General features: G+C 64.0%; 195 protein-coding genes and 9 pseudogenes (1 of these 204 cut by a window edge). 108 read left to right on the top strand and 96 right to left on the bottom strand.

Annotated features, from left to right (window positions below):
- Positions 1–143 carry the 5' portion of a methyltransferase family protein gene (locus QFZ94_RS05720; protein WP_429455855.1) on the bottom strand. The gene continues 178 nt to the left of window position 1, outside the view, so the window shows 143 of its 321 coding nt (coding positions 1–143); it begins with the start codon at positions 141–143; its stop codon lies beyond the left edge, outside the window.
- Positions 144–422: 279 nt separating this feature from the next.
- Positions 423–1,331: a transcriptional regulator GcvA gene (gene gcvA / locus QFZ94_RS05715; protein WP_368582251.1), complete on the bottom strand. Its 909-nt coding sequence runs from the start codon at positions 1,329–1,331 to the stop codon at positions 423–425.
- 113 nt (positions 1,332–1,444) lie between these two features.
- Here gcvA and QFZ94_RS05710 point away from each other — a divergent pair, with 113 nt between their 5' ends.
- A complete protein-coding gene (locus QFZ94_RS05710) occupies positions 1,445–2,398 on the top strand; it encodes a DMT family transporter (protein WP_368582252.1) in 954 nt (317 codons plus the stop codon).
- 14 nt (positions 2,399–2,412) lie between these two features.
- Here the strand turns inward: QFZ94_RS05710 and QFZ94_RS05705 are convergent, their stop codons facing one another.
- Entirely contained in the window at positions 2,413–3,093 is a 681-nt protein-coding gene (locus tag QFZ94_RS05705; protein ID WP_429455854.1) for a response regulator transcription factor, read from the bottom strand.
- A 171-nt stretch (positions 3,094–3,264) separates the two neighbouring features.
- On the opposite strand from QFZ94_RS05705, the gene QFZ94_RS05700 reads away from it, so the two are divergent.
- Entirely contained in the window at positions 3,265–3,960 is a 696-nt protein-coding gene (locus QFZ94_RS05700) for a phosphatase PAP2 family protein (RefSeq protein WP_429455853.1), read from the top strand.
- A 95-nt stretch (positions 3,961–4,055) separates the two neighbouring features.
- On the opposite strand, the gene QFZ94_RS05695 is transcribed toward QFZ94_RS05700, so the two are convergent.
- Complete coding sequence (locus QFZ94_RS05695; protein WP_429455852.1) at positions 4,056–4,985, bottom strand: LysR family transcriptional regulator; 930 nt, start codon at positions 4,983–4,985, stop codon at positions 4,056–4,058.
- An 87-nt stretch (positions 4,986–5,072) separates the two neighbouring features.
- Between QFZ94_RS05695 and QFZ94_RS05690 the strand changes: the two genes are divergently transcribed.
- Together QFZ94_RS05690 and QFZ94_RS05685 are read left to right on the top strand one after the other, a co-directional pair.
- Positions 5,073–5,606, top strand: coding sequence for a hypothetical protein (locus tag QFZ94_RS05690; RefSeq protein ID WP_429455851.1), 534 nt, complete (start codon positions 5,073–5,075; stop codon positions 5,604–5,606).
- A gap of 276 nt (positions 5,607–5,882) precedes the next feature.
- Positions 5,883–6,695, top strand: coding sequence for a DUF4377 domain-containing protein (locus QFZ94_RS05685; protein ID WP_429455850.1), 813 nt, complete (start codon positions 5,883–5,885; stop codon positions 6,693–6,695).
- Positions 6,696–6,752: 57 nt separating this feature from the next.
- Here the strand turns inward: QFZ94_RS05685 and QFZ94_RS05680 are convergent, their stop codons facing one another.
- Positions 6,753–7,043: a hypothetical protein gene (locus QFZ94_RS05680; protein ID WP_410851376.1), complete on the bottom strand. Its 291-nt coding sequence runs from the start codon at positions 7,041–7,043 to the stop codon at positions 6,753–6,755.
- A gap of 110 nt (positions 7,044–7,153) precedes the next feature.
- On the opposite strand from QFZ94_RS05680, the gene QFZ94_RS05675 reads away from it, so the two are divergent.
- From QFZ94_RS05675 to QFZ94_RS05640, 8 genes are all read left to right on the top strand, one after another.
- Positions 7,154–8,119, top strand: a complete 966-nt coding sequence (locus QFZ94_RS05675; protein ID WP_368582259.1) for a GlxA family transcriptional regulator — start codon at positions 7,154–7,156, stop codon at positions 8,117–8,119.
- A 63-nt stretch (positions 8,120–8,182) separates the two neighbouring features.
- The gene (locus QFZ94_RS05670) at positions 8,183–8,605 is read left to right on the top strand and encodes a MarR family winged helix-turn-helix transcriptional regulator (protein ID WP_368582260.1); all 423 of its coding nucleotides are present in this window, start codon (positions 8,183–8,185) and stop codon (positions 8,603–8,605) included.
- 83 nt (positions 8,606–8,688) lie between these two features.
- The gene (locus QFZ94_RS05665) at positions 8,689–9,111 is read left to right on the top strand and encodes a MarR family winged helix-turn-helix transcriptional regulator (protein WP_429455849.1); all 423 of its coding nucleotides are present in this window, start codon (positions 8,689–8,691) and stop codon (positions 9,109–9,111) included.
- A gap of 81 nt (positions 9,112–9,192) precedes the next feature.
- Positions 9,193–10,293: an HlyD family secretion protein gene (locus tag QFZ94_RS05660; RefSeq protein WP_410851374.1), complete on the top strand. Its 1,101-nt coding sequence runs from the start codon at positions 9,193–9,195 to the stop codon at positions 10,291–10,293.
- 7 nt (positions 10,294–10,300) lie between these two features.
- Positions 10,301–11,872: a DHA2 family efflux MFS transporter permease subunit gene (locus QFZ94_RS05655; protein ID WP_410851373.1), complete on the top strand. Its 1,572-nt coding sequence runs from the start codon at positions 10,301–10,303 to the stop codon at positions 11,870–11,872.
- A 9-nt stretch (positions 11,873–11,881) separates the two neighbouring features.
- Positions 11,882–13,306 carry an efflux transporter outer membrane subunit gene (locus tag QFZ94_RS05650; RefSeq protein WP_429455848.1) on the top strand — a complete coding sequence of 475 codons (1,425 nt, stop codon included), beginning with the start codon at positions 11,882–11,884 and terminating at the stop codon, positions 13,304–13,306.
- Positions 13,307–13,493: 187 nt separating this feature from the next.
- Complete coding sequence (gene panE / locus QFZ94_RS05645; protein WP_368582265.1) at positions 13,494–14,429, top strand: 2-dehydropantoate 2-reductase; 936 nt, start codon at positions 13,494–13,496, stop codon at positions 14,427–14,429.
- Between the two features lie 88 nt (positions 14,430–14,517).
- On the top strand, positions 14,518–14,817 hold the full coding sequence (locus tag QFZ94_RS05640) for a hypothetical protein (protein WP_026228439.1): 300 nt from the start codon (positions 14,518–14,520) through the stop codon (positions 14,815–14,817).
- Between the two features lie 27 nt (positions 14,818–14,844).
- Here the strand turns inward: QFZ94_RS05640 and QFZ94_RS05635 are convergent, their stop codons facing one another.
- Positions 14,845–15,282 carry a carboxymuconolactone decarboxylase family protein gene (locus tag QFZ94_RS05635; protein ID WP_410851371.1) on the bottom strand — a complete coding sequence of 146 codons (438 nt, stop codon included), beginning with the start codon at positions 15,280–15,282 and terminating at the stop codon, positions 14,845–14,847.
- A gap of 118 nt (positions 15,283–15,400) precedes the next feature.
- Between QFZ94_RS05635 and QFZ94_RS05630 the strand changes: the two genes are divergently transcribed.
- The 6 genes from QFZ94_RS05630 to QFZ94_RS05605 all read left to right on the top strand — a co-directional run bounded on the left by QFZ94_RS05630 (position 15,401) and on the right by QFZ94_RS05605 (position 22,409).
- Positions 15,401–16,888, top strand: coding sequence for a PLP-dependent aminotransferase family protein (locus QFZ94_RS05630; protein ID WP_429455847.1), 1,488 nt, complete (start codon positions 15,401–15,403; stop codon positions 16,886–16,888).
- A 375-nt stretch (positions 16,889–17,263) separates the two neighbouring features.
- Positions 17,264–17,716, top strand: coding sequence for an HU family DNA-binding protein (locus QFZ94_RS05625; protein WP_013092256.1), 453 nt, complete (start codon positions 17,264–17,266; stop codon positions 17,714–17,716).
- A gap of 411 nt (positions 17,717–18,127) precedes the next feature.
- The gene (locus tag QFZ94_RS05620; RefSeq protein WP_429455846.1) at positions 18,128–19,537 is read left to right on the top strand and encodes a circularly permuted type 2 ATP-grasp protein; all 1,410 of its coding nucleotides are present in this window, start codon (positions 18,128–18,130) and stop codon (positions 19,535–19,537) included.
- Positions 19,538–19,654: 117 nt separating this feature from the next.
- On the top strand, positions 19,655–20,605 hold the full coding sequence (locus tag QFZ94_RS05615; protein ID WP_368582269.1) for an alpha-E domain-containing protein: 951 nt from the start codon (positions 19,655–19,657) through the stop codon (positions 20,603–20,605).
- Positions 20,606–20,617: 12 nt separating this feature from the next.
- The gene (locus QFZ94_RS05610) at positions 20,618–21,418 is read left to right on the top strand and encodes a transglutaminase family protein (protein ID WP_368582270.1); all 801 of its coding nucleotides are present in this window, start codon (positions 20,618–20,620) and stop codon (positions 21,416–21,418) included.
- 118 nt (positions 21,419–21,536) lie between these two features.
- The gene (locus tag QFZ94_RS05605) at positions 21,537–22,409 is read left to right on the top strand and encodes a peptidase (protein ID WP_368582271.1); all 873 of its coding nucleotides are present in this window, start codon (positions 21,537–21,539) and stop codon (positions 22,407–22,409) included.
- Positions 22,410–22,564: 155 nt separating this feature from the next.
- Here the strand turns inward: QFZ94_RS05605 and QFZ94_RS05600 are convergent, their stop codons facing one another.
- Positions 22,565–23,767, bottom strand: coding sequence for a porin (locus tag QFZ94_RS05600; RefSeq protein WP_429455845.1), 1,203 nt, complete (start codon positions 23,765–23,767; stop codon positions 22,565–22,567).
- 387 nt (positions 23,768–24,154) lie between these two features.
- Positions 24,155–25,427 (bottom strand): annotated as a pseudogene (locus tag QFZ94_RS05595) (YhjD/YihY/BrkB family envelope integrity protein).
- A 193-nt stretch (positions 25,428–25,620) separates the two neighbouring features.
- Here QFZ94_RS05595 and QFZ94_RS05590 point away from each other — a divergent pair.
- Both QFZ94_RS05590 and QFZ94_RS05585 read left to right on the top strand, forming a co-directional pair.
- Complete coding sequence (locus QFZ94_RS05590) at positions 25,621–26,160, top strand: YbaK/EbsC family protein (RefSeq protein WP_429455844.1); 540 nt, start codon at positions 25,621–25,623, stop codon at positions 26,158–26,160.
- Positions 26,161–26,286: 126 nt separating this feature from the next.
- Entirely contained in the window at positions 26,287–27,846 is a 1,560-nt protein-coding gene (locus QFZ94_RS05585; protein WP_429455843.1) for a methyl-accepting chemotaxis protein, read from the top strand.
- 70 nt (positions 27,847–27,916) lie between these two features.
- Here QFZ94_RS05585 and QFZ94_RS05580 read toward each other — a convergent pair.
- The 6 genes and pseudogenes from QFZ94_RS05580 to QFZ94_RS05555 form a co-directional block, all read right to left on the bottom strand.
- Positions 27,917–28,729: pseudogene (locus QFZ94_RS05580) on the bottom strand (SulP family inorganic anion transporter); the annotation flags it as partial.
- A 326-nt stretch (positions 28,730–29,055) separates the two neighbouring features.
- Positions 29,056–29,646 carry a BPSL1445 family SYLF domain-containing lipoprotein gene (locus QFZ94_RS05575; protein WP_176106616.1) on the bottom strand — a complete coding sequence of 197 codons (591 nt, stop codon included), beginning with the start codon at positions 29,644–29,646 and terminating at the stop codon, positions 29,056–29,058.
- Positions 29,647–29,924: 278 nt separating this feature from the next.
- Positions 29,925–31,313: an FAD-binding oxidoreductase gene (locus QFZ94_RS05570; protein ID WP_410851367.1), complete on the bottom strand. Its 1,389-nt coding sequence runs from the start codon at positions 31,311–31,313 to the stop codon at positions 29,925–29,927.
- Positions 31,314–32,192: 879 nt separating this feature from the next.
- Complete coding sequence (locus QFZ94_RS05565; protein ID WP_429455842.1) at positions 32,193–34,637, bottom strand: hypothetical protein; 2,445 nt, start codon at positions 34,635–34,637, stop codon at positions 32,193–32,195.
- A 221-nt stretch (positions 34,638–34,858) separates the two neighbouring features.
- The gene (gene pdeM / locus QFZ94_RS05560) at positions 34,859–35,521 is read right to left on the bottom strand and encodes a ligase-associated DNA damage response endonuclease PdeM (protein ID WP_429455841.1); all 663 of its coding nucleotides are present in this window, start codon (positions 35,519–35,521) and stop codon (positions 34,859–34,861) included.
- Positions 35,518–38,160 (bottom strand): ligase-associated DNA damage response DEXH box helicase, encoded by a 2,643-nt coding sequence (locus QFZ94_RS05555; RefSeq protein ID WP_429455840.1) that lies wholly within the window; start codon positions 38,158–38,160, stop codon positions 35,518–35,520. Before QFZ94_RS05555 ends, pdeM begins: the two co-directional genes overlap by 4 nt.
- 250 nt (positions 38,161–38,410) lie before the next feature.
- Here QFZ94_RS05555 and QFZ94_RS05550 point away from each other — a divergent pair, with 250 nt between their 5' ends.
- From QFZ94_RS05550 to QFZ94_RS05540, 3 genes are all read left to right on the top strand, one after another.
- Positions 38,411–38,761, top strand: a complete 351-nt coding sequence (locus QFZ94_RS05550) for an FKBP-type peptidyl-prolyl cis-trans isomerase (RefSeq protein ID WP_373685682.1) — start codon at positions 38,411–38,413, stop codon at positions 38,759–38,761.
- Between the two features lie 103 nt (positions 38,762–38,864).
- A complete protein-coding gene (locus QFZ94_RS05545) occupies positions 38,865–39,326 on the top strand; it encodes a DUF488 family protein (protein ID WP_368582280.1) in 462 nt (153 codons plus the stop codon).
- A gap of 276 nt (positions 39,327–39,602) precedes the next feature.
- Entirely contained in the window at positions 39,603–40,676 is a 1,074-nt protein-coding gene (locus QFZ94_RS05540) for a DUF6765 family protein (RefSeq protein ID WP_429455839.1), read from the top strand.
- A 21-nt stretch (positions 40,677–40,697) separates the two neighbouring features.
- Here QFZ94_RS05540 and QFZ94_RS05535 read toward each other — a convergent pair whose 3' ends face one another.
- On the bottom strand, positions 40,698–40,949 hold the full coding sequence (locus tag QFZ94_RS05535; protein ID WP_368582282.1) for a hypothetical protein: 252 nt from the start codon (positions 40,947–40,949) through the stop codon (positions 40,698–40,700).
- Positions 40,950–41,355: 406 nt separating this feature from the next.
- On the opposite strand from QFZ94_RS05535, the gene QFZ94_RS05530 reads away from it, so the two are divergent.
- The 4 genes from QFZ94_RS05530 to cls all read left to right on the top strand — a co-directional run bounded on the left by QFZ94_RS05530 (position 41,356) and on the right by cls (position 44,714).
- On the top strand, positions 41,356–41,694 hold the full coding sequence (locus QFZ94_RS05530) for a hypothetical protein (protein WP_368582283.1): 339 nt from the start codon (positions 41,356–41,358) through the stop codon (positions 41,692–41,694).
- Positions 41,695–41,904: 210 nt separating this feature from the next.
- Positions 41,905–42,759, top strand: a complete 855-nt coding sequence (locus QFZ94_RS05525; RefSeq protein WP_429455838.1) for an H-NS family nucleoid-associated regulatory protein — start codon at positions 41,905–41,907, stop codon at positions 42,757–42,759.
- Between the two features lie 22 nt (positions 42,760–42,781).
- Positions 42,782–43,288 carry a hypothetical protein gene (locus QFZ94_RS05520; protein WP_429455837.1) on the top strand — a complete coding sequence of 169 codons (507 nt, stop codon included), beginning with the start codon at positions 42,782–42,784 and terminating at the stop codon, positions 43,286–43,288.
- A 151-nt stretch (positions 43,289–43,439) separates the two neighbouring features.
- Complete coding sequence (cls, locus tag QFZ94_RS05515) at positions 43,440–44,714, top strand: cardiolipin synthase (RefSeq protein ID WP_368582286.1); 1,275 nt, start codon at positions 43,440–43,442, stop codon at positions 44,712–44,714.
- Positions 44,715–44,748: 34 nt separating this feature from the next.
- Here the strand turns inward: cls and QFZ94_RS05510 are convergent, their stop codons facing one another.
- The 7 genes from QFZ94_RS05510 to QFZ94_RS05480 form a co-directional block, all read right to left on the bottom strand.
- On the bottom strand, positions 44,749–45,702 hold the full coding sequence (locus tag QFZ94_RS05510) for a hypothetical protein (protein WP_429455836.1): 954 nt from the start codon (positions 45,700–45,702) through the stop codon (positions 44,749–44,751).
- The gene (locus QFZ94_RS05505; protein ID WP_429455835.1) at positions 45,696–46,490 is read right to left on the bottom strand and encodes a MetQ/NlpA family lipoprotein; all 795 of its coding nucleotides are present in this window, start codon (positions 46,488–46,490) and stop codon (positions 45,696–45,698) included. Before QFZ94_RS05505 ends, QFZ94_RS05510 begins: the two co-directional genes overlap by 7 nt.
- Positions 46,487–47,575, bottom strand: a complete 1,089-nt coding sequence (locus QFZ94_RS05500) for a formylglycine-generating enzyme family protein (RefSeq protein WP_429455834.1) — start codon at positions 47,573–47,575, stop codon at positions 46,487–46,489. Before QFZ94_RS05500 ends, QFZ94_RS05505 begins: the two co-directional genes overlap by 4 nt.
- A gap of 7 nt (positions 47,576–47,582) precedes the next feature.
- Positions 47,583–49,499, bottom strand: a complete 1,917-nt coding sequence (locus QFZ94_RS05495) for an arylsulfatase (RefSeq protein WP_429457712.1) — start codon at positions 49,497–49,499, stop codon at positions 47,583–47,585.
- A 198-nt stretch (positions 49,500–49,697) separates the two neighbouring features.
- Entirely contained in the window at positions 49,698–50,240 is a 543-nt protein-coding gene (locus QFZ94_RS05490; RefSeq protein ID WP_429455833.1) for a hypothetical protein, read from the bottom strand.
- Between the two features lie 50 nt (positions 50,241–50,290).
- Positions 50,291–50,944, bottom strand: coding sequence for a response regulator (locus QFZ94_RS05485; RefSeq protein WP_368582292.1), 654 nt, complete (start codon positions 50,942–50,944; stop codon positions 50,291–50,293).
- Positions 50,941–52,356, bottom strand: a complete 1,416-nt coding sequence (locus QFZ94_RS05480) for a cache domain-containing protein (RefSeq protein WP_429455832.1) — start codon at positions 52,354–52,356, stop codon at positions 50,941–50,943. The genes QFZ94_RS05485 and QFZ94_RS05480 overlap by 4 nt, the downstream gene beginning before the upstream one ends.
- A 205-nt stretch (positions 52,357–52,561) precedes the next feature.
- Between QFZ94_RS05480 and QFZ94_RS05475 the strand changes: the two genes are divergently transcribed.
- Positions 52,562–52,759, top strand: coding sequence for a DUF3311 domain-containing protein (locus QFZ94_RS05475; protein ID WP_018434172.1), 198 nt, complete (start codon positions 52,562–52,564; stop codon positions 52,757–52,759).
- Positions 52,756–54,237: a monocarboxylate uptake permease MctP gene (gene mctP / locus QFZ94_RS05470; protein WP_368582294.1), complete on the top strand. Its 1,482-nt coding sequence runs from the start codon at positions 52,756–52,758 to the stop codon at positions 54,235–54,237. Before QFZ94_RS05475 ends, mctP begins: the two co-directional genes overlap by 4 nt.
- A gap of 90 nt (positions 54,238–54,327) precedes the next feature.
- On the opposite strand, the gene QFZ94_RS05465 is transcribed toward mctP, so the two are convergent.
- From QFZ94_RS05465 to QFZ94_RS05450, 4 genes are all read right to left on the bottom strand, one after another.
- On the bottom strand, positions 54,328–55,011 hold the full coding sequence (locus QFZ94_RS05465) for a Fe2+-dependent dioxygenase (protein ID WP_429455831.1): 684 nt from the start codon (positions 55,009–55,011) through the stop codon (positions 54,328–54,330).
- Entirely contained in the window at positions 55,008–55,838 is an 831-nt protein-coding gene (locus tag QFZ94_RS05460) for a tetratricopeptide repeat protein (protein ID WP_429455830.1), read from the bottom strand. Before QFZ94_RS05460 ends, QFZ94_RS05465 begins: the two co-directional genes overlap by 4 nt.
- Positions 55,838–58,084, bottom strand: a complete 2,247-nt coding sequence (locus QFZ94_RS05455; protein ID WP_429455829.1) for a TonB-dependent receptor — start codon at positions 58,082–58,084, stop codon at positions 55,838–55,840. The genes QFZ94_RS05460 and QFZ94_RS05455 overlap by 1 nt, the downstream gene beginning before the upstream one ends.
- A gap of 432 nt (positions 58,085–58,516) precedes the next feature.
- Positions 58,517–59,749 (bottom strand): NAD(P)/FAD-dependent oxidoreductase, encoded by a 1,233-nt coding sequence (locus tag QFZ94_RS05450; protein WP_410851352.1) that lies wholly within the window; start codon positions 59,747–59,749, stop codon positions 58,517–58,519.
- 252 nt (positions 59,750–60,001) lie between these two features.
- Between QFZ94_RS05450 and QFZ94_RS05445 the strand changes: the two genes are divergently transcribed.
- From QFZ94_RS05445 to QFZ94_RS05430, 4 genes are read left to right on the top strand one after another with little or no spacing between them, the layout of a single operon-like run.
- Positions 60,002–60,766, top strand: coding sequence for a DUF3348 domain-containing protein (locus QFZ94_RS05445; RefSeq protein ID WP_429455828.1), 765 nt, complete (start codon positions 60,002–60,004; stop codon positions 60,764–60,766).
- Positions 60,767–60,776: 10 nt separating this feature from the next.
- Positions 60,777–63,395, top strand: a complete 2,619-nt coding sequence (locus tag QFZ94_RS05440) for a DUF802 domain-containing protein (protein ID WP_429455827.1) — start codon at positions 60,777–60,779, stop codon at positions 63,393–63,395.
- Positions 63,392–64,045, top strand: a complete 654-nt coding sequence (locus tag QFZ94_RS05435; protein WP_368582300.1) for an OmpA family protein — start codon at positions 63,392–63,394, stop codon at positions 64,043–64,045. The genes QFZ94_RS05440 and QFZ94_RS05435 overlap by 4 nt, the downstream gene beginning before the upstream one ends.
- The gene (locus QFZ94_RS05430; protein ID WP_429455826.1) at positions 64,038–64,670 is read left to right on the top strand and encodes a DUF2894 domain-containing protein; all 633 of its coding nucleotides are present in this window, start codon (positions 64,038–64,040) and stop codon (positions 64,668–64,670) included. Before QFZ94_RS05435 ends, QFZ94_RS05430 begins: the two co-directional genes overlap by 8 nt.
- 58 nt (positions 64,671–64,728) lie before the next feature.
- Here QFZ94_RS05430 and QFZ94_RS05425 read toward each other — a convergent pair whose 3' ends face one another.
- Entirely contained in the window at positions 64,729–65,481 is a 753-nt protein-coding gene (locus QFZ94_RS05425; RefSeq protein WP_368582302.1) for a TerC family protein, read from the bottom strand.
- 120 nt (positions 65,482–65,601) lie between these two features.
- Here QFZ94_RS05425 and QFZ94_RS05420 point away from each other — a divergent pair, with 120 nt between their 5' ends.
- Positions 65,602–66,483, top strand: a complete 882-nt coding sequence (locus QFZ94_RS05420) for a LysR family transcriptional regulator (RefSeq protein ID WP_429455825.1) — start codon at positions 65,602–65,604, stop codon at positions 66,481–66,483.
- Between the two features lie 51 nt (positions 66,484–66,534).
- Here QFZ94_RS05420 and QFZ94_RS05415 read toward each other — a convergent pair whose 3' ends face one another.
- The gene (locus tag QFZ94_RS05415) at positions 66,535–67,695 is read right to left on the bottom strand and encodes a porin (protein ID WP_429455824.1); all 1,161 of its coding nucleotides are present in this window, start codon (positions 67,693–67,695) and stop codon (positions 66,535–66,537) included.
- Positions 67,696–68,103: 408 nt separating this feature from the next.
- Between QFZ94_RS05415 and QFZ94_RS05410 the strand changes: the two genes are divergently transcribed.
- Positions 68,104–68,778, top strand: coding sequence for an HAD family hydrolase (locus tag QFZ94_RS05410; protein ID WP_429455823.1), 675 nt, complete (start codon positions 68,104–68,106; stop codon positions 68,776–68,778).
- A gap of 12 nt (positions 68,779–68,790) precedes the next feature.
- Here the strand turns inward: QFZ94_RS05410 and QFZ94_RS05405 are convergent, their stop codons facing one another.
- Complete coding sequence (locus QFZ94_RS05405) at positions 68,791–69,612, bottom strand: hypothetical protein (RefSeq protein WP_429455822.1); 822 nt, start codon at positions 69,610–69,612, stop codon at positions 68,791–68,793.
- 633 nt (positions 69,613–70,245) lie between these two features.
- On the opposite strand from QFZ94_RS05405, the gene QFZ94_RS05400 reads away from it, so the two are divergent.
- Positions 70,246–71,208, top strand: a complete 963-nt coding sequence (locus QFZ94_RS05400; protein WP_368582307.1) for a response regulator — start codon at positions 70,246–70,248, stop codon at positions 71,206–71,208.
- Between the two features lie 43 nt (positions 71,209–71,251).
- Here QFZ94_RS05400 and QFZ94_RS05395 read toward each other — a convergent pair whose 3' ends face one another.
- The gene (locus QFZ94_RS05395; RefSeq protein WP_429455821.1) at positions 71,252–72,244 is read right to left on the bottom strand and encodes an alpha/beta hydrolase; all 993 of its coding nucleotides are present in this window, start codon (positions 72,242–72,244) and stop codon (positions 71,252–71,254) included.
- The gene (locus tag QFZ94_RS05390; protein WP_429455820.1) at positions 72,237–72,773 is read right to left on the bottom strand and encodes a thioesterase family protein; all 537 of its coding nucleotides are present in this window, start codon (positions 72,771–72,773) and stop codon (positions 72,237–72,239) included. The genes QFZ94_RS05395 and QFZ94_RS05390 overlap by 8 nt, the downstream gene beginning before the upstream one ends.
- Positions 72,774–73,034: 261 nt before the next feature.
- Here QFZ94_RS05390 and QFZ94_RS05385 point away from each other — a divergent pair, with 261 nt between their 5' ends.
- Complete coding sequence (locus QFZ94_RS05385; RefSeq protein WP_429455819.1) at positions 73,035–73,346, top strand: hypothetical protein; 312 nt, start codon at positions 73,035–73,037, stop codon at positions 73,344–73,346.
- 16 nt (positions 73,347–73,362) lie between these two features.
- Here the strand turns inward: QFZ94_RS05385 and QFZ94_RS05380 are convergent, their stop codons facing one another.
- The 4 genes from QFZ94_RS05380 to phnC form a co-directional block, all read right to left on the bottom strand.
- Positions 73,363–74,199 carry an EamA family transporter gene (locus QFZ94_RS05380; RefSeq protein WP_429455818.1) on the bottom strand — a complete coding sequence of 279 codons (837 nt, stop codon included), beginning with the start codon at positions 74,197–74,199 and terminating at the stop codon, positions 73,363–73,365.
- A gap of 254 nt (positions 74,200–74,453) precedes the next feature.
- Entirely contained in the window at positions 74,454–75,293 is an 840-nt protein-coding gene (gene phnE, locus QFZ94_RS05375; RefSeq protein WP_429455817.1) for a phosphonate ABC transporter, permease protein PhnE, read from the bottom strand.
- Positions 75,290–76,267, bottom strand: coding sequence for a phosphonate ABC transporter substrate-binding protein (gene phnD, locus QFZ94_RS05370; RefSeq protein WP_410849488.1), 978 nt, complete (start codon positions 76,265–76,267; stop codon positions 75,290–75,292). Before phnD ends, phnE begins: the two co-directional genes overlap by 4 nt.
- Before the next feature lie 59 nt (positions 76,268–76,326).
- Positions 76,327–77,244 (bottom strand): phosphonate ABC transporter ATP-binding protein, encoded by a 918-nt coding sequence (phnC, locus tag QFZ94_RS05365; protein ID WP_429455816.1) that lies wholly within the window; start codon positions 77,242–77,244, stop codon positions 76,327–76,329.
- A gap of 484 nt (positions 77,245–77,728) precedes the next feature.
- Between phnC and QFZ94_RS05360 the strand changes: the two genes are divergently transcribed.
- The 4 genes from QFZ94_RS05360 (at position 77,729) to QFZ94_RS05345 (ending at position 80,635) form a co-directional block, all read left to right on the top strand.
- On the top strand, positions 77,729–78,763 hold the full coding sequence (locus QFZ94_RS05360; protein ID WP_429455271.1) for an IS630 family transposase: 1,035 nt from the start codon (positions 77,729–77,731) through the stop codon (positions 78,761–78,763).
- 101 nt (positions 78,764–78,864) lie between these two features.
- Complete coding sequence (locus tag QFZ94_RS05355) at positions 78,865–79,314, top strand: hypothetical protein (protein ID WP_429455815.1); 450 nt, start codon at positions 78,865–78,867, stop codon at positions 79,312–79,314.
- On the top strand, positions 79,311–79,925 hold the full coding sequence (locus tag QFZ94_RS05350) for a hypothetical protein (protein WP_429455814.1): 615 nt from the start codon (positions 79,311–79,313) through the stop codon (positions 79,923–79,925). Before QFZ94_RS05355 ends, QFZ94_RS05350 begins: the two co-directional genes overlap by 4 nt.
- The gene (locus tag QFZ94_RS05345) at positions 79,922–80,635 is read left to right on the top strand and encodes a hypothetical protein (RefSeq protein WP_429455813.1); all 714 of its coding nucleotides are present in this window, start codon (positions 79,922–79,924) and stop codon (positions 80,633–80,635) included. The genes QFZ94_RS05350 and QFZ94_RS05345 overlap by 4 nt, the downstream gene beginning before the upstream one ends.
- Positions 80,636–80,789: 154 nt before the next feature.
- Here QFZ94_RS05345 and QFZ94_RS05340 read toward each other — a convergent pair.
- A pseudogene (locus tag QFZ94_RS05340) lies at positions 80,790–80,968 on the bottom strand (integrase core domain-containing protein); the annotation flags it as partial.
- Between the two features lie 313 nt (positions 80,969–81,281).
- Here QFZ94_RS05340 and QFZ94_RS05335 point away from each other — a divergent pair.
- The 4 genes from QFZ94_RS05335 to QFZ94_RS05320 all read left to right on the top strand — a co-directional run bounded on the left by QFZ94_RS05335 (position 81,282) and on the right by QFZ94_RS05320 (position 89,303).
- Positions 81,282–82,319 carry a M14 family zinc carboxypeptidase gene (locus QFZ94_RS05335; RefSeq protein ID WP_368582318.1) on the top strand — a complete coding sequence of 346 codons (1,038 nt, stop codon included), beginning with the start codon at positions 81,282–81,284 and terminating at the stop codon, positions 82,317–82,319.
- On the top strand, positions 82,316–83,188 hold the full coding sequence (locus QFZ94_RS05330) for an alpha/beta fold hydrolase (RefSeq protein ID WP_429455812.1): 873 nt from the start codon (positions 82,316–82,318) through the stop codon (positions 83,186–83,188). The genes QFZ94_RS05335 and QFZ94_RS05330 overlap by 4 nt, the downstream gene beginning before the upstream one ends.
- A 198-nt stretch (positions 83,189–83,386) precedes the next feature.
- Positions 83,387–88,225 carry an NAD-glutamate dehydrogenase gene (locus QFZ94_RS05325; RefSeq protein ID WP_429455811.1) on the top strand — a complete coding sequence of 1,613 codons (4,839 nt, stop codon included), beginning with the start codon at positions 83,387–83,389 and terminating at the stop codon, positions 88,223–88,225.
- Between the two features lie 172 nt (positions 88,226–88,397).
- Positions 88,398–89,303 carry a cation diffusion facilitator family transporter gene (locus tag QFZ94_RS05320; protein ID WP_368582321.1) on the top strand — a complete coding sequence of 302 codons (906 nt, stop codon included), beginning with the start codon at positions 88,398–88,400 and terminating at the stop codon, positions 89,301–89,303.
- Between the two features lie 87 nt (positions 89,304–89,390).
- Here QFZ94_RS05320 and QFZ94_RS05315 read toward each other — a convergent pair whose 3' ends face one another.
- Positions 89,391–90,371: an aldo/keto reductase gene (locus QFZ94_RS05315; protein ID WP_152851549.1), complete on the bottom strand. Its 981-nt coding sequence runs from the start codon at positions 90,369–90,371 to the stop codon at positions 89,391–89,393.
- Between the two features lie 340 nt (positions 90,372–90,711).
- Here QFZ94_RS05315 and QFZ94_RS05310 point away from each other — a divergent pair, with 340 nt between their 5' ends.
- The 6 genes from QFZ94_RS05310 (at position 90,712) to QFZ94_RS05285 (ending at position 103,270) form a co-directional block, all read left to right on the top strand.
- Positions 90,712–98,889 (top strand): hemagglutinin repeat-containing protein, encoded by an 8,178-nt coding sequence (locus QFZ94_RS05310; RefSeq protein ID WP_429455810.1) that lies wholly within the window; start codon positions 90,712–90,714, stop codon positions 98,887–98,889.
- Positions 98,890–99,122: 233 nt separating this feature from the next.
- Positions 99,123–99,569: a hypothetical protein gene (locus tag QFZ94_RS05305; protein ID WP_176379325.1), complete on the top strand. Its 447-nt coding sequence runs from the start codon at positions 99,123–99,125 to the stop codon at positions 99,567–99,569.
- Between the two features lie 88 nt (positions 99,570–99,657).
- Complete coding sequence (locus QFZ94_RS05300) at positions 99,658–101,415, top strand: ShlB/FhaC/HecB family hemolysin secretion/activation protein (protein WP_429455809.1); 1,758 nt, start codon at positions 99,658–99,660, stop codon at positions 101,413–101,415.
- Between the two features lie 58 nt (positions 101,416–101,473).
- Complete coding sequence (locus QFZ94_RS05295; RefSeq protein ID WP_368582324.1) at positions 101,474–102,154, top strand: CsgG/HfaB family protein; 681 nt, start codon at positions 101,474–101,476, stop codon at positions 102,152–102,154.
- 71 nt (positions 102,155–102,225) lie between these two features.
- The gene (locus QFZ94_RS05290) at positions 102,226–102,594 is read left to right on the top strand and encodes a DUF4810 domain-containing protein (protein ID WP_429455808.1); all 369 of its coding nucleotides are present in this window, start codon (positions 102,226–102,228) and stop codon (positions 102,592–102,594) included.
- 10 nt (positions 102,595–102,604) lie between these two features.
- Positions 102,605–103,270: a DUF799 domain-containing protein gene (locus QFZ94_RS05285; RefSeq protein ID WP_429455807.1), complete on the top strand. Its 666-nt coding sequence runs from the start codon at positions 102,605–102,607 to the stop codon at positions 103,268–103,270.
- A 271-nt stretch (positions 103,271–103,541) separates the two neighbouring features.
- Here QFZ94_RS05285 and QFZ94_RS05280 read toward each other — a convergent pair whose 3' ends face one another.
- The gene (locus QFZ94_RS05280) at positions 103,542–103,844 is read right to left on the bottom strand and encodes a DUF4148 domain-containing protein (RefSeq protein ID WP_013092193.1); all 303 of its coding nucleotides are present in this window, start codon (positions 103,842–103,844) and stop codon (positions 103,542–103,544) included.
- A gap of 210 nt (positions 103,845–104,054) precedes the next feature.
- Positions 104,055–105,059, bottom strand: a complete 1,005-nt coding sequence (locus QFZ94_RS05275; RefSeq protein ID WP_410849476.1) for a LysR family transcriptional regulator — start codon at positions 105,057–105,059, stop codon at positions 104,055–104,057.
- A gap of 173 nt (positions 105,060–105,232) precedes the next feature.
- Between QFZ94_RS05275 and QFZ94_RS05270 the strand changes: the two genes are divergently transcribed.
- The 6 genes from QFZ94_RS05270 to QFZ94_RS05245 all read left to right on the top strand — a co-directional run bounded on the left by QFZ94_RS05270 (position 105,233) and on the right by QFZ94_RS05245 (position 115,010).
- Positions 105,233–106,099, top strand: coding sequence for an alpha/beta hydrolase (locus QFZ94_RS05270; protein WP_429455806.1), 867 nt, complete (start codon positions 105,233–105,235; stop codon positions 106,097–106,099).
- Between the two features lie 34 nt (positions 106,100–106,133).
- Positions 106,134–107,360 carry an efflux RND transporter periplasmic adaptor subunit gene (locus QFZ94_RS05265; protein WP_410849475.1) on the top strand — a complete coding sequence of 409 codons (1,227 nt, stop codon included), beginning with the start codon at positions 106,134–106,136 and terminating at the stop codon, positions 107,358–107,360.
- Between the two features lie 43 nt (positions 107,361–107,403).
- Complete coding sequence (locus QFZ94_RS05260) at positions 107,404–110,589, top strand: efflux RND transporter permease subunit (RefSeq protein ID WP_429455805.1); 3,186 nt, start codon at positions 107,404–107,406, stop codon at positions 110,587–110,589.
- 13 nt (positions 110,590–110,602) lie between these two features.
- Entirely contained in the window at positions 110,603–112,237 is a 1,635-nt protein-coding gene (locus QFZ94_RS05255) for an efflux transporter outer membrane subunit (RefSeq protein WP_429455804.1), read from the top strand.
- Between the two features lie 186 nt (positions 112,238–112,423).
- Positions 112,424–113,623 (top strand): acyl-CoA dehydrogenase family protein, encoded by a 1,200-nt coding sequence (locus tag QFZ94_RS05250; protein ID WP_429455803.1) that lies wholly within the window; start codon positions 112,424–112,426, stop codon positions 113,621–113,623.
- Between the two features lie 58 nt (positions 113,624–113,681).
- On the top strand, positions 113,682–115,010 hold the full coding sequence (locus tag QFZ94_RS05245; protein ID WP_410849472.1) for an Nramp family divalent metal transporter: 1,329 nt from the start codon (positions 113,682–113,684) through the stop codon (positions 115,008–115,010).
- A gap of 147 nt (positions 115,011–115,157) precedes the next feature.
- On the opposite strand, the gene flhC is transcribed toward QFZ94_RS05245, so the two are convergent.
- The 6 genes from flhC to QFZ94_RS05215 form a co-directional block, all read right to left on the bottom strand.
- Positions 115,158–115,727 carry a flagellar transcriptional regulator FlhC gene (gene flhC / locus QFZ94_RS05240; protein ID WP_429455802.1) on the bottom strand — a complete coding sequence of 190 codons (570 nt, stop codon included), beginning with the start codon at positions 115,725–115,727 and terminating at the stop codon, positions 115,158–115,160.
- Positions 115,728–115,741: 14 nt separating this feature from the next.
- Complete coding sequence (gene flhD / locus QFZ94_RS05235; RefSeq protein WP_018434215.1) at positions 115,742–116,062, bottom strand: flagellar transcriptional regulator FlhD; 321 nt, start codon at positions 116,060–116,062, stop codon at positions 115,742–115,744.
- Positions 116,063–116,786: 724 nt separating this feature from the next.
- Positions 116,787–117,323 carry a GNAT family N-acetyltransferase gene (locus QFZ94_RS05230; protein ID WP_368582335.1) on the bottom strand — a complete coding sequence of 179 codons (537 nt, stop codon included), beginning with the start codon at positions 117,321–117,323 and terminating at the stop codon, positions 116,787–116,789.
- Positions 117,324–117,368: 45 nt separating this feature from the next.
- Complete coding sequence (locus tag QFZ94_RS05225) at positions 117,369–118,217, bottom strand: helix-turn-helix domain-containing protein (RefSeq protein ID WP_429455801.1); 849 nt, start codon at positions 118,215–118,217, stop codon at positions 117,369–117,371.
- Positions 118,218–118,389: 172 nt separating this feature from the next.
- Entirely contained in the window at positions 118,390–118,692 is a 303-nt protein-coding gene (locus QFZ94_RS05220; protein ID WP_368582337.1) for an addiction module antidote protein, read from the bottom strand.
- Complete coding sequence (locus tag QFZ94_RS05215; protein WP_429455800.1) at positions 118,689–119,078, bottom strand: type II toxin-antitoxin system RelE/ParE family toxin; 390 nt, start codon at positions 119,076–119,078, stop codon at positions 118,689–118,691. The genes QFZ94_RS05220 and QFZ94_RS05215 overlap by 4 nt, the downstream gene beginning before the upstream one ends.
- A 274-nt stretch (positions 119,079–119,352) precedes the next feature.
- Between QFZ94_RS05215 and QFZ94_RS05210 the strand changes: the two genes are divergently transcribed.
- The 6 genes from QFZ94_RS05210 to QFZ94_RS05185 all read left to right on the top strand — a co-directional run bounded on the left by QFZ94_RS05210 (position 119,353) and on the right by QFZ94_RS05185 (position 121,866).
- Positions 119,353–119,721, top strand: coding sequence for a nuclear transport factor 2 family protein (locus tag QFZ94_RS05210; RefSeq protein ID WP_176379337.1), 369 nt, complete (start codon positions 119,353–119,355; stop codon positions 119,719–119,721).
- A 22-nt stretch (positions 119,722–119,743) separates the two neighbouring features.
- The gene (locus tag QFZ94_RS05205; protein ID WP_368582340.1) at positions 119,744–120,022 is read left to right on the top strand and encodes a hypothetical protein; all 279 of its coding nucleotides are present in this window, start codon (positions 119,744–119,746) and stop codon (positions 120,020–120,022) included.
- A gap of 64 nt (positions 120,023–120,086) precedes the next feature.
- The gene (locus QFZ94_RS05200) at positions 120,087–120,551 is read left to right on the top strand and encodes an RbsD/FucU family protein (protein ID WP_368582341.1); all 465 of its coding nucleotides are present in this window, start codon (positions 120,087–120,089) and stop codon (positions 120,549–120,551) included.
- A gap of 36 nt (positions 120,552–120,587) precedes the next feature.
- Positions 120,588–120,995, top strand: coding sequence for a VOC family protein (locus tag QFZ94_RS05195; protein ID WP_429455799.1), 408 nt, complete (start codon positions 120,588–120,590; stop codon positions 120,993–120,995).
- Between the two features lie 102 nt (positions 120,996–121,097).
- Positions 121,098–121,532 (top strand): DoxX family protein, encoded by a 435-nt coding sequence (locus QFZ94_RS05190; protein WP_176379340.1) that lies wholly within the window; start codon positions 121,098–121,100, stop codon positions 121,530–121,532.
- 61 nt (positions 121,533–121,593) lie between these two features.
- Positions 121,594–121,866 carry a hypothetical protein gene (locus tag QFZ94_RS05185; RefSeq protein WP_368582483.1) on the top strand — a complete coding sequence of 91 codons (273 nt, stop codon included), beginning with the start codon at positions 121,594–121,596 and terminating at the stop codon, positions 121,864–121,866.
- A 22-nt stretch (positions 121,867–121,888) separates the two neighbouring features.
- On the opposite strand, the gene QFZ94_RS05180 is transcribed toward QFZ94_RS05185, so the two are convergent.
- Complete coding sequence (locus QFZ94_RS05180) at positions 121,889–123,349, bottom strand: MFS transporter (RefSeq protein WP_429455798.1); 1,461 nt, start codon at positions 123,347–123,349, stop codon at positions 121,889–121,891.
- Positions 123,350–123,506: 157 nt separating this feature from the next.
- Positions 123,507–124,808, bottom strand: a complete 1,302-nt coding sequence (locus tag QFZ94_RS05175) for an MFS transporter (RefSeq protein ID WP_429455797.1) — start codon at positions 124,806–124,808, stop codon at positions 123,507–123,509.
- Positions 124,809–125,099: 291 nt separating this feature from the next.
- Here QFZ94_RS05175 and QFZ94_RS05170 point away from each other — a divergent pair, with 291 nt between their 5' ends.
- The 7 genes and pseudogenes from QFZ94_RS05170 to QFZ94_RS05140 all read left to right on the top strand — a co-directional run bounded on the left by QFZ94_RS05170 (position 125,100) and on the right by QFZ94_RS05140 (position 130,978).
- A complete protein-coding gene (locus tag QFZ94_RS05170; RefSeq protein WP_410849465.1) occupies positions 125,100–125,807 on the top strand; it encodes a response regulator transcription factor in 708 nt (235 codons plus the stop codon).
- Positions 125,808–126,032: 225 nt separating this feature from the next.
- Positions 126,033–127,001, top strand: coding sequence for a 4-hydroxyproline epimerase (locus QFZ94_RS05165; protein WP_429457710.1), 969 nt, complete (start codon positions 126,033–126,035; stop codon positions 126,999–127,001).
- On the top strand, positions 126,998–128,149 hold the full coding sequence (locus QFZ94_RS05160; protein ID WP_429455796.1) for an NAD(P)/FAD-dependent oxidoreductase: 1,152 nt from the start codon (positions 126,998–127,000) through the stop codon (positions 128,147–128,149). Before QFZ94_RS05165 ends, QFZ94_RS05160 begins: the two co-directional genes overlap by 4 nt.
- A complete protein-coding gene (locus tag QFZ94_RS05155) occupies positions 128,142–128,417 on the top strand; it encodes a (2Fe-2S)-binding protein (protein ID WP_429455795.1) in 276 nt (91 codons plus the stop codon). The genes QFZ94_RS05160 and QFZ94_RS05155 overlap by 8 nt, the downstream gene beginning before the upstream one ends.
- The gene (locus tag QFZ94_RS05150) at positions 128,414–129,706 is read left to right on the top strand and encodes an NAD(P)/FAD-dependent oxidoreductase (RefSeq protein WP_429455794.1); all 1,293 of its coding nucleotides are present in this window, start codon (positions 128,414–128,416) and stop codon (positions 129,704–129,706) included. Before QFZ94_RS05155 ends, QFZ94_RS05150 begins: the two co-directional genes overlap by 4 nt.
- Before the next feature lie 157 nt (positions 129,707–129,863).
- Positions 129,864–130,631, top strand: a pseudogene (locus QFZ94_RS05145) (helix-turn-helix domain-containing protein).
- 17 nt (positions 130,632–130,648) lie between these two features.
- Complete coding sequence (locus QFZ94_RS05140; RefSeq protein WP_429455793.1) at positions 130,649–130,978, top strand: hypothetical protein; 330 nt, start codon at positions 130,649–130,651, stop codon at positions 130,976–130,978.
- 73 nt (positions 130,979–131,051) lie between these two features.
- Here QFZ94_RS05140 and QFZ94_RS05135 read toward each other — a convergent pair whose 3' ends face one another.
- The 3 genes from QFZ94_RS05135 to QFZ94_RS05125 form a co-directional block, all read right to left on the bottom strand.
- Positions 131,052–131,306 carry a hypothetical protein gene (locus QFZ94_RS05135; RefSeq protein WP_429455792.1) on the bottom strand — a complete coding sequence of 85 codons (255 nt, stop codon included), beginning with the start codon at positions 131,304–131,306 and terminating at the stop codon, positions 131,052–131,054.
- A gap of 153 nt (positions 131,307–131,459) precedes the next feature.
- The gene (locus QFZ94_RS05130; RefSeq protein ID WP_176106532.1) at positions 131,460–131,792 is read right to left on the bottom strand and encodes a hypothetical protein; all 333 of its coding nucleotides are present in this window, start codon (positions 131,790–131,792) and stop codon (positions 131,460–131,462) included.
- Positions 131,793–131,990: 198 nt separating this feature from the next.
- Entirely contained in the window at positions 131,991–133,880 is a 1,890-nt protein-coding gene (locus QFZ94_RS05125; protein WP_429455791.1) for a bifunctional sugar phosphate isomerase/epimerase/4-hydroxyphenylpyruvate dioxygenase family protein, read from the bottom strand.
- A gap of 317 nt (positions 133,881–134,197) precedes the next feature.
- On the opposite strand from QFZ94_RS05125, the gene aroQ reads away from it, so the two are divergent.
- From aroQ to QFZ94_RS05110, 3 genes are read left to right on the top strand one after another with little or no spacing between them, the layout of a single operon-like run.
- On the top strand, positions 134,198–134,653 hold the full coding sequence (gene aroQ / locus QFZ94_RS05120) for a type II 3-dehydroquinate dehydratase (protein ID WP_018434232.1): 456 nt from the start codon (positions 134,198–134,200) through the stop codon (positions 134,651–134,653).
- Positions 134,650–135,588 (top strand): shikimate dehydrogenase, encoded by a 939-nt coding sequence (locus QFZ94_RS05115; RefSeq protein ID WP_368582353.1) that lies wholly within the window; start codon positions 134,650–134,652, stop codon positions 135,586–135,588. The genes aroQ and QFZ94_RS05115 overlap by 4 nt, the downstream gene beginning before the upstream one ends.
- 50 nt (positions 135,589–135,638) lie before the next feature.
- Complete coding sequence (locus QFZ94_RS05110) at positions 135,639–137,006, top strand: MFS transporter (RefSeq protein WP_410849459.1); 1,368 nt, start codon at positions 135,639–135,641, stop codon at positions 137,004–137,006.
- Positions 137,007–137,119: 113 nt separating this feature from the next.
- Here the strand turns inward: QFZ94_RS05110 and QFZ94_RS05105 are convergent, their stop codons facing one another.
- From QFZ94_RS05105 to QFZ94_RS05095, 3 genes are all read right to left on the bottom strand, one after another.
- The gene (locus tag QFZ94_RS05105) at positions 137,120–137,875 is read right to left on the bottom strand and encodes a TetR/AcrR family transcriptional regulator (protein ID WP_368582355.1); all 756 of its coding nucleotides are present in this window, start codon (positions 137,873–137,875) and stop codon (positions 137,120–137,122) included.
- Positions 137,876–137,980: 105 nt separating this feature from the next.
- The gene (locus QFZ94_RS05100) at positions 137,981–139,270 is read right to left on the bottom strand and encodes an NAD(P)/FAD-dependent oxidoreductase (protein WP_429455790.1); all 1,290 of its coding nucleotides are present in this window, start codon (positions 139,268–139,270) and stop codon (positions 137,981–137,983) included.
- Between the two features lie 107 nt (positions 139,271–139,377).
- Entirely contained in the window at positions 139,378–140,310 is a 933-nt protein-coding gene (locus tag QFZ94_RS05095; protein ID WP_429455789.1) for a dihydrodipicolinate synthase family protein, read from the bottom strand.
- 159 nt (positions 140,311–140,469) lie between these two features.
- Here QFZ94_RS05095 and QFZ94_RS05090 point away from each other — a divergent pair.
- Positions 140,470–141,424, top strand: a pseudogene (locus QFZ94_RS05090) (LysR family transcriptional regulator).
- Between the two features lie 308 nt (positions 141,425–141,732).
- A pseudogene (locus QFZ94_RS05085) lies at positions 141,733–144,848 on the top strand (transglycosylase domain-containing protein).
- Between the two features lie 5 nt (positions 144,849–144,853).
- Here the strand turns inward: QFZ94_RS05085 and QFZ94_RS05080 are convergent.
- From QFZ94_RS05080 to QFZ94_RS05065, 4 genes are all read right to left on the bottom strand, one after another.
- Positions 144,854–146,092, bottom strand: coding sequence for an ROK family transcriptional regulator (locus QFZ94_RS05080; protein ID WP_429455788.1), 1,239 nt, complete (start codon positions 146,090–146,092; stop codon positions 144,854–144,856).
- 42 nt (positions 146,093–146,134) lie between these two features.
- Positions 146,135–146,938, bottom strand: a complete 804-nt coding sequence (locus QFZ94_RS05075) for an ATP-binding cassette domain-containing protein (protein ID WP_368582361.1) — start codon at positions 146,936–146,938, stop codon at positions 146,135–146,137.
- A 20-nt stretch (positions 146,939–146,958) separates the two neighbouring features.
- Positions 146,959–147,948, bottom strand: coding sequence for an ABC transporter permease (locus QFZ94_RS05070; protein ID WP_368582362.1), 990 nt, complete (start codon positions 147,946–147,948; stop codon positions 146,959–146,961).
- A gap of 96 nt (positions 147,949–148,044) precedes the next feature.
- Positions 148,045–149,046, bottom strand: coding sequence for a sugar ABC transporter substrate-binding protein (locus QFZ94_RS05065; protein ID WP_429455787.1), 1,002 nt, complete (start codon positions 149,044–149,046; stop codon positions 148,045–148,047).
- Positions 149,047–149,495: 449 nt separating this feature from the next.
- Here QFZ94_RS05065 and QFZ94_RS05060 point away from each other — a divergent pair, with 449 nt between their 5' ends.
- Entirely contained in the window at positions 149,496–150,704 is a 1,209-nt protein-coding gene (locus QFZ94_RS05060) for an MFS transporter (protein ID WP_429455786.1), read from the top strand.
- 50 nt (positions 150,705–150,754) lie between these two features.
- Here the strand turns inward: QFZ94_RS05060 and QFZ94_RS05055 are convergent, their stop codons facing one another.
- Entirely contained in the window at positions 150,755–151,798 is a 1,044-nt protein-coding gene (locus tag QFZ94_RS05055) for a LacI family DNA-binding transcriptional regulator (RefSeq protein WP_429455785.1), read from the bottom strand.
- Positions 151,799–151,991: 193 nt separating this feature from the next.
- Here QFZ94_RS05055 and QFZ94_RS05050 point away from each other — a divergent pair, with 193 nt between their 5' ends.
- The 11 genes and pseudogenes from QFZ94_RS05050 to QFZ94_RS05000 all read left to right on the top strand — a co-directional run.
- Positions 151,992–153,143, top strand: a complete 1,152-nt coding sequence (locus tag QFZ94_RS05050; RefSeq protein WP_410849451.1) for an ABC transporter ATP-binding protein — start codon at positions 151,992–151,994, stop codon at positions 153,141–153,143.
- A gap of 20 nt (positions 153,144–153,163) precedes the next feature.
- Positions 153,164–155,140, top strand: coding sequence for a beta-galactosidase (locus tag QFZ94_RS05045; RefSeq protein ID WP_429455784.1), 1,977 nt, complete (start codon positions 153,164–153,166; stop codon positions 155,138–155,140).
- Positions 155,141–155,228: 88 nt separating this feature from the next.
- A complete protein-coding gene (locus tag QFZ94_RS05040; RefSeq protein WP_368582368.1) occupies positions 155,229–156,482 on the top strand; it encodes an ABC transporter substrate-binding protein in 1,254 nt (417 codons plus the stop codon).
- 67 nt (positions 156,483–156,549) lie between these two features.
- Complete coding sequence (locus QFZ94_RS05035; protein WP_368582369.1) at positions 156,550–157,524, top strand: carbohydrate ABC transporter permease; 975 nt, start codon at positions 156,550–156,552, stop codon at positions 157,522–157,524.
- A 10-nt stretch (positions 157,525–157,534) separates the two neighbouring features.
- Positions 157,535–158,386 carry a carbohydrate ABC transporter permease gene (locus tag QFZ94_RS05030; RefSeq protein WP_429455783.1) on the top strand — a complete coding sequence of 284 codons (852 nt, stop codon included), beginning with the start codon at positions 157,535–157,537 and terminating at the stop codon, positions 158,384–158,386.
- 447 nt (positions 158,387–158,833) lie between these two features.
- Positions 158,834–159,166: a DUF2322 family protein gene (locus QFZ94_RS05025; RefSeq protein ID WP_429455782.1), complete on the top strand. Its 333-nt coding sequence runs from the start codon at positions 158,834–158,836 to the stop codon at positions 159,164–159,166.
- 245 nt (positions 159,167–159,411) lie between these two features.
- A complete protein-coding gene (locus QFZ94_RS05020) occupies positions 159,412–159,702 on the top strand; it encodes a hypothetical protein (protein ID WP_368582372.1) in 291 nt (96 codons plus the stop codon).
- A gap of 57 nt (positions 159,703–159,759) precedes the next feature.
- A complete protein-coding gene (locus QFZ94_RS05015; RefSeq protein ID WP_368582373.1) occupies positions 159,760–159,903 on the top strand; it encodes a hypothetical protein in 144 nt (47 codons plus the stop codon).
- Positions 159,904–159,999: 96 nt separating this feature from the next.
- The gene (locus tag QFZ94_RS05010) at positions 160,000–160,227 is read left to right on the top strand and encodes a hypothetical protein (protein ID WP_013092139.1); all 228 of its coding nucleotides are present in this window, start codon (positions 160,000–160,002) and stop codon (positions 160,225–160,227) included.
- A gap of 284 nt (positions 160,228–160,511) precedes the next feature.
- Positions 160,512–161,456 (top strand): peptidoglycan DD-metalloendopeptidase family protein, encoded by a 945-nt coding sequence (locus QFZ94_RS05005; RefSeq protein ID WP_429455781.1) that lies wholly within the window; start codon positions 160,512–160,514, stop codon positions 161,454–161,456.
- 666 nt (positions 161,457–162,122) lie between these two features.
- Positions 162,123–162,812: pseudogene (locus QFZ94_RS05000) on the top strand (sterol desaturase family protein); the annotation flags it as partial.
- 183 nt (positions 162,813–162,995) lie between these two features.
- Here the strand turns inward: QFZ94_RS05000 and QFZ94_RS04995 are convergent.
- The 5 genes from QFZ94_RS04995 to QFZ94_RS04975 all read right to left on the bottom strand — a co-directional run bounded on the left by QFZ94_RS04995 (position 162,996) and on the right by QFZ94_RS04975 (position 169,435).
- Positions 162,996–164,141, bottom strand: coding sequence for an MFS transporter (locus tag QFZ94_RS04995; RefSeq protein ID WP_368582376.1), 1,146 nt, complete (start codon positions 164,139–164,141; stop codon positions 162,996–162,998).
- Complete coding sequence (locus QFZ94_RS04990) at positions 164,138–164,932, bottom strand: DeoR/GlpR family DNA-binding transcription regulator (protein WP_429455780.1); 795 nt, start codon at positions 164,930–164,932, stop codon at positions 164,138–164,140. The genes QFZ94_RS04995 and QFZ94_RS04990 overlap by 4 nt, the downstream gene beginning before the upstream one ends.
- 100 nt (positions 164,933–165,032) lie before the next feature.
- Entirely contained in the window at positions 165,033–166,538 is a 1,506-nt protein-coding gene (locus QFZ94_RS04985) for a PepSY-associated TM helix domain-containing protein (RefSeq protein ID WP_429455779.1), read from the bottom strand.
- A gap of 34 nt (positions 166,539–166,572) precedes the next feature.
- The gene (locus QFZ94_RS04980) at positions 166,573–168,942 is read right to left on the bottom strand and encodes a TonB-dependent receptor (protein WP_429455778.1); all 2,370 of its coding nucleotides are present in this window, start codon (positions 168,940–168,942) and stop codon (positions 166,573–166,575) included.
- Between the two features lie 82 nt (positions 168,943–169,024).
- The gene (locus QFZ94_RS04975) at positions 169,025–169,435 is read right to left on the bottom strand and encodes a DUF2946 domain-containing protein (RefSeq protein ID WP_429455777.1); all 411 of its coding nucleotides are present in this window, start codon (positions 169,433–169,435) and stop codon (positions 169,025–169,027) included.
- Between the two features lie 86 nt (positions 169,436–169,521).
- Between QFZ94_RS04975 and QFZ94_RS04970 the strand changes: the two are divergent.
- Positions 169,522–170,580, top strand: a pseudogene (locus QFZ94_RS04970) (tetratricopeptide repeat protein); the annotation flags it as partial.
- On the opposite strand, the gene QFZ94_RS04965 reads toward QFZ94_RS04970, so the two are convergent.
- From QFZ94_RS04965 to QFZ94_RS04955, 3 genes are all read right to left on the bottom strand, one after another.
- Positions 170,575–171,171, bottom strand: coding sequence for a molybdopterin-dependent oxidoreductase (locus QFZ94_RS04965; RefSeq protein ID WP_368582382.1), 597 nt, complete (start codon positions 171,169–171,171; stop codon positions 170,575–170,577). The pseudogene QFZ94_RS04970 and the gene QFZ94_RS04965 sit on opposite strands and share 6 nt — an antisense overlap.
- Positions 171,172–171,422: 251 nt before the next feature.
- Positions 171,423–172,730, bottom strand: coding sequence for a LysR family transcriptional regulator (locus tag QFZ94_RS04960; protein WP_429455776.1), 1,308 nt, complete (start codon positions 172,728–172,730; stop codon positions 171,423–171,425).
- Positions 172,727–173,428, bottom strand: coding sequence for a GntR family transcriptional regulator (locus QFZ94_RS04955; protein ID WP_368582384.1), 702 nt, complete (start codon positions 173,426–173,428; stop codon positions 172,727–172,729). The genes QFZ94_RS04960 and QFZ94_RS04955 overlap by 4 nt, the downstream gene beginning before the upstream one ends.
- A 392-nt stretch (positions 173,429–173,820) precedes the next feature.
- Here QFZ94_RS04955 and QFZ94_RS04950 point away from each other — a divergent pair, with 392 nt between their 5' ends.
- The 3 genes from QFZ94_RS04950 (at position 173,821) to QFZ94_RS04940 (ending at position 176,184) form a co-directional block, all read left to right on the top strand.
- Positions 173,821–174,663, top strand: coding sequence for a gallate dioxygenase (locus tag QFZ94_RS04950; RefSeq protein ID WP_013092128.1), 843 nt, complete (start codon positions 173,821–173,823; stop codon positions 174,661–174,663).
- Positions 174,663–175,022: a protocatechuate 3,4-dioxygenase gene (locus tag QFZ94_RS04945; RefSeq protein ID WP_429455775.1), complete on the top strand. Its 360-nt coding sequence runs from the start codon at positions 174,663–174,665 to the stop codon at positions 175,020–175,022. The genes QFZ94_RS04950 and QFZ94_RS04945 overlap by 1 nt, the downstream gene beginning before the upstream one ends.
- 169 nt (positions 175,023–175,191) lie before the next feature.
- A complete protein-coding gene (locus QFZ94_RS04940; protein ID WP_368582385.1) occupies positions 175,192–176,184 on the top strand; it encodes a bifunctional helix-turn-helix transcriptional regulator/GNAT family N-acetyltransferase in 993 nt (330 codons plus the stop codon).
- A 30-nt stretch (positions 176,185–176,214) separates the two neighbouring features.
- On the opposite strand, the gene QFZ94_RS04935 is transcribed toward QFZ94_RS04940, so the two are convergent.
- From QFZ94_RS04935 to QFZ94_RS04920, 4 genes are all read right to left on the bottom strand, one after another.
- Positions 176,215–176,850 carry a PqiC family protein gene (locus tag QFZ94_RS04935; protein ID WP_429455774.1) on the bottom strand — a complete coding sequence of 212 codons (636 nt, stop codon included), beginning with the start codon at positions 176,848–176,850 and terminating at the stop codon, positions 176,215–176,217.
- Positions 176,847–178,142: an MlaD family protein gene (locus QFZ94_RS04930; protein WP_429455773.1), complete on the bottom strand. Its 1,296-nt coding sequence runs from the start codon at positions 178,140–178,142 to the stop codon at positions 176,847–176,849. The genes QFZ94_RS04935 and QFZ94_RS04930 overlap by 4 nt, the downstream gene beginning before the upstream one ends.
- Complete coding sequence (locus QFZ94_RS04925; protein WP_429455772.1) at positions 178,139–179,344, bottom strand: paraquat-inducible protein A; 1,206 nt, start codon at positions 179,342–179,344, stop codon at positions 178,139–178,141. The genes QFZ94_RS04930 and QFZ94_RS04925 overlap by 4 nt, the downstream gene beginning before the upstream one ends.
- 175 nt (positions 179,345–179,519) lie before the next feature.
- Positions 179,520–180,641, bottom strand: a complete 1,122-nt coding sequence (locus QFZ94_RS04920) for an L-dopachrome tautomerase-related protein (protein WP_429455771.1) — start codon at positions 180,639–180,641, stop codon at positions 179,520–179,522.
- A gap of 520 nt (positions 180,642–181,161) precedes the next feature.
- Between QFZ94_RS04920 and QFZ94_RS04915 the strand changes: the two genes are divergently transcribed.
- Positions 181,162–181,944, top strand: a complete 783-nt coding sequence (locus QFZ94_RS04915) for a hypothetical protein (RefSeq protein ID WP_429455770.1) — start codon at positions 181,162–181,164, stop codon at positions 181,942–181,944.
- A 90-nt stretch (positions 181,945–182,034) separates the two neighbouring features.
- On the opposite strand, the gene QFZ94_RS04910 is transcribed toward QFZ94_RS04915, so the two are convergent.
- Positions 182,035–182,421: a BON domain-containing protein gene (locus QFZ94_RS04910; protein WP_429455769.1), complete on the bottom strand. Its 387-nt coding sequence runs from the start codon at positions 182,419–182,421 to the stop codon at positions 182,035–182,037.
- Positions 182,422–182,710: 289 nt separating this feature from the next.
- Here QFZ94_RS04910 and QFZ94_RS04905 point away from each other — a divergent pair, with 289 nt between their 5' ends.
- Positions 182,711–183,031 carry a pyrimidine/purine nucleoside phosphorylase gene (locus QFZ94_RS04905; RefSeq protein WP_008917257.1) on the top strand — a complete coding sequence of 107 codons (321 nt, stop codon included), beginning with the start codon at positions 182,711–182,713 and terminating at the stop codon, positions 183,029–183,031.
- 53 nt (positions 183,032–183,084) lie between these two features.
- Here the strand turns inward: QFZ94_RS04905 and QFZ94_RS04900 are convergent, their stop codons facing one another.
- Together QFZ94_RS04900 and QFZ94_RS04895 are read right to left on the bottom strand one after the other, a co-directional pair.
- Positions 183,085–183,567, bottom strand: coding sequence for a CPBP family glutamic-type intramembrane protease (locus QFZ94_RS04900; RefSeq protein ID WP_429455768.1), 483 nt, complete (start codon positions 183,565–183,567; stop codon positions 183,085–183,087).
- 29 nt (positions 183,568–183,596) lie between these two features.
- Positions 183,597–184,244 (bottom strand): DsbA family oxidoreductase, encoded by a 648-nt coding sequence (locus QFZ94_RS04895; protein WP_410849432.1) that lies wholly within the window; start codon positions 184,242–184,244, stop codon positions 183,597–183,599.
- Between the two features lie 210 nt (positions 184,245–184,454).
- Between QFZ94_RS04895 and QFZ94_RS04890 the strand changes: the two genes are divergently transcribed.
- The 5 genes from QFZ94_RS04890 (at position 184,455) to QFZ94_RS04870 (ending at position 193,101) form a co-directional block, all read left to right on the top strand.
- A complete protein-coding gene (locus QFZ94_RS04890) occupies positions 184,455–185,183 on the top strand; it encodes a 2OG-Fe(II) oxygenase (protein ID WP_429455767.1) in 729 nt (242 codons plus the stop codon).
- Between the two features lie 104 nt (positions 185,184–185,287).
- Positions 185,288–186,190: a LysR family transcriptional regulator gene (locus tag QFZ94_RS04885; RefSeq protein WP_368582394.1), complete on the top strand. Its 903-nt coding sequence runs from the start codon at positions 185,288–185,290 to the stop codon at positions 186,188–186,190.
- A 132-nt stretch (positions 186,191–186,322) separates the two neighbouring features.
- Positions 186,323–188,278 (top strand): aconitase family protein, encoded by a 1,956-nt coding sequence (locus QFZ94_RS04880; protein ID WP_429455766.1) that lies wholly within the window; start codon positions 186,323–186,325, stop codon positions 188,276–188,278.
- 134 nt (positions 188,279–188,412) lie between these two features.
- Positions 188,413–189,900, top strand: coding sequence for an MFS transporter (locus QFZ94_RS04875; RefSeq protein ID WP_429455765.1), 1,488 nt, complete (start codon positions 188,413–188,415; stop codon positions 189,898–189,900).
- 792 nt (positions 189,901–190,692) lie between these two features.
- Positions 190,693–193,101, top strand: coding sequence for a heavy metal translocating P-type ATPase (locus QFZ94_RS04870; protein ID WP_429457708.1), 2,409 nt, complete (start codon positions 190,693–190,695; stop codon positions 193,099–193,101).
- A gap of 234 nt (positions 193,102–193,335) precedes the next feature.
- Here QFZ94_RS04870 and QFZ94_RS04865 read toward each other — a convergent pair whose 3' ends face one another.
- The 5 genes and pseudogenes from QFZ94_RS04865 to QFZ94_RS04845 form a co-directional block, all read right to left on the bottom strand.
- On the bottom strand, positions 193,336–193,707 hold the full coding sequence (locus tag QFZ94_RS04865) for a BON domain-containing protein (protein ID WP_368582474.1): 372 nt from the start codon (positions 193,705–193,707) through the stop codon (positions 193,336–193,338).
- Between the two features lie 361 nt (positions 193,708–194,068).
- Positions 194,069–196,438 carry a DNA polymerase II gene (locus tag QFZ94_RS04860; RefSeq protein ID WP_429455764.1) on the bottom strand — a complete coding sequence of 790 codons (2,370 nt, stop codon included), beginning with the start codon at positions 196,436–196,438 and terminating at the stop codon, positions 194,069–194,071.
- A gap of 153 nt (positions 196,439–196,591) precedes the next feature.
- Complete coding sequence (locus QFZ94_RS04855) at positions 196,592–197,602, bottom strand: DUF2891 domain-containing protein (RefSeq protein WP_368582476.1); 1,011 nt, start codon at positions 197,600–197,602, stop codon at positions 196,592–196,594.
- A 13-nt stretch (positions 197,603–197,615) separates the two neighbouring features.
- Positions 197,616–197,750 (bottom strand): annotated as a pseudogene (locus QFZ94_RS04850) (DUF979 domain-containing protein); the annotation flags it as partial.
- A 16-nt stretch (positions 197,751–197,766) separates the two neighbouring features.
- Positions 197,767–198,684 (bottom strand): LysR family transcriptional regulator, encoded by a 918-nt coding sequence (locus QFZ94_RS04845; protein WP_410849427.1) that lies wholly within the window; start codon positions 198,682–198,684, stop codon positions 197,767–197,769.
- Between the two features lie 104 nt (positions 198,685–198,788).
- Here QFZ94_RS04845 and mdlC point away from each other — a divergent pair, with 104 nt between their 5' ends.
- The 3 genes from mdlC to QFZ94_RS04830 are packed head-to-tail and all read left to right on the top strand — an operon-like array spanning position 198,789 to position 203,397.
- On the top strand, positions 198,789–200,432 hold the full coding sequence (gene mdlC / locus QFZ94_RS04840; RefSeq protein ID WP_429455763.1) for a benzoylformate decarboxylase: 1,644 nt from the start codon (positions 198,789–198,791) through the stop codon (positions 200,430–200,432).
- Positions 200,433–200,469: 37 nt separating this feature from the next.
- Complete coding sequence (locus QFZ94_RS04835; protein ID WP_429455762.1) at positions 200,470–201,921, top strand: aldehyde dehydrogenase; 1,452 nt, start codon at positions 200,470–200,472, stop codon at positions 201,919–201,921.
- Positions 201,922–201,978: 57 nt separating this feature from the next.
- Positions 201,979–203,397: an MFS transporter gene (locus tag QFZ94_RS04830; protein WP_429455761.1), complete on the top strand. Its 1,419-nt coding sequence runs from the start codon at positions 201,979–201,981 to the stop codon at positions 203,395–203,397.
- A 49-nt stretch (positions 203,398–203,446) separates the two neighbouring features.
- On the opposite strand, the gene QFZ94_RS04825 is transcribed toward QFZ94_RS04830, so the two are convergent.
- The 8 genes from QFZ94_RS04825 to QFZ94_RS04790 all read right to left on the bottom strand — a co-directional run bounded on the left by QFZ94_RS04825 (position 203,447) and on the right by QFZ94_RS04790 (position 211,122).
- Positions 203,447–204,178 (bottom strand): DUF2278 family protein, encoded by a 732-nt coding sequence (locus QFZ94_RS04825; RefSeq protein WP_429455760.1) that lies wholly within the window; start codon positions 204,176–204,178, stop codon positions 203,447–203,449.
- A gap of 43 nt (positions 204,179–204,221) precedes the next feature.
- Complete coding sequence (locus tag QFZ94_RS04820; protein ID WP_429455759.1) at positions 204,222–204,956, bottom strand: alpha/beta fold hydrolase; 735 nt, start codon at positions 204,954–204,956, stop codon at positions 204,222–204,224.
- A gap of 81 nt (positions 204,957–205,037) precedes the next feature.
- Positions 205,038–206,495 (bottom strand): aspartate aminotransferase family protein, encoded by a 1,458-nt coding sequence (locus QFZ94_RS04815; RefSeq protein ID WP_429455758.1) that lies wholly within the window; start codon positions 206,493–206,495, stop codon positions 205,038–205,040.
- A 49-nt stretch (positions 206,496–206,544) separates the two neighbouring features.
- A complete protein-coding gene (locus QFZ94_RS04810; protein ID WP_429455757.1) occupies positions 206,545–207,879 on the bottom strand; it encodes a glutamine synthetase family protein in 1,335 nt (444 codons plus the stop codon).
- Positions 207,872–208,681, bottom strand: a complete 810-nt coding sequence (locus tag QFZ94_RS04805) for a gamma-glutamyl-gamma-aminobutyrate hydrolase family protein (protein ID WP_429455756.1) — start codon at positions 208,679–208,681, stop codon at positions 207,872–207,874. Before QFZ94_RS04805 ends, QFZ94_RS04810 begins: the two co-directional genes overlap by 8 nt.
- 268 nt (positions 208,682–208,949) lie before the next feature.
- Positions 208,950–209,171 (bottom strand): hypothetical protein, encoded by a 222-nt coding sequence (locus QFZ94_RS04800; RefSeq protein WP_233853204.1) that lies wholly within the window; start codon positions 209,169–209,171, stop codon positions 208,950–208,952.
- A 246-nt stretch (positions 209,172–209,417) separates the two neighbouring features.
- Positions 209,418–210,437, bottom strand: a complete 1,020-nt coding sequence (locus QFZ94_RS04795) for a VTT domain-containing protein (protein WP_429455755.1) — start codon at positions 210,435–210,437, stop codon at positions 209,418–209,420.
- A gap of 268 nt (positions 210,438–210,705) precedes the next feature.
- Positions 210,706–211,122, bottom strand: coding sequence for a cupin domain-containing protein (locus tag QFZ94_RS04790; RefSeq protein ID WP_176106472.1), 417 nt, complete (start codon positions 211,120–211,122; stop codon positions 210,706–210,708).
- A 164-nt stretch (positions 211,123–211,286) separates the two neighbouring features.
- On the opposite strand from QFZ94_RS04790, the gene QFZ94_RS04785 reads away from it, so the two are divergent.
- Entirely contained in the window at positions 211,287–211,892 is a 606-nt protein-coding gene (locus QFZ94_RS04785; protein WP_429455754.1) for a peroxidase-related enzyme, read from the top strand.
- A 42-nt stretch (positions 211,893–211,934) separates the two neighbouring features.
- Here QFZ94_RS04785 and QFZ94_RS04780 read toward each other — a convergent pair whose 3' ends face one another.
- Both QFZ94_RS04780 and QFZ94_RS04775 read right to left on the bottom strand, forming a co-directional pair.
- Positions 211,935–213,215 (bottom strand): MFS transporter, encoded by a 1,281-nt coding sequence (locus QFZ94_RS04780; protein ID WP_429455753.1) that lies wholly within the window; start codon positions 213,213–213,215, stop codon positions 211,935–211,937.
- An 82-nt stretch (positions 213,216–213,297) separates the two neighbouring features.
- A complete protein-coding gene (locus QFZ94_RS04775; protein WP_429455752.1) occupies positions 213,298–214,245 on the bottom strand; it encodes a LysR substrate-binding domain-containing protein in 948 nt (315 codons plus the stop codon).
- Positions 214,246–214,533: 288 nt separating this feature from the next.
- Between QFZ94_RS04775 and QFZ94_RS04770 the strand changes: the two genes are divergently transcribed.
- Entirely contained in the window at positions 214,534–215,247 is a 714-nt protein-coding gene (locus tag QFZ94_RS04770) for a DUF899 domain-containing protein (protein ID WP_368587163.1), read from the top strand.
- A 27-nt stretch (positions 215,248–215,274) separates the two neighbouring features.
- Here QFZ94_RS04770 and QFZ94_RS04765 read toward each other — a convergent pair whose 3' ends face one another.
- Positions 215,275–217,248, bottom strand: a complete 1,974-nt coding sequence (locus tag QFZ94_RS04765; RefSeq protein WP_429455751.1) for a putative bifunctional diguanylate cyclase/phosphodiesterase — start codon at positions 217,246–217,248, stop codon at positions 215,275–215,277.
- A 216-nt stretch (positions 217,249–217,464) separates the two neighbouring features.
- Entirely contained in the window at positions 217,465–217,818 is a 354-nt protein-coding gene (locus tag QFZ94_RS04760; protein WP_429455750.1) for a hypothetical protein, read from the bottom strand.
- Between the two features lie 392 nt (positions 217,819–218,210).
- On the opposite strand from QFZ94_RS04760, the gene QFZ94_RS04755 reads away from it, so the two are divergent.
- A complete protein-coding gene (locus tag QFZ94_RS04755) occupies positions 218,211–218,489 on the top strand; it encodes an HU family DNA-binding protein (protein WP_013092091.1) in 279 nt (92 codons plus the stop codon).
- Between the two features lie 245 nt (positions 218,490–218,734).
- Here the strand turns inward: QFZ94_RS04755 and QFZ94_RS04750 are convergent, their stop codons facing one another.
- The 3 genes from QFZ94_RS04750 to QFZ94_RS04740 all read right to left on the bottom strand — a co-directional run bounded on the left by QFZ94_RS04750 (position 218,735) and on the right by QFZ94_RS04740 (position 221,793).
- Positions 218,735–219,853 carry a 3-deoxy-7-phosphoheptulonate synthase gene (locus QFZ94_RS04750; protein ID WP_281374985.1) on the bottom strand — a complete coding sequence of 373 codons (1,119 nt, stop codon included), beginning with the start codon at positions 219,851–219,853 and terminating at the stop codon, positions 218,735–218,737.
- A gap of 239 nt (positions 219,854–220,092) precedes the next feature.
- Entirely contained in the window at positions 220,093–221,016 is a 924-nt protein-coding gene (locus QFZ94_RS04745; RefSeq protein WP_429455749.1) for a DUF72 domain-containing protein, read from the bottom strand.
- Positions 221,017–221,055: 39 nt separating this feature from the next.
- The gene (locus tag QFZ94_RS04740; protein WP_410849499.1) at positions 221,056–221,793 is read right to left on the bottom strand and encodes a TetR/AcrR family transcriptional regulator; all 738 of its coding nucleotides are present in this window, start codon (positions 221,791–221,793) and stop codon (positions 221,056–221,058) included.
- A gap of 247 nt (positions 221,794–222,040) precedes the next feature.
- Here QFZ94_RS04740 and QFZ94_RS04735 point away from each other — a divergent pair, with 247 nt between their 5' ends.
- Genes QFZ94_RS04735 through QFZ94_RS04720 form a run of 4 tightly spaced genes read left to right on the top strand, consistent with a single transcriptional unit; the run spans position 222,041 to position 227,840 of the window.
- The gene (locus tag QFZ94_RS04735; protein ID WP_429455748.1) at positions 222,041–223,222 is read left to right on the top strand and encodes an isovaleryl-CoA dehydrogenase; all 1,182 of its coding nucleotides are present in this window, start codon (positions 222,041–222,043) and stop codon (positions 223,220–223,222) included.
- Positions 223,223–223,272: 50 nt separating this feature from the next.
- The gene (locus QFZ94_RS04730) at positions 223,273–224,880 is read left to right on the top strand and encodes a carboxyl transferase domain-containing protein (RefSeq protein ID WP_410849412.1); all 1,608 of its coding nucleotides are present in this window, start codon (positions 223,273–223,275) and stop codon (positions 224,878–224,880) included.
- A gap of 49 nt (positions 224,881–224,929) precedes the next feature.
- On the top strand, positions 224,930–225,718 hold the full coding sequence (locus QFZ94_RS04725; RefSeq protein ID WP_429455747.1) for an enoyl-CoA hydratase/isomerase family protein: 789 nt from the start codon (positions 224,930–224,932) through the stop codon (positions 225,716–225,718).
- Between the two features lie 52 nt (positions 225,719–225,770).
- Positions 225,771–227,840, top strand: coding sequence for an acetyl/propionyl/methylcrotonyl-CoA carboxylase subunit alpha (locus QFZ94_RS04720; protein ID WP_368587158.1), 2,070 nt, complete (start codon positions 225,771–225,773; stop codon positions 227,838–227,840).
- 33 nt (positions 227,841–227,873) lie between these two features.
- Here the strand turns inward: QFZ94_RS04720 and QFZ94_RS04715 are convergent, their stop codons facing one another.
- The 3 genes from QFZ94_RS04715 to QFZ94_RS04705 all read right to left on the bottom strand — a co-directional run bounded on the left by QFZ94_RS04715 (position 227,874) and on the right by QFZ94_RS04705 (position 230,669).
- Positions 227,874–228,665: a phosphate/phosphite/phosphonate ABC transporter substrate-binding protein gene (locus tag QFZ94_RS04715; protein WP_429455746.1), complete on the bottom strand. Its 792-nt coding sequence runs from the start codon at positions 228,663–228,665 to the stop codon at positions 227,874–227,876.
- A gap of 19 nt (positions 228,666–228,684) precedes the next feature.
- Positions 228,685–228,963 carry a DUF1488 family protein gene (locus QFZ94_RS04710; RefSeq protein ID WP_368587156.1) on the bottom strand — a complete coding sequence of 93 codons (279 nt, stop codon included), beginning with the start codon at positions 228,961–228,963 and terminating at the stop codon, positions 228,685–228,687.
- A gap of 413 nt (positions 228,964–229,376) precedes the next feature.
- Positions 229,377–230,669 (bottom strand): cation:proton antiporter, encoded by a 1,293-nt coding sequence (locus QFZ94_RS04705; RefSeq protein WP_429455745.1) that lies wholly within the window; start codon positions 230,667–230,669, stop codon positions 229,377–229,379.
- Between the last annotated feature and the right edge of the window lie 17 nt (positions 230,670–230,686).

The following is a 230,686-nucleotide window of genomic DNA, read 5'->3' as shown; positions in this document are numbered from 1 at the left end:
AAAGCCAGGTAGATGGGATTGTGGCTGCATCGAAAGGGCCCCTTGCTGACGATAGCGGTGGTGGGCCGATTTCCCGGCACGGGGGTGTCAGCGGCCCGAAGCGTGCGCACGGCCCAGAGAAACAGCACGACAGCGACCAGCACTGCGCTGCCCCGAGTGGCCCGCTCACTGTATGAGGCACAAGCTGCACTGGCCATGCGAAATGCAGCAACACGCCAAGGGCGATTGCACTCAGGTAGACAAAAGGCGGCCGTATGATCCCCGGGTTTGCGACTGGCGGCACCATCGCTGGCTCCGCCTTTTCGTTGCGGTCCTCGCTTGCCATATCCGCCTCCAACTCTCGCTGCAGCTCGACCCCTCGATTACGACGCACCGGGATTGGCGCCATAGCCCACGCTGCCGCTCCTGGCCGAAGCCAGCATTCATCTCGTGTCTGCCAGAAATCGCCGCACTTCGGCTGCTAACCAGTCGCGCAGCGCGCAGACCTTGGGATGATCGCGATTGCCGACGCGATAGACCAGATCATAGCCGCGCTCGACTTTCAGGCGAATGTCGGGAAACGGCGCGACGAGGCGTCCAGCCACGATGTCATCGCCTACCAGGGCGCTGCGTCCGAGAGCTACGCCTTCGCCACGAATGGCTGCCTCGATGGCCATGCTTCCGTGACTGTATGCGGGACCTCGACCTCTGCGGTTCCTGTCCACGTCCGCGTAGGCGAACCACTGTTCCCAATTGGCCAACATCCGGTCTTCATGCAGCAGCGTGCAGCGTGTGAGATCAGCCGGAGTCGTCAACCCGCCGACTTCTTCGCGGTAGCTGGGGCTACAAACCGGTGTCACGGTTTCTTCGAGAATCCGTTCGGACTGCACGCGAGGATAGCGACCCCCGCCGTAACGCACGGCTGCGTCGACCTGCCCATCGTCCAGATCGACATTGCGATCGATCACGTCGAGATGCACATCGAGTTCCGGATGAATCGCCTTGAAGCGATGAAGGCGCGGCGCCAGCCACTTGGTCGCGAACGAAACGCTGGTACTGATCGTCATGCTTGCGAGGCTGTCGTGTCCGCGCAGGCTCTCGGCTTCCCTCGTCAGCTCGCCCAGTAGTCGAGCTACAGCAAAGTGAAACTCGGTTCCCGCATCGGTCAGGATGATCCGGCGCGTGAGGCGGCGGAACAGCGGAACACCGAGATGATTCTCGAGCGTCTTGATGTGCCGGCTCACTGCGCCGTGGGTCACGTGCAGTTCCTCGGCGGCCAGCGTCATGCTCAGTAGTCGCGCAGTCGCTTCGAACGCGCGCAGGGTTTGCAGCGGTGGAAGCCGATCGAACATGATGGGCCGTTATGTGTGAGTTTTGCTCACGCATTATATGACGACAAATCGTTTGTCAACGATCCGCGCGGCCGCGAATATCTCCATTCAATGTCTTTTTCGCACCAACGCCCATGTCGAGCCCAAGCCTGAGTGATGCCCGTTCCGGGGTGGTCGTCAATGACCACGCAGCCAAGACGATCACGATGCGGAGTTTCGGCGCATTGCTGGTCCTCGCGGTGATGTGGGGACTATCCATACCGGTGACCAAACTGGGACTCGAGTCGCTACCCCCGCTGACGCTCACCGCAATGCGTTTTGCCGTAGCCGTGCCGCTACTGCTCATCTTCGCGGTGGGCCGGCATCCGTTGCCGCGGCACGCATGGCCGCGCGTCGCCATGCTAGGCGTGCTGGGCATCGGCATCGGACAGGTCGCGCAGACCTTTGGCGTCTCGGGCACCTCGGCGTCTGTCGGCACCATCATTTCCGCGACCATTCCGGTTTTTATCGTGTTCTTTGCGGCGCTGCGCCTCAAACAGCATGTATCGGGTTGGCAAAAGCTGGGACTGCTAGCGGCATTCGCGGGCATCGCGTTGGTCGCGTTCGCCCGCGAGCACGGCGCAGCGACGCTGTCCGATACCACTGCGGGCGGCGCGATTTGCGTGCTGCTGTCGGCGCTCGCGATTGCGTTCTATTACGTCTGGAGCGTCGAACTCACGACCGCATATGGCACTGCGACGGTTGCAGCCTGGAGCACGCTGTTCGGTTTCGTTGCACTGCTGCCGTGGGCGGCGTGGGAGATGTGGCACGTTCCATTTCACGTTACCACGCAGGGTGTATCAGCCGCGGTATATCTCGGGGTGATCGTGACTGTTGCCGGCCTGTTCATGTGGCTCAACCTGCTGCGTATCGTTCCGGCGCGGGTTGCCGCGAGCGTTCAGTTCCTCCAGCCGATCTTCGGCATTGCCGCTGCATCATTCATGTTCGGCGACAGGGTCGGCCCATCGTTCGTGGTCGGCGTGGCTCTCGTGCTGGCCGGACTCGCGCTCACGATGGTTTCTCGCAACGAAGCGGGTAACCGCGCTTGAAACAGGAACGTCCGCTAGCCAGCGAAGCGGACTGTCGAGTCAGGTGTTCGCAGACAATAGCCTGCGCCGCGTACCGTCACGATCCGTCCTGCTCCGATTTTTCGTCGCAAGCCACACACCTGCACTTCGATGGCATTGCTGGCGATTTCCTCGCGTGGATCGCATATCCTCGCTTCAAGTTCCGAGCGAGTGAAAACGCGCGCCGGATCTTCGATCAGCGCCTGTAGCAGAGCGAACCCGCGCGGCGCCAGCGTGAGCGGTTCTCCATGCAGGGTGACTCGATGAGAGGCTGCATCCAGCATGAGGCCATCGTACGCGAGAACGGGAACCGTCCGTACCACTCTGCGACGCGTCAACGCACGTACGCGCGCCGCAAGTTCATCGACGTCGAATGGTTTGACCAGGTAATCGTCCGCGCCTGCGTCGAGTGCGGCAATACAACTTTTCAGTTCCCTCTGTGCCGTCACGATGATGATCAGGGCATCGCCACCGCACTCTCGATAACGCTTCAGCGCGTCAATAAGGTTGATTCCCGACAGGTCAGGGTCGAGCATGATGAGGTCGTACATGCAGTCCGGCCAACTCATGGGCTCGCCAACGACACTCATCCAATTGATGGTATGGCCCGCACGTCGCAACGTATCGACGACCGGTCCAGCGATCAACTCATCCTTTCCCATCAACAGCAACTGCATGGCAACAGATCCCTTGAATGCGCGTCGGTTGTTCGTCTTGTCGGTTCGGCGCGATCGTAAGGTAACCATGCTGAAGAATTGCTTAAGAGAAGCGGACTGGCTGTTCGCGAGTAACGCAAACGTTCGCTACCGCACCGATTGCTCGAAAGCTTTTGCGGACACTCCTGACGAATGGACCCTTTCGATACCGCAATCCAAGCTTTCCTGACGCACATGGCGCTGAATTGCGCCATGTTGAATCACGCCATAAGAATCATCGCGGACCTATACACATTCAAGGGTTTGGTGCTCATACCAGTATTGTGGTGGATATGGTTCAAACCCAGCCAGCGTGGTGATTGGGAGCGTGAAATGGTCGTCGCGACGATCGCGAGCGGCCTTCTTGCGCTCGCGATATTCAGGCTTATTGCCCATTATTTGCCATTCCGAATACGGCCTCTGTTTAATCCTGAGCTACACCTGAGTTTTCCGTCGGGTGGTCTGGAAGCGGCCGTGTTGCCAGCCTGGAGCTCCTTCCCAAGTGACCACGCGATGCTGTGGATTTCGGTCGCAACCGGGATCTTTCTGGTGTCGCGCCGCGCCGGTGTGCTCGCGCTTTTATACACCGCGATCTTCATATGTCTGCCTCGCGTTTATCTCGGATGGCACTATCCGACCGACATAATCGCGGGGGCGGCGATTGGCGCGACCATCACATGGATAATGACTCGGGACGCCGTTAGAACACGTATTTCAGTGCCGATTCTGGGGTGGATGCACAGATTTCCCGGGCCGTCTTATATGCTGTCGTTTGCTTTATGTTTCGAATTGGTAACACAGTTCAACGAGTTACTCGTTCTGGGGCGGTCGATATTACAAGGCTCATGAGTTGAAAGCGGTCGCCGCTAGCGCGGCCGTACCGTAATCGCCAAATGGTTGCCAGAAATGGCGGCCAGACCACAGGTACTCCTGCAGACCGGCAATCAGCGCCCATTTTGGGTACTCGCCGTGCGGCTCTTCACATGATCGATGAACGCACGCAGCTTCGGCATGATCTGCCGGCGGCTCGGATAGTAGAGAAACACGCCAGGGATCATCGGCGCATACGCCTCCAGAACGCGCACGAGCTTTCCGGTTCGCAACCCCTCGGCGGCCATCGGCTCGGGTAGCTGAGCAAGGCCGATGCCTGCGTTCGCCGCACCCAGCATGCCCAGAAAATCGCTGGCGATGAAAGGACCGGAAACGGCGACTTCGATCGGCTGGCCGTCGTCGTTGAACGACCACGACGCGAGCGCGCCGTTGGAGCGCCGCCAGCGAATGCAGGCATGCGTACGCAGATCGTCGATGTGCTCGGGGTGGCCGCGCGCCGCGAAATAGCCGGGACTTCCCACCACGACGAAGCGGAATGGCGCCGTCAACGGCACCGCGACCATGTCGGCGGCAACGAACTGGCCCAGCCGGATGCCGGCGTCGAACCCTTCCGCCGCGAGATCGATCAGCTCCTTGCTGGCCGCAATCTCCACCTCGACCTCGGGATTGGCCTCGCAGAACGACGCGATCAGCGGCTCCAGCAGGATCGGCACGACCGCGCGTGGCACCGAAAGACGCAACAGGCCGGACGGCCGCTCGCCGAGTCCGCGCGCCACCTCGCTGGCGGCGACGAGTTCCTCGAAAGCGGGCTTGGCGCGCGCCAGAAAGCGCTCGCCGGCTTCGGTCAAGCCGACGCTGCGCGTCGTGCGAATGAAAAGCGTCGCGCCGATGCGCGCTTCGAGCACGCGCACCGCCTGACTGATCGCCGACGGCGTCACGCCGAGCGCCGCGGCGGCGCCGCGAAAACTGCGATGCTCGGCCACGCTGAGGAAGACCTCGACGCCGTCGAGTGCACCCTGCCTGACTGTGAAGTTCTGCTTCATAGCCTGTCAACATTGTGAGGAATAGTCGCTCGCGCGAGACGATGGTACACCTATCACCTGCGCATCCAACATTCGACAGGAGGCATCATGTCAGCGCGGCTTCTCTTTCAGATGCATCTCGTTCTGGGCTACGTTGCCTGGTTGTTGTGCTTCCGCACCTACGTGTGGCCGAAGCTCAGGTCGATGGCGCCGTTCGACGCGCAACGCGCGATCGCCACCTTGCACAGCTTCCGTTTTTTCGGGCTCGCGTTCCTGCTACCCGGCGTCGTCAGTCCGCAACTGTCCGCGAGCTTCGCCGCGTTCGCCGCTTACGGAGATTTCGCCACGGGCGTGCTGGCGATGCTGGCCTTGCTGACGGCGCGGATACGGCCGCTTTTCTGGTCGTTCGTGGTTGCTTTCAATCTGGTCGGTATGGCCGATCTGCTTGTCGACTACTACCACGCGACAGCGGCCGATCTGCCCGCGCATTCAGGAGAACTGGGCGCCATGTACGCGATCCCGATCATCTATGTACCGACGCTGGCGATCACGCACGTTGCCGCCTTCTATCTGATGCTGCGCCCCCGGCTCAGGAGACTTCACGCCGCGCCCGCGGTGCGTCGCGACATATCCAAGGCGTAGCCTGCGTCACCTGCCGCAGTTCGGTAACCTAACGAAGAATCCAAGGCAGACATGGAACAGCATATTTCCGCCATCTACCTGCGTTATGCTGTCGGTCGTCGAGTCGATTGCTCGCGGCCTGAGCGACGCAGGTGCGCAAACCCGGCGTAACGTGGCCGGGTGGTGACCTTCACTGGCTTTTCCGGCTTTCGGGCATGCGACCTGATGCTCGCGTCCCTTCGCCAGGCGACGCGGGCCAACGCCCGGAACAACCACTGAACTCACCGAGGTGCCGACGTGAAATACCGCTTGCTCCTGCTGCCGCTCGTTCTCGCCGCGTGCGCGCAGACACCCGAAGTGACAGCGCCGGCTCCCACGGCGACCACGGCCGCGGCGAACCCGGCGGCGCCGACCGGCACCGATCAGCTGGCCCGCTACCACTGGCAGCTGAGCAACGCGATCGACAGCAACGGCAACCGCATCGATGCGCTGTTCGCCCGCCCGGACAAACCGGTGCAACTGGACTTCAGTCCGTATCGGATCACCGTCGTCAATAGCTGCAACAACATGGGAGCGGGTTACACGGTGAGGAAGGGGTATCTGCAGATCGGCCCGATGGTCACCACGATGATGGCCTGCAACGACCCCGCGCTTGCCGCACTCGACGATGCGATCTCGCAGCGAGTGCGCGGCAGCGTCAACGTGAACCTTCTCGCGCGCGACAACGGGCCGCGCCTGCAACTCGTCACGGATAACGGCGATACGCTGAGCTTTACCGGCGTGCCGACGGCCGAGACGCGCTACGGCGGCCCCGGTCAAATTGCATTCCTGGAGGTGGCGCCGCAGTCGGTGCCGTGCACCCATCCGTTGATGCCGGACGGGCAATGTCTGCTCGTGCGCGAACGTTTCTTCGACGAGCAGGGGCTGGCCACCGGCACGCCCGGTCCGTGGCAGCCGTTCAATCAGAATATCGAAGGCTATACGCACACGCCGGGCATCCGTAACGTGGTGCGCGTCAAGCGTTTTACGATCACGAACCCGCCCGCCGACGGACCGTCGGTGGCTTATGTACTGGACCTCGTGGTTGAATCGGAGAAGGTCGGGCAGTGATGCTTCTGCTAGCGTGCCGCCGGCCAGGCCGGCGGCACCGTTATTCCGCCTGCAACATCATCCCTTGTGAATCAGCCGCCCGAGCGGCGCGAGCGGTCCCACCGGCAAATACTCATACTTCATCAGCCCGTCGGCCACGAGCGGCAACGCGTCGAGTATCGACCTGGCCTCATCGACCGATGCGACGTTCATCAGGAAGATCGGTCCGGCCTTGTCGCGGAACCAGAACTGCTCGACCTTGCCGTCCAGATAGAACTGCAGAGTGGCCGGCACCTCGTGGGGCAAGTGCTGCTGGAGCTTGTCCGGGGTGAGGGTCGGTTGTGCGGATGCGATGGCGAAAACTTTCATCTGTGACCTCCTTGGTCGACGTTCGTTGCGATGTACAACGGAGTTCACTGTAGCCCTCGTCCGGAAAAAGCGGTATCGTCGCAAATGACAACTTTAGGGTCATTTACGCCATGCGCATCGCGATCCTCGCCCTGCAGGGGCTGTTCGATACCGGCCTCACCGTCATGCTCGACGCGTTCTCGCTCGCCAACCGGTTCGCGGCCGCGAAGATGGGCGGACGGCCGCACTTCGAGCTGTCGATCGTCGGCGTGCGCAAGAAGGTCCAGTCGGGGCAGGGGTTCGCGATCCCCGTGCAAGCGATCACCGCCGACCTAAAACCGGACTGGGTGGTCATTCCCGCGCTCGGCACCGGCACCCCGGAGCAACTGGTGCCGGCGCTCGAACGGCCGGACGTGCGCGACGCCAGGGAACAATTGCTCGCGTGGCATGCACAGGGCACGTTGCTTGCCGCGTCATGCATCGGCACGTTCCTCGTCGCGGAAACCGGGCTCCTCGATCATCGCGAAGCGACGACGACCTGGTGGCTGAGTCCACTGTTCCGGCAGCGCTATCCGGCGGTGCTGCTCGACGAGTCGCGCATGCTGGTGCCAACGGAGGTCGGGGTGACGGCGGGCGCGGCGATGGGGCATCTCGATCTTGCGCTGTGGCTGATCCGTCGCGCGAGCCCCGAACTGGCCGCGCTCGTGTCGCGGTATCTGCTCGCGGATCTGCGCTCATCGCAGGCGCCTTACATCATTCCCAACCACCTCGCTCAGGCCGATCCGCTGATTCAGCGTTTCGAGCGATGGGCGCGCGATCATCTGAAGGAAGGGTTCTCGCTGCAGCACGCGGCAGCCGCACTGGCGACGAGCGCGCGCACGCTGCAGCGTCGTTGCCAGGACGTGCTCGGCAAATCGCCGTTGGGGTACTTTCAGGATCTGCGTGTCGAGCACGCGCAGTCGCTGCTGCATGGCAGCGGCCTCGGCATCGACGCGATCGCGGCCGAGGTCGGGTATGTCGACGGTGCCACGTTACGCACGCTATTGCGCCAACGACTGGGCAAGGGTGTGCGTGATCTGCGAGCGGATTTGCGGTGAGGGCTCCCAGTGCGTGCGCAGAAAAACTTGACATCGTGCATATGCACACATAGACTTGATTGCATGAACCGCCCTGTCTCCTACGATGAATGCAACTGCTTCGCGCTGCGCCAGGCGGCGCGGCATGTCACGCAGATCTACGAGCGCCATCTCGGCAGCGTCGGGCTGACGGCTGCGCAGTTCACGATCCTGGCAAAGCTCGCGCGCACCCCGAACCTGCCGATGGCGGAGCTCGCGGACGCGATGGTCATGGAGCGCACCACCCTGGTCCGCGCAATGAAGCCGCTGCAGCGCGACGGTCTCGTGCTGGCCGAAGCGGCGGACCACGACAACCGCACGCTGCTGTTCAGCCTGACGGAAAAGGGCGTGACTACCTTCGATCAGGCCTCGGTCGCATGGCGCGCCGCGCAGGACGAGTTCGAAAAGAAGTTCGGTCGCGCCCGCGCGAAGACGCTGCGCGCGGAGCTGTTCAGCATCACCGACTAGATCGGCACCGGAGCCCGCCTCGGCGGGTTTTATAATGCCGCTTCATGTGCATATGCACTAACGAGCAAAAGGAAGGGAAGCGAATGGAAGCGCTCCTAGATGACGACTGCTTTGCGATCCGCCAGGCCGCGCGTCACGTATCGCAGATCTATGATCGGCATCTGTCGAATGTCGACCTGACCATCACGCAGTTTTCGCTGCTGGGGCGTCTGAAGCGCACCGGTCCGATGACGATGAAGCAGATCGCCGAAGCCATGCGCATGCAGCGCACCACGCTGGTCCGCACGATCCAGCCGCTGCGCCGCGACGGGCTCGTGTCGAGCGAGGCACTGGGTGCGGATGCACGCACGCTGCTGATCTCGCTGACACCCGAGGGCGAACAGCGGTTAGCCTCGGCCCGCGCGTACTGGTACGCCGCACAGGCCGAGTTCGAACACCGCTTCGGCGAGAAGCGCGCGGCCGCGCTGCGCAGCGAGCTATTTGCGATCACCACAGATTCGCTTTGACATAAACGCTGAAGGTAGCGGAGGCCGGCGCACCGCGCCGTTTTTTTCAACCTGAAGAGTGCATACGCACATATCGACATCATGTCCACAACTCCCTCGACCGTCGCGCCCCCGAGCGCGGTACAACCAGCCCGAGCGGCGCGGCGTATCCCGTGGATGCTGCTCGCGATCCTGTCCGTTCTCGTCGTGCTGGCGCTGGCCACGTCGTACTGGTTCTTCGTCGGCCGCTTCCTCGAGACGACCGATGATGCCTACGTCGGCGGCGACGTCACGGTGATGGCGCCAAAAGTCAACGGCTTCGTCACCGACGTGCTGGTGCGCGACAACGAGTTCGTGCATGCCAACCAGGTGCTGGTGCGTCTCGACGCCCGCGATTACGACGCGCGTCTCGCGCAGGCCAACGCGGAAGTGGAGAGCGCGCAGGCCGCCGTCACCGAGCTCGAAGCGAAGAAATCGCTGCAACTCGCGGCGATCAACGAGCAGGCCGCGGAGGTCCGCGCGTCGGGCGCCGAGCTGACGCGCAGCGCGGCCGACCAGATCCGCTACCGCGAGCTCGTGAAGGACGACGCAGTGTCGAACCAGGTCGTCGAGAAAGCCGATGCCGATCTGACCAAAGCGCGCGCCGCGGTCGATCGCAGCGGCGCGGCGCTGCTCGCGGCGCAACGCCAGATCGCGGTGCTCGACGCGCAGATCGGCGACGCGAAAGCGCGCATAGCGACCGCGCAGGCCGCGCAGCGCGTCGCCGCGTTGAACGTGGAATACACGACGATCCGCTCGCCGATCGACGGCTATGTCGGCAATCGGACCGCGCGCGTCGGGCTGCTCGCCAACACCGGCGTGTCGCTGCTGACCGTCGTGCCCGCGAGCGGCCTGTGGATCGACGCGAACTTCAAGGAAGACCAGCTGCGCAAGATGCGCGCGGGCGACAGCGTCGAGGTCCAGCTCGACGCGTCGAATACCACGCTGCATGGCGTGGTCGAAAGCCTTGCGCCGGCGACCGGCGCGACCTTCAGCGTATTGCCCGCGGAAAACGCGACCGGCAACTTCACGAAGATCGTGCAGCGCGTGCCGGTGCGCGTGCGCCTCGACGTGCCGAAGGACATGCAAGGCGTGTTGCGTCCCGGCCTCTCCGCGACGGTGAAAGTGCACGTCGATGCGGGCCATCCGGCCGCGCAGGGATGAACCGATCATGACCGACGTTCTCGACAACCCCGCCGACCAGCCGACCCGCACCAAGGTCTTCGCATTCGCGCTGATGTGCGTGGGCTTTTTCATGGCGACGCTCGATATCCAGATCGTCGCGTCGTCGCTGCGCGATATCGGTGGCGGGCTGTCCGCGAGTCAGGACGAACTGTCGTGGGTGCAGACCTCGTATCTGATCGCGGAGATCATCGTGATTCCGATGTCGGGGTGGCTCACGCGCGTGTTCTCGACACGGTGGCTGTTCACGTTTTCCGCGTTCGGCTTCACGGTGACCAGCATGCTGTGCGGGCTCGCATGGGACATCAACTCGATGATCCTGTTTCGCGGTCTGCAAGGCGCGCTTGGCGCCGCGATGATCCCGACCGTGTTTACGACCGCGTTCGTGCTGTTTCCCGGCAAGCAGCGTTTGATCGCATCGACGACGATCGGCGCGCTCGCGTCGCTGGCACCGACGATCGGCCCGGTGATCGGCGGCTGGATCACGTCGCAATGGTCGTGGCACTGGCTGTTCTATCTGAACCTGGTACCGGGCGTCGCCGTTACGCTGCTGGTGCCGAAGTACGTGCATATCGACAGGGTCGATCTGTCGCTGCTGAAGAAGGGCGACTACGTCGGCATCCTGCTGATGTCGGGTTTTCTCGGCTGCCTCGAATACGTGCTCGAAGAAGGGCCGCGCAAGAACTGGTTCGGCGACGACGTGATCGTGCTGTGCGCGTGGGTCGCGGCGATCTGCGGGTTTCTGTTCCTCGTGCATGCGTTCACCGCGAAGGAACCGATCGTCGACCTGCGCGCGCTGGCGCTGCGCAACTTCGGTATCGGCAGTCTGCTGTCGTTCATCACCGGGATCGGGATCTTCTGCACCGTGTTTCTGACGCCGGTGTTTCTTGCCCGCGTGCGCGGCTTCGATTCGTTGCAGATCGGCCTCGCGTTGCTATCGGTCGGCTGTTTTCAGTTGCTCGCGCTCGGCGCGTACTCGACGCTCGCGCGCTTCGTCGATATGCGCTTGCTGATGGTGTTCGGCCTCGCGCTGTTTGGCATCGGCTGCTATCTGTACGTGCCGTTGACGAACCAATGGGGCTGGCAGCAACTGCTAATTCCGCAAGCCTTGCGCGGAATCGGCCAGCAGTTCTGTATTCCGCCGATTGTGACGATGGCGCTCGGCGCGTTGCCGCCGTCGCGGCTGCGCTCCGCGAGCGGACTGTTCAATCTGATGCGTAATCTCGGCGGCGCGATCGGCATCGCGGTCAGCAGCACGATGTTGAACGACCGTCTGAATCTTCACTACGAACGGCTCGACGAACATCTGAACGCGGGCCGTCCGGTCGTCGAATCGATCTTGCAGAAGCAGGCCGAGTATTTGTCGGCAGTCGGCGGCAACGTATTGAATGCTGCGAATGCGGGGCTGGCCGAATTGCACGAGGCATTGATGCGCGAAGCGCTGGTGCTCGCGTTTTCCGACGCCTTTCTGGCGGTTGCGCTGTGCTTCGTGGTCGCTTTGCTGAGCGTGCTGTTTTCGCGGCCGTTCGGCAACACCGCGCCCCCGCCCGATGCCCACTAGGAGTCCAACATGAAACGGATGGCGATGAAATTAGTGGCGAGCGCGGCATTTTTGACGCTCGCGGCCTGCGCGGTGCACCCGGCCACGCACGCGGATTTGCCGCATGCGGTGCAGACGCTGGCGCCGGCCGCCTGGAGCGTCGACGCACCGCAGGATAGCGTGAACACCGATGCCTGGTGGGCGCAATTCGGCGACCCGGTCATGCATCAGCTGATCGAATCGGTGTTGACCGGCAACCTCGACGTGCAAGCCGCGGCCGAGCGCGTGAAACAGTCGCAGGATCTGGTGACGCAGAATCGCGCCGCGCTGCTGCCGGAGCTGAATGCGAACGCGGGCGCTTCGATCGAGCGGCAGAACACGCCGCCGCCGCTCGGCTATGTGCGCCAGGCCGGCTTCGGCCTCGCCGCGAGCTGGACCCCGGACGTGTTCGGCGGCGAACGACTCGCGGTGCTCGCGTCGCAGGCGCAGGTGTCGGGTAGCGTTGGGGCGCTGAACCAGTTGCGGCTCGCGCTCGCGGCGAACACGGCGGCAGCATATATCGATCTGCGCTGGGCGCAGGCGCAATTGCAGATCCTCGACGACAACGAGCAAATCCGCAGCCGCGCGCTGAAGCTCACGCAGGCGCGTCTGCATTACGGACTGTCGACCCAGCTCGACGTCGCCCGCGCGCAGAATCAGTTGCAGGATTTGCAGGCACAGATTCCGCGCATGCAATCGACGGTCCAGCATCAGCTGAGCCTGATCGCCGTGTATTCGGGGCGTACGCCGGAAAGTCTGGATACGCTGCTGCTTTCCAGCGCGCGCGAGATTCCGGTGCCTGCGCAAAGCGCGCCGCAGGTATTGCCGTCCGACGCGTTGCTGCATCGGCCCGACGTGCGCACCGCTTATGCGCTCGTCGAACAGCGTGCGGCGGAAGTGGGAGTATCGAAGGCCCAGCGCTATCCGCAGTTCAAGATCAACCTGACGAATGGGCTGCTCGCATCGTCGTACCTTGGCTTGCCGACGCTGACCGACAATCTGTTCAGCGCCGCGTTGAATGCAACGAGCCCGATCTTCAACGCCGGGCGCATCACCGCGAACATCGACGCGAGCGAGAGCCGCATGCGCGAATCGCAGCTCGGCCTGCAGCAGACGATGCTGCAGGCGCTCAAGGAGGTCGAGGACAATCGAAGCGATCTCGTCAGCGGCGCGGCGCAGGTGCAGCGCCTGGCCGGTGCGCTCGATGCGTCGAATCATGCGCTGCGTCTGTCGACCGAGTTGTATAAGGGCGGCGCGTCGAGCTTCCTCGACGTGCTCGACGCGCAGCAAGCGTATCTGCGCGATTCGGAATCGCTGAATCAGGCCCGGCGCGAGCACGCGCTTTCGGCGATCGCGCTGTACCGGTCGCTGGGGGGCGGGTGGGAGCAGGGAGAAACGGTCGCGTCCGGACAGTAAGGCACGCGTCAGCGCGATTGCAGCCAGAAGGCGCGGGACTTCGAAAGCGTCCGCGCCACAGTCGAGCCTCCCCGGAACCGATTCCCAATCTTTGCTACATTCTGCACAAGAAGCACGCGGCAACATCGGGATGCGTCCACCAGCGACGCGCATGATCGGCAAACCGAAATCTTTCAAGAGGCTCAAGATGCGAATTCTGGTAGTAGGGGCAGGCGCGGTTGGCGGTTATTTCGGCGGACGTCTGGCGGCGGCGGGGCAGGACGTGACCTTCCTCGTACGCGCCGGTCGCGCGGAAAAGCTGCGGCGCGACGGCCTCGTCATCAACAGCCCACGGGGCAATCTCCAGTTGCGCGACGTGAAGACGATCCTGGCCGGTGTCGCCAGCGAGCCGTTCGACCTCGTGCTGCTGAGCTGCAAAGCCTACAGTCTCGACGACGCGATCGATTCGTTCACGCCATTCGTCGGCGAAGAAACGCTGATCCTGCCGATGCTCAACGGCATGCGCCACATCGAGGTGCTGAGCGCGCGCTTCGGTAAGGAGCGCGTGCTCGGCGGCCAGTGTGTGATCGCCGCGACGCTCAATGCGGAGCAGCACATCATGCATCTGAACGACATGCAGGCGATTACGTTCGGCGAACTCGTGGGCGGCACCTCGGAGCGCACCCAGGCGATTGCCGATGCGATGTCGGGCGCGAAGTTCGACGTCGCGGTCAGCGACAACATCCTGCTGCGCATGTGGGAGAAATGGGTATTCCTCGCCACGCTGGCCGGCACCACCTGCTTGATGCGCGGTTCGGTCGGCGATATTCTGGCCGCGCCTGACGGCAAGCGCGTGATCGAGAAGCTGCTCGGCGAATGCCGCGCGGTGGCCGAACACAATGGCTTCACGATGGACGCGGACTTCGACGCGCGCGCCATCCAGGTGCTTCTGACGCCGTCGCCGCTGACCGCGTCGATGCTGCGCGACGTCGAAAACCGCTCGCACACCGAGGCGGATCATATTCTCGGCGACTTGATCACGCGCGGCGGCGACGCGCAAAAGGGCGAACACGCGTTGTCGCTGCTGCGCATCGCCTATAGTCATCTGAAGACGTACGAAGCGCGCCAGACCCGCACTTCCTGACGGCTCGCCGCGGTCGGCGCGAACGCGGACCGGGCGAACGGCGCGCCGCGCATGAGCGCCGCCGCAACCTGACGATCGGAGGTCAAGCATGCCGACTCCCACTGGATCGGTGCCCGCGCTCAGCGCCGCTTCCGCGACCGTGTTCTCGATCGGCATCGTGTTTCTCGGCTACTGGGGCATGTATGAGCCGACCGCCTGGCACAAGGCCGACATCGTAGTCTTCGTGCTCGCGTTGGCCGGCTTCGCGTGCCTCGGCCTCGTGCCGTGGATGGCGACGAGCCCCGTCGAGCCGGAGAATAGCGACTCACGCGTGCGGATCGCGCGGCATCTGTTTCTCGCGGGCGTGACCTCGATCTGGCTCGCGGTGGCGGTTTCCGTCATCTTCTAAAGCCTCGCGACTGCCAGGGCGCGCCGCTTACTCCGGCATCTTCCTGAACGACACCGCAATCCGGTTCCAGCCGTTGATCGCAACGATCAGCAGCGTCAGGTCGCTGATTTCCTGCTCGCTGAAATGCGGCTTCACTGCTTCCCATACCGTATCCGGTACGCGCGTTTGCGCGATCAGCGTCACCGCCTCTGTCCATTCGAGCGCCGCGCGTTCGCGCGCGGTGAAAAACGGCGCTTCGCGCCACGCGGCCACCGTCGCGAGACGCCGTTCGGTTTCGCCGTGCTTGCGCGCGTCGCTCACGTGCATGTCGAGGCAGAACGCACAGCCGTTGAGCTGGGACGCGCGAATCCGCACGAGTTCGGCGAGCGTCTTGTCGATCGTGCTCTTGCCGATCGTTTCCTCGAGCGCGAGCATCGCGCGCGTGCCGCTCGGGCTGGCCTTGTAGAAGTCGAGACGTGCTTGCATCAGAGAGTCCTGGTGAGTGTGCGAGGGGCGTCCAGATGGGCGTCCGTGGAGGTAAGCTTACGTTCGGCACTGGTCGTTCGAAATAACCATTTCGCCGTTATTTGAGGTAACCACCCGAATGGACATTCACATCGCGGTCGAAGGCCATCACGATCTGTCCGGACAGATTTATCGGCAGTTGCGCGCGGGCATTCTCGAAGGGCGGCTCGCCGGCGGCACGCGTCTGCCGTCCACACGCGATCTCGCGACCCAGCTCGGCGTGTCGCGCAAGACCACGCTCGATGTTTTCGAGCGGCTGCTGTCCGAAGGCTACCTGAGCGCGTGCGCCGGTTCGGGCACCTTCGTCGCCGACGGGCTCGAACGGCTGCCCGCCCAGCGCTCCGCGCAGGCGCGCGCGGCGGCTCGGTCGCGCGAGCGGGACGCCGCGCAAGCGAAAGCCGCCGCACGCGCGCAGCCGCTGTGGGAACAGATGCCCCACAGTCTGCCGTTGCCGCGGCCGTCGGTGCCGTCGCCGCTCGACTTCATCGGCGGCGCGACCGACAAGACGCTGTTTCCCTTCGACGTCTGGCGCCGCTGCGTGAATCACGCGCTACGCGGCCAGGCGCGCAGCCCCGGCACCTATCGCGAGGCCGCCGGTGAGCAGCAGCTGCGGCTCGCAATTTCGCGCTACCTCGCCTTCAACCGCGCGGTGTCGAGCAACTGGGACGACGTGATCGTCACGCAGGGCGCGCAGCACGCGCTCGATCTGATCGCGCGCATCACGTTGCGGCCCGGCGACATCGCGGCCATCGAAGACCCCGGCTACCCACCCGCGCATGCCTGCTTCACGGTGACGGGCGCGCGCGTGGTGCCGGTTCCGGTCGATAACGAAGGCCTGATCGTCGGCAAGCTGCCGGACAAGGCGCGGCTCGTCTACGTGACGCCTTCGCATCAGTTTCCGCTCGGCATGCCGATGAGCCTCGAGCGTCGCGTCGAACTGCTCGAATGGGCGCAAAAGCGCGGCGCGGTCATCATCGAGGACGACTACGACTGCGAGTACCGTTTCGAGGGCCGGCCGATGGAGCCGCTGAAGAGCCTCGATCGCGCCGGTCTCGTCGCCTATGTCGGCACGTTTTCGAAGACGATCTTCCCCGAGCTGCGCATCGGCTACCTGGTGCCGCCGGCGTCGTTGCACGGCCCGCTGCTGAAGGCGCGGCAGATCGCCGATTGTCACGGCTGCACGCTGACGCAGACGGCGCTCGCGGCGTTCATGCTCAATGGCGACTTCGCGCGTCATCTACGGCGCATGCACAAGGCTTATGCGGCGCGCCGCGCGATGCTGCTCGAGCATCTGCAAGGCGACCTCGCGCGCTGGTTCGAACCGATCGTGCCGACTGCCGGCATCCATCTGGCGGCGCGGCTGAAGGAGCCGTTGGCGTCGCTCGGCGAAGAGGCGCTCGTGGCCGCCGCGCGTGAAGCGTCGATCGGCCTCTATGGACTCGCGCCATTTCACCATCGCGTGACACCGCAGCCTGGGCTGATGTTCGGCTATGGCAGCATCGCGGCCGAGCATATCGACACGGCGCTGACGAAGCTCGCCGGCATCCTGCCGCGCATCGCACGCTGAAACGGAACCCGGCGCAAGCAAGGCGTAGGCATCGTCGCAGCGTCGGGGTTGCGTTGCTTGACGTGTCAAACGAAGAAAATGCCTTGATTCAAGGGACGAAAACACCAGCCCGCCTCGCCACGACCGCCTCGAAACCGCCGCCGAAACGAACTGTAACGAGCGTTACTCCTGCATGTTGAAGACCTCGCGGCACACGTTTTAGCCGCTAAAACAGGTGCTAAAACGTGTTGGACCGTTGGCGCCACGCAAAAAACTTCATCGCAATACATAAAAGAGTCGCGCAAATCGCTTTAGCGCTTGTAGAATCCGGCGTTGAAGCGTGCGCATACGGTGTGCGCTTCGAGCAATTCACTGACCACAACAGGTAGGAGAAACATGCCGACTTCCGCAAAAAAGGTGGCCAAGAAGGCTGCTGCCCCGGTACCGACCAAGAAGGTTGCTGCAAAGAAAGTCCCTGCGAAGAAAGCCGTCGCAGCCAAGAAGGTCGCCGTGAAGGCGTCTGGCGCACCGACGCCGATCAAGGACACCTTCACGAAGGCCTCGTTGGCAGCTCACATCGCTGAACGTGCTGCAGTGGAACCGAAGACCGCCAAGGCTGTGCTGGCCGCGCTCGAAGACACGATCCTCGGCACGGTGCATAAGAAAGGCGCTGGCGAATTCACGCTGTCGGGTCTGCTGAAGATCGTCGTGCAGGCTGTGCCGGCGAAGAAGAAGCGCTTCGGCAAAGACCCGTTCACGGGTGAAGAGCGCTGGTTCCCGGCCAAGCCGGCAAGCGTGCGCATCAAGGCACGCGCGCTGAAGAAGCTGAAGGACGCAGCGGCTGCCTAAGCGCGTTGCGCTCACGCTCATGCGTCGGCATGGCGCGGCTGTGCTTAACCATGCCTGACATTTGAGTGCGTGAAAAAGCGCCTGCATGCAGGTGATCGAAGTCCCCGTGGATGAGAATCCGCGGGGACTTTTTTTATGCGCTCGCTGCGTAGCGCTCATCGCACCTATTGGCGAAACGGCGGGCGCGACTCTCATAGTGTGCTCCCTGATGGCGCGCGCGCACCTGACTGGCGCATCATGATCCACGACAGTACGATCAACGCAATTCGACGCCCTGCGGATGCGCCGCTAGCGTGCACGTCGACGCGCATCATCACGACATATTCAATGGCATAACGCTTGCTTGATCAAGGTCGAATACCGAATGCGCAGCGCATTCGCCTTTATTCGACAAACAAGACTGGGGCTGACATGCGATGCTATGACGAGATGCGCTATCACGACGATGGCGTACGGCCGCATTACGCGCGCTTCGAGCGATGGTTGGATAGCCAGGGCAACGAAGCGATCGCACGCAAGCGCGCGGAAGCGGACCTGCTGTTCAGGCGCGTCGGCATCACGTTCGCGGTGAACGGCGACCTGTCCGGCACCGAGCGGCTGATCCCCTTCGATCTGATTCCGCGCATCATTCCGCGCGGCGAATGGCAGACGCTCGAAGCGGGTTTGCGACAGCGCGTGCAGGCTCTCAATCTGTTCATCCACGACGTCTATCACGATCGCAACATCGTGCGCGCGGGCATCGTGCCGGCCGAGCAGGTCTATACCAACGCGCAGTATCGTCCGGAGATGCAGGGCGTCGACGTGCCGCTCGGTGTTTACGCGCATATCGCCGGCGTCGACGTGGTGCGCGCCGGCGACGAAGGCGAGTTCTACGTACTCGAAGACAATCTGCGTGTGCCGTCGGGCGTGTCGTACATGCTCGAAAACCGCAAGATGATGATGCGGCTCTTCCCCGAACTGTTCGTGCAGAACCGCATCGCGCCGGTCGCGCATTACCCCGATCTGCTGCTCGATACGCTGCGCTCGGTCGCGCCGGAAGGCGTCGACGATCCGGTCGTCGTCGTGCTGACGCCGGGCATGTACAACTCCGCGTATTTCGAGCATACGTTCCTCGCGCAGCAGATGGGCGTCGAGCTCGTCGAAGGCAAGGATCTGTTCGTCGACGACAACTACGTGTTCATGCGCACCACCCAGGGACCGAAGCGCGTCGACGTGATCTACCGGCGCGTCGACGACGACTTTCTCGATCCGCTCGCGTTTCGCGCCGACTCCGCGCTCGGCGTGCCGGGTTTGCTGACCGCGTATCGCGCCGGCCGCGTCGCGCTCGCCAATGCGATGGGCACCGGCATCGCCGACGACAAATCGATCTACCCGTACGTGCCCGACATGATCGAGTTCTATCTCGGCGAAAAGCCGATTCTGAACAACGTGCCGACCTATCAGTGCCGCAAGCCCGAGGACCTCGCCTATACGCTCGCGCATCTGCCGGAGCTGGTGGTCAAGGAAGTGCACGGCGCGGGAGGCTACGGGATGCTGGTCGGCCCGGCCGCGACCAAGGCCGAGGTCGAGGCCTTCCGCGAGCGGCTGATCGCGCGTCCGGCCGGTTATATCGCGCAGCCGACGCTGGCGCTGTCCGCGTGTCCGACCTTCGTCGAAGCGGGCATCGCGCCGCGCCATATCGACCTGCGGCCGTTCGTGCTGTCGGGCAAGAGCACCACGATGGTGGCGGGCGGTCTCACGCGCGTCGCGCTGCAGCAGGGCTCGCTCGTCGTCAATTCATCGCAGGGAGGCGGGACCAAGGATACCTGGATGGTCGACTGATGCGCGGCAAGCGGCACGCAATGCGCGTGCGCCGCCGTCGCTCAACGGATAACCAGCGCGGACTTTCGTCGCCGACGAAGGCCTCGCGCGTTCAGATCACAGACATGGAACGCCGTCATGCTTAGCCGAACCGCCGATCACCTCTTCTGGATGGCCCGCTATATGGAGCGCGCGGAGAACACCGCGCGCATGCTCGACATCAACCTGAAGGCGCAACTGCTGCCGCAGACGCCCGAACAGGAGGCTCGCGCGCAGCGCTCGGTGCTGCGCATCTCCGAGCTCGAAAGCGCCTTCGCGCAGCGTTACGACGAACCGACGCTCGAGCACGTGCTCGACTTCATGGTCGCCGACGCGAGCAATCCGTCGAGCATTCATTCATGCCTGCAGGCCGCGCGCGAAAACGCCCGCGCGGTGCGCGGCACGCTGACGACCGAGTGGTGGGAAACCATCAACGACACGTGGCTCGAATTCAACGAGCGGCTTGCGAGCGGGCAGGCCGCGAGCAATCCGGGCTCGTTGTTCGAATGGGTCAAGTTCCGCTCGCATCTGTCGCGTGGCGTGACGATCGGCACCGCGCTGCAGGACGACGCGTTCTTCTTCACCCAGCTAGGCACCTATCTCGAGCGAGCCGACAATACCGCGCGGATTCTCGATGTGCGTTTCGCGAACGTCGAGCCGAACTCGCGCGACGCCGCGCGCCAGCTGGAGGACTTCTATTACTGGACCTCGATCCTGAGCTCGGTGTCGGCGCTCGAAATCTATCGCAAGGTGTATCGCGACGTCGTGACGCCCGCGCGCGTCGTCGAGCTGATGATCCTCAATCAGCAGATGCCGCGCTCGCTGCTCGCCTCGCTGGACGGCGTGTGCAGCAATCTCGCGATGCTGCGCACGTCGGGCTCGAACCAGTGCGAGCGCTTCGCCGGCAAGCTGCGCGCCGAGCTGCTCTATGCCGACATTCGGCAGATTTTCGAAACCGGTTTGCATGGCTATCTGACGCAGTTCCTCGCTCGCGTGTTCGAGCTGGGCAATCTGGTGGCGCGTACTTATCTGATGCTGCCAGTGGCCTGACGGAGTTTTCTCATGTACCTGACGATCCGCCACGACACCTCTTACCGCTACGAAGCGACGGTTCATTATTCGATCCAGCAGTTGCGCCTGACGCCCTCGAGCGGCGCCGGGCAGACCGTGCGGCGCTGGAGCATCGACGCGCCGGGCAAGCTGGACGCCACACTCGACGCCTACGGCAACGTGCTGCATACGCTCGTCATCAACAAGCCGCACGACGAGATTCATCTGCGCGTGTCGGGCGAGGTGGACACAATGCCGCTCGTCGACGGGGTGCTGCACGATCCGCCCGGCCCGATTCCGCTCGAGCATTTCACCTGCGCGACCCGTCTGACCGAAGCCGATGGCGCGATTCGCGAGCTGGCGGAATCGGTGGCGAATCTGGCGAGTCCGGCAAGCCTGATTGCGCTTGCCGAGCAGATCGTGCAGCGCGTGCAATACCGGCCCGGCGTGACCGAGGTCACGAGCACGGCCGCCGAGGCGCTCGCGCTCGGCAACGGCGTGTGCCAGGACCATGCGCATCTGATGCTCGCGTGCTGCCGCGCGCGCGGCGTACCGGCGCGCTACGTGAGCGGTTATATCGAACCCGGCGACGTGCCGCATGGCGCGAGCCATGCGTGGGTCGACGTTTGGCTCGAAGGCAAAGGCTGGATATCGCTCGACGTCACGCACGCCGGGTTTGCCAGCGAGATCTATTGCCGCCTCGCTGTGGCGCGCGACTATGAGGCGGCCGCACCGGTGCGCGGCCGGCGCATCGGCGGGCTCGAAGAGGAGCTTCACGTGGCGGTGGCGGTCAGCACGCAGATGTCGCAGTAGCCGCGTTGCAACGCTAAAGGCTGCGAAAAAGGCCATAAAAAAGGCCGTAAACACGGATAAAAGGCGCCCGTGCGCCGCATTACAATAGGTCCGTTCCCTCGCGTTCTGCGGATTCGTTATGACTTACTGCGTAGCGATGGCCGTCAACGACGGTCTCGTATTCCTGTCCGATACGCGTACCAATGCGGGCGTGGATCACATCAGTACCGCGCGCAAGATGTCGGTGTTCGAGCAACCCGGCGAACGCATGCTGGTGCTGCTGGGTGCCGGCAATCTGTCGATCACCCAGGCGGTGCTGCACGAGCTGTCCGAGCCCGCCGATGCCGGCGAGCCGACGCTATGGAGCGTGCCGACGATGGCCGACGCCGCGCGCGTGGTCGGCAGCGCGGTGCGCCGCGTGCACGAGCGCGAAGCGGCAGCGCTGCAGAAGTTCGGCGTCGACTTCAATTGCAGCTTCATTCTCGGCGGCCAGATCGCGGGCAACCGCATGCGGCTTTTCATGATCTACGCGGCGGGCAATTTCATCGAGGCGTCGGCGGTGAATCCGTACTTCCAGATCGGCGAATCGAAGTACGGCAAGCCGATCATCGACCGCGTGCTGACGCCGTCCACACCGCTCGACGAGGCCGCGAAGTCCGCGCTGATCTCGATGGACTCGACGCTGCGCTCGAACCTGTCGGTGGGCTTGCCGCTCGATCTGCTGGTGTACGAGAAGGATGCGCTGCGCGTCACGCGGTTCGTGTCGATCGATCGCGACAACGCGTACTTCGACATGATTCATCGCACGTGGGGCGAGCGTTTGCGCCAGGTTTTCGCCGAGATTCCCGATCCAGACTGGCAGCTGTCGCTGGATGCGCCGTCGCTGCATCCGGAGCGGGCGCTGGTGCTATATCGCGCGCCGGTCGGCGCCGATGGCGTCGAGCATGAGCACGATGTGCCGCCCGCGCAGATTCTCGCGCAAGCCGATAAAGGGAAGGCGCAGCGGCGCTAGCCGTATTGGGTTCGGGGCGCGCGCCAAGCTCGTCCGAACCCGCCACCAGAATCTCGGGACGAAAAAAAACCAGCCATCGGCATCGCCTCTGGCTGGTTTGTGGTCTCTGGCTACGCAGCTCGTCAGCTGCGTAGCAGGTCCGACTCGAAGTCCGATTAGAACTTGTGGCGGATACCGAGGCTGACCATGACCTGGTTGTTGGTGCTCGACTGGTTGCCATACGAACCGATCGAAGCCGTAGCCGATTGAAGGGTACTGGTGCCCGGTACACGCTGTTCGCCGCTTGCGTGCTGCCATGCGCCGACCAGGTAGAAGTCCGTGCGCTTCGAGAGGTTGTAATCGCCGCCCAGCGACACTTGGTTATACGTTGCGGATGCGTCGCCGTGACCCTTCGTGTAGGCGTAGCCAATACCCACCAGTGCTGCCGGCGTGACCTGGTAGCCCAGGTACGCACGACCCACTTCGTACTTCTGGGTCGTCGTGAAGCCCGAGCTTGCGTCCGGACGGTATTGTGCGTTGCTGTACGACAGGTTGCCGGTCCACGGGCCCGTCACGTACTGAACCGCGACCGACGCGATGCCGATCGACTTCGATGCAGCGTAAGCCGAGTTGATGCCGGCGTTGGCCGGGAAGTTGGAGTCAAACGTCGCGGCCGGTGCTGCCGTACCAGCCCAGCCGGTCACAACGTTGCTTGCGGATGCACGTGTCGCAGGCGAATTGGCATTGCTTGCATGCAGGTAGCCAGCAGCGATGCTGAACGGACCCGTTGCATACGTTGCTGCGCCCGACCACGTCTGGCCCGAACCCGTCGCGCCTGCGACGCCGCCCAGAGCATACAGACCTTCGATCTGGAAGCCCGACCAGACCGGCGACACGTACTTCAGCGAGTTGATGACGCGGAAGCTGTTGTCGTTGTTGTCGACGTCGCCCGGCGTAGCGAATGTGCTACCGAAGTAGTTGTCGCCCGTCAGCGGCTGGACCATGTCGACCAGCGGGTCGTACTGACGACCAGCCGTGAACGTGCCCCATGCGTCGCCCGTCAAACCGACGTAAGCCTGACGACCGAACATCGAGCCACCTTGCTGCAGCTTGCCGGTGTTGATGTCAAAGCCGTTTTCCAACTGGAAAATTGCCTTCAGGCCGCCGCCGAGGTCTTCCGTGCCCTTCAGGCCGAAACGGTTACCTTGGATGTTGCCGCCAAACAGTTGAACGAGGCTGCCGCCCTTCGGCGTAGCGTTGTTCACGTACTGGATCGACTCATCCAGCACGCCATACAGGGTCACGCTGCTTTGCGCGTGTGCGACACCGGCGACGCCGAGGAGCGCCAGCGAGAGGGTAGACAGTGCGATTCGTTTCATCCATTTCTCCACGCAGATGATTGTTCGTTGTTGCGGAAAGCAGAATAGCTCAGCGCATCCGCCCGGTAGAAACGGAAAAAAAAGAGTGTCGCCAAAAACTGACAATCGAGGCAAACCCTTGTATTTACAGCCCATCAACGATTATTTCTATTTGCGCAACATTTATTGGTCTGATGCACATTATTGTTGATTTGTTGATAGTGACGGGATGACTTAACGCACTTTCGGCATCGATTTGCATGCTAAATGTAATCTAGTCGTCTACACGTCCGCTCGGCTTTGTAGTGAAAACATAAAAGAAACAGCCGGCGAAATGACTAGACAGGCTGGACAGAAGAACCGCGTTGTGTCCAAGCGTCGTCGAGCGGTTTGACGGCGCAACGCGTTTCAGCGCCTATCGGCGCCACGGCGCGCCATGGCCGCGGCCGTGAGTCCCGCGGCGGCCGCGAGCAGCACCGAGGTCCACGGGTTGCGTCGCACGTAGCGGTCGGCGGCCGTCGCCTGGCGGCGCGCTTCGACGATGGCTGACGCCGCGAGACGGGTGGCTTGCGCTTCGACGTCGAGCACCTTGCGCGTGACGTCGACCGCGGTTTCATGCGCAGAGCGCTTTGGCGCTGCCGCCTCGATCCCTGACGGCGGCAGCGGCGCGGTCGTTTGGCTGGCAACACGCACAGCCGTGCGAGCCGACGAAACGGCGTTCCCCGCGACGGTCGATGCCGCCAACACCGACGCAAGCTTCGCGCGGCTGCCCGGCGGCGCTTCCCCCTGCATGCCCCAGCCGCCGCGCGGATCGTGCAGCCTGCCGCGCGCCGCCGAGAACTCCGCGCCAAGCAGCAGCACCAGCGCCGAGAAGTACAGCCACATCAGCAGCACCGCGAGCGAGCCGGCTGCGCCGAACGCGCTGGCCATTCCCGCATGCGCGAGATAGAGCGCGAACAGCTTTCTGCCGCCGGTGAACAGCACGGCCGCGACGACGCCGCCCACCAGCGCATCGCGCCACAGCACCCCGAGCGTCGGGCAGGAACTTCAGCAGTGCGGCGAATGCGAACATCAGCACGAGCAGCCCGACGCCGAGCTGCAGCAGATTGCCGATCACGACATAGGGCGAGTCGCCCCACAGCCACTCGCCGATAAAGGCGATGACCGTATCGAGCACCAGCGACACGATCAGCAGGAACGCGACGCCGAGCACGAGTCCGAACGAAATCAGCCGTACCCGCACGAGCGCGAGCCAGCTGGCCGAGCGCGGCCCGGTGTAGGGCCATACTATATTGAGCGCGCTGTTCAGCGACGAGAACGTCGCCGACGCGCCGATCGCCAGCAGCGAGAACGAAATGATCGTCGCGATGCCCCCTTTGGCGCCTGCGTGATGCGCGTTCTCGACGATCGTCTGCACGCCGGCCGCGGCCTGGTCGCCGATCAGGCCGTTGATGTGGCCGAACAGCTCGCCGCGCGCGGCCGCCGGGCCGAAGAACCAGCCGGCCACCGCGATCACCATCACGAGCGTCGGCGCGAGCGAGAACGCCGCATAGAACGCGATGCTCGCCGCCATCTCCAGACAGCGGTTCTCTGTGAACTGCCGAAGTGCGCCCATCGCCCAATTGGCCTGGTGACGCGCGGCCTGCTGGAGGTTCTCGCGAGAAAGGGTATCGATGTCCATGATCGTGTCTGAATCGTGACGGCGCTTTCACGGTGTTTGCCTTGTCGCTTTCCGCAAACCTCGTGCCCGTCACTATACAAGTTAAGCGGTGAGCTTCACGGCCTGTTTTCATGGCCTGCTTCGATGGCCCGCTCCGCGGCCGCCCGCCCGTACCGCTAGAATGCAGCGGGTTAATGTCACCTTTCCGCTCATCATGCATTCGCACGAACTCGTACGGCAACTGGACGTCATCGAGCGCGACCAGTGGAGCGCGCATCTGCCCGCGCATGTCGTCGAACAATTGCCGGCGCACGGCATCACGGTGTTCGCCGTTACCGACGACGCCTCCGACACCGCAGCATTCAGCGCGCGCTATGGCTTCGGCCTCGAAGACTGCGCGAACACGATCGTGATCCGCTACAAGAAAGACGGTGGCGAGCACTACGCGGCGCTGGTGTCGCTCGGCTCGCGGCGGCTCGACATCAACGGCGCGGTGAAGGCCGCGCTCGGCGCACAGCGGCTGTCGTTCGCGAAGCGCGAGGCCGCGGTCGAGCATAGCCGGATGGAGTTCGGCGGCATTACCGCCTTTGGTCTGCCGGCCGACTGGCGCGTGCTGGTCGACGCCGCGGTGATGGACCGTGCACAGATCGTGATGGGCGCCGGCGTGCGCGCGGCCAAGCTGCTGATGTCGCCCGACGTGCTGCGGCAATGGCCGCGCTGCGAGGTGGCGGCGCTGACGCTGCCGGCGGACTGAAGCCCGCAACCTTGAAGTAGCACTGAAGTTTTCCGCCGTCGCGCCGTTAATCCCGACAACGACATGAAACGTTTGCGGCTGTCCGCTCGCGCCGACAACCGCGAACCACGACAAGGGATACGGAAGATGGAACGGTTTCGCCTGAAGGTGCGGCTGTGGCTCGCGCTCGCGGTGATGTGCATGGGCATTCTGGCGATCGGCCTGTGGGGTGCATACAAGACGCGCGACACGATGATCGCCGATCGCGAGGACGAGCTGAAAAACGTGGTCAGCATCGCGTACAGCGTGCTCGATCGCTACAACGCGCTCGCCGCGGCCGGCACGATGCCGCTCGCCGACGCGCAGCGCGCCGCGATGGACGACCTGCGCGCAATGCGCTACGACGGTGCCGGCGGCTATCTCGTGCTCGAAGACAGCCGCGCGCACGTGCTGATGCATGCCACGCGCGCCGACCTCGTCGGCAAGGACATGAGCACCGTTACCGATCCCGACGGCCGCCATGTGTTCAAGGAGGGTTCCGAGCAGACGCAGCGCGAAGGCGAGGCATTCGTCCATCTGATGTTCCCGAAGCCCGGCACCAACCAGCTCGCGCCGAAGAGCAACTACATGCGGCTTTACAAGCCGTGGGACTGGACCATCGTCACCGGCGTGTACACGGACGACATCGAGGCGGTGTTCTACCGCACCCTCGCGCAATACGTGATCGCGGCGCTGGTGCTTTGCGCGCTCGTGTCGCTGGTGATCGGCGTGATCGTGCGCAGCATTGTGCGTCAGCTTGGCGGCGAACCGGCATACGCGGTGCAGATCGCGTCGCGAATCGCGGACGGCGACCTCGACGTGATCGTCGACACGAAGACCGGCGACAGTACCAGCCTGCTCGCGGCGATGAAACGGATGCAGCAGCGTCTCGCGCAGGCGATCGAGCAGATTCGCGGCGGCGCGACGCTGATTTCGTCGGTATCCAACGAGATCGCCGCGGGCAATTCGGATCTGTCGCGCCGGACCGAGCAGCAGGCGGCTGCGCTCGGCGAGACCGCGTCGAGCATGGAGCAGATCACCGCGACCGTGCGTCAGAACGCCGACAACGCGAAGCAGGCGAGCCAGCTCGCGCACAACGCGTCTGAGACCGCGGCGCGCGGCGGCGCGGTGGTCGGTCAGGTGATCGACACGATGCGCGGGATTTCACAGTCGTCGCACCGGATCGGCGACATCATCGGCGTGATCGAAGGGATTGCGTTTCAGACCAACATCCTCGCGTTGAACGCGGCCGTCGAGGCGGCGCGCGCGGGCGAGGAGGGCCGCGGTTTCGCGGTGGTCGCGGGCGAAGTGCGTACGCTCGCGCAACGCAGCGCGGCGGCCGCGAAAGAGATCAAGGCGCTGATCGAGGAATCGGCCGCGCAGATCGCGGGCGGCTCGGAACACGTCGGGCGCGCGGGCGACACGATGCAGGAAGTCGTGCAGGCGGTACGTCGTGTCAACGACATCATGGGCGAGATCAGCGCGGCGTCGGTCGAGCAGACCTCGGGCATCGAGCAGGTCAACATCGCTGTCGCGAGCATGGATCAGACGACGCAGCAGAATGCGGCGCTCGTCGAGGAAGCGAGCGCGTCCGCCGATGTGCTGAAGACGCAGACCAGCCAATTGTCGGCGGCGATCTCGGTGTTCAAGTTGCCGGAGCAGCGCTAAAGCGCCAGGCCGCGTTGCCGACGCACGCGCGAGCATTCACCGCACGCCCGCTCGCAACGCGGTGCGTGTGTCACGCGAAGCCGATTCCCGCGCGGCTCAACAATTGGCGGTTGCGCTCCGACAGGTTCTGCATCCGCAACTCTTTGCCCGCGTTGCGATAGCGCTCGGCCAGCCCCTGCAACGCGGCGAGCGCCGAATGATCGGCGAGCAGCAGGTGACTGCAATCGACGGTCACGCTCGCCGGGTCTCGCGCGGGATCGAACAGCTCGTGAAAGCGCGTCGTCGACGCGAAAAACAGTGTGCCGCGCGGCACGTAGGTCTTATGGCCCGCGCGATCCTCCGCGGGCGCGTGAATTTCGCGCGCATGCTGCCACGCGAAGTTGAGCGCGGCGATCACGATGCCGCACATCACCGCGATCGCGAGATCGGCAAATACGGTGATGACCGTGACCGCGACGATCACGAGCGCGTCGTTGCGCGGCACCTTGCCGAGCACGCGCAGCGAGCCCCATGCGAAGGTCTGCCGCGCGACCACAAACATCACGCCGACCAGCGCCGCGAGCGGAATCCGCTCGATCAGCGGCGACAGGAACAGGATGTACAGCAGCATCATCACGCCGCTGACGATTCCCGACAGCCGCGAACGTCCCCCCGAATTCAGGTTGATCATGGTCTGGCCGATCATCGCGCAACCGCCCATGCCGCCGAACAGTCCCGAGGCGATATTCGCCGCGCCGAGGGCGACGCATTCGCGATTCGGCTGACCGCGCGTTTCGGTGATTTCGTCGGTCAGGTTGAAGGTCAGCAGCGTTTCGAGCAGACCGACGATCGCAATCAGCACCGCGTACGGCAGGATGATGCGCAGCGTCTCGAGATCGAGCGGGCGTTGCTGCGAATGCCGGACAGCCAGGCGGGCCGACCGGAAGCGGGACTAGCGGTGATCATGTTTTACGAGGTGGCGCGCGAGCGCAATGCTGAGGCCTGCATGCGCTGCGCTGAACGGGCTTGGCAACGCGCGCGGCTGCGCGAAGGATACGTCCGCTGAACACGGACGGTTTGCGAAAGGCGTGGATTTTTCCGTAGCGCGATGAATGGCGCTGGCGAAGCGGGCGGAACGCGATGGCTTGAACGCGCGGCGCGGATCTGTCGTGCAGTCGCGCGGCGCGCTCGCACCACAAATCCGCAAGAGCGGAGGCTCCGCTCAGATACTCAGATAATCAGCCGGGACACCTTCGTGCCTTCGAGCGACACGCCGGCCATCAAACCGCCGTTGGTCAGCACGAAAGCCTGCACCGGGCTCGTTGCGGTCGAGGAATCCACCGCGCCGTTCGCGCCGACCTTCAGCACGGCGACGGTCGCATTCGCGCCGACCGCCCAACCCTGGCTGTGCATGAATTCGTCGAGCGCTTCCTGCGTCATGAACAGAAACACGAGCGCCTTCGACTGCGCGCCGATCTGCAAGCCGAACGAGCCCGCGACCGTGCTGAAGTAGCCGACCGTGCGGCCGCCGATGCGCATCGCGCCTTCACCATACTGCGCGCCGACCCAGAAGCCGGCCGAGATCACCGACGGAAACACCAGCACGCCGCGCGCTTTCGCAACGAGCTCGCGCGAACCGTCGACGTTTTCGTAGAGGCGCGCAAGCGTCGAGTCGACGCCCGCGTTGATCGTGTCGCGCTTGCCGGCATTGGCCGACGGGGATGCGTTCGAGGACGGCGAAGTCGTCGTGCAACCGGTGAGGCTCAGGCCCGCGACGGCCAATGCAGCGCTGCCGGTCATGATGAATTGTCGTCTGCGCATGACTGTTTTCCTTTGCGTTTCTCACGCATGTTGTACGTTATGGAAGAGTGCGGCGAATCGCCCGCCTTGCTTTGCTTTGTTCTCATTTGCGCACGAGAGGTTCCGTGCGCGCGGTGATTGTCGTTGAGCGGGCGTGCCGCGACGCGCGACGCACGCATCGCGAGCAGTCACAGCTGACATTAGCAGGGAGCGTGCCCAAGCGCCGCGCCGCCTTGCGCCAGGGCGGCGCGGCCACTTGCAGTTCGCGGTTTCGCGCTGCTCGCCGTTGCGCGTCGTCGCTACACGGTTGGGCGAATGTTCTGGTTGTGGCGGAACAGGTTGTGCGGATCGTAGCGGTTCTTCACGGCGACGAGCCGCTCATAGTTCGGCCCATAGGCATCCGCGATACGGCCGCCTTCTTCCTCGGTCATGAAGTTGACGTACACGCTGCCTAGCGCAAACGGGCGCGCCGCTTCGAAAAAGGCGCGCGCCCATGCGACGCAGCGCTCGTCGTCGCGCGCATCGTCCCAGCGGCCGTGCACGTTCATGCCGTATAGCGTGTTGCGGGCCGGGTAAGCGGTTGCGTCGACCGCCACGCGCTGCGTTTGCGCACCGATCAGCCCGAAGAAAATTTCGCATTGCGTGGACGGCAACGTGTCGATCGCGCGAAGCAGTGCGTCGATCAGACCATCGTCGATGGTGCCGAGGTTGTGCGACTTCCAGTAGTTGCGCGCCCCTGGCGTTAGCAGCGGATCGAAGGCCTGTTGCCAGATTTCGTAGGGCATCGGACCAAGATGTTCGCCGAGCGGCTTGCCGAAGCCGCGCACGGCTTCCACCGCGGCCGGGCCTTTGTCGACCGGGCCGTTGTAGCACATCGCGAACACCAGCACGGGTTTGCCGTGCACGTCGGGCGGCAGGAACGGCAGCGGCGGCGCGAGCCGCGCGACCGCCCAGACGGCCAGCTCGTCGGGCATTGCCGGCGCGGCATCGCGGTATTTGATCAGTGCTTCCTTCGCGTCGGCGAGCGGCAACACGACGAGGCCGCCATACACGAGCGGGCCGACCTCATGCAACGCGAACTCGAATAGCGTAACGACGCCGAAATTGCCGCCGCCGCCGCGAATCGCCCAGAACAGATCGTCGTGCGAAGTGGCGCTCACGTGGCGCAATTCACCGTCGGCGGTGACGATGTCGGCCGCGACGAGGTTGTCGATCGTCATGCCGTAGCGGCGGCTCAGCCAGCCGAAGCCGCCGCCGAGCGTCAGACCTGCGACGCCGGTCGTCGAGTTGATGCCGAGCGGTGTCGCGAGTCCGAATGCCTGCGCTTCGTGATCGAAATCATGCAGCGTCGCGCCGGGTTCGACATACGCGCGCCGCGCTTGCGGATCGATACGCACCGATTTCATCGTGGACAGGTCGAGCATGAGGCCATCGTCGCACACAGCGCTGCCGCCGATGTTGTGGCCGCCGCCGCGAATGGCGAGCGGCAGGCCGTTGTCGCGCGCGAAGGCGACGCCGCTGCGCACGTCGGCAACACCCGCGCAGCGCAAGATCATCGCGGGCGTACGGTCGATCATCGCGTTCCAGATGCTGCGCGCCGTGTCGAAGCCCGGCGTGTCGGGCAGCAGAAGCTGGCCGCGCAGTGTGGATTTGAATTCGTCGACGGCGCTGCTGGAGATAGTAACCATGTTGTACCTCGTCGGAGAGGGGAGGGCGCTCGCAGAACTCTGCTCAGCAGACCAAACAAAATGCGGGCGGTGAATGAAAGCGGATTGAGAGGTTCGGCTGCGTGCAGTAAACGGGGCGGCGCGACGAAGTCAAACAAAGGTTTACCCGCGTATGGGGGCGATCCTGCGCAGTAGCTTGCGGGGGCGGGCGTTTGCGGGCAGCGCAACCCGACGATACGCGACGCTGGCGCCGAAGATGGTGGGAATGCTCCGGAAAAAGCGTGCGCGCCAATGTGTTGGTTATCTGACGCGCTGGTGGTTGTGCCACGACACTTTGGATATCGCGTGGGTCGCGATGGTGTGTGGCTGAGGCGCACGTTCGGCGACTCTGCGAGGCAGCGCACATCGCCACATCGCTTTTTGCGACGCACACTCGCTATGCAACAACGGGTAATGTTTCGCGCGCGCATTTCGATGATTTTTGTGGTGTTGTCTATTGGATTTCTCTCATTCGGCTTTCCCAATTTTCATTCTTATGTGCGAATGGCCACATGAATAAAACGGATGACGTGTAAATGGTGTCGGAATTCATCCGATAAAACCGAATGTTAATTTTCTTTTTGTCGGTTAAATTGCATCGCGGGTGATAGTTTTATCTTCCCGTCTGAAGAATCTGGATTAGCGGATTTGACGGACGCATCGTCGTTTCCCCCTGCCTGGCAAGCCGTCTCGCCAATATCGCATTGCGTGGTCTAACGCACGGTCGCGCGATTGCACTGCGAATAACTTCAACGTCCATCAAGCCTCGCTGTGCGGCTCTCACGATCACGTGCGCGCACGGCCAGCCCATTCTCTCGAAGCACGCCAAATCGGACCGGGGATTTTCTGTGAGAGAAGTATTTAGTGCGAGCGCATTTTAATTCGCATTAGGCGAAGTTGCGCAAAGGCTTTGACTTTCATTTTTTTGACGAGCCGAGATTCACTCGTTAATTGGACCGGTCGCTCAGGGGAAATAATTAGGAGGGTGAAATGAAAAAGCAAAACGGGGACGCGTGGATACTTGGCACGCGGCGGGCGGCGTTGGCGGTCGCGGTCAGTCTTTATGCGGCGATGGCGGGTGCGCAGACGAATTCGGGGAGCACCGCCGCGCCTGCAACCAATCCAGGAGTGATGGTGCTCGCCGAGGCGGGCGTGCAAGGCGGATGTCCGTCGGGCGGCGGGCCGGGCTGCACCTCGCACGGATTCGGGCAGCTCGGGGCGGGTGCCCTCGGCATCGCGGCGGCGGGGCTTGGCCCGACGTCGTCCACCGGCTCCTCGGCGGGCAACGGGACGTCGTCGACGGGCGCGGGCAGCAGTGGCGGAAATAGTTCGGCTAATTCCGGCACGGGCGGGGTGGGCTCGGGAGATACCGGCGGCAACAACGGTAATGGCGGTTCCGGCAACAACGGTAACGGAGGCGCTGGAAGCGGCGGTGATGGTTCGGGGAATGGCGGCACGGGCGGCGATGGCGGCAACAACGGTGGCGGTGATAGCGGTGGGGATGGTGGTGGGCATGGGCATGGCCACGGTGGTGATGGTGATGGCGACGGTGGTCATGGGCACGGCCATGGCGGCGATGGTGACGGCGATGGTGGTCATGGGCACGGCCATGGCGGCGATGGTGATGGTGATGGCGACGGCGGTCATGGACATGGCCACGGTGGTGACGGCGATGGCGATGGCGGTCATGGCCACGGCCATGGCGGCGATGGTGATGGCGACGGTGGTCATGGACATGGCCACGGTGGTGACGGCGATGGCGATGGCGGTCATGGCCACGGCCATGGCGGTGATGGTGATGGCGACGGTGGTCATGGTCATGGCCACGGTGGTGACGGCGATGGCGATGGCGGTCATGGCCACGGCCATGGCGGTGATGGTGACGGCGACGGCGGTCATGGACATGGCCACGGTGGTGACGGCGATGGCGATGGCGGTCATGGACATGGCCATGGTGGTGATGGTGATGGCGACGGCGGTCACGGACATGGCCACGGTGCTGACGGCGATGGCGATGGCGGTCATGGCCACGGCCATGGCGGTGATGGTGACGGCGACGGTGGTCATGGTCATGGCCACGGTGGTGACGGCGATGGCGATGGCGGTCATGGCCACGGCCATGGCGGTGATGGTGACGGCGAAAGCGGTCATGGCAACAGCCATGGTGGCGATAGTGACGGTGATGGCGGTCATGGTCATGGTCATGGCCACGGTGGCGATGGTGACGGCGATGGCGGTCATGGTCATGCCCACAGTGGCGACGGTGACGGCGATGGCGGTCATGGCCACGGCCACGGTGGCGACGGTGACGGCGATGGCGGTCATGGCCACGGCCACGGTGGCGATGGTGACGGCGACGGCGGTCATGCCCACGGCGGAGATGGGCATGCCGGCCACGGCGATGGCGGCCATGGCGACGGCGGCCATGGCGATGGCGGTCATGGCGAAAGCGGCCATGGCGACGGCGGCCACAGTAGCAGCGGTGGCGAAGGCAAAGGCGGTTCCGCCAACGGCGGCCATAGCGGTGGCGGCGCGGGCAACGGTGGACATGGCGGCGAAGGTGGCGGCCAGGGCAGCGGCGGTTCCGGACACGGTGGCCATGGCGGTGAAGGCGGCGGCCAGGGCGGTGGCGGCTCGGGCAACGGTGGCCGTGGTGGTGAAGGCGGCGGCCAGGGCAACGGAGGCTCCGGACACGGTGGCCATGGTGGCGAAGGCGGTGGCCAGGGTAACGGCGGCCCGGGCAACGGTGGCCATGGCGGTGAAGGCGGCGGCCAGGGCAACGGCGGCTCGGGACACGGCGGCCATGGTGGTGAAGGCGGCGGCCAGGGTAACGGCGGCTCGGGCAACGGTGGCCATGGCGGCGAAGGCGGCGGCCACGGCAACGGTGGTTTCGGACACGGCGGCCATGGTGGTGAAGGCGGCGGCCAAGGCAACGGCGGCCATGGTGGTGAAGGCGGCGGCCGAGGCAACGGCGGCCATGGTGGTGAAGGCGGCGGCCAGGGCAACGGCGGCTTCGGACACGGTGGCCATGGCGGCGAAGGCGGCGGCTACGGCAACGGTGGCTCCGGAAACGGCGGCCATGGCGGCAACGGTGGAGGCGAAGGCAACGGCGGTGGCCGGGGCGGAAACGGCGGCGCCGGTGGTGGCCAAGGCGGCGGTGGTTTCGGCAACGGAGGTCGCGGAGGCCATGGCGGCAACGGCGGCGGCCAAGGCAACGGAGGCGGCTTCGGCAATGGCGGCTTCGGCAACGGTGGCCGCGGAGGCAATGGCGGCTACGGCGGCGGTGGCTCCGGCAACGGCGGCCACGGCGGCGGCAACCACTAGGCACTGGCAAGGGTCCCGCGAACCTCGCGGGGCTCCCTCCAGGAGAGGAGGCCGGCGCCGCCCGGCCTCCACACCGACCGCGCTCGAGCACCGCGGGAAGTTTGCAGCGAAAAGCCAGCAAAAAACTACGCTAGCGAATCAGCAAACCAACCCGCAAACAAAAACGCAATCAGGCAACGAAGTGGCCGGCCCCCGCCGTCCACTCAACCCCTCAACTCGATCACCCTCTCCTGCACGACCAGAAAAACTCTCTCCCCCAAAACGCGCCCCGTCTCACGCGCGCCTCCAGTAAAGCTCCCGAACGCCGGCAGCACCCCCCGATCGATCCCGAAGCGAAAGCACGGCACGCGCACTGAATCGGTCCGCGTGGCGATCCGATAGACCGGATGCACATGGCCCGCGAGCACATACGCATGATCGACCGCATGCGGGTGATGACACAGCGCCCACGCCCCGAAATGCCACGGCTCGCGCACAGACTCGACACCCAGCGTAAGCGGCAACGCACCGGCATGCCGATCGTGATTGCCTTCGACCAGCACCACGCGCATCGACGCGTGCCGCGCGCGCCACGCATGCAAAGCATCGAGCGTGAGTGTCGACAGCGACTCGCGCGCATGCAGCAGATCGCCGAGAAACACCAGCGTCGCCGGCTCGAACTCGGCGATCAGACGATCGATCCGCAGCAGATTCTCCGCAGTCGAACCAGTCGGCACCGGAATGCCACGCGCGCGAAACACCGCATCCTTGCCGAAATGCGCATCGGCGATAAAAAGCGCGCGCAGCACCGGATCGAAGCACGCGCGCAAGCTCGATAGCACGAGAGGCCGTCCGCCGACGTCGATCGCCAGTGAGTTCACAGTCATCGTTGCGCCGCCCTTTCGAGTTCGGCCAGCATTCGCTCGACGCGATCGGCGAGCTTCTCGGTGCTGACTTTTTCGCGCAGGCGTCCGACGATCAACGGAAACGCGAACGGCGTCGCCTTCCTGGGCCGCGTGAGCACGACGCGGCTCGCGTTCATTCGTTCGAGCGCAATACGAATGCGCCGCACGTCGAGTTCCTGTAGCAGTACTTCGGTATCGGCCTGGCCCAGTAGCAAATTGCCGCGATCGTGCTGACGAAAGATCTCGTAGAAAAGCCCGCTCGAGGCCTGCAATTGCCGCGCGCTTTTCTGCTGTCCGGGATGCGCCTGAAACACGAGGCCCGACACCCGCGCAATCTCGCGAAAGCGTCGCAACGAGAGTTCTGACGAATTGAGGCTCGCAAGAATGTCGTGATCGAGTTTGTCGGGTGAAAGCAGGCCATTGCGCAGGTGCGCGTCCCAATCGAACGCCTGCGCGCACAGCAATTCGAAACCGTAGTCGTTCATCGAAATCGAAAACGTGCCGGGCTCGTCGCGCGCGACCCGCCACGCGAGCAGAGCGCCAAGCCCGATATGCGCTGTGCGCCCGGCGAACGGATAGCAGAAGAAGTGATGACCCTCGCGCGATTTCAGCAGCTCGACGACCAGCACGCCCGGCTCGGGCAACGCCGACCACTTCTGCTGCAATTCGAGCAGCGGCCGAACCGCGCGCATTTCCGGCTCGTCGTAAATGCCGTCGGCGGCGCGCGCGAGCATCGTCAGTGTCGCATCGGCGAGTTCGGACGATAGCGGCATGCGGCTGCCGGCCCATTGCGGCATTGCCCCACGCGATGAACTCGCACGCCGCACCCACGCCGTCATATCCTGCACGCGGATCAGTTCCAGCGCGCGGCCGCCGAACGTGAATACATCGCCGGGTCTGAGCCGCGAGATGAACGATTCCTCGATCGCGCCAATGCGGCCGCCCGATAGATAAGCAACGTTCAACGTCCCATTCGAGACGATCGTGCCGATGTTGTTGCGATGCCGGCGTGCGAGATCGGCGCGCGGCACGCGGTACAGACCGTCGCTATCGCGCGCGACGCGATGGTAGTCGGGATACGCGCGCAGCGTCGCGCCGCCGCCTTCGACGAAACTCAGCGCCCAGTCGAACTCCTGCTGCGTCAGATCGCGATATGCATAGGTATGCAGAAGTTCATCGTACAGCTCGCGCGCGTCGAAGCCGCCGCCGATCGCGACGGTGACGAGATGCTGCACCAGCACGTCGAACGGCTTTTGCGGCGTATCGCGGCTTTCGATCTGCCGTTTGTCGACGGCTTCACGCGCGGCCGCCGCTTCGATCAATTCGAGCGCATGCGTCGGTACGATCGTCACCCGGGACGGCAAACCGGGTGCGTGTCCCGAGCGGCCCGCGCGCTGCATCAAACGCGCGACGCCTTTGGGCGAGCCGATCTGGAACACGCGCTCCACCGGCAGAAAATCGACGCCGAGATCGAGACTCGACGTACATACCACGACCTTTAGCAAGCCGTTCTTCAACCCGCGTTCGACCCACTCGCGTACCTGCTGATCGAGCGAGCCGTGATGCAGCGCGATCGCGCCGGCCCATTCGGGGCGCGCATCGAGCAGCGCCTGATACCACACCTCGCATTGCGAGCGCGTGTTCGTGAAGACGAGCGACGTGCGTGCTTCGTCGATCGCGCGCGCGACTGCATCGACCTGACGCATGCCCATATGACCGCCCCACGGAAAGCGCTCGATCGTGTCGGGAATGATCGTGTCGACGATCAGTGCTTTCGACAGCGCGCCGTGCACACTGACGCGCGGCGTCGCGACCGGCGCGAGCAGGACCTCGGTCGCGAACGACAGATTGCCGAGCGTCGCCGACAGCCCCCATACCTGCAAGCCGGGCCGCCAATGCGTGAGACGCGCGAGCGCGAGTTGCGTCTGTGTGCCGCGTTTATTGCCGAGCAGTTCGTGCCACTCATCGACGATCACGAGCCGCACTCGAGACAGTACTTCGCGCGCATCGGCGCGCGTCAGGATCAGCGTCAGACTCTCGGGCGTCGTGACGAGCGCGGACGGCATGCGCCGGTTCTGCCGCTCGCGTTCGGCGGCCGACGTATCGCCGGTGCGCAGACCGACGCTCCAGGGTACCGCGAGTTCGGCCGCGGAGCTTTGCAACGCGCGGGCGGTGTCGGCCGCGAGCGCGCGCATCGGTGTGATCCAGAGCACCGTCAGCGGTTCGGGATGCTTGCGCTGTGTCGACGCGGCACTCGCGAACGCGGCTAGCGCGCCGAACCACACGGCCCAGGTTTTGCCGGCCCCGGTGCTTGCGTGCAGCACGCCGCTCGCGCCAGCGGCGATGTTGCGCCATACCTCGCGCTGAAACTCGAACGGCTGCCAACGGCGCGCGGCGAACCATGCGTCGAGTTTGTCCGCGAAGGGGCGGCGCGCGTCCTCGGGTGAATACGAGGGGAACGGCAGCGGCTCGAAAGCGGGTTCGCGCGCATCGAGCCGCGCCTGTTGGGCGCGGCTGCGCGGAATCCGGCGCGGCCTTGGCGCGCGAACGCGCTCGTCGGCGGGCGGGGGCGCGGCGGTCGGGTCGTCAGCGGGGTGGTCGGAATGGGCCGGCTCGGTCATCGGAAGCGCTCTCAACGGTGCGGCGGATTCGCGTGCCGGCGATTCGCGCCGGACGTTCATGTGGACCGCGGGCTCGCGCGGCGGTTCAGCGAGGTTCGTGACAGGCGCGCAACGACCCACGGCATCCGGCAGTATCTGGGAGCCTCGGCCGACACCCGATCCGTTACAATCAAACGGACTACCCCACTGGAGATTTGCTTTGAAATCACTCGTTGCTTTGCTGGCCGCAGCCGTTCTGTCCTCGACCGCGATGGCTGCCGCGCCGACCACGGAGAAGCTGCCGTCCGGCGTCATCGTCGAACATCTGACGCAAGGCACGGGCCCGCAACCGTCCGCGACCGACGTGGTAAAAGTCAACTACCGCGGCACGCTGCCCAACGGCACCGAATTCGATAGCTCGGCCAAGCATGGCGGCCCGGCCACGTTCCCGCTCAATCGCGTGATTCCGTGCTGGACGCAAGGCGTGCAGAAGATGAAAGTCGGCGGCAAGGCGCGACTCACGTGCCCGGCGGCGACCGCATATGGCGATCGCGGCGTCGGCCCGATTCCGCCGAATACCGATCTGACCTTCGAAGTCGAACTGGTCGACATCGTCAAGTAAAGCGCGCGAGCGGCGCTAAACATGCACTGCCACCGAGCCTCGCTGCGCTAATCGCAGCGAGGCTTTTTTATGGGCGCCGAATGGCCCGCCAAGGGGACTCACGATGAAACGTGACAAAGGTACCGTACAGGTGGCCAGTATTGGTTTTACCGGCAAGAGCGCCCAGAAGTTCTTCGGGTTGTTGAAGGATGCCCAGGTGCGCACGGTGCTCGACGTTCGCCTCAACAACACGTCGCAATTGGCGGGTTTTGCGAAAAAGCAGGATCTGCCGTTCTTTCTCGAGCAGTTGTGCAATGCGGCGTACGTGGAAATTCCGGAGTTGGCTCCCGAGCCGGAACTGCTCAAACGCTATCAGGGCAAGCAGTTGAGCTGGGAGAACTTTCGCGAGGAATATCTCGACCTCATCGCGCGCCGCCGTGTGGAAAGCAATCTGGATATCGCGCTATTTGAATCGGGCTGCCTGCTTTGCAGTGAACATTTACCACATCATTGTCACCGGATGTTCGCGCTCGAGTATCTGAACCAGCACTGGAACAATCGTCTTTCCGTTACACATTTGACCTGACCGGCGCCGGTCGGGCCGGGTTACGTTTTCCGCCTCGTGGCCCGGCGGCTTGCTGTGCCGGCAGGTTGCATTTCGCTGGCGCCGCCGGCGTTTTCCTTCAGTAGCCCGAATAGTAGCCTGGCGCGAAACGTGGAAAAACACGCCCAATACGCATGTTATTTCAAGGCGAGTGCCGCTCGCTCGTCTACTATCTACTCACGCGCAGCTCCCTGTATTCGTCTCGCCCTATCGCCGGCCACAGACCGGCCGTGATTATGCGCGCCAGGAGCGCCTGCCATGAATATCGACTTCCATTACGGCGTGGTCTACATCGCCGCGCGCGTCGGCGGCATGACGGCCGGCGATGCGCAAACCGTCGCGCATGCCTGCCAATACGTCGACGACGCAACGACGAGCGGAATACTGCGGTTCAGGGGCGGCGAGACATTCGAGCGATTCGCGACCGCGCACAAGTTATTCGATTACGCCAATACCGAGAACGACCAGAATCGGCTCGTATGGGCGCCGTTCCATTTTCTGCCGGCCGGGGTGGGTGACAGTCTCGAGGAAAAGGCGGTTTGCCGGCCCGACAGTGAAGTCGCGCGCGAAGTCGTGCGGCGCGCTATCAGGCAGCGCGAATCGGAGACCGCGTTGCACCGGCTCGGCGTGACGCTTCATACGTATGTCGATACCTGGGCGCACCAGGGATTCGCGGGCATCGAAAGTCCGTGGAATCGCGTACATCTTCTCGAAGCGCAGGATTGCACGCGCAAAGGTTGGCTCGCGAGCCTCGAACTGGCGGTCGCGCATCTGATCGAGCGCGTCGAGACGGACGTTCTGACGATCGCGTTACCGGTCGGCCACGGCGCCGCGTTGCATTATCCCGACCAGCCGTGGGCACGCTGGCATTACATCGACGGCTGCAATCACTTCATCTCACGACATAATTTGCCGGATTTCGTGCAAGCGGCGGATATGAGTTGTCGTGTCGTGCGAGCTTATCTGGCCGGACGCGAAGACTTCGAAAACCAGCCCGGCATGCCGGACGACGTCAAAGACGCACTGACCCGACTGCTCGATACGAACCGCGAACCCGACGACAACCTGCGTTTGAGAACCGTTTGCGAATGGGTGAGTGCCGGCCGTATTCCGGGTTTGAAAGAACCCGTGCCCGGCTATATCGCCAAAGGACAGGGTTCGTGGAAGTACCAGGCCACCGGTTTGTTGTGTGATGACGACACCGGGGACAGACCGGAGTGGACGACCGCGTTCGAAAAGAGCGACTACCGCCTCTTTCACGACGCGGTCAAACAGCATCGTTTCGTGACCACCCAGGAGATCTTGCCCGCGCGCGGATTGCGCATTGCCTGAGTGAATGGAGAGGGGCGTCAGTTACTGCATTCTGGCTGGCTGATGTGGCGCGGCCTGAGCCGCCGCCTGCTGTTCTTCGGCGTGTTTTTTGGCCACATGCCGTCCGACGATACAGCCGCCGACCGCGCCAACCACCGCATGATGTCCCGCATAGTGCCCGGCGACGCCGCCCACTACCGCTCCTTTCAGGCAACCGGCCGCGTTCGCGGTGCCTGCCATTGCGAACGAAACTGCCAGTGCTCCGAGGGTGGTCCGAATAAGGTCAGCTTTCATTGTAAGTACCATCGTGTTTGAGTGTATCGAAGTTAGGGTGGCCCAACGTCTTTTTCAATAGCTGCCGCGAGCATGGCGGCTGACAAAGGACTCTCTATTGGCTCTGCATCCGAGGCTGGGCACGGTTATGAAGTGTAAATGGACCTGGACAGAGCAGGAGCAACAGGTGCTGCAAGATCGGTAACGGTAAGTTACCGGAGCAGCGGTTTTGCACGTATCGTCAGTGGCGTTTCGCACACGCTTGAATCGGTTCGCTATAGCAGTTCACCAAAAAAAGACCGTTTTCAAATAAAAAGTGGGCTACTCTCCTTTGAATATCCAAATGCCGGGCTATAGTAGAAGCGACTAAAGCCAGAAAGCATGACGGCGCGCTATTTGCCGTCGATGCGGATGACGGGGAACACAAATGACGCCATCGAATGCAGCGATCTATCAGACCAGGACTTGCACACCGGAGTCGTTGCGTACGCTCGCGAGCTTTCTCGAATTGGCGCTCGACGAGGGAAAAAGCGTGGTCGTCATGCGGATCGGCAAGCAGGCGCGCAATGTTTATGTCGGAAATCCATCCGGTGCATTGGAGGATTTAACGGATTCCGGTGTCGTCGATGCTTTCCAGGCAGATGAAATGCTGCTACTGACCCGCCTGGGCCTGAACCGGATAACGGCGGACGGTCAACACTACCGCTTTATACGGAGCGTGAGGTACATTGCCGATCGCCAGGTCGTCGTTTTTACACCTATCTGAGTGATGGAACCGAAATGAAAAAAGAGGAATCACGAAGGAAGGAAAGGGAAGAAAGCTTCGATGACCCGGTAGAAAAACTGAAAGCTTTTGTTATTTGAACGCTGCATCGGCGCTCGTATCGATGTATTGAAGCTCAGGATAGGTCAATAGACTGCCTTTCTTCGGTCATTCATGGCATAGTTCGACGATTACCACATAAGGAGCAATCAAATGCCTTCGTTAGAGCAAATCCAAGCAAAGCTTAAGAAGCTCCAGGCGCAAGCTGACGTTCTCATTGCCAGAAAAGCACAGGCCGCGGTCGATCAGATTCGCGAGTTGATGCTCAAGCACGGTCTAACGACTGCCGATATCGAAGCACAGGCAAAGGCACGACGCTCCGCGCGAGGTCTGAATGGCAATACGGGTACGGGCCGGGGAAGACCTGCAGGCGTGAGCAAAGCCGCCAAGTCGGCAACGCCGGCGAAGTACCGCGACCATAAAACCGGCGCGACCTGGACCGGTCACGGCCGCGCGCCTGGCTGGATCGCCGGCGCGAAAGACCGCACGGTGTTCCTGATCGACGCTGCGAGCGCAAGCAAAGCCGCGGCTACTCCCGCCGCGAAGCGCGGCAAAGGTCAGCCGAAAGGCGCCCAGCCGCCGAAGTACCTGGATCCGAAAACCGGCGCGACCTGGAGCGGACGCGGTCCGGCGCCGGCATGGCTTGCCTCCGTTAAGGATCGCAGCAAATTCCTGATCGATGGGGCGAGCGCGGCTGCCGCTCCGAAAACAGCGAAAACGGCGGCAAAGAGCGGCCAGGCGAAAGCGACCGCAAGCGCGGTAGGCAAGAAGGCCACGGCGAAAAAAGCAGTGGCGAAAGAAGCAACGCGCAAGACGGCCGTGAAAAAGACCGCAGCCAAAAAGGCAACGCCGGCAAGCCGGAAAGCCGCGGTGAAGAAAACCGCTGGCCGTAAAAGCGCTGTGAAGATGGCAAGAAAAGCACCGGCCCGCAAGGCTGCCGCAAAGAGCGCCGCCGCGCCCGTCGCGCCGGCGGCTCCGCAAACGCCCGAGACGCAAGCAGGCGCGTAATAGCCGCGGAGCCGTGAAGTAGATGGTTAGCACGTTCGATGCATCCCGGCAGGAAGATCAGGTCTTCCTGCTGGACTCCGTTCCTCATCCGGCAGCCGATGCCGCCGAACCATTCATCGTCGCCAGCGATCGCCGTGTGATCCTCACTTATCCGATCGCGGAGTCGGACTTTGAACGGTTCGGGCCATTCGATCCCGACGACGATCCTTTTTGCGCGGTGTTGTTCGCCGACACCGTGTTTCATCGTCTCGGGCCGCCGGGCGATGACGATCTAGCCATTCATCCGCTCGCGGCGCAAGGTCTAGCTGGCTACGCGGCGCATGAAATCGTCAATTCGTCGTTGTGCGCGGAAATTGCCGCCGTGGCGACGGAGCCAATCACCATTGCTGCCGAGGCACCGGCGCGGCGGCATTTCGTCATTACGTTTCAGGCATCGACGTTCGAATGCGTGGCTTCGGACTATACGGTCATCGGCGTATTCGGCGCGGGCGAAATAGCCAGTCGTGAGGCATTTGCTTTGGTCAGATAAAGCGTTGGAGGCGGAAAGCAAGGCGCGGTCCCGCTGCGGGCACGCGCCGTGCATGACGCGAGGATCGTGAAAGCCGGGCAGGAGTCCGGCACTTTCCCGTCGGACGAGGGATGCGCATGCCGTGTCCCGCCGCCTGCCATCGAGGCCACGCATGCTGACCATTGCTATTACCGCGTTCGTCACGCTGGTGATCGTTCTCGTGATCGCCAATCTGTCGAGCGGCGAAAAGAAAATAGAACACAAGATCGAGCGGCTCTATAAGAGCGACGATCCGCAATTCCTGCGCTCGATGGGCCTATTGCTCGGTCCGCCCGTGGTGCCGGGTAATCGCTTCGAGATGCTGCTCAATGGCGACCAGATCTTTCCGTCGATGCTCGAAGGCATTCGGTCGGCGCGCGAAACCATCACATTTGAAACGTTCATTTACTGGTCCGGCGAGATCGGCGAGCAGATTGCGCGTGCGCTTGCCGATAAGGCGCGTGCAGGCATCGCCGTGCATGTACTGCTCGACTGGGTCGGTTCTTCGAAGATGGATCGGCGCTATCTGCAACTGCTGCGCGAGGCTGGCGCCGAAGTGGTCAAGTTTCACAAGCCGCATTGGACCGGACTCGGTCGCATGAACGATCGTACGCACCGGAAACTATTGGTGATCGACGGCCGGATCGGTTTTACGGGCGGGGTCGGCATTGCACCGGAGTGGACTGGCCATGCACAGGACGAAAAGCATTGGCGCGATACGCATTTCCGCTTGACCGGTCCGGCGGTCGCCCATATGCAGGCCGTGTTCATGGATAACTGGATCAAGGCGACCGGCAACGTCTTGCACGGTGCGAGGTATTTCCCGCACATCGACGCCGAGCCGAAAGGAGCGGGCGAGGGTTTTGCGCATATGTTCAGCAGTTCGCCGTCGGGCGGCAGCGACGACATGCAGCTGATGTATCTGATGGCCATCACTGCCGCCACGCGCAGTTTGCAGCTTGCGAGCGCGTACTTCGTGCCCGACAAGCTCACCATCAACGCGATCGTCGAAGCCGCGAAACGCGGCGTCAAAGTACAGATCGTCACGCCGGGTAAACGCATCGATACGCACACGGTGCGCGAAGCGTCGCGGGCGTGCTGGGGCGATCTGTTGAAAGCGGGCGTCGAGATCTACGAGTACCAGCCGACCATGTTCCATTGCAAGCTGCTGGTGGTCGACGAGTACCTGGTGTCGGTCGGCTCGACGAACTTCGATAACCGCTCGTTCAAGCTGAACGATGAAGCAAACCTGAATATCTACGACCGCGCTTTCGCCAGACAGCAGACCGCCGCGTTCAACGACGACATCGCAAAGTCGAAGCGCATCACATTCGAAGCCTGGACACAGCGTTCGTTTACGGAGAAGGTCGTCGAAAAGTTCGTACGGCTGCTGGACACACAGCTTTGAATAGCGGAATAGAAAGTGTCGACGCGCCGACGGATCAGTGAACGGCGCCGCTCAGATACGCTTCGACGTCGGGGCGCAAAGCCTGCGTGCCATTGTATTGCTCCGTGGCGGCCGCATCGACGAGGCGCGCTTTCGCGTGTCGATACGCGTTGGCAAAGCCGCGCAACTGCTGCGTGACCGGACGATCGTCGAGCCGGCGTCGTGTGAGCGCTTGCGCGATGCGGCCTTCGATCAACGTCAACTGGCTGTCGATATAGTCGATGCACAGCTCGCGGCAGCGCGACGATGCCGCCGCGACGCTCAGCAGTGCCGGCACGAGCGAGAGCGTCAGAAAACCGCCCGCGGGGATGCGTGCGAGCGCGGCGGGTGAATCGAACAGGTCGGCCCGCAATGCGTCGAATACGGCTTGCGTCCAGATTGCGCGCTCCTGTGCGAGCGCGCGGCGCCGCCGCGCGAGCGCATCTTCAGCTTGCGGATCGGCAATGCGGCCCGCGTCGACCAGCAACGCCGCATCGTCGCGTTTGCCTTCCTGGATGCATGCGCTGCCGACATAGATCGCGCTGGCGCCGCGTTCGGCCAGCACCAGATGTTGCAGGCTGTCCGGCACGAGCGGGTCGAGCGGTACCACTTCGCAGGTCAGCGGCTTGCCTTGCAGATGAATCGCGCAGCGTCCGTCGTCCGCCAGAGCAGGGCAGCGCGCGAGCGACGGATAGTCGAAGCCCTGCGCGACGATGCTGAAGGTGTCCCCCGCGCGATACAGCAGCGTATCGGCGAGCGCTTCGAACGCCGCGCAGTCGGCTTCGTCGAGCACGGCTTCATGCCGGCCGACACGCAGCCGTTCGCCGGGCCGCCTGCGCGCCACGCGTCCAATCGCAATACAGCCGATAAACCGGTCGGGATGGCGAAACAACTCCGCAAGCGTCATCGACGGTGGACTGTTGCAGCATCGACCGCACGCGGAACAGGAAAACGAAAACGTGTTCACCACGGCCGCCGCACCGAGTCCTGATAACGCGTGAGGATGAAATGCGCGACCTCGTTCGAATGATAGGCGGCGACCAGTTGCGCGACCCATGGGTTCTGGCGATCGCTGTCGCGCACGGTCAGCACGTTTGCATACGGCGAGCGCGCGTCTTCGAGACTGAGGCCGTCGCGAGCGGGGAAAAGACCGGAGCGCGCCGCTGTGTCGCTGTCGATCACGGCGAACGCGACGCTGTTCAACGAGTCGTACAGGCGCGCGCGCGGCACCTGGCGAATCTTCAGGTGGAGGCGGTTGCTCGTGATGTCGGCGAGCGTCGCGTGCAGGCCCGCGCTGTCGCGGAACGTCAGCAGCGTTTCGTTTTGCAGAAGGATCAGCGCGCGTGCGGTGCCGGCGGGATCGTCGGGAATCGCGATCGTCGCGCCGCGCTGCAATTGCACGAGGTTCGTCAGCTTGCGCGAGTAGAGCGCGACCGGAAACGTGACGGTCGTGGCCACGCTCGTCAGCGCGTAGCCATGCAGTTTGCGCTGCGCGTCGAGCGCGGGTTCGTCTTCGAAGCTCGCGACGTCGATCTGTTTCGCGACGAGCGCCGCGTCGATCCGCGACGGCTGATCGAACACCACGACGTCGAGCGCCAGACCCTTGGTCGCGGCGACGCGGCGCACTTCGTTCATGATCTCCGCTTGTGCGCCCGAACTTACGCCGACTTTGATAGTCTGCGCGGCGGCGTGCGCGGGTTCGGGCAGCGAGGCAGTCCACACCGCGAGCGCAAGCGCGGCAATCGCATATCGCTTCATGACTGATCCCTCGACACCGTGCGAAAGCCGATATGCGACGCCGGCAAATCGGCTTCCTGCTGCTCGCGCGACGCCGCGCGATACCTGACGCAATAGTCGCGCGAGCACAGGAACGAGCCGCCCTTGATGACCATCGGCGTATCGTGCCGGCGACTGAGTGGCGCCACGGCCGCGGTATCGCCGTTCGTATGCGACTGGTGCGGACCGCTGTACACGTCCTTGGTCCATTCCCACGCATTGCCGATCATGTCGTAAAGCCTGAAGTCGTTCGCCGCATAGCAGCCGACCGGTGACAGGCCGGCATGACCATCCTCGCTGGTATTGAGCACCGGAAACACGCCTTGCCAGTAGTTCGCGCTCGGCTTGCCGTGCGCGTCGCGCGGCGCGGTGTCGAGATCCGCGCCTTCGTGGCCGGCTTTGCCCGCGTATTCCCATTCGGCTTCGTTCGGCAGATCGCGGCCGAGCCAGTGTGCGTACGCGAGCGCATCGGCCTGCGTGACCATCGTCACCGGTTGATTCATGCGGCCGTCGAGATTGCTGCCGGGGCCGCTCGGATGATTCCACGCGGCCCCTTTGACCCAACTCCACCAGGCGAGATCGCGCGCGTTCATTTCCTCGCGCGTCGGCGTGTGAAAAACGACCGCACCGCCCTGGCGCTCCGCATCGCTGACGTACCCGGTCGCGCGCACGAACGCGTCGAACTGCGCATTCGTGACGTCGGTCTGGTCGATCCAGAAACCGGCCACGTGCGTCTTGCCGTCGCCGGCCGGGCGCTCGTCTTCGTAACCGAGCTTGCTGCCGAGAACGAACTCGCCACCATGCAGATGCACCATGCCGGCTTGCGGGTCGTCGCGCCAGCGCGCAGGCAGGCCCGAGTAACGCTCGCATTGCTGCTCGGAACCGAGCGCGGCGAGCGGACGCGAGCGGTTCAGGCTGTCGAATGCGCTCGGCGAGCCGCCGAATACCGCCGCACTCGCCGCACCGATGGAAGGCGCGGCAAGCGCGGCGGCGAATGCGGCCGCCGCGATCGCGGCGTATGCGCCATACAGCGCCACGCCGCCTTTGAGCTTGAATGAAAACGCCATCGTCTGCTCAGTAGTAGCCGCGCGGACGCAACGGCTCGACGCCGCCGACCCTCGTCATGTAGTCGTTCCACTGCTGCACGAGACCATCGATGATCGACGGATTCTGCGCCGACACGTCCTGCGTTTCGCCACGATCGGCGCTCATGTCGTACAGCTGCCAGTGACCGTCGACGGGGCCGAGCGGCGGTTCGGTCCACAGGGCTTTCCAGCGGCCGTCGGCGCTGCGCAGATAACCGCGGCCGTAGGCCTCGTCGCCGAACGACGCGCTATGCACGGGCGCGGCGCTCTGATCTTCGAGCTGCGGCAGCAGCGATTTTCCGGTGATCGGATACACATAGCGGTTGTTGTAGACCACCTTGCCCTTGTTCTGATCGACGCCAGTCAGCGTATTGATCAGCGCGGGAGCGGGCGTGGTCGGCGGCGCGATCTGCGCGACTGCAAGGAACGTCGCGGTGTTGTCCGTCACGTGCGTGAAATCCCGCAGCGTCGGCTTTTGCGAAGTCTGGCCCGGCAGATGCACGATCAACGGTGTCGACACGCCGCCTTCGCCCGAATAACCCTTGGTCAAGCGGAACGGCGTCGCGCTGACTTCGGCCCAACGCAAGCCGTATTGCAGACGTTGCGCGTTCTGCTTGCCGTTGTCGGTGCCGAGTTGCGAGTAGGTCGGATCGGCCCCGTTCGCGGTGTCGGTGGCGGTCGGGTCCGCGCCGGAATCGATCGGCCAGCCCTCGGCGCCGTTATCCGACTGGAACACGATGAACGTGTTGTCGTATTCGCCGATGTCCTTCAGATGCTGGATCAAGACGCCGATGTTGTGATCGAGGTTCTCGACCATGCCAGCGTAGATTTCCATATAGCGTGCCTGCGCTTTCTTCTCGGCCGGCGACAGGCTGTCCCACTTCTTGTTCACATAGCCGGGGCCGTAATCGGTGTAGCCCTGCACGGCGCTGTTCACGGCGCTCACGTATTTCGCGTTCGTGGTGCCGTTGTTTGCGGTGGCCGGGCTCGCGGCCAGCGTCTCCGTGGCGCCGCCATACGGCACGAAGTCCTGCGGAATGATGCCGAGCGCTTTCTGCCGGGCGATACGCGCATCGCGGATCGCGTCATAGCCAGCATCGTATTTGCCGACGTAGTTGTGCAGATAAGGATCGGGCACCTGCAGCGGCCAGTGCGGCGACGTATAGGCCGCGTACGCGAAGAACGGCTTGCCGTCGCCCTTGTTCGAATCGATATAGGAGATCAGGCGCTGCGTGTAGAAGTCGGTCGAGTAGAACACGGCTGGGGTGCCGCCCGCGCCGCCCGGTTGTCCGGGCTGGCCCGGCTGCACGTACTTGCCGTCTTCGGTGTAGTTCTTCGAGCCGGCCGGTTCGTGCGCGAAGTGATTGGACGCGGCGCCGCCGAGCAGCGCGTAGCTGTGCTCGAAGCCCCATTGGTCCGGCGTCTGCCCGCTGCCCGTCGCGCTGCCGACGATGCCCGAGCCGATGTGCCACTTGCCGGCCATGTACGTGTGATAGCCGCCGTCCTTCAGCAACTGCGCAACCGATAGCGCGCGATCGTTCAGATAGCCTTCGTATCCCGGCAGTCCTTTGCGCTCGTCGGTCGGCGCGCCCATCGTGCCTTCGCCGACCAGATGGTGATCGGTGCCCGAGATCAGCATCGAACGCGTGATCGCGCAGACGGTGCCCGTGTGGTGATTCGTCAGGATGCGGCCGCTTTGCACCAGCGCATCGAGATTGGGTGTGTTGATTTCGCCGCCGAACGCGTGAATGTCGGAGTAGCCGAGGTCATCGGCCATGATGTACAGGATGTTCGGCCGCTTCTGCGCGACGACCGGCGTGGCATTCGACGCGGCGGACGCGGCCGGCAGGTTGTCTTCGCCGCACGAGGCGAGCGTGACGAGGCTCGCGACGGCGGCGCCGATCATGCCGAGACGCAATGAAGGGCGATAGCGGGTACGGCGAAATCGAGGTGTTGTCATTGTTATTGCGGACCGTAGGGGAGGGCCGCCGATGTTAGCAATGACGCTATAAAGGCCAAACGAACGATTTCTGCGTTGCTATCGACGTCTGCCGATATAGCAGACAGTTGATGCCAAAGGGCGAAAACATCGCCAGTTGCCGCGCTAATTGCCAGGATTGAGCACGGGCTTATCCGGGTCCGCCTGCGTGCGATACGGCAACCGCGTGGCGTGAGGATCGGTGATCGTGTTGTCGATCACGCGCTCGACATCCGCCGTTTTGGCGAGTTCGGTCAGGAAGGTCTTCTTGTCGAAACCCGGCGCGACGCAACCTTCGACGTAGATGAAGCGGCGTTGCAGCGTGAGCCATAGCGTCGTTTGCTCGCGCCAGTGCGTCGCGGCGTTCAGATTCGCTAGACGCCGTTGCACGCTGTCGGCGATTTCCGCATCGTACAGATACGCGTTCGGCAAACGGCAACGGCCTTCGATCCAGCAGCTATTGCCGCGTTCGATTCTGTAATGGCTATCGTCGAGCCATTCCTTTTCGGTTTCGAATGGGCCGAGCGGCGTCGGGCAATCAGCGACAGCTTTGGAGATCTGCAGAAATGGATCGTGGCCGCGATTGACCCGCGCCGGTTCGCCATAAACGCGAGCCGCGGCCACGCATAGCATCAGGCTGGCGAGACTCAGTTCGAACACGCGTTTCATGCTGTGGTCGCTCCGGGTGTGGACCGCCCATTATCGCGCGCCCGCGAACCTCAACGCTTGTTGCGCCGATTCTCGACCGCGAACTTGATCAACTCGGCCTGTCCTTCGATATCGAGCTTGCGCTTCAGATTCAGCCGATGCGTCTCCACGGTTCGCACCGACAGATCGTTGCGCTGCGCGATCTGCTTGCTCGACAGTCCCTCGGCAAGCGCATCGAGAATGTCGCGCTCGCGCGGCGTCAAACGTTCGACCGGCGATTGCTTTGCCGACGCCTGGATCAGTCGGGCACTGATCTCTGCGCTGAAGAAGGTCTTGCCGTCGAGTACCGCGCCAATTGCCTGAATGATCTCAAGCGCCGGCGAATCCTTCAGCACGTAGCCGCTCGCGCCCGCGCGCACTGCCTGAGTTACGTATTCGAGGTTGTCGTGCATCGACAGCATCAGTACGCGAATCGCCGGAAAGCGCTCGTGAAAAAGGCCTGCCAGCGCAATGCCGTTCATACCGCTTTTCATGCCGACATCCATCAGCGCCAGATGCGGCGCCTGGCGTTCGGCCAGCGCGAGCGCTGCTTGCGCGTCGCCCGCTTCTCCGACCACTTCGAAGTGGCGCACTGCTTCGAGACGTGCGCGCAGACCGTCGCGCACGAGCGGATGATCGTCGACGAGCAGTAGACGCGCGATGGAAGGAGAGGTCGTGTCGTTCATGATGAGAGTTCCTGCAGGGGCGGCACCGTGGCGTGCGTCGTTGGCAGCGGCACGCGCGCGGTAACGACGGTGTGTCCCGGCTGCGAGTTCAGCGACAGCATGCCGCCGAGCGCTTCGAGCCGTTCGCGCATGTTGCGCAGACCGATGCCCTCAAGTCCGCCGACGAATGCGTCGGCCACGTCGAAACCGCGGCCGTTGTCGGAGATCGTCAGCGTGACCGCGTCGCGCGACACTTCGAGCGCAAGCGCCGCGCTCGACGCCTGCGCGTGCCGCACGATGTTCGTCAGCGCTTCCTGAGCGATACGAAACAGCACGGTGTTGACCGTATCGGGCAGCGTGGCCGCATGCGTGTGCGCGATCTGCGTGAAGCCGATCGCGATGCCGGACTCGTCGCCGAGTTCGCGCGTCAGTTGTTCGAGCGCGGCGGCGACGCCGAGATCGTCGAGCATCGACGGACGCAGCGCATGAGAAATGCGCCGGACTTCGCGCAGCGTATCGCCGAGCCGCGTGAGTCCGGTGGACAATGCGGCCTCGGCGGCGGGCACGCGCGCGTCGCCGCGTTCGAGCCGTGCGAGCGCCGATTCGAGCAGCAGCTTCACGGATACCATCATCTGGCTGATGCCGTCGTGCAGTTCGCGCGACAGCCGTGCACGCTCGTTTTCCTGCGACTCGACGACCTGCTGCGCGAGCCGCTTCAGCTTCGCGTCGGCGCTGCGATATTCGGTCACATTCAGCACGAGTGCGCACAGCGCAATCACCGCGAGGCCTGCCACCGCGATCGCGTCGATCCACTTCATCGTGCGAGCGATATTCGCCGCGGCCTCGGCGTCGATATGCGCGAGCGCGGTGTCGACGTCGTCGAGATAGATGCCGGTGCCGAGCATCCAGCCCCAGCGTTCGAGCGGCACCACGTAGCCGAGTTTCGACTCCTCCTTGCCGGTCGACGGCCGATGCCACAGATAGCGCACGTAGCCGCCGCCGCGCGCGGCCGCGGCGAGTAGCTGCTGGATCGTCGGCGCGCCGTGGCTATCGCGCAACGACCACAGATCCCGGCCCACCAGATCCGGCTCGCGCGGATGCATCAGCGTGCGGCCGTGCAGGTCGTACACGAAGAAATAGCCGTCCTCGCCGAAATTCATCTTCTCGAGCATCGCGAGCGCGCGCGTGCGCAGCAGCGCGTCGTCGCGCGCGTTCTCGCCGCCGGCTTCGTAGAGCGGCGCGATCGCGGTGGTCGCGAGCTCGACGTAGTGCTTGAGCTCAACCTCCTTGCTGGCCATGTAGGCGGCCTGGGTAGTCGCGTGCTGCCGCTCCGCGAGCGCCGTCGCTTCGCGGCGCACGCCGGTCTCGATGCTGGCGATCGCCGCCAGAAAGGGCACGATCGCCAGCAGCACAATCTTTGCTTTGAGTTTCATCGTTGAAAAAAGCCAGTCAACGGGCTACGTATTATTACGTAGACGGCTTACGTAGTTGCGCGCTTGTAAGGAAACGCGCGAAGGCGAATACTACATGCCCGTCGCGTACCGCGCTGCGCCAGGCTTGGCGGGCGAGTGTGCGGCGTTCCCGATTTCCCCGCACGAGCCATCGCGCGTGCTGTCGATAATACTCAAGGAGACGTTCGTGGAGACCTCCCCGCCGGCCGGCCGTTCATGGCTCTGGCTCATTTTGCTGATCCCCTATATCGCGCTGCTGTGGCTGCCGTTCTACAACGACACGCATCCGTCGCTCGCGGGCTTTCCTTTCTTCTACTGGTATCAGTTTCTGTGGGTGCCGTTGACCTCGCTGCTGATTTACATCGTGTATCGAGGTCTCAAATGAGCGATCTGAATCCTGTGAACCCGGTTGCGATGACGGTCTTCATCGCGTTCTTCGTGCTCGTCACGGTGATCGGCTTTTTCGCGGCGCGCTGGAAGCGTGGCGATCTGACGCAGTTGCACGAGTGGGGCCTCGGCGGCCGGCAGTTCGGCACGATCATTTCCTGGTTCCTCGTCGGCGGCGATTTCTATACCGCTTATACGGTGATCGCAGTGCCCGCGCTCGTCTATTCGGTGGGCGCGTATGGCTTCTTCGCGCTGCCGTACACGATCATCGTTTATCCGTTCGTGTTCGCGGTGATGCCGAAGCTGTGGAGGGTTGCGCACGCGAAGAACCACATCACCGCGGCCGACTACGTGCACGGTGAATACGGCGGCAAGTGGTTCCCGGCAGCCATCGCGCTGACCGGCATCGTCGCGACGATGCCGTATATCGCGCTGCAACTGGTCGGCATGCAGGTCGTGATCAAGGGTCTCGGCGTCACCGGCGAATTGCCGTTGATCGTCGCGTTCGTGATCCTCGCGCTCTATACGTATGCGAGCGGCCTGCGCGCGCCGGCGATGATCGCCTTCGTCAAGGACATCATGATCTATATCGTCGTGATCGCGGCGGTATGGCTGATTCCGGTGAAGCTCGGCGGCTATGGGCACGTGTTCGAACTGGCCGATGCGCACTTCCAGGCGAAGGGCGGCGCGACCGGCATCCTGCTGAAGCCGAACCAGTACACCGCATTCGCATCGCTCGCGCTCGGCTCGGCGCTCGCCGCGTTCATGTATCCGCATACGATGACGGCGGTGCTGTCGTCGTCGTCGGCAAAGACGGTTCGCAAGAACGCGATCTTCCTGCCGGCCTACACGGTGCTGCTCGGCCTGATCGCGCTGCTCGGCTATATGGCGATCGCCGCGGGCGTGAATGTGAAGTCGGCAAGCGATGTGGTGCCGACGCTGTTCGGTACGCTGTTCCCGTCGTGGTTCGTCGGTTTCGCGGCCGCCGCGATTGCGATCAGCGCGCTGGTGCCGGCCGCGATCATGTCGATCGGCGCAGCGAATCTGTTCACGCGTAATCTGTGGCGTCCGCTGGTGTCGCCGAATCTGTCGCCTCAAGCGGAAGCGGCCAATGCGAAGATCGTCTCGCTGGTCGTCAAGTTCGGCGCGCTGCTGTTCATCGTGTTCCTGCCGACGCAGTACGCGATCGATCTGCAACTGCTCGGCGGTGTGTGGATTCTGCAAATTTTCCCGGCCATCGTGTTCTCGCTGTACACGCGCCGTCTGAACACGCCGGGTCTGTTCCTCGGCTGGCTCGTCGGTATCGTGCTCGGCACGGGCCTCGCGATTTCGCAAGGGCTCAAGCCGGTGTATGGCCTGCATTTCGGCCACGAGAACTACCCGCTGTATATCGGCCTGATCGCGCTGGTCGCGAACATCGTCGTGAGTTTCCTGGTGTCGGCACTGTCGCCGCGCCGGGCTGCCGTGACGGCCTGATCGACGTTTGTCCGGCTCGATGAAAAACGCCGCGGGGCTGTTGGCCCGCGGCGTTTTTTATTGCATCGAAGGTTCGTGGCTGGGCGCGGATCAGGCGTCGGCCCAGCGACGCAGCAGATTGTGATAGATGCCGGTGAGGCTCACGACGGTCGCGTCGTTCGAGCCTCGTTCGGCCGCGAGCGTCCGCACATCGTTGTCGAGTTGGAACAGCGTCGCGCGCTGGCCGTCGTCGCGGACCATGCTCTGGATCCAGAAGAACGACGCGACGCGCACGCCGCGCGTGACCGGGCTCACGTGATGCAGGCTCGACGCGGGGTAGAGCACCATGTCGCCGGCCGGCAGTTTCGCGCGATGCACGCCGTAGGTGTCCTCGATGCAAAGCTCGCCGCCGTCGTAGGTGTCGGGCTCGGCGAGGAACAGCGTCGCCGACAGGTCGCTGCGGATGCGGAAGTCCGTGCCGCGCAGCTGGCGGATCGCATTGTCGACGTGCGTGCCGAAACCGTCGCCGCCGGTATAGCGATTGAAAAGCGGCGGGAAGACTTTCAGCGGTAATGCGGCGGAAAAGAAGCGCGCGTTGCGGCCGAGCGCGTCCTGAATCGCATCGCCGATCGCGCGCGCGGCGGGCGAGCCTTCGGGCAGCTGCTGGTTGCGCTTGGCTTGCGCCGATTGCTGGCCGGAGGTTGCATTGCCGTCGATCCATTGCGCCGCGTCCAGCATTTCGCGGCATTGCGCGATCTGCTGTTTGCTGAGTACGGCGGGTAAATGCAGCATCATGTGCGCGGCTCCTGCGCCAGATTTGGCGTGGCGCTGATTTGCGTGTTCATGTTGGGGCTTGCATTCGCATTCGTATTGGCGTTTGCGCCAAGGCTGCGTTCGAGTGCGCGAAACGCGCTTACGGAAGAAGCGGCCAGCCATGTGCGCATCTTCGCGACGAACGCGCCGGTCGCGGTGTGCGGCACACGTTGCAACCATTGCAATGCTTCGGCGATTTCGCCACGCTCGGCGAGCAGCCGCGCGTAATTGAACTGCCCGCGAAAATCGCCACCGTCTGCCGCGCGTCGATAGTAGTCAAGCGCGATATCCGCATCGGCATCGACGGTCCAGCCATCCTCGTAAAAGCTGCCGACGAAGTTCAGCGACTTCGCGTGCCCGAGTTCAGCCGCACGCAAGAACCACTGCAATGCCTGCGCGCGATCGCATTCGATGCCATGACCGAGCGCCAACGCCGACGCGTAGTTGTACATGCCCCAATCGAGCCCGGCTTGCGCCGCGAGCCGATACCAGTACACGGCGACCGGCGCGCACGCGGCCGTACCCCAGCCATGTTCGTAGCAGCGGCCAAGCATGTTCATCGCCATCGGATGATCGCGCCGCGCCGCGTGCCGGAACCAGACGAACGCTTCGTCGACGTCGCGCTCGACGCCGTGACCGTCGAGCAGGTACTGCCCGTACACCGCCTGCGCCTCGACGATGCCGTTGCGCGCGGCCGCCGCGACCCACGCGGCGGCACGCTCGGGTGGCCCCGCGAGGATCGCGGCGAATTCATCGCGCGACACGCTCGCGAGCGCCCGCACCGACACCTCGTTCGTCGCGCGCGGCATCAGTAGTGCGCGTTGAGCGTCAGGAACGCGGAGCGTCCCGGCGCGATCGACGCGTAGTGCGACGCGTACGCCTGGTCGTAATACGTGCGGTTGAAAATGTTCTGCACGTTCAGCTGCAGATCGACGTGCTTGTTCACGCGATACGAGGCCATGCCGTCGAAGCGCCAGTACGACGGCACCGCCCGCAGATTCGCGGTATCGCCATACACCTGCGACATATAGAACGCGCCGCCGCCGATCGTGAACTTCGGCAGCACGTCGTAGTTGGTCCACAGGCTGATGCTGTTCTTCGGCGTGTTCGGGAACTGATGGCCGTTATCCGACGTGGTCTTGCCGTTGTTGCGCAACTCGCTCTTAAGATACGTGTAGCCGCCGAACACCTGCCACTTGTTGGTCAACTGACCCGCCACGCCGAACTCGAACCCCTGCACGCGCTTGTTGCCGGCCATCGCGTAGGTGTTGTCCGGCAGCGTGACGCGCGCATTGGTCGTGTCGATCTGGAACAGCGCGCCGGTCAGCGACAGCTTGTTGTCGAGCACGTTCCACTTGCTGCCTACTTCGACGCTGCGGTTCTTTTCCGGCGACAACAGCGCCGCGTTCGGACCAACGCCGCGGGATGGAATCAGCGACTGCGTTTCGCTGCCCTGGCCGAGCAGTGCGCCAGCCGGCGTCGACGACGTGGAGATCGACGCATAGATGCTGCCGTTCGATGCCGGCTTGAACACGAGGCCGAACTGGTAGTTGAACGGCGTGTCGTCGCGCGACACACGCGCCGCGCCGTTGGCGACGGTAGTGCGCAGATCGGTCGAGTAATCCTCGACGCGCAGGCCGACGTTGGCCTGCCAGCGCTTCGTCAATTCGATCGTATCGAACGCGTAGATCGATTTGGTGGTCGTGCGCTGCTGGCTCGGGTCGTTGGTTTGCCTGATCGATCCGGCCCACGGATCGTTCGGATTCGGCGTCCAGAGACTCGTGCAGTTATAGCCCGACGCCGCGCCAATACCATTGGTTGCGCAGATCGCGCCGGTCGCGGCCGCCACCGTGTACGAATCGTTGACGCTGGTTTCGCGCGACAACTCGATGCCGGTCGTGAAGCTGTGCTTAAGGAAGCCCGTCTTGAACTCGCCGAACAGTTCGGTCTGGTTCGCGAGGCTGTACACGTTGCTCGCGCGCGTGTTCGCGCGGCGCCACACCTTGCCGTTGACCACGTTGCCCTGGCTGTCGTCGGGCTGGGTCCAGATGTAGTCCTGGGTCGACTTCGTGTATCGCGTCGTATTGCGGATCGTCAGGTCGCCGTTGATGTCGTGTTCGATACGCACGGTGCCGATATCCGAACTCGTCTTGCGGAAATCGCGGTCGATCAGGCCGTAAAAGTTGTGACGGTCCACCGGCGCCGGGAAGATCGTGCTGACGTTCGCCGGCTTGTTGGTCGTTGTGTAGAAGTACGGAATGCCGCTGTCGGGCAGATCGTCGGTGCTCAGGTGGTAGTAGCTCGCCGTCACGCGGGTCGGCGTGCCGAGACCGTACGTGAACGACGGCGCGATGCCCCAGCGCTCGTTGTTGACCGCGTCGCGGCCGGCCACGTCGTTGTTGTGGCTCATCACGTTCAGGCGGAACGCCGCGTGGTCGGCCATCTGCCAGTTGCCGTCGGCGGTAAAGCGGCGATAGCGGTCGGTGCCGAGGCCGACGCTGCCGTCGGCGGTCGTGCCCAGATGCGGCGTCTTCGTGATCAGGTTGATGCTGCCGCCCGCGCCGCCGCGTCCGCCGAACGTGCCGTCCGAACCCTTCGTCACTTCGATGCTTTCGATGTTGAACACTTCGCGTGTGGTCGCGCCGATATCGCGCATGCCGTCGACGAACGTGCTGCCCTGCGCGTCGTAGCCGCGAATGAACGGCCGGTCGCCGAGCGGGTTGCCGCCTTCGCCGGCGCCGAAGGTGATGCCGGGCACGGTGCGCAGCGCTTCGGTCAGCGTCGACGCGCCGGTGCTGCGAATCAGCTCCTCGGGAATCACCGTGACCGATTTCGGCGTATCGACGAGCGGTGCAGTGAATTTGACCGATGCGGAGTGATCGGTCTTGAAGCCATCGTCCGATTGGCCTTGCACGGAAATCGGCGCGAGCTGGCCCTCGCGCTCGGGCGGCGCGCCGGCCGTGGTGCCCTGCGCAAGGGCGGGGCCGGCGGCCAGTACGCCGCATAGTGTCGTGCTGATTTTGCCGAGCTTCGGATCGTCGGACCGCAACTTCATGTTTATCCCCGTCGAGTTCGGGAAGCCAGGGCGGGGTCAGTTTCCTTACCCGGGCATTCCATGTTTATTACAAAGTGATTTCGAGAGGATTGTATTCAATTGCCGCGTAATTGAGAAGCGTTCTCAATAGATATTTTGGCGGGAGCTGGCTGGGGAAGAGTGCGGTGAACGCGAGGTTGAGAGTGAAATCGAGGGAAATTGAGCGATGAAGTCGGGTAGTTGTCGGCTATATCGCGCAAAGCCTGGCTGTGAAAGGATGGCTCCCGGGGCATGGCGAGGAGCGGGTTTTGAGAACCGCTGTCCTTGCCCAGTTGCGGAAGAGGGCAAAAACCGGTCGTTCAAGAGGCCCGTTGCGGGCACTCTTGTCCGTCGTTTCCTTCATGGAAGTAACAAGATCAGGCGCTCGCTCGAGCCGCTCTCTGACCATCCGGGCTAAAACCGCTCGACCCGAAACGGCCGCGGATCGACCAGCGTCTGCTCGCCGGTCATCATCTCGGCGATCAGCCGCCCCGTCACCGGCCCGAGCGTCAGACCATGATGCGCATGGCCGAACGCGAACCACAGCCCCTGATGTTTCGTCGCGGGGCCGATGATCGGCATCATGTCCGGCGTGCACGGGCGCCGTCCCATCCACGGTTCCGGGTCCAGACGTTCGCCGAGCGGAAACAGCGTTCGCGCGATGGGCTCGGCCGCATCGAGCTGCACTGGCGTCTTGGCCGCTTCGGGACGCGCGATTTCGACGCCCGTGGTCAATCGGATGCCGCGCGCCATCGGTGCGAGCACATAGCCGTGGTCGACGTCGAGAATAGGATGGTTGAGGTGTGCGGTCCGACGCGCTGCATAGTGCATGTGATAGCCACGCTTGACCGCGAGCGGCAGCCGATACCCGAGCCGCGTGCTCGCGCGATCCGACCACGGCCCGAGTGCGATCACCGCCGACGCGGCCGAGATCGGCCCGTCCCGCGTATCGACCTGCCAGCCTTCGCGAAGCGTATCCGCATCGCCGATGAAGAACCGTCCGCCGAGCGCTTCGAAGTACCGCGCGTACGCGGTGACGAGCGCATTCGGATCGCTGACCGAATCGGATTGCGGATAGCGCAGCCCGCCTTGCAGGCGCTTGTCGAGATCGGGTTCGAGCTGTTGCAGGCGCGGGGCGTCGAGCGTTTCGAACTCGACGCCGTATTCGCGATGCCACCGTTCGGCAAGCGTGATTTCGGCATCGCGCGCGGCGGTGTTGCGAAACACCTTGATCCAGCCGATGGGCCGCAGCAGCGCGCTCGCACCGGCGTCAGCGGCGAGCGCGCGATGTTCGCTGACGCAATGTTCGATCAATGTCGCGTACGACTTCGCGATTTCCGCGTGCGTCGCCGGATGTGAGTTGCGCCAGTAGCGCCATAGGAACGGTGCAACCTGGAGCATCGCGTCGGCGTGATAGCGCACGTCGGGCGACTGGTTGCGCGCGTAGCGCAGCAGCGTGCCGAGCCCGCGCGGAAACGCGTACGGATAGACGCCTTCGCGCTGGATCAGGCCGGCGTTGCCGAACGACGTCTCGTTGCCCGGCTGCTTACGATCGATCAGTGCAACCGCGCGCCCGCGCTTCTGCAGATGCACGGCGACGCATACCCCGACAATGCCGGCGCCGAGCACCACGGTATCGAATTTCATGCTCCCTGTCCGCCTTGCGTGTGTTCTGTGTGTTGTCGACGCTCCGCAGTGTTCGGTGCGAGGCGAGGCGCCAGCTTTCATCTTATACAGGGATAGGCTTGCTTCGCTATTGGCAAAAAACCGCGCTCGGGAAAATGCGCGAATGCCAGGTTCGATCGGGCAAAACCGTGTCTTTCGACGCACGATCGAGCGAGCGACTTCGGACTCGTTGGCCTCAGCGTGTAAACTGCTGACTTTTTTGCGTCCGGTGGTATGTTGCAAGCCCCTCAGCGCAGCGCCCTCAGCGGGCCCGCGCTCGTTCGCTTATTGGCCCGTCTCGCCGAGGCCGATGTCGCCGAATCGCGCCAATCGCTGGCGGATCGGCTGAGCCAGTGGCTCGGCTGGACCGACGCTATCGCGTTGTCATCGGCGCTCGACGGCAAGCCGCCCGCCGTCGCTGGTGGCGCGCGCGCGTTCGGCCGCGCGGAAGAGGAAGAGTGCACGCGTGTGCGCCGCTCGCTGGTGAGCGCAATCGCCAGCGATAGCGTGCTCGCGGGCTCCCGGCGGCGTAGCTCGCCACCTTTGTCCGCCCGGATGTCGGCGCCGCGCGTGGCCGTCGACACGCAGGCCGACTACGCGGTGTTCCGGCAGCGCTACCTCGCGCTTCAGCAGTCGATGGAAACGGCGATCGGCACGTTACGCGGCCGGCTGCGCGCGCTGCTGGCGACGCAAGCGCCGGCGCTCGCGCGGCTCGCGGTCGTCGATGCGGTGATGGAGCGTGCGCTCGGCGAGCGCGAGCGGACCTTGCTCGGCGCGGTGCCCGGCCTGCTCGGCGGGCACTTCGAGCGCTTGAAAGAGGGGGAGGCCCGGAGGGTCGCGGAAGCGGAAGCGACCGACGCCAGCAACGCTGCCGCGCCGCTGGCGTCCGACGCATGGCTCGACGCCTTCCGCAAGGACATGCAAAGCGTTTTGCTGGCCGAGCTGGATGTTCGTTTTCAACCGGTCGAAGGGCTGCTCGCGGCTCTTCGCGCCTGCTAACTGGGACCCCATGTCCAGATATCGTATCGATCTCGTCGTATTTCTCGCGGGGCTCGCCGCGGCGTGCTGGATCGCCGTTGGTTACGCCGTCTCCAATCCGCTCGCGTTCGCCGTCACGCTGCTGATCGGCGGGTTCTATGTGCTGGGCGCGCTTGAATTGCGCCGCTATAGTCAGGCGACTACCACGCTGACGGGCGCGCTCTCCGCGCTGTCCGGACCACCGCCGAGCCTTGGCGCGTTTCTCGAACCCATCCATCCGAGTCTGCGCAATAGCGTGCGGCTGCGCGTCGAAGGCGAGCGCGTCGCGTTGCCGGGACCCGCGTTGACGCCGTATCTGGTCGGCCTGCTGGTGTTGCTCGGCATGCTCGGCACGTTGCTCGGCATGGTGATGACGCTGCGCGGCACCGGCCTCGCGCTGGAGAGCGCAAGCGACCTGCAGGCGATCCGCGCATCGCTGGCCGCGCCGGTCAAGGGGCTGAGCTTCGCGTTCGGCACGTCGATCGCGGGTGTCGCGACGTCGGCGATGCTCGGGCTGTTGTCGGCGCTGTGTCGCCGCGAGCGGCTCGAAGCGGCGCAACAGCTCGACGTGAAGATCGCGACGACTTTGCGCGTGTACTCGCAGAGCCATCAGCGCGACGAAAGCTTCCGGCTGCTGCAACGCCAGGCCGAAGCGACGCCGCTGCTGGTCGAACGTCTGCAGACGATGATGAGCGCGCTCGAACAACAGAGCGCCGCGTCGAACGAGCGGCAGATCGCGAGCCTCGACGCGTTTTACGGCCGCACCGAAGCTGCTTATCTGCGTCTCGCCGGTGTGATCGAACAGTCGCTGAAAGACAGCGTGGCCGGCAGCGCGCAGGCCGCGGGCAGAGCCCTGCAGCCGGTCGTCGAAGCGACGATGGCCGGCCTGTCGCGCGAGACCGCCGCGTTGCACGAAGCGGTGACCCAGGCCGTGCAGCGTCAGCTCGACGGCATGTCGAGCGGCTTCGCGGCGACCAGCGCGAACGTCGCCGAGATTTGCAGCAGCGCGCTCGCCGGACATCGGCAGGCGAGCGACGAGTTGGCCGCGCAACAGCGCGCTTCTGTCGAACGCGTTGCCGAAGCGTTCGAACAGCGCTCGGCCGCGTTGCTCGACGGCGTGTCCGCGCGGCTCGAAGCGACGGCCAGCGGCATGTCGCAGGCGTGGGGCGACGCGTTGGCAAAGCAGCAAAGCGCGGGCGACAAGCTCGCCGCCAACAACGAACAGGCGTTGGCGCGCGTCGCCGCGACGTTCGAACAGCATGCCGCGGCGTTGCTGAGTGCTGTCGGTAGCGCGCATGCGACCTTGCAGACGGAACTGACCGCGCGCGACGAGCAGCGTTTGGGCGCATGGGCGGAGGCGCTCGACGCGATGGGCGCGAAGCTTGGCGAGCAATGGCAGCAGACGGGTGCGCAAGCCGCCAGCCATCAGCAGCAAATCTGCGACGCGCTTGCACAGACGGCGCGCGAAATTTCTGCGCAGACACAATCGCATGCCAGCGCGACGATCGCCGAAATCGATCGACTGGTGCAAGCAGCGGCCGAAGCACCGAAGGCGGCAGCAAACCTGCAAGCCGGACTCGCCGCGCGCGACGAACAGCGCTTCACCGCATGGACCGAAGCGCTCGGTGCGATGACTGCAAAGCTCAGCGAACAATGGCAGCAGACGGGTGCGCAAGCCGCAAGCAATCAACAGCAGATCTGCGACGCGCTTGCACAGACGGCACGGGAAATTTCTGCGCAAGCGCAAACGCATGCCAGCGCGACGATCGCCGAAATCGATCGACTGGTGCAAGCAGCGGCTGAAGTACCGAAGGCGGCAGCAAACCTGCAAGCCGAACTCGCCGCGCGCGACGAACAGCGCTTCGCCGCGTGGACCGAAGCGCTCGGTGCGATGACCGCAAAGCTCAGCGAACAATGGCAGCAAACGGGTTCGCAAACGGCGACCCGTCAGCAGCAGATCTGCGACGCGCTCGCGCAAACCGCACGCGATATCTCCGCGCAGACACAATCGCATGCCAGCGCGACGATCGCCGAGATCGAGCGCCTCGTGCAGGCGGCATCGGAAGCGCCGAAGGCCGCCGCCGAAGTCGTCGCGGAGCTGCGCCAGAAGCTCTCCGACAGCATGGTCCGCGACACCGCGATGCTGGAAGAGCGCAGCCGTCTGCTCGCCACGCTGGAAACGCTGCTCGACGCGGTCAATCACGCGTCGACCGAGCAGCGCACCGCCGTCGATGCCTTGGTCTCCACGTCGGCGGATCTGCTCGAACGCGTCGGCAATCGCTTCACCGAGCACCTCGAACACGAGACCGGCAAGCTCGGCACGGTCGCCGCGCAGGTCACCGGCAGCGCGGTGGAAGTTGCGAGCCTCGGCGAAGCATTCAGCGCGGCCGTCGGCATGTTCGGCGAAGCGAACGACAAGCTCGTCGCGCATCTCGAACGCATCGAAGCGGCGCTCGACAAATCGCTTGCCCGTAGCGACGAACAGCTCGCCTACTACGTCGCGCAGGCGCGTGACGTGGTCGACCTCAGCGTAATGTCGCAGAAGCAGATCGTCGAAGACCTGCAGTTGCTGGCCGCGCAGCGCGCGACCGCCGGAGCCGACGCGGTATGAGCGAGGACATCGACGGCGGCGTGGAAACGGCCGCGCCGGTCTGGGCCTCGTTCGGCGATCTGATGTCGGTGCTGGTCGGCGCGTTCGTGCTGATTCTGGTGAGCGTGATCGGCATGCAGCTCGTGCTATCGAACAAGCTCGAGCAGGAGGTCAAGCAGCGCCAGGCCGAAACCCAGCGCCGCAAGACGCTCGAGCAGGCGCTCGCGGGACCGCTCGCGGCGGGGCGCGTGACGCTCGTCAATGGCCGCATCGGCATTAGCGGCAATGTGCTGTTCGCGCTGAACTCCGCGCAGCTGCAGCCCGAGGGCCGCGCGCTGCTGAAGAGCCTCGCCGGTCCGCTGTCCGCGTATCTGCGCGCGAGCGATCAGATCCTCATGGTCAGCGGCTTCACCGACGATCAACGCCTGCGCGAAGGCAATCGACGCTTCGCCGATAACTGGGAGCTGTCGGCGCAGCGCGCGTTGACGGTCACGCGCGCGCTGATCGACGAGGGCTTGCCGGCGTCGTCGGTGTTTGCGGCGGCGTTCGGCTCCGAGCAGCCGGTCAGTTCGAATGCCGACGAATCCGGCCGCGCGAAAAACCGCCGCGTCGAAATCGCGCCGGTGCCGCGGCCGTCGAGCGCGGCGGCAGCGGAGAAGTCCGGTGCTTGACGACGCAATCGACGCGGCTCGCGCGACGCTCGATGCATGGCGCGCGAGCGGTGCGGATCGGCTCGATCCGCTGCGCTTTCATCTGCTCGAAGCGCTTGCGCGGCGCGCGGCGCGGCACAGCGGCGAGACGCGACGGGTGATCGAGCAACGGTTGGCGGCATTACTGGCCGAATATACGGCCGAGGTCGAGCGTGCAGCCGCGGCCGAGAGCGCGTTGAAAGCCACTCCCATTGAAGCCGACACGCCCAGCGACGCCACGCTCACGGCGCTGATCGAACAGCTCGCCCGCCACCACGCGCGGGCCGACGCTCCGCACGCCGCCGCCTATCCCGAACTCCCCGTGCTCGACTACTTCCGCGAAGTCTGGTCGAAAGTCCGCACCGAAAAGCAGCTGCGTCAGTCGCTCGCGCAGGTGCCCGGCAACGCGGGGCCGCTCAATTCGAGCAGCCTCGTGCATCGCGCGCTGTCGTTGATGCGCGAGCTGTCGCCGGGGTATCTGAAGCAGTTTCTGTCGTATGTCGATACGCTGTCGTTGCTCGAGCAGATGAGCGGCGCCGCGCCGGTCGAGAAGGAAGCGCCGCGCGCCGCGACGACCGGCAAGGGCGCTCGCAGGAAGGCGCGCTGACGCGTCAACGGCGGCTGGAAGCTGCTTGCGCCAAGCCGCCGGGCATTTCATCACGGCATTACTCCTCGTTGCTTGCCAGCCGTTTCGTCTTCGCGCGCCGCGCGAGCATGTTCATCCCCTCCACGAACGCGGAGAACGCCATCGCCGCGTAGATATAGGCCTTCGGCACGTGCGAGCCGAAACCATCGGCGATCAGCGTCATGCCGATCACGAGCAGGAAGCTCAGCGCCAGCATCACGATGGTCGGATTGCGATTGATGAAACGCGCGAGCGGCTGCGCCGCGAACAGCATCACCATGATCGATACGATCACCGCGACGAACATGATCGGCAGGTGCTCGGTCATGCCGACCGCGGTGATGATGCTGTCGACCGAAAACACGATGTCGAGCAGGATGATCTGACCGATCGCGGCGGCCATCGTCAGCTGCACGGCCGAGCTGGATTTCGCGGTGACCTCGTCATCGGGAATCATGTGCTGACGGATTTCGGTGGTCGCTTTCCACACGAGGAACAGGCCGCCAGCGACGAGGATCAGATCGCGCCACGAAAAACCATGATCGAACAGCGTGAACGCGACCGCGGTCAGCTTCGCGATCCACGCGACGGTGCTGAGCAGAATCAGCCGCATCACCAGCGCGAGCAGCAGCCCGGTGCGCTGCGCGCGTGCGCGTTGCGCTTCCGGCAAGCGGTTGCTGAGGATCGAAATAAAGATCAGGTTATCGATGCCGAGTACGATTTCCATCACGATCAGCGTGACCAGCGCGGCCCAGGCGGCGGGATCGGCAACGAGTGCGAACAGGGAGTCCATGATGTGGGGCAAGGGAGTGCGCCGCGAGCGGCGGAACCGCCATCATCGGCCTGTTCTCGGTTCGAATGAACCAGTGATAACCTGAACGACATTTCGTTTTTTTCGAAGTATCGGATCCGCATGCTCAACTATCGTCACCTGTACTACTTCTGGATCGTCGTGAAGGAAGGCGGCTTCGCGCGCGCGGCCGCCAGACTCGACATGGCCGTGCAGACGATCAGCGCGCAGGTTCGCGAGCTCGAGAAAGCGCTCGGACGCCAGCTGTTGAAGCCGGCCGGGCGTGGCGTCGCGATGACCGAGGCCGGCGAGCAGGCGTTCAATCGCGCGGAGCAGATCTTTCAACTGGGCGAGGCGTTGCTCGACGAGATGCGCGAGACGAGCGGCGCGGACTCGGTGCGGCTCGCGGTCGGTTTGTCGGATGGGATTTCGAAGCTCTCCGCGCATGCGTTGCTTGCGCCGGTGCTGGCCACGCCATCGCTAAGGCTGCTGTGTCACGAGGGAGAGCCCGCACAACTGTTGTCGGAGCTCGCGCTGCATCGGCTCGACCTGGTGCTCGCCTGTCAGCCGGCGCCGCACGGCGCGGACCTGCGCGTGCTGAGCCAGCGCGTCGCGGGCTCGCCGGTCGACTGGTACGGGCCCGCGCAGATCGTGCGCAAGTCGGCGCGCGCCGGCTTTCCGCACTGTCTCGCGGACCTGCCCGTGCTGTTGCCTACCCGCCACGGCGCACTGCGCGCGCGGCTCGACCGCTGGTTCGAGGCGCAGGGAATCAGGCCGCGCGTCGTCGGCGAATTCGAGGACAGCGCGTTGATGGCGGTGTTCGCGGCGCGCGGGCTCGGCGTGTTTCCGCTGGCGGAGCTCGGCGCCGACGATCTCACGTTGTTGCGGGGCTTGCGCTGGCTCGGCCCCGCGGACGGCGTGATCGAGGAGATTCACGCGATCCGCTCGCGACGCGGCCAGCATCATGCGATCGCGTCGCAGGTGATCGCGGCGGCGCAGTCGTGAGGGCGTCGCACTATCGCCACGCGCCACGCCCGCGCCCGCGCCGCGCAAGCATCAAAACGCGTGGCGCATGCCCACCGTGACCGCGACCTGCGAATTCGTCGACGACGGCGACAGCGTGTTGATCATCGCGTGCGACAACACCGAATCGGCCGGTGCGCCGTGGGCGTTCTGGTACACGCCTTCGAGGTAGAAGTCGGTGCGCTTGCTGAGCGCGTAATCGGTCTGCAGCATCGCGGTGCTCCACGCCGGCGACGAGCCGTTATACGCGCCATGCGTGTAGGTGTACGCGCCCGATACGCTCCAGGCGGGGCTTAGCGCGTACTTCGCATTGACCTCGTAGTTGTCGAGGCGCAGCGAGCCGCCGAGCGTGCCGGTGGCGTCGCCGGCCGCGCCGAGATAGCTGCCGGTGCCGAACGAGAACACGCCCGCGACGTCGTCGATCTGCGTATGGCTCCAGACGAGGCCGACGCTCGCCGGTCCGAACGTGTAGTTGCCGCCGAGCGACCACACGCGCTGGCGCGTGGCGATGAAGTTCGCGCTGGTGTCGGCGGTGGTCACGGCGCCGGCGCCGTTGCCTGCGTGGTTGAACTGCAGGTAGCCGGCCGCCAGGTTCAACGGGCCCCGCGCGTACGAAAGGCCGAAGCCGTAGGAGCGGTTGTTCGCGAAGCCGCCGGCCTTGTTGCTGAACGAGTACATCGTCCCGAACGTGAGACCGTGGTACAGCGCGCTCGCGTACTTGACCGAGTTGTTGATCACGACCGAGTTCGCGGCGAGATTGTCGTTTTCGAACGGATGCCCGGCGAGGCTGCCGCCCCACGTGTTATAGCCAGCCGTCAGCGGGCCGACGGCGTCGTTCATCACGTCGAACTGGCGGCCGAACGTCAGCGTGCCGTACGAATCGCTTTGCAGGCCGAGCCATGCCTGCGAGCCGAACCCGCTGCCGGCGAACGCCTGAGCGCCGTTGTTCATCATGAAGCCCTGCTCGAGCTTGAAAACCGCGTGCAGACCCGCGCCGAGGTCTTCCGAACCCTTCAGGCCGAATACCGTGTTCTGCGTGGTGCCGCTCGCCAGCTGCCAGTTGCTGTGGCCGAGCTGATTGTTCGTATAGACGATGCCGGCATCCATCAGGCCGTACAGTGTCACGCTGCTTTGGGCGTGCGCCGATATCGTGAAGGCGCCGCACAGCGCGGCGGCGACCAGGGTTTTTTTCATCGCGGGTTCCTTGATTGACTAACGTGTTTTCGGACTAATTGGGCTCGTTGCGCAGTGAGCCGATGGCTGGACAACCGGTTATCGGGTGATTTAGCGAATCAGCCACAAGCACGCGGCGTGCTCGGGCCTGACGCGGGGCGCGGAAATCGCGCTCGGGTCGTCCAGCGGGGAAATAAAGCGGGATTTTTCGAAAAACGGTAGACGGTGCAAACAACGAGGCGGCGAAGCTTACCGTGTTCGGGTGTGCGCCGGGAGAGGGCGCGGCGAAATCGGGGCAAATACGCACGAATCTGTGGTAATTCGCGCAATTCTTTTAGATACCCGAACCTGCGGAAAGGCGGCGGCCCGCCCTGGCCGCTTCATCGACACATGGCATAGTGACTGAACCCATCATCACCGGAGGCCGGCATGCGTATCCAGACATCCTTTCTTTTCGACCTCGACGGCACGCTCGTCGACAGCGTCTATCAGCACGTGCTGGCGTGGAAAGAGGCGCTCGACAGCGAGGGTATCCCGCTGTCCGTCTGGCGTATCCATCGCAAGATCGGCATGAGCGGTGGGCTGTTCACGGACCAGTTGCTGCGTGAGACCCACGGCGAAATCAGCGTCGAACGCGCCGAGCGGCTGCGCCACGGGCATGCGGCCGCCTATCAGCGGATGCGCGCGCAGGTCTGCCCGCTGCCGGGCGCCCGCGAACTGCTCGCCGCGCTGACGCAAGCCGGCACGCCGTGGGCCGTCGCGACGAGCGGGCGGATGGAAACCGCGTCGCTGAATCTGGCGGCGCTCGGCGTCGATCCCGCCAAGGCGGTCGTCGTCACGCGCGACGACGTCAAATACGCGAAGCCCGATCCCGACCTGTTCCTCGCCGCGGCCGAGCGGCTCGGCGTGCCGATCGAGCACACGGTCGTGGTGGGCGACAGCATCTGGGACATGCTCGCCGCGCGCCGCTGCCGCTCGCTCGGCGTCGGCGTGCTGTCGGGCGGCTATGGCACCGAGGAACTCGAGCGCGCGGGAGCGTTGCGCGTCTACGACGATCCGGCCGATCTACTCGCGCATCTCGATGAGGTGGCGTCGCGGCCGTGAGCCCGGCTTCGCTCAGGGTTTGTTGAGGATCGGCGGCTCAGCCGGGGGCTGAGTGGGTCCCTGAGTTGGTCCCACTTTCGACGATTCCCGCACGAGCTTATCGGTCATCGCCGACGCGACCGGATTCGTACTGCCACGGCCGACACTCGGGCCAGGTCCGGGGCCGTTGTCAGACGGCAGCGGCACGGTGACGCCAGACGGCATCGGCAGCGAGGGGTCGGGTTTCGCCGATTCCTTGACCAGCTGATCCGTCAGCATCGCGGCGACGGGGTTGGCGCCGTTCGGGTGCGTGTCGTCGCGCCGTCGGCCTTGGGTCGTCTGGTCGATGCGCGGCCCGTACTGTGGCCTCGATTGGGCTCTTTGCTGTGCGTACGACTGCTGTCTCGAGCGCTCGCGCGCGACCGCGACCGGATTGCCCGCAGCCGGCGCTGCGTTGTCGATGCGGCCGCTGGCGGTCTGGCCGGCATCGGGCGTGACGCTCGGCGCGGGGGCGGCCGCGGTTGCGGGCAGGGATTGGGCGGGAGCGGGTGCCAGAGCTTGCGCCTGAGCCGGTGCCGGTGCCGGAGCAGCCGACTCCGTCCGCGGGGGCGCCGATTGCGGCGTGATCGGGGCGTTGTTCGCGATGTCCGCGCGCGGCGCTTGCGGCGGGCTCACCGGTTGCGCCGGCCTCATACTGCCGCCAATCGCATGCGCCGCGTCCGTCTGCGGTTGCGATTCCACCGTGCCGGTGACGCTGCGAGTCACCTGACCGGTCACGGCCGGCACCTGATCGTCCCTAGGGTACAGCAGATAGCCGGCGACGCCCGCATCGATCACGAGCAGTCCGACTATCATCATCTTCCCGGTATTCGTCATATCTAAGCAACAACCATTAAACAACTGCGATTGACTGATGATAAACGACCATTTCCCCATCGACGCTTCTCGTCCGCATATTGCGGCGCATCATGATGGCAGATGTCTGATCGGACCTGGCACCGAGCGGCGCACGCCTGCCGTTATAGGTGTTTGCCGGCACGAGGGAAGCGGGCATTTTTTCGGTGTGCCGCGGTTTTCTTTTCGATCAATCAGTCGCGCCGCTTTTACGCGATAGGTGCCTGCGGGAAAGCGATTTAAGTTGTGCCGCCAATGCCCGGAGCCTGTACTATACGAACCATTGCAGACGACCGGCAGCCACCGTTCGATTATCCGGCGTGTAAATGTGACTTGCAGCGACTGGCTCGCAGTGCACATGCCGGAAGGCCCGCCCGGCTGCGCCATCCGAGACGCGCGAACAGCGTCGATCGCGGCGACGGCAGGCGGCGACCGGAAGTAGCGACAAGAACCCATTGATCATGCGGACCCGCGGGCGAGACATCGACCGGCATACCTTGGGCAGTCGCTTTGCGAAACGCCAGATCTACGAATCGACCGACCGACCGGTCGGTCTCGGGGGCGTTCGCGGCGGCGTGGGAAACACGTGAAGATATGAACAACTTTATTCGACCTCCCGTTTTTTATCCGTCCACGGTGGTTTTCGTCGACGACAACGACAGCTACCTCGACGCGCTTCGCCGGTTTTTTCCGGGCACCTACACGAACCTGTTTTTCACGCGGCCGCAAGCGGCTCTCAACTATATCCGCCAGCACGCGCGCGAAAATTCGCTCGAATTCGCGGCGGCATCGGCGTGTCTGAGCGAGCCGGGCGTCGAGCGCTTCGTCGAAACCTCGGCGGAACGCGATATCGTCGCGCGGCCGTCGCGCTTCGAGGAAGTCGCGGCGGTCGTCGTCGACTACGACATGCCGGGCATCGGGGGCGTCGAATTCCTGTCGTCGATCTCGCATCTGCGTTGCGCAAAGGTGTTGCTCACCGGCGTCGCCGATGAAACCGTCGCGGTGAAAGCGTTCAACGCCGGCATCGTCGACCTGTACCTGCGCAAGACCGACGCGGATTCGGCCAACCGCCTCACCCATTTCCTGAAGGACGCGAAGAGCCGCCATTGCGGGGAGTCGGGCTGGCTCGCGCTCGGCGAAAACGGCATGACCTACTGCGATCCGCGCACCCGCAAGGTGATCGACGAAGTGGTGGCCGCGCAGGGCATCGTCGAGTATTACTGGCGCCCCGAGCAGAACGTGATCCTGATGTTCGACGCCGCCGGCAACCCGAGCATATTCGTCGCGTGGGCGGAGAACGACTGGATCTCGCAGGGTGAAATCGTCGCCGACGAGGGTGGTCCGTCCGACCTGCTGCGCCAGCTCGCCACGCGCGAGGTGATGCCGTTGTTCTGGCCGGACCTCGCGTATCGTTCCGGCATGAAGTTCCGGTCGCTGACGCCGCAAAGCATTCCCGGCTGGGACGACGCGTTCTTCGGCTGGACCCGCATCGAGCCGGGCGAGGTCGGCCTCGATCTGGTCACGTTCGCGCAGTGGCGCGCTGACCGCAATCGCTGAACCGCCCGGTAGCGCACTAGGCGCACCGGTTAGTGTCGCTGCGCTAATGACGTGCGCGTCCGCGGAGAAAATCGCATACGGCCTTGTGCATGGCCTGCACGCCGGGGCTCGTTTCGAGCGCGCGCCAGCATCCATGCACGAGCCCCATGCCGATCAGCAGCCGGGCATCTCCACCAGCCACGCGAATCCGCTCGACGAACACGCGCGCGTCGTCGCGTAGCGGGTCGTGCTCGGCGCCGAATGCCAGCGTCGGCGGCAGTCCGTCGAAGCGGGTTGCGGCGAGCGGGATCGTCCATGCGGGGCCGGGCGTGCGGTCGCCGTTTTCTTCGCGTCTTTCTCCACTGTTTGCCCCGCTGGTCCCCCAGTACGCGTTGCGAAACTTGTGCACGTCCGCGAGCGTCAGCATCGGCGCATCGGCCTCGGTGTCGCGCGCGGGAGATTGCGGCTCGGTGCCGAGCATCGGATAAACCAGCGCGATGCCGCGCACTCCGCTCACGCCGTCGTCGCGCAAGCGCAGCGCGACGCTTGCCGCGAGCGTGCCGCCGGCGCTATCGCCGGCGAGTTGCAATCCGGCGTGGTCGGGCAGATCGAACGGCAGGCGGTTGTTCAACGCGGCGCGCGTGATCTCGAGGCAGTCCTCGTGCGCGGCCGGCGCGCGATGCTCAGGCGCGAGCCGGTAGTCGACCGCGATCACGTCGAGGCCGGTGTCCGCGGCGAGGCGAGCGGTCACCATCTGATGACTGTTCAGCGAGCCGAGCACGAAACCGCCACCATGAAAATACAGCACCGTGCCGCGGATCGCCCCGGATTCGCTTGCTTTCGCTCGATGCCGGTAGAGCCGAAGCGGGATCGCATGGCCCGCGTCGGTGCGAAAGCTTGCGTCCTGGGTGGTGAGTTCGCTGGGCAGGGGTGGCGTCAGCGTGGCAGCGTAGCGGTCGTACAGATCGCGCTGCTCGCGCGGCGTCATCGCCGCGTGATGCGACGGATAGAGCGCACTGGCCCGTTCGATAAACGCGGCGATTTCCGGCTCAAGCATGGTCACTCCGTTCGGGCAGTGTTTCCCGTTGCGTTGCGCAGGGCAATGCGATCACACGTCCGGCGAAACGCGCCGGCGGCAATGCCGCATGGGCTTGCGCGAGTTCATGGATGCGCGCTTCGACGTCCGGATCGAAAGCGACGCCACGCGGTCCGCTGGTATCGACGTGCAGCAGCATCTGCTCGCCAGCGGCGACCGGGCCGCTGCGTTGGCTTTGCGTCGCGTCCAGCGCAAACATTTCGAAGTAGACATGCATACGTTTCGCGTCGTAGCCGAGCACGCGCATGTCGACACCCACCGGCGTGCCTTGTTTGATTTCATGCAGATAGTTGACATGCGCTTCGAGCGTGTAGATCGATCGATGCCGCTCTTTGCGCACCGCATCGTGCAGGCCGATCAGATCGATCAGCTCGTCGGTCGCGAGACTGAAGATCAGCAGGTAGAACGCGTCGCGCATGTGGCCGTTGTAGTCGACCCATTCGGCGCGCACGCTGTCGCGGTAAGACGGCAGGGCAACGGGATGCGACATGAGGGTCTATCTCCTCGATCGAATGCGATGGCTGTGGCGCGTCGTTTGGCGTCATCAGTGTAGTTCATCGCGATGCCGCCGCGCCGGAACGTGTTGGCCTCGAATTGTGGTCGCTTTGGCAACAGTGAATTCATGGTTCAGGGCTTACTGCGTGGCCTGACCGCCTCCTAAACTGGCTTCGCTGCTGCGGATGGCCGATAGCCGATGGTCGCACAAGGCTCCGCGGCAATCGGATGAAGCCGTCTCTGGAGGTTGGAAATCATGAAGTCCATCAGGTCGCTGATCGAAGCAGCGGTTATCGCCGCTGTCATTTCCGTGCCGTTCGCGGCGTTTGCGCAGTCGAATCAGGCCAATCAGCCGCCCTCGCGCGCACAGGCGCACGATCCGTCCAACCCGAATGCGATCGACTATCCGGCCCATCTCCAGGCGGCTAAAGCAAAGGTCGCGGCGCAAAACCAGGCAGCCCAGAATAGCGGCGACGGTGCGCCGTCGAATGGTCCGTCGCAGCGCAGCGGCCGGACCAATTTCGCGCCGACTTCGTATTCCGTGCCGGTGGTGAATTACACGCGTTGATTACGCCGGGTTCTCATCAAATCCGTATCAACACCGCCCCGAGCGTCACGAGCACACACGCCACGATGCGTCGCGCGGTGAGCTTCTCGCGCATGAAGATGCAGCCGATCAACACCGCGAAGATCGAACTCAACTCGCGCAACGCGGAAACCATCGCGATCGGCAGATAGCGGTACGCCTCGATGATCAGGCAATACGCGCCGAGCGCGATCACGCCCGACGCGATGCCCTTCACCACCACCGCGCGGCCGATGAACAGCCCCTTTGCGCCGCCGCGCCAATGCCACGCAAGCAGGAACTGCGGAATGTTCCAGACCAGGTAGACCCACATGATGTAGCTGAGGGCATTGCCCGCGACGCGCGCGCCGACGCCGTCGACGACCGAGTACGTCGCGATGAACAGCCCCGTCAGCAGCGCGAACGGCACGCTCTCGCCGGAAAAGCGCATGCCCCGCCGAAACGCGAGCGAGACGATGCGGCACGACACGAGCGCGACGCCGAGCGCGGCGAGCGGCTTCAGCACTTCGCCCGCGAACACGAGCGCGCCGACGAACACCAGCATCGGCGAAAGACCGCGCGCGATCGGATAGATCTGGCCGAAATCGCCGCTTTTATATGCGCGAATCAGCGCGAGCAGATAGCCCCATTCGAGCACCGCCGACGCAACGATATACGGCCACGCGGCCGGTGCCGGCAGCGGCAGCACCAGCACGCCGATCGAGCTGACCGCGAGATACGGCATCGCCATCATGCCGAGCAGCCAGACGCGGTCTTCGGACACATGCAAGAACGCGTTCCAGGTTGCGTGAAGCAGTGCGGAGAACAGCACCAGCAGGACGACAAAGGGTTCCATCGACAGCGGGATCGGACGAAGAGAGCAAGGAAAGGCCGCAGGGCGGTCGCGAGCCCGTGATTATTCCAGCAGAACGCGGGAATGGCGGAGTGGATGACCGATGCGCAGGGGCTTTGTGGCAGGAAAACGGCGTTTTACGGCGCGCAGCATCGAGTGCAGATGACGCGGCAAAAAAGAAACGGGCGAAGCGGCAGCGCGCTTCGCCCGTGCTGTTCGTTTTGAATCGACCGGTCCGTGTCCCGCGCGCGCCGTACTCAGATCACCCGCTCACGCAGCCACGCCGAGCCCAGATCGATCACGGTCACGACGACGATCACCATGATCATCACGGCGGCCGTCTGCGCATAGTTGAACGAGCGGATCGCCTCGTACAGCACGACGCCGATGCCGCCCGCGCCGACCATGCCGACCACCATCGCCGAGCGCACGTTCGACTCGAAGCGATACAGCGCGTACGAAATCCACAGCGGCAGCACTTGCGGCAGCACCGCATAGACGATTTCGTCGAGGCGCGTCGCGCCGGTTGCGCGCACGCCTTCGGCTGGGCGCGGATCGATTGCCTCGACCGCTTCGGCGAACAGCTTGGCGAGCACGCCCGTGGTATGCACCCACAGCGCGAGCACGCCGGCGAACGGCCCGAGGCCGACCGCGACGATGAACAGCATCGCGAAGACAATTTCATTGATCGCGCGGCACGCGTCCATCAGGCGGCGCACCGGTTGCAGTACCCATTGCGGCGCGAGATTGTGCGAGGACATCAGGCCAAAAGGCACCGCGCAGACGAGCGAAAGCGCGGTACCCCAGATCGCGACCGCCAGCGTCACGTACATCTCGTGCACGTAGGTGCGCCACTCGGTGAAGTCGGGCGGAAAGAAGTCCGCCGCGAACTCGCCCATGTTGGCGGAGTCGCTGAGCAGATCGAGCGGACGCATGTCGGCGCCGTGCCAAGCGCCGCCGAGCACCGCGAGCACCGCGATCCAGCCGAGCAACGACCACCAGCCGCGCTTGCCGGCACGAACTTTTGCTTGCGCCGCCTGCGCCGCGGCCGCTTCGCTCGGGCGCGCCGGCGACACGCTCAGATCGGCCGTGTTCATTGCTTCGGCTGTGCGGCGCCGAGCGCGCTCAGCTTCGCGTCGAGCGCGGCCAATTGCGTCTTGCGGTCGCTATCGGACAGATGCGTATCGTTCTCGATCTTCTGCTTTTGCTGGAACAGCACGATCTGGCGGATCGGCAGCAGTTGCTGATCCGACGATGCCGAGAAGCCGCTGTATCCGGTGATGGCGGCCATCACCGCTTTTTCGTGCGGATCGGTCTTCGCGTAGTTCAGGAAGAATGTGCGCAGCTTGTCCTTCGTCGCTTGAGGCAGATCCTTGCGCCACACGAGCGGGTCCGACGGAATCAGCGGCGAGGTCCACAACACCCGCACCTGCGCGAACTTGTCCGGATGCTGTTGCTTGAGCGTGTCCATCATCTCGCTGTTGTTGGTCGCGATGTCGATCTTGTTGTTGACGACGGCCAGAAGATTCGCCTCATGGCTCGACGGCAGCACGGTCTTGAACGACGTCTTGACCGGCGCATTATGCTTCGCGAACAGGTAGTAGCCCGGCACCAGCGTGCCTGAGGTCGAGTTCGGATCGCCGAAGCCGAGCGTGACGCTCTTCGTGTCCTTGAACACGTCGTCGAGCGTCTTGAAGCGGCTGTTCACATTGGTGATCAGCAGCGAGTAGTAGCCACTTTGGCCGTCCGCGTGCTCGACTTTCGCAAATACTTCGCCATTCGAACGATCGACCGCTTCGATCGCCGACGCATTGCCGAAATAGCCGACCTGCACCTTGTTGAAGCGCATGCCTTCGATGATGCCCGCGTAATCGGTCGCGAAGAACGCCTTCACGTCCAGTCCGGTCTGTTTCTTCATGTCATCGATCAGCGGTTCCCAGCGTTGCTTGAGCACCGCCGACGAATCGGTCGAGATGATGCCGAGGTTGATGTCCTCGGCGTGGGCCGCGGCGACACAGGTGAAAGCGGCAGCGCCGGCCGCGAGCGTGATCAGGGAGCGCAGGAGTTTCATCGGTTGAGGTCCGGTTGAGTGGATGGAGAGCAACAACAGCGCGCGACGGCGTGCGCGGTTCAGTTCGACGGCGCGGCATTCAGCGCGAATGCGTAGCGCGCGGCGGCGGGGCCGGTGTCCGGCCGCGCGGGCGCGGCGGGCGCGGCGGGGGTGTCGGGCGCGTCATGAGTGTCGTCGGCGTCGTGCGCCGCGTCGTCGAACAGTTCGCGCGCATCGTCGCCGTAGAGTTTCTTTAGCCGCGCCGGCGTGAGCGCATTGGAAGGGCCGTCGTAGACCACCTTGCCGCGACGCAGTGCGACCGTGCGCGGGCAGTACTGCATCGCGATGTCGACCTGGTGCAGCGACACCAATACCGTGATCCGATGCTCGACGTTCAGCGCTTGCAGCATGTCCATCACGCGACGCGACGACTCGGGATCGAGCGACGCGATCGGCTCGTCGGCGAGCACGATTTGCGCGCGCTGCACCAGCGCCCGCGCGAGCGCGGCCCGTTGCTGCTGACCGCCCGACAGGTTCGACGCCCGCTCGCGCGCATGCTCGCCGATGCCGACCTCGTGCAGCGCGGCCAGCGACAACGCGCGCTCCGCACGAGGGAAGCGGCCGGAGAGACGCCGCCACCACGGCAGGCGCGCGAGCGCGCCGATCAGCACGTTGGTTTCGACCGACAGCCGGTTCACCAGATTGAACTGCTGGAACACGAAGCCGATGTCGCGGCGAATGCTGCGCACTTCACGCACGATGCGGCCGTTCTGCTGGATCGGCCGGCCGAGAATCTCGATCTGCGACGGCTGCGCGTCCGACGCGGTAAAGCCCGCGATATGCCGCAGCAACGTCGATTTTCCCGAGCCCGACGCGCCGATCAGCGCGACCATTTCACCGGGCGCGACGCGCAGATCGATTTCGTCGAGCGCTTTGCGGCCGTTGCCGAACGTTTTGCTCAAACGTTCGATTCGAATAGCTTCCCGGATCGCTTCCATCTGTATTCCCTCGATGCATCCGGACACTGCCGGCATGTGTGAGGCTCATTCTAGAAAGCGACTGTGACGGTTGAGTGAAGGCATCGCAACGTCTAGACGACTACATGTTTCTGTGTCGAATTTCCGCGGTGTCATGTGTCGTCAGGATGGCAGAACTAAGTCAGCTTGAAGTCAATGATTTGAACGGAGAGTGACATACGGATGACATGATTCGCGTGCAGACGGGCGTGCTCGCGCGTGTTGACACTTGGAGAGGCAACATTGTGTCGTTTGCCGTCGTCCTTAATGTTCCCGATACACGGGTCGCGCCGTCATGTCGGCTCCTTTGATCGGGGGTTTCCAGGCCGCCTATTTTTCATCCTCCGCCAGCAGGAATATGCAATAGAAATCGAGATATCCGACACAGTCGTAAATAGTTGTCAAAACGGGCTTATCCCGATTTACTGACCGGTGCACCAAATACTGCCCTGTGCGTTAGAGAGGTATGAATACGCAAACTGATGCAAGGAAGCTGGGCGAGGCAACGCAGGCGCACCTGAGGAAGATGGTGGTGCAAGCGGTGCGTAGCGGCATGACGCGAGTGGAAGCGGCTCGAACGTATGGCGTTAGCCTGCGTGCGGTGGGCAACTGGATGAAGTTGGCACGAGAGGGTGGCTTGAGGGCACTGAGGTCCGGCAAGCGTGGCCGTCGGCACGGAAGCGGCCACCTGACTCATCCACAAGCCGTGAAAATGCGCAAGCTTATCATCGAGCGCATGCCCGACCAGCTTGCGCTGCCGTTCTACCTGTGGACCCGCGAATCGGTGGCAAAGCTGATTGAGCGCGAGTGCGGCGTGAAAGTGTCGAAGTGGACGGCGGGCCGATACCTCAAGGCATGGGGCATGACCGCCCAGAAACCTGTTCGACGCGCGTACGAGAGAAAGGACGAGGAAATCGAGCGCTGGCTGAACGAGGACTATCCGGGCATTGCGAAAGAGGCGAAGCAGGAAGGGGCAACCATCTATTGGGGCGACGAAATGGGCTTGCGCAGCGACCACGTGAGCGGTACCAGCTTTGCCCTGAAGGGCGAAACGCCGGTCGTCAGGGCGACCGGAAAGCGCTTCGGCTGCAACATGATTTCTGCGATCACGAATCGTGGAGAACTGAGCTTTATGGTCTTCGAAGGGACGTTCAAAAACGCGACCTTCATCGATTTCCTGAAACGCCTGCTCAAGCAGGCCACGCGCATGATCTACCTGATCGTCGATGGGCATCCTGTGCACCGGTCCAAAGCAGTCAAGCGGTACGTCGCCGATAACGCTGCACATCTGCGCCTGATCCGGTTGCCGGGGTATTGCCCCGAGCTCAATCCTGACGAGCTGCTCAACCAGGACGTCAAAACCAACGCGCTCGGCAAAAGCCGACCGGCGACCAAGGCGGAACTGATCGGCGCGATCCGGCGACACCTGCATCGCCGACAGAAGGAGCCTCACATGATTCGCAACCTCTTTAAAGAAAAACATGTCCGGTACGCAGCCTGAGAAGAGGCACTATTTGATGCACCAGTCAGTAAAGCGGTTGACCGTGCTCCGCTTCGATGATTAATTCGCGAGGTATCGCCTGAAAACTCTTGAGGAGAGTAATGGAGCAACTGAAACAGCAAAGCAGTGGGACGGATTGGACAGTGGAGGAAGAATGCGACCTTTGCCGTATCACCTATTCGATCTACTCAAACTTCCCGCCGATGCCGTTGGCACGGGCCTTGAACGCTGAAACCGGCGAGTTCTTTCCGTTTGACAAGGTTCGTAAAATGAAATCCGGTTATGCCATGACCGAAGCTCTGGGTTATGCATGGGCGTGCAACTGTCGAGGACGCAAGGCAGCGCCGAAATTTGAGGAACTCGAGCAATATTTCGAGCTTGTTGACGCGAAGACCAACGCTCCCGTCGAAGGGATGACCTATAGGCTATCGAGCGATGGTCAATGTCTTGTCGACGACGCAACGCTGGCAGGCGGGAGAACGCGCGCGTTCTCATTGAAGCGGCATCCGAATCTGACCTTCGTGGCGTGGCGTGAGGGGGATGTGCGATGAGCGGCGCAATCAGCCAGGAGGTACGATTGCTTGCCGCGATCGCTTACGGGGAGGCATCCACGGCCAACGACCCGCATGAAATCGGAGGAATTGCGTTTGCCGTGGCAAATCGGTGTCGCGCATGGGGCGGAAAGACGGTGTCCGAGTTGCGCGCCGCAGACCCGAACTATTCCTACGCATGGGATGGCTCCAACGCTAGATTCAACAAATTGATGCGTGCCACTGACAGTGAAATTGAACCGAATCCTGGGATGAAGCTGGCTGTCGATTGGGCTCAAAAGGCATTGGCCAACGATGGACCGGACCCGTCGAACGGTGCATTCTGGTGGGACGGGCTCGACTTCAAGACCAGGTACGCGAGCCGTCCCAAGGTGCTAGACGGGTTCAAATGGGGCTGCCCATCTGACAATATTTTCGGTGTGCCAGAGAAGCGGCGCGAAGTCATCAAGTATTGGAGAGTCCGTAATAAGAAGACTGGGCAAATCGTCGACGGCGGCGAACGCGGCCGCTACGATTCGGTATGGGTTTCGACGGCCGCTCGCGGTGGCACCGTATTTTGGCGGCACAACCCAGATTACCTGAAAGCTACCGGAGCAAAGGCATACCGATGAAATCCACCGTGATGCTGATGGCGGCTCTGGCCGCCATGTCGAGCAATGCGCATGCGGTCCGATCTTACGACAGTTACGATGCGTTCTATTCCGCCCAGTCGGACGTGGTGTTTGGTGCCCCGATCAAGCAACCTGCCGGGCATCTCCACCTTTATTCAGATCTCGGGGGGCGGGGGAGTTACACGGAACTGAGATCCACTCTGGACGGAAGGGCTGTGCGAATCGAGGTTGCAGAGAATCGCATAACGGTCAATGGCAAAAGCTATCGCTTTGCGCGCGCAACGACGTTTCCGGATGAGTATGCAATAGACATTTATCCGGGCAACGCTCAGGTGTTCTTGGCGGGAGGGACGAGAAATCGTCCTCCGCTTCTGTGTATGGAAGGGTACGGCAGTGGTTCAGGCGAAGCTGACCGGCACCAGCAGATATTCCTTTTGGTGAACCCTCTAGCTCGTAAGCCGACATTCTTGCATCTGCCAAGTCTGCTTTCGTCATGTCTGGCTGTAGTGGCGACGAAGGACGGTAAGCTTGCCTTTCCGAAGAACAGTTACCTGTTCGATGATGCACAAGAATCCCGCGTTGGATTGTTAGTGTCGTACTACACGTTTGAGAATCAGCGCTTTGTCCCGGTCCCGGCTCTAAACCAACTTCGGCTCAAATTTGCGCAGTCAGAGATACCGTTTCAATTTTCGGTCCAAGACAAGAACTAAGCGACCGACCATCTCCCCTCACGCCGGCTCACTTACAGAGCCGGTACGGGGTTGCCTATCTGAGGACTGTCACTCGGAGATGATGTGAGCATTCTACGATGGTGAACCGCTTTGGTTTTCGGGACATGTAGCATGTGTTAGTGTCTGGCGTTTCTTCCGTCAGAGATTCGAACCAGTGCAGGTTCAGGCATTCGTCCCGGAATGAGCCGTTGAACGTTTGGATGAAGCTGTGTTATCCGTCGGTTTGGCTGCACGGCTGAAGTCGATCTGTACCTTGTAGTGGTACGCCCACATGTCCAGCAGACGACCAGAGAACTCGCTGCCGTTGTCGGCGCTTTCCGGGAAGTCCAGTCAATTCCGTGCTTCCGAGTCTGGCTAACTGTGCGTTAGTCCAACGAGTTTCGTTTCCCGGCACGCGCGAGTCGATGTTTACGAATTCACGGGGTGCGTCAGCTGCGTCAAGCGTTTGCATCTGCTTATCTCCTTGTCTTTAACCGCGGCGCAGCCCACGCATCGACGCGGCGCTACACCTCGATCCTACGCAACTGCCGATCGGCTGGACGCTCCCGCCTAATGACACACAGCCAGGCTATAGTGCGTCTTTTCCGGCCGCCCTTAAAAATCCCGACACCCCGGTCACGCCGTCATGCCGACTCCTTTGAGCTTCCTTCCGGACAGTTTTGCCGAATATGAAGATCTCAAGTCAATCCTCGACCAGGGCAAGGCGAGCTTCGAAATCCGCGCGATCTGCGAAACCGAAGTACGCGGCCGGCGCTTTTCCATCTACACCGCAAGCATCGGTTCATCCGATCCGCTCGCGCCGGCCATTGGCTTTTTCGGCGGCATTCACGGGCTCGAGCGAATCGGCTCGCAACTCGTGCTCGACTATATGCGCTCGCTGCTCGCGCGGCTCGAATGGGACGAACTGCTGGTGCGTGAATTGCAGTCCATCCGGTTGATCTTCTTGCCGATCGCAAATCCCGGCGGCATGTGGGCCGCGACGCGCGCCAATCCGCGCGGTGTCGACCTGATGCGCAACGCACCGCAAAACGCCGACGCTCGTGTGCCTCTGCTTGCGGGGGGCCAGCGTGTCGGCGCGTGGTTGCCCTGGTATCGCGGCCGCGCGGGCGAGCCGATGGAAGTCGAGGCGGCCGCGCTGCTGCAAGTAGTGGAAACGCAACTCGCCGCGCGGCCGCTGAGCATCGCGCTCGATTGCCATTCCGGCTACGGCTGGAGCGACAGCATCTGGTTTCCGTACGCGCGAACCCGCCAGCAGATGCCGCATCTGCCCGAAATGTACATGCTGAAGAGCATGTTCGAACACGCGCATCCGCATCACGGCTACACCTTCGAGCCGCAAAGCCATCAGTATCTGCTGCACGGCGATCTGTGGGACTACGCGTACGACCGTACGCCGGTGCCGAACATCTTCCTGCCGATGACGCTCGAACTCGGTTCGTGGCTGTGGATCAAGAAAAACCCGCGCCAGTTGTTTTCGCGGCAGGGTATGTTCAATCCGGTCATGGAGCATCGCACCGCGCGCGTGCTGCGGCGGCACGCGAACCTGTTCGACTTCCTCGCGCGCGCGGCGTTTTCGTCGCAGCGCTGGCTGCCGCAAGGCAACCAGCGCGAGCGGTTGCTGCAAAGCGCGCTCGACCACTGGTACAGGCCGGATCGCGAATGAGCACATGGATCCTGCTGCGCGGACTGACGCGCGAAACGCGGCATTGGGGGCGCCTGCCGGCGACGTTGCGCGAAACCCTGAGCCAGATCCCGGACGATAGCCTGTCCGATCCGACGACAACCGCGACTTCCACCGCAACGACCGCGACCGGCGTCCGTTTGCTGCTGCTCGATCTGCCCGGCAACGGTGAATACGTGCGGCGGCGCGCGCCCGCGAGCGTCACGGGCATCGTCGCCTTCGTGCGGCAGGCGGCGCGCGAAACGGGCGTGCCGGGCCCCTACAACGTGATCGCGATGTCGCTCGGCGGCATGGTCGCGACCGACTGGGCGCAGCGTCATCCCGGCGAAATCGAACGGCTGGTGCTGATCAATACGAGCATGCGGCCATTCAGCCGCATGCATGAGCGGCTGCGGCCGTCGGCGTGGCTGGGTCTGCTCGGCGTCGCCGCCCACTGGAGCGATGCGGCCGATGCCGAGAGCGGCATCCATCGCCTCACGTGCAACAACCTCGACACCTTGGGCGCGGATCTCGCCGCTTGGACCACGATCCGCCGCAGCGCACCGGTGAGCCGCGCGAATGCGCTGCGGCAATTGTGGGCGGCCGCCCGCTTTAGCGCGGCGCCCGCCGCGCCGGGGGGTGCACTGCTGATTTTGTCGTCGGCGGCCGATGGGCTCGTCAACCCGGTCTGTTCGGCGAAGCTCGCGGCGGCGTGGGGCGCGCCGCATCGCGAGCATCCGTGGGCCGGCCACGATGTGCCGCATGACGATCCCGCGTGGACCGCCGCGCAGATTCGCGCGTGGCTCACTCGGCGCGCCGAAGACGGCGATGCGGCGGCGCCGGGACCCGCACCGGCCAGGTCCGCGCGTTGAGCCGCGCAAGGCATTGCCGCGCCGCAGCGACGCGACCCTTTCCAACCCAACTGTGACGATTCTTCGACGACCCGTCAGCGGGTATTACCTGACTTCGCGAAACGGACGCATCGCACACGGCAGGCGCATAATTCCAAGTCAGACGTTGCCTGCGAATCACGCGATACTCACCATTGCCGCCAGCCAGGGGAGTCGATCATGCAAGCAAAGAACGAAGAAGCCGTCACGCACCTGCTGAACGATGTCGTCGAATTTGCGCGGGGGCGGTTGCCGGAACCGACCTTCAATATCGTCGAACCCTTCCTGCGGCATTACTACGATTTCGTCGACGCAGGCGATCTGCAAAGCCGCTCGATCGCCGATCTGTACGGCGCGGCGCTCGCCCACTGGCAGACCGCGCAGCGCTTCGTGCCGGGCGAGCAACGGCTGCGCGTATACAACCCGATCCTCGAACAGCATGGCTGGCACTCCGATCACACGGTGATCGAGATCGTCAACGACGACATGCCGTTCCTCGTCGATTCGGTCTCGATGACGGTCAACCGCCATCGGCTCGCGCTGCATTCGGTCGTGCATCCGGTGTTTCGGATCTGGCGCGCGGCGGACGGCAGCATCGCGCGCGTGAGCCAGGGCGCCGAAGAAGCCGGCGATACGCGCTCGCATCTGACCTCGTGCATCCATTTCGAAGTCGATCGTTGTGGCGATGCCGCAAAACTCGATGCGTTGCGCGACGATATCGCCCGCGTGCTCGGCGACGTGCGCGCGGCGGTCGAAGATTGGCCGAAGATCATCGAACGCGCGAAGCAGACGATTCAGGATATGAAGGCGCGCGAGACCGGTCCCGAGGGCGTCGAAGCGCGTGCGTTCGTCGAATGGATGGTCGCCGATCATTTCACGTTCCTCGGCCAGCGCGATTACGAACTGGTGCAGCTTGATGGCGGCTATGGTTTGCGGGCGGTGGCGGGCTCCGGTCTCGGCATTCTGCGCGATGCACAGGGGGCGGGCGGCGCGCCGGAAGTTACGCCGTTGCCGCCGGCGGCTGCGGAGATCATCTCCGGCTCGTCGCCAATCTTCCTCACCAAGGCCAATTCGCGCGCCACGGTGCACCGGCCGGGCTATCTCGACTATGTCGGCATCAAGCTGAGCGGCGCCGATGGCAAGGTGACGGGCGAGCGGCGCTTCATCGGCCTGTATACGTCGACCGCTTATTTCGTGTCGGCCGCTGAGATTCCGATCGTGCGGCGCAAATGCGCGAATATCGTCAGACGTGCCGCATTCCTGCCGAAAGGTCATCTGGCGAAATCGCTGGTCACGGTGCTGGAAACCTATCCGCGCGACGAATTGTTCCAGGCCGACGAAGACCAGTTATACGACACCACCCTCGGCGTGCTGCGTTTGCAGGAGCATCAGCGCACGCGGCTGTTCGTGCGGCGCGATCGCTTCGATCGCTTCGTGTCGTGCCTCGTGTTCGTATCGCGCGACAAGTACAACACCGATCTGCGGCAACGCATCGCGAACCTGCTCGCCGACGCATTCAATGGTGAGAACGTCGAATTCACGCCGCTGCTGTCGGAGTCGACGCTCGCGCGAATTCATTTCGTCGTCCATGCCAAAGCCGGTGGCATGCCGAGCGTCGATACGCGCGAGCTCGAAGCGCGCCTCGTGCAGGTCGCGCGGCGCTGGCAGGACGATCTGGCCGACGCATTGCTCGACGCGTACGGCGAAGAGCAGGGCAACCGTTTGCTGCAGCACTACGCCGATTCGTTTCCGGCCGGCTATCGCGACGACTATCCGGCGCGTACGGCGGTGCGCGATATCGAACTGATCGAGCGCGTGCAAGGCAGCGAGCGGCTCGCAATGAACCTCTACCGGCCGATCGAATCGGGACCGCGGGCGTTCCGCTTCAAGGTGTATCGCGCGGGCATGCCGATCGCGCTGTCGCGCAGCTTGCCGATGCTCGAACATCTGGGCGTGCGCGTCGACGAGGAGCGGCCTTATCTGATCGAGGCGCCGGGTGCGATGCCCGCGTGGATCCACGACTTCGGCCTCGAACTCGCGGACGATACCGAGTTTGACATCGAGCGGGTCAAGGATCTGTTCGAGCAGGCGTTCGAGCAGGTGTGGACCGGCACGATCGAAAGCGACGACTTCAACCGCCTCGTGCTGCGCGCGCAGCTCAATGCGCGCGAGGTGACGATCCTGCGCGCGTACGCGAAGTACTTGCGCCAGGTCGGATCGACGTTCAGCGACGCGTATATCGAACGCGCGGTGACCGGCAATCCGGCGATTGCGCGCATGCTCGTCGACCTGTTCGTCGCGCGCTTCGATCCGGCGCTCGGCGCGGTACGCGAGGCCCGCGTCAACGCCTGTCTGGAATCGATCGACAGCGCACTCGACCAGGTGCCGAATCTCGACGAAGACCGCATCCTGCGGCAGTTCCTCGGCGTGATCAAGGCGACCAAGCGCACCAACTACTACCGCCATGACGCTCAGGGGCAATCGAAGCCGTACCTGTCGTTCAAGTTCGATCCCGCGCAGGTGCCCGGCCTGCCCGAACCGAAGCCGATGTTCGAGATCTGGGTCTATTCGCCGCGCGTCGAGGGCGTGCATCTGCGAGGTGGGCGCGTCGCGCGCGGCGGCCTGCGCTGGTCGGATCGGCGCGAGGATTTCCGCACGGAAGTGCTCGGCCTGATGAAGGCGCAGATGGTGAAGAACGTCGTGATCGTACCGGTGGGCTCGAAGGGCGGCTTCGTCGTCAAGAATCCGCCGCCGCAGAGCGAGCGCGATGCGTGGATGCGCGAAGGTGTGACGTGCTATCAGACCTTCCTGCGCGGCTTGCTCGACGTAACCGACAACCTGGCGGGCACCGACGTCGTGCCGCCGCCCGACGTGGTGCGGCACGACCCCGACGACCCGTATCTGGTCGTCGCCGCCGACAAGGGCACGGCCACGTTCTCCGATTACGCGAATGCAATCTCGCAGGAATACGGTTTCTGGCTCGACGACGCGTTCGCGTCGGGCGGCTCGGTCGGCTATGACCACAAGAAAATGGGCATCACCGCGCGCGGCGCGTGGGAGTCGGTCAAGCGGCACTTCCGCGAAATGGGCATCGACACGCAGAGCCAGGACTTCACGGTGGTCGGTGTCGGCGACATGTCGGGCGACGTGTTCGGCAACGGCATGCTGCTGTCTCCGCATATCAAGCTGCTCGCCGCGTTCGATCACCGCCATATCTTCCTCGATCCGAATCCCGATCCCGCCGCGAGCATGGCGGAGCGCGCGCGGCTCTTCATGCTCGACCGCTCCAGTTGGGCGGATTACGACCCGTCGCTGATCTCGGCTGGCGGCGGCGTGTTCCCGCGCAGCGCGAAGACGATTCCGCTGTCGCCGGCGGTGCAGGCGGCGCTCGGCACCAGCGCGGCGGCGCTGTCGCCGGCCGAGCTGATGCGGGTGATTCTGCAGGCGCCGGTCGATCTGCTTTATAACGGCGGCATCGGCACCTACGTGAAGGCGAGCCGCGAGACCAACCAGCAGGCGGGCGATCGTGCGAACGATGCGATCCGCGTGAACGGTGCCGACCTGCGCTGCAAGGTGGTGGCCGAGGGCGGCAATCTCGGCTTGACGCAACTCGGCCGCATCGAGTTCGCGCAGCACGGCGGCCGCATCAATACCGATGCGATCGATAATTCCGCCGGCGTCGATTGCTCGGATCACGAGGTCAACATCAAGATTCTGCTGGGTCTCGTCGTCGCCGATGGTGAGATGACGGAGAAGCAGCGCAATGCGCTGCTTGCGGAAATGACCGATGAAGTCGGTCTGTTGGTGCTGACGGACAACTACTATCAGACCCAGGCTTTGTCGATCGCGGGCCGCTTCGGCGTCGAGCTGCTCGATGCCGAAACCCGTTTGATGCGCTATCTGGAGAAGGCTGGGCGGCTCAATCGCGTGATCGAGTTTCTGCCCACCGACGAAGACGTCGCCGAGCGCGCGGCCGCGAAGCAGGGACTGACGACACCCGAACGCGCGGTGCTGCTCGCGTACAGCAAGATGTGGCTCTATGACGCGCTGCTCGAATCGTCGATGCCGGAGGACCCGCTCGTTAGCGGCATGTTGATCGAGTACTTCCCGAAGCCGCTGCGGCAGCGTTTCCGCGAGCCGATGCAGCGCCATCCGCTGCGCCGTGAAATCCTCGCGACGCATCTGACCAATGCGCTCGTGAATCGCGTCGGCTGCGAGTTCGTGCATCGGCTGATGGAGGAGACCGATGCGCAGCCCGGCGACATCGTGCGCGCGTGCATCATGGCGCGCGACGTGTTCGATCTCGATCAGATCTGGCGCAGCATCGACGCGCTCGACAACCGCGTCGCGGACGACGTGCAGGCGCGCATGTTCGCGGAGGTCGCGCGGCTCGTCGAACGTTCGGCGCTGTGGTTCCTGCGGCATCTGCAAACGGGCGCGGCCAACGGCGACGTGAGCGGCCTGCTCGCGCGCTGTCGCGATGCCGCGCAGCGTCTCGCGCCGCAATGGCCGGCGCTGTTGCCGGCCGCGGATCTCGAAGCATTGTCGGAGCGGCAGCGGGCGTTCGTCGATGCGGGTGTCGATAGCGATCTCGCGGTGCGAATCGCGAGCGGCGAGGTGTCGGCCGCGCTGCTCGATATCGCCGAAGTCGCGTCGACATGCGAGCGCAATCTGGAACAGGTCGCGGGCGTCTACTTCGCGCTCGGCACGCTGCTGAACTACAGCTGGATCAGCGAGCGCGCCGCTTCGTTGCCGGCGCCGACGCACTGGGACATGCTCGCGCGCGCATCGGCGCTCGCCGAACTCGCCCGCCTCAAGCGCGCGCTGACCACGAGCGCGTTGGCTGGCGCGACCGATGCGTCGACGCCCGATTCGCTGGTGCAAACGTGGCGCGAGAAACGCGCGGCGCAGCTCGAGCGTTATACGCGCTTGCTGACCGATTTGCGTGCGACGGGTGGCGCGAGTCTTTCGGTGCTGCTGGTGGTCGTGCGGGAGATGGCCGCGCTCGAGCGGGCGTGAGCCGCGCGAATGGTGGAAAGGGCGCTTGGGGTGCTGCCGGCACGGCGACGCGTCGGGTCCGATTCCTGCGGCCTGGCGTGTCGTTGTCGTCCATAATACCGAGTGCTTGCCGATCGTTTCGGTCGTGCAATACCCGACAATACCCAGCACCTTCACGGACGTCCGCCCGCAGATGAAAGAAGAATCGCCGAAAGCCATTTTCTACGCACTCGCCGCCAACCTCGGCATCGCCGTCTGCAAGTTCGCCGCGGCGTCGTTCACCGGCTCCGGCTCAATGTTCGCCGAAGCGATTCACTCCACCGCCGACTGCGGCAATCAACTGCTGCTGCTTTTCGGGCTGCGCGAGGCGCGCAAGCCGGTGAGCCCTTTGCATCCGATGGGCAGCGGCCGCGAAATCAACTTCTATTCGCTGCTGGTTGCGTTGCTGCTGTTTTTCGTCGGCGGCGCGTTTTCGGTGTATGAGGGCGTGCATCGGCTGATTGCGCGCGAGCCGTTGCAGTATGCGTTCGTCGCGTTGGCGGTGCTCGGTGTGTCGGTGGTGCTCGAAGCGCTATCGCTGTGGGGTGCGATCAAGGAGATTCGCAAGACGTATCCGGATAAAAACCTGTGGCAGTGGTTTCGCGAGACGCGCGAATCGGATCTGCTGGTCGTGGCCGGCGAAGATATCGCCGCGCTCTTCGGTCTCGCGATCGCCTTCGTCGCGGTGCTATTGACGATGATGACCGGCAACCCCGTGTATGACGCGCTCGGCTCGGTCGGAGTCGGTCTCTTGCTGATGACGATCGCGTGGCTCGTCGCGCGTGAAGTGAAGTCGATGATCGTCGGCGAGTCGGCGAGCCCGGAAGTGCGCAGCGCCATCGACGCGCATCTGCGCGCGCGTCCGGAGATTCGCAGCGTCATCAATATGATCACGCTGCAGTGGGGACGTCACGTGGTGGTGGCGGTGCAGGCGGAAATGATCGACTATGCGAGCGGCCGCGCGATGGTCGATGCGATCAATGTTATCGAGGCCGACTTGCAGGCCGCGTTTCCTCAGGTGCGCTGGGTGTTCTTCGAACCTGACGTGCCACGTAATTGAATTGACGAAGAGGAGGCGAAACGGCCTGCGCTGCGATCGCAGGCCGTTCCGGCTGTGCAAATTGGGCTCCTGTATGCGTCGAAGCGCTTATTTGAACCCTGCCACCGCATGCGGCACATACAGTTCTTCGAGCCGCTGAATCTCTTCGCCGCTGAGCTTCAACGACAGCGCCGCGACCGCATCGTCGAGATGATGCAGCTTGGTCGCACCGACGATCGGCGCGGTAATCGGCTTCTTCTGCAGCACCCACGCTAGCGCAACCTGCGCGCGCGGCACGCCGCGCTCTTTCGCGATCTCGCTGACCCGCTCGACGATACGCCGATCCGCTTCCTGCGTCTGCGCGTACAGCGTGCGGCCGAACTCGTCGGTTTCCGAGCGTGCGCTCTCGGTGTCCCAGTCGCGCGTCAAGCGTCCGCGTGCAAGCGGGCTCCACGGAATCACGCCGATGCCTTCGCTCTCGCACAGCGGCAGCATTTCGCGCTCTTCCTCGCGATACAGCAGATTCACGTAGTTCTGCATCGTCACGAAGCGGGTCCAGCCATTGCGCTCGGCCACCTGCAGCGCCTTGGCAAACTGCCATGCGTACATCGACGACGCGCCGATATAGCGCGCCTTGCCGGCCTTCACGACGTCGTGCAGCGCTTCCATCGTTTCTTCGATCGGCGTACCGTAGTCCCAGCGATGAATCTGATACAGGTCGACATAGTCGGTACCGAGCCGCCGCAGGCTGTGATCGATCTCCGCCATGATCGCCTTGCGCGATAGCCCCGCGCCGTTCGGACCCGGATGCATGCGGCTATTGACCTTGGTGGCGAGCACGATCTCATCGCGTTTCGCAAAGTCCTTCAGCGCACGGCCGACGATTTCCTCGCTGGTGCCGTCCGAGTAGACGTTGGCGGTATCGAAGAAGTTGATGCCGTGATCGAGTGCCTGCTTGATGAATGGCCGCGCGGCTTCGTCGTCGAGCGTCCAGGTATGCGTGCCGCGCGAGGGCACGCCATAACTCATACAGCCGAGACAGAGACGCGATACATCGAGGCCGGTGCGGCCGAGTTTCACATAATCCATCGTGTTGCTCTCCTATGGTGAAGCGCACAAACCCGCTGCGAGGGAAAGACCTTCGATTATAGGGAAACGACGGCAAGCGCGTCGTCGCGGGCCGCGGCCGCTTTCGATCGCTTCAATGCAAATGGCGAGTGCCGTGAACGACAGTCAAGAAAAGCCTACAAAGTCGTGGATTTGATGAGGCGTTGGAATCACTGGAAAAGCGGTAGACAACTGCGATCGTTAAATATCGACAAATTCAGAATAGTTCAGAATTGTCTCGTAGTCTTCATTTGCTCTCCTTGATAACCTTTTGATGGCGTTGCATTGCGCAGGGCTTCATCGGGGATCACAGGTATAGGCAATGAATAACCGTTGTTATCGGCTTGTGTTCAGCAAGCTTCGGGGTATGCTCGTCGCCGTTGCGGAGACTGCAAGCGGACATGGGAATGCCCGTTCCGGTGAGGCCGACGCAGCGGTCGCGCTGCCATCCCTCACGCTGTTCGCGATGCGTCACGCGGCCTTCGCGGTGCTGGTGCTCGCCGGATTCGCTCCCGCTCTCTCGGATGCGCAGATCGTGCCATCGGGCGCGCACGCGCCGAATGTCATCCAGACGCAGAATGGTCTGCCACAGGTAGACATCAACCGTCCGTCTTCCGCTGGTGTATCCGTCAATACATACGGACAGTTCGACGTACAGAAAAACGGCGCCATTCTCAATAACTCGCCGTCTATCACGAACACACAACTCGCAGGCCAGGTGAACGGTAACGCGAATCTTTCGCCAGGCCAGTCCGCGCGGATCATTCTCAACCAGGTCAACAGCAATTCGCCCAGTCAGCTGCGCGGCTTTCTTGAGGTGGCCGGGAGCAAGGCCGAGGTCGTCATCTCAAACGGATCGGGCATCATAGTTGACGGCGGCGGCTTCATCAATACCACGCGCGGCGTTCTCACCACCGGTACACCGATACTCGATGCGGGCGGCAACCTGAGCGGCTTAAACGTGACTGGCGGCCTCATTACAGTCGAAGGCGCGGGTCTCAATAACCCGGATATCGACCGGGTGGACCTCATCGCGCGCGCGGTGCAGGCCAACGCTGCCATTTACGCGAACAACCTGAACGTCGTTACGGGCGCGAATCAGGTCAATCACGATACGCTCGCCGCTACCCCGATTGCAGGCGATGGTGCCGCGCCAGGTGTGTCGATCGACGTGAGTCAGCTTGGCGGAATGTACGCGCAACGTATCGTGCTGGCCAGCAATGAATACGGTGTCGGGGTGTCCAATGCGGGCGCGATCGCCGCCCAGGCGGGTGACCTGACGCTCACGACGCAGGGCAAGCTGGTTCTCACCGGCAAGACAACCGCGAGCGGCAATCTTGCGGTGTCAGCGGCGGGCGATGTGCAGAACAGCGGCTCGACCTACGCGCAGCAGAACCTGAGCCTCAGTGCGGGCAACCTCACCTCGACCGGCACGCTGGGTGCCGGGATCAACGCCGACGGGATTGCCGGTCAAAGCGGCGATCTGAACCTGAGCGCATCCGGTATCCTGTCCGCGACCGGCCAGAACCTCGCGGGTGGCCGCGCATCGCTTCAGGGGGCGTCACTCAATCTCGCCGGTAGCAGCACGCTAGCAAACGACGACATTGCGTTGACGGCAACGGGCGGCGACCTGAACACATCAGGCGCAACGGTGACGACCGGCGGTTCGCTCAATGCCACGGCGACGGGTGCGCTCTCCAACGTGCAGGGGCAACTCTCTGCGACGGATATCGCGGTGTCCGGGGCATCCATCGACAACACCTCGGGCCTGATCGACGGCGACCAGTTGCGCGTATCGAGCACGGGTGCGCTCATCAACCGTGACGGCACGATCCAGCAGACGGGTGCCACTGACCAGACAATCACCGTGGGCGGCGCGCTGGATAACACGGGCGGCACGATTGCCTCCAACGCGCAGCACCTCACGGTGAGCGCGCAGTCGATCACGAACGACAGCGGCAAGGTTGCGCACGCGGGTACAGGCACGCTGGCCGTGAGTTCGGCAGGCGCACTCTCCAACGTTGGCGGCCAGATTGCGACGAACGGCGCGCTGCAGACCGCAGCGGCCTCGCTCGACAATACGGGTGGCAGGCTCGCCGCGCAGCAGGCCGCGAGCATCGCCGCCGCCAGCGGCATCGTCAACCGCGACGCCGGGCAGATTTACGGCGACGCGGGCCTCACGGTTTCCACCCAGGGCGATTTCGACAACTCGGGCGGCTCGGCACAGAGCGGTGCAGACCTGACGCTCGACGCGTGCGGCAGGATCATCAACGCGGGCGGTGTGATTGCCGCGAACGGCGCGGCCGGGACGCTCGCCGTTGCGGGTTCGGACATTGACAACACGTCCGGCTCGATCACGAACGCGGGAACCGGACAGACCACTCTCAGCGCTGCCGGCACGATCACGAACACCGCGGGCGGGCTGGGCGGTAACGGCGATGTACAGGCTAACGCGCAGAACCTCGTGAACCGCTCAGGCGGGCAGCTGGTGGCGGGCGGCGCCGCCACGCTTGCCATCACGGATACGGTCGATAACACGGCTGGCACGCTCTATGGCGGCACGGCGCTGAACCTGAACCAGCCCGCCGCGACGCTCATCAATGATGGCGGCGCCATCGAGAGCGCGCAGGACGTGTCGCTGCGGGTGGCGTCCATGTCGAACGCAGGCGGCGCGGTGCGCGCCAATCGCGACATCGGCATGAGCGGTACGCTCGCGGGCGACGGCGGGATGACGGCGGGCCGTGACCTCACGCTGGCCCTCGAAGGCGACTTCGCGAGCAATGCCGCAACCTCCCTGCATGCGGACAACAACCTGGCACTCGGTGTTGGCGGCACGTTCACGAACACCGCTGCACTGGAAGCAGGCAACGCGCTGACGGTGAGCGCGGCCAATGTCGTTAATGCGGCCGGCGCGGACATGAATTCGGCGGCGACCACCGTCAATGCCACCGGCGACATCGCGAACGCAGGCACGATCGAGGGCGATGCGGTCACGACAAACAGCGCGAGCCTGAACAACACGGGCGCGGTGATTGGGAACAGCGTCATCGTCAACGCCACCGACGTGACCAATGAGGGCGCGCAGGCGGTTATCGCGGGGGCATCGTTCCTTGGAGTCTACGCGGGCAGTTCGCTGACGAACGCGGACGGCGCCCTGATCTACAGCGGCGGGAACCTGGAACTGGCGCGCGACAATGCGCGCGACTCCACGGGTCTGCTCGCGAACCAGACCGGCATCATCACGAACAGCGCGGCCAGCATCCAGGCGGCGGGCGATATCGACGTGGCCGCGCACACGCTCACGAACCAGCGCACGGGCGTTCAGACTGAAGCCGGGACGCCTGTCACGACCGAGGGGCCAACGCTGACGCTGTGGACGATGGGCATGCCGGTTGACGAGGTCGCCAGCTACCACAGCGCGATCTATGAGCAGTGGATTTTCAGCGGCACAGGGGCCATCGGTGGGCAGGTCATCGGCAAGCTGGCCAAGCCACTGGTCGTGACGTTGCCTGCTTCGCAGGTGACCAGCATCGACGCTACCAGCCAGACGTTCTCGCTCACTACGCCACTGACGGATACCTACAGGGTGTGCCCGACCACCTACTGTGTCGCGGACCCGCAGACCCGCACCATTACCAATAACGCGGTGCAGTATTACCAGAGTCTGACGCAGAACAGCGACGGTACGGTCACGATCGCTTTCTATCCGGACTTCGATCCGGCGAAGAACATCGCACCGGACCAGGTCAGGATCAATACGTCGATTGGCGACGACAGCCACGATTACGTTGAACTGAGCCGCACCTCCACCATCACCACCGTGACCGACCAGCTTCTGAACCCCGGCACGGCGGCGACGATCCAGGCGCAGGGTTCGATCCGCGTCAACGCGGACGGCGGCACGATCAACAACGACTCGTCCACGATGGCCGCAGGCGGGGACCTCGTGCGCCGCGCGACGGGCGGCTCGGTAAACGATACGGGCATCCTGTTGCAGCAGACCGGCACGCAAACAGATGTCTCGACCTACTACTGGCACGCAAAAATCAGCGACAGCAACGACACGAAGACTGATATCAAAGATGACGCGGTGCCGCTGCCGTCCACCACGGTTGCCTCGCTGCCTGCAATCGCGACGGCCAACCAGACCGTCCAGACCGACGCACAGGACATTACCATCGGCTCGGTGGATCGCGTCGGGCAGACTGTTACCGGCGCAGGCGTGTCCGGCGGTGACGCAACCGGCACCCAACTGGGTAGTGCCAGCGCCTCGGGTAACCGCCCGCAGACGCTCGGTGCGGGTCTGAAGCTTCCGGCCAGCGCGCTGTACACGTTTCAGAGCGCACCCGGCGCGCCCTATCTCGTCGTCACCGATCCGCGCCTGACGAGCTATTCGAAGTTCATTTCAAGCGACTACATGCTCGCCCAGCTCGGCCTGAATCCGCAGGTGATCGAGAAGCGTCTCGGTGACGGCATGTATGAGCAGCAACTGGTGATGGAACAGGTCACGCAACTGACCGGGCGCACGTTCCTCAGGTCTTACACCAGCAACCTGGACGAATACACGGCGCTGCTGAACAATGGCGTGTCGTATGCGAAGGCGTTTGACCTCACGGTGGGCGTCGGGCTGACCGCTGCCCAGATGGCGCAGCTGACCACCGACATGGTGTGGCTGGTGAGCCAGACCGTCACACTGCCGGACGGCTCGCAGCAGACGGTACTGGTACCCCAGGTTTATCTCGCGAAGTCCAGCACCGTTGATCTTCAGGGCAGCGGTGCGCTGGTGGCCGGTAACCGCGTGAACCTGAACGCGACCGGCGATGTGACGAACAGCGCCCACGTCGCAGGTGACGTGGCGACCACGGTCATCGGCAACAACATCGTGAACCGGGGCGTGATCGGAAGCGGCGGCGCGACGACGGTCGCCGCCGTGCAGGATGTGACGAACATCGGCGGTCGCATTGGCGGCGTCGATACGGTAGTCAGCGCAGGCCGCGATATCGTCAACCAGAGCACAACCGCCCAGGCCGCGGTAACGGGTGGCAACGCCGGCTTCACTTCGAGCGCAACCGGCATGGCGGTCCAGTCGGTGGGCACGATTTCGGCATCGGACAGTGCGACCGTCATGGCGGGCCGGGACGTGACCATGAGCGGCGCAGCGATCCAGACCGGGGGTGATGCGACCATCGCGGCGGGTCGCGATATCAACGTGGGCACCACGACGCTTACGGCCACCCAGGATGCGGGAACCACTGACGGCCTGAATGGCTACCACAGCACCACCACAACCAGCGTTGGCAGCACGATCACGACCGGCGGTAACCTCACCACCGTCTCGGGCAACAATGCGACGCTGACCGGTGCGCACGTTCAGGCGGGCGGCGATGCGACGATGGTGGCGGGTGGCGACCTGACGGTGACTGCGGCGAAGGACACCGCCACGTATACCGGCCAGTCGATGGGCGGCAAACTCGCGCACCACAAGGATTCGACCTACGACGAAACCGCCCAGGGCAGCAGCATCAACGCGGGCGGCACCGTTGCGCTGGCGGCGGGCCAGGGCGGAACGGGCAACCTCTCGGTTCTCGGCTCATCGGTGAGCACGGGCGGTGTCAACGGCGCGACCCGTGGCGGTGTCATCCTGCAATCGACTGGCGATATCACGGTCGGCGCGGTGACGGAAACTCACGATGCGGATCACTGGTCGCAGACGAACCATTCGAATGCGCTGTCGAGCAACAAGATCACCGACACGTCCACCTCGCATACGGTGCTATCGGTCGGTTCGACCGTATCGGGCGATACCGTGGCGGCCAGTGCGGCGCACGACCTGAACATCAACGGGTCCACCGTTGCGTCAACGAACGACATGACGCTCGCGGCGGGCCACGACCTCAATATCACGACCACCCAGGATACGAGCGAGCGCAGCACGCTTCACGAGGAGCAGGCTTCGGGCTTCGGCGCGATGAGTGGCGGCGGCGCGAGCATCAACTACGGCACGCGCGAGCAGAAGGACACCACGCACGACAGCACCGTCACCAACAACGGCAGTCTGGTCGGCAGCACGAACGGCAGCGTGACGATGGCGGCGGGCAACGACCTGCATGTCACGGGCAGTGCCGTGCTGGCCGCCCAGGACGTCACGGGCATGGCGGCCAACGTCATCATCGACGCGGCGACGAATACGTCACACCACGACGAAACGCAGGAGATGAAGCAGAGCGGCTTCACGCTGGGCCTGTCCGGCAGCGTGGGCGATGCGATCAACAGCGCTGTCCAGCAGGGGCAGAGCCTTGCGAGCGGCAACAGCGACGGGCGCGCAACGGCGCTGCATGCCATCGCGGCGGGCGGTAACGCTGGCATGGCCGTGTCAGGGGCCAAGGCGCTGGCCGATGGCGCCAAGGGTCCGAATGCGCCGAGCATCGGCGCGCAACTGAGTTTCGGTTCCAGTCAGAGCAGGAATACGTTCAACGAGGACCAGACGACGCATGCCGGCTCGACAGTCCAGGCAGGTGGCACGACCACGTTTGTTGCAACGGGTGACGGAACCGCGGGCTCGGGCAACATCACGATTGCCGGTTCGAACGTGAGCGCGAATGACGTGGTGCTGGCCGCCAGGAATCAGGTCAATCTGCTCAATTCGACCGATACCGATATCACCGCCAGCACGAACAAGTCGAGCAGCGCGAGCGTCGGCGTGTCCTACGGCACGCAGGGCTTCGGCGTGTCGGCGTCGATGTCAAATGCGCATGGCGACGCGAACAGCGACGCAACGATGCAGAACAATTCGCACGTGAGCGGGGCGAACAGCGTCACGATCGTGAGCGGCGGCGATACAAACATCATCGGCTCGAATGTGAGCGGTGGTGCGGTCACGGCCAACGTTGGCGGCAACCTGAACGTTGAAAGCGTGCAGGATACGACCGTGAGCACCGCGCATCAGAGCAGTGTCAGCGGCGGCTTCAGCGTCAGCCAGGGCGGCGGCAGCGCGAGTTTCAGCGCACAGAATGGCCACGGGGATTCGAGCTATGCCCAGGTGAATGAGCAGGCGGGTATCCAGGCGGGTGATGGCGGTTTCAACATCAACGTCAACGGCAACACGGACCTGAAGGGTGCGGTGATTGCGAGCGACGCCGATGCGTCGAAGAACAGTCTGACGACGGGCACGCTGACGTTCAGCGATATCGAGAACCAGTCGCACTACAGCGCGTCGAGCAACGGTATCAGCGCGGGCGTGGGCGTAGGCAACACCGGCAAGGCGACGGGTCCGGGTTCTGTTAGTGGCGCACCCGGCGTTACGCCGATGATCTCGCAGAACGAGAATGGCGACGAAAGCGCCACCACGCGCAGTGCTGTGAGCGCGGGTGCGATCAATATCACGGACGGCGCGAAGCAGACGCAGGATGTGGCGAGCCTCAGCCGCGACACGACGGATACCAACGGGACGGTCTCGAAAACGCCGGACGTGAACGACATCCTGAACCAGCAGGCGGACACGATGGCGGCGGCGCAGGCGGCAGGCCAGGTAGTCGCGCTGGGTATTGGCGCATATGCTGAAGCGAAAGAGCAAGCGGCAAAGGACGCGGGTGACGCAGCCGCAGCCGCAGCATGGGCCGAGGGTGGCGACAATCGCGCGCTGTTACACGCGGCCGGCGGCGCGCTGATTGGTGGCCTCGGCGGCGGCAGCACGTTCGGGGCTATCGGTGGTGCTGCCGGGGCGGGCCTGTCGTCGAAATTTGCGCCCCAACTGGAAGGCATTTCGAAGGGGGTAGCATCTGAAACTGGATCGGATCTGCTGGGCAACCTCGCTGCGAATGTGACGGCGGGTGTAGGTGGCGCGCTGGTGGGCGGTACGGCGGGCGCGGCTACTGGATCGGCGGTCGAGTTGTACAACCAGATGAACCATCAGAAAAAGGACCTGGTATCGCAGGCGTGCGGAGCGGGAGCGCAGTGCAGTGACGCAACGCTGAATGCGGCGATTCAAGCGCAAGGTGCCAATGCAGATACGGCATCCGCCAATATGAAGACAGGTGCGCTTTACGGTGTGCCCGCTGCTGTGGTCATTGCGCTTGGGCCGGAAGCGGTAACTGCGGCGCTTCTTGCGGGGGGATTTGACTACGCGGGAAGTTACTATAACTTTAAGAATGTGCCGGGTAGCGACGCACCAAACATCACCAACTCGTATTTAGCTGGAATGGTGGGTGGTCTGAGTACCCCACTTGCGATAGGTGGCGCTGCCATTGCTGGATTAGGAAGGTTCGGAAAAATTGGTGCGAATGGCTATAACGCTGCAGTGAGCGGTGTTGGCGCTTTTGGGGTTGCCGGAATGACAGGAAATAACCCAGATGCCGCTGCAGCAGGAGCTACAATTTCTTCGGCTCTGGGTTCTGGGGCGAAAGCAGCCCTACCTGCTCCACTGGGCAGCGTTTTGAATCAAGCAATTCAAGGCGCAGCAGGTCCTATTCAGACGGCCATTCAAAATAGGTTATCGAAATGATGAAAAATGAATGGCGAAAGCTATTGCGATTGTACATAAAAGCGTATCTATCCTTGGCGGGAATTGTAGCGGCTTTTTTAGGGGTCTCTATTGTGCAGGGGGCAGGATGGAGGCCGGCTTTGGCTGGGATGCCTCTTTATGTAACCTTGTTTATTGCGATCTCGTTCAAGTTGATCCGAGACATCTTCAAGCTGAAGAGGCTGGGGTCTCAGCGACAAGATGAAGGATAAGGAATGGATAAGAGTTCGATGCTGGAAGCATTTAGGCGCGCAGTGCCACGGACCCGCCGGAGAGGGCTGTTCTTTCTTCATATAGCGGTTGTTTTGGTGGCAATGGCCCGACTTCGGGGAGAGAGCTGGAATGCAGCGCTCGTAAAGGCGATACTTGTCGCCATAACGTTTGTTGCTCTGTTTGTTTTCGAAACGTATAACGAGAAACAAGCAATTTCTGGAAAGCCAAGACTCGATAGTGGGCAACTATGGAAGCGCTTCTTCGTTGTGTGCGCAGTGCTATCGGTGATTTATATTGGGGTGGCTGTAGGTTTGGCGGTGCTCGCGGGCAATCCAGATGGATTGCAGGAACTATTTCCTATTTATTTTCTAACTTTGGCTTGCTGTTCCGTCGTCTTATTTTGGGAGTTTAAGCATCTCAGCGACGGTGGAGGCGACACCTCAACTTGATATTGCTTGCGTCCAAACATCAGAGGGCGCTTTTTAACAATAGAGTATCGCCTGACTGGCAGCTCAGTCGCCTATCCAAAAAAACCGCATGAAAATCCGCAAAAGGCTGGCGGCATTGCCGCTCACAGCCGTGATAACGCTCGCCCACGCGCAGCAGACGCCGATGCCCACACCAGCGGACAAAGCAGCAGCGGCACGCGCGAACGCCGAGCAGAACCAGCAGGTCGAGCAGCAACGCAATGCACAGGAACGCAACGCCACTGTCAATGCGCCTTCAGTGCGTTCGACAGCTGAGCGCGCCTCGGGCTGGCCTGAACTGCCAGCTGAAACGCCGTGCTTCGACATCGATGTGTTGGTGCTAGACGTTCCTGCAACGCTGTCTGATGCAGTGCGCTCGCAAGGCGCATCCGCATTGCCGCTTGACCGCTTTGCGTTCGCCCGCGAATGGCTCGACCATTACCGGGGGCAATGCGTCGGCAAGGCGGGACTCGACACGCTCACCAAGGGACTGCAACAGGCCATCCTGAGCCGTGGCTACATCACCACGCGCGTCTTGCTGCCCGAACAGCATCTTTCAACCGGGACGCTGAAGTTCGCACTGGTGCCGGGTGTGATCGGGCAGGTTCGCTTTGCCGATCCTGCCACGCGCGGCACATGGAAGTCGGCATTCCCGACGCGAGATGGCAACCTGCTGAACCTGCGCGACCTCGAGCAGGGACTCGAACAGATGAAGCGCGTCAGCAGTCAGGACGTGGACATGAAAATCGAACCCACGGAGGTACCTGGCGAAAGCGATGTTGTCGTGACGGTAAATCGGACCAAGCCGTGGACGGTGGTCGCTTCGGTGGACAACTCGGGCACGCGGGCCACCGGCAAGCTGCAGGGCAACCTGAGCCTGGGTATCGACAACCCGCTCGGGCTGAATGACATTTTCAACGTCGGCGTGAGTCAGGACCTCGAATTTGGCGACAAAGGTCTCGGCTCGCACGGATGGAACGGCTTCTATTCCGTTCCGTGGGGTTACTGGACCGGCACGCTGTCAGCCTATACGAACACGTACTACCAGCAGATCGCGGGCCTCAACACGACTTTCGTGTCGAGCGGCAATTCGCAGACGGTCGATTTCAAACTGGCGCGTGTCCTCATGCGCAGCCAGAACAACGTACTCGGCGTGCAGTTCCGGCTGACGAAGCGCTTTGGCGAGAGCTTCATCGAAGATACCGATATTCCGCAGCAGCATCGCAACAACACCTTCATCGAGGCGGCGCTAACTGACCGTCATTACTTCGGCGCGTCGCAGTTCGACGGCAGTCTCGCGTACCGTCAGGGTGTGGGCGGACTTGGGGCGACACCAGACTTCTACGAGAATGGTCCGACTTACCGCTTCCGCATGGCTGTGCTCGACGCGAACCTGTCGGCGCCGTTCCAGATCGCGAACCAGCCGCTACGCTACGTGACAAGCGTTCACGGCCAGTTCACCAACAACACGCTCAACTATATCGATGACCTGACCATTGGCAGCCGCTACACGGTGCGCGGCTTCGACGGCGAAACGATGCTGGCCGCCGAGCGCGGTTTCTTCTGGCGCAATGAGCTTCAGGTACCAATCGGCTCGACGGGTCAATCTGTGTACGCAGGTATCGACTACGGCCACGTGTTCGGGCCGAACGCCGCATTTCTCGTCGGTACACAACTGGCGAGTGCGGTGATCGGTGTGCGCGGCAGCGCATCGGCAAAGTTAGGTGCGCTCGCCTATGACCTCTTCGCGGGTACGCCGATCTATAAACCGTCGGGCTTTTCAACTTCGCGGGTCACCCTGGGTTTCCAGGTGACCGCGCAATTCTGATATTCGCCCCGCCGACGCTATCCGGGTTTTCGGCATTTCAACAAAAAGGAAAAGCAAAATGAAGTTATCCAAAACATATGCGCTGGGAACCGTGGCTGTTGCCGTCGTGGTGGCGCTGGGCGGATGTGCAACCGAGTCGTCGCGCTCACTACCGGTGCCGCCCGTCGCCAGCGCGCAGAAGCCAGCGGTGGGCCAAGCCATCGGCATTTCAGTCGGCAAGTTCGACAACCGCTCGAGCTATATGCGCGGCATCTTCTCGGACGGGGTTGACCGTCTCGGTGGTCAGGCCAAGACCATCTTGATCACGTCTCTCCAGCAGAGCGGCCGCTTCAATGTGCTCGATCGCGACAACCTCGACGAAATCCGCCAGGAAGCGGGCTTCCTCAAAAAGGCCCAGTCGATCAAGGGTGCGCGCTTCGTCGTCACGGGCGATGTCACCGAGTTCGGTCGCAAAGAAGTTGGCGACCGGCAGCTGTTCGGCATCCTCGGCCGCGGCAAGAGTCAGGTGGCCTATGCAAAGGTCAGCCTGAACGTCGTCGATACGACGACATCCGAAGTCGTCGCGTCGAGCCAGGGCGCGGGTGAATTCAGTCTTTCGAACCGTGAAGTCATCGGTTTCGGCGGCACGGCCAGCTACGACTCCACACTGAACGGCAAGGTGCTCGATCTGGCGATCCAGGAGGCCGTCAATCACCTGGTCGAGCAGGTCGATGCAGGGACGCTCAAGGCCGCACAGTAAGTGCGTGCTGGTCTATTGCGTTCGATCCACGTTCAACCGCACCAGCAATCAACTTGATGACGCGATTCACGATGAAACATAACCGCATGATGCGGGGAATCTATTTGCCAGTAACGACGGCAGCCATGCTTCTCTCCGGATGCGCGGCGAACAGTCCCCAGCCGCTTTATCAATGGACCGGCTACCAGCCGGCCGTGTACGACTATCTGAAGGGAGAAAAGGCACCGCAGGAGCAGATCGAGGCGCTCGAAAAATCCCTCCAGGACATCCGCGGCAACGGGCACACGCCGCCGCCCGGATTCCATGCACAACTGGGCATGTTGTACGCGAGTGTCGGCAACGACACCCAGGCCATGCAGGAGTTCGAGTCCGAGAAGCAACTGTTTCCGGAATCCTCGACCTACATGGACTTCCTGATGAAGAAACCGAAACAGCCCTGAGCGAGCCACCATGTTCAAGATCTTTTCCTTCAAGCTCGGCTTTGCCCTGTCGACGGTCGCACTGCTGGCCGCGTGCGCGCAACCTGTGAAGCACGCCGACTACACGGCGTTCAAAAACAGCCGGCCGCACTCGATCCTGTTGCTGCCCCCGACCAACGAAACGGCGGACGTACAGGCGACAAACAGCATGCTCTCGCAGATGACGATGCCGCTCGCCGAATCTGGCTACTACGTGATACCGGTGGCGGTGATGGATGAAACGTTCAGGCAGAACGGCCTGACCATGGCGGCGGAGATCGAAGCGACCTCGCCTGCGAAGCTGCGCGAAATCTTCGGTGCCGACGCGGCCCTGTATTCGAAGATCACGCAGTACGGTACCGTGTACCACGTCGTCGACAGTGCGACAGTCGTCACGGCATCCGCCCGGCTGGTCGATCTCAAGAGCGGTGACGTGCTATGGCAGGGTAGTGCCAGCGCCAACAGCAACGAGGGCAACAACTATGCTGGAGGTGGCCTGATCGGCATGCTCGTCACGGCTGCAGTCAAGCAGATTGCGGATTCGCTGACGGACAAGGGCCACGATATCGCTGGCGTGACGAGCTATCGGCTTCTGCATGCCGGGCCGCCGAACGGACTGCTGTACGGGCCACGTTCACCCAAATACGGCACCGATTGAACGCTCCTAGGTCAGCAAAAAACGGCTTGCGCTTTCGATCGCTTCAATGCAAATGCGCCCGCGAAGCCACTTCGCGGGCGCATAACGGCGAGTGCCGAGAACGACAGAAAGCCAACACTCAACGCTGTACCGGCCGATACGGCGTCCACACGGGCGTATCGGTATCCCAGTTATCGAGTTCCGAGGGTGTCATGATGTGCTCCTTGATGAAGAGGCGCGCGCTTCTCGTGCGGCAGGCGCGCCGGTTTCCGAATCAACTTCTGCTAACTCGTTACTGGCCCTTCGCGACCCGCGTCACTTCGCCGTTCGTCCCTTCCTGCAACGCGATGCGCGCGGCCTGTGTCTGGCCGATCAGGCCTTTGTTCGGATACGAGGTGCGATTCAGCGAGGGCAGCGAGCCGTCGCGATACGCGGCGACCAGTTCGGCCTTGACCTCGGCGCGGGTCTTCGTGCTCGCGCTCGGCGCCGGTTGCGTGTCATAGGTTCCTGCACGGCCGATACTGCCGCCTTCCGCAAATGCCGGAACGCTGACGAGCAGCGAAAGGGCGAGGCCTGCCAACAGATTGCGTTTCATGATTCACTCCTGTCGATTCATTGGCAGCGTGATGGCGCTGCGACAGGGTGAAATGTAGACGTTGACGCGTCGCGGATAAATCGCGGTTTTGCGAAATGAATTGTCGCGATTCAGGAACAATCGCGAGCGAGCCTTGCAGGAGCCGTGCGATTGCTCGGTTGCCGCGGCATTGGCGCCGCGGCTGGAATTCACTGTTTCAATTAGCGTACTTCAGGCGACCCATTCTGACATCACCGGCGTGTCGAGTGCCGGCGCGGACTCGCGCTGCTCGAACGTGCGCTTCGTGCAGGTGGCGTCGAGACTGCCGCGTCCGCTCAGCAACGGGCACCGGTCGAACAGCTCCGCAATCCAGTCTACGAAAACGCGGACTTTCGGCGACAGATGACGACTGTGCGGATAGACTGCCGAAATCGGCATCGGCAAAGGTTTCAGTTCCGGCAGTACTTCGACGAGCTGGCCCGAGCGCAGATGCGGCAGCACCATGAAGAGCGCGGGCTGAATCAGACCGAAGCCTTCGAGTCCGCAGGTCACGTAAGCGTCGGCGTCGTTGACCGACACGATCCCCTTCATTTTCACTTCCACCTCGTTGCCGTTCACGAGGAACGCCCAATCGAGTGTTCGTCCCGTGCGGCTGGAGAAGTAGTTGACGGCTTTGTGATTCTCGAGATCCTCGAGCGAAGTGGGCATGCCCGCGCGTTTGATGTACTCGGGTGACGCGCAGGTCACGCCCTCGAACAGACCGATGCGGCGTGCGACCAGTGACGAATCCTGCAGCGCGCCGACGCGTACCACGCAATCCACGCCTTCCTGCAGCAGATCGACGGGCCGGTCGGTCAGGCCCAGTTGCAGATCGATGTCCGGATAGCGCGTATGGAATTCGCACAGCGCCGGAATCACGAGCAGACGGCCAATCGAGCCCGGCATGTCGATGCGCAGCTTGCCGTGCGGCTTCTTGTTGCCGCTCTGGAAACTCGCCTCGGTCTCTTCGACGTCAGCAAGGATGCGCACGCAGCGCTCGTAGTACGCGGCGCCATCGGGCGTGAGCGAAAGACGGCGGGTGGTCCGGTGCATCAGCCGCGTGCCGAGAAACGCTTCGAGATTCTGAATAATCGTAGTAACCGATGCGCGCGGCAGGTCGAGCGTCTCCGCTGCGCGGGTAAAGCTGTTGGTGTCGACGACACGTGTGAACACTTGCATGGCCTGAAGCCGGTCCATTGCAAACCTCCAGTAGGGGCGGGTGCGCAGGCGGGAATGGTCCGCAAAAACAATCGCAATGGGATTGTTCAAAGGCACCGAATTGTGTTGCCGGATTATAGGCATTTATTTGCGAGTCTGCTGAACCCACAATTCGCACCATTGAAGTTCTATGCGCATTTGCGCGGCTCGACATGGATGCATTCAAATCGCCGTACCCGTCCGTTTCCATCGGCGTTTGCGCCGAAGACACTGACGCTGAGGCCAATGACGCAACGCTTGAAGTCACCGACGTGGGTATCGACGGGTACGCTCAGCCCATTACGTTGCGCCTGTATCGGCTGACGAAAAAAACCGCATTGCCGGTATTGCTTTATTTTCACGGCGGCGGCTTTACGAAAGGTTCGATCGAATGCGCGGACTTCGCCGCGCGGTATTTCGCAGAACGCTTACCGGCGCTGGTGGTGTCGGTCGGCTATTCGCTCGCGCCGCGGTTTCCGTTTCCAGCCGCGCCGGAAGATGCGCATCGCGCGGCGCTGTGGGTGCAGACGCGGGCGCGAGCGTTTGGTGGCAATAGCAGAAAGATCGGTGTGGCGGGCCATGACGCGGGCGGCCAACTCGCCAATTGTCTGGCGTTCATTGCGCGCGATCGTGGCGACGTGCAGATCAGCGCGCAGGCGCTGTTCGGTCCGATGCTCGACCCGAGCCTGACGCGGCTTGGCGACGAGAAGCGGCTCGGTTCGGACATCACCGCGCGCGAGTGCGCCGCGTGTTATCGCGCGTATCTGCCGCAAGCGTCGCAGCGCATGCATCCGTATGCGGCGCCGCTCGAATCGTCGCGGCTCGCCGGGTTGCCAGCCACGCTGATCGCGACCGCGCAGAACGACGTGCTGCATGTCGAGGCCGAAAAGTATGCAAGCAATCTGATCGACGCGGGCGTGCAGACCCAGGTGGTGCGCTTCCCGAGCGTGTCGCACGCGGCGCTCGCCGATCATCCGCCCGCTTTGCAGGAAGCGGTGCGCTTTTTCCAGTGGCGCTTCGATGCGCGCGCTCATCGATAAACAGAAATTCAATCAACGATACCGGGAGCTACACATGACTATCCTTCCTCTTTCCCGCCGCCGCGTGGCGCTTGCCGCGCTAGTGGTCGTCGTTCTTGCCGGGCTGGGCACGTTCGGCGCGATCCGTGTGGATGCCAGTTCGCCGGCCGCGCCGACCATCGTGCCGGAAGTCGACGTGGCGACCGTCGTGCAGAAGACCATCACCGACTGGCAGTCGTATTCGGGCCGTCTCGAAGCCGTTCAGAAAGTGGACGTGCGTTCGCAGGTGCCAGGCACGATCGTGTCGGTCAACTTCAAGGACGGCGCGCTGGTGAAGCAGGGTGACACGCTGTTCGTCATCGATCCGCGTCCCTACGCGGCCGAAGTCGATCGCGCGGAAGCGCAGCTCGCGGCCGCGCAGGCGCGCACCGGCTACACGCAAAGCGACTGGGAACGCGCGCAACGGCTGATCGTCGACAACGCGATCGCCAAGCGCGACTACGACGAGAAGCAGAACGCCGCGCGCGAGGCGAGCGCGAACCTGAAGGCCGCGCAAGCCGCGCTCGAAACCGCGCGGATCAATCTCGGCTACACGAAGATCGTCGCGCCGGTATCGGGCCGCGTGTCGCGCGCGGAGATCACGGTCGGCAACGTCGTGTCGGCCGGCGCCAGCTCGGCGCCGCTGACCACGCTCGTGTCGGTGTCGCCGATCTACGCATCGTTCGACGCGGACGAGCAGACCTATCTGCAATACCTGAGCCGCGCGAAGGACGGCGGCAAGGTGCCGGTCGAACTCGGTCTCGCCGATGAATCCGGCTACTCGCGCAGCGGCACGATCGAGTCGGTCGACAACCGCCTCGATACGTCGTCGGGCACGATCCGCGTGCGCGCGAAGTTCGACAACGCGGACGGTGCGCTGATTCCGGGCCTCTACGCACGCGTCAAGGTGGGCGGCAGCGCCCCGCATCCGGCGCTGTTGATCGACGATGCCGCGGTCGGCACCGACCAGGACAAGAAGTTCGTGCTGGTCGTCGATCAAGGCAACCACGTGGTTTATCGCGAGATCACGACCGGTTCGATGCAGGGCAATCTGCGTGTCGTCAAGGACGGTTTGAAGGCGGGCGACCGCATCGTCGTCAACGGCGTTCAGCGTGTGCGCCCCGGCGATGCGGTGCGCGCGCACATGGTGCCGATGACGACCGACGACGACCCGAACAGCGCAGCGCTCGCACAATCGCACGGCAAGGCGGCGGCGGACACCGGCGCGAAGGGCAATTCGTGAGCCGCGTGTTCCAACGCGCATGTTCCAAAGTTAAGAGCTTCCAATGAACATATCCAAATTCTTCATCGATCGCCCGATCTTTGCAGGCGTGCTATCGGTATTGATCCTGCTTGGGGGCATCATCTCGCTGTTCAAGCTGCCCATCTCCGAGTACCCGGAAGTCGTGCCGCCTTCGGTGGTGGTGCACGCGCAGTATCCGGGCGCGAATCCGAAGGTCATCGCGGAGGCGGTCGCAGCTCCGCTCGAAGAGCAGATCAATGGTGTCGAGAACATGCTGTACATGCAGTCGCAGGCGAATAGCGACGGCAATCTGACGCTGACGGTCACCTTCAAGCTCGGCACCAATCCCGACCTCGCGACGCAGCTCGTGCAGAACCGCGTCAATCAGGCGCTGCCGCGTCTGCCGGAAGATGTGCAGCGGCTCGGTGTGACGACGATCAAGAGTTCGCCGACGCTGACGATGGTCGTGCACCTGATCTCGCCGAACGATCGCTACGACATGACGTATCTGCGCAATTACGCGCTGCTGAACGTGAAGGATCGGCTCGCGCGGATTCAGGGCGTCGGCGAAGTGCAGTTGTGGGGCTCGGGCGACTACGCGATGCGTATCTGGCTCGATCCGCAGAAAGTCGCGCAACGCGGTCTCACCGCAACTGAAGTCGTCAACTCGATTCGCGAGCAGAACATCCAGGTGGCGGCCGGTGTGATCGGTGCATCGCCGTCGGTGCCCGGCACGCAACTGCAGTTGTCGGTGAATGCGCGCGGCCGTTTGAAGACCGAGAGCGAGTTCGGCGACATCATCGTGAAGACCGCGCCCGATGGCGGCGTGACCTATCTGCGTGATATCGCGCGGATTGAGCTCGCGGCGTCGGAATACGGCCTGCGTTCGTTGCTCGACAACAAGCCCGCGGTTGCGCTCGCGATCAATCAGGCGCCGGGCGCGAACTCGCTCGAAATTTCGGAGCAGGTGCGCGCGGCTATGAAGGAGCTCGCGGTAGACATGCCGGCCGGCGTCGAATACCGGATCGTCTACGACCCGACGCAGTTCGTGCGTTCGAGTATCGAGGCGGTGATCCACACGCTGCTCGAAGCGATCGCGCTGGTCGTGATCGTCGTGATCGTGTTCCTGCAGACGTGGCGCGCGTCGATCATCCCGTTGATCGCGGTGCCGGTGTCGATCGTCGGCACGTTCTCGCTGCTGCTGGCGTTCGGTTTCTCGATCAACGCGTTGTCGTTGTTCGGCATGGTGCTCGCGATCGGTATCGTCGTCGACGATGCGATCGTCGTGGTGGAGAACGTCGAGCGCAACATCGAAAGCGGGCTCAGTGCGCGCGATGCGACCTACAAGGCGATGCGCGAAGTGAGCGGGCCGATCATCGCGATTGCGCTGACGCTCGTCGCCGTGTTCGTGCCGCTCGCGTTCATGACGGGTCTCACGGGCCAGTTCTACAAGCAGTTCGCGATGACCATCGCGATCTCGACGGTGATCTCGGCGTTCAATTCGCTGACGCTGTCGCCGGCGTTGTCCGCGCTGCTGTTGCGCAGCCACGGCGAGAAGGAGGACTGGCTGACGCGTGTGATGAACCGTGTGCTCGGCGGCTTCTTCAAGCGTTTCAACAAGGTCTTTCATCGTGGTTCGGAAGCCTATGGCCGCGGCGTGACCGGTGTGCTGCGCCGCAAGGGCGCGATGCTCGCGGTGTACGCGATCCTCGTCGGTGCAACCGTATTGATGGCGCGGATCGTGCCGGGCGGCTTCGTGCCCGCGCAGGACAAGGAGTATCTGATCGCATTCGCGCAGTTGCCGAACGGTGCGTCGCTCGATCGCACGGAGAAGGTGATCCGCGATATGAGTTCGATCGCGCTGAAGCAGCAGGGCGTCGAAAGCGCGGTGGCGTTCCCGGGTCTGTCGGTGAATGGCTTCACGAATAGTTCGAGCGCGGGCATCGTGTTCGTCACGCTGAAGCCGTTCAAGGATCGCGGCGACAAGAAGCTGTCGGCGGGCGCGATTGCCGGTGCATTGAACCAGCAGTACGGCGCGATCAAGGACTCGTTCGTCGCGGTGTTTCCGCCACCGCCGGTGCTCGGGCTCGGCACGCTCGGTGGCTTCAAGATGCAGCTCGAGGATCACGGCGCGGTCGGCTACGCCGAACTGAACAAAGCTGCCGAAGCATTCGTGAAGCGCGCGGCGCAAACGCCCGAACTTGGGCCGACATTCTCCAGCTATCAGATCAACGTGCCGCAACTGAACGTCGATCTCGATCGCGTGAAGGCGAAGCAGCTCGGCGTGCCGGTCACGGACGTGTTCGACACGATGCAGATTTACCTGGGCTCGCTGTACGTGAACGACTTCAACCGTTTCGGCCGCGTGTATCAGGTGCGTGTGCAGGCGGATGCGCCGTTCCGTCAACGCGCCGACGACATCCTGCAACTGAAGACGCGCAACGCGGCGGGCGAGATGGTGCCGTTGTCGTCGCTCGTCACGGTGACACCGACCTACGGGCCGGAGATGGTGGTGCGCTACAACGGCTACACGGCGGCCGACATCAACGGCGGCCCGGCGCCCGGCTTCTCGTCGGGACAGGCGCAGGCCGCGGCCGAGCGCGTGGCCGCCGAAGTGCTGCCGCGCGGCGTGAAGCTCGAATGGACCGACCTCACGTATCAGCAGATCCTCGCCGGCAACGCGGGCCTGTGGGTGTTCCCGATCAGCGTGCTGCTCGTGTTCCTCGTGCTCGCGGCGTTGTACGAAAGCCTGACGCTGCCGCTCGCGGTGATCCTGATCGTGCCGATGAGCGTGCTGTCCGCGCTGACCGGCGTGTGGCTCACCGGCGGCGACAACAACATCTTCACGCAGATCGGTTTGATGGTGCTGGTGGGCTTGTCGGCGAAGAACGCGATTCTGATCGTCGAGTTCGCGCGTGAGCTCGAACACGATGGACGCAGTCCGCTGCAGGCCGCGATCGAAGCGAGCCGTCTGCGTCTGCGGCCGATTCTGATGACGTCGATCGCTTTCATCATGGGCGTGGTGCCGCTGGTGCTGTCGAGCGGCGCGGGCTCGGAGATGCGTCACGCGATGGGCGTCGCGGTGTTCTTCGGCATGCTCGGCGTCACGCTGTTCGGCCTGATGCTGACGCCGGTGTTCTATGTGGTGCTGCGTTCGCTCGCGGGCGGGACGATACACGTCGCGCAGAAGGATGCGCCGCGCTATGGCGCGCCCGTTACGGACGCCTGAGGAGAAAACAACAATGAAACGCTTTGAATCTCGCTTTGCATCCTTGCGCGGATGGGGCCGCGCGGCCGCGAGCGGTTTGCTGATTGCGCTGCTGGCCGCTTGCTCGGTCGAGCCGACGTACAAGCGTCCCGACGTCGATACGCCGGCGGCGTTCAAGGAAGCGCCCGCGGTGAAGACGTCGGCTGCGGCGGCGTCGGGCGCGGCGCCTGGTTCGGCCGGGGCGGCACAAAACAACGGCACGTGGAAGCCGGCCGAACCCGCCGACAATGCGCTGCGCGGCGAATGGTGGAAGGTGTTCGGCGACCCGCAACTCGACGCGCTCGAAGAACAAGCTGCCGCGGCGAACCAGGACCTGAAGGCCGCGGCCGCGCGCGTGCAGCAGGCACGCGCGGTCACGCAGGCCGCGAAGTCCGACTGGTTCCCGAAGCTCGACGCGGGCTTCGGCCCGACGCGCGAACGCGCGTCGGCGGCATCGCAATTCCAGCCGGACAGTGCGGGCGGCACGACCGGCACGATCTGGCGCGCGCAGGTCGGCGCATCGTATGAAGCGGATCTGTTCGGGCGCGTCAGCTCGAACGTGAACGCGGCGCGTTCGGACGAGCAGCAGAGCGAAGCGCTGTTCCGTTCGGTGCAGCTGTCGTTGCAGGCCGACGTCGCGCAGAACTACTTCCAGTTGCGCGAGCTCGACACGGACCAGGAGCTGTACCGCCGCACCGTCGCGTTGCGCGAGGAGACGCTGAAGCTCGTCCAGCGGCGCTTCAAGGAAGGCGATATCAGCGAGCTGGATCTGTCGCGTTCGCGTAACGAGCTCGCCAGCGCGCGTGCCGATGCGGTCGGCGTCGCGCGGCAGCGGGCGGCCTCCGAGCATAGCCTCGCGATTCTGCTCGGCAAGCCGCCCGCGGATTTCACGTTCGCGGAACAACCGCTCGCGCTGGTGACGGTGCGCGTGCCGGCCGGTTTGCCGTCGGCGCTGCTCGAACGCAGGCCTGACATCGCAGCGGCCGAACGCGCGATGCAGGCAGCGAATGCCCGCGTCGGGCTCGCGAAGTCGGCGTTCTTCCCGAAGCTCGACATCACCGGTGCGTTCGGCTTTGAATCCGCGACGCTCGGCGATCTGTTCATGTGGTCTAGCCGCGCGTTCATCCTCGGTCCGGCCGTAGGTACCGCGCTGACGATGCCGATCTTCGACGGCGGCCGTCGCAAGGCCAATCTCGCTCAGGCGCGTTCGAAGTACGACGAGGACGTCGCTCAATATCGCCAGCAGGTGCTCGTGGCGTTCCGTGAAGTCGAAGACAATCTCGCCGATCTGCGTTTGCTCGACGATCAGATGCGCGAGCAGAACGACGCGGTCGAGGCATCGCAGCGCGCCGCGCATCTGTCGCGCACGCAGTACACGGAGGGCGCTGTCAGCTATCTCGACGTGATCGATGGTGAGCGGCAGGTGCTGCAGTCGCAATTGCAGGCGAGCCATCTGGCGGGCACGCAGGCTGTTGCAACCGTGAATCTGATTCGCGCGCTCGGTGGCGGTTGGGGCGATGTGACGGCGGGGAGTACGGCGGTGGGGGCGGTGCCGGTGCCGGTCGGTGCCTCCGGTTCCGCGGCTGAAGCTGCAGCCGTTTCGGCGCCACAGCAAGTGGCGAAGCGCTGAATTACTAACCTGTAGCAAGCGCTTCATCAAGCTCATCAATCACGCCGGGCCGCGCGCAAGCGCCGCCCGGCGTTTTTCATGCAAATCGTTTTTCGCGCTTTCCTTGTGCAAATCGCTTCGTAGACCACGTGCGCGCGGCTCCCTATCATCGTCCGATCCAGCCAACGACGAACCTAGGGCAAGCCAGTGACTTTCGTGCATGACGGCATCGAGCAGTTTCGCGAGCAGCAGCATCAGGATTGCGCGCGCGACCTCACCACACTGCTCGCCGCGTTGCGCGCGAGCGCCGCGCAGCGCGATCGCGAAGGCGGTCACGCCGCGCAGCAGAAGCAGTGGATCGCCGACGCGGGCCTGCTGACGCTCGCCGTGCCGCGCGAATTCGGCGGCGCGGGCGCGCGCTGGTCCGCGATCTACGACGTGGTGCGTGAGCTTGCGCGCGTCGATAGCGCGCTCGCGCATCTGGTCGGCTTCACCTGTCTGCAGGTGGTCAGCATCGACCTGTGGGGCAATTCACGGCAGCGCGAGAAATATCTGCGCGGCACCGTCGAGCATCGCTGGTGGTGGGGCAATGCGGTGAATCCACTGGATGCGCGTCTCGTTGCTACATCGACGCACGATGGCGGCTACCTGCTCGACGGCGAGAAAGGCTTCTGTTCCGGTACGCGCGGCTCGCAGATGATGACCGTGTCCGCGCACGATCCATCGACCGGCAAACCCGTATTCGCGGCGGTGCCGACCACGCGCGAAGGCATCACCGTTCACGATGACTGGGACCCGATCGGCCAGCGGCAGACCGACAGCGGCAGCGTGTCGTTCGCGCGGGTCAGGGTCGAGCCGCAAGAGGTGCTCGAACGACCCGACACGCCGCACGCGAGCCTGCGCACGCTGATCTCGCAACAGGTGCTGACCAATCTGTTCGTCGGGATCGCGCAGGGCGCGCTCGAAGAAGCGCGAGCGTACGTGCACGAACATGGCCGGCCGTGGATCGCGTCCGGCGTCGCCAAAGCGACCGACGACCCCTACCTGATCCAGCGCTTCGGCGAAATGCATATCCAGACGGTCAGCGCCGCGGCGCTGGCCGAGCGCGCCGCAAACGCGCTCGACGAAGCGTGGCAGCAACGCGCAACGCTCGATGCCGAGAGCCGTGCGCGGGTCGCGCTCGCAACATCGGAAGCGAAGATCGTCGCGCATCGGGCGGCGCTCGACATCGGCGAAAAGCTTTTCGACGCCTGCGGCGCACGCGCGACTCATGCGCCGCTCGCGCTCGATCGTTTCTGGCGCAACGCGCGCGTGCACACGCTGCACGATCCGCTCGACTACCGCGTGCGCGACGTCGGCCGCTACGCGCTGAGCGGGACATTGCCGGAGGTTTCTCTGTACACTTGAGGCCGTTTGCGACGCCCGCCCGAGGCGTCGCGTCGATTCCTCTCGAGAGATTTCCGGCTTGCTGTTCAAACTACCTACAACCGCCACAGCGCCGTTCTGTCCGTCCGAGGTCCAGGGCTCGGTCGCCGTCTCCGCGGGCGCGCCGTTCTGGAAGAAGATTCTGCAATTCGCGGGGCCCGGCCTGCTGATATCGATCGGCTATATGGACCCGGGCAACTGGGCCACCGCGATCGAAGCCGGTTCGCGCTTCGGCTACAGTCTGCTATTCGTCGTGCTGCTGTCGAGCCTCGCGGCGATGGCGCTGCAATGCCTGAGCATGCGGCTCGGTATCGCGACCGGGCGCGACCTCGCGCAACTGTCGAGCACGCGCTATTCGCCGGGCGTCGCGCGTGCGCAGTGGCTGCTCGCGGAGCTGTCGATCATCGCCTGCGATCTCGCCGAAGTGCTCGGCGGCGCGCTTGCGTTTCATCTGCTGTTCAACTGCTCGCTGACCACCGGCGTGTTGCTCACCGCGTTCGACACGCTGATCGTGCTCGGCCTGAAGGGCAAGAATTTTCGCGATCTCGAAGCGATCATGCTCGGCCTGATCGCGACGATCGGCGTCGGCTACATCATCGAGCTTGCGCTCGTCAGGCCGCATTGGCCGTCGGTCGCGCAAGGGCTGATTCCGTCGTGGCAGGCGTTGAATTCGCGCGAGCCGATGTATCTCGCGATCGGCATTCTCGGCGCGACGGTGATGCCGCACAACCTGTATCTGCACTCGTCCATCGTACAGACGCGCGCGGTGAAGCGCGATTCGGCCAGCATCCGCTCGGCGATCGGCATGTCGCGTATCGACACGATCGCATCGCTCGTGCTCGCGGCGCTGATCAACATGGCGATCCTGATTCTCGCGGCCGCCGCGTTTCATGCGACGGGCCACAACCAGGTCACGCAGATCGAGGACGCCTACCGGCTGCTAGCGCCAATCGTCGGCACCGGCTTCGCCGCGTTCCTGTTCGCGATCACGCTGCTCGCGTCGGGACAAAGCTCGACGTTCACCGGCACCGTGGCGGGGCAGGTCATCATGGAAGGCTTCCTGAAGATGAAGATTCCGTGCTGGCAGCGGCGCTTCATCACGCGAGCGCTCGCGCTGATTCCGGCGCTGATCGGCGTGCGAATGCTCGGCAATGGCGCGGTCGGTCAACTGCTCGTCGCGAGTCAGGTCGTGCTGAGCCTGCAACTGCCGTTCGCACTTTATCCGCTGATCCGCATGACGAGCGACCGTTCGCTGATGGGCGAATTCGCCAACACGCTGCCGACGCGCCTGCTCGTGTGGACGCTATTTGTTGTGATCAGTGCCGCGAATCTGTGGCTCGTCGTCCAGACGGTGGGGCTGGCCGGTTGAGCTGACCGGCGGCGAAGATTCATTTGAACGCCGGTTGGCCCGGCGCGAAGGCGAAAAAAAATCCGCGCAGTTCAATCATTGCGCGGATCCACGTGAGCTTCGGTTTGAAACGGGTTGGCCGCGTCTCGCGACGGGCGCCTCGAGCGGTCAGGCGGCCTGCGCGGCCTGTGCCGCACCGAGCGCTTCCCGGCGCGCGGCGGCTGCCTTCTTCGTCTTGCCGGCACGCGACGGCGGCTGGCACGCGCCGCACACGACGTTGTGCTGCAGGTCGTGCTTATGCGCGACGAACTTGCCGGTACAGCGGCAGCACTTGGTCAGCTGCAGGATGTCCGCGTCGAAGAAACGCACGAGCGTCCACGCGCGCGTCAGATCGAGCACCGGCTCGGTTTCGCTGTGCTGACAGTGCTCGAGATACAACCGATATCCCTTGGTCAGCGCATCCAGATGCGAGCAGCGCGCTTCGTTCTTCAGGAACAGGTACGTGTTGTAGAACAGCGACGCGTGAATGTTCGCGAGCCACGTCATATACCAGTCCGCCGAAAACGGCAGCATGCCCTTGGGCGGCGATACGCCCTTGACCTCACGATACAGGCGGATCCTACGGTCGCGCGACAGCGTGAGCTCGCTCTCTAGCACCTGCATGCGGGCGCCGAGCTCGATCAGTGCGATCGCGCGAAATACTTCCTGTGCATCTTCGGTCAGGCTTCGCTTGAGCATTGCAGTCATCTCGATCAGGCAAATTGCTCGGCGGGCTGGCCCGCAAGCAGAATCGCCGTGTGGGTCGGTGCAACTGCGGCGTGCTTCGTCGTTTGCGTCAACGCCGACAGCATCGCGTGGTCGTTGAAGCGGAAGAAGCACAAAAGCTGGTCGGAAGAGGCCAGCTTGACGATTTGCGCGAGCGACAGCCCGGCAAGCAAATCAGCCAGTTCCGACGACAGTCCCAGCCGGAACATTCCGACCGGTTTGTCCTCGCGCAACATACGTTGCGCGAGCATGATGTAAGACAAATTGATCTCGCGGATTGAATCCAGCGTCTCGCTGCTACGGTCCATTTTCTCTGTTTCCGAAGCCCCGAATTTCTATGTCGGCTTTGCGCCGTTATGTCTTTTCTGCCTCGCCGGAAACGCTGCCTCCGGCTACATGTTGCTACCTGCTACAGGCAGCGAACATTTGATACAAGACGTTACATTTCGTAACAGCTCGGGACGAATTGTATGAAGGGTAAAACCAGAAATCAATCCCTTCACAAAAAAATATCTCAAAAAGCCACACCATTTTTCGGTAAGTTTTTCACGTCGTTGTAATGAATGATGCCAACTGGGTTTTTAGCCTTCCGAGAGTCGCCTCTAATCCATGAAAACCCTTGCTGCGCGGGAATCTAGCGCGCTTGTCCCGGCCGCGCATTCGGGCCGCGAGGCCATCGGTAAATTCGTTTTGAATTGGAAAGGAAATGGAAAGCGATGGAAAAGACGGTAATAAATACTCGTCTTTCATGGCGTGTGAGGGACGGATGAGGGGTGTAACGGGTTGATGCGCCCCCAGTTACAACTATGCAAACTGGGGCGGGATTTGTAACGGCTCGATTGCTGATGGGCAGGCGGACCGGCGGATGCATTCGGCCCCGAGATCGAAAAGCGGTCGCAAACGTGTGCAGATTACGTTGCCGACGAAGACGGCGACGAGCCAGAGCCGTGCAGGATGCCTGACAGATGTTGCTGCATTGAGCGCTGATATTTACAACCTTGCCGAGGCACCGGAATCGGCCGCAGGTGAGCGCTATGCGAGGAATCTCGCCATCAGATCCTCGTCGTGGAATACGCCGTTGACGTCCAACGCGCCGACTTCGCACCCATATTTGCGAAAGCCGAGCGATTCATACAGTTTGCGCGCCGCGTCGTTGCGGCTACCCACGGTCAGTTGCACCTGCCGCAAACCGTCGACGCGCGCCGCGCGCGTCAACAACTCGCTGAGCAGCGCACGCCCGACCCCACGACCAGCCGCTTCCTGTGCGACATACATGCCGACCACGTTCGCCTTGTGACGTTCCTTGTGAGCCTGGTTGCGCCGCAGACCGACGACGCCGATCAACGGAGCATCCGCCGATGCATACGCGCCAAGCAGGAACGAGCCTTCCGCCTCCGAGCCCAGCAACGTCGCGTCATGCTGCGCGGGGCCTTTCGCGAGCGCTTCATCGTAGCTTTGTCCGAACGAAGCGGGATGCGCCTTCAGCCCGCGCAGACGAAGCTGGAAATAGGCGTCCCGGTCGGCGGGTCCGAGTTGGCGGATGAGCAGGGTGTCGGCGTTGACGGACATATCACTTGGTTCGTGCTGGGTCGGGCGGACGGGGTGCGCGAGAGACTAGCCGCGCTGGTGTTCGGCAAACTCGCGCAGCGCCGCCGCGGTTTGCTGATCCGCTGGAAAGAACGCCTCGATAGCGAGTTCCGACAGCGTAACGTCCACCGGCGTGCCGAACACCGTGGTAGTGCTGAAAAACGACAGCACGCCAAGCGGTGTGCGCAGCCGCAATGGCACGGCGATCTGGTTGAGGACGGCATCGTCCGGCATCGAGGCGTCGGCACCCGGCGGCGCGGGATAGCCGGCCAGTTCGTCGCGCAGCGCGCTCAGCGTGTCGTCGCCGCTGACGTCGATCTGCCGTTGCAGCCGGGCCAGCACATGCTCGCGCCATGCATGCCAGTTGATGATCGACGCCGCGATGCCTTGCGGATGCAGGCTCAGGCGCAGCGCGTTGACCGGCGGCTTGAGCAGTTCGGGGCTCGCGCCGCTCAACAACGGCGCAAGCGCATTGTTGGTCGCGACGATGGTCCAATGCCGGTCGATCGCGAGGGCCGGGTAGGGCTCGTGTCCCTTGAGGACCAGTTCGACGGCTTCGCGCGCGGCGGAGAGCTGCGGGTCGGAGAGCGGACGTTCGCGGAACAGCGGCGCGTAACCGGCCGCGACGAGCAGGGCATTGCGCGCGCGCAATGGCACGTCGAGACGCTCGGCGAGATGCATGACCATTTCCCGGCTCGGTAGTGCGCGCCCCGATTCGACAAAGCTCAGATGGCGCGTCGAAATGTCGGCCTCCGTGGCGAGCAGCAGCTGACTCATGCGCCGCCGTTGCCGCCATTCGCGGAGAAGTTCGCCGACCGCCCGAGTGCCTCTCGACGGGGATGACGAAGCCGTTTGTGCGATAGAGAGTGTGTTCATGCCACCGATGATAGTCAAAGCGTGCAGGCAATCGATTACCTGAGAGGTAATGCCCCGCCAATTTCAACCAACGCGACGTGCGGCCGATACCGTCGCTTCACACCAACGATTGCGCCGGCCCCGGCCGCCACGCGTGAATTCGCGCGACGCACTGGCCAGCGCCGCGCCCGGCTCAGGCGGCGGCCATGCGCAGCGGCACGGCGGTGAATTTGACGCCGATCGCACCCGCCAGCTTGAGGACCGTGTCCATGCGTGGCTTGGAGCCGGGCGCGAGTGTCTTGTACAGGCTTTCGCGGCCCAGGCCCGCTGCCGCGGCGATCTTCGTGATGCCGCGTGCCTTGGCGATGTCCGCAATGGCGGCGAGCAGCAGGTCGGAGTCGCCCTGGTCGAGCGCGGCGTTCAGATAGGCCGCGACCATCTCGTCGTTGTCGAGGTACTTCGATGCGTCGAAGCGCGCCGTTTTGATTTTGCTCATGACCGTTCCTTTCTGATGGTTGCCCACATTGTTCCGGCATGCCTGATATCGGCCTGCTGCGTGGACTTGATACCCCCGCACAGCAGCAGATACATCATGCGCCCCTCGCGCGCGTAGTAGACCCGGTAACCCGGGCCGCAATCGATGCGCATCTCGAACACGCCGTTTTCCAGCAACTTCGCGTCGCCGAAAAGTCCGCGTTCCGCGCGCCGGATTCGCACGAGAATTTGCGCCTTGGCCTTGAGGTCGGTGAGGCCGTGAAGCCAACGATCGAACTCCTCGGTGCAGTTGATCGTGTACGCGCGCGGTGTTTCGAACTGCGGATGATTGTATCCTTGAGGATACGGTCGTGCAAGCGAAAAAAGTGTCTCGATAAAGCGGTCCAAGCCGTCCTCCCGTTCATTGCATTGCCCGCCTCGCGAAGTCATCGGCAGGCTTCGTGAGGTTAGCGATGCAAAGGTTTCTTGACGACTCGGCCGGATGGCCTATTTGGCGTGAAGGACAGTGAAAGACGCTGCGTGACAGCGACGCTGCATCCGCTTGATTACCTCCCACGTAATCGACGCAGTGCACGCGAACCGTCAATCTTCACTCCGAGCCCGCCGCATGCGATGCGTATGACGCGCGAAGCGCTCAGTCCTGCCAATTGAGGAGTTTGAGATGAATGCACATACCGATCTGATCGACCGTTATTTCGACACCTGGAACGAGACCGATGGCGCGCGTCGTCGCGAGTTGATCGCGGCCACGTGGAGCGCCGACGCCGACTATCGCGACCCGCTGCTGGCGGGGGCGGGCCACGATGGCATCGACGCGATGATCCGCGCGGTGCACGAGCGCTTTCCGCATCACACGTTTCGCCGTACGACCGACGTCGACGGGTTCGCGAATCGTCTGCGCTTCTCGTGGGCGCTGACGACGCCCGCTGGCGAGGCGATCGTGAAGGGCTCGGACTTCGGCGTGGTGGACGCGCATGGACGCTTGCAAGCGGTCACCGGTTTCCTCGACGAAACCCCTGGCGCCGCCTGAGGCGCTTTTCACGGAGACGATCATGCACGACCCCGCCGCTGCCAGGCCCGCCCAAGTCCATCTCGCGTTGCTGCGCGTCGCGGCCGCGTTCGATGCGTTATCGAGCGCGATCGCCGGTTTTGCGCTGCTCGGCGGCGCGCGGGCGTTCATGTTCATCGCACTGTTCGGCTGGCGCGAGCCGGTGCTCGGCGGCGCGGGGCTCGTGCTGCTCGCTCTGGTCGGATGGCTGCGCTGGCAATGCGGTGCGAGCGCAGCGCCGCAAGACCCGCGACGCGCTTGCTACAATCGATCGTCGTGCTGATGACGCGTGACACGCACGACCTCACCGCCGCGGCATGTTCCCAACCGAACGACCAGGAGACCCCGTGCTGAAAAATCTGGACCCGCTACTGAACGCCGATATCCTCCACGCACTGCGCTCGATGGGCCACGGCGACGAGCTCGTGATCTGCGACGCCAACTTCCCGGCCGACGCGGTCGCGCGCGATACCGTGCTCGGCAGGCCGCTGCGGCTCGACGGCGTCAGTTCGCCGCGCGCGATCCGCGCGGTGCTGTCGGTGCTGCCGCTCGACACCTTCATCGAGCATCCCGCGTCGCGCATGGAAGTGGTGGGCGAGCCGCAGACGATTCCCGCCGTGCAGCGCGAAGCGCAAGCCGAGGTCAATGAGGGAGAGGGGCGCGAGGTGCCCTTCGTGTCGATCGAGCGATTCGCGTTTTACGAGCGTGCGCGCCGCGCATACTGCGTGATCGCGACCGGCGAAGAGCGCGGCTACGGTTGCTTCGTGTTCACGAAGGGCGTGTTGCTCGCGCCGGACGCACCGCGCGCATAGTCGCGGCCACCTTCCCCGCTTCATCGGGACAAAACCATGAGCTTCCAGCTAGACGGTCTCGATCATCTCGTTCTGAACGTCGCTGACGTCGAAGCGAGCGCGGCCTGGTACGCGCGGATGCTCGGCATGCAACGCACCGAGTTCATGTCGCGCAGCGGCATGCGCGTGGCGATGACCTACGGCAATCAGAAGATCAATCTGCGTCCCGCGTCGGCCGATACCGTCGTCTGGTTCACGTCGCGCGAGGTGGTGCCGGGCACGGCCGACCTGTGCTTCGTGACCACCGCGAGCCCGGACGAAGTCAAGGCGCACTGGCTCGCGCAAGGCGTCGCGATCGAGGCGGGGCCGGTGGAGCGCGACGGCGCGCGCGGCAAGATGACCTCGGTGTATTGCCGCGATCCGGACGGCAACCTGATCGAGGTCGCCACCTATCCACCAGCCTGAGCGGGCTTGGAAATCGTCGCCATTGCACATATGCTCAGGGGCGAGGCGGGGAACTGAGCCCGTCTATTCGGGTCTGCTGCTTATTCATTACAGGAGTCCCCCATGTCGCGTCCCGTCGATTTCGGCATTATTTTCATCGCCCGTCTTGCGCTTTCCGTGCTGTTCCTGTGGAGCGGGGTGATGAAGCTGCTGGGCTATGCGGGCTTCGTCGGCTACCTGCATTCGAAGGGCGTGCCGTTCGTGCAGATCGCCGCGCCGATCGCAACCGCGGTCGAGGTGCTCGGTGGCCTGCTGCTCGTGATCGGCTTCAAGGTGCGACCGCTCGCGCTGATCATGGCGGTGTATACGGTCGCGACCGCGGTGCTCGGCCACGACTTCTGGAATATCACCGACCCTGCGCTGCAGCACGACATGGTGATTCATTTCTGGAAGAACATCGGAATCGCGGGCGGTTTCCTGCTGCTGTTCGTCACCGGCGCGGGGCGTCTGAGCGTCGACAACGCGCGCGCGCCGCGCAGCGGACTCGGCGGCCTGTAGGGCGCGGCCCGGATCCTGCTACCAGCAGGGTTCCAATCCGCGCCATTCAAGGGAGCAGATGATGATTCAGAACTTCGAGCAAATGATCGGCGGCAAGCTCACGCAACTGTGCGCGAGTCTCGGCGAAGGGGCGACGCCGCATCGCGTAATCATCAGCCTCGCCGATTCTGCGAAGACGCTGGTGGTTCTGGATGCGTCCGGATTCATCGGCACGCTGAAGGCGGAGATCGAGGACCCGGAGAAACTGGTCGCCGATGCGATCGCCAAGGCGCGCGACGAAGGCCTGATCGAGCGCGCAATCGATACCGGCACGATTCAGGAGGCGTCGCTGTAGGCGCCTGCGTTACCCACACCGCTTACTTACTCGCGGCTCTCGCCCCGCGCGCAGACGACGCCGTCGCGTGCGGCTCCGGATGCACGAAGCACGCAAGCACGAGACCCAGCACCAGCAATCCCACCGAAATAGCCGTCGCCGCCTGCATCCCCGGCACGATCTGGGTCGCGGCCGCGCCGCCCGCGAGCGCCCCGAACGCCGCCACGCCCACCGCGCCGCCGGCCTGGCGCGCCGTGTTCAATACCGCCGACGCCGTGCCCGCGCGCCGCGCTTCGGTCGAGGCGAGCACCGCCGTCGTCATCGCCGGCACCGCGAGCCCCATGCCTGACGGAATCAGCAAAAACGGCAGCAGCAGGCCGATCAGCGGCGTGTCGGCATCGACGAGATGCAGCAGGCCGTAGCCGAGACCGGCCGTGATCGCGCCGAGGATCATCGGCACGCGCACCCCGAGGCGGCCGATCACCCAGCCGCTCGCGACGTTCGAGACCAGGAAGCCGCCCGTCAGCGGCAGGAACGCGAGGCCCGCCTGCAGCGGCGTGTAGCCACGCACGCGCTGCAGGTAAAGGCTCAGCACGAATACCATGCCGTAATACGTCAGGTTCACGCAGATACCGAACAGCACCGCGGCGCTGAACGTGCGCGTGCCGAACAGCGACAGCGGCAGCATCGGGCTCGCGACGCGCGCTTCGACGAACACGAACGCGACCGCCGCCAGCAGCGCCAGCACGAAGCCGCCGGCGACCAGCGGATGCGCGAGCCCGAGCGGCCGCCATTCGATCACCGCGCCGACGAACGCGGTCAGCGCGACGATCGCGAGACCCTGGCCGCCGAGATCGATGCCGCGCGGCGTCGCGCCGGTGTTGCCGCGAGCGGCGGCGGGCGCGCGGCGCTGCGCGGTTTGCGGACGCGGAATCCACAGCAGCGTCGCGAGCAGGCCGGCCGCGCAGATCGGCAGATTGACGAGGAAGATGCTGCGCCAGCCGAACGCGGCGATCAGCAGACCGCCGGCCACCGGCCCCGCCGCGATCGAAATCGCGCCGGACGCGGTCCACAGGCCGACCGCGCGTGCGCGCAGCTTCGGGTCGTGGCCGAACGATTGATTGAGCAGCGCGAGCGAATTCGGCAGCATCGCGGCCGCGCCGATGCCTTGCACCGCGCGCGCGGCGACCAGCATCGGCGCGTCGAGCGCGAGTCCGCAGGCCAGCGACGCCAGCGCGAACAGCACGATTCCGCACGCGTACATGCGCCGCGCGCCGAAGCGGTCGCCGAGCGCGCCGGCCGACAGCATCAGCACGGCGAACGCGAGCGTGTACGCATCGACGACCCATTGCAGTCCCGCGACGTTCGCGTGCAGATCCGCGCCGATTCGCGGCAGCGCGATATTGACGATGGTCACGTCGAGTTGAGTGACCACGAAGCCGACGCTGACGGTCGCGAGAACGCGGCCGAGGGTGGGCGAAAAGGAGGATTTGGATGAGTTCATGACTGCATCGTATGCCCGATGCAGCGTGCCACGTTTCGGCGCGGCGTGAAGTATGGATGTCGCCCGTACGAGTGACGGCGCGTCGAAAACCGCGCCGTCGCGGGGCGCTTCGTCGACACGCTGGATGCGGATCGACGAAGCGAGATGCGGCGTCGGCTTAACGCCCCTGCGGCGCGTCCTTGATGAACAGCGTGGTCAGTGCGCCCAGCACGCAGATGGCCGCGACGTACAGCGGCGCGGCCAGCGGGTTCGACTTCATCATCAGCGAAACGGCGATCGGCGTCAGACCGCCGAACACCGCGTACGCGACATTGTACGAGAACGAGATGCCCGAGAAGCGCACGACCGGCGGGAATCCGCGGACCATCACGAGCGGAATCGCGCCGATCACGCCGACGAACAGCCCGGCGAGTGCGTACAGCGGCACGAGCAGGGACGTGTCGACGGTCAACTGGCGAAACATCACGTAGTACGTAATCGCAAGCGCTACGCCGCCGACGAAAATCGTGCGACCCGCGCCAAACCGTCCGGCGATCGAACCCGCCATCACGCAGCCGATCGTCAGGCACAGCGTCGCGACACAGTTCGCGAGCAGCGCGGTAGCCGGCTCGATGTGGAATTGCTTTTGCAGCAGCGTCGGCGTCATCAGGATCACGACGACGATCGCCGCCGACAGCATCCACGTGAGCAGCATCGACACGATCACCGCGCGGCCGTGATCGCGCAGTACGGCCTTCAGCGGCACTTCCGCGGCGATCGCCTTGCGCTGCTTCAGCTCGGCGAACACCGGCGTCTCGTGCAGCCAGCGGCGCAGGTAGACCGAGAACATGCCGAACACGCCGCCGATGAGGAACGGAATACGCCACGCAAACTCGGAAATATCGGCCGGCGTGAAATGGCGATTGACCGCCGACGCGATCAGCGAGCCGAGCAGAATGCCGGCGGTGAGGCCGGCCGTCAGCGTGCCGCACGCGTAGCCGACGTGCCGCCCGGGCACATGCTCGGACACGAACACCCATGCGCCCGGCACTTCGCCGCCGACCGCCGCGCCCTGCATCACGCGGAACAGCAGCAGCAGCACCGGCGCGAGCACGCCGATGCTCGCGTAGGTGGGCATCAGGCCCATCAGCAGCGTCGGCACCGACATCAGCAGCACGCTCAGCGTGAACATGCGCTTGCGGCCGAACAGGTCGCCGAAGTGCGCCATGATGATGCCGCCGAGCGGCCGCGCCAGATAACCGGCCGCGAAAATGCCGAAAGTCTGTACCTGGCGCAGCCAGTCCGGCATCGCCGCCGGGAAGAACAGCTGGCCGATCGCGGGCGCGAAGAAAACGAAGATGATGAAGTCGTAGAACTCGAGCGCTCCGCCGAGCGCGGCGAGACCGAGTGTCTTGTAATCGCTGTGCCCAAGCGGGCGTGGGGTGACAGCCTGTGCTCCACCCAGATTTGTTGCTTGCATTGCCATGTCTTTTGTTGAATTGGGAGCCACGCGGGTCACGCGTGGACATACGGCGGTCGTCGGGCGAGAAGTGTGGCAGGCGCTGGGTAGAGCACGGGACACGGGCGCGCCGTCCGGATAGGGCGGGCGCGCTGACGACGGAGGCCGGCGCGAATTTTACAGGATGAAAGCGGAAGTGCCGCGGAAGCGCCCAGTTGGGCGAAGAAAGCGCCGAAATTCGGAATGCTCCGAAGGGAGGGACCGGGGTGCGCCCCGGAGAATGGCCCGCGAGTCCTTTTCGAGAGTCATTCCATGCGCGTTGCTGTCCTTCAGCGTGACCCGGTCATGCGTCAGTCCATTAAATCAATGCTGGTGAGAGCCGGCCATTTCTGCGCCGCGTATGACGACGGCCGCGCGATGTCGAAATCGCTCGTGCACTCCACCATGGATCTGCTGGTGCTCGACTGGCAGGATACGCGGCCCGCCGGAGCGGACCTGTTGCGCTCGATGCGCGTCGTGGCGGGCGAGCATGTGCCGATCATGTTCGTGTCGAACGACAGGTCGGAGGAAAGCATGGTGCGCGCGCTCACTGGCGGCGCCGACGAATACCTCGCGTTGCCGTTGCGGGACGCCGAGTTTCGCGCGCGAGTCGCGGCGCTGCTGCGGCGCGCTTACCCGGTGAGCTTCAGCGCCGCGACGTGCTTCGAGATCGGCCCTTATCGCTTTGACACGCATCGCCGGGCGGTCGCGCTGCATGGCGAGCCGGTACCGTTGTCGCCCACGCAGTACCGGATCGCGGTGCTGCTCTTTTCCAATATCGATCGCGTGATGTCGCGCGACCATATCTTCGCGACGGTGTGGGGCCGCGAGTTGCGCGAATACACGCGGACCATCGACAGTCACGTGTCGCGGCTGCGTCTGTTGCTCGCGATCGAGCCGCGTAACGGTTTCCGGCTGCAGCCTGTATACAGGAGCGGCTACCGGTTGCTGCGGGTCGGTGACCACGTGCTCAGCGAATGAAGATTTGCAGTCGGCCGGGTATATGCTGAAATCCGCGTTATAGGCTGTCGGGCTGGCCAGCGGCGTTCGGTGCCGGGTTCGGAGTGATGTTTGTCGACGCCGATACCGAATAGCGGGACGTTCCGCACGCCGCGCGCGCGGCGGATCACACATCGTCCCGGTATGCCGAAATCGTCTCAATCCGCGCGCACGCGCACCAAGACCCACCTGCCCGCGATTCCTACCATGGGCGACATGAAAACCCTCAACATCATCGACTCGCACACCGGCGGTGAGCCTACCCGCCTCGTGGTGTCGGGTGGCCCGGATCTGGGCGGCGGCACGCTCGCGCAACGGCTCGACGTTTTCCGCACCCGCTTCGACGACTGGCGCGCCGGCATCGTCACCGAACCACGGGGTTCGGACGTGGTGGTCGGCGCGCTGCTCTGCGAGCCCGACGATCCTAGCTGCGCGGCCGGCGTGATCTTCTTCAACAACGTCGGCTATCTCGGCATGTGCGGTCACGGCACGATCGGGCTCGTCGTGTCGCTCGCGCACATGGGGCGGATCGGGCCGGGACGGCACCGGATCGAAACGCCGGTCGGCGTGGTGGAGGCGACGCTGAACGAAGACGGCGGCGTCGCGGTGCGCAACGTGCCCGCGTATCGCCACCGCAAGGCCGTGCAGGTCGACGTGCCTGGCTATGGCGTGCTGACCGGCGACATCGGCTGGGGCGGCAACTGGTTTTTCCTCGTGGCCGAGCATGGGCACGAGCTCGAAGCCGCGAACATCGCGAGCCTGACGGCTTTCAGCTCGGCGATTCGCGACGCGCTGATCGCACAGAACATCACCGGCGCGAACGGCGCGCTGATCGACCATATCGAGCTGTTCGGACCGGGCTCGCGCGAGGGCCTCGACAGCCGCAGCTTCGTGCTGTGTCCGGGCAATGCGTACGACCGCTCGCCGTGTGGCACCGGCACCAGCGCGAAGGTTGCGTGCCTCGCGGCCGACGGCAAGCTCGCCGAAGGCGCGGTGTGGCGCCAGGAGAGCATCATCGGCAGCGTGTTCGAGGCGAGCTATCGCGCCGCGGGCGATGGCGTTCACGACGGCGTCCGCGTGATTCCGACCATCACCGGTCACGCGCACATCATGGCCGAGGGGCGTCTGTGTTTCGATGAGCGCGATCCGTTTGCGTGGGGTATCCGGACCGCATGAGCCGGGACGCGCTGATCATCGGAGCGGGTATCGTCGGTGCCGCGTGCGCGGCGGAACTGGCCGCGCTCGGCCTGCGTGTCGACGTGCTCGACGCGCAGCGCATCGGCGGCGGCGCGACGGCGGCCGGCATGGGCCATATCGTCGTGATGAACGACTCGCCCGCGGAATTCGCACTGAGCCGTTATTCGCGCGAGCTGTGGCTCGAACTCGCGCCGCAGCTTCGCGCGCGCGACGCGTTCGCGCGCTGCGGCACACTGTGGGTCGCAGCCGACGACGAAGAATGGCAAGCCGCGCGCACAATGCATGCGGCGTTTGAGAGCCAAGGCGTTGCCGCGCAACTGATCGACGCAGCCGGGTTGCGCGCCTGCGAACCGGCGCTCGCGCCATCGATGGCCGGCGGCTTGCGCATCGAGCACGACAGCATCGTGTATGCGCCGACCGCCGCCGAATGGCTGCTCGCCCGATCGCCGCACGCGGCGAACATCGGCGTGCGGCTCGGTGCGCAGGTCACGTCGATCGATGCGGGTGGTGTGACGCTGGCGAGCGGCGAGCGCATCAGCGCGGCGCAGGTGATCGTCGCGAACGGCATCGGCGCGGCGCAATTGCTGCCGTCGCTGCCGATGCAGCCGAAGAAAGGCCATCTGCTGATCACCGACCGCTACCCGGGGCTCATCCGTCATCAACTGCTGGAGCTCGGCTACGTCAAGAGCGCACATCACGCGACCGGCACGTCGGTCGCGTTCAACGCGCAGCCGCGTCCGACCGGGCAATTGCTGATCGGCTCGTCGCGCCAGTTCGAAACGACCGATCCCGCCGTCGAGATGCCCGTGCTCGCGCAGATGCTACAACGTGCAGCGCAATATCTGCCGGCGTTGCCGACGCTCAGCGGCGTCCGAGCGTGGACGGGCTTTCGTGCCGCGTCTCCGGACGGCCTGCCGCTAATCGGACCGGCCGGCGAGTTTGCACCCGAATTTGGCGCTGGTTCCACGTCCCGCGTATGGCTTGCGGTCGGTCACGAAGGACTGGGCGTAACGACCTCACTTGCGACCGCGAAACTCCTCGCGGCGCAGATCGCGGGCCACGCCGCGCCGATTCCGTTCGAACCTTATCTGCCGGTCCGTTTTGCTGAACAGGTGTCCCATGACTGACACTGACGCGGCTAGCATCCGTTTGACGGTCGATGGTTGCTGCATCGAAGTGAAACCCGGTACGACCGTGGCCGCGGCGCTCGCTATGGCGGGTATCCGCGGCTCGCGTCTTTCGGTCACAGGCGAGCCGCGCGACGCGTTGTGCGGGATGGGCGTGTGTCAGGAGTGCCGCGTGACGATCGACGGACTCGCGTACGTGCTCGCGTGCCAGACGCTGTGCCGCGACGGCCAGCGCGTGCAGACACGAAACGGGACCGTAGACGCATGACGCAGCACTTCGACATCGTGGTGATCGGCGGTGGTCCGGCCGGGCTGAATGCCGCGCGAGCGGCGGCGCAGGCAGGCGCGACGGTCGCGCAGATCGATGACAACCCGCGCGCCGGCGGCCAGATCTGGCGCCAGGGGCCCACCTATCCGCCGCAAGCGCCGCTGCATGCGTTACTCGCAGCGTTGCAATCGCAGCAAAACTTCACTTACTGGCCATCGACGCGCGTGGTCGCGCCGCTCGGCGCGCAAGCTTTGCTGCTCGAATCCGCCGAACACGGCGGCGTGTCGATCACCTACGACAGACTGATTCTCGCGACCGGCGCGCGCGAGCGTCTTCTGCCGTTTCCCGGCTGGACCTTGCCCGGCGTAACCGGCGCGGGCGCATTGCAGGCGCTGATCAAAGGCGGCATGCCGGTGCGCGGCGAACGCATCGTGATCGCCGGCAGCGGCCCGCTGCTGATGGCCGCGCTGGCCACCGCGCGAGAGGCCGGCGCGCATGTGATCGCGGTGGTCGAACAGGCATCGGCGGCCGAGGTCGCGCGTTTCGGCGTGTCGCTGCTGCGCGAGCCTGCGAAGCTGCGTCAGGCGATCAGCCTCACGCGCGGTTTCGCGGGACTGCGCTACTGGACCGGCAGCATCGTGCGCGAAGCCCGCGGTGCCGAGCGCGTGCAGCAGGTGACGATCCGGCGCGGCGAGCGCGACGAGACGCTCGACTGCGACCGCCTCGCGTGCGGCTACGGACTGCTGCCCAACGTCACGCTTGCCCAGGCGCTCGGCTGCGCGATTAACGACGCGGGTGAAATCGTCGTCGACGCTGGGCAGCGCACCTCGCTCGAGCGCGTTTATGCGGCGGGCGAGTGCACAGGCGTCGGCGGCGCGGAACTCGCTTGCGCGGAAGGCGAGATCGCCGGGCTCGTGGCGAGCGGCGCGGCGGCGGCCCAGCGCGCCGCGCTGACGGCGCTCGTTCTGCAGCGCGCGCGCTGGCGGGGCTTTGGCGCGCGCGTCGCGGCGTCGTTCGCATTGGGCGAGGCGGCTCGCACGCCGCCCGCCGACGCGACGCTGCTGTGCCGTTGCGAGGACGTGAGCGTCGGCGAGGTGCGCCGCTGCGCCGACTGGCGTGACGCGAAGCTGCAGACGCGCTGCGGCATGGGCCCTTGCCAGGGGCGCATCTGCGGCGCGGCCGCGAGCCTGTACTTCGGCTGGCCGGCCGCTGCGGCACGTCCGCCATTTAGCCCGGCGCAAATTGGCACGCTGATGAGCGCCGCTGAGCCGCCGACAGCGGCGCCATGACGGCTCCGCGCTTACCCTCGGCGGATATTGGCGCGCGGCGCGCGGCTCTATAATCGATCGCTATCAACTGCACGAGCAGGCTGCCCGGCCGCACCGCGCAGCGATCCGCGAACGCAACCCAACGCAATCAACCAGGCCGCACCAACGGAACCGCACGATGAACACGCTGGCTCATCCGCTCGAACCGGACGATACGACGCTGTCCGGCATGCTGTCGCATTTCAGGTTGCTCGAGCCGGTATTCGATGCAATGCCGGACGTCGTGTTCTTCGTGAAGGACGCGGACGCGCGTTACGCGCTCGTGAACCGCACGCTGGCCTCGCGTTGCGGCTTCAAGGAAAAGGCGGCGCTGCTCGGCAAGACCGCGGAAGACGTGTTTCCGCGCCGCTTCGGGCGCATCTATACCGCGCAGGACAAGGCGATCATCGGCGTCGGCAACCAGATGCTCGATCAGCTCGAATTGCATCTGTATCCGGGCCGTCAACCGGGCTGGTGCCTGACCTGCAAACAGCCGTTGCGCGATGCGAGCGGCAAGGTGGTCGGCCTCGCCGGCATCTCCCGCGATCTGAAAGCCGACGAAAGCAGCCACCCGGCCTACAGCCGGCTCGCCGCCGTCGTGCAGTCGATCTAGGAGAATTACGTGCAGCCGCTGAACCTGAAGCAGCTTGCGGCGATGGCGGACATGTCGGTCGCGCAGTTGGAGCGCTACTTTCACAAGGTGTTTCATCTGACGCCGCGCCAGGTGCTGCTGAAAACGCGGCTCGATGCGGCGACCGCGCTGCTGGTTTCGCATGACAAGGTCACCGACGTCGCCGCGCGTTGCGGCTACACCGATCACAGCGCGTTCACGCGGCAATTCAAGGCGACCGTCGGCGTCACACCGACCGAATACCGGATGTTGCTGCACGGCACGCTGCGCGGCTGAGCGGCATCGGGCGTGTGATGGCGGCTCGCGGGCATCACTATTACGTGTACGTCGTCGCGCTCGACGACCAGGTGTGGAATGAGGCGCGCTTTCGTCGCGCGAATCCCGATTACCGTTTCGACAAGCCGTGCGTGTACGTCGGCATGACCGGGCTCGACCCGGACTTGCGCTTCGATCGGCACAAGGCAGGCATTCAAGCCAACCGATATGTGCGCGACTATGGTTTGCGTCTGATGCCCGAACTGTACGAAGTGTTCAACCCGATGCCTTACCGCGGCGCGCAGGATATGGAAGTGGAGCTGGCGATCGGGTTGCGCGAGGCGGGGTATGGGGTGTGGCAGGCTTGAGAGGCTTGAATGAAAAAAGGCCGCGGCAACGTCGACCGTTGCCGCGGCCTCAAATCTTTACGATGGTCGTCCTTTACTTCACCCCAAGCCCCCGCAACACCGCATTACCCTCGGACGTGAGGCGGATATGCGAGCTGCCCGCGTCGTTCGAAACGGTCTCGACGAGACCTGCTTCGTAAAGCTGCGGAATTTCGGGTTTTGCGGATGCATCGATCGGTGCGTGCAACAACAGCAGCAGCGTCGCGAGTTCGTGATGGCTCAACAGACGGCGCAGGATAGTGGGCCGCTTGGCCGGCGTTTCGTTGGTATTCGGTTCGGGCTGGTTCATGGAGCGCACCTCGTGCGGGGACATGTCCGGGGATGTTGCGGACGAAGTCTTAAACGATTCTTAAGACTCCATTGTCCTGTAACACCGTGACATGAACGTTGCAATGGATCAAATTCCGGCGCCCGCAACTTCGGTTTTTTGCGCCATAAAGCCTTATGGCGCGCAGGTTTTGGCTGCCGATTCGATCCACAGGTTGCTTACATGACGCTTGCCCGCATAGAAACGGTAAGTTGTCGCGCCATTGTCACTGCGTACCTTGATGATGTTCGAGTCGCCAAAGTCGAGCATCTGGCCTTGCGGGATCCCGGTCGACTTGAACGCGGCGTTGTGGTGATTGGCCAACTGCGTCAGACAGGCGACGACGTCGTCGACCGAACGCTGCGTCGTCGTGTCCGTGACGGGTTCGCCGGAATCGGGGTCTTTCTGGAAATACGCGCAAGCGTTGAGAAGCAGCGAAAGGGACAGGACTGCAGCGAACTTCTTCATATCTCTCCTGGCGTTGATTCGGCGATTCGGCCGAGGGTCCACGCGTCGCGCGGGCTGGACCGCAAAACAGCCGCCATTATATCGAGACGGCGAATCTGCCCGTTGGGGGCGCAAATCGCGTGCCTGAGAAGACGAAATCCGTATCGACGCGGCAACTTTTCAATGACGAAGCCGCCGCCTCGGGTGTCTGCCTGCCCGCTACTTGCGGCGCTGTGCCTGAGCCGCGAGCCGCACCGCCGCATTGGCCGCGCCATAGCCGTCATAACCACCGCGCCGCTCGACGATTTCGAGGAAGAAGCGCTGGTCGAGTTGCTCCGTATAAGCGTGGAAAAACTCGCCGCCGCGTTCGTCGCGGTCGTACAGGATATTGTTCGCGCGCATCGCTTCGAGCAGCGTGTCGGACAGCGCGTAGCGGGCCGCGAGGTCGTCGTAGTAATTGCGCGGAATGCGCAGGATCGGCACGCCGTCGGCGACGAACTCGGGGATCGCGCTGAAGATGTCGCCGGTACTGAAAGCGACGTGGTTCAGTCCGGAACCGTGATACATGTGCAGCGCCTCGGCTACCGCGGTATGGCGATCCACCGATGCATTCAGTGCGATCCGCACCGAGCCGTCGGCGCTGCGCAGCGCGCGGCTGCGCACGAGGCCGTACGGATCGGGCACGAGCACGCCCGGCTCGGCCTGGAAGCCGAACGCGGTGCGCAGAAACAGCACCCACGTATCGAGCGCACTCGCCGGCACCGACAGGCACACGTGGTCGATGCGCTCGAGCGGTCCCACCTCGGTCGGCCCGTTGATGTCAGTCAGCACGAAATCGGCCTCGAACAGCGTGGGCTGATCCGGCGTTTCGTCGACGAAATAGTTCAGGCTCCCATCCGGTGCCTGCACGGCCGGCAGCACGCGCTCATTCGGCCCGATTTGGCCGGAGAACGGCGTGTAGCCGAAGCCGGCGGCGCGCTCGAATGCCTGGCTCGCGTCGTCGACACGAAACGCCGATGCGCACAGCGACAAGCCATGCTGCTGGAAAAACGCGTTCGCGAACGAATCGGGCTCGGCGTTCAGCACGATGGATGCCGCGCCGTGCTGATACAGCGTCACGTCCTTCGAACGATGCTGGCCGGCCTGGCGAAAGCGCAGCTTGCCGAGCCAGTCGGCGAGCTGCGCGCGGGTGGTGTGATCGACCGCGAATTCGAGGAACTGATAGCCGACGTGCGCGGGTGCGGCGGGCGAGCGGTACAGGTCGCCCGATGTCTTCTGCGGCTGCTGCCCTTCGAGCAGCGCGCGAGTTTGCTCTTCGAGGAACAACAGCGAGCGATGGCCATCGGCGGCCGTGATCGTGGTGGGGGCGGCGCGAAAGCCGTCGTTGAAGATTTCCAGCGAGAGCGGGCCCTTATAGCCGGCCTTGACGACCTGCGCGGTGAAGTTCGCGAGATCGAAGTCGCCCTGGCCGGGGAAGCAGCGGTAGTGGCGGCTCCATTCGAGCACGTCCATCGCGAGCTTCGGCGCGTCTGCGATCTGCACGAACGCGATGCGCTCGCCCGGAATCTCGGCGATCGCGTCGAGCGTGTCGTTCAGCGACAGCGTATGAAAGCTGTCGAGTACGAGCCCGAGGCTCGGATGGTTCACGGCGTCGACGAGTTTCCACGCGTGGCGGTACGTCTTCACGTGCTTGCCCCAGGCGAGCGCCTCGTAACCGGCGATTACGCCGGCCGCTTCGGCCGCGCGCGCCAGCGCGCCCAACTGGTCGATCATCAGTGAGTCGTCGCAGATCGTCTCGGGCGACACGTTGCTGCACACGAGGATCCGGTCCGTGCCCAGCTCGTGCATCACGTCGAACTTGCGCTTCGCGCGATCGAGGTTGCGCTCGAGCCGCTCGGGACTGACGCCGTCGAAATCGCGAAACGGCTGGAACAGCATGATCTTCAGGCCGAGGTCGTCGGCGATGCGGCGCACGTCGGCCGGCGAGCCGTCGAAATACAGCAGGTCGTTCTCAAAGATTTCGACACCTTCGAAGCCTGCCGCGCGGATCGCGCTCAGCTTCTCGACGAGGGTGCCGCTTATCGACACGGTGGCTATCGAACGTTGCATGAACGGCTCCTGCAAAGACGGACAAACGAAAGGGAAACAAGCAGACAAACCGCTGCGGCGCGCCTTTGGGCGCGGCCTGCCGGGCTTGCTGCAATGCGCAAATGAGCTATTTCGTTACGCACTGCAGCAAGACGCAGACCAGAATACCCCACATTAGCCGGGAGTTTCGCCAGTCTATACAAACTAACTAGATGGTACAAATTCGTAGAAACCCCGAATGACGGCGACGGCCGATGAGCGCACACTTCGTCATGCGTCGAAGAACCGTCGCGAGAGCAGCGGTTCGAGTCGCGCTTCATTTTGTGGGAGTCGTTGTCATGAGCTTTGCCTCCGTACTGGTCCTGAACGGACCGAACCTCAATCTGCTGGGCACGCGCGAGCCGGCCATCTACGGCTCGGAAACGCTCGACGACGTCGCGAAGCTGTGCCGCGACGCGGGCGAGCGCCTCGACCTCGCGATCGACTTCTGCCAGTCGAACGCCGAGCATCAACTGATCGACTGGCTGCACGCGGCGCGCACCAAGGTCGACGGCATCGTGATCAATCCGGCCGCGTACACACATACGTCGGTTGCAATCGCCGACGCGCTGACGGCGATCGAAAAGCCCGTCATCGAGGTGCATATCTCGAACGTGCATAGGCGCGAAGCGTTCCGGCATCACTCGTACGTGTCGGCGGTGGCGGACGCGATCATCGTTGGCTGCGGCACGCAGGGTTATGTGCTCGCGCTGGAACGGATGGCGACGATTCTTAAGAATAGGGCGGCGAAATGAACACTCAAGCGAACACACAGGAAAATCCCCGGACCGACGCGCAGATCACCGCGTTGGCCAATGCGCAGGCGAGTTTGCGGGCCACGCCCCAGTCCTTTCTGGTCGGACTGATCGGCTCGGGCATCAGCGGTTCGCTCACGCCCGCAATGCACGAGGAAGAGGGCAGCAAACTCGGTCTGCATTACGTGTATCGACGCATCGATCTCGATGCGCAGAAGCTCGATTCCGCCGCGCTGCCGGAGCTGCTGACCGCGGCCGAACGGATGGGTTACAACGGCCTGAACATTACCTATCCCTGCAAGCAGGCGGTAATTCCGCTGCTCGATGAACTGTCCGATGACGCCCGCGCGCTCGGCGCGGTCAACACCGTGCTGTTCAAGGACGGCAAGCGTATCGGTCACAACACCGACTGGTCCGGCTTCGCGCGCGCGTTCCAGCGCGGCCTGCCGGACGTGTCGCTGGAGCGCGTCGTGCAGCTGGGCGCCGGCGGAGCCGGCGCGGCGGTCGCGCACGCGGCGCTGAACATGGGCGCGCAGTCGCTGACGCTGTTCGACGTCGATGCCGCCCGCGCGCAATCGCTCGCCGACGAATTGCAGGCGCGTTTCCCGAAAGCCAAGGTCAGCGCGGGCACCTCGCTCGAAGAATCGCTCGCCGCCGCGCAAGGACTGATTCACGCGACGCCGACCGGCATGGCCAAAATGCCCGGCCTGCCGCTGCCGGCCGAGTTGCTGCACCGCGACCTGTGGGTTGCCGACATCGTCTATTTCCCGATTCGCACAGCGCTGCTGCAGGCGGCCGAGGCGCTCGGCTGCCGCACGCTGAGCGGCGGCGGCATGGCGGTCTACCAGGCGGTCGACGCGATGCGCATTTTTACGGGCCTCGAGCCGGACGCCGAGCGCGTCTACACCCATTTTCAATCGCTGTTGCAACGCTAACCGGCCGCGTAGAGACCGGCATCCAAGCTGATCGAGGAGACCAGTACGACATGACGCAATCGTTCCAATCCAGTTCCGCGGGATCGCCCGCGCAGAGCAAGACGGCAAGCCCCGCGCGCCGTTCGAGAGCCCGTTATCAGATCCTCGGACTGCTCGCAGTCGGCACGATGATCAACTATCTCGACCGCACCATTCTGGGCATCGCGGCGCCGCAGTTGACGAAGGAGCTCGGCATCAACGCCGCGCTGATGGGCCTGCTGTTCTCTGTGTTTTCGTGGAGCTACGTGGCTTCGCAGATTCCGGGCGGCCTGTTTCTCGACCGCTTCGGCAGCAAGCTCACGTACTTCCTGTCGATGACGTTCTGGTCGCTGTGCACGCTCGCGCAAGGGCTCGTGGGTGGCATCGCCGGCCTGTTCGCGTTCCGTCTCGGCCTTGGCGTTTCGGAAGCGCCGTGCTTCCCGACCAATAGCCGCGTGGTCGCTACGTGGTTTCCGCAAAGCGAACGTGCGATGGCGACCGGCACCTACACGGTCGGCGAATATATCGGCCTCGCGTTTTTCAGCCCGTTCCTGTTCATGCTGATGGGCGCGTTCGGGTGGCGCTCGCTGTTCCTCGTGGTTGGCGGCGTCGGTATCGCGTTTGGCGTGGTGTGGTGGCTGATGTATCGCGAGCCGCGCGATCATCCGTCGGCGAATCAGGAAGAACTCGACTATATCGAGGCGGGCGGCGGTCTCACGCAACGCCACAAGGATGTCGCGGGTGCAGCCGATACGGCCGCATCGAAGACGAGCGGCTTCCAATGGCGCACGATTGGCCAGCTGCTCAAGCATCGTCAGCTGACCGGCATCTGTCTCGGCCAGTTCGCGGGCAATTCGACGCTGGTGTTCTTCCTCACGTGGTTCCCGACGTATCTCGCCACCGAGCGTCACATGGCGTGGCTGAAGATCGGCTTCTTCGCGATCATGCCGTTCATTGCGGCGTCGATCGGCGTGATGTTCGGCGGTGTGTTCTCCGACTGGCTGCTGCGTCGCGGCAAATCGCCGAACGTCGCGCGCAAACTGCCGATCATCGCCGGTCTGCTGCTCGCGTCGACGATCATTCTCGCTAACTACGTAGAGAGCAACGTCGTCGTGATCGCGATTCTGTCGGTGGCGTTCTTCGCGCAGGGTATGGCCGCGCTCGGCTGGACGCTGGTGTCGGATATCGCGCCCGAGGGCCTGCTCGGCGTGACCGGCGGCATCTTCAACTTCGCCGCGAATCTGGCGGGTATCGTGACGCCGCTGGTGGTGGGTCTGATCGTCGCGGCGACCGGTTCGTTCGTCGGTGCGCTGGTGTTCATCGGTGTCATCGCGTTGATCGGCGCGCTGTCGTATATCTTCATCGTCGGCGATATCAAGCGGATCGTGCTGGCGGATTAAGGCTTCCTGTTGAGACGTCGCTTCAGGTGACGGGTGTCGAAGCGACAAAAAAAACGGGATGTGGCTTTCACCACATCCCGTTTCCTTTTCAGCCGGTCGCTAAGCAACCGGCGTCAGTCGTCCTTCTTCACGAACCGCAAGATCGCATCGACGATCATCGCCCGATGCCGCGCGCGCAATCGAGGATGCGACGGATCGCGCCCGAACGCGGTGCCGAACGTATGCCGGTTGCCCACGCGATGAAAGCACAGCGAGCTGATCATCAGATGCAGATCGATCGGATCGATGTCGCTGCGGAACTGGCCGGCCGCGATGCCGCGCGCGAGCAGATCTTCGATCGTGTGAATCACGGTGACGTTGCGTCCTTTGAACGTCTTGACCTGCTCGACGTACTTCGCGCCGTGAATGTTTTCGATGGTCACGAGGCGCACGAAGTCGCGTTGCCGGTCGTGGTAGTCGAACGTGAATTCGACCAGCGCGCGCATGCCTTCGACCGGATCGAGTTCGCTGATGTGCAGATCCTGTTCGAGCGCGCGAATGTCTCCATACACCTTTTCCAGCACCGCCTGGTACAACCCTTCCTTGCTGCCGAAGTAGTAGTACAGCATGCGCTTGGTGGTGTTCGTGCGCTCCGCGATCGCATCGACGCGCGCGCCCGTCAGTCCCATCGCGGAGAACTCCTGGGTCGCGACGTCGAGGATGTTGCGCTTCGTCTGCTCGGGATCGTATTTGCGTGGGGCGTCCGCACGCCGGCCTTCAACACGCCGGGCGTCGGCTCGCTTGGTGTCGGTACGTCGCGCGTCGGCGTGTGGTGCGCCGGACACGATGCCGTTGGTATCAGGCTCGGCGGCCTTGCTTCCCTTTTTCATTGTGGTTTCGAGCGGCAGTGACGGCGCATTCTAGCATGGCGAAATGGGCCTCTGGCGCGGGTCTCGGGCATCGGTGCAGGTATTTCGAAGGAGCCCGGGTGGCGCTTACGCGACCGGTCGCGCGGGCCGGCGGCGCGCGGCGAGGGCGTCGCGTGTTTGCATCGCGGTGTACGTGAGCTGCGCGGCCGCGAGACCGAGCGCGCCGTACGTGCGCGTGAGGCCGAAGCTCGCGAATGCATCGGGCACCGGCCGTTCACCGGAGATCGCCGCCGCCAGCAGTTCGCCCGACACCGTGGTCGGCGCCATGCCGTGTCCGCCGAAACCGACCGCGTACCAGACGCCATCCGTGCTCTGGCCGATCTGCGGCATCTTGTGCCGCGCGTAGCTCATCAGTCCGCCCCACGCATGCTCGATGCGTACGTCGCGCAGCTGCGGATAGACCTTCAGCAAGTCCTGCCGCAACAGACGCGCGATTGCCTCGGGCTCGCGATCACGCACCGAGATGCGGCCGCCCCACAGGATGCGCGTGTCGGGCAGCGGCCGGTAGTAGTCGAATGCGAAGCGGGTGTCGTAGACCGCGGCGCGCGTCGCGATCGCATCGTGCAAGCGTTCGCCGAGCGGCTCGGTCGCCATCACGTAGGTGGCGATCGGCAGCACCGCGCGCTCGACGCGCGCGTACACGTTGCGCGCATAGCCGCCGCCCGCCATCACGACATGACGGGCGTCGAGCGCACCTTGCTGAGTCTCGACGACGAAGCCCGCGCCGTCGCGCCGCAAGCCGACGACCGGCGAGCGCTCGTGGATCGTCACGCCCGCTTGCGCGGCCGCCGCGGCGACGCCGAGGACGTATTTGAGCGGATGAAAATGGAACGCGTTGCGCTCGAACAGTCCGCCGTGATAGCGGCTCGTTTTCAGTTGCGCGGCGAGTTGGTCGGCAGGGATCGGTTCCCAGTCGACACCGAACGAATCGCGCATCAGACGCCGTTGCGCTTCGAGACGTGCCGGTTCGTCGAACCAGTTTGCGAGGATCACGCCGGCATCGGTTGCATCGCAATCGATCCGGTAGCGCGCAATGCGCTTGCGCATCAGCTCGACCGCGTCGGTGGTCAGCGCGTAGAGTTCGCGCGCGCGTGCGGGCCCAAGCGTCTTCAGCAGGTCGGCGCAATCGAGGCTATAGCCGCCGAACACGAAGCCGCCATTGCGTCCCGATGCGCCGTAGCCGACCTGCTGCGCTTCGAGTACGACGACGTCTTCGACGCCGCGCTCGGCGAGTCCCAACGCGGTGGAGAGTCCCGCGAGTCCGCCGCCGATGATGCAGACGTGCGCACTGCGTCGACCGTTGAGCGGCGCATAGGCGGAGGAGCGAGTGACGGTGGCTTCGTAGAAACTTTGCATGGGGCGCGAGCGCGTGGACACGCCCTAGGTTAGCGGCAATCGCGTGTCGCCGTCCAGCCCGCGCAAGCCCGCACGTCGGCGGGCGCCCCGCTGCATTTCAACGCGTGTTATCGACCCCAGCGCAACACCAGCGGATCGAGCCGGCGCGCGATCTTCAACAGCCCTTCGCGCGTCGCCGGATGCATCTGCGGCAGCGGATGACGCACCGCGTCCGAACCGATCACGCCGCCTTCCTTCATCAGCGCCTTGCACGATGCGAGGCCGCCCTGGCGGTTCTCGTAGTTGATCAGCGGCAGCCACTGCTGATAGTGCGCGGCGGCGGCCTCGGTATCGCCGGCCGCATAGGCATCGACGATCAGGCGGATGCCATCGGCATAACCGCCGCCCGTCATCGAGCCGGTCGCGCCAGCATCGAGATCGGCCATCAGCGTGATTGCTTCCTCGCCGTCCCACGGACCGACGATCGCGTCGCCGCCCAGTTCGATCAGCTCGCGCAGCTTGTTGGCGGCCTGCGGCGTTTCGATCTTGAAGTACGACACGTTGTCGATCTCGCGCGCCATGCGGGCGAGGAACGGCGCGGACAGCGGCGTGCCGCTGACCGGCGCATCCTGGATCATGATCGGAATCTGGATCGCATCGGACACCGTGCGATAGAACTCGTGGATGCCGCGCTCGCCGATGCGGATCGTCGCGCCGTGATACGGCGGCATCACCATCACCATCGCGGCGCCCGCGGCCTGCGCGGCGCGGCTGCGCTCCGCGCACTGGTACGAGCTGAAGTGCGTGGTCGTGACGATCACCGGCACACGGCCCGCGACGTGTTCGAGCGCGACATGCATCAGTGTGCTGCGCTCGTCGTCGGACAGCGCGAACTGCTCGGAGAAGTTCGCGAGAATGCACAGGCCGTTCGAGCCGGCATCGATCATGAAATCGAGGCAGCGCTTCTGGCCTTCGAGGTCGAGGCGGCCGGCGTCGTCGAAGATCGTCGGTACGACGGGGAAGACGCCGCGCAGGGCGGGGGAGTGTGACGCTTGGCTCATGGCGATGTGGTCCGTGTTGGGATGGAAGGATTGCGCTCGAGCCCGCAAACGAGCGGCGCAACTGGATGAATGTCTCCTGCGGCGACTATACGGCGCCGGGCCTCGCAGGTATATTGAATTGTTTCCATATCGTGATCGCTTTTGCGACTCACCTGCCCGATGAAAGACACGCTCAACGTCCTGCTGTCGAAGCTGCGCATGAAGCAGCTGCATCTGCTGATCGCGCTCGACGATCACAAATCGCTGCACAAGGCGGCCGGCGCAATGTCCATGACGCAATCGGCGGCGAGCAAGGCGCTGCAGGAGCTCGAATCGATGCTCGACGCGCCGCTTTTCGAGCGCTCGAAAAGCGGCATGATTCCGAACCAGCTCGGCCATTGCGTGATCCGCTATGCGCGGGTCGTGACGTCGGACCTCACCGCGCTCTGTCAGGACGTCGCCGAAATACGTTCGGGGCGTGGGCGGGCGGCTCGCGCTTGGCGCGATCATGGGCGCGATTCCCGACTGCGTAGTGCCCGCGCTGAACCAGTTGCATGCGGCGCAACCGGGTCTGTCGATCGAAGTGGTCGAGGACACCAGCGCGCGGATGCTCGCGCAGCTCGACGACGGCAGGCTCGATCTGGTGGTCGGCCGCGCGGCGGTCGCGGCCGATCCGTCGAAGTACCAGTATCGCCCGCTCGGCGACGAGCCGTTGGCGGTGGTGGTCGGGTATCAGCATGCGCCGTTGCCGCGTCGCGAGATGACGTTGAGCGATCTCGCCGGGCATCGCTGGGTCATGTATCCGTCACATATGCCGCTGCATGCGCTGCTTGAACGCGAGATGGATCTCGCCGGCCTCGACATGCCCGACAATCCGATTTCGACGGCTTCCACTTTCGTGACAGTGGCGCTGCTGCAAAGCAGCGCCGAACTCGTTTCGCTGCTGCCGAGCGCGATTGCCGGGCCGTTCGTGCGGCACAAGATGCTGCGCGTCGTGCCGGTCAGGCTCAAATCGCCATCGCAGACTTTCGGCATCGTCACGCGCAAGGGCGGCGTGCTGTCGCCGCCGGCGGAACGGTTCATCGCGCTGTTGCGCGCGCAGATACAACGGGCGCAGACGAAAACGCGAACTTAGCCGCGGCGCAACCGGATCACTCAGCCGCCCGTGTGGTTGCCGGTAAGAATGCCAGCCAAAAAGCGACTTTCTTTCGGCGACGGCCGCCAGGAACGGCAAAACCGCCCGAAAAGGCGGTTTGGTATTCGTGTGAAAGACCTTCAATATCTCATGCCGGTTCGCGTTTTGTCATTCGACGCCAGCGGGTGTTGTAGCCGCGACACTGTCGCGTCAATCTGAGCCGATGACGGTTTCTCGTTCCGAGCTACACTGGTTTATATGAACTGAGCCAGGCTGGACATCCTGGCCATCGCTCGGGGAGAGCAGCCATGAATCGGCCACCGCTTCGGTTTCCGCTTCGCGCGACCAGCACCGTGACCGTGCGGGGTTGGCGTTGGCTCAAATGGGGCCTCGCAGCGTTTTTCCTGCTCGCGATGGCGCTGATTGCGCGGCTCGTGCAGATCGAGATCGAGACCTCGCGGCTGCAGGCGCGCTACCTTTCCGAGCTGACCCGCGACGTCGGTTTTTCGGTCGCCGACGGTCCCAGTCATTCCATCCGCTTTCCGCAAGCCGATAAAGGCCCGTACGACGCGCGCCTCGGCTACGCGCTGTTGCCTGCCATTCAGCAGCGCCTGTTGCAGCATGGCTTCGAAATCAGCTCGCAGGCGCGCGATTCAGAACGCATGCTGTCGCTGGCCGATGACGGCCTGTTCCTGCCTTACGACGAAAAAGACACGGCGGGTCTGCAATTGTTCGACGGCACTGGCGTGCCGCTCTACAGCGCTCAGTTTCCGGGCCGCGTGTACGACAGCTTCGACGCGATTCCGCCGCTCGTCGTGAACTCGCTGCTGTTCATCGAAGACCGCTATCTGCTCGATCCGAATCAGCCGAACCGCAATCCTGCGATCGACTGGCGGCGCTTCAGCCGCGCGCTCGCCGACCAGGGCGCACGCGTTTTCAATCGTCATCAACAGACGCCGGGCGGCAGCACGCTCGCGACGCAGATCGAGAAATTCCGTCATTCGGCGGGCGGCCGCACCGCGACGCCGCCAGAAAAGCTGCGGCAAATCGCGTCGGCGTCGGTGCGCGCCTATCTGAACGGACCGCAAACGCTGCCCGCGCGCGAACAGATCGTCGTGCACTATCTGAACTCGGTGCCGCTCGCCGCGCAGCCCGGCGTCGGCGAAATCAACGGGATCGGCGATGGTCTCGCCGCCTGGTATGGGCGCGATTTCCGCGAGACCAACCGTCTGCTGAAGGCGCCGTCGACCGACGCGAATCTGCCCGACCAGGGCTTGGCGTTTCGCGAAGTGCTGTCGCTGATGATCGCGCAGCGCGCGCCGTCGTTTTTCCTGCAGCGCGGCTATCCCGGAACTCGAACGGCTGACCGACAGCTATCTGCGGCTGCTCGCGAGTGGCGGCGTGATCACCGCGCAGTTGCGCGACGCGGCGCTCGCGGCGCACGTCGAACTGCATCGCGCACCGCGCACCACACCGGATCTCGGCTCGTTCGTATCGCGCAAGGCCGTGACGTCGATGCGCTCGCATCTGCTCGCCGCGCTCGGCGTGCGCAGTTTCTATGAACTGGACCGCCTCGACGTGCAGGCGACAGGCACGCTGAACAACGACGTGCAACAGGCCGTTGCCGAGCGCCTCGCCGCCGCCGCGACCAAAGACGGCGCGAAGGCCGCGGGTCTCGTCGGCTACGAAATGCTGCGCGGGTCGGACGACCCGTCGCATATCGCCTACAGCTTCACACTGTTCGAGCGGCACGGCGATGCGAACCTCGTGCGCGTGCAGACCGATAGCGTGAACCAGCCGTTCGACATCAATTCGGGCGCGCGCCTGAACCTCGGCTCGACCGCAAAACCTACGCACCGTCATCACGTATCTGCAGATCGTCACCGATCTGCACACCCGCTACGCCTCGCTGAGCAATGTCGAGCTGAAAGCGATCACGCCCGATCCGAACGATCGGCTGACGCGCTGGGCGATCGACTATCTGCTGCACGCGCGCGACCATTCGCTGCGGCCGATGCTCGACGCCGCCGTCGAGCGTAAATACTCGGCGAGCCCCGGCGAAACGTTCTATACGGGCGGTGGCGCGCAGACCTTCACGAACTTCGAGTCCGACGACAACAGCCGCATCCTGACCGTGCATCGTGCGTTCCAGCATTCGGTGAACCTCGTGTTCGTGCGTCTGATGCGCGATATCGTTCACTATGAAATGGTGCAGACCACCGGGCCGTCGTCGGAATGGCTCGGCGACACGGCGACCCGCAAGATGTATCTGACGCGTTTCGCCGATCAGGAAAGCCGCGTGTACATGAAGCGTTTCTACACGAAGTACCACGGCAAGACGCCCGATCAGCAGATCACGCTGTTGCTGCTCGGCGTGCGCAAATCGCCGCCGAAAGTGGCGACCGCTTTGCGCAGCGTCGCGCCGGATCAGTCGAACGCGTGGTTCAACAAGATGATGTACGCGGCGCTGAAGAACACGCCGTCGGCTTCGATGCTCGACGACGAAGACCTCGCGAATCTGTACGACAAGTACGGCATCAACCGTTTCAACCTGAACGACCGCGGGTATATCTCCAGCGTGCATCCGCTCGAACTGTGGACGCTGAATTATCTGCGCAAGCATCCCGATGCGACGCTCGCGCAGATCGAAACCGCGAGCCAGGACGTGCGCCTGTCCACTTACTCGTGGCTCTTCAAGACGCGCTATCACGCAACTCAGGATCGCCGCATCAAGCGCATGGTCGAACTGCGCGCGTTCGACGCGATCGGCAAATCGTGGCAGGCGCTCGGCTATCCGTTCGCGTCGCTGACGCCGTCGTATGCGGCGGCGATCGGCGCGTCGGGCGATCGTCCGGCGGCGCTCGCGCAACTGATCGGCGTGATCGCGAACGGCGGCAACAAGGTGCCGACCGAAACGCTGACGCAAATCGACTTCGCGAAGGATACGCCGTACGAAACGCATTTCAGGCGCGCGGTGGTCGCGCCGCAGCAGCAGGTGTCGCCGGAGATCGCGAGCGAGGTGCGGATGCTGTTGCGTGATGTCGTGACGGGCGGTACCGCGAGGCGCCTCGCGCAAGGCATGACGTTCCCGAACGGCGAAACGCTCGAAGTCTATGGCAAGACCGGCACCGGCGATCAGCGCTTGAACGTGTATGCAAAGGGCGCGCGCTTGATCGAGTCGCGCAAGGTGAATCGCAGCGCGACCTTCGTGTTCGCGCTCGGCGACCGCTTCTACGGCACGCTGACCGCGTGGGTGCACGAGCCCTATGCCGCACGTTACGACTTCACGAGTGCGCTGGCGGTGCAGTTGCTGAAGTCGATGGCACCGGCGTTGCAGCCGTTGCTCGATAAGCCGGTTCAGAAAACCGTGACGGCGGTGCCGGCGGAATCTACGCCAGCAGCGACGAAGGTTGCCGCGCACTGAACCGCTTACCGCTCATCAAAACCCGCCTCCGATGCCGCGGGCTTCAGAAACAGCTCATGGACCGGTGCGAAATGCGCATATAGCGGCAGAATCGCACCGCCCATCGCGCGGGCGTCGGCGCCGATCGCGCCTTCCAGCAATTGCGGCCGCACCATCCCTTCCCATTCGAAGCGATCGAGCACGCGCTCGGTGCGTCGAATGATCTCGCGCAGCAATAGCCGGTCGAACTCGCCGTCGATCACGACGGCTTCGAGATCGAGCAGCGCGGCCGCGTTGGTTAGCGCGTTTGCGATCGCCGGGCACGCGCTATCGAGCCATTGCTCGGTATGCCGCCACAACTCGGGCGACAGTGCGCGATGATCGTGCGCCGCGGCGGCCGGCGCGCCCGCGTCGCTGAACAGTTGTTCGAGCACGAAGCCCGATGCCGCGTGCAGCAACTGCCGCGCGGGTTTGCGTGCGCTGCCTTCGCGCAGCGGGATCGAACCGACCGCGCCCGCGTTGTCGTGCGGACCGCCATGCAGACGGCCGTCGATCACGAGTCCGCCGCCGATGAACGTGCCGACGAACAGATACAGGAAGTTGTGGATGCCGCGGCCCTGGCCCATCACGAGTTCGGCCGCGCACGCGGCCGTGGTGTCTTTGGCGAACTCGACGGGCAGGCCGGTTATCGCCGCGATGCGTGCGCGCAGATCGATGTCGTTCCAGGCTTCGAGCGCGCCGGGCGGCGCGCCGAGAAAGTCACGCCAGCCGCCGAGCCACAACGGCGCCGCGACGCCGACGCCGACCACTTTGCCGGCCTTCGCACCGAGCGTCTGGTTCACGCGCGCGAGTTTGCTCTCGAGCGCGGGGAACAGCGTTCGCGGGTCGGGATACGCATACTCGAACACGTCGCGGCACACGATGCGCCCGGCGAAGTCCATCGCGAGCACGTCGAGACTGCGGCGTCCGACCTTGATGCCGATCGTGTACGCGCCGTCCGCGCACAACGCGATCGGCACCGACGGCTGGCCGATCTTGCCGCGCACGCGCGCCTGTTTTTCGAGCAGGCCGTCGGCGATCAACCGATCGGCGATCATCGACACCGTCTGCATCGAAAGACGCGTGAGCCGGCCGACCTCGGCCTTCGGCAGGGGGCCATGCAAGCGGATCGTTTGCAGCACGATCCGCTCGTTGAATTGCCGCATGCCGACCTGATTCGAGCCGACCGTGCGTTTGACCGGCGAACGCGGGCTGGAGGTATCCATCGTCGTGTATCGGCCTCGTGGCTCAGCGGGTTGAGCGGCGCGTCACGCGATTGCCTTCACGTCGGCTTCCTTCGCGCCGGTCATGATCGCGACCGCTTCCGACATGTGCACGTCCTTCGTATTGACGAGCGCCGCGCGCCGGCCGAGCCGCTGAATATGGATGCGGTCGGCGATCTCGAACACGTGCGGCATGTTGTGGCTGATCAGGATCACCGGCAAACCACGATCGCGCACGCGCCGGATCAGTTCCAGCACCATGTTGCCTTCCTTCACGCCGAGCGCGGCGGTGGGCTCGTCGAGAATCACGACGTGGCGCGCGAACGCCGCGCTGCGTGCCACCGCGACGCCCTGGCGCTGGCCGCCGGACAGCGTTTCGACCGCCTGGCGCATCGAGCGGATGCCGATTTGCAGATCTTTCATGGCCGCGGTCGCTTCGTCGAGCATGCGGCGCTTGTCGATCATCTTGAACAGCGAGCCGCGCCAGCCTGGCTTCAGCAATTCGCGGGCGAGAAACAGATTTTCGGCGATGCTCATCGCCGGCGCGACCGCGAGTTCCTGGTACACGGTCTCGATGCCTTGCGCGCGTGCATCGAGCGGACTGCGGAACTTGACTGGTTTGCCGTCGAGCAGAATCTCGCCTTCGTCGGGCACCGTCGCACCGGAAAGCGCCTTGATCAGCGACGATTTGCCGGCGCCGTTGTCGCCGATCACCGCGAGGATCTCGCCGGGCAGCACTTCGAAATCGCAACCGTCGAGCGCGGTCACGTTGCCATAACGTTTGACGAGCCCGCGTGCTTGCAGAACCGGCATCGCAGCGGACGTGGAAGGGGAGGTGGAGGTCAGCATGACAAGGCTCCTGTGCGGGATCAACGGCCGCGGTGCGAGAGTTTATCGGCGGCGACCGCGAGAATCACGAGGATGCCGGTGATCAAGACCTGGTAGACCGAGGACACGCCGATCAGCGTCAGGCCGTTACGGAACACGCCGACGATCAGCGCTCCGAGCAAGGTGCCGACGATCGACCCGCGTCCGCCGAACAGACTCGTGCCGCCGAGCACGACCGCGGTGATGCTGTCGAGGTTCTCGGTTTGCCCGGCCTGCGGATCGCCGACGCCGGTGCGCGCTACCGACAGCAGCGCGGCGATGCCATAAATCGCGCCGGCGAGCGTGTAGACGATCAGCAGAATCCGCTGCGACGACAGGCCCATCAGCCGCGCGGCCTCGGCGTTGTTGCCGAGCGCGTACAGATGCCGGCCGGGCACCGTGTCGCGCAGCACGAACCACGTGGCCAGATACATCAGCAGCGTCAGCACGGTGCCGTACGTGACTTCCGCCGGTCCGAGCCTGAACGTGCTGCCGAAGAACATGATCGCGTCGGGCAGGTTCGACACGCTTTCCGCGTTCGAGTAGATCTGCGTGAGCGCAAACGCGATGTTCAGCGTACCGAGCGTGACGATGAACGCCGGCAACTTGATGCGCGTGATCAACAGACCGTTCAGTAAGCCGAACAATGTGCTGGCGCCGATCCCGCACAGGATGGCGAGAATGGGCGGCACGCCGAGCACGACCGCGAACTTGGTCATGATGATCGAGCCGAAGGCCATCACCATGCCGCAGGACAGGTCGATGCCACCGGTCAGCACGATCAGCGTCTGGCCGATCGCGATGACCGCGACGACCATCGTCTGTTGCAGGATCAGCGACAGGTTCTGAAACGATAGAAAGCGGCTGCTCTGCGAAATAAAGAACCCGCAGGCCAGCACCAGCGCGATCAGCGGTCCGATTTCGGACAGCGACGGCAGGTGCTCGGAGAAAGACGGGCGCGGGCGGCCGGCGGGCGCGGAAGGGGTCGACATGATGGCAGTCCTCGGTACATGAGCGTGACCTGAAGGTCACGCGGCGAATCAGATGGCGGCCCGCTACGACGCGCAACGGGCCGCTGTGCATGCGTGTTACTTGCCCCAGCAGTTCTCGAGGCCGAACTTCGTGTCCTTGCTATCGACACCGGACATCGGTTTATCGGTGATCAGCGTGACGCCGGTGTCCTGATACCCGGAGACTTTCTTGCCGGTCTTCGCGTAATCGACGCCGGCGGTGACGCCGAGCGAGGCCATCTTCAGCGGATACTGCTGCGAGGTCGCCGCGATCGCGCCGGCCTTCACGTTGCGCACGCCTTCGCAACCGCCGTCGATCGACACGATCATCACGCCCTTGTCCTTGCCCGCTGCCTTCAGCGCGCGATACGCGCCGGCCGCGGCCGGTTCGTTGATCGTGTAGACCACGTTGATATCGGGTGCCTTCTGCAGGCAGTTTTCCATCGCGGTCTGGCCTTTCGCCTGATCGCCGCGCGTGTCCTGGCTGCAGACGATCGACGCATCGCCTTCCTTGACGCCGAAGCCTTCGAGGAAGCCATTGTGACGCAGCACGCCGACCGACACGCCCGGCGCGAGGTCGAGCGTCGCGATCTTCGCGGGCTTGCCGTTCAGCGCGGCCTTCGCATATTTGCCGATCAGCACGCCTGCCTTGAAGTTGTCGGTCGCGAAGAGGGCGTCGGTCGCGTCCTGCGGGTCGGTCGGCGTATCGAGCGCGACGACCATCACGCCGGCCGCGCGCGCTTTCTTGATGCTCGGCACGATCGCCTTGGTGTCGCTCGGCGTGATCAGGATCGCTTTCGCGCCGGCCGTCATCATGTTTTCGATCGCGGTGACCTGGCTCGCGTTGTCGCCGTCGAACTTGCCGGCGGCCGTGATCAGTCTGGCGCCGTCTTTCGACGCGGCCGCGTCCGCGCCCTGGCGCATCTTGACGAAGAACGGGTTCGTATCGGTTTTCGTGATCAGGCCGATGACGGGCTGGTCGGCGGCCTGACTCGCGCTCGCGCACCATAGCGCTGCTGCGGCGGCGCACATCGACACGATTGTCCTGGCGACAGGACGCCTGTGGGGATTCAGATTCATGAGACGCTCCTCCGGTTATTGGCAACGACGTGTGAGACTGCTGATAGATCGAAACTGCAAAGCTGCGGGCTCGACGTTCGGCGATGACGCTTCGATTCGATGTGATCCGAAGGAGATCGCCTAAATCACTTTGGTTGATTTAGTACAGCAGGCGCGCAGCCGATCGTCAAGGAGATGTGAAAGCGGAAAATTGCCGCGCGGCGCACCGCGTGCAGGCTGTGAGCCTTGCGTGGTAAGGCTTTGAGCGAGTGTTGCGGTGCGGAGTAGCGCGTCTGGGCTTCGGGAAAGTCCTGGATCGACTGAAAGCTATTTGAAGCCTGAACGATGGCCTTTAAACACTTTTCGCGGCGCGTAAGGCGCTTTTTCGGTGTTCGCTGAATCGAGAGGCGAGGTCGCGGCGGAACAGCACTTGCTCGCGTCGACAGGACGTGAACCTGTCGGAGAGACCCATGCCTTCGCATTGGTGGCAGCGACGACTCGGCTCCCGCGAATCGTTGATCGCCGCCGCGCTCGTGATCGGCGTTCTGTACGCGGGCAGCACGATGGTCACGCCGCTTTATCCGCTCTATCAACGCCGGTTCGGCTTATCCGAGCTGACGATCACGCTCGTGTACGCGACCTACGTGATCGGCAATCTCGGCGCGTTGTTTTTATTCGGCCGCGTATCCGACCAGGCCGGCCGTCGATCGGTCACTCTGCTGGTGCTGGCAGCCGCGATCGTGAGCACGATGTGCTTTCTATTCGCCACGCATGCGACGTGGCTGTTCGTCGCCCGAGCGGCAAGCGGACTTGCGATCGGCGTGGGTGCCGCCACGGCGACCGCGTGGATCGCGGAATTGCACGCCGGCGCCGATAAGGCGCCCGCCAGCCGTCTTGCCGCGGCGGTCAATCTGGCCGGGCTCGGAGTCGGGCCGCTGCTGACCGGACTGCTCGCGCAATTCGCGCCCTGGCCGTTGCACACGGTGTTCGTTGTTTATCTGTTGGCGCTTCTGGTCACCGCGGCGTTGGCGGCGCTCGCATGCGAAACCGTGCAGGAGCGTGCCCGGACGTTTGCACAGGTGTCGTTCGCGCCACGCATCGGCGTACCCGCGCGATTGCGCGTGGCATTCGTCGTGCCTGCCGTCACCGCATTCGCGACCTTCGCGCTGCTCGGCTTTTTCGCGGCGCTGTTGCCCAATCTGATCGCGAACAGCATGCATCTGCACAGTCCCGCGCTGAGCGGGGCGCTCGTCGCCGAACTGTTCGCCGCGAGCACGATCACGGTAATGGTCACCTCGAAACTCGCCGCCCGCACCGCGATGTTCGCCGGTCTGTGGCTGTTGCCGCCGAGTCTGGCGTTGCTGCTGTGGGCGCAGGTCGCCGCGTCGATCGTAGTGCTGAGCGCGGCGACGGCGTTGTGTGGCATCGCAGCCGCGCTCGGGTTTCGCGGCAGTCTGCAGGAGGTCAACCGGATCGCGCCCGCGGACCAACGCGCCGAATTGCTATCGGCGTATCTGCTGTGCTGTTACACCGGCAACTCGTTGCCGGCGGTCGGCATAGCGCTGCTGTCGACCCGGGTCGGGCATTTGTGGGCGAACGTCGCGTTCGCGGCGGTGTCCGCGGTATTGGCCTGCATTGCGTTGGCGGTCGGTGCGCGCGTGCCGCGTCACGCGAGTTGATGGCCGAACCTCGTCGGCCGCAACGTTGCGTCGCGGCGGCTACTGCCACATCAACGCGAGCGGGGCGCGGCCGTCGATGCGCGCACGACCAGTTTGGGCTCGGACGAAATCCGCATCGGCACGTGCACCGGCACATCCCCGACGGCGCGTCCGGCTTGTCCGTACGACGTCTCGATCAGTTCGCGCAGCAGTTCCACTGCAAGTCCTGCGACCTCGACCGTCGGTACCGCCACCGTCGTCAGCGCGGGACGCGACTCGCGCGCGAGCTGGATGTCGGTGATGCCGATCACCGACAGATCGTGCGGCACGCGCAGGCCGAGGTCCGCCGCCGCGTGCATTGCGCCGAGCGCGGGCAGGTCGTTGGTCACGAAGATCGCGCTTAGTTGCGGATCGGCTTCGAGCAGCGCGCGCGCCGCAATGTAGCCGCCGTGGATCGTGTCGAGGCCGTGCCGCACGCGGTTCTTCGTCACGCCGGCTGCGCGCAATGCGTCGACGAAACCTTCGTAGCGCGTCGCGTGAATACCCGAGGCCTTGCTGCCGACGATCGCACCAATGCGCCGATGCCCGAGTTCGAGCAGGTGCTCGGCGGCCAGTTTGCCGGCCAGCCGGAAATCGACCGCGACGCACGGCAACCCGGGCGGCTCGCTGGGCCGCTCCCACATGCACAGCACGACCGGCGTGCCGCGCGCTTCGGTCTTGTGCAGATCGGCGAAATCGAGGTTCGCGTTGGTCACGAGCACACCTTCGGACAAGGTGCCGGCGATCTGGTCGAGATACGCGCGGCCAGTCAGCGGATCCTCGTTCGTATTGCAGATGATCACGAAGTGGCCGCTCGCGCGCGCGGCGCGTTCGACCGCGAGCGCGAACTCCGGATAGAACGGATTCGCGATGCTCGACACCATCAGCGCAAGCGTCGGCGCGCGGCCTTCGGCAAGCGCGCGGGCGGCAAGATGCGGGCGATAGCCGAGCGTCGCGACTGCATCGAGCACGCGTTGCCGGGTCGTTTCGCCGACGCGGCCGCGATTGCGCAGCACGTTGGACACCGTGGCTGGCGTAACGCCGGCATGACGCGCGACTCCGCTGAGTGTAGGCATGGTAAGGTCAGTATTTGGGATGGCTGTCCGGCATTTGCATCGCGCCGCGAGGCGCGGCAACATCTGCCCTCGAACCAAGTACAAAACGATATCGGAGACAGACCCAACGATCGCCTTGCGATCGATTTTTCGGTCGCGCTGATTAAGCGCTTAATCTCCGACTTCGCGCCGATTAAATCACGGAGTCGATGCAATGGCGAGCATTTCGTTACGAGGCGTGCAGAAGGCGTATGGCGACGGTGCGCCAGTGATTCGCAACGTCGATCTGGACATCGGCGAAAACGAGTTCTGCGTGTTTCTCGGCCCGTCGGGCTGCGGCAAGTCCACGCTGCTGCGCATGATCGCCGGACTGGAGGATGTAACCGACGGCGACCTGTCGATCGGCGGGAAGATCGTCAACGACGTGCCGGCCGCGCAACGCGGCGTCGCGATGGTGTTCCAGAGCTATGCGCTGTTTCCGCACATGAGCGTGTTCGAGAACATGGCGTTCGGCCTGAAACTAGCGAAGACCCCGAAGGATGAAATCGAGCGCAAGGTGCGTGAAGCTGCGCGCATCCTGCAACTCGAGGCACTGCTCGAACGCAAGCCGAAGGCGCTGTCGGGCGGGCAGCGGCAGCGCGTCGCGATCGGCCGCGCGATCGTGCGCGAGCCCGGCGTGTTTCTGTTCGACGAACCGCTGTCCAATCTCGATGCAACCTTGCGCGGACAAACGCGCGTCGAGATCGCACGCCTGCATAAGCAGTTCGCGAAGGCGAGCGTGGTCTACGTGACGCACGATCAGATCGAAGCGATGACGCTCGCCGACAAGATCGTGCTGCTGCATTCGGGCAAAGACACCGAGCGCTACGGCAGCATCGCGCAGATCGGCGCGCCGCTCGAGTTGTATCACCGCCCGAAAAGCCGCTTCGTGGCCGGCTTTATCGGCTCCCCGCGAATGAATTTCCTGCCGGGCAGGGTGGCCTCGCTCGATGCGCAAGGCGTGCTCGTCACGCTCGATCACACCGGCGAGAACGTGCGCGTGCCGGTCAGCAGCGCGGGCTTGCAGTCAGCGCAGCCGGTCACGCTTGGCGTGCGTCCCGAGCATCTGGAGTTCGTCGATGCATCGGCCGCGTCGCAAGACGGCGTGCTCGCGCGCACCGTATCGCTCGTCGAGCAGCTTGGCGAACACAGCTACGTGCACCTCGATCAACCCGGCGGGGCCGTGCTGATCGCCAAGGCGCCGGGCAACACGCGCCTCGCTCCGGGCGATCGCGCGAACCTGCGGGTGCCGCGTACCGCCTCTCATCTGTTTACCGAGGACGGCTTCGCGGCCGCGTCGCTCGAATCCGTCGAACACTACGCTTGAAGAACATTGGGGACACAGGGATGCGTTTAGGAGTCTGTTATTACCCGGAGCACTGGCCCGAGTCGATGTGGAAAGACGACGCGCGCCGGATGAAAGCGCTCGGCATCGAGCAGGTGCGAATTGCCGAATTCGCGTGGAGCCGGATCGAGCCGGCGCCCGGCGAATACGATTGGGGCTGGCTCGATCGCGCCGTCGACGTGCTCGGCGCGGCTGGCCTGAAGGTCGTCATGTGTACGCCGACGGCGACGCCGCCGAAGTGGCTGATCGATCGTCATCCGGATATCCTGCCGGTCGGCGCCGATGGACGCCCACGCGCGTTTGGCTCGCGGCGTCATTACGACTTCTCGTCACCCGTGTATTTCGACGCGTCGCGCCGTATCTGCACGGCGGTGGCCGAGCGCTACGGCAAGCATCCGGCGGTCGCTTTCTGGCAGACCGATAACGAATTCGGCTGTCATTACACGGTGGTCAGCTATTCGCCGGCCGCGGTCACGCGCTTTCGCGAGTGGCTGAAGGCGCGTTATCGCACGATCCAGGCGTTGAACGAAGCATGGGGCACGGTGTTCTGGAGCATGGAGTACCGCAGCTTCGAGGAAATCGACGCACCGGTCGGCACCGTGACCGAGGCGCATCCTTCGCATCGGCTCGACTACCGGCGCTTCGCATCCGACGAAGTGGCGCGCTACAACCGCATGCAGGTCGAGATCATTCGCTCGCATTCGCCGGGGCGGCCGGTCGCGCACAACTTCATGCAGCTTTTCACCGAGTTCGATCACTACAAGGTCGCGGCCGATCTCGACGTCGCGACGTGGGACAGCTATCCGCTCGGCGCGCTCGAAGAGCAGTGGTTCGCGCCGGAGATCAAGGCGCGCTGGTTGCGCACCGGTCATCCGGATTTCGCGTCGTTCAATCACGACGTGTATCGCGGCATGTCGAAGCTGCCGCTGTGGGTGATGGAGCAGCAGCCGGGACCGGTGAACTGGGCGCAGTGGAATCCGGCGCCGCTGCCGGGCATGGTGCGGCTGTGGAGCTGGGAAGCTTTCGCGCACGGCGCGGGCTGCGTGTCGTATTTCCGCTGGCGGCAGGCGCCGTTCGCGCAGGAGCAGATGCATGCGGGGCTCAATACGCCCGATAACCGGCTCGACGTCGGCGGCAATGAAGCCTCGCAGGTGGCGTCGGAAATCCAGACGGTGCTCGCCGCGACTGCCGATGCGAATGCGTCGATCCGCTCGAAAGTCGCGCTTGTCTACGACTACGAAGCGAAGTGGCTGTTCGAGATTCATCCGCAGGGCGCGGATTTTCACTATCCGCGCTTCGCGTTCGAGTACTACTCGGCTTTGCGCGCGCTCGGGTTCGACGTCGATGTCGTGCCGGCCGATGCATCGTTCGATGGCTATAGCCTCGTCGTCGTGCCGCCGCTGCCGGTCGTGCCCGACGATTTCGCCGAACGTCTCGCACGCTCGGGCGCGCAAGTCGTGCTCGGCCCACGCACCGGCTCGAAGACGCGCGACCTGCGGATTCCATCGAATCTGCCGCCGGGCGCATTGACGTCGGTGTTGCCGCTGCGCGTATGGCGCGTCGAATCGATGCGGCCGAACGTGACCGAAGCGGTGGTGCTGGACCAGCAGGGCAGTACGGCCGATGGCTTCGCGCGACACTGGCGCGATTTCATCGACAGCGATGCATCATCCTCATTCGACGTGCGCGCGCGTTTCGCGGACGGTCATCCCGCGTACGTGCGAAGCGGCGCGTTCCACTACCTCGCGAGCCTGTTCGACGACGCGTTGACCGTGCGCCTGTTCGCGCGGATCGCGCAGGAAGCGGGCCTCGAAACCCAGGCGCTCGGCGACAGCGTGCGCTTCAGCCGTCGCGGCGCACTGACCTATGTGTTCAACTATGGCGATCGAACCCACACGCTCGACGATATTTCCGACGACGCATTCGTGATCGGCTCCCGGGAGGTGGCGCCGCAAGGGGTAGCGGTCTACCGCTCGTAATTGAAGTCTGGCCCAGGCAATTCCACGCAGTCATTCGAAACAGAAGCGACAACGACGTAAAAACCATGGAATGAAGGAGACAGTCAGGATGAAACTGAAACCACGCAAGATTCTGGTGGCGCTCGCGCTGGCCGCGGTTGCCGCGGGGACCACGGTCGTCAGCACCGCTCAGGCGAGCACGCTCGCGATGAACATCGCGTTCAAGGGCGCGAGCCAGCGCGCGGTGTGGCAGCAGGTGGTCGACGAGTTCAAGAAGGCGCATCCCGGCATCGACGTGAAGGTGTCGTTCATCGACGAAGAGGCTTACAAGGTCCAGTTGCCGGGTTGGCTTTCGACTGTCGCGCCCGATATCGTCAACTGGCACGACGGCGAGCGTATGGCGTATTACGCGCAGCGCGGCCTGTTCGAGGATCTGACCGGCGACTGGCAGAAGAACGGCTGGAACGACATGTATGCGTCGACGAAGGAAGCATCGTCGTACAAGGGCAAGCAGTATGCCGCGCCGACCGTGTACTACTCGTGGGGGATGTTCTATCGCAAGGACCTGTTCGACAAGGCCGGCATCAAGGGCGAGCCGAAAACTTGGGACGAGTTTCTCGACGCCGCGAAAAAGCTGAAGGCTGCCGGCATTACGCCGATCGCAGTGGCGGGCCGCGATGCGTGGACGCTGGCCGGCTGGTTCGATTACCTCGATCTGCGTCTGAACGGCAATGCGTTTCATCAGAAGCTGATGGCCGGCGAGATTCCGTACACCGATCCGCGCGTGAAGAAGGTCTATACGACGTGGAAGCAGCTGATCGACGACGGCTACTTCATCAACAATTCACTCTCCTACGATCTCGATTCGGTGCAGCCGTTCCTGTTCCAGGGCAAGGCCGCCATGATGCTGATGGGGACGTTCATTGCGGCGGGTTTCCCGGACAACGTGAAGCCGCAAATGGGGTACTTCCAGTTCCCGATCATCGACTCCAAGGTGCCGACCGCCGAGGATGGACCAGTCGAATCGTTGCATATTCCGTCGAAAGCGAAGAACAAGGCCGATGCGCACACGTTCCTTGCATTCGTCGAGACGCCCGAAATCGGCGCGCAACTCGCAAAGGGACTCGGCTCGTTGTCGGCGAACAGCAAGTCGCCGGAGCCGGAAGATCCGATTTCGAAGATCGGCTTCCAGATCCTGTCGAATACGAAGGGCGGTATTGCGCAGTTCTACGATCGTGACATGACAAAGGAAATGGCCGACGAAGGGATGAAGGGGATGCAGCAGTTCGTCTCCGATCCGTCGAAACTCGACGACATCCTCGCGCAGCTCGAGCAGACGCGTCAGCGTATCTACAAGAAGTGAGCGGCGGCGGCCGCAAGGCCGCTGTCCGATGCATCGCGTTGTATCAGATCGGATCGGGAGATTGATCGTGTCGCATTCCGTCAGCCGTCATAGCGTCGACGGTTCTGTTGAACCCGGTGGGCCGAGCTTGCCGGCACCGGGCGGTGCGCTGGGCGGCGCACCAGTCGCGTCGCGCCGGCGCGGCCCGACGCCGACCGCGCGGCGGCAGCGGCGCGCCGCGTTCCTGTTTCTCGCGCCGGCCTGCTTCATGGTGGCCGTGTACGTGGTGTGGCCGATTCTCTCGACGATCCGCCTGAGCTTCTTCAACTGGGACGGGATGACCGAGCCGACCTTCATCGGCCTCGCGAACTATATCGAGCTGGTCCATACGCCGACGTTCTATACGGCGCTGAGGAACAACCTGATCTGGCTCGTGCTGTTCCTGCTCGCACCGCCAATGGGGCTCGCCGTCGCGCTGTATCTGAACCAGGCGGTGGCCGGCATCCGGATCGTCAAGTCGCTATTTTTCGCGCCGTTCGTGTTGTCGGGCGTCGTGGTCGGACTGATCTTTTCATGGTTCTACGATCCGACCTTCGGCCTGCTCGCGATGATGCTCGGCCACGGCGTACCGGTGCTCGGCGATCCGCGCTACGCGACGTTCGGCATCGTGTTCGCCGCACTGTGGCCGCAAACCGCGTACTGCATGATTCTTTATCTGACCGGCTTGACCACGTTGAACGCCGAGCAGATCGAAGCCGCGCGAATGGAAGGCGCGCAGGGCTGGTCGATGCTGTGGCACGTGATCCTGCCGCAGTTGCGGCCCACCACGTTCATGGCGATCGTCGTGACGATCATCGGCGCGCTGCGCAGCTTCGATCTGATTTCGGTGATGACGGGCGGCGGTCCGTTCGAAAGCTCGACGGTGCTCGCCTATTTCATGTACGACCAGGCAATCAAGTATTACCGCATCGGCTATTCGGCGGCGATCGCGGTGGTGCTGTTCGGCATCATGCTCGTGTACATCGTCTATCACCTGCGGCGGATGCTGCGCGCCGAGCAATAAGGAGCCGCTGATGTTTCCGATTCCGATCGACAAATGGAAGCCGGCCACGCGCCGCGCATACAAACTGACGTTGCCGATTGCACTCGTGATCTGGCTGCTGCCGATGATCGCGGTGCTGATCACGTCCGTGCGTTCGACCGAAGAACTGAGCGAGGGCAACTACTGGGGATGGCCGAAGCACTTCGCGATGTTCGACAACTATCGCGAGGCGTTGACGACGTCGCCGATGCTGCATTACTTCTGGAACAGCGTGCTGATCACGGTGCCTTCGGTCGTGGGCTCGATCGCACTCGCGGCGATGGCGGGCTTTGCGTTGGCGATCTATCGCTTTCGCGGTAATTCGACGTTGTTTGCGACGTTCGTCGCGGGCAACTTCGTGCCGATCCAGGTGTTGATGATCCCGGTGCGCGATCTGTCGTTGCAACTCGGGCTGTTCAATACCGTGAGCGCGCTGATTCTGTTTCATGTGTCGTTCCAGACTGGCTTTTGCGCGCTGTTTCTGCGCAACTTCATCAAGCAGCTGCCGTTCGAACTGGTCGAGGCGGCGCGTATCGAAGGGGCGAACGAGTGGACCGTGTTCTTCAGGATCGTGCTGCCGCTGATTCGACCCGCGCTCGCTGCGTTGGCGATCCTCGTGTTCACGTTCGTGTGGAACGACTATTTCTGGGCCCTGTGTCTGACGCAAGGCGATGACGCCGCGCCGATTACGGTCGGTGTAGCCGCGCTGAAAGGGCAGTGGACGACCGCGTGGAATCTCGTTTCGGCAGGATCGATTCTGGCGGCGCTGCCATCGGTGATGATGTTCTTTGCGATGCAGAAGCATTTTGTCGCGGGCTTGACGTTTGGCGCGACGAAGGGATGAAGATGTTGGCGCGTGGCGATGCTGCGTAGAGAAGGGTTGCCCGCGTAAGCGGGCTTTTTTTCGGCGTGCTCGATTGCTGCTCGCGTGCCGGCTTATCAATCAACGCCTTTCAACTGACGCCTGGTTGAGCCGCCGCATAACGGTATTCAATGCCGCGCGCGCACTATCGAGGGGCCGCTTGTCTTCGCTCGCCTGGCTCGCGAGGTCCGCGGCCCGAGCCATCCACGGATGAGCAAACGCATTGCTGCGCCGGATCAGCGTAGTTCAGGATCCACGACAGCGTACGAGCTGGCGCCACCCTTCAACCGTTTCCTCTGCGAGATTGCCGGTCAACATCCCGAAACATTTGCTCGGAAAACCAGGCCGCGACCGCCGATTCACCCGCTCGCCGCCCATCGGATAAGATACGGCCCGCCATGCATTTTTAGAACGGAAGGAGTGGTTTCAATGATCGAACCGAGCAACGTTTTCAAGGAAAATCTCGCCAGAATGCCGGCAATCGACGGCATCGCGCGCATCGATCTGGTCAACGGCAGCGGTGCCGTGGTCGCCAGCATCGAGAACAAACCGGGCAAGCAGGGCTCGCTCGCGGTGTACAACTACCTGCGCGGCGCGTACGGCGCGCTCGACGCGAAGGCGGCCGAACACGGCCTCGCGCTGTTCGCCGAGCATACGGCCGACGCGCGCAACCGTCCGGGCGCCCATCCGAACGTCGATCACCTGCTGGCGATTGCCGCCGGCGGCGAGGCATTGCGCATCGACGTTGTTCCGGCAGCTTAAGGCCGCTCGAGTCTTTTCCGCGTCCACAAGTTAAACGTTTTCCTACCGCTACCGCAAATTCCGACGCCCCGGCGATGGGATTTGCGGCCCGCCAGCGCTGATTGCTCGGTAAAACCCTCGTTTTTCTCGAAGCCCCCGGATTAGCTTCGGATTCGGCTTCTGTTCGGCGAATTGAAACGCCGGGGGCCGGCGCACACTGAGTTCGTCCCGTCGCGTATATCGCGCTTTTCCGTCAGGAGCCCCGGATGTCTTCCCGTCACAACAAACCCCGCCGGTTCGACGCCGACCTGCCGGAACTCACCACCTCGGAATGGGATCAACCGGCGCAGCGTCCTGACGACATCGCAATGCGCGAATTGCAACGCGGCTCCGAAGCCATCCTGCGTCTCGCCACCCAGGCACACGCGGCCGTCGCCCGAAGCGACGAAGCGGGCGCGCAAGCCGCACGCCAATCGCTCGAAACGCAGCTGACGTTCACCACCGCCCTGATCGATGAATTGCTGTTCGGTGCGCCCGAGCGCTCCACGCTGCATTGACCGCGAACGCGGCAGCAAACCGTACTAACCCGTAGTCCCGACTTTCCGAAAGCTGACATGAGCGCGTTGACCGTCTTTCTTTGCATCTGGGCCATGGTCGCGTTTTGCGCGGTCCTGTTCATCCGCGGCGCGAGTCCGCGCGTCGAGCGTCAGGTAGGAGAGCCGCGCGCCCGTCGGTCACGCTATTCGATCGCCGAGTAACCCGCACGTCCAACGACGCGGAATCAACGGGGTAACATGAGGAGCGCCGGCGCCACTGCCGGCCGGCACCGACGATGTTCCTCAGGAGGTTCTCGTATGGACACACATTCGATTCTCGGCATGCTGCATGCCGAAGAGGCTTTGCTGGTCTCCATCGTGCGGTCGCTGCCTGACGACATCAAGCGCAGAATCGCCAACGACTTTCACGAGCAGGCGCAACTCGCCGAAAGCTCGCATCTGAATCCCACCACGAACCGCGAAACGAGCGATGCATTCAAGGCCCATGTCCGGCGTCTGTCGAACATGCTTGCGTCGTTGTCTTGACCCGGCCGACCTCCGCACGACCGGGCCGAATATTCCGGCTCGTTCTCTCGCCGCATCGCAGGCTCATTTGGGGGCAGCTTAAGGCTGGCCTAAGAAAGCGACCCTAGGCTGCCCCGAGCCTCATGCAGCGTCTTACGCAGTGCCAGCAGACGCTGATTCAACGAAACCACCTCGTCGTGCGTGCCTTTTGCGCATGCGACGGTCGACAGTCGTTCCTGAACATGCCTCTATCTGTAGCTCGTCTTTTGCCGGGGCGCGCCAGCAAAATCATTGTCGTATGTGCAATGAGCTCGGTATGCGCTGCCTATCTCGTCACTCATGAACGCGCCGGGCGCAACGACGAACTGGATGTGTCGCTTCTGAGCAAGGACTCGACGGCGGCCGTTGCCCGCGCGCCGAGATCGGCGTCGGCATCCGCACCGGCGCTGCCGGCTGCGCAAGCCCCTACATTCACCGTGAGGGAAGCGCCGGTCGAGCGCACCTTCGCGTCGGCCGCGCAGAACCTTGGCATCGATGCGGGCACCACAGCGATTCTGTCAAGCGCGTTTCGCGACGAGATCGATCTGTCGCGCGATCTGCAAGCCGGCGACCGCGTGAGCGCCATATTCGAAACCAGTAGCGACAACGGCAAAGACGCAGCGCATGAACCGTTAGCGGTGCGCATCGTACGAGGCTCGACCGCACACGACCTGTTCCTTCACAAGAATCCGCAAGGTCAACCGCATTACTACTCGAAAGACGGCGTCAGCACGGGGCCTACGTTCGAGCGCTATCCGCTCGACTTCACGCGCGTGTCGTCGGCTTTCTCGTTGCGCCGCTTCGATCCGGTAGTGCATCGTTGGCAAAGTCATGACGGTGTCGACCTTGCTGCGCCGGCCGGCACACCCGTGCGTGCGACCGCGCGCGGCGTGATCCGCTTTATCGGCCGTCAGGCCGGTTATGGCAACGTGGTCGTGATTCAGAACCCCGCATCGTTTTCGACGACGTTCGCGCATCTGTCGCACTTCGCGGAAGGACTGCGCGCCGGCAGCCGTGTGATGCGCGATCAGGTGATCGGCTATGTCGGCAAGACCGGTTGGACGACCGGGCCGCATCTGCACTTCGAGGTTCACGTCAACGATGTGCCGCAGGATCCGCTCAAGGTCGATCTGCCGCAGAAGAAGTCGCTTGCCGCCGATGAATTGCGGCAGTTCGAACTGCGGGTCGCGCAATTGACCGCGCTGCTGTAAGCCATTTGTCGTCTCAACTTTGCGACACGTCGGTCCGCATGACCCGGGCACTCGTTCGGCGCATCGCGCGCCGGCGATTCCGCCCGGTACGTGTCGCAAACCTCGGCGTGTCAATCCGCATTCGGGTATTCCCGCGCGCGTCGAACGATGTGTCCGAACCAGCACGAACTCGTCGGAGCATTCACGCAGCGTCTCATTTCCGATGCATCGCGTGCGATCAGGCCTGCTTCGAAGTGCATCGGCACGCATCCGTCCATACGTGGCAACGCTTCGTCCCAGCATGGCATAGCCGTTGCAATAAGTCCGGCACAAGAACTACACATGTTGCAGCCGGAATTTCACGCAGTGAATAAATGCCGACGGCAGCAAACGTCTTCGCGATTCGCGCTCGGGGAGCTTGGCGCAACACGCGAAGTACGGCGGGGCCACCACCAAACGGATGTCGACAAACAACGACGACGCGAGCGGACGATACGGCAGTGTCTATCGTCCGCTCGCGATCGTGACGGCGTGAAGCGATGACCCCGCCATTTTTTCCGTGCTTGCGGGCGCAGCCGAATTCGCGGCGGCCCCGGGCGAAGGGGCGCTTGCGCGCAGACCGGCGGACTGCGAAGATCATACTAACGCTCATCTACACGGTATGCAGCCGCTGCATCAGGGGATGCCATGCTAGCGTCGAGCCCGTTTCCGGCATTGCTGCACCACGCGAGCCTGTGGCTGCAAGGCTACGCGCTCGCGCTGGTCATGATGGGACTCGGCGCGTTGCTCGAGCGCCGCTGGCCAGCCGCATTGCTGCAATCGCGCGCGGGGCAGCGTCTGAACATGGCGTATGCGGGCCTGTATCTGGCGTTGGTGGAAGCCACGAAGCCGCTGACCGCGGCCGCAAGCGTCGCGATCGTGAATGCGCTCGGCGGCGGCATGGTGGTGCTGGTGTCGCGCGGGTGGGGCGCGCTCGCTTCGTTCGTGATCGTACTGCTGACGATCGATTGCCTCGAATACGCGTTTCATCGCTTGCAGCACAACTGGCCCATCCTGTGGAAGCTGCATTCGCTGCACCATAGCGCGGTGGATTTCAACGTGACGATCACGTTGCGGCATCACTGGATCGAAGTGCTCATCAAGGGCTGCCTGCTCTATCCGCTCGTCGGCGTATTGTTCAAGGTCGAGCCGTGGATCGTCGGTGCGACGTCGATCGTGTTCATGTTCGGCAACTACTTCGCGCATCTGAACTTGCGCGTGGACCTTGGCCGCTACGTCGCGTGGGTCAACAATCCGCAATATCACCGCTTGCATCACTCGATTCGCGCCGAGCATCTCAACCACAACTTCGCGCAGCTATTGCCGATGTGGGATCACGTGTTCGGCACGCGCTGGGTGCCCGCGAAACACGAGTGGCCCGCCACCGGTCTCGACGATGGCACGCAGCCGAGCTCTCTGCTCGGCGCGTTCGGCTGGCCATTGGGTCAGCATGCGGGGCGCGATGCGTTACCCGTTCGCAAGCCGCTTGCCGTGCTCGACAAGAAAACGAAATAGCGCTGGCTAAGCGGGTTGCGCGCCGCGCACCGCCTTGCCGCCCAGCAGCGACACGATTAGCGTGGCCATCACCAGCACACCCAACGCCGCGCGCAAGCCGAGCACGCCGGCGCCGAAACCGATCAGCGGCGGCCCGACCAGAAAGCCCGCATAGCCGAAGGTGGCCGCCATCGACACACCGATCGCCGGCGTCGCGCTCGAACGGCCCGCCGCGCTGAAAATCACCGGAACGATATTCGCGAGACCGATGCCGACCATCGCGAAGCCGACGCACGCGGTCAGCACCGTCGGCAGGCTCAGCACAAGCGCGAGTCCGGCGAACGCGATCAGACCGCCAAGCGCGACGACCTTGCTCGAGCCGAAGCGTCGCACCGACGCATCGCCTGCGATGCGGCAGGCCGCCATCGAAAACGCGAACGCGGAGTAGCCGATCGCGGCAATGCTCGCTTCCTGGTTCAACGTGGAGCGCAGGTACACCGCGCTCCAGTCGGCCACCGCGCCTTCCACGAGCATGCACATGAACGCCAGCAGCGCCAGTTTCATCACGGCGCTGTCGGGCCATGCGAATCCGCTCGACGCGGCGGCCGCGCGCGGACCGATATCGCGCAACGCAAACCATGCAGCAAAAATGATCAGGGCGGCGATGAACAGATCGGGAACGAGCAGCCCGCCCATGACGCCGACGCCGCCTTTCTGCAGCATCGCGCCGCTCGCCGCGCCAAGCAGGCCGCCCGCGCTCCACGCGGCATGAAACGACGACATGATCGGCGCGCGCCAGCGTGTTTCGATCGCGCTCGCATGTCCGTTCATCGACACGTCGAGCGCGCCGTTCGACGCGCCGAGCGCAAACAGCACCACGCCCAACGTCAGCATGCCGGGCGCGATCGCGGGCAACGGCAGCGCGATCGCGAATGCCGCGCCGAGCAGCGCGGTGGCGCGGCCGCTGCCGACGCGCGGCGCGAGTTGTCCCGCGAGCGGCATCGCGACGATGGCGCCGAGCGCGAAGCAGAACAGCGCAATGCCGAGCGAGGTGTCGCTGAGCGCGAGGCTTTCCTTGATGCGCGGCACCTCGACCGCCCATGCGCCGATGCCGAAACCGTTGGCGAGAAAGACGGCGAGCGTCGCGATGCGTTCCCTGACGAGTGAGTTCATGGGCGTGCCACCATCACGTTATCGCAGACGGCCTCGAGGCTCGCGATACGCGCGCCCGGTACGTCCGCTTCGACGAACAGATGATCGACCAACGAGGCAGGCGCTACCGCGAACGGCGCCGCCGTGATCAGCTTTTCCGAGGTCAGCGCGATGGCGATCTGGCCGCTCGCTTTGACCATTGCGCGTTTTAGTTCTGCATCCTCTGCGTCGAATGCGGCGACGCCTTCGTCGGGATCGAACGCGCAGGCGCCGAGAAAACACAGGTCCGCGCGGATCTGCTGGACCTGCAGCAGCGCGGTCGCGCCGAGTGAGCCCGCCGCGCCCCCGGCGATGCGGCCGCCGATCAATATCACGTCGATCCCCGGCCGGTTCAGCAGCCGCGCGCAGGCCTCGGGCGAATTCGTGACGACGGTCAGGCCGGCGTTGTCGGGCAGCGACGCCGCGATCGCGACGTTCGTCGAGCCCGCGTCGAGCAGCACGATCTGCTTCGGACGAACGATCGATACGGCCGCCGCGGCAAGGCGTGCCTTGCGATCGACGGCCTCGTGCATCCGGAGCGCCGCGGGTTTGTCGGCGGGCGACATCAGCAGCGCACCGCCATACACCCGCTTGCAGTAGCCCTGATCCGCGAGATCGCGCAGATGGCGGCGCACCGTGTGCTCGGAGATCTGCAGCTCAGCGGCAAGCTCGGACGCGAGCACGCGACCATGCGTGCGCAACCGCTCCAGAATCAGCGCTTCGCGCTGCTCGGGCAGTAGCCCGTTGATCGCTTCTTCCCGGGTTCGCTGCATAGGTCTCGTCTCCGTTTCGGCGCAAACCGATCATAAACGAGCAAAATGTAGCGCAAACGCTCGTGAAGTGCAAGCGGGGGCGAGCGCGGCTGCCGTGGTCTCAGGCGACTCCGGTCAATTCCGGTCGCGAGTCGCGGCCGAAAACCAGCCGGTCGAGCAGCCACACCGCGACGAGCGTTGCGCCCATCAGCGGGAACACGACGCCGAGCAGCACCAGGCCGGTTTTCCAGCCCCGCATCGGCGGTGCGGCGCGCTCGCGCGACGGCGCGCCGAGCGAGCGTTGCGGCCGGCGTTTCCACCACATCACGCAGCCGGTCACCGCGAGCGCGGCAAGGCCGAGCGAAATGGCCGCGCACAGTAGCTGATTCGCGACGCCGAAGTAGCGACCCATATGCAACGACGTGCCGTACGACACGGCCTTCGCGATCGCGCCGTAATCGCTGTAGCGGATGTCCTTCAGGATCGCGCCGCTGTATTGATCGACGTATAGCGTGCGTTCGTCTCGCGGATTCGCGGGGAACCAGGAAAGCGTGTAGACGCCGGTTGCGGAGTTCGGCAGCACGATGCTGTAGCCGTCCGTGATGCCGAGCGATGCGGCGAGCGCGACGATATGGCCGAGCGACAGAGGCTGTGCCGCGTCGCTGGCCGAGGAAGAGGGCACGCTGGAGTTGCCTGCGGCCCACGGCGTGAGCGGCAACGGCAGGTCATCCATTACCATGCCGGGCATCGAGTCCATGTCGGTATGCGTGGCATGCTCGCTCATACGTCTCGCGTGGTCGGCGTGATCCGGCTGCGCTCCCGGCACGCTGGAGCGCAATGGCAACCCGCCCCACGCACCCGGCGGCGCGCCCAGCTTCGTCGCGGTCGCAAACGCCTTGAACTGCTTGCCCCACGAGCCGGTCCACGGCAGACCGGTCAACACGAACGCCAGCGCGCCCAGCGCGAGCCAGATGCCCATCACCGCGTGAAGACTTTTCCATAGCGGACGTCCCTTTAGCGCGAGCCGCGGCAGCAGCACAGCGCGCGCGGTCGTTCTGCCGCGCGGCCACCATAGCGCGATGCCGGTGCCGATCATCACGAGCGTCCAGCATGCGGCCAGTTCCATCAGTAGCTCGCCGGGCTTGCCGAGCAGCAGCTTGCGATGAATCATGCGATCCACCTGCATCACGCGACGCTCGACGCTCAGTGTGCCCAGCACCTCGCCGTTGTACGGATTCAGGTAGACGCTCTGCTGCGTGCCGTCCGCGAGCCGAAACACGAATTCGGCGCTGCGTTGCGGATCGCGTGTGATCGCTGCGGTCGTCGCGACCGAACTGGGCGGCATCGCCGCGCGCGCTCGCGCGAGCAGCACGTTGTCGGGCAGTCTCGGCACCGCTTGCGGTGCGACGACCATCTGCTGCCGATACAGCAGCGGCTCGATCTGTGGCTGGAAGCAATACAGCGTGCCGGTGATGGCGAGCACGAGCAGAAACGGCATCACGAAGAGGCCCGCGTAAAAATGCCAGCGCCACAGTGTTCTATAGCCTGGATGTGCGGGGCCGCTGGTGGCGGCAGCGGTCGTACCGTTCTGCGCACGTCCGGGTTCGGCGGTTGGAGTCGTGGACATGAAATCCTCGTCGGGCAATGGGGCGATGGGTTACTTAGAGACGCAGCTTCGCTTCGACATAGAGCGTGCGGCCCGGATACGGGTGGTAGACGAAGTAGCGCGCGTCGAACAGGTTGTCGACGCCGATGCCGAGTTCGCTGAGCTTCGTCGGCTTGAACGTGAACTTCGCGTCGGCGACCGTGTAGGTGCTGGTGCCGCCGAACACGTTGGGGTTCGTGTCGGTATTCGTCAGCGTGTTGTACTGACGGCCCGAGTAGCGCGCGGCGAGCGTCAGCGCCGCGCGCGCGTCGAAGTGATACGTCGCGGCGAGATTCGCGCGCCACAGCGGAATGCGGTAAAAGTACTTGCCGACCGAGGCCGGATTCTGAGCGTTCTCGAGGATCTTCGACTGCGTGTACGCGACGCTCGCGAGCAGATCGAGTGCGCGCGCGAATACGTCCTCGCCCGAATAGCTCGTTTCGACGCCGCGCGAGCGAACCTTGCCGATGTTCTGGAAGTTCGTCACGTTCGGGATCACGGTGGTGTCGGTCTGACTGAAGATCGTGTTCTTTACGTCGTCCTGAAACAGCGACAAGCGGAACACGCCATTCCAGTGCGCCCATTCGGCGCTCAATTCTGTCGACAGATCGTCTTCAGGCTGCAGATGCGGATTGTTGTTGACGATCGCAGAGCCATTGAATTGCCCCTGGAACAGTTCGCTCGCGGTCGGAAAGCGATAGGCGCGCCCGATCGACGCGCGCAAAGTCAGATCGTCGCTGACATCGAACGACAGCGACGCCTTCGGCGAAAAGTGACGCTGGCTGGCGTCGCTGTACGGAATCGTCGTGCCGGGCAGCGACTGTGCGCCGTCGTAGGCTTGCCAGTCTTCATAGCGCACGCCGTAGACGAGCTTCCAGCGCGGCAGAAAGCGCCATGCGTCCTGCGCGTAAAGAGCTTGCGTCTGCGTCTTGCCGGTGAATGCGTTGGCGAACGAGGCCGCGTCGCCGTCGCGCCAAGCCAGCGTGTGGTAGGTCTGGTTGTCGACGAAGTAGTTGTCGTAGTGGTAGCCGAAGCTCAGTGCGTGATTGGCTAGCCCCGGCTGGTTCGTCGCGGGCGTGTAGGTGCCGCGCAGGTCCAGCGTCTTCCAGCCGGTGCCGTCGCCGAACTGCACAGTGCCGGGCCCATTGCCCGGGCCGCCGGCATTCGCGGTCCGTGCGACGCTATTGCCGATGTCGTAATACGACGCGATCGCCTCGCCGTTCCAACCGGTCGCGTTGCGCGTTTTCAGCGACACGCCGTAGAGCCAGTTCTCGCTGTGCCCGAGACTCGGTGCAAACGCGGCCGCCGGAATCGTGTAGTGGTAGCCGTTGATCGACACGTTGCCGCTGTAGACCGGGTTGCCGTCCGGGTCGCGCAGGAAGGTCGAGGTTTCGCTGTTGTACGTCTGGTGCCAGTAGCCGAGCGTGAAGCCGCCCTGCAGCGTCGGCGTGAAGTCGTACTGCATCTTCAGCTTGAACTGGTCCTGCACCGTGTGCTCGATGCCTTCGCCGTTCACGCCGAGCACGGCCGTCGGCGTATCGGTCTGGTTGTCGTAGAAATGGGCGCCGGTGACGGGCGTGTCGCCGGCCTTCGCGGGCGTGGTCGATTGCGCGAGCGTCGCGAATTGCAGCGGCTGACTCGTGTTCTCGAGATGATTGACGCCGAGCAGGTATGAGAACTTGCCGATCCGATCGCCGAGCGACGCGCTCGCTTCGCTGCCGTTGAAACTCTGGTTCACGCCGAACAGGCTGAAGTGCTGCGTGAATGCCTTGACGTCGGCGCTGGCGTCGAACTGCTTCGGCATGCGCGTGCTGATCAGCACGGTCGCGCCTAAAGAGTTGCCGGGGTACAGCGCGGAAAACGGCCCGTAGATTACGTCGACCTGCTGGATCTGGTCGGGATACACCATCGACCAGCGCGGCGGAAACGAATAGCTATTGCCGAGCAGGTTGCTGAGCAGCAAACCGTCCGCATAGACGAGGCCGCGCGCGCTCTGCGTATTGCTGGTGCCGCGCACCGCGATGATCGAATTCATATCGCCGATGAAGCGCTTGCGTACCGCGAGGTTCGGCATGTACTTGAGCACGTCCTCGGTGTTGACGACGTTCCAGTTCGCGAACTGATCGCGCGTGACGGTTTCGACGGTGGCGGGCAGGTTCGGGTCGACGGCGCGTGGTGTAGCGCTTGCACTTGCGCTCGCATTGACGCTGACGGCGGGCAACGTCGCATCGGCGTCGGCGGCATGCGCGGGTGTTGCGACCAAAGCAGGCACGAAAGCAGGCACGAGCGCGGGCCAATGAACGGAACGACGAACCGCGCGATGAGCGGAACAGACAGCGTCACGACGGACGCAAAAAGACAGCCTTCGCAGCGCGAAGTTGAACATGAACGTTTCCTCGATGCATTGAACAGGCAATCGCAGGCTTCGTCGACGTGAACGACGAAGGCGCGATCAGAACCGGCAGCGATCAGGAAACGACAGGTGGCGCGCGCGGACGTCCCGACGGGAACGCGCCCAGTGGCGTGAAGCGGGTGGACAGCGTGGGCGGCGCGGTGCCGGCCAGCGGTAGCGCTGCCGGCGGCTCGGCGGCAGCGAGCGTCGGCATCGCGACGTGATGTTCGAGCAGATGACAGTAGCCGCACGCGCCGAATGCATCGTCGTGGCTTAGATGCACGGTGGCGGAACTGGCTTGAGCGACGACGCTCGCATTGCTGATATCGCTCGCGCCGCTCGGATGAAGCGCCGAACACAGCGCGGCAATCGGCTCGTGAGTGCGGCCCGATTCGAGCAACTGACTGATGAGCGGCGCGAACACGACGAGCCACATGGCGACGAGGACAAGCCATGCGGTCAGGTGGTTGCGGGAGCGTCGAGTCATGAGCGTCAAGGAAAAGACGGGGGCGATTCTAGCATCACCGCACGATCCTTTCATTCGTAATGTCAGGTATAGCGGGGGATTAGACCGGCTCGCTATTCGGTTCGCTCGGCCGCCTGTCGGCCGCTAAATCGACATATCAGCGATTGGTGGCGCTGCGCCCGCTCGACGCGAACGCGCATTATCAACTCGGCAACGTGCTTTACGGGCTCGGTTATCGTGCCGAAGCGGAGGCGGCGTTTCGGCAGGCGGCCACGATTCACCCCGACCACGCCGAGGGGCACTACAACCACGGCATCGTGCTGCGCGACTTCGGTGCTGCTGTGGCAGGAAGACGGCCTCGGCGACATGCTGCAATTCAGCCGCTATGTTCCGCTGTTGAAGGCGCTGGGGGCCGCGCATATCGCGTTTGCGTGTGCGCCGGCGTTGCATCGGCTGATCGCGAAGGTGGATGGCGTCGATGCGGTGCTCGACCACCACGGAGCGCTCACGCGCGTCGCGACCTACGATTGCTGGACCAGTCCGCTGAGCGTGCCGCTGCATCTACGCACGACGCTGGATACGCTTCCGCGCCCCACGCGACTGAGCGCGGAACCCGCGCTTATCGAACACTGGCGCTCCACGCTCCACGCTCCACGCTCCACGCTCGACGCGCTGCCGCCCGGCCACCGGGTCGGTCTGGTCTGGAAGGGCAACGCGAAGCATCATAACGACGCAAATCGCTCGCTGCCGTCGCTCGCCACGCTCGCGCCGCTGTGGAGCGTGCCGGGCCTGAACTTCGTGAGCTTGCAGAAGGGGCAGGGCGAGGACGAAGCGCGCACCCCGCCGCTCGCGCAGCCGCTGCTCGATCTCGGCGCGCGCGTGACGGACTTCGCGGACAGCGCGGCGGTCGTCGCGCAACTCGATCTGGTGATCTGCGTCGATACGTCGATACGTCGATCGCGCATCTGGTCGCATCGCTCGGCAAACCGTGCTGGGTGATGTTGCCCGAAAGAGATGTGGACTGGCGCTGGATGCATGAGCGCGACGATTCGCCGTGGTATCCGCACACGCTGGGTCTGTTCCGGCGCGCGCCAGGGGAAGACTGGGCTAGCTCGGTCGAGCGCGTGCGGCAGGCGTGCGTCGAGCGATTCGGCGGCGCGCTATGACGCCTCGGTGAGCTGCATGTGATACAGGCCCCACGGCGACAATTCGAAGCGGTCCTTCAGCGGCCTGGCCGCGAGTTCGGGAATCTGATCCGCGTCGTAGATCGCCCATAACGGCCCCACGCCACCGAGCGCGAGCGGCTTGCCGTCCATTTGCGTCGCGACGATGAAGTGATACTCGCGCACCTTGTCGAGCGTCGTCTGCACCGCGTAGCCGTCGACCGCGTGCATGACGATTTGCGTGCTGCCTGCATCCGGCGCGCCGATATGCGCGAGCACGTCGGTCAGCAGCGGGCCGCTGAACGTATGCAGGTGCGCATCGTATTCGATCGTCGGATGGATCGTCACGGACTTCATGCTCGCGAGCAACGGCAGATCGACCCCATACGCTTGCGAAAACTTCACCTGGTGCTTCGCCAGCAGTTGATCGAAAGCCGGATTGAGCGCGCCGCGATTGCTGTTCCTGATCGCACCGGAGATCGTCAGGAGAACTGGAGACGGCGCGCATTCGGCATGCTCACGCTTTGCGCCGAATGCGGGCGCGACCGCCGCGCCCAACACCGTGGCGCTGGTCAGGAACTGGCGTTTGTTCATTACGTTTTCTCCGGCTGTCGATGAGGCTTCGCGTGGTGATGTGCGCGCTCTTCTATTGTCGGAGAATTGCCGCCGAAGATGATACGGCGATGCTTCATTTGCGCGTCATTCGCTATGCTATTTCCGCATGCGATTCACCGCGGAACTGGCACGCTTTTCGCGGACGCTGCGTGACGCGGGACTACGGCACGCTGCCGGCGCCGTTCGACTGGCGCGCGTTTTCCGACAGCCTGCGAGATCGATGGAAACGCTCAGGTCGCGTCGATACTGACCGTGCGCGTCACATCGACGACCGACAGCCGGATCGCGTCGATCAAAGCGCGCGCGGCCGGCGACGGCGTACCCGCCGCGCGCATCGTCAGGCCGATCTCGCGCCGCGTGTTGTGCAGCGGTACGTCGAGCGCCACCAGTTGGCCGGATTGAATCTCGTGATGCAGCTGCTGCGCCGACAACGCCGCCGCCATGTCGGTGCCGAGCAGCAGCCCGCGAATCACCGCGAGGTCGGCGGTCTCGACGGTCGGCAGAGGCGGCTTTACCTTCATCCGCTTGAATTGCGTTTCGAACAGCGCACGCGCCGGCGCGTTGCTGCGCGGCAGAATCCATTGCGCGTCGCGCAGACCCATGATGGTCAGATTGTGCGCTTGAGTCAGCGGATGACCGCGGCGCACCAGCACCACCATGTTTTCCGACATCAGCCGCTCGTTTTTCAGGCCGCTCGTCGCGTCGTTCTCGCGCAGTGCGCCGAGAATGAAGTCGATGTCGCCCGCGCGCAGACCGGCCACCAGCGTCTCGTACGCGCTCTCGTCGGTGACCACGCGCACGCCCGGATTCTCCGAGGTCATTCGCGCGATCGCCTTCGGCAGGATCAGCGTGCGTCCGAGCGGCAACGCGCCGACCGTCACCGAGCCCTGAATCTTGCCGTGCAATGCGGCGATATCGTCGGGGATGTGTCGCAGTTCGTTCAATGCGCGGCGTACGTGCAGCAGGAACGTTTCGCCTTCGGCCGTCAGCAGGATGCCGCGCGGGCTGCGATGGAACAGGCTCAGTCCCGAGCCGCTTTCGAGTACGCGGATCGCGGCGCTCACCGCGGGCTGGCTGATTCCGAAGGTTTTTGCCGCGCTCGGCATATGCCGATGCCGCGCGAGCGCGGCGAACAGTTGCAGGCGCCGCGTGTTGAGCAGGTACGCGGGCAATGCGCCCTCCGATACGGACCGGCGGCGCGTCTGTCGCGCGGCGCACCATTGCGCGAGCTCTTCGAGTTCAGCGAAGATCCGCTCGCAGCGATGCAGCACCGCGCGGCCGACCGGCGTGGGCAGCATGCCCGAAGGACCGCGATCGAACAGGGGCACGCCGAGCGCCGACTCGAGCTCCTGCACGGAGCGCGTGACCGCCGACTGCGCGCGAAACAGCGCAGCCGCCGCACGCGTTGCGCTACCCATGTCAGCGACGAGCCGGAAGGCGCGCAATTGCGCGAGATTGAGCAGGTCCCTGCTGCTGACCGACAGCGGCGCTTTGGCGGCCGCCTGGCTGGTTTCGGCGGAAAGTGCGTCGTTGCTCATGCTGCGCCCGCGATCAGATGCAACGATGGCAGCGACAGATTCAGACTCTCCTTCGAGATGTGCGTGTGCTCCTTCATCAACGCATCGACGCGCGCGCCTTCGCGTTGCTTCAGCGCGTCGACGATCGCGTGATGCTGGCGATGCGCGTACATCAGCATCATGAACTGACGCTCGCGTGCGGCTTCGTCGAACGCGATCGTGAACGGCGACACGAACGGCACTTTGTCGTTCAGGCTGAGCGCGGCCGTGATCGCCTGGTTCTGCGCCGCTTCGACGATCAGCGCATGAAAGCGGCCGTTCATCTGTGCGTAGCGCACGTCGTCTCCTGGCTTCAGGTGCTTTTGCTCGAAGATTTCGTCGCCTTCGCGCAGGCATTCGTCGAGCGCGGCGGCGAGCGCCGCGCTCATGCCGTTTTCGGCCACCGAGCGCGCGGCGAGTCCTTCGAGCACGCCGCGCACGTCGATCGCATCGAGGACGTCACGTACGCTGAAGCGGCGCACCACATAGCCGCGCGAGCCCGAACGATCGAGCAGGCCTTCGGACGACAGCACGCTCAACGCATAACGCAGCGGCGTGCGCGACACGCCGAGCCATTGCGCGAGCTGTGCTTCGACGAGCCGCTGCCCAGGCGACAATTCGCCCGACAGGATCTTCTCGCGTAGGGTCTGCACAATCGCTTGCTGGGTCGTCTCGTTCATCGTTTCGTCGGTCGTCGGAAGCACCGCAGTATAGCCACGCGCGCAGCACCGCTCCAAGCGTTGAAAAAGTGCGTTGCGAGTTGTTTTCCGGGTCATCTGTTTTATTTATCGCGTGCCGAGGCGCGAGGAGGCCGCGAAAGGCTCGCCACACGGGCTTGGGATACCGAGGGAGCCCCTGCGCGGCGTGGGTCGCGGCGGGGTTCATCGGCTCGCCGGGCGCCAGAATACCGGGTTTTTACCCATCATCCCAGTGCAGCCTGAGGTATACCCGTGCTTCACGTATCGAGGCACAATTTCTATCTTTGTATCCCAAGACGGTCGCGGTGACTAGCGCGGTACGCCAGGCGACCTATCCGATTGGCAGCAGCACGAAGTGACGGAAGAGAACGAATATGGCAAGGATCATTGGTGGTATCGGCACGTCCCATGTACCCACGATCGGGTTGGCGTACGACAAGGGCAAGCAGAATGAACCGGCATGGGCGCCGATGTTCAAGGGTTATGAACCGGTGGCGCAGTGGCTGGCCGAGCAGAAGCCCGACGTGATGGTGATGTTCTACAACGACCACGCGAACAGCTTCTTCTTCGATTGCTATCCGACTTTCGCGCTGGGTGTGTCGCCCAACCACGAATTCGCCGATGAAGGCGCGGGCAAGCGTCCGCTGCCGGACATCGCCGGCCACCCGGATCTGGCGATCCATATCGTCGAGCAACTGGTCGCCGACGAGTTCGATCTGACCGTCTTCCAGGAGCGGCCGCTCGATCACGGCGTCAATTCGCCGCTGTCGCTGATGCTGCCGCATCAGGGCGGCTGGCCGCTGTCACTGGTGCCGCTCGAAGTCAACGTGCTGCAGTATCCGCTGCCCACCGCGAATCGCTGCTACCGGCTCGGCCAGGCGCTGCGTCGTGCGATCGAATCGTTCGAACAGGATCTTAAGGTCGTGGTGGTCGGCACGGGCGGGCTGTCGCACCAGGTGCATGGCGAGCGCAGCGGCTTCAACAACACCGAATGGGACATGGAGTTCCTCGACCTGATCGTCAACGATCCGGAGCGTCTTGCCAGGATGAAGCACGTCGACTACGTGCGCCTGGGCGGCGCGGAAAGCGTCGAGACGATCATGTGGCTCGCGATGCGCGGCGCGCTCGGCCAGAAGGTCCGCGAGTTGCATCGCAGCTACTACCTTGCGACCAGCACCGCGATGGCCGTGACGATCTACGAAGGAGAGGTGGCGTAATGAATCCGCAACTGGTTGGCGTCGAAGAATTGACCGGCACGTATCCGTTCGATATCCGCCAGAGCATGAAGGCGATGCGCCTGAACCGCTTTTTCTGGCAGATGCGCGAAGCGTCGGCGCGGGCGCTGTGGCTCGAAAATCGCACCGCCGCTTACGATGCGGCCGGCCTGACGCCGGAAGAGCGCGCACTGGTCGACAACACCGACTGGATCGGTCTGATCCTTTATGGGGTGTCTTTCTTCGTGCTCGAGAAGTTCGCGCGCGTGGTGAAGATCACCAATCTCGGCGTGTACGCGAGCATGCGCGGTGAGACGCTCGAAGAGTTTCTGAAGACCCGCCAGGTACCCGACGCCGTTTAAAGGCCAGGCATCGAAGGCGCGCAACGAAGAAGCAAGCCGGGTTCGTTCGAACCCGGCTTTTTCATCTGGATGCCGCGTTGCAACGATCCCGACTGCAATTTGGCGTTTGCTTAAGTTGCGGGGCGCAACTATATTGATTGCGCAGCGCAACGGATATGCGAGCGTCATCATGGATCTGATCGAAGCCCCCGCCAAGCCTCGCGATACGACGATTCTCGAACTGCGGGAGTTTTCCCGCCGCCTGGTTCGCGAGCTTGGTTTCATGCGCACGACGCTCGCCGATAGCGATCTGGCGCCCTCGGCTGTGCATGCGGTGATCGAGATCGGCATGTCGCCGGGCATCAGCGCCAAGGATCTGGCGACCATCCTGCGGCTCGACAAATCGAACACGAGCCGGCAGATCGCAAAGCTCGAAGCGAGCGGACTGGTCGAGCGTACGGTCTGCGCCGACGATGCCCGTTCTTCCGAGTTGTACCTGACGGCCGAAGGTCAGAAGCTGCGCAAGAAGATCGACCGGTTCGCGACCGATCGCGTGTCCGGCGCGCTGCGGCGCATGGTTCCCGCCGACCAGCAGGCGCTGGTCCGTTCTCTCGCGCTTTATGCGGACGCTCTTGCGCATGGTGAGGTCAGCAAGCTTCCTGCAACGGAAGCGGGGTCCGCAGGCATCGTGGAAGGCTACCAACCCGGCTGCATTGGCGATATCGCGAGTCTGCACGGGCGCTATTACGCGCAGCACTGGGGTTTCGGCGCCTTCTTCGAGAAGAAGGTCGCGACGGAACTGGCGGAGTTCGCGGGCGCATTGCCGGCCGAAGGGAAAGGGCTTTGGCTTTACGTCGAAAACGGCCGCACGCTCGCGTCTGTCGTGATCGATGGGGATAACGACACCGGTGTCGCGCATTTGCGCTGGTTCATCGTCGACGATTCGTTGCGCGGCTCCGGGATCGGACGGCAATTGCTGGCGCATGCGATGCGTTTCGTCGACGAGCGCTTTGACGAAACCTATCTATGGACTTTCCAGGGGCTCGACGCGGCGCGTCATCTGTACGAGTCATTCGGTTTTCGGCTGAGCGAAGAATCGGAAGGGGAGCAATGGGGAACACGCGTCGTCGAGCAGCGTTTCGACCGGCCTTCCGCAAAGAAGGGCGGTAGCGGCATCGCGTGATCGGCGCAGCGGCGAGCTCGAACCCTTCGGTCAATGCGCGACGACCGATGCCGCGATCCGGTCGGCCAGGTCGGCGAGAATGCGGCTCAACGCGGCCGCCTGCGCGAACGCATCGTGTCCGTCCATCGCGGAGTCGAGCGTCACCTGCTGCCGCAGTGGCACCTGATCCGAATGCCCGTTCAACAGGGTCCATTCCGCCTGCAAGGTCAGCGTGCCGCTCGCGTTGGCCGCCGCGTTCAGCACGGTGACGACCAGCCTGCGCGTGCCGGGTGGCGCGGGCGCGTCCGGCACGACGAACGACCCGGCGGGCAGCCGCGTGAGCAAGTCCTGGGCAAGCGTTTTGCGCATCATCTGAGCGAGCGGTGCGCCCCACCGGTCGCTGTCGTCGATCGTCAGGCGGTTTTGCGAAGCCAGCGTGACGACTTCCAGCCGATCGAGCACCGCCGGAATATGCACGGCGGTCAGCTGAATCGGTTGCATCGGCGCCGTGGCTGGCGGCGCGTCGGCGGGCATCGGGTTCAACGTCACATAGCGCGTCGGTATGCTGTGCCCGCATCCGGTGAGCGTCATCGCCGCGACGCAGACGACAAACGCCGCCGTCCAAACGCGCGTCGTGAGCGATGCCTCGCCGGCGCGTCCGATGCGAAGCGTGGACCTCGTCATCATTGAGTCTCCTGCTGCCTGCCATGGATCAGCGCCTCGGGATGGCGGTCCAGATAGTCGGCCAGTGCCCGAATCGAGCGCGCGGTGTCGGTCAGCTCCTGCATCGCGGCAGGCAGATCACTCTGGCTCGACGCATCGCCGCCTAACGTACGGTTCGCCGCGGCAACGGTGCGATCGGCCGCGCTCGCCGTGTCGCGCAGTTGCGCGACGAGCGGACCGATTTGCGGCGACACCTGCTGCAACGTGTGATCGATCTGCGCGACGGAGTGGTCGATGTGCGTCAGGCTGTCCTTGATTTGCGGCGAGGAACTGAGCGCGTTGATATGCGCGGCGATACTGCGCACCTGTTCGCCGGTTTGCCGGATCGGAAGATCGTCGATTTTCTGGATCACCTCGTTGGCCTTGGCCATCGTCGTGTCGAGATTCGCGGCGGCGACACTCGGAATGACGGGCAGGTCGCCCTCGCTGGCGAGCGTCGCGACCGGCGCGCCTTGCACGAAGTCGAGGGTGATCTTGTCCGCGCCGACGACCGGCGGATCTTGCGACAAGCGCGCGCGCAAGCCCGTGGCGACGAGGCGGGCGAGCATGCCGTCGACGAGCGGGCGCCAGTCGCCGTTGGCCGGCGGCGGCGCGCCGACGATGCCGAGCTGCGACGGGTTCAGCGCGATCTGCACCGGGGTGCTTAGCGCGCCCGTGCGTGCGTCGTAGTTCAGCCGCACGCTGGTGACAGTGCCCACATCGAAACCGCGCAATTGCACATCTGCACCGCTTTTCAGGTCGCCGACCGCACCGTCGAAGCGCACCAGATAAGTGACGACCGGGCCGTGCCCCGGTGCGAGCGCGGGGCGGCGATCGACTCCGTCGAAACGCGAAGCCGGTTTGCCGGGTCCGGGCTCCATCACGATCTCGGGGCCGGACAACATGCCTTTGAGCGACGCTGGGTCGTTGAGGTCCACGTGGGCTCCGCGCAGAAAAAACTTCGTCTCGCTGCGCAGATACTTTTTCTCGGCGCGATCTATCTTGAGCTCGGCTTGCACGTGCTGGCCATCGGGCGCGAGCGTGATCTCCGAGACCGCGCCGACCTTCACGCCGCGCAGCGTGACGATCGTATCGTCGGGCTTCATGCCGTACGCGTTGTCGAAGATGACCGTGACCGTCTCGCCCTGATGCGTCAGCGCGCGAACGCCGAGCCATCCGGCCATCGCGAAGGCGGCGATCGGCACCGCCCAGATCCAGCCGGGCCATGGGCTGCGCCGCACCTGAGCTTGCGAACGACGGGGACGCGTGCCGCTCATCGCTTGCTCCGCGGGTGGACGTCCCACATCAGGCGCGGGTCGAATGCGCGCGAAGCGGCCATCGTCAGGAACACGACCAGCGCGAACGCGGTGGCGCCGATCGCGGGTCTGGCCGACGCGATGCCGTCGAACTGGATCAGCGGCACGAACGCGGCGATCGTGAAGACGTCGACGAACGACCATCGTCCGAGTTCGTCGATCAGGCGATACAGATGCGCCTTGACCCGCAGATGCCGACGCGAACGGCGCCGCACGGAGACGATGAACCAGCCCATGCCGACGATCTTCGCCACCGGAATGACGATGCTCGTGCAGATGATCAGGATGCCGAGCGGCCACAGGCCCACGTGGAACAGCTCGTAGACGCCGTCGATGACCCTGGTTGACTGGATCTGTCCGAGTTGCATCGAACTGGTCATCGGAAAGACGTTGGCCGGGATCGTCAGTACGAGCGCGGCGAGCGACAGCGCAGCCGCGCGCACGACGGCGTCGGTCTTGCGAGCGCGCAATCTTAGCCCGCAGCGAGGGCATGGACGGCCCTCCTGCGACATCGGCACGACCAGATCGCAAACCGTGCAGGACAGCGGCGCTTCGTGTTCAGGCAGCTCGTTGTCCGTGGCGATCGCGCGCCACACGGTTCTGCGGTCGAGCGATGCGCGCGTGAGCATCGACAGCAGCGCCGCGGCGATGAAACAGTAGCCGCCCGGGGCGATCGTGCCGGTCAGATTCTGCGTCACGCGCGCGTAGCCGACGAAGCAGCCGACCAGATAGACGTCCGGCATGGCCCAGATATCGAGCGAGGTGGTCCAGCGAAACAGCGCGCCGATTGCGCTGGTACGCCAGCCGAGCCGTAGCGCGACGAGAACTGCCACGAGGCCGCCAAAGCGGACGAAGGGCAGCACGATGCCGAAGGTGCCGAGCAGTACCGCGAGAATGAACCAGCCGTCGTTCCACATCTGCACGATGCCCGACGACAGCACTGACGAGTGCTCGACGCCGAGCATGTGCACGTACATCAGCGGCGCGAGATTGGCCGGAAACAGCAGCACGAAGGTTGCGCTCGCGCAGGCGAGCGCCGCGGCCTGGCTTCGGCCGTTACGCCGCTCGAGCGGAAAGTGGCAGGCGCGGCAACGCGCGTAGGTATCTGCGGCGAGCGGCGGGATGTCTTCGAGCGCGCCGCATTCGGGGCAGCCGATCGTCATGCGACGTTCTCCATCGGCTGTCCGTGTTCAGGCGGACAGTGCGTTGCGTATGAGGTTTCGCCGATCATCCCTCGACCCCCGGCGCCAGTTGGCGCGTGAATGCACGGCAGGCGCGCTGGCACGCGCCAGCTCCATTTCCTCCACTAGCATTGCGCGTGCCCGGTTTGGCGTCCGGCTACGCTGAGGGAGCGGCGTCGGCGATGATCAGCAATCTCGAAGGCAGCGCGTCCGGATGGCCCGGCTTGAACCAGTTCATCTCGGGAATGCGCGAATCGGTCAGGTAGATCGTGCCGTCCGGCCCTTCGGCGAACGTATCCGGCCAGCGCAGGCCGCGCTCGTGCAGCAGCGTCGTCAAGCTCGTGCCGTCCCATACCTTCACCGCGTGTTCTTCCACCGCGGTGATCAGCAGGCGTCCCGCGCGGTCGATATGCAGCCCGTCGGCGGGGTGATGTTCGAGCACTTTCTCGACGAGGTTGCCGACTTCGTCGGCCGAGAGCGCGGTATCACGAAGCGCTTCGGTGGGCACGCGATAAAGCGTTTTGCCCTTCAAGGCCTGCCAGTACAGATACAGTCCATCGCGAGTCAGCGCGATGCCGTCGGCCGAGAATTCGACGCCGCGTCCATCGGGACGCCGCAATGGTGCGCCGCCTGCATGCACGGTGACGCTCGGGTCCATCTGCGTCGTTGGATGCCCGTCGAGCACGCGGCGCGCTTGACCGGTGCCGAGATCGACCACCACGATCGCGCCGCGTGTTCCCGAGTCCGTGATATAGGCGAACCGGCCGTCGGGACTGGTGCGCAGGTCATTCAGATAACTGCCCTGCGGCGCGATCTCGAGCGTGAACGCAATGCAGCCGACGACGCTATCGGTCGCAAGATCGATGCGGACCAGTTTGGGGGCGCCCGGCACGACGAAGGACTGGGCCGGCGCGCCCGGGTCGAGTACCCACAGGTTGTTTTGCGAATCGCACAGCATGGCCTGCACGCAGACCCAGCGATCCTGCGGGTTCAACTCGTCACGCCTGGCGTTGCGCCAGCCGTTCCAGCGATCGTCGGGGTAAGGACGAACGTCGCCATCAGGCGTGAGTACGCCGACGGAGATCGGCGCGTCTTCTGTCCAGCGCGGGAAGTTGACGAAAATGCGTCCGTCCGCGGCGACGGCTACGCCGGTCACCTGATGCGCGAACGATGCGATCTCGCGCAGATGCAGCCGCGAGCCGTCTTCACCGGCGCTCGATGCAGGCGCGGCGGTCAGCGGAACCCGATCCGCGGCGGGTGGCGTGACGGAGTCTTTCATGGGCTGCCTCCGGGGCAGAGTGGAAATGTCCGTACTCAGCAAAGCGAATGCCGCGTGCAACGATAAAGTAGATCGTAATCCGCGAATCTTTCGGAAGGTATTCAACTTGAATTTGCTGATCGTCCTTTATGCATATTGTTTGAATTTCGCGCGAGCAGAGAACGGCATGTCGCGCAATAGGGAAAGCCGAGTTGTCGCACAGTGTCCGATGCGGGCCGGCGCGCTAAGAGGCCGTGTAGGTGCCACGTCATTCATGGCAAAAAGAATTGCTTCGCTGCGGCGTGCGGAGTCGCCGTAGCAGGCGGTCCATTTCGGCAACTTTGACTCTCAGGGTTTCTCCTGCCTCGCATTGCGACCCGCCGTGTCAGTCGTGCGCTACACCGCTCATTTGCAAAGAAAAAAAATGCCGGCGTCAAAGGAATGTGCTAGAAAATAACAATTGCACGCGCAGAGAAATAGCCACGCCTGCAAGTAAAAAATTCGGCTTTCAATACACTCTTAATCGGCCGCGAGGTGGATCATGAGAACAAGTGCGCTTTGGGGGCTCGGGGTGACGACGGTCGCTTCGGTGCTAACGCTGCTGTGTTATCCAGCGTGGGCCGACGGACCCGAAGCGGCGTATGCGTCCGGCGACGAAGTGCCGGCCGGCTCGCTTAGTCCGAACGAGTACAAGGTCAATGCGGACGGCATGAAAGAAGATCCGAACGCGAAGATGTCGGACGTGGCCCGCGCATACCGCAACGGCTATATCAATCGCGGCAAGCAGGATCAGGCCGATTACCAGGCAATGATCGACTCGCACAATCACGGTCAGCGGCAACCCGCGAAGACCGACGTCGCGCGGGTCGACGTGCCGCCGCTGCCGCCGGGCGTCCCCGAAGGCGACAACTCGAAGTACACGAGCATTCCGCCGCAGCCTCAAAAGCCGCAGCCGGTGCAGTACGCGCAGCGTCAGATGCCGCAAGCGCCGCCGCCGCAACAGCAATATCAGCAGATGTACCAGCAGCCGCAATACGCGCCGCCGCCAATGCAATACCAGCAGGCGCCGGCCTACGCGCAGATGCAACCGGTCTACGACAACCAGCCGGTGTACGTGCGTCAGGACTATCCGCAGCCACCCGTGCAGTACGTGCCGGTTTATCCGCAAGCGCAATACGAAGAAATGCCGCAGGTCGTGGAAACGGTGATTCAACCGGTCGCGCCTGTCGCTTATCAGGTTTATCATCCGCCGGTCTATTGGGCGCAGCCGCGCGTTTATGCGTATCGCGCGCCGCCGGTGTATGGCTACCGTATGTGGCGTTGAGGGATTGCGGCGAACTCTCGCGCATCGATTGAAAGTACTCAGCCCGGCGCATTCGTGCCGGGCTGAGTACTTTCTTTTATTCGCTTTGCGCTAATGGCCGCTCGCTCCTCTCGTGCGCACGTTCAGATGGTTAGTCACCTGCCGGACTCCGCGCACCGATCTCGCGACACTGCCCGCGCGTTGCACCTGGGCGCGCTGCGGCACCCAACCGGTCAGCGTGACGACACCACGGCGCGCCTGCACGTGAATCGCCGTTGAATGCAGGTTCGGTGTGCGTGCGAGGGCGCGCCGCACGTCGCGCGCGAGCTCGCTATCGGGTCTGTTGCGAGCCGGCGACGCCGCGATGGACTGGCTTTGCGCGGAAGCATCGTTCGGCATGCCGCCACTAGTCTGTGCATTCGCACAGGTCGCAGTGCCGAGCGCAATCGTTACCGCGGCAATTGCGCCCACTATGCTGTTCACGCTGACTTTACTCACATGCCCTCCTGTACCGGGAATTGGCCGTAGATGGGTTCCGGCTAATGCGGTCGTGGTGATGACCGTGCAGTACTCGAGATTCGCCAGCGATATCGCATGGACGTCCCCGGCTCTGTGTCGATATGCTTGAGGCAGACTTTACCGTATTGGCGCCGTCAATAGCCTGTATGATGGCGGGCTCGCGCCCGGACCGGAACGCCGCGCGGGCGGCTTGCGCGGATCGCGCGCCGTCTGCCGCGCCCATCGGGCCGCAACGCATCCATTCACGATGACCCAGAGGAAGACCGCCATGACGGCTGCAACGCAATTCGACCAGGTTTCTGTTGTCAAACGAGCCAATGTGTACTTCGACGGCAAGTGCGTGTCGCACACCGTGCTGTTCGCCGACGGCACGCGCAAGACGCTCGGCGTGATCCTGCCCGGCACGCTGAACTTCGGCACCGACGCGCCGGAGCTGATGGAAGTGCAGGCGGGCAAATGCCGTATCCGTCTCGACGGCAGCGACGAGTGGAAGACCTATGGCGCGGGCGAATCGTTTTCGGTGCCGGGCAAGAGCCGCTTCGATATCGATGTGGTCGAAACGCTCGACTACGTTTGCAGCTATCTGTAAGCGGTTTTAAGTTGAGTGCGATGGCTTGGCCAATGGGCCTGAGCCATCCTTGCTCAAATGTGTTGAAGCGACAACACGCAAGCATTCGCGAGCGCATGCGTGAGCCAGGTGCTCAGAACGGGTCGTCCCTTACGCTTCGCTTCGACGATGAATACCGCCGCCAGTACCACCGCGCCCAACAGAATCGACACGACCGCACGATCGACGTAACCGTGCATCAGCGTGAACAACGCAATCGACCCCACCGCGGCAACCCGCCACGACAAACGAAAAACGCCGTTAATGAGCCGTATGGGCAGCCATTGTCCGACGATCGTCTCAAGCAACGGCATCAGGATCACGATAAAGAACAGCTGGACCGGGATCGGCTTATCGGCGAGCGGGATTTTATGCGGCGCCGGCGGTCCCCACAGCGCGTATTGAGCGAATACCAGCGCGATCTGCCCGAAAAACATGATTGCGGCGCCGCCGATTATCAGCCCCCATCGGGGCACCTCGTTCCAGCTTCTTTTTGTTAAAACCGTCAGCGCGAGCAATGTGGGCTCCGTTCGCAATTGGCAGGATCTCAGGCCGTCTCTTTTGCCAGAATCTCCTCGATCACCTGCACGAATTGCTCGACCGGCTGGCCGCCCGTCACCAGATAGCGGCGGTTGAAAATGATCGATGGCACCGATTGAATGCCCATTTCCTGATTGTTCTTTTCCGCTTCGCGAACTTCGCTGGCATACGCGTCGCTCGTCAGCACTTCGCGCGCTTCACTGGCGTCCAGTCCGACCGACTGTGCCGCCTCGACCAGCACGTCATGATTGCTCGGATTCTTGCCGTCGGCGTGATACGCGCGCAATAGCGCGAGCTTCAGCGGCAACTGTTGGCCCTTCAGGCCGGCCCAATGGAGCAGGCGGTGCGCGTCGAACGTGTTGTAGGTGCGGGTGCGCGGACCGAAATCGAAGCCGACGCTCGCGCCGCGTTCGCGGATCATCGCTTGCGTTTCGGCGATCTGCGCGGCCGTGCGGCCGTATTTCTTGCCGAGATACTCGACGATGTCTTCGCCGTCCGGTCCCATCTGCGGATTCAGTTCGAACGGATGCACGACGATGCGCGCATCGATCTTGTCCTGCAGCCGCGCGAGCGCGAGCTGCAGCGACGACAGGCCGATCGCGCACCACGGGCAGGCGATGTCGGAAACAAAATCGATGGTGAGCTGCTGTTTCATGGTTGTCCCTGGCGAAATGAAGTGCGACGCGACCGGCAAATGCGGCCGCAACGATACCGACAGCGTAGCGTGAATCGTCCGCCCGTGCAGTGCTGCCGAATTTGACCGCAAGACCCGGAGTGTTTTCCCGCCGCCACGCTCGTACACTAAGCTCATCGACTGTCTATTTTCATGGCGCGGGCAATGAGCCCGGCCGCCCACTCATCGACGATGAACGCAATCGCTCCTACCCAAACCATCGACCAACGCGTCGACGCCCTCGACTGGCCGCGCATCGAACACGATCTGGATCAATACGGCTGCGCCGCCGTGCCGCAACTGTTGACGCCGCGCGAATGCGACGCGCTGAGCGCGCTCTATCCACGCGATGCGCTGTATCGCAGCCGCATCGTAATGGCGCGCCACGGCTTCGGCCGCGGCGAATACAAGTACTTCGCGTATCCGCTGCCGCCGCTCGTCGACGGCTTGCGCGGCGCGCTGTATCCGCACCTCGTGCCGGTCGCGAACCGCTGGAACAGGGCGATGGGCATCGACGTGCGCTATCCGTCGAAGCACGCGGAATTCATTCGGCGCTGCCATGACGCCGGCCAGGTGCGGCCGACGCCACTGATCCTTCAATACGGCGAAGGCGATTACAACTGCCTGCATCAGGATCTGTACGGCGAACACGTATTCCCGCTGCAGGTCGCGGTGCTGCTGTCGGAACCGGGGCGCGACTTCACCGGCGGCGAGTTCGTGATGACCGAACAGCGTCCGCGCATGCAATCGCGCGCCGAAGTCGTGCCGCTCGCGAAGGGCGACGCGGTCGTGTTCACCGTGAACAGCCGGCCGGTGCAGGGCACGCGTGGACCGTATCGCGTGAATCTGCGGCATGGCGTGAGCCGTCTGCGTTCGGGGCATCGGCATACGGTCGGCATCATCTTTCATGATGCGTTGTGAGGTCCGCGGTCGGTACCATGGCGCAACCCTGCGTGCCGTGAGACGATAACGGCCACGATTCCAGCGATCCGCCGCCATTGTCGTCAGACCCGCCGCCTCGTCCCATGGAAAACCTGCTCAAGAAACTCGATCTCACTTCGCTGCGTCTGTTCGTCGCCGTTTGCCAGGAGCGCAATATCGCGCGCGCGGCGGAGCGCGAGTTCATCGCGTCGTCGGCGGTGAGCCGGCGCATCGCCGAGATCGAGGCGATGATCGGCCTGCCGGTGATTCAGCGGCAGTCGCGCGGCATTACCGTGACGCCGGTCGGCGAGACCGTGCTGCGCTACGCGCTCGCGATCATCGGCAATATCGAGCAGATGAGCGCGGAGTTGTCGCGCTTTTCGACGGGCGTCAAAGGGCGCGTGCGGGTGGTCGCGAATCTGTCGTCGATCGTGCAGTTTCTGCCTGAAGACGTGGCCGCGTTCGGCCGCGCGTTCCCGGATGTATCGATCGAGCTTGAAGAAGAAAACAGCGCGGACGTGCTGCGTATCGTCGACGAACACGGCGCGGACTTCGGCATCTGCAATCCGGTCGCGGGAAGCGAGGCGTTCGAGCAGGTGCCGTACCGGCAGGACCGGCTCGCGGTGCTGGTGCCGGGCGGGCATCGGCTCGCCAGCGCGGCACGGGTGAGCTTCGACGATCTGTTGCACGACAGCTTCGTCGGCCTGCGCAGCGAAAGCGCGCTCACGCGTCTGCTCGCGCAGCAGGCGGCGAGCGCGGGCCGGCAACTCGACGTGCGGATGCGCGTGAGCAGTCTCGATGCACTGTGCCGGATGGTGCATGCGGGGCTGGGCATCGCGATCGTGCCCGAGCCAGTCGGCCTGCTCTACGTGAACACGCTCGACGTGCGGCTGCTGCCGCTTGCCGATGCGTGGGCGGAGCGCCATCTGATCATCATCTTCAAGGCGCGCGAGCAGTTGAGCGCGAGCGCGGCCGCGCTGGTGTCGTTCCTCGGCAATCAGCCTTAGACAGTCCGTCACACGCACGCCGCGACGCGGCTCCGAAATCGAGCATTCGCGAAACGAGACGGCAGAGTTGCCGCACCGGCACTTCGGCATCGGCCTTGCGCGCCGTATAGTGGGCGCAAGGAGAACGCAGTGATGAGCGATACGATTCGTTTGGACGGCCGCGTGCTGTACCTGTCGCAAGACCCGGCCGTGGTCGAGGCGCAACTGGCCGGCGAAAACTTCACGCGCGAGACGGCGGGGCTGTTGCGCGACAACGTGTCGACCGACGAGATCACGCCGGTCACCGTGATGCTCACCTACGACGAGCGCCTCGGCCAGTATCCGTACGTCGGCTTCAAGGCGGGCGAATGTCTGCCGATCGGCCGCAATGCGGTGAAGGACGGCGGCTTTCGCGTGACCGTGGCGGGCAAGCGCTACGGCAAGGGCTCATCGCGAGAATCGAGCCCGCTCGCGGAATTGTCGGCGGGCATCCGGCTGATCGTTGCAGAGAGCTTCGAGCGCATCTATCAGCAGAACTGCGACAACATCGGCATTCTGACCACGACGGATTTTTCCGTGCTCGATCGCCTGCTAGCGGGCGAAGCGGTGCCGATCGACGAGTTCCTGAAAGGCCGCGACGCGCTCACCCAGCAGATCATCCGCAGCGGCGGCTTGCTCGCGTATAGCAAGTTCGCGGACTGGCCCGCGCCGCGAGAGCGCACGAGCGTTGCCCCGAACGACGCGCCGGGCGCCGAGCCGAAAACGCTGGTCGAGAAAATCATCGACCGTCATCTGCATCCCGGCACCGCGAGCGCGCAGCGCGGCGACGGCGTGTTCATCGCCGCCGACTGGCGCTTCGGCCACGACTATTTCACCGGCATGTGCGCGCATCTGATGCATCGCGCGTTCGGCAAGCCTGCGCCGCTGCATGCGCCCGATCACATCATCGCTTTCCAGGACCATCTGGTGCTCGCGCCCCAAAGCATCCCGCACGTGCGCGACGGTCTGCTGCTGGGCGTCGCGAATCTGATGGAAGGCCATACATCGTTTTCGCGCGACTACCCGGTGCGCTCGCACGGCGCGCTCGATGGCGTGCCCGGCTCCGAGGGCATCTGTCATGCGTTGATGGCCGAGCAATACGCGCTGCCGGGGCAGGTTGCGTGCGGCACCGATTCGCATACGCCGCATTCGGGCGCGCTCGGCTGCCTCGCGTTCGGTGCGGGCGCGACCGAAATCGCCAATAGCTGGGTCACGGGCTACGTGCGCTGCAAGGTGCCGGAGACGCTGCGCATCGAGATCGACGGCCGGTTGCGCGATGGCGTGACCGCGAAAGACGTCGTGCTGCATCTGTTGCGGATGGAAGCGATCCGCTCGGGCGGCGCGATCGGCCTCGTGTTCGAATACGGCGGCGCGGCGGTCCGCGCGATGTCGATCGACGAACGCGCGACGCTGACCAACATGGTCGCGGAGCTCGGCGGTTTCACCGGCATCGTCGAGCCGGACGAGCGTACGGTCGCGTTCCTGAAGGAGCGGCGCGGCGTCGATTTCGTGCTGGAAGGCTGGATGAAAAGCGATGCGGGCGCGACCTATCGCGACACGATTCATATCGATGCGAACGCGATCGAACCGATGCTCGCGCGGCCGGGCGATCCCGGCAACGGCGTGGCGGCGCCGCGGCTCGAACAGGACGTCGCGATCGATATCGCGTACGGCGGTTCGTGCACCGCGGGCAAGCGCGAGGACTTCGATTTCTATCATGAGGTGCTGCGCTGGGGCGTCGAGCACGGCTTGCGCGTGCCCGAGCGCACGCGTCTGTATCTGCAATTCGGCACGATGGCGGTGCGCGCGTATTGCGAGGAGCAGGGCTATCTGCCGGTGTTCGAGCGCGCGGGCGTGACGCTCGTGATGCCTGGCTGCGGCTCGTGTGCGAACTGCGGACCGGGACAATCGGCCAACCCGGACGAGGTGACGATCAGCGCGATCAACCGCAATTTCCCTGGCCGTTCGGGGCCGGGCGACGTGTGGCTCGCGAGCCCGTACACGGTCGCGGCGAGCGCGCTGGCCGGGAAAATCACCACGTTCGAACAATTGCAGCGCGCGCACGGCTAGAATGCTGGCCGAACTCCGGCCGGGGCAACGTGGCGCGTGCGACGCGCGACCAAACGCAAGGCCGGCATCGGACTGGCCGCGGCGAGCGATCAGCGCCGCCGTAAAAGCAGTCGCAACAGAAGGAGACAGACAACATGGCATCCCCCGATCACGCGGAGTCCGTCGCGCGCAGCGGCGGCAACGCGGCGCATTCCACCGACGCGGCCGGCAGCGCCCGCAGCACCGCCGCTCAGGCGGCGGGCCATGCAGCGCTCGACGCCGGCAGCATTTCGGCACGCCTCGACCGCTTGCCCGCCACGCGCTCCATCTGGAAGCTCGTGGTGCTGCTGAGCCTCGGCTTCTTCTTCGAACTCTACGATCTGCTGTATTCCGGCTATGTCGCGCCGGGCCTCGTGAAAAGCGGTCTGCTGACCGCGACCACGCGCGGCCTGTTCGGCTCGACCGGCGTCGCGAGTTTCATCGCCGCGCTGTTCAGCGGCCTGTTTATCGGCACGATTGCGTGCGGTTTCCTCGCGGATCGCTTCGGGCGGCGCGCGGTATTCACGTGGTCGCTGCTTTGGTATACCGCGGCGAACGTGGTGATGGCGTTCCAGGAGACCGCGACGGGCCTCAATGTCTGGCGCTTCATCGCAGGTGTCGGCATCGGCGTCGAGCTGGTGACGATCGGCACTTACATCTCCGAGCTGGTGCCCAAGCAGATTCGTGGCCGCGCGTTCGCGTGCGAGCAGGCGGTCGGTTTCACGGCGGTGCCGGTGGTCGCGTTTCTGTCGTTTCTGCTGGTGCCGCGAACGCCGTTCGGTCTGGACGGCTGGCGTTGGGTCGTGCTGATCGGCGCGCACGGCGCGCTATTCGTCTGGTGGATTCGCCGCGCGCTGCCGGAAAGCCCGCGTTGGCTCGCGCAGCAAGGACGTCTCGCCGAAGCCGACCGTGTGATGACCGCGCTCGAGGCGAAGGTACGCCACGAATACGGCCGCGAGTTGCCACCGCCGGCGCCGCCGGTGGCGGTCGCACCGCGCGGCAGCTTCCGCGACATGTGGGTGCCGCCGTATCGCAGCCGCACGCTGATGATGACGATCTTCAATGTCTTCCAGACGGTCGGTTTCTATGGCTTCGCGAATTGGGTGCCGACGCTGCTGATCAAGCAGGGCATCACGATCACGACGAGCCTGATGTATTCGAGCGTGATCGCGTTGGCTGCGCCGATCGGTCCGATCATCGGGCTGTTTATCGGCGATCGCTTCGAGCGCAAGACGGTGATCGTCGTGATGGCCGGCGTCAATATCGTGTGCGGGTTGTGGTTCAGTCAGGCATCGGGTGCGGTGCTGCTGGTGAGCTTGGGGGTGTGCCTGACACTGGCCGGCAACATCATTTCGTATAGTTATCACGCGTACCAGACCGAACTGTTTCCGACCAGCATCCGCGCTCGCGCGGTCGGCTTCGTCTACTCGTGGAGCCGCTTTTCAGCGATTTTCACGGCCTTTCTGATTGCGGCCGTGTTGCGCTACTTCGGCACGACTGGCGTGTTCGTGTTCATCGCCGGTGCGATGTTCATCGTGATGCTGGCGATCGGTTTGATGGGGCCGCGTACAAAAGGGCTTGAGCTGGAAAAAATCTCGAGATAGAAGGGCGATGGTATTTGTACATCATCGACCCGGAGGTCGGTTAAGAATGGAGGCGAGCCGACAGACAGTTGATTAGCACGATCCGGCCGGCACTCTGAAAAAATCAGCCGACATGGTATGTAGTGAAACGGAAGTACCAGACCTTTCACTTTGGAAGATCTATAAAAAGAACGTGTAGAAGCAATCGGAGTTCCATGAGCGAATCCGGCTCTTTTCCGCTCCGATAAATCTCCCATCCCAATACGTCTATTGCCTGCGGGTAGCGGTCTGCCAGAACGATGTCGCACGCTTGTCTAAAGGAGACCGCGACGCAGGTAAAACAGTGAGGAGATGGAAGACCATGAAGAACAACAGCAATGCTGAGAAGTCGATCGCGTTGGTGGTAGGCAGCCTCGTTTGAGTATCGTCCGCATTGGCCCGGACGCTTCCGAAAAGCGGCGTCGTCGAAGCGACCTACACGGCGGCAGGTTCAGATGTGAGGGACATCAGCGTTACCGGCGACGACGCTGTCTACCTGTTCGAATCGACACTATTGCTAGCTAACAATCCTGTTTCGCCGTAATGCAGAACGTCATCGCGCGCTGTGCAGAGGTCGGCTTGAGCGGGGCGACTGCTACCGGTTACTGCGTATACGCGGACAAGGACGGCGATAAGTTCATTGAGTCATTTACATATCAGGTTGGCGAGACAAAAGGAAAGAGTACGCTTGGGTCCGGTACTGGGAAATATTCTCACCTCCTTGCTGACGGCTGGAATGAGCGGCGGTGCGACGAAAGAAGTGGAGGATTGAAAATGAGCGACCAGGGTAGTAAGGACGCGGACTCCCACCAATGTTCCCATGATCACCACACGAATCCGGACGCTTCTGCGCCCGAAGGCCATGCCGGGCACGAGCACGATAATGTCCATGCGACTCCCACCACGGCCGCGCCATTGAAGGATCCGGTGTGCGGCATGACGATTACAGGAGCATCGCAATTCCATAGCGAACACGATGGAGTCGAGTACTTCTTTTGCAGTGAGTCGTGCCGGAGGAAGTTTCAGGCTGAGCCTCAGAAGTACGTTGCGCCCGCACCCGTGAAAGTGGCAGCCGCCCCAGAAGGCACCATTTACACGTGCCCGATGCACCCCGAAATTCGCCAGGACCACCCGGGCAATTGCCCAAAATGCGGCATGGCTCTGGAGCCCGTCATTCCAGGGTTGGACGAGCAAGAGAATCCTGAGCTCGTTGACTTCCGCCATCGCTTCTGGTGGACGCTGCCACTGACGGCTGTGGTGTTCTTTTTGGCCATGTTTGGGCATCTCTTCGGCTGGATGAAAGCGTCTACCCAGAGTTGGGTGGAATGGGTTCTCTCCACTCCCGTTGTCCTCTGGGCTGGCCTGCCGTTCTTTCAGCGCTGCGTGCAGTCATTCATTAATCGCAGCCCCAACATGTGGACGTTGATTGGGCTGGGCACTGGCGCTGCCTATCTCTACAGCGTCATCGCGACGGTTGCGCCTGATGTCTTTCCGGCAACCTTCACGGCCCACGGGCGAATAGGGGTGTACTTCGAAGCTGCGGCGGTCATCATCTCGTTGACGCTGGTCGGACAGCTACTGGAATTGAGAGCGCGCTCGCAGACTTCGGCTGCTATCAAATCGCTGCTCGGCCTTGCACCGAAGACCGCCCGGCGTATCAACCAGGACGGCAGCGAGGAAGATGTGCCACTCGTCCACGTACATGTTGGCGACCTGCTTCGAGTCCGGCCTGGCGAAAAGGTGCCGGTCGACGGCCTTGTGACCGAAGGTTCGAGCGCGCTGGATGAGTCGATGATTACCGGCGAGCCGATTCCAGTGATCAGGCGTGTTGGCGACCACGTGATCGGCGCCACGATGAACACCTCGGGGAGCCTCGTCATCAAATCGGAGAAAGTCGGCTCTCAAACGGTTTTGTCCCAAATCGTTCAGATGGTCGCTCAGGCACAACGCTCCAGGGCACCGATGCAGAGGATGGCCGACAAGGTAGCGGGAGTCTTTGTTCTGGCGGTGATTGGTATTTCACTACTCACCTTCTTCGTCTGGGGCTTCTTCGGCCCTCAGCCGAGCTGGGTGTATGGTCTTGTCAACGCGGTGGCCGTCCTCATCATTGCTTGTCCGTGCGCTCTTGGCCTTGCAACCCCAATGTCCATCATGGTGGCGAGTGGCAAAGGTGCATCGAACGGTGTGCTGTTTCGTGATGCTGCGGCGATCGAGCATCTGCGCAAAGTCGATACGCTAATCGTTGACAAGACTGGCACCCTGACAGAGGGGCGACCGACGTTCGAGCGCGGTATCGGGACAAACGGTCTCGCGGAAGACGAAGTGCTCCGGTTGGCGGCAAGCCTGGACCAAGGCAGCGAGCATCCTCTCGCGGCGACTATCGTCGAGGCGGCTCGTCGGCGAGGTCTTGCACTCGAGAAGGCGGAGCAGTTCGAGTCTGGAAGCGGCATTGGGGTGCGAGGCATTGTTGGAGGCAGGCAACTCGCACTCGGCAACACGGCATTAATGCAAGCGGAGGGGATTGCGACGGCCGCTCTGGCCAGCGATGGTGACGCGTTACGCGCCGAGGGCGCCAGCGTAATGTATCTGGCCGTTGACGGAGAGCTCGCAGGGATTCTCGCGTTATCGGATCCAGTGAAGGCGACTACGCCGGAAGCCGTTGCCAGGCTCAAGGAAGAAGGCATCCACGTCGTGATGGCTACAGGCGACGGCGTTGCGACGGCGAAGGCCGTGGCCGCCAAACTGGGCATCAAGGAATTCCATGGGGAGGTAAAGCCGGCCGATAAGCTGGCTTTGGTGTCGAAACTCCAACAGGACGGCAAGGTCGTCGCAATGGCCGGCGACGGAATCAATGATGCGCCGGCACTCGCCAAGGCCGATGTGGGCATTGCGATGGGAACAGGTACGGATGTCGCGATGAGCAGCGCTCAGGTTACTCTGGTGAAGGGCGATTTGCGCGGCATTGCCCGCGCCAGGAGATTGTCCGAGGCAACCATCCGGAACATGAAGCAAAACCTCGGCTTCGCGTTCGTCTACAACGCGTTGGGCGTTCCCCTGGCCGCGGGGGTGCTGTACGCCCCCACGGGCATGCTGCTGTCGCCCATGGTTGCCGCACTAGCGATGAGCCTCAGCTCCGCATCGGTGGTCGCGAACGCATTGCGCCTCCGGAAGGTGGAGATTTGATGCTTCATCCGCCTAAGACAAAGCTTGTTGCGCCGCAACACCGTAAAGTCCGGACGGCGATGCCGCCGATTGTTGACAGGGCTAAAGACGAAAGGGCTGGAACTCGAGCAAATATTGACATGGCGACGCCCGGCTTTTGAGCCGGGCCGCCGCCATGTGCCGCGTTGGCTTATACGATCGATGGAATGCGCAGTCAGACCGTCGGTCTACTGCAAGGTGCGGTCCAGGGCCGCTTCAGGTCCCGACCGGACGGATCGACAGCGCGTTCTTGACCGAAGTTACGCCGGGTACCCCTTTTGCCACCTCGGTTGCCCGATCGCTCTGTGCCTGAAGCGGTACGCTGCCCTGAAGCGTCACAGCACCGTCGCGGGCGCGAACCGTAATATTGGACGTCGAGATGCTCCTATCTCTCACCAGCGCATTTCGAACCTGACGTTGCAGCGCCCGGTTCGCTGCTTTCATCGACTTGTAATGCGAGCGGGCTTCGGGCGTCGTGGTCGGGGCAGACTCAGGCGCGTTAGCGTTGCTCGCCTGCGCAAAGGCGTGAATCGAACCCGAAATCAGAAGGGCGGTACTGACCAGTCTGACGGCGTGGATTGCTTTCATGCATCTTCTCCTGTCGTTGCAGATCGTTGGGCTACAGACTCAGATATATCGCACCGCGGCCCCGCAATGTTTCCGGGGCGGATCAAATGGCACTATAGGACAATAAAGGGTTAGGTCAAGAAACAATGCAAATCCGGCCAATTGCGCGGACAAGCGACGATTTAGAATACTTCAAATTATGCTGGCGCTCTAATTCCGCTGATAGGATTGCAAATCAAAACCAGGGATTAGTTTTTTTCCGCCTTTAATCATGGATTGCCAATGCCTGATTGACATATTTGGCCATCGACGATGCTGAGACGCCGTCCATGGTGAAGTAGGCAATTCGTCCATGGTCGCAGCCCCGTGCTCGCGGCCGCGATCAGAACAACTGTTGCTGCCCCGACATCAGCGTCGTGAAATCGTCGCGCAGCAACGGCAGAATCGCGTCGGCGACCGGCTGTAATTGCCGTGTCACATAGTGCTCGTAGTCGATCGCCGAGCGCAGCGTTTCGAGCGGCTCGGGGCCGGCCACCGTAATCACGTAGCTGATCCAGCCGCCGTTCTGATATTGCAGCGGACGTCCCTGCTGGCGATTGAACTCATCGGCGACGCGTGCCGCGCGCACATGCGGCGGCACGTTGCGCTCGTAGGCGTCGATCGGTCTGCGCAGCTGCTTGCGATAAACGAGCTGATCGTCGAGCCGGCCCGCGAGCGTATCGAGCACGTAGTCGCGCACGTAATCCTGATACGGCTGCTGCTTGAAGATGCGCCGATACAGTTCCTGCTGAAACTGCTGCGCAAGCGGCGTCCAATCGGTGCGCACGGTTTCGAGACCTTTGTAGACCACGTCCTCGTGCCCGTCAGGCAATACCGTAAGGCCTGCGTAGCGTTTCTTGCTGCCTTCCTCGGCACCGCGCACCGTCGGCATGAAAAAGCGCCGGTAGTGCCGCTCGAATTGCAGTTCCAACGCACTGTCGATACCGAAGCGCGCCTGCAGCTTCTGCCGCCACGCTGCATTGATATGTTCGACCAGCGCGCGGCCGATGCGCGCGGCCTCTTCCTCGTCGTGCGCGTGCCTGAGCCAGACGAAGGTCGAGTCGGTGTCGCCGTAGATCACTTCGTAGCCTTGCGCCTCGATTAGCTCGCGCGTCGTGTGCATGATCTCGTGGCCGCGCATCGTGATCGACGACGCCAGCCGCGGATCGAAGAAGCGGCAGCCGGTCGAGCCGAGCACGCCATAGAACGCGTTCATGATGATCTTCAGCGCCTGCGACAGCGGCTTGTTGTGCTCGCGCTTGGCAGCTTCGCGTGCCTGCCAGACCTGCGCGACGATCGACGGCAAGCAGTGACGGGTGCGTGAGAAGCGCGCGCCGAGAAAGCCCGGCACCGCGTGCGCGTCGTCGGGATGCAGCATGCCTTCGACGAGGCCGAGCGGGTCGATCAGAAACGTGCGAATGATCGACGGGTACAGGCTCTTGTAGTCGAGCACGAGCACCGAATCGTAGAGGCCGGGCCGCGAATCCATCACGAAGCCGCCGGGGCTTGCCGCGCCGGCCACGTCGCCGAGATTCGGCGCGACATAGCCTTGCCGATGCATGCGCGGCATGTACAGATGCGTGAATGCCGCGACCGAGCCGCCGCTGCGATCGGCGGGCAGGCCGGTCACGGTCGCGCGTTCGAGCAGGAACGGCAGCAGCTCGGTCTTCGCGAAGATGCGCGTGACGAGCTCGCAGTCCTTCAGGTTGTAGCGCGCGAGCGCGGGCTTGTCTTCGTCGAAGCGGCGTTGGATTTCGTCCATGCGCTGATACGGATTGTCGATCGCCTTGCCTTCGCCCAGCACCGAACGCGACACGTATTCGAGGCTGAACGACGGAAAGCTCCACGTCGCCGAACGCAATGCCTCGATGCCGTCGATGACCCAACGGCCCGCCACGCCCGCGAAAAAGTGATTGCGCGTGACACCGTGTTCGCGCCACTCCATCACCGCGCCGCCGCGGCCGATGCGCAGCGGCACGCGATACTGCTCGGCATGCTGTTGCAGCACCTTCAGATCGAACTGCACCAGGTTCCAGCCGATGATCGCATCGGGATCGTGCCGCTCCATCCACTCGATCAGTTTTTCGAGCAGTTGCGCGCGCGTTTCGCAGTATTCGAGCTTGAAGTCGAGCGCGTCGGCAGCGTTGCCGTTCGGCGGCCCGAGCATATACACCTGCCGCTCGCCGCAGCCTTCGAGCGCGATCGAATAAAGCTCGGCATGCGCGCTCGTTTCGATGTCGAGCGATACGAGCTTCAACGGCGGACGATATCCGTTGGCCGGTTTGAGCTCGCCATCGAGCCAGGGGCCATGGTTCTGCGGCACGCCGCTGAACCACACCGGCGCGGTGATGAAGCGCTCCATCATGTAGCGCTCGGGGGGCTGGATATCGGCTTCGTAGACATCGACGCCGCCTTCTCGGAGGCGCTTCTCGAAGCCCTTCAATTGCCGGTATTGCGCACAGTAAAGCCCGCTGACCGACCGATGCTGGAAGTCGTGCAATTCGAGCGGACGCAGATCGAGCGGCGCGTCGCGGCGCAGGATCGTTTCGGCGCGTTCGCGATGTTCGGCCGGAATGAAGGCAACCGACGGCTGGGGGCGCAGACGGATGTGGCGCGGCCCGCTGTCCGTCGCCAGCCAGAACTCGATTTCCGTGCCGGCGGGCGTGTCCCGCCAATGCCGGGTCAAAATGAAACCCTGCTCGAACTCAGTCAAACTTCCACCTTTTAAGCGGCGCAATTGCCTTGCGCGATTTTACCGCCGCGGGCAGTGACTTTGAGCGGGCAAAGAAAAGGGCGCTTCGCATTGAAGCGCCCCAACCAGCACGGCTTTGTTTGTTCGAAGCCGGTTCAGTTCGCTCCCGGTCGCTCAGGCTTCGAGCGCCAGCGTCGCAAACGTGGCGAGCCAGTGCTCGCCCATGTAGTCGCCGGCCACATGCGGCAGCGCGCAGCGCAGATGACGTTCGGCCGCGTCGAACAGCACGGTGCGACGCACGTCGCCGGCGGGCAGTGCACGCGCGAGCGCACGCTGGCACCACGCGCGGCTCAGATTGAGGCCGTCCAGATGCGCAATCTTGCCGTCGCTGCGATCGGTAACGGTGACGGGCTCGAACAGCGTCGCCGGCTTCTTCGCGCCGAGATCCGGCAGGAAGCGTCCGAACCAGTCGGCGAACTGCGCGGACGGCAACACGCGCCGCATCAGCTCCGCTTCCATCAGCGACGGCGACAGGAACTCGTCGCCGGCCGGCTCCCACGCCTGACAAGCGACGTCGTCCAGATACCAGCGCTCCGCGGTGCTGACGATCAGCGCTTCGAGCGATTCGCGCGAGGTATGCCGCGCGAAATCGAGTGTCAGTGCGAGTGCGAACGCCATGTTGAAGTGCGTGCCGACGCGCAGCGGATAGGTCGCTTTAGGCAGGAACTCCTCGAAACGTTCGACGAAGGTCTCGGTGAGCGGCGCGAACGTCTTCGACCAGCGCGCGGCTTCGGAGATTTTCATCGACTGCAGCTGCGCGCTGAGCGCGAGCAGCCACGCCCAGCCATACGGCCGCTCGAAGCCGCGGTTGTGCGGCAGGTCCAGATACGCGAGTTCGCCGGCGACCTTCGCCTCGGTGAAATGCTCGTCGACCACCGCGACGATGCGCGCGGCCTCGGGCAGATCCGGGAAGCGTTCGAGCAGATGCAGGATCAACCAGTAGCCGTGCACACACGAATGCCAGTCGTAGCTACCGTAGAAGATCGGATGCAAGGCGCGCGGCCCCAGCACGTCTTGCGGTCCTGCGAGCGAGTGCGTGAGCTTGTTCGGGTATTCGCGCGTGAGATGAGCGAGCGCGACATTGGCGAATTTCGACGCGAATTCGCGGGTGAGCTGGGTGGTCATCGACGGCTCCTCGGAAGCGGGATACGAACAGGTACAACAGTATGGTGTTGGCGATCAGCAATAGTAAAGCGGTCGGCTATTGCGCCTCGATCACGCCGATCGCACCGAGTATCGCCGGGTTGCCGTTGAACTGATGCACGATCGGCGGCGCGTGCCCGAAGCGCTCAGCCCGTGTTGATTCCCTCCGACGTCAACTGCCGCAACTGCTCCAGCAGCTTGACCGCCGGACTCGGCAGGATGCCCTGGCGCCGCCGGAACGCGGTCAACGTGCGCCGCCCGACCACACCCGGCACGCCGAGCGTATCGAACACGCCGGCTTTGCTTTCGGTCACGTACATCGTCGACGCCATCCAGCTCAGAAAGCCCGAACGCGCGACCAGGCTCTTCAGCGCCGTGACCGAGCGCGTTTCGACGACGACGTTCGGCAGACCCAGCCCGCGCTCGGCAAACACGCTCTGCATGTGCTCGAACGGCCCGGTGCCGCGCGGCGGAATCGCCCAGCGCTCGCCCAGCGTGTCGGCGAGCGTGAGGTCGGGCTTGCCGCGCAGCGGATGATCGAGCGCGGCGACCACGTAGCTCGCATCTTCCCAGCGGCAATCGGCGATCGCGGTGATCTCGTCGGTGTCGGGCACGGCCATGCTGAGCGCGAGATCGATCTGACGTTTGACGAGCGCATCGGCGAGCCGGTCCCACACCCCCTCGATGATCTCAACGCGCAGGTTCGGCCACTTCGTCAACACGCCGCTGACCGCGAGCGGCAACAACAGGCTCGCGATGCTGCCCACCGCGCCGACGCGGATCGTGCCGCGTGCGAGGCCGCGCATCGCGTCGATTTCCTCGCGCGCCTGTTCGGCTTCGCGTTGCAACAGGATCGCGTGCGGCAGCAGTGCTTCGCCGACCGCGGTCAGATGCATGCCGCGCGAGTGCCGCTCGAACAGTGGCGCGCCGACCTGTTCCTCGAGACGGCGGATGGTCCGGCTCAGCGCCGGCTGTGTGATGTGCAGCGCTTCGGCGGCGCGTCCGAGGCTGCCGCTCTCGACGATCACCGCGAACGCCTGCAGTTGTTGAAGGTTGTAAGTCATGCCGAAAGGTAATGCCTTTTAGCGAATTAGGCAATTTTCGGTTACCCCAGTGGCCGTGATAATGGCCTGTCGATTTTTCGCGCTCATCACACAGGAGACCTCGCATGACAGGCAGCGCGCCGCAGCACAAGCCAGCACACACAATAGAGCAGGGCAGCCAATGGACCGTACGCGACGCGGTCATCGACTTCGCGCGCCGCGTCGGCATGACGTCGATCTTCGCGAACCCCGGCTCGACCGAGCTGCCGATGTTCCGCGATTTCCCCGCTGATTTCCGCTATGTGCTCGGTCTTCAGGAAGCTGTCGTGGTCGGCATGGCCGACGGCTACGCGCAGGCCACCGGCAACGCGGCGCTCGTGAACCTGCATTCGGCGGCGGGCGTCGGCAACGCGATGGGCAATATCTTCACCGCGTTTCGCAACCGCACGCCGCTCGTCGTCACCGCGGGTCAGCAGGCCCGCTCGATCCTGCCGTTCGATCCGTTCCTCGCCGCGACCCAGGCGACCGAATTGCCGAAGCCCTACGTGAAATGGAGCATAGAGCCGGCCCGCGAGCAGGACGTGCCGCTCGCGATCGCGCGCGCGTACGCGATCGCGATGCAGGAGCCGCGCGGCCCGGTGTTCGTATCGATCCCCGCCGACGACTGGGATCAGCCGGCCGAGCGGGTGGCCGATCGCGAGGTCGCGCACATCATGCGTCCCGATCCGGCGATGCTTGAGCGCATCGGCGCGGTGCTCGATGCGTGCGAGCGGCCCGCATTCGTGGTCGGCGGCGCGGTCGATCGCGCGGGTGCGGCGGCGGAAGTCGTCCGGCTCGCGGAGCGGCATGCCGCGCGCGTCTACGTCGCACCGATGACCGGGCGTTGCAGCTTCCCCGAAACGCATCGGCTGTTCGCGGGCTTTTTGCCGGCGATGCGCGAGCGCATCGTCGAGATGCTCGGCGCGCACGACGCGATCTTCGTGATCGGCGCGCCCGCCTTCACGTATCACGTCGAAGGCAGCGGTCCGCATGTGCCGCCGGGCTCGCGGCTGTGCCAGTTGATCGACGATCCGGGCGTCGCGGCGTGGACGCCGCAAGGCATCGCCGCGGTCGGCAACATGCGGCTCGGTGTGCAGGACCTGCTTGCGCGCGCCGCGCCCAGAGCGCGCGAGTTGCCCGCGCCGCGCGCCGTGGCGCCGCGTGCGCTGCCGCCGGCGCCAGGCGCGCGGATGTCGGTCGCATTCGCGTTGCAAACACTCGCCGAAGTGCGCGATCCCGATGGCATCGTCGTCGAGGAAGCGCCGAGCTCGCGCCCCGTCATGCAGACCTATCTGCCGATCGCGCGCCCCGGCACTTTCATGACGATGGACAGCGGCGGCCTCGGCTACGGCATGCCTGCGGCGGTCGGCGTCGCGCTCGCGCGGCCGGGCGAGCGCGTGATCGCGCTGATCGGCGACGGTTCGAGCATGTACTCGATCCAGGCGATCTGGAGCGCGGCGCAGATGCAGTTGCCGATCACGTACGTGATCCTGAACAACACGCGCTACGCGGCGCTGCAGGATTTCGCGCCGGTGTTCGGCTTCGCGCCGAACGAGACCGTGCAGGGCACGGATCTGCCGGGGCTCGACTTCGTGACGATCGCGGCGGGCATGGGATGCCCTGGCGTGCGCGTCAGCGAGGCGGCTGAGCTTGCTGGCGTGTTGCGTCGCGCTTTGACCGACGCTGACGGGAAAAGCGGTCCCACGCTCGTCGAGGCGATCGTCGCGTAACGGCATTTCCGATTCACGAAACGAAGAGAGTCCTACGATGAAAAACGTATCGATGCTGGTCGGCGGCGAGCAGTTACAGGCGCGCAACGGCGCGACCTTCGAGCGCCGCAATCCGCTCGACGGCGAAGTCGCGTCGCGCGCGCCGGCCGCAACCGTCGAAGATGCCGTCGCCGCCGTCGATGCGGCCGCTGCCGCCTTTCCGGTGTGGTCCGCGCTCGGGCCGAGCGAGCGCCGCGCGCTGCTGACGAAGGCCGCGCACGCGCTCGAAGCGAAGGCCGACGCGTTCGCCGCCGCAATGGCCGCCGAGACCGGCGCATCGGGCATCTGGGCCGGCTTCAACGTGCATCTCGCGGCGGCCGGGCTGATCGAAGCGGCTGCGCTGACTACGCAGATCGCGGGCGAACTGATTCCGTCCGACGTCCCGGGCAGTCTCGCGATGGGCGTGCGCCAGCCCGCGGGCGTCGTGCTCGGCATCGCGCCGTGGAACGCGCCGGTGATTCTGGCGGTGCGCGCGATCGCGCTGCCGCTCGCATGCGGCAACACGGTCGTGCTGAAGGGCTCGGAGATCTGCCCGGCGACGCACGGCCTGATCATCGAGGCGATGCAGCAGGCGGGTCTGCCGCGCGGCACCGTGAACTTCGTGACCAATGCGCCCGCCGACGCCGCACGCATCGTCGACGCGATGATCGAACACCCGGCCGTGCGGCGCGTGAACTTCACGGGCTCGACGCGAGTGGGCCGCCTGATCGCCGAAACCTGCGCGCGCAATCTGAAGCCCTCGGTGCTCGAACTCGGCGGCAAGGCGCCGCTCGTCGTGCTCGACGACGCCGATATCGGCGCTGCCGTCGATGCGGCCGTGTTCGGCGCGTTCGCCAATTCCGGGCAAATCTGCATGTCGACCGAGCGGATCATCGTCGACGACAGCATCGCCGATGCGTTCGTCGAACGGCTCGCCGCGCGTGCGCGCGCGTTGCCGCTCGGCGATCCGCGCGAGAGGCCGGTCGTGCTCGGCTCGGTGGTCGACATGAGCACCGTCGAGCGCTGCAATGCGCTGATCGACGACGCGCTCGCCAAAGGCGCGACGCTCGTGTGCGGCGGCAAGAGCGAAACCACGTTGATGCCCGCGACGCTGCTCGATCGCGTGACGCCGGACATGCGCATCTATCACGACGAATCGTTCGGCCCGGTCAAGCCGATCGTGCGCGTGCGCGGCGAAGAAGCCGCGATAGCGTGCGCGAACGACAACGAGTACGGCCTGTCGGCGGCGGTGTTCAGCCGTGACACGGCGCGCGCGCTGAACGTCGCGAAGCGCATCGAGTCGGGCATTTGTCACGTGAACGGTCCGACCGTGCACGACGAAGCGCAGATGCCGTTCGGCGGCGTGAAGGCGAGTGGCTTCGGCCGCTTCGGCGGCAAGGCGGGGATCATGGAGTTCACCGATCTGCGCTGGGTCACGCTGCAAACGACGCCGCGTCACTATCCGTTCTAACTGCCGACACCAAAAATCGAACAACGCGCGCGCAGCGCAAACAACGGAGACATGTCGATGAATTACGTTCCTCCCGCTTCGGCCGCGCCCTCGGCCTCGACCGCGCGCGACGATGCGGCGCTCGCCGGCATTGCGCGCGGCGGCAACACGGTCGATATCGGTCATGCGCTCGACGACGACCCCTATACGTTGCTGCAGAAAATCGCGGTGGTGCTCGCGGCGCTGTCGATCGTCGTCGATGGTTTCGACAGCCAGCTGATCGGCTTTGCGATTCCGATGCTGATCAAGGAGTGGGGCATCACGCGCAATGCGTTTGCGCCGGTGGTCGCGGCGGGGCTGATCGGCATGGGGATCGGCTCCGCGTTCGCGGGACTGTTCGCCGATCGCTTCGGACGCCGCTGGGCCGTGATCGGCAGCGTGTTCGTGTTCGGTCTCGCGACCTGCGCGATCAGTCTGGCGCCGAATGTCGCGGCGATTGCGGCGCTGCGCTTTATCGCGGGGCTCGGTATCGGCGGCGCGCTGCCGACGTCGACGACGCTGACCGCCGAGTTCACGCCCGCGCGTTTTCGTACCTTCGCGGTCACGGCGACCATTCTGTGCGTGCCGCTCGGTGGCATGGTCGCGGGACTGTTCGCCGGGCAGGTGCTGCCGGTTTATGGCTGGCGCGGTCTGTTCGTCGCGGGCGGGGTGTTGCCGCTCGTGCTCGGCATCGTGCTCGTCGCCGCGCTGCCGGAATCGCCGCGCTTTATGGCGCGCCGTCCGCATCGCTGGCCAGAACTCGCGAAGCTGCTGCGGCGCATGGCGCGCGACGTGTCGGCCGATGCGAGCTTTACCGACGTGCGCGAACAAAGCGCCGAGAAACACGTCGGCTTCACCGCGCTGTTTCGCGACGGCCGTTCGCGCGACACCGTCGCGATCTGGGGCGCGTTCCTCATGTGCCTGCTCGCGGTATACGCGGCATTCAGCTGGCTGCCGTCGATGCTGACGAGCGAGGGTTTGAGCGTGTCGCTCGCGGGCTATGGCCTGAGCGCGTACAACCTCGGCGGCGTAATCGGCGCGGTGCTGTGCGCGCTGGCGATCGGGCGCTACGGCTCGCGCTGGCCGCTGCTGCTGTGCTGCGCGGGCGGCGTCGCGAGCGCATGGATGCTGCTCGGCGTCAGCGCGACGCGGCATACGGCGTTGATGATCGTCGGTCTCGGCTTGCACGGGCTGTTCGTCAATGCGGTGCAATCGACGATGTACGCGCTGTGCGCCTACGTTTATCCGACCGGCGTGCGAGCAACGGGCACCGCGTCGGCACTCGCGGTCGGCCGCGTCGGCGCGATTCTGAGCGCGTTCGCGGGCGCCGCGGTGATCACGGCCGGCGGCGCATCGGGCTATCTGCTGATGCTCGGTATCGCGATGGTCGTCGTGCTGATCGCGCTGGCGGTAGTGCAGCGGCATATTCCGCGGCGAAGCGCCGCGACCGCGCGCTGATCGATGCGGCGGGGGCCGTCGCGATGCCCCGGCTTACGTAGCGACGCTATCAACCTCGTTGGATATAAACGGGCAATGCCACCGCATTCGCGGCCGGATCGCCGGCTGCATCGGTCGGCAAATATTGCGTCTGGAACGCGGTAAACATCGCGGCAAATCCATCGGCGCGCTGCACGATCACTGCGCCGTCCTGGAACGCGCCGTTTTCGTTGTAGTGCGGCCCTCGCGGATTGCCCTGATTCATGTGGGTTTCGTGAAGACCGTCCTTCTTCGGCAGAAACAGAAAGCCGAACCCATAGACGACGATGCCTGCGGTCGTCGGTGTCCAGAAATCGCGGTTATGCAACTGACCGCTGCCGTTGTCGTAAGGCAGGCTTTGCGACGGCTTGCTTTCGTCGATGGTCAGGATTTCGTCGACGATGTCGTTGACGTCGGCGCGATTGCCGTTCTGATCTTCGTAGGGGACTGGCCGCATGCGGTGAATGTCGAGCAGGCTGCTGTCCTGGAAGTAATCGAGCCGCGGAAAGCCGCTGGTGTAGAGGCCGAGGTTCAGGGCCTGCAGTTTCGCGGTGAGCGGATCGGCGAAGTTCAGATCGGCATAGAAGTACACGTCGTCGTTACCGCTTGCGCCCGGTTGCGTCGACGCCGAATTGACGACGATATTGAATGGCGTGTTGTCGTTGCCGGTAACCGTAATCACATAGTGCGGACTGCCCACGTACGAATCTTTGAAAGGCGCCGCGCGCAGCAGTTTTCCCTTGAACATGCAGTATTCGTTCATGACTGAATGACCTTGTCGAAGTTGACGAACGGAAAGCGAAAGATCAACGAGCGGCTTCGAACCCGGTTGCCCACCGAGCCCATTCGACCAGCACTTCTGTCACATCGTCGGGCCGCTCCATCGTGCACATGTGACCGCTTCGTTCGATCACGCGAAGCTTCGAGCCGCGAATCTGCGCGTGCATCTCCTCGTGACGCGCCAACGGACTCCATTTGTCATCGCGGCCGCACACGATCATCGTTGGGCACGCGATGTCGCGAAGCAGAGCGGTCGCATCGGGACGATCCAGCAACGCGCGGATCTGCGCCGCGAATTTATCTGGCGTGCTTCGCTCGATCATGTCGAGCACCGCCTCGTAGACGGGCTCATCGTGGCGATCGGCGTTGACCATGCCGGGCGCCCACTCGTTGCCCATCGCGCGCATGCCTTTCGTGCGCGCGAGTTCGAGCAGCCTCAGCCGCTGCGCGCGCTCGCTTTCGCCGGCCTCGCCGGCGGGCCGCGGCGTGCAGCCGGTGTCGAGCAACGCGAGCCCGGCGACGCGTTGCGGTGCGCGCCGGAACACTTCGAGCGCGACCCGTCCTCCCATCGAATGACCCGCGACCAGCAGGCGGTCTCCCGAAACCGACTCGAGCACGTGTTCGGCCATCGCGCCGAGCGAGTCGCGCATGCCGTAGTCGGGCACGAAGCAGTCGCCGATCGCGCCAAGCGCGCCGCGCTGATCGGCCCACACTGCGTCATCGCAGAGCAGTCCAGGGAGCAAAACGATGTGGTGGGTCATGGGTGGGTCCTGTGATGCGTTGAACGGATAAAAGAAATGACACGCTGTACGACGCGATCGTCGCATGCTCATTCATCCGCCTTACCATAGCATGCCCATCTGCCGCGCGGTCGCATCGATCGCCGCTTTTGCCTTCGCGACGATTTGGTCGATTTCCGGCCGGCTGATCACGAGCGGAGGCGACAGCAACATCCGGTCGCCGCTCGCGCGCATGATCAGATTGCCGTTGAAGCAGAAGTCGCGGCATAGCGCGCCGACATCGCCGCCATTCGCAAAGCGCTTGCGCTCGAGCGGCTTCTCGGCGAGTTGCACGCCCGCCACGAGGCCCGCGCCGCTGATCTCGCCAACGACAGGATGAGTGGCGAAGGTCTCACGCAGTCTCTTCTGAAAATACGGACCAGTATCCGCTTTGACGCGTTCGACGATCTTCTCGTCGCGCAGCAGTTTCAGATTGGCAAGCGCGACGGCCGCCGCGACCGGATGCCCGGAGTAGGTCAGGCCATGATTGAAGTCGCCGTTGTCGATCAGTGCGCGGGCGATGCGATCATGCAGGCCGACCGCTCCCATCGGCACGTAACCGCTCGTGAGTCCCTTCGCGAGCGTGATCAGGTCCGGCTCGAAGCCGAAGTGCTGATGCGCGAACCATTCGCCGGTTCGGCCGAAGCCGCCGATCACTTCGTCCGCGACGAGCAGCACGTCGTACTTGCGGCAAATGCGCTCGATTTCCGGCCAATAAGTGTCGGCCGGAAAGATCACGCCGCCCGCTCCCTGGAAAGGCTCACCGATAAACGCGGCGACATTGTCGGCACCGAGTTCGAGAATTTTCGCTTCCAGCTGCCGCGCACGAGCGACCGCGAATTCTTCCGGCGACTGACCGCTTGCCGCTTCGCCGAAGAAATAAGGCTGATCGATATGCACGATGTTCTCGACTTTCGACGGCATCTGTTCATGCATATACGCCATGCCGCCGAGCGTGCCGCCCGCGATCGTCGACCCGTGATAAGCGTTCTTGCGCGCGATGACGAACTTCTTCGCGCTCTGGCGTTGCGTCGCCCAGTATTGATGGACGATGCGCAGTACGGTGTCGTTGCCTTCCGAACCGCTGTTGCAGTAGAAGAAGTGATTGAATGGCGCGGGCGCCAGCTCGGCGAGCAGCGCCGACAGTTCGATCACCGGCGGATGCGTCGTCTTGAAGAACGTGTTGTAGTACGGCAGTTCCTGCATCTGCCGGAAGGCGGCGTCGGCGAGTTCATGGCGTCCGTAGCCGACGTTCACGCACCACAGTCCCGCCATGCCATCGATGATCTTGTTGCCGTCCGAGTCCCACAGGTACACGCCTTGCGCCTTGACGATCACGCGAGAGCCCGCGCGATTGAGCGAGCCCATATCCGAGAACGGGTGGATGTGATGCGCGGCATCGAGTGCGCGGTATTCGGCGGTGCTGCGCGATGTGGCTTGCGAGGTCAGCGTGTCTATCGCGCCGCCAAGCTGCGGTGCATCCTTTTCCGCGTACATTACGTCGTCAGTCTTATAGCTCATACTGCCTCCGTCTTTTCAAGGTTCTCATTGACCGATTGACCATCGGCACTCACACGTGCAGCAGCAAATGCCGGCGTTCCCACGAACTGATCACGCGGAAGAACGCTTCGTATTCGGTCTCTTTCAACGCGAGATACGCGCGGACGAACTGCTCGCCGAGTACTTCGGCAATCGGCTCGCATGCACTCATCAACGTCAGACCCTCTTCGAGATTGCGCGGTAATTGATAAGGCAATGCATAGCCGTCGCTCGCCAGCGGATCGGTCGGGGCGAGCCGTTTCGTGATGCCGAGATAGCCGGCGGCCAGGGTCGCGGCAATCGCCAGATACGGATTGCAATCGACACCCGGAATACGGTTCTCGATGCGGCGCGCGACCGGCGTCGAATGCGGAATGCGAAAGCCCACCGTGCGATTGTCGTAACCCCACGCGACGTTGATCGGCGCGGCAATGAAGCGCGACAGACGCCGGTACGAGTTGATGTACGGCGCGAAGATCGGCATCAGCGCCGGCGTGTATTTCTGCAAACCGGCGATATAGCCGCTGAAAAGCGACGTCGGCTCACCGTCCGCGGCGGTAAACAGGTTGCGGCCGGTTTCCATATCGACGAGGCTCTGATGCATGTGCATCGCCGAGCCCGGCTCTCCTTCCATCGGCTTCGCCATGAAGGTCGCGTACATCTTGTGGCGCAACGCCGCTTCGCGCACGGTGCGCTTGAATAGAAACACGCTGTCCGCGAGTTTGAGCGGATCGCCATGCATGAAATTGATTTCCATCTGCGCGGCGCCGACTTCGTGTATCAGCGTGTCGACTTCGAGTTCCTGCACGTCGCAGTACTCGTAGATGTCTTCGAACAGCGGATCGAATTCGTTGACCGCTTCGATCGAATACGCCTGGCGTCCGGTTTCCGCGCGACCCGTACGTCCGACCGGCGGTTGCAGCGGCAGGTCGGGATCGCGGTTCATATCGACTAAATAGAACTCGAGTTCCGGCGCGATCACGGGTTTCCAGCCGCGCGCCTTGTATAGATCGAGCACGCGGCGCAACACGCAGCGCGGCGAGATTTCGACCGGCGTGCCGTCGAAATGAACGCAGTCGTGGATCACCTGCGCGGTCGGGTCGACTGCCCACGGAATCATCCGGATCGTGCTCGCGTCGGGGACGCACACCATGTCGGGATCGGTGACGCCGGTCAGCGAATCGCTTTGCGGATAGTCGCCGGTCACGGTCTGAATCATCACCGCCTGCGGCAGACGCATCGATTCGCCCGACTCGAACTTGCTGCGCGGAATGATCTTGCCGCGCGCGATGCCGGCCATGTCCGGAATAATTGCTTCGATTTCGGTGACGTGATGCTTTTTCAGAAAATCGTCGATGTCATGCATGATTTTTCTCTCTGTTTTGATCCGCAACCTGGGTCACGCGTGCAGGGATTCGTGTATTCATGCGCTCGCGACAGGCGTCGCCGAACGCGCGAAATATCGCGGTCGATAACGCGTCGTCCGCGTGTCTCCATTCCGGATGCCATTGCACGCCGAGCGCGAATGCGCGGGCGTCGCTGACGCTGATTGCTTCGATCAGGCCGTCCGCCGCGAGTGCTTCGACCTGGAGGCCTGCGCCGAGTCGTGCAATGCCCTGAGCGTGCAATGAATTCACCCGCGCTTCGTGGGCGCCGCCCGCAAGGCGCTGCAACATGCCACCGCGCGTCAGCACGATCGAATGCGACGTGGCGTATTGCACGTCGAGCGAGTCGTCCTTGTTCTCGCGATGGTCGTTCAGCCCGCCGACCGCATGAATGCTTTGATGCAAGGTGCCGCCGAATGCCACGTTCATTTCCTGCAAACCGCGGCAGATGGCGAGAACCGGTACGCCCGCCGCAACCGCCGCGCGGATTAGGGGAAGCGTGGTTGCATCGCGCGCAGGGTCGTGCAATGTATCGGGCTCGCTCGAGGTGCCGCCGTAACGGTGCGGCTCGACGTTCGAATAGCTGCCGGTGAATAGCAAGCCGTCGACGGCGGCGAGCACATCGTCGCTGCACTGGCGTTCACCGAAAGCCGGTACCAGCATCGCAAGCGCGTGCGAGCCCTCGACGATCGCGGCGATGTACTTTTCACCGGCCACGTGCGATGGATGAGCGCCGAGCATCGTTCTATCGGCGGTGATTCCTACTATTGGTTGGTTTCGCATAACGAATAGGCGTGTCGAGCCCACGCCGCACACCACGTAAACGGCGTTAAATAGCGCGCGCGACGAAATGGGAAATCGCGAAGGCGAGCCGACGCCAGAGCGAATCCGCGCAATCACGCACAGCGCTAATCAGATTAGAAGCGGTTCGATTGAATCCGTCGCGATGCGCGGCAATCAGTCAGCGCCGCGCGAACGCAAGCAGACAGCTCGCGAAAACGCGTGCAAATGGACGAATCGAACAGCGAAAAGAGACTTAAGAAGAGAGGCGCTACGGCAGCAGCGAAGCGACTTCGTCTGTGCGCACCGCGATGAACGCGCGTGCGGAGAGGACGTTGCGGCGTCGAACGGAGCGACGCGACAGAACTGTGATGACGGACAGAAAGCGGCGAAACGCAAGGCTGCCGTTGCTGCCGTCGGCGCTGGCGCCGTCAGCGCAAATACAACGCGCCTGACTGCGATTCCAATTCACCAAAGGGCCTCGGACTCTCACGATGACACTCGACTGGCGTAGTTGAGGGTATTGAACGGTCTGTTTCCAATCCAGAGCGGATATTGAAGAAACAGGACGCGGGTTGAGCGAGAAGAAACGGTACGAAACGGTAAAGGCTTAATTCGCAGCGCCGCTCACGCGATCTCCCAATAGCTAGGATATACGAGCTAAAAATGCCGTCAATTTATTTTTGTTTTTGGCAAAACGGCATCAAGTTTGATGCCGTCTGATTTGTCTGCTATTCGTTCACTCTGCGAGGCGAGCGCGCACTGTGTATTCGCCTTCGTTGCCTTTGTCTTCGAGCATGTGCGCCATCGCCGTATTGAAGTCGGGTGGCAGTGGCTCGACCGGATAGCCGCGCTTTTCCCATGCGTCGAGTCCGCCCTTAAGGGCTCGCACATGATGGATGTTCTTGCGGTGCATTTGCCTGACGATGCGCTTCGCGGTCGCTTCGTTCGGACACACGCAATAGACGACGATCGGCCGCTTCAGATACTCCGGATGAATCGGATCGGGCGATTCCAGATCGAGCGGCCGTGCGCCGGCAATGCGATGCGATTCCTTTTCGCGCACGGAATGCGGGCGCGCGTCGAGAATCAGCGGCGGTTCGTTCGACTTCATCATCGCGTCGAGCTGATCGGGCGAAATGCGCGCATGCGCAAGCCAGCGGCGAAACTGCAAACGGCGCAGCCAGCGATACAGCAGAACCGCCGCGAAGATCACCGCGAACGTATCGAAGATCGTGCCGCCGTTGCGCCGCACGAACAGCATCAATTGGACGATCTCATCGTGCAAAGCGGCCCCGCCGATGATCCAGACGCTCGCCCACAGCGCCGCACCGACCATGTCCCACAACAAGAACACGCCGACGCCGATCGCGGTCGTGCCGAGCAGCGGCGCGGAAATCAGGCCGAGACCGGGCAGGAACTTCGCGACCGTCAGAATCGGCGCGCCATAGCGCTCATAGGTATTGCGCGCGACGCGCACCGTGGTGTCCAGCGACAGCGAGAAGCGCACGAGGTAATTGAGCAGACGGCGGCCATACGCGCGTCCGGTAAAAAACCACAGCGAGTCGGCGATCAGCGTCGCACCGACCGCCGCGCAGATCATGTTGATGTACGAGGCTTCGCCCACCGCGGCCATCGTTCCCGCGAGAATCAGCATCGGCGCGGCCGGAATCGGCATGCCGAGCTGCGTGACGAGCACGCTCATGAAGACGGCCCACACGCCCGCAGACGGTGGAATAGCGACCGGGAAATGCCACACAACCGCGCTCCTGATAAGCCAGATAAAGGGAAAAGAATCGTCTGCGCCGAGGCCGATACGAGCCTCTAGCGACGCGAAAGACGGATTTAAGCACAGGTGGCGAGTCGGCGTTATGAAAGTGCGCCGACAAAGTGGCGCGCGAGCGACGAATGCGCATGGCGAACCGCCATGCCGCGTGCATGCGCCGCGCGGCAAGTGGATCAACGCGGACTGAGCAGCGGGATTTGCTTCGCTTCAGGCGAGGCGGTCCAAAAAGCGGCCTGTCGCCTTACGCATCCTCGGAGGGATCATAGGGCACCACGCGCTCATGCTCGTCCGCGTGATTGCGCGCGACGATCGCGCGCGCCGCGGCGTTCGCATCGAGATTGAACGGCTGATGCGGCACGCCGGGCGGAATGAACAGGAAGTCGCCCGGCTCGGTGATGACCGACTCGCGCAGGCCCGGGCCATAGCGCGTCTCGATCTTGCCTTCGAGCATATAGATCGCGGTTTCGTAGTCGGCGTGATAGTGCGGCTGCGCATGGCCGCCGGGCGGGACCACGACCATATACATCGACAGTCCGGTGGCACCCGCGGTGCCCGCCGAAATGCCGACGAAATAGGGCAACCGCTGCATCGTCGCCATTTCCCGTTCCGGGCGCACCTTGATCACTGGGGCCCGCGCGTCGTGCCTGACGTTTGACATGGTCGCTCCTTTCGTCGCCGCCGTGCCGGGCGGCTTCATGCATGCCGAACTGAAAGTCTAGACGATTCGGGCGGCAATATCGGACCAGGTGAAGCGCGGGCGACCGCCAAAACGCGTTGCTACAATGATCGGCATACCCCCGACCAAGATCACGGAGACAGCGCATGGCCACGCTTCAGCCCATCAGCCGCTACCCGGTCCCCGAGCCGAGCGAGTGGCCCGAAGACATCAGCGCCCGCATTCTCGAAGTGCAGGACAAAGCCGGCTTCGTGCCGAACGTGTTTCTGACGCTCGCGCATCGGCCCGATGAATTTCGCGCGTTCTTCGCTTATCACGATGCGTTGATGCTGAAAGAGGGCGGTCTCACCAAAGGCGAGCGCGAGATGATCGTGGTCGCGACGAGCGCGGTCAACGATTGCCTTTACTGCGTGGTCGCGCACGGCGCGATTCTGCGCATTTACGAGAAAGCGCCGCTGCTCGCGGACCAGGTTGCGGTCAATCATCGCAAGGCCGACATCACCGAGCGCCAGAAGGCGATGCTCGATTTCGCGCTGAAGGTGTGCCGCGCGTCCGGCACGGTCGACGAAGAAGACTTCCAGACGCTGCGCGGCCACGGCTTCACCGATGAAGACATTTGGGACATCGCGGCAATCACCGCGTTTTTCGGCCTATCGAACCGGATGGCGAATGTAATCTCGATGCGTCCGAACGACGAGTTCTATCTGATGGGGCGCGTGCCGAAAGCCGCCGCGGATGCGCCGAGGAAGTAGCCGCGACCGGCATTGCTTCAGCGTCTCTAGCGGCGATCTGCATCACGCCTGCGCGGGACGCGGCGCATGCCGCGCGGGCGTCGTCACCGCCGTGTCGTCGATCGGGAAATGCAGCAGCGCTGCAAGCAATCCCGCGGCGACCGTCGCTACCCAGATCAGCGAGTACGAGCCCGTCAGATCGAACACGAGGCCACCGAGCCACGCGCCGAGAAACGAGCCGATCTGATGGCTCAGAAAGCACACGCCGAACAGGCTGCCGAGGTGACGCGTGCCGAACACCTTGGCGACGAGCCCGCTCGTCAGCGGCACGGTTCCGAGCCACGTCAGACCCATCACGGCCGCGAAAATCACCACGGACACCGCGCTTTTCGGCAGCGCGAAGAACGTGGCGATCGTCGCGCTGCGAATCAGATAAAGCCAGCCGAGCACATGATGCTGGCGGAACCGGCCGCCGAGCCAACCGCATGCCCAACTGCCCGCCATATTGAACAGGCCGATCAGCGCAAGCGCGGTGGCGCCCAGCCCGATCGGCATATGACACAGCGTCAGATACGCGGGCAGATGCGTCGCGATGAACGCAAGCTGGAAGCCGCAGGTGAAGAAGCCGAGCGTCAGCAGGCGGTAGCCGCGATGGCGCGTCGCTTGTGACAGAACTTCGCGCAACGGCGTTGCGGGCGCGTCGTCGAACCGGGCCTGGCCCGCCGCCTGTATCTGCGCGCGACGGTCGAGCACGATGCCGAGCGGCGCGATCAGCAGCATCACGAACGCGAGCACGAATAGCGAGGTCGCGATGCCCGCGTGCAGCCGGATGCCTTGCACGAGCGGCACCATCAGCACCTGCCCGGCGGAGCCGCCGGCGCTGACGAGGCCCATTGCGACGCTGCGCTTCTCCGGCAACGCCATGCGGCCGACTGCCGGCAACACCACGCCGAAGGTCGTGCAGCTGACGCCGATGCCGACCAGCAGCCCCATGCCGATCACCAGCAGCGCGCCGCTCGGCGCGAGCGCCGACAGCGCGAGGCCGGCCGCGAACGTCGAAGCGCCGAACGCGACCACCGGCGCCGAGCCGTAGCGATCGGCGGCCGCGCCCGCGAACGGCTGCGCGAAGCCCCACACGAGGTTGTGCAGCGCGATCGCGAAGGCGATCAGCGTGACCGGCAGACCGCGGTCGAACGAGAACGGGCCGATGAACAGGCCGAAGGTCTGACGGATGCCCATCGCGGCGCTCAGGATCAGCGCGGCCGCGACGATCACGATCGTCGTGGTGGCGGTCGTCGCCGGAGCGAGGGCGGGGGCGGGTTGCGTGGGGCGGGTGGTCGACATGGCGGCTTCTCCTTGGCCACCATCGTCGCAGCCCGCCGCGTGGCCGGCAAAGGAAAAGATGTCGACGACAGGTGAGCGCCGCTCACCTGTGCGCTGCCAGGTCGCCGTCCGCGGCCGCGTCGGTTTGCGCGTCGAAAGCCGCCGCCTCGTCGACTAACCAGCGCCTGAAATCGGCGAGCTCGGGGCGCCGGATCGCGCTGTCCGCATTCTCCGCGCTGACCAGCCAGTACGCGGTGGCGGATGCGATGGTAGGCGCGCAAGCCTCGACCAGCGCGCCGCTCGCCAGATCGCCATCGACCAGCGGCTTGCGGCCGAGCGCCACGCCGAGACCCATGCTGGCCGCTTCGAAGGCGAGCTGGATCGTGTCGACGTGCAAGCCGCCGTCCATATCGATGCCGCCGGTGCCGGTTGCATCGAGCCACGCCTGCCAGTCTTCACTGGCGGCGTTCACGTGAATCAGCGTCGCGCGTCGCAGGCTGGGGACGCCCTGCTCGTCGCGCAGCGTCGCTACGTAGGCGGGGCTGCACACCGGCACGAAACGCTCGCCGAACAGCCGCGTCCATGCGGTCCCTGCGACCGGCGCGCGGCTCATGCGGATCGCGAAATCGAAACCATCGACCGGAAAACCGACCTGGCGACGCGACGTATCCACGCTCACGTTGATGTTCGGCCAGCGCGCGCGAAAACCCGCGAGGCGCGGCAGCAGCCAGCGCGACGCGAAGGTCGGCGCGCAGCTGAGCGTGATCGACCGATCCGCGCGGTGATTGGGCAGACGCTGTGTGCCGATCGCGATCAGCGAAAACGCCTCGGACACGTACGACAGATAATCCGCGCCAACCGCCGTCAGCGAGATGCCGCGCGGCTCGCGCACGAACAGCTCGACGCCGAGCGCTTCCTCGAGTCCGACGATGCCATGACTGATCGCGCTCGGCGTGACGTTCAGCTCGGCGGCGGCGAGCTTGAAACTTTGATGCCTGCCGGCCGCTTCGAAAAAACGCAGCGCGGGCAGGGGTGGCAGACGAAGCGGCATGGGCGTTCCCCAAGGCGGCCGCGTCGTGCGTGGCGCGCGTGCCGCGTGGTGTTGGCGGGTGTAATGGGCGTGCTGTTTGGCGCAAGCATACCTTGCGGTGGCGCCTCGCGAGTGCGTTGCCGAACCGCTGGCAATACCGCCGCAAAAGGCTGCCGCTTAAAAATCATCGCTGGGCCTGTCGATTTTCCGCGGTCTCATTCGTCGTCGCTTGTAGGAAGGGTGGCAATGCACAGGCAGCCGCCCGTCTTCCGTCCGTTTTTCGCACGACTTCTCACAAGGAGATGGCTGATGAACGACGCAAACACATCGATGCATACGCTAAAACCGGCCCGCGAACTGGCCGACCTGCCTCAACGCTTTCCCGGCGAGAGCGCCGAATACCGACGCGCGCGCAACGCGTTGCTCGCCGAGGAGATCGAGCTGCGCCGCCAGATCGAGCGCGTCGCCGCGCAGCGCCGCGCGCTGCCGGCGGGCGGCATCGTGCCTGAGGATTACCGCTTCGACGGCGAAGCGGGCCCGGTCACGCTATCGCAGATGTTCGGCGCGCACGACACACTGGTGACCTACAACTGGATGTTCGGACCGCAACGCGCGCGGCCGTGCCCGATGTGCACGTCGCTATTGAGTGCGTGGGACGGCGAAATGCCCGATATCCTGCAGCGCGTCGCGTTCGTGGTGATCGGCCGCTCGCCGATCGACAGACTCGTCGCGTTCAAGCAGGAGCGCGGCTGGCGGCATCTGCGGCTCTATTCGTCGGGCGGCAATACGTTCAATCGCGATTACGCAGCCGAAGATCCCGCCGGCGACGACGTTCCCGCGCTCAACGTATTCACGCGCGCGGGCGGCGTCGTGCGGCACTTCTGGGCCGAGGAGATGGGGCCATCGACGTCGGACCCCGGGCAGGACCCGCGCGGCGCGCCCGATCTGATGCCGCTATGGACAATCCTCGACATGACCCCCGGCGGCCGCGGCACCGACTGGTATCCGAAGCTGGCGTACTGAGCGGCGCTGCCATGCAGCGTTCGAGCGCTACGAATGCGTCTCCGCCGCATGGCTTTGCGCGAGCGCGGTCCACAGGAACGTGCCAACCGCGCTTGCCCGCATCGGCAGGCTGAACAGATAGCCTTGCACCGCGCGCGCGCCGAGCGCCTTCACGACCTGGGCCTGCAACGGCGTTTCGAGTCCTTCCACCACGCATTCGAGTCCGAGGTTGCGGCACAGGTCGATCACGGATTTGATGATCTTCTTCGACGCGCTGTTGGTATCGACGTCGGAGACGAAGCTGCGATCGATCTTGATCGCGTCGAATGGCAAGCGGTGCACGTAGCTGAGGCTCGAATAGCCGGTGCCGAAATCGTCGAGCGACATGCGGCAGCCAGCCTGCTTCAGCATCGTCATCGCACTGTGCGCCTGCTCGAAATCGCGCGTCAATGCGGTTTCGGTGATTTCGAACGTCACGCGATGCGGCGACACGCCGCTTGCCGCGACGATGTCGATCAGGCGGCGGGCGCGTGCCGAGGTCGAGATATCGATCGCGGACAGGTTGAACGACAGATACAGATCGGCCGGCCATTGTGCGACTTCGGCGAGCGCCTGGCGCAGCAGCACATCGGTGATGCCGAGAATCAGCTCGGTACGCTCCGCGATCCGAATAAATTCCTCCGGCCTGACCATGCCGAGCCGCGCGTTATGCCATCGCCCGAGCGCTTCGAGGCCGATCGGCCGGTGGGTGAGCAGATCGTAGATCGGCTGGAACTCGAGGAACAACTCCGCTTCGAGGTCCGCGTGGCGCAACTCCTGGGTGACGAGGCTTAGGCGCCGCATCTGCGTTTCGTGTTCGGTCGAGAAAATCACCGGCATGCCGCGGCGGTTTTCCTTGCCGACATAGAGCGCGGCGTCGGCGCGTTCGAACACCTGCGCGACCGTCGTGCCCGCGTCGGGAAACGCGGCCCAGCCGATCGTGCCCGACAGCTCCGCGACATTGTCGGCGACCTGGTAAGGCTTGCTGAGCGCGTCGCAGATCCGCTGCCCCAATTCGACCAGCGCTTCGTTCGACATCTTGTGACGCACGAGCACGCCGAATTCATCGCCGCCCAGACGCGCGAACATCAGGCCCGTCTCGCTGATCGACACCAGCCGCGTGCCGACTTCCTGCAGCACGAGATCGCCGCTCGCGTGACCATATATGTCGTTGACCTGCTTGAAGCCGTCGAGATCGATGAGCCCGACGTTGAAGCCGCCGCCGGTTTCGAGCGCCTGATCCAGGATCGCGCTCAGCGCCGCGAAATAGCTGCGCCGGTTCGGCAGGCCGGTCAGACTGTCGATGTTGGCGAGCCGGTAGTTGTCGTCGCTGAGCCGTTGGGTGTTGTGCTGGCTTGCCTGCAATTCGCGTTGCGCTTGCACCGCGTCCGCAAACGTACGGCAGTAAAGCTGGATGACCACCGCGAGCGCGACGCCGACCAGCGTCATGTCGACGGCCATCGCGAAGAACACCGGCGAGCCGCTGGACACGAGGAACCCCGAGAAGCTCAGGATGACGATGCAAAGCAGCAGAAGCGCGGCCTTGCGCAGATGGATCAGGCAGAACATGCTGCCGACCAGCGTCGTTGCCATATAGAACGCGACCTGCGCCTGCTGGTACGCACCGCCGTACGGGAACAACAGCAGCGACCAGCCGCTGAACGCGACGCCGAACAGGCCGACGATCCAAGTCACGCCGCGCAATTCGCGGACCACCTGGGCGTCCGTCATCGTCCGGTTGCGGTTGCGCCACCAGCGCACGCAGCGAAGCACACACAGCGCGGCGAGCGCGCCGGGCATATACATCGACAGCCAGGCCGGCGCGCTGTCCAGATGCGTCGCCGCGACCGCCGCCGTGTTGACGAGCAGGATGAAGTAGAGAAGCGGTACCTGGCGGCTGAATGCGTGCAAGCGCGCACGCATCAGCGCACGGTCACCGTCGGCGACCGACAGTACCTTCTTCAATCTTGCGAGCCAAACCATCACCGTCCTTTTAAACGTTTGCGCGCTAAACGCAGCTGTTTATATCGGCGCGAAGCGGATTAACTTGAGCGTTTCGAAGGGTAAAGGAGCATCGCAGCCAGGGGTCCCTTAACCCGACGGTATGTTTACGAATCGTCGTGCGGTAAGTACTACCTGGCGGCGCCGGGAGCAGACGTTTGTGCCGGATGCCGATGGCGGTCTCTCGACGAAAGCTGCCTATCGCGCATGCTCAAAGTTTGGACACGACAGCACCTGCTGCGGCGGCATGGCAGTAGCGGGCTGGCCGGCTGGCGCAGGGGTGCCTCGCGGCGCTGACGAGACGAGCCGGACCGCGTCGGCGCCCGCATTCGCGAGCACGTATTTTTCCGGGCTGTCGTCCGGCTGCCAGTACGCGCGAAACACGTCGCCGTCGCTGAACACGAGCAGCTTGCCGTGCACCGTTGTTCCGCCGCCGACGAAGTCGACCGGTTCGCCGTCGCGTAGCAAAAAGCCCTGCGTGGCACTCGAACTGGTTGCGCCGACGAGGGTCGCGCACGCGTTGTCGCTGGCCGCCGCAGCCGCCGATGACAACGCGGAAAGCAGTGCGCATGTTGCAAAGTGGCGAATTCTCACTTTTTTATGTCTTGCCGAAAGTTTTCTTATCACGTGTTTCGCAAATAGCGCTCCCGCGCTTCGCGAAAAGGGCTATCGTCATCGGGAAGGCCGCGCAGGCTCGCGTAACGCGACCTAAAGTACTGAAATTGCAACGGATTGTGATGCGCGGCGAACGCGGATAAATCGGCGCGCACGCATAAGCCCGCGATTCTTATGGCAGTTTGCGACGGAAAAACGTCAAACCGGCGCTCCGGCCTTGATACAAGCCTTACACCAAGGGTTTGCGCGAAGGTGCGCCTATGCGTTAGTGTGTCGGTCCCGGCGCCTTAGAGTGGCGCCGGTTCCATGATTACCATACGGGAAGTGCTATGAACAAACAGGAACTGATTGATGCAGTCGCCGCAGCGACGGGCGAAAGCAAAGCGGCAACCGGCCAAACCATCGACGCGATCGTCGAGGCAGTGACCAAGGCCGTGGTGAGCGGCGATACGGTGCAACTGGTCGGTTTCGGTTCGTTCTCGACCGGCGCGCGCGCAGCACGCGTGGGCCGCAATCCGTCGACGGGCGAAGAAATCCAGATCGCCGCGGCCAAGACGGTGAAGTTCACCGCGGGCAAGGCGTTCAAGGAAGCCGTCAACGCGTCGTAAGCAACGCGCTTCACGCCGGAGCATTCGCGGTGCGCTTTGCAGCTTTCTGTGAGGCGCACGCGTGAATGATGCGATAGGCGTGAGGTTCACGCGCCGCCCAACCCGGCCAGGCGGTTTGCCTGGCAGCTGGCGCGGCGCGTGTGCCTGGTTCCTTGGACCAGGCGTTGTCGTCCTCGATCGGTCCAGATCGGGTCGCGAGCGGAGCTGTCGCCGAACCGCGGTCGCGCGGTTAGTGTGTTGCGCTGTCAGCCGGCGCGGCGCTTGCGGGTTGCCTCGGCGAGGGTGGCGAGCACCGGTTCGGTCTGCGCCCAGCTCACGCAGGCATCCGTGATTGACACGCCGTAACGCAGCGGCACACCGGCCTTCAGATCCTGACGGCCTTCTTCCAGATGACTTTCGAGCATCACACCGATGATGCGGCCTTCGCGCGCCGACAGTTGCCGCGCGATATCGTCCGCAACCTCGATTTGCCGCAGATGCGACTTGTTCGAGTTCGCATGCGAGCAGTCGATCATCACCTGTTCGCGCAGACCGGCTGAACGCAGCGCTTCACAGGTCGCCTGCACCGACGCGCTGTCGTAGTTCGGTCCTTTCTTGCCGCCGCGCAGGATCACGTGCGCGTCGTCGTTGCCGCGCGTTTCGAAGATCGCGGCCATACCCATTTTCGTCATGCCCATGAACGCGTGGCTCGCACGCGCCGCGACGATCGCATCGGCGGCGATCTGCACGCCGCCGTCGGTGCCGTTCTTGAAACCGATCGGGCAGCTCAGTCCCGACGCGAGCTGACGATGACTCTGGCTCTCGGTCGTGCGCGCGCCGATCGCACCCCACGCGATCAGATCGGCGATGTATTGCGGGCTCAGCAGGTCGAGGAATTCGGTCGCGGTGGCGAGACCCAGACCGTTGATATCGAGCAGCAATTGCCGCGCGCGACGCAGCCCTTCGTTGATGCGGAAGCTGCCGTCCAGACGCGGATCGTTGATATAGCCTTTCCAGCCCACCGTCGTGCGCGGCTTCTCGAAGTACACGCGCATCACGATCAGCAGATCGTCGCGGTAGTGATCGGCGGCGGCCTTCAGCTTGCGCGCGTATTCGATCGCCTGGTCGTGGTCGTGAATCGAACAGGGGCCGACGATCATCACGAGCCGGTCGTCGCGGCCGTGCAGAATGTCGGCGATTTCGACGCGGGTCTTCTCGACCAGCGTCTGCACCGCGGGCGGCACGGGCAGTTCGTCCTGCAGCAGCGCCGGCGAGATCAGCGGACGGACCGCGCCGATGCGCACGTCGTCGATGCGCGTGGTGTCCTGGGTGGCGTCGGCCGAGCCGACTTCCTGATCGTGCAGGGGATTGTCGAGGGCGCTCAAGATGTTCTCCGCAATCGGTTGATAAGGCGGTCTTGCCGCCTGACTATGCGAGCGCCGCCGCGACGTGGGCGCGCGGGCGCTGCGTGGGTTTGACGTGGACCGTGCGGGCTGGCTGGCTGCGTGTCTCGCGCGAGCTTCGACGCAAGGTGTTTGCGTCGGCTTCACACGACGCCGGCGCGACCGCGCACGGATGCGCTGGCGCGATTATGACACCCGCGCCGGCCTGGCGGCAGGCGGATTCAGAGCTTGTTGATCAACGCCATCGCGGCGGCAGGATTGCGCTCCTTGAAGCCGCTGATCACATACAGATAGACGTCGCGCTTCGCTGCTGTCGCGGGCGGCTCGGCGCAGGTTTGCAGATCGTCCGGCGTGGTGCCCGCGGCGAGCTGGCGCACGCGTTCGGCCCATGCGTCGAGTTCTTTCGTCGAATAACCTTTGGCTTGCTTCTCGCTCGTGCCCATGATGCGCGCGTACACGAACGGCGCGGTGATGTCGGCGATCTGTGGGTACTCGCTGTCGGCCGCGAGCACGACCGCGACCTTGTACTTGCGCGCCAGTGCGATGAACTCCGGTGTCCTGAACGAATCGTGACGAACCTCCACCGCATGCCGCAGCTTCTGTCCTTCGATGCTCGCGGGAAGCAGCTTCAGAAAGCATTCGAAATCGTCGGCGTCGAATTTCTTGGTCGGCGCGAACTGCCAGTTGACCGGTCCGAGCTTCTGTTTGAGCAACAGCACGCCGCTTGCGAAGAAGCGCTCGATCGCGTCGCCGGCATCGGCCAACACCTTGCGGTTGGTCGCGTAACGCGGCGCCTTCAGAGAGAAGACGAAATCGTCGGGGGTCTCCTGAAACCACTTTTCGTAGCTGGCCGGTTTCTGCAAACCATAGAACGTGCCGTTGATTTCGATCGACGTCAGATGCCGGCTCGCATATTCGAGTTCGCGGCTTTGCGTGAGGTCTGCCGGATAAAACGGGCCGCGCCATGGCGCGTAGGTCCAGCCGCCGATGCCGATGCGAATGCGTGCGGCGGAGGCGGACTTCGACGGCGCTTCGGTTGATTTTTTCGTTGGCGCTTTCGTTGCGGCTTTCGGCTTGCCGCCGCGTTCTTCGCCGGACTTGTTGCTTTGCTTGCTGCTTTCCTTCGCGCTTTTCGCTGCGGGCACTTGGGCTCTCCTTCGGGCTGCGGCGGGAAAGCTCGTAGATTAGCCGCTTTTTTCGCGGTGCGCGGCGCTGGCTTCGTCGAAACGGCGGCTCGCCGCCGCCACTTCCACGCGAAAACGCTGCAATGCACTGAGCGCAAGATCGGGGGGCGTCAGCGCGGCCCACAGCACGTCGATCAGCTGATCGGCGGTGGCCTCGATATCGATCTGCCGGTTCGCGAGCGTCGCGTCCCACAGCACGTGTTCCATCGGGCCGAACACCATCGAGCGCAACAGTCGCAGTGGCATGTCGGCGCGGATTTCGCCGCTTTGCTGGCCTTGCGCGAGCACGCGCATCAACGGCGCGGTGTAGCGGCGCTGCAACTCGGTCAGCGCTTCGGCCAGTTCGTGATGCCGCGCGCGACCTTCGGACAGCACGAGTGCGCACAGGTCGGTGCCGTTTACGAGCATCAGACGCAGATGCATGCGCACAATGAAAGCGAACTGCTGGCGCACGTCGCCGTCGCGCGGCAGGCCCGCTTCGATCGCGTCGATGATCTCGTCGTACCAATCGCCGATGACCCGGGCGCACAACTCGCGCTTGCCGCGAAAGTAGCTGAACACCGTCGCCTCGGAAATGCCGAGGCGCTGTGCGATTTCCGCGGTCGTCGCGCGTTCGTAGCCCTTTTCGGAAAACACGTCGCGTCCCGCCTGAAGTATCTCCTTCACGCGCTGCTGCGACTTGCGTCCGGCCGGCTGGCGACGCGAGACAGGTAATCCGGCCTTCTCGGCAACCGTCATATGAGTCAGATTCAGATTTTCGATGCACATTGGGGGAAAACCGGCGTTCGAATGCCGCGTATATGCCCGATTAACGCGATCGTAGCACCGAATAGGCGTGCTGGCGCGTGTTTGCAAATTTTCTGAGTAAAACTCAAAAATACCTATTGACGCTTACGTCAATCTGGCGTGAAATGCGCCATGACATGTTTTCGCGTGCCGCTTCGCGTTCCGTCAGCGGCCGCTCACGAACTCAGGAGACACCGCAATGCCCAATCTGCCCGGTTTGCAGTTCCCGCTCGGCGAAGAGATCGAAATGCTGCGCGACAGCATTGCGTCGTTCGCCGCCAAAGAAATCGCGCCGCGCGCCGGAGAAATCGATCGCACCGATCAGTTTCCGATGGACCTGTGGCGCAAGTTCGGCGACCTCGGCGTGCTCGGCATGACGGTTTCCGAAGAGTACGGCGGCGCGAACATGGGCTACACCGCGCACATGGTCGCGATGGAAGAAATCTCGCGGGCGTCGGCATCGGTCGGCCTGTCGTACGGCGCGCATTCGAATCTGTGCGTGAACCAGATTCATCGCAACGGCACCGAAGCGCAAAAGCGCAAGTATCTGCCGAAGCTCGTATCGGGCGAGCACGTCGGCGCGCTTGCGATGAGCGAGCCGAACGCAGGCTCGGACGTGGTCAGCATGAAGCTGCGCGCCGCGAAGAAGGGCGATCGCTACGTGCTGAACGGCACCAAGATGTGGATCACCAACGGCCCCGACTGCGACACGCTGGTCGTCTATGCGAAGACCGATCCCGAAGCGAATTCGCGCGGCATTACCGCGTTCATCGTCGAGAAGGGCATGAAGGGTTTCTCGGTCGCGCAGAAGCTCGACAAGCTCGGCATGCGCGGCTCGCACACCGGCGAGCTGGTGTTCCAGGACGTCGAAGTGCCGGAGGAAAACATCCTTGGGGCATTGAATGGCGGCGTCAAAGTGCTGATGAGCGGTCTCGACTACGAGCGCGCGGTGCTCGCGGGCGGTCCCACCGGCATCATGGTCGCGGTGATGGACGCGGTGGTGCCGTATATCCACGACCGCAAGCAGTTCGGCCAGTCGATCGGCGAGTTCCAGCTGATCCAGGGCAAGGTCGCCGATCTGTACACGACCTTGCAGGCATGCCGCGCGTATCTGTACGCGGTGGGCCGCCAACTCGACACGCTCGGCAACGACCACGTGCGCCAGGTCCGTAAGGACTGCGCGGGCGTGATCCTGTACACGGCGGAGAAAGCCACGTGGATGGCCGGCGAGGCGATCCAGATTCTCGGCGGCAACGGTTATATCAACGAGTATCCGGTCGGCCGTCTGTGGCGCGATGCGAAGCTCTATGAAATCGGCGCGGGCACGAGCGAGATCCGTCGCATGCTGATCGGCCGGGAGCTGTTTGCCGAAACGCTGTGACGCATGCGCGTGAGCCCTAACAACAGGCGGCACTTTGGAGAAGCCACGTCATGCCGATCATCGAATCAAAACTGAACCCGCGCTCGGACGACTTCCGCGCGAACGCGGCGGCGCTCGAAGCGCTGGTCGCCGATCTGCGCGCGAAGATCGAGCAGCTCGCGCAGGGCGGTGGCCAGGCCGCGCGCGACAAGCACACGGGCCGCGGCAAGCTGCTGCCGCGTGACCGGATCGCGTACCTGCTCGATCCGGGCACGCCTTTCCTCGAACTGTCGCAGCTGGCCGCATACGGCATGTACAACGACGACGCGCCGGGCGCGGGCGTGATCACCGGCATCGGCCGCATCGCGGGGCAGGAGTGCGTGATCGTCTGCAACGACGCGACCGTGAAGGGCGGCACCTACTACCCGGTCACCGTGAAGAAGCATGTGCGCGCGCAGGAAATCGCCAGTGAGAACCGCCTGCCGTGCGTGTACCTCGTCGACTCGGGCGGCGCGAATCTGCCGAATCAGGACGATGTGTTTCCCGACCGCGATCACTTCGGCCGGATCTTCTACAACCAGGCGAATCTGTCGGCGGCGGGCATTCCGCAGATCGCGGTCGTGATGGGCTCGTGCACCGCGGGCGGCGCGTATGTGCCGGCGATGAGCGACGAGTCGATCATCGTGAAGAACCAGGGGACGATTTTTCTCGGCGGCCCGCCGCTCGTCAAAGCCGCGACCGGTGAAGTGGTCAGCGCCGAAGATCTCGGCGGCGGTGACGTGCATACGCGTCTGTCGGGCGTTGTCGATCATCTCGCGCAGAACGATGCGCATGCGCTCGGGATCGCGCGCAGCATCGTCGGCAATCTGAATCGCGTGAAGCCGGCGCCGCTCGCGTTGCAGGAGCCGAAGCCGCCGCGCTACGACACGCACAGCATCTACGGCGTGATTCCGGTCGATACGCGCAAGCCGTTCGATATCCGCGAGGTGATCGCGCGCATCGTCGACGATTCGGCGTTCGACGAATTCAAGGCGCGCTACGGCACGACGCTCGTGACGGGCTTCGCGCATATCTGGGGGCATCCGGTCGGCATCGTCGCGAACAACGGCATTCTGTTTTCGGAGTCGGCGTTAAAGGGCACGCACTTCATCGAGCTGTGCTGCCAGCGCAAGATTCCGCTCGTGTTCCTGCAGAACATCACCGGCTTCATGGTCGGCCGCAAGTACGAAAACGAAGGCATCGCGCGGAACGGCGCGAAGATGGTGACGGCCGTTGCGACCGCGAAGGTGCCGAAGTTCACGGTGATCATCGGCGGCTCGTTCGGCGCGGGCAACTATGGGATGTGCGGCCGTGCGTATTCGCCGCGCTTTCTGTGGATGTGGCCGAACGCGCGCATCTCGGTGATGGGTGGCGAGCAGGCGGCGTCGGTGCTCGCCACGGTCAAGCGCGACGGCATCGAAGCGAAGGGCGGCACCTGGAGCGCGGAGGAAGAAGAGGCGTTCAAGCAGCCGATTCGCGAGCAATACGAGCATCAGGGGCATCCGTACTACGCGAGCGCGCGGTTGTGGGACGACGGCGTGATCGACCCGGCGCAGACCCGCGACGTGCTCGGCCTTGGCCTGTCGGCGGCGATGAATGCGCCGATCGAAGACACGCGCTTCGGCGTATTCAGAATGTGACGGCGCGCGGCGCCGCGCGGCGAGAGAGCCAGCCAAAGGAGTGCAACGCATGCAATACGAAACGCTGAAAGTCGAGGTTGCCGGCCAGATCGCGACCGTCACGCTCAATCGTCCGGACGTGCGCAACGCGTTCAACGAGACGATGATCACCGAGCTGACTGCCGCATTCACCGCGCTCGACACGCGCGACGACGTGCGCGCGGTCGTGCTAGCCGCGAACGGCAAGGCGTTCTGTGCGGGCGCCGACCTGAACTGGATGAAGAAAATGTCCGGCTACTCGGACGACGAGAACCGCGCCGATGCGATGCGTCTCGCGGGCATGCTGTCGGCGGTATATCGCTGCAACAAGCCGGTGATCGCGCGCGTGAATGGCGACGCGTACGCGGGCGGGATGGGCCTGATAGCCGCGTGCGACATCGTCGTCGCGCTCGACAGCGCGCACTTCTGCCTGTCCGAAGCGCGGCTCGGGCTGATTCCCGCGACGATCGCGCCGTACGTGATTCGCGCGCTCGGCGAGCAGGCGTCGCGGCGCTACTTCGTCACCGCCGAGGCGTTCGACTGCGCGACCGCTTTGCGGCTGGGTCTGGTCAGCGAAGTGGTCTCCAGTGCCGAGCAGCTCGACGCAACGGTCGCGCAGCGCGCGCAGACGCTTTGCGCGAACGGCCCGCAAGCGGTGCGCGCCTGCAAGCGGCTCGTGCAGGACATCGCGGGCCGCGAATTGAGCGACGCGCTGATCGAGGACACGGCAGTGCGGATTGCGAAGACGCGAGCCGGCACCGAAGGCCGCGAAGGCGTTGCGTCGTTCCTCGAAAAGCGCACGCCGGGCTGGCGCCACTGACATGCCCCGCTGACAACAACCGCCCCGTACCGCCTATTTCATCGAGACACTCATGTTCAACAAGATCCTGATCGCCAACCGGGGTGAGATTGCGTGCCGCGTCGCGGCGACCTGCAAGCGGCTCGGCATCGCGAGCGTGGCCGTCTATTCGGACGCCGACGCCAACGCGAAACACGTCGCCGCCTGCGACGAAGCAGTGCATATCGGCGGCTCGACGGCGGCGCAAAGCTATCTGCGCATCGAACGCATCATCGAAGCCGCGCGCGCGACCGGCGCGCAGGCCGTGCATCCGGGCTACGGCTTTCTTTCCGAAAACGAAGACTTCGCGCATGCGTGCGAAGCAGCCGGCATCGTCTTTATCGGACCGCCGGTCGAAGCGATTGCCGCGATGGGCTCGAAGGCCGCCGCGAAGGCGCTGATGCACGCTGCCGCGGTGCCGCTCGTGCCCGGCTATCACGGCGACGACCAGGAGCCGCAGTTGTTGCAGGGCGAGGCCGACGCGATCGGCTATCCGGTGCTGCTGAAAGCTAGCGCGGGCGGCGGCGGCAAGGGCATGCGGGTGGTCGAGCGCAGCGCGGACTTCGCGGCCGCGCTGCTGTCGTGCAAGCGCGAGGCGGCGAGCAGCTTCGGCAACGATCGCGTGCTGATCGAGAAGTATCTGACGCGGCCGCGGCACGTCGAAGTCCAGGTATTCGCCGATCGGCACGGTGGCGCCGTCTATCTGTTCGACCGCGATTGCTCGGTGCAGCGGCGGCATCAAAAAGTGCTCGAGGAAGCGCCCGCGCCGGGGCTGTCGGCCGAGGTCAAACGTGCGATGGGCGAAGCGGCCGTGGCTGCCGCGCGCGCGGTCAATTACGTCGGCGCGGGTACGGTCGAGTTCATCATGACGCCGACCGGCGAGTTCTATTTCATGGAGATGAACACGCGGCTGCAGGTCGAGCATCCGGTCACCGAGATGGTGACAGGGCAGGACCTCGTCGAATGGCAGCTGCGCGTTGCCGCGGGCGAGGCGCTGCCGCTCACGCAGCAGCAGTTGAAGCTCGACGGCCACGCGATCGAGGCGCGCATCTACGCCGAGCATCCGGCGCGCGGTTTCCTGCCGTCCACCGGCATGCTCAAGCATCTGCGCATGCCCGAAGGTGTCGAGTTCGCGATCGACGCGGCCGGACTCGGCGAGCCGGGACGCAAGGCGCCGGTGCGCATCGACAGCGGCGTGCGCGAGGGCGACACGATCACGCCGTTCTACGATCCGATGATCGCGAAGCTGATCGTGCACGGCGCGACGCGCGAGGAGGCGTTGGCGCGCCTCTCCCGCGCGTTGCATGCGTGCGAGGTGGTCGGGCCGCATACGAACGTCGAGTTTCTGCGGCGCATCGTCGCGAGCGAACCGTTCGCGAGCGGCGATCTCGACACCGGTTTGATCGAGCGTCATCACGACGCGCTGTTCGCGCCGGCACAGAAGCCGTTCAAGGAAGCGCTCGCGCTCGCGTGCGCCGCGTTGCTGACGCGCGAGGGCGGCACCGCGCACGGCGCGTCACCGTGGGACGCGCTGTCGCACTGGCGGCTCAATAGCGGTTACACGCAAACGCTCGGCTGGCGCGTGATCGACGACCGCGCCAACGACGACAGCCCCGAGTCGTTCACAGTCGTTTTCGCGCGCAACGGGGACACGCAAGCACTCGTGCAAACCCTCGAACACGACGGCGTGCGCGAGGACTTCAGCTGGTCGGTCGGCACGGGCGCCCACGAATTCCGCGCGACGATCGGCGATGCGCGCGTGACGGGGCGCGTATTCGTCGACGGCGACAGGTTCCACGTGTTCTGCCACGGCGAGACGCTCGCATTCGAATGGCAGAACCTGCTCGCGCATGCCGCGGATGCCGAGCACGGCGAAGGCCGTCTGACCGCGCCGATGCCGGGCAAGGTGATCGCGGTGCTGGTCGAACCGGGCGCGGTGGTCGAAAAGGGCGCGCCGCTGATCGTGATGGAAGCGATGAAGATGGAGCATACGATCGGCGCGCCGGCTGCCGGCACCGTCGCCGAGGTGCTGTATTCGGTCGGTGATCAGGTCGCCGACGGCGCACAGCTGCTGGTGCTGGACGTGCAGCCGGCGGCTGAATGAGCGCGCCGAGTGGAAGATGAGCGACGGCGTGAATCAGGCGAGCCGCGCGTAGCCCGCCGCGCGCGCCTCGCTTTCGAGTTCGCCGATGCGCGCGTAGTCGGTCAGCGGCAGCGCCGAAAAACCTCTCAAACGCAGGCGTTTCGCTCGCTCGGGGCGGATGCTCAGCGTCTCGTTCAATGCATCGCGCAGCGCGGCGATCGTGGCCGGCGGCACATTGGCCGCGGCGATCAGCGGCAAGCCCGGGGAGGCAGCGGTCATGCCGATCGCGCGCACGCGCCGCGCCAGCTCGGGCAGCACATCGCCCACGAAGGCGAAAGTCACGCAGTCGATCGCGGCGACGTCCGCGCGATTGTCAGCGACCGCGCGCAGCGAGCCGAGATGCGAGCCCGTGCGCAGTACGGAGCCGAAGAACATGCCGGCGCGAGCGAGCGGCGCGACCGCGTGGCGAAACGCGTTCATGCCGCTGTTCGAGTCGTCCTGGTTGTAGGCGGCGCGCGCGCCGCGGCACGAGGCGAGTGAGTCGAAGCGCGCGTCGGCGCGCGTGACCAGTACGCTCGAGTAATGCGCGCCGTCGCAGCCGGGCGCATCGAAGCAGGGTGTCGCGACCAATTGGACCTGTGCGTGCAGCCCGTGCATCAGCGGATAACCGCAGGTCTGCGAGATCAGCAGGTTCGGGCGCCGCCAGAAGCCGTGCAATTCCTCGTCCGGTTCGACGATGCGGCACCCGGGCTTGACCCGGCGCAGCACGTCGTCGAGCCAACCGCGCCATTCGAGGTCGAGCGCGGGTGTCACGTTGTACATCGGCAGGGCGGCGATCCAGCTCATGAAGGCGTTTCTCGCACGCCTAATGTCTGACCAATTTGAAATCGTCCAGACCGAGCCGCACCGGCTCGCTCGGCGTGTACTGCCAGCGCTGCGCGGCGACCGAAAGAATCTCGTCCTGCGCATCCTCGAACGCGACCAGCAGGTCCTCCTTGCGACGGCTCTCAGCGCCGCAGAACTCGACCAGCGCGTCGGCGCTGACTTCAAAAACCTGCGCGCGCTCGTCGCAGCACACCCGGAACGCGACCGTCGCGCATTCCGTCACACAGGGCCGAAACCCCTCATCGACATAGACCGACATGGCGAACTCCTTCCAACGCCTGAATCGACAGGATGACAAACCGCGCCTGCCAGGTATGTGGGAGAACCGGCATTGACGGCCAAATGCCCGGCGCCGCGGCAGGCGCGACGGTCCGGAAACTGGCGGAAAGTAAGCCAGAAACTGGCGGCGGACTCGTTCAAGCCCGAGCCAGGGCCGCGGCGTGAACCGTGGCCGGAGGAAGACTGCGGCGATTCGCCTCGCCATCGGTCCTGCCTCGTGGTGGACCGCCGCGGATCGGAACCACGGCGGGCATTGCTCAGAAGACGCTTAAATCGGGGGCTCCAATCTAACGTTGAAATCGGCGCGCGAACTGCTCGCGCCGGTCTCGGACTGTCTTTGGGATTTTCCCACCAACCTCGCGGTGTAGATCCGCGCAGGTATCCACTTTACGATTAGCGCGCGTTTTGTGCAGGCGATGAATTCGGCGCGGCTGGCTGGGTTACGTTTGCGCCCGAGAAATTGAGCCGGCGGATCAGCGGACCCAAGGTCGTTGCTTGAATCAGCAGGCTGAACACGACGACCAGATACGTGACGCCGATGAACATTTCGCGTCCGTGAAACTCGGGCAGCGACAGCGCGAGTGCAATCGAGATGCCGCCGCGCAAACCGCCCCACGTCAGTACCACAGCCGAATGCGGACTGAGCCGCCGGAACTTCTGCAGCGCGAGCAGCGGAATCGCGACGCTGACGCCGCGCGCGAACAGCACGACCGGGATCGCCGCGAGCCCGAGCCAAACGATCTCGAAGCGCAGCGACAGCGCAATGATTTCGAGCCCGATCAGCCCGAACAGCACGAGATTGAGCAACTCGTCGAGCAGGTCCCAGAAATTGAACAGATGCTCGCGCGTCTTCTCCGACATCGATGTCGACGCGCCGTGATTGCCGATCACGAGCCCCATGATCACGACCGCCAGAGGCGCCGACACGTGCAACGCTTCGGCGAGACTATAGCCGCCGGTCGCGAGCGCGAGCGTGATCAGGATCTCGACTGGATAGCTGTCGATGCCTCGCAGCAGCAGCGACGCGCCGAAGCCGAGCGCCGCGCCGAGCACGAGCGCGCCGGCGACTTCGCGCAGTAGATCGAATGCGATCGCGCCCGCGGAAAACTCGTTCGCACTGGTCGCGAGTCCGACCAGCGTGACGAACGCGACGACGGCCGTGCCGTCGTTGAACAGCGATTCGCCGGTGATCTTGGTTTCGAGGCTTTCGGGCGCCGCGGCGCGCTTGAGCACGCTGAGCACCGCGATCGGATCGGTCGGCGAGATCAGCGCGCCGAACGCGAGGCACCACAGCAGGCTGACCGGTTGGCCGAGCCATTGCGCCGCGTAGTAAAAGCCGAAGCCGACCACCGCGATGGAAATCAATACGCCGATCGTCGCGAGCATCAGCACCGCGCGCCGCTGCGTGCGCATCTTCGACAGATCGACGTGCAGTGCGCCGGCGAACAGCAGCAGGCTTAGCAGGCCGTGAAACACGATGTCGGCGAAATCGATCTGCACGACGATCTTGCGCGCGGCGATCGCCATCGCCGGATAGTAGAAGCCGAGCGCCGAGATGCCGACGCAGACGACGAGACCGACTGCGGTGATGCCGAGCGTGTCGGGCAACCTGATGAACCGATAGTTGAGCACGCCGAACAGCGCGACGATGGCGAACAGCGCGCCGGCAATCTGGAAGACGCTCATCGTGCACGCTCCCACGC

It is taken from the genome of Paraburkholderia sp. JPY465 (assembly GCF_050436725.1).
In the GTDB taxonomy this organism is placed as follows: domain Bacteria; phylum Pseudomonadota; class Gammaproteobacteria; order Burkholderiales; family Burkholderiaceae; genus Paraburkholderia; species Paraburkholderia youngii.
Note: the sequence above shows the minus strand (reverse complement) of the source record. Positions and strands in the feature narration are given on the sequence as shown.

Coding starts and splice junctions, on each gene's coding strand:
- phnD (WP_410849488.1), bottom strand. CDS start 76,267: ATGAAACTCCTGCGCTCCCTGATCACGCTCGCGGCCGGCGCTGCCGCT.
- QFZ94_RS04810 (WP_429455757.1), bottom strand. CDS start 207,879: ATGCATGACATCGACGATTTTCTGAAAAAGCATCACGTCACCGAAATC.
- QFZ94_RS05190 (WP_176379340.1), top strand. CDS start 121,098: ATGTCGCGTCCCGTCGATTTCGGCATTATTTTCATCGCCCGTCTTGCG.
- QFZ94_RS04785 (WP_429455754.1), top strand. CDS start 211,287: ATGGCCACGCTTCAGCCCATCAGCCGCTACCCGGTCCCCGAGCCGAGC.
- QFZ94_RS05055 (WP_429455785.1), bottom strand. CDS start 151,798: ATGCCTACACTCAGCGGAGTCGCGCGTCATGCCGGCGTTACGCCAGCC.
- cls (WP_368582286.1), top strand. CDS start 43,440: ATGCTGACCATTGCTATTACCGCGTTCGTCACGCTGGTGATCGTTCTC.
- QFZ94_RS05695 (WP_429455852.1), bottom strand. CDS start 4,985: ATGAAGCAGAACTTCACAGTCAGGCAGGGTGCACTCGACGGCGTCGAG.
- panE (WP_368582265.1), top strand. CDS start 13,494: ATGCGAATTCTGGTAGTAGGGGCAGGCGCGGTTGGCGGTTATTTCGGC.
- QFZ94_RS05050 (WP_410849451.1), top strand. CDS start 151,992: ATGGCGAGCATTTCGTTACGAGGCGTGCAGAAGGCGTATGGCGACGGT.
- QFZ94_RS05315 (WP_152851549.1), bottom strand. CDS start 90,371: ATGGATTATGTGAAACTCGGCCGCACCGGCCTCGATGTATCGCGTCTC.
- QFZ94_RS04755 (WP_013092091.1), top strand. CDS start 218,211: ATGAACAAACAGGAACTGATTGATGCAGTCGCCGCAGCGACGGGCGAA.
- QFZ94_RS05165 (WP_429457710.1), top strand. CDS start 126,033: ATGGGCGACATGAAAACCCTCAACATCATCGACTCGCACACCGGCGGT.
- QFZ94_RS05605 (WP_368582271.1), top strand. CDS start 21,537: ATGACTTACTGCGTAGCGATGGCCGTCAACGACGGTCTCGTATTCCTG.
- QFZ94_RS05220 (WP_368582337.1), bottom strand. CDS start 118,692: ATGAGCAAAATCAAAACGGCGCGCTTCGACGCATCGAAGTACCTCGAC.
- QFZ94_RS05485 (WP_368582292.1), bottom strand. CDS start 50,944: ATGAACGACACGACCTCTCCTTCCATCGCGCGTCTACTGCTCGTCGAC.
- QFZ94_RS05650 (WP_429455848.1), top strand. CDS start 11,882: ATGAAACGGATGGCGATGAAATTAGTGGCGAGCGCGGCATTTTTGACG.
- QFZ94_RS05460 (WP_429455830.1), bottom strand. CDS start 55,838: ATGCCGCGCGCGACGAACGAGGTGTCGGTGCGGGCGCTCGCGAGCGTG.
- QFZ94_RS05075 (WP_368582361.1), bottom strand. CDS start 146,938: ATGCTGACCTCCACCTCCCCTTCCACGTCCGCTGCGATGCCGGTTCTG.
- QFZ94_RS04820 (WP_429455759.1), bottom strand. CDS start 204,956: ATGACCCACCACATCGTTTTGCTCCCTGGACTGCTCTGCGATGACGCA.
- QFZ94_RS04805 (WP_429455756.1), bottom strand. CDS start 208,681: ATGCGAAACCAACCAATAGTAGGAATCACCGCCGATAGAACGATGCTC.
- QFZ94_RS05335 (WP_368582318.1), top strand. CDS start 81,282: ATGCCGACTCCTTTGAGCTTCCTTCCGGACAGTTTTGCCGAATATGAA.
- QFZ94_RS04885 (WP_368582394.1), top strand. CDS start 185,288: ATGGAAAACCTGCTCAAGAAACTCGATCTCACTTCGCTGCGTCTGTTC.
- QFZ94_RS04965 (WP_368582382.1), bottom strand. CDS start 171,171: ATGAACAAACGCCAGTTCCTGACCAGCGCCACGGTGTTGGGCGCGGCG.
- QFZ94_RS05620 (WP_429455846.1), top strand. CDS start 18,128: ATGCGATGCTATGACGAGATGCGCTATCACGACGATGGCGTACGGCCG.
- QFZ94_RS05700 (WP_429455853.1), top strand. CDS start 3,265: ATGGACCCTTTCGATACCGCAATCCAAGCTTTCCTGACGCACATGGCG.
- QFZ94_RS04735 (WP_429455748.1), top strand. CDS start 222,041: ATGCCCAATCTGCCCGGTTTGCAGTTCCCGCTCGGCGAAGAGATCGAA.
- QFZ94_RS05410 (WP_429455823.1), top strand. CDS start 68,104: ATGCGTATCCAGACATCCTTTCTTTTCGACCTCGACGGCACGCTCGTC.
- gcvA (WP_368582251.1), bottom strand. CDS start 1,331: ATGTTCGATCGGCTTCCACCGCTGCAAACCCTGCGCGCGTTCGAAGCG.
- QFZ94_RS05355 (WP_429455815.1), top strand. CDS start 78,865: ATGGAGCAACTGAAACAGCAAAGCAGTGGGACGGATTGGACAGTGGAG.
- QFZ94_RS05110 (WP_410849459.1), top strand. CDS start 135,639: ATGACGCAATCGTTCCAATCCAGTTCCGCGGGATCGCCCGCGCAGAGC.
- QFZ94_RS05345 (WP_429455813.1), top strand. CDS start 79,922: ATGAAATCCACCGTGATGCTGATGGCGGCTCTGGCCGCCATGTCGAGC.
- QFZ94_RS05150 (WP_429455794.1), top strand. CDS start 128,414: ATGACGCAGCACTTCGACATCGTGGTGATCGGCGGTGGTCCGGCCGGG.
- QFZ94_RS05180 (WP_429455798.1), bottom strand. CDS start 123,349: ATGAACTCATCCAAATCCTCCTTTTCGCCCACCCTCGGCCGCGTTCTC.
- QFZ94_RS04740 (WP_410849499.1), bottom strand. CDS start 221,793: ATGACGGTTGCCGAGAAGGCCGGATTACCTGTCTCGCGTCGCCAGCCG.
- pdeM (WP_429455841.1), bottom strand. CDS start 35,521: ATGACTGTGAACTCACTGGCGATCGACGTCGGCGGACGGCCTCTCGTG.
- QFZ94_RS05095 (WP_429455789.1), bottom strand. CDS start 140,310: ATGAGCCAAGCGTCACACTCCCCCGCCCTGCGCGGCGTCTTCCCCGTC.
- QFZ94_RS05320 (WP_368582321.1), top strand. CDS start 88,398: ATGAAAGAAGAATCGCCGAAAGCCATTTTCTACGCACTCGCCGCCAAC.
- QFZ94_RS04720 (WP_368587158.1), top strand. CDS start 225,771: ATGTTCAACAAGATCCTGATCGCCAACCGGGGTGAGATTGCGTGCCGC.
- QFZ94_RS05205 (WP_368582340.1), top strand. CDS start 119,744: ATGCACGACCCCGCCGCTGCCAGGCCCGCCCAAGTCCATCTCGCGTTG.
- QFZ94_RS04945 (WP_429455775.1), top strand. CDS start 174,663: ATGAATCCGCAACTGGTTGGCGTCGAAGAATTGACCGGCACGTATCCG.
- QFZ94_RS04960 (WP_429455776.1), bottom strand. CDS start 172,730: ATGAGCAACGACGCACTTTCCGCCGAAACCAGCCAGGCGGCCGCCAAA.
- QFZ94_RS05275 (WP_410849476.1), bottom strand. CDS start 105,059: ATGGACCGGCTTCAGGCCATGCAAGTGTTCACACGTGTCGTCGACACC.
- QFZ94_RS05065 (WP_429455787.1), bottom strand. CDS start 149,046: ATGAATCTGAATCCCCACAGGCGTCCTGTCGCCAGGACAATCGTGTCG.
- QFZ94_RS05390 (WP_429455820.1), bottom strand. CDS start 72,773: ATGTCGCATCCCGTTGCCCTGCCGTCTTACCGCGACAGCGTGCGCGCC.
- QFZ94_RS05285 (WP_429455807.1), top strand. CDS start 102,605: ATGTTCAAGATCTTTTCCTTCAAGCTCGGCTTTGCCCTGTCGACGGTC.
- QFZ94_RS05225 (WP_429455801.1), bottom strand. CDS start 118,217: ATGAACACACTCTCTATCGCACAAACGGCTTCGTCATCCCCGTCGAGA.
- QFZ94_RS05670 (WP_368582260.1), top strand. CDS start 8,183: ATGAACCGCCCTGTCTCCTACGATGAATGCAACTGCTTCGCGCTGCGC.
- QFZ94_RS05660 (WP_410851374.1), top strand. CDS start 9,193: ATGTCCACAACTCCCTCGACCGTCGCGCCCCCGAGCGCGGTACAACCA.
- QFZ94_RS05545 (WP_368582280.1), top strand. CDS start 38,865: ATGAAACGTGACAAAGGTACCGTACAGGTGGCCAGTATTGGTTTTACC.
- QFZ94_RS05385 (WP_429455819.1), top strand. CDS start 73,035: ATGAAGTCCATCAGGTCGCTGATCGAAGCAGCGGTTATCGCCGCTGTC.
- QFZ94_RS05360 (WP_429455271.1), top strand. CDS start 77,729: ATGAATACGCAAACTGATGCAAGGAAGCTGGGCGAGGCAACGCAGGCG.
- QFZ94_RS05625 (WP_013092256.1), top strand. CDS start 17,264: ATGCCGACTTCCGCAAAAAAGGTGGCCAAGAAGGCTGCTGCCCCGGTA.
- flhD (WP_018434215.1), bottom strand. CDS start 116,062: ATGGACCGTAGCAGCGAGACGCTGGATTCAATCCGCGAGATCAATTTG.
- QFZ94_RS05505 (WP_429455835.1), bottom strand. CDS start 46,490: ATGAAGCGATATGCGATTGCCGCGCTTGCGCTCGCGGTGTGGACTGCC.
- QFZ94_RS05020 (WP_368582372.1), top strand. CDS start 159,412: ATGTCTTCCCGTCACAACAAACCCCGCCGGTTCGACGCCGACCTGCCG.
- QFZ94_RS05305 (WP_176379325.1), top strand. CDS start 99,123: ATGGATAAGAGTTCGATGCTGGAAGCATTTAGGCGCGCAGTGCCACGG.
- QFZ94_RS04710 (WP_368587156.1), bottom strand. CDS start 228,963: ATGTCGGTCTATGTCGATGAGGGGTTTCGGCCCTGTGTGACGGAATGC.
- QFZ94_RS05310 (WP_429455810.1), top strand. CDS start 90,712: ATGAATAACCGTTGTTATCGGCTTGTGTTCAGCAAGCTTCGGGGTATG.
- QFZ94_RS05140 (WP_429455793.1), top strand. CDS start 130,649: ATGGCGGCTCGCGGGCATCACTATTACGTGTACGTCGTCGCGCTCGAC.
- QFZ94_RS04825 (WP_429455760.1), bottom strand. CDS start 204,178: ATGAACGAATACTGCATGTTCAAGGGAAAACTGCTGCGCGCGGCGCCT.
- QFZ94_RS04950 (WP_013092128.1), top strand. CDS start 173,821: ATGGCAAGGATCATTGGTGGTATCGGCACGTCCCATGTACCCACGATC.
- QFZ94_RS04865 (WP_368582474.1), bottom strand. CDS start 193,707: ATGAAAGCAATCCACGCCGTCAGACTGGTCAGTACCGCCCTTCTGATT.
- QFZ94_RS05540 (WP_429455839.1), top strand. CDS start 39,603: ATGAATATCGACTTCCATTACGGCGTGGTCTACATCGCCGCGCGCGTC.
- QFZ94_RS05080 (WP_429455788.1), bottom strand. CDS start 146,092: ATGGATACCTCCAGCCCGCGTTCGCCGGTCAAACGCACGGTCGGCTCG.
- QFZ94_RS05280 (WP_013092193.1), bottom strand. CDS start 103,844: ATGAAACGCAATCTGTTGGCAGGCCTCGCCCTTTCGCTGCTCGTCAGC.
- phnC (WP_429455816.1), bottom strand. CDS start 77,244: ATGGAAGCGATCCGGGAAGCTATTCGAATCGAACGTTTGAGCAAAACG.
- QFZ94_RS05010 (WP_013092139.1), top strand. CDS start 160,000: ATGGACACACATTCGATTCTCGGCATGCTGCATGCCGAAGAGGCTTTG.
- QFZ94_RS05270 (WP_429455806.1), top strand. CDS start 105,233: ATGGATGCATTCAAATCGCCGTACCCGTCCGTTTCCATCGGCGTTTGC.
- QFZ94_RS05290 (WP_429455808.1), top strand. CDS start 102,226: ATGAAACATAACCGCATGATGCGGGGAATCTATTTGCCAGTAACGACG.
- QFZ94_RS04975 (WP_429455777.1), bottom strand. CDS start 169,435: ATGACTCGACGCTCCCGCAACCACCTGACCGCATGGCTTGTCCTCGTC.
- QFZ94_RS05635 (WP_410851371.1), bottom strand. CDS start 15,282: ATGCAAGCACGTCTCGACTTCTACAAGGCCAGCCCGAGCGGCACGCGC.
- QFZ94_RS05210 (WP_176379337.1), top strand. CDS start 119,353: ATGAATGCACATACCGATCTGATCGACCGTTATTTCGACACCTGGAAC.
- QFZ94_RS05130 (WP_176106532.1), bottom strand. CDS start 131,792: ATGAAGAAGTTCGCTGCAGTCCTGTCCCTTTCGCTGCTTCTCAACGCT.
- QFZ94_RS05030 (WP_429455783.1), top strand. CDS start 157,535: ATGTTTCCGATTCCGATCGACAAATGGAAGCCGGCCACGCGCCGCGCA.
- QFZ94_RS05060 (WP_429455786.1), top strand. CDS start 149,496: ATGCCTTCGCATTGGTGGCAGCGACGACTCGGCTCCCGCGAATCGTTG.
- QFZ94_RS04955 (WP_368582384.1), bottom strand. CDS start 173,428: ATGAACGAGACGACCCAGCAAGCGATTGTGCAGACCCTACGCGAGAAG.
- QFZ94_RS05445 (WP_429455828.1), top strand. CDS start 60,002: ATGTTGCAAGCCCCTCAGCGCAGCGCCCTCAGCGGGCCCGCGCTCGTT.
- QFZ94_RS05070 (WP_368582362.1), bottom strand. CDS start 147,948: ATGTCGACCCCTTCCGCGCCCGCCGGCCGCCCGCGCCCGTCTTTCTCC.
- QFZ94_RS05115 (WP_368582353.1), top strand. CDS start 134,650: ATGAACACTCAAGCGAACACACAGGAAAATCCCCGGACCGACGCGCAG.
- QFZ94_RS05135 (WP_429455792.1), bottom strand. CDS start 131,306: ATGAACCAGCCCGAACCGAATACCAACGAAACGCCGGCCAAGCGGCCC.
- QFZ94_RS04845 (WP_410849427.1), bottom strand. CDS start 198,684: ATGACTTACAACCTTCAACAACTGCAGGCGTTCGCGGTGATCGTCGAG.
- QFZ94_RS05435 (WP_368582300.1), top strand. CDS start 63,392: ATGAGCGAGGACATCGACGGCGGCGTGGAAACGGCCGCGCCGGTCTGG.
- QFZ94_RS05585 (WP_429455843.1), top strand. CDS start 26,287: ATGGAACGGTTTCGCCTGAAGGTGCGGCTGTGGCTCGCGCTCGCGGTG.
- QFZ94_RS04870 (WP_429457708.1), top strand. CDS start 190,693: ATGAGCGACCAGGGTAGTAAGGACGCGGACTCCCACCAATGTTCCCAT.
- QFZ94_RS05260 (WP_429455805.1), top strand. CDS start 107,404: ATGAACATATCCAAATTCTTCATCGATCGCCCGATCTTTGCAGGCGTG.
- QFZ94_RS04765 (WP_429455751.1), bottom strand. CDS start 217,248: ATGGTTTGGCTCGCAAGATTGAAGAAGGTACTGTCGGTCGCCGACGGT.
- QFZ94_RS04730 (WP_410849412.1), top strand. CDS start 223,273: ATGCCGATCATCGAATCAAAACTGAACCCGCGCTCGGACGACTTCCGC.
- QFZ94_RS05440 (WP_429455827.1), top strand. CDS start 60,777: ATGTCCAGATATCGTATCGATCTCGTCGTATTTCTCGCGGGGCTCGCC.
- QFZ94_RS05500 (WP_429455834.1), bottom strand. CDS start 47,575: ATGGCGTTTTCATTCAAGCTCAAAGGCGGCGTGGCGCTGTATGGCGCA.
- QFZ94_RS05550 (WP_373685682.1), top strand. CDS start 38,411: ATGGCTGCCGCGCCGACCACGGAGAAGCTGCCGTCCGGCGTCATCGTC.
- QFZ94_RS05675 (WP_368582259.1), top strand. CDS start 7,154: ATGCGCATCGCGATCCTCGCCCTGCAGGGGCTGTTCGATACCGGCCTC.
- QFZ94_RS04920 (WP_429455771.1), bottom strand. CDS start 180,641: ATGAAAGACTCCGTCACGCCACCCGCCGCGGATCGGGTTCCGCTGACC.
- QFZ94_RS05195 (WP_429455799.1), top strand. CDS start 120,588: ATGAGCTTCCAGCTAGACGGTCTCGATCATCTCGTTCTGAACGTCGCT.
- QFZ94_RS05495 (WP_429457712.1), bottom strand. CDS start 49,499: ATGATCGGCGCCGCCGTCGCGAGCCTCGTCACGCTCGCCTCGTGCGGC.
- QFZ94_RS05575 (WP_176106616.1), bottom strand. CDS start 29,646: ATGCGCAGACGACAATTCATCATGACCGGCAGCGCTGCATTGGCCGTC.
- QFZ94_RS05690 (WP_429455851.1), top strand. CDS start 5,073: ATGTCAGCGCGGCTTCTCTTTCAGATGCATCTCGTTCTGGGCTACGTT.
- flhC (WP_429455802.1), bottom strand. CDS start 115,727: ATGCTCAAGCGAAGCCTGACCGAAGATGCACAGGAAGTATTTCGCGCG.
- QFZ94_RS04875 (WP_429455765.1), top strand. CDS start 188,413: ATGGCATCCCCCGATCACGCGGAGTCCGTCGCGCGCAGCGGCGGCAAC.
- QFZ94_RS05170 (WP_410849465.1), top strand. CDS start 125,100: ATGCGCGTTGCTGTCCTTCAGCGTGACCCGGTCATGCGTCAGTCCATT.
- QFZ94_RS05640 (WP_026228439.1), top strand. CDS start 14,518: ATGCCGACTCCCACTGGATCGGTGCCCGCGCTCAGCGCCGCTTCCGCG.
- QFZ94_RS05535 (WP_368582282.1), bottom strand. CDS start 40,949: ATGAAAGCTGACCTTATTCGGACCACCCTCGGAGCACTGGCAGTTTCG.
- QFZ94_RS05570 (WP_410851367.1), bottom strand. CDS start 31,313: ATGGTTACTATCTCCAGCAGCGCCGTCGACGAATTCAAATCCACACTG.
- QFZ94_RS05045 (WP_429455784.1), top strand. CDS start 153,164: ATGCGTTTAGGAGTCTGTTATTACCCGGAGCACTGGCCCGAGTCGATG.
- QFZ94_RS05655 (WP_410851373.1), top strand. CDS start 10,301: ATGACCGACGTTCTCGACAACCCCGCCGACCAGCCGACCCGCACCAAG.
- QFZ94_RS04905 (WP_008917257.1), top strand. CDS start 182,711: ATGACGGCTGCAACGCAATTCGACCAGGTTTCTGTTGTCAAACGAGCC.
- QFZ94_RS04940 (WP_368582385.1), top strand. CDS start 175,192: ATGGATCTGATCGAAGCCCCCGCCAAGCCTCGCGATACGACGATTCTC.
- QFZ94_RS05425 (WP_368582302.1), bottom strand. CDS start 65,481: ATGGACTCCCTGTTCGCACTCGTTGCCGATCCCGCCGCCTGGGCCGCG.
- QFZ94_RS04890 (WP_429455767.1), top strand. CDS start 184,455: ATGAACGCAATCGCTCCTACCCAAACCATCGACCAACGCGTCGACGCC.
- QFZ94_RS05610 (WP_368582270.1), top strand. CDS start 20,618: ATGTACCTGACGATCCGCCACGACACCTCTTACCGCTACGAAGCGACG.
- QFZ94_RS05400 (WP_368582307.1), top strand. CDS start 70,246: ATGAACAACTTTATTCGACCTCCCGTTTTTTATCCGTCCACGGTGGTT.
- QFZ94_RS04725 (WP_429455747.1), top strand. CDS start 224,930: ATGCAATACGAAACGCTGAAAGTCGAGGTTGCCGGCCAGATCGCGACC.
- QFZ94_RS04935 (WP_429455774.1), bottom strand. CDS start 176,850: ATGATGACGAGGTCCACGCTTCGCATCGGACGCGCCGGCGAGGCATCG.
- QFZ94_RS05455 (WP_429455829.1), bottom strand. CDS start 58,084: ATGAAGTTGCGGTCCGACGATCCGAAGCTCGGCAAAATCAGCACGACA.
- QFZ94_RS04715 (WP_429455746.1), bottom strand. CDS start 228,665: ATGAGCTGGATCGCCGCCCTGCCGATGTACAACGTGACACCCGCGCTC.
- QFZ94_RS05350 (WP_429455814.1), top strand. CDS start 79,311: ATGAGCGGCGCAATCAGCCAGGAGGTACGATTGCTTGCCGCGATCGCT.
- phnE (WP_429455817.1), bottom strand. CDS start 75,293: ATGAACACGGCCGATCTGAGCGTGTCGCCGGCGCGCCCGAGCGAAGCG.
- QFZ94_RS05175 (WP_429455797.1), bottom strand. CDS start 124,808: ATGCAAGCAACAAATCTGGGTGGAGCACAGGCTGTCACCCCACGCCCG.
- QFZ94_RS04985 (WP_429455779.1), bottom strand. CDS start 166,538: ATGTCCACGACTCCAACCGCCGAACCCGGACGTGCGCAGAACGGTACG.
- QFZ94_RS05155 (WP_429455795.1), top strand. CDS start 128,142: ATGACTGACACTGACGCGGCTAGCATCCGTTTGACGGTCGATGGTTGC.
- QFZ94_RS04980 (WP_429455778.1), bottom strand. CDS start 168,942: ATGTTCAACTTCGCGCTGCGAAGGCTGTCTTTTTGCGTCCGTCGTGAC.
- QFZ94_RS04835 (WP_429455762.1), top strand. CDS start 200,470: ATGAAAAACGTATCGATGCTGGTCGGCGGCGAGCAGTTACAGGCGCGC.
- QFZ94_RS05465 (WP_429455831.1), bottom strand. CDS start 55,011: ATGATGCTGCATTTACCCGCCGTACTCAGCAAACAGCAGATCGCGCAA.
- QFZ94_RS05630 (WP_429455847.1), top strand. CDS start 15,401: ATGGACATTCACATCGCGGTCGAAGGCCATCACGATCTGTCCGGACAG.
- QFZ94_RS05600 (WP_429455845.1), bottom strand. CDS start 23,767: ATGAAACGAATCGCACTGTCTACCCTCTCGCTGGCGCTCCTCGGCGTC.
- QFZ94_RS05325 (WP_429455811.1), top strand. CDS start 83,387: ATGCAAGCAAAGAACGAAGAAGCCGTCACGCACCTGCTGAACGATGTC.
- QFZ94_RS05415 (WP_429455824.1), bottom strand. CDS start 67,695: ATGAAAAAAACCCTGGTCGCCGCCGCGCTGTGCGGCGCCTTCACGATA.
- QFZ94_RS05705 (WP_429455854.1), bottom strand. CDS start 3,093: ATGCAGTTGCTGTTGATGGGAAAGGATGAGTTGATCGCTGGACCGGTC.
- QFZ94_RS04990 (WP_429455780.1), bottom strand. CDS start 164,932: ATGCAGCGAACCCGGGAAGAAGCGATCAACGGGCTACTGCCCGAGCAG.
- QFZ94_RS05105 (WP_368582355.1), bottom strand. CDS start 137,875: ATGAAAAAGGGAAGCAAGGCCGCCGAGCCTGATACCAACGGCATCGTG.
- QFZ94_RS05330 (WP_429455812.1), top strand. CDS start 82,316: ATGAGCACATGGATCCTGCTGCGCGGACTGACGCGCGAAACGCGGCAT.
- QFZ94_RS04830 (WP_429455761.1), top strand. CDS start 201,979: ATGAATTACGTTCCTCCCGCTTCGGCCGCGCCCTCGGCCTCGACCGCG.
- QFZ94_RS05555 (WP_429455840.1), bottom strand. CDS start 38,160: ATGACCGAGCCGGCCCATTCCGACCACCCCGCTGACGACCCGACCGCC.
- QFZ94_RS05615 (WP_368582269.1), top strand. CDS start 19,655: ATGCTTAGCCGAACCGCCGATCACCTCTTCTGGATGGCCCGCTATATG.
- QFZ94_RS05380 (WP_429455818.1), bottom strand. CDS start 74,199: ATGGAACCCTTTGTCGTCCTGCTGGTGCTGTTCTCCGCACTGCTTCAC.
- aroQ (WP_018434232.1), top strand. CDS start 134,198: ATGAGCTTTGCCTCCGTACTGGTCCTGAACGGACCGAACCTCAATCTG.
- mdlC (WP_429455763.1), top strand. CDS start 198,789: ATGACAGGCAGCGCGCCGCAGCACAAGCCAGCACACACAATAGAGCAG.
- QFZ94_RS05680 (WP_410851376.1), bottom strand. CDS start 7,043: ATGAAAGTTTTCGCCATCGCATCCGCACAACCGACCCTCACCCCGGAC.
- QFZ94_RS04880 (WP_429455766.1), top strand. CDS start 186,323: ATGAGCGATACGATTCGTTTGGACGGCCGCGTGCTGTACCTGTCGCAA.
- QFZ94_RS04925 (WP_429455772.1), bottom strand. CDS start 179,344: ATGACGATCGGCTGCCCCGAATGCGGCGCGCTCGAAGACATCCCGCCG.
- QFZ94_RS05185 (WP_368582483.1), top strand. CDS start 121,594: ATGATTCAGAACTTCGAGCAAATGATCGGCGGCAAGCTCACGCAACTG.
- QFZ94_RS05530 (WP_368582283.1), top strand. CDS start 41,356: ATGACGCCATCGAATGCAGCGATCTATCAGACCAGGACTTGCACACCG.
- QFZ94_RS05025 (WP_429455782.1), top strand. CDS start 158,834: ATGATCGAACCGAGCAACGTTTTCAAGGAAAATCTCGCCAGAATGCCG.
- QFZ94_RS04775 (WP_429455752.1), bottom strand. CDS start 214,245: ATGCCGCTTCGTCTGCCACCCCTGCCCGCGCTGCGTTTTTTCGAAGCG.
- QFZ94_RS05265 (WP_410849475.1), top strand. CDS start 106,134: ATGACTATCCTTCCTCTTTCCCGCCGCCGCGTGGCGCTTGCCGCGCTA.
- QFZ94_RS05450 (WP_410851352.1), bottom strand. CDS start 59,749: ATGAAATTCGATACCGTGGTGCTCGGCGCCGGCATTGTCGGGGTATGC.
- QFZ94_RS05395 (WP_429455821.1), bottom strand. CDS start 72,244: ATGCTTGAGCCGGAAATCGCCGCGTTTATCGAACGGGCCAGTGCGCTC.
- QFZ94_RS04930 (WP_429455773.1), bottom strand. CDS start 178,142: ATGAGCGGCACGCGTCCCCGTCGTTCGCAAGCTCAGGTGCGGCGCAGC.
- QFZ94_RS04815 (WP_429455758.1), bottom strand. CDS start 206,495: ATGAGCTATAAGACTGACGACGTAATGTACGCGGAAAAGGATGCACCG.
- QFZ94_RS05590 (WP_429455844.1), top strand. CDS start 25,621: ATGCATTCGCACGAACTCGTACGGCAACTGGACGTCATCGAGCGCGAC.
- QFZ94_RS05480 (WP_429455832.1), bottom strand. CDS start 52,356: ATGAAACTCAAAGCAAAGATTGTGCTGCTGGCGATCGTGCCCTTTCTG.
- QFZ94_RS05100 (WP_429455790.1), bottom strand. CDS start 139,270: ATGCAAAGTTTCTACGAAGCCACCGTCACTCGCTCCTCCGCCTATGCG.
- QFZ94_RS04995 (WP_368582376.1), bottom strand. CDS start 164,141: ATGAACTCACTCGTCAGGGAACGCATCGCGACGCTCGCCGTCTTTCTC.
- QFZ94_RS04705 (WP_429455745.1), bottom strand. CDS start 230,669: ATGAGCGTCTTCCAGATTGCCGGCGCGCTGTTCGCCATCGTCGCGCTG.
- QFZ94_RS05420 (WP_429455825.1), top strand. CDS start 65,602: ATGCTCAACTATCGTCACCTGTACTACTTCTGGATCGTCGTGAAGGAA.
- QFZ94_RS04780 (WP_429455753.1), bottom strand. CDS start 213,215: ATGTCGACCACCCGCCCCACGCAACCCGCCCCCGCCCTCGCTCCGGCG.
- QFZ94_RS05255 (WP_429455804.1), top strand. CDS start 110,603: ATGAAACGCTTTGAATCTCGCTTTGCATCCTTGCGCGGATGGGGCCGC.
- QFZ94_RS04790 (WP_176106472.1), bottom strand. CDS start 211,122: ATGTCAAACGTCAGGCACGACGCGCGGGCCCCAGTGATCAAGGTGCGC.
- QFZ94_RS05300 (WP_429455809.1), top strand. CDS start 99,658: ATGAAAATCCGCAAAAGGCTGGCGGCATTGCCGCTCACAGCCGTGATA.
- mctP (WP_368582294.1), top strand. CDS start 52,756: ATGAGCGATCTGAATCCTGTGAACCCGGTTGCGATGACGGTCTTCATC.
- QFZ94_RS05015 (WP_368582373.1), top strand. CDS start 159,760: ATGAGCGCGTTGACCGTCTTTCTTTGCATCTGGGCCATGGTCGCGTTT.
- QFZ94_RS05490 (WP_429455833.1), bottom strand. CDS start 50,240: ATGAAACGCGTGTTCGAACTGAGTCTCGCCAGCCTGATGCTATGCGTG.
- QFZ94_RS05125 (WP_429455791.1), bottom strand. CDS start 133,880: ATGCAACGTTCGATAGCCACCGTGTCGATAAGCGGCACCCTCGTCGAG.
- QFZ94_RS05405 (WP_429455822.1), bottom strand. CDS start 69,612: ATGATAGTCGGACTGCTCGTGATCGATGCGGGCGTCGCCGGCTATCTG.
- QFZ94_RS04895 (WP_410849432.1), bottom strand. CDS start 184,244: ATGAAACAGCAGCTCACCATCGATTTTGTTTCCGACATCGCCTGCCCG.
- QFZ94_RS05710 (WP_368582252.1), top strand. CDS start 1,445: ATGTCGAGCCCAAGCCTGAGTGATGCCCGTTCCGGGGTGGTCGTCAAT.
- QFZ94_RS05520 (WP_429455837.1), top strand. CDS start 42,782: ATGGTTAGCACGTTCGATGCATCCCGGCAGGAAGATCAGGTCTTCCTG.
- QFZ94_RS04855 (WP_368582476.1), bottom strand. CDS start 197,602: ATGACCACCCAGCTCACCCGCGAATTCGCGTCGAAATTCGCCAATGTC.
- QFZ94_RS05005 (WP_429455781.1), top strand. CDS start 160,512: ATGAGCTCGGTATGCGCTGCCTATCTCGTCACTCATGAACGCGCCGGG.
- QFZ94_RS05230 (WP_368582335.1), bottom strand. CDS start 117,323: ATGTCCGTCAACGCCGACACCCTGCTCATCCGCCAACTCGGACCCGCC.
- QFZ94_RS05295 (WP_368582324.1), top strand. CDS start 101,474: ATGAAGTTATCCAAAACATATGCGCTGGGAACCGTGGCTGTTGCCGTC.
- QFZ94_RS04770 (WP_368587163.1), top strand. CDS start 214,534: ATGAACGACGCAAACACATCGATGCATACGCTAAAACCGGCCCGCGAA.
- QFZ94_RS04915 (WP_429455770.1), top strand. CDS start 181,162: ATGAGAACAAGTGCGCTTTGGGGGCTCGGGGTGACGACGGTCGCTTCG.
- QFZ94_RS05525 (WP_429455838.1), top strand. CDS start 41,905: ATGCCTTCGTTAGAGCAAATCCAAGCAAAGCTTAAGAAGCTCCAGGCG.
- QFZ94_RS05040 (WP_368582368.1), top strand. CDS start 155,229: ATGAAACTGAAACCACGCAAGATTCTGGTGGCGCTCGCGCTGGCCGCG.
- QFZ94_RS05160 (WP_429455796.1), top strand. CDS start 126,998: ATGAGCCGGGACGCGCTGATCATCGGAGCGGGTATCGTCGGTGCCGCG.
- QFZ94_RS05665 (WP_429455849.1), top strand. CDS start 8,689: ATGGAAGCGCTCCTAGATGACGACTGCTTTGCGATCCGCCAGGCCGCG.